We start from the raw sequence: 222,802 nt of genomic DNA on the forward strand, positions 1-222,802 counted from the left end.
GAGACGGCTACCTCGCCGCGGCCTACATCATCTTCTTCGCGCTCGTCCTGATCTACGTCGGGATCATGGCCTACCGCCTGAGCAACCTCGAGCGCGAGCTGGCGGAGCTGAACCAGGAGGCAACACGGCAGGATGCCGAGCGCGACGCGCCCGAGCCTGCCGAGGTGGGCTGATGAGCGCGTCGGCCGAGGTCCTGCTGCTGGGCGTGTCGCACAAGACCGCGCCCGTGGCGATGCGCGAGCGGGTCGCGCTGCTCCAGACCGAGACCGAGGGCTTCCTGCAGGACCTGGTGTCGACGCCGTCGATCCGCGAGGCCGTCGCGATCTCGACCTGCAACCGCACCGAGATCTACCTCGTCGTCACCGACCCGGTGGAGGCCGAGAGCGCCGCGCTGGGCAAGCTCGCGTCGCGCGCGGGCATCCGGCCGACGGAGCTGGCCGAGGTCGTCTACGCGCCGCGCAACTGCGACGCGGCGCGGCAGCTGTACCGGGTCGCTTCCGGGCTGGAGTCGATGATCGTCGGCGAGGCCGAGGTGCAGGGCCAGGTCCGCCGCGCGTACGACTCGGCGGTGACCGCCGGGACGTCGGGGCCGCTCTCGAACCGCCTCTTCAACAGCGCGCTGCGCGCGGGCGGCCGCGTGCGCGCGGAGACCGCGATCGGCGCGGGCGGCGCGTCGGTCTCGTCGGTCGCCGTGGACGTCGCCGGCGAGGTGCTCGGGCCGCTGGCCGACCGCCACGTCGTGATCATCGGCGCGGGCGAGACGGCGGAGCTGACCGCGAAGGCGCTGTCCGCGAAGGGCGTCACCACGATGTTCGTCGCGAACCGCCGCGCCGACCGCGCGCGCTCGCTGGCCGACCAGTTCGGCGGCGGGGTGCTGCCGCTCGACGAGCTGCCCGAGCAGCTCGTGAAGGCCGACATGGTCGTCGCGTCGACCGCGTCGCCGCACGCGATCCTCCACGAGGACGCGCTCGCCGACATCATGCGCGCGCGGGCCGGCCGGCCGCTCCTCATCCTCGACATCGCCGTGCCGCGCGACGTCGAGCCGGGCTGCGGCGACCTCGAGGGCGTGACGCTCATCGACGTCGACGGCCTGCAGCGCGTCGTGCGCCGCAACCTGCGCGTGCGCGAGGCCGAGGCGCGCCAGGCCGAGCAGATCGTCGAGGAGGAGATCGAGCGGTTCGCCGTCTGGCTCTCGACGCTCGACGTGATGCCGACCGTCGCGGCGCTGCGCGCCCACGCGGAGGAGATCGTCGACGGCGTGCTGGCCGAGAACGCGGAGCGGTGGGAGACCGACGCCGATCGCGAGCGGGCGGAGAAGCTCGCGCGCGCGGTGGTGAACCGGCTCCTGCACGAGCCGACCGTGCGCCTCAAGACGCTCGGCGGGCACGGGCGGCTGCAGCTCACGCGCGAGCTGTTCGGGCTCGAGGAGGGCGCGGCGATGGAGCGCGCCGACGAGAACGTCCGCCCGCTGCGGCGCCACGCGTGAGGATCGCGACCCGCGGGAGCGCGCTGGCGCTCGCCCAGGCCCGGTGGGTGGCGTCGCGCCTCCCTGGCGACGTCGAGCTGGTCACCGTGACGACGTCGGGCGACCGGCGGCGCGCCGTCGAGGACAAGCGCGAGTGGGTGCTGGAGATCGAGGAGGCGCTGCTGCGCGGCGAGGCGGACCTGGCCGTGCACTCGGCCAAGGACGTCCCGGTCGACCTGGCGGACGGGTGCGCGTTGGTCGCGGCGCCCGAGCGGGCCGACCCGCGCGATGTGCTGTGCGGGGCGCCGTCGCTCGACGCGCTGCCGTCCGGCGCGCGCATCGGCACGGTCTCGCTGCGGCGTGCGTCGCAGCTGCTGGCGCGGCGGCCCGACCTGGAGATCGTCGAGCTGCGGGGGAACGTGGACACGCGCCTGCGCAAGCTCCGCGACGGCGAGGCGGACGCGATCGTGCTCGCCGCGGCGGGACTCGACCGGCTCGGGCGGCGCGACGAGGCGTCCTGCACGCTGGATCTCGTGCCCGCGCCCGGCCAGGGGACGCTGGCGATCGAGGCGCGCGCGGACGACGACGCCGCGCGCGAGGCCGTCGCGGCGCTGCGCGATCCGGCGGCAGAGGCCGCGCTGGTGTGCGAGCGGGCGCTCGTGCGCGGGCTCGGCGGCGACTGCTCGACCCCGATCGGCGCGTACGCCACGCCGACGGCTCAGGGCGACCTCCTGCTCCGCGCGTACGTCGGCGCGCCGGACGGATCGGCCTGGCTCACCGACGAGCTCGGGAGCGACGGCCCGCCGGAGGCGCTCGGCGCCGAGGTCGCGCGCCGGCTGCTGCTGGCGGGCGCGGAGGAGGTGCTGCGCCCGTGAGCGGGTTCGTCTACCTCGTCGGCGCGGGGCCGGGCGACCCAGGGCTGCTGACCGCGCGGGCGATCGAGGTGCTCGGGCGCGCGGACGTCGTGCTCCACGACAAGCTCATCCCGTTCGAAGCGCTGACGTACGCCCGCGACGACGCCGAGCTGATCGACGTCGGCAAGATCGGCGGCGGCCCGCAGGTGCCGCAGGCCGAGACGGAGCGGGTGATGGTCGAGCACGCGGCGGCCGGCAAGGTCGTCGTGCGGCTGAAGGGCGGCGACCCGCTCGTGTTCGGCCGCGGCGCCGAGGAGGCCCGCGTGCTGCGCGAGCACGGCATCGGGTTCGAGCTCGTCCCCGGCGTCACGTCGGGCATCGCCGCGCCGGCGTACGCGGGCATCCCGGTGACGTTCCGCGGGCTCTCGTCGGGCGTCGCGTTCATCACCGGCCACGAGGATCCCGCCAAGCCGGAGACGCAGATCGACTGGCCCGCGCTCGCCGCGTTCCCCGGCACGCTCGTCTTCTACATGGGCGTCAAGCAGCTCCCGCGCATCGCCGAGCAGCTCATCGCGGGCGGCCGGCCAGCGTCCCAGCCCGCCGCGATCGTGCAGCAGGGCACGCTGCCGCGGCAGCGCTCGCTCGTCGCGACGCTCGAGACGCTTCCGGAGCGCGCCGCCGCGGCGCACATCAAGGCGCCCGCGATCACCGTCATCGGCGACGTCGCGGCGCTCGGCGAGGAGCTGGCGTGGTTCGAGCGGCGTCCGCTGTCCGGCCGCTCCGTGGTCGTCACCCGCGCCCGCGCGCAGGCGTCCCCGCTCGCCGCCCGGCTGCGCGAGCTGGGCGCGGTCGTCGTCGAGGCGCCGGCGATCCGCACCGAGCCGCTCCCCGTCGAGCTGCCCGACCCGAAGGCGTTCGACCTGGTCTGCGTGACGTCGCCCAACGGCGCGACGCGGCTGCTGGAGGAGGTGCGCGACGCCCGCGCGCTCGCCGGCCCGACCATCGCCGCCATCGGCCCCGGCACGGCCCGCGCGCTGCGCGCCGGGGGGATCGAGCCGGACGTCGTGCCGCCGCGCGCCGTCGCCGAGTCGCTGGTGGAGGCGCTCGCGCAGCTGCCCGTGAAGCGCGCCCTGATCGCCCGCGCCGAGGAGGGCCGTGACGTCCTGGTCGACGCGCTGCGCGAGCGCGGCGCCGAGGTCGTGGTCGCCGCGCTCTACCGGACCGTGGCCGAGCCGCTCGCCGACGACGTGCGCGACGCCGCGCTGGCCGCCGACTACGCGACCTTCACGTCCGCGTCGTCCGTGCGCTCGTTCCTGAGCGCGGCGGGCGGGAGCCTGAGCGGGCCGCGGCTCGTGTCCATCGGCCCGGCCACGAGCGCGGCGCTGCGCGAGGCCGGCCTGGAGCCCGACGTCGAGGCGCCGGTGCACACGCCCGACGGCCTCGTCGAGGCGCTCCTCGCGGACGCCGCTAGCTAGCCGCTGACGTCCGGCTCGCCGCGGTTGATGCCGGGCTGCGCGTCCTCGCCGCGCGGCGTCTCGCCCTCGCCCTCGGGGTCGGCCTCGTCGACGCCGAGGGGCTCGTTCTCCTCGACGTCCTCGGGCAGCCCGGAGGGCCCGTCGTTGGGCGGCACGCCGCCTCCGGAGTCGTTCGCCAGCGGTGCATCCTCGCGTTCGGCCATGCTCCGCGCATACCCTTGGCCGCTGTGGTCATCACGTTCCTCAGCGACTACGGCCTCGAGGACGACTTCGTCGGGGTCTGCCACGCCGTCATGGCCGGCGTCGCGCCGGACGTCCGCGTCGTCGACCTGACGCACGGCATCCCCCGGCACGACGTCCGCACCGGCGCGCTCGTCCAGCGCCGCGCGCTGCCGTTCACGCCCGCGGGCGTGCATCTCGCCGTCGTCGACCCGGAGGTCGGCGGCAAGCGCCGCGCGGTCGCGCTGCGCTGCGCCGACCAGGGCCGCGTGCTCGTCGGCCCCGACAACGGCCTGCTGCTGCCGGCCGCCGAGGCGTTCGGCGGCGTGGTCGCAGCCATTGAGATCGGCGAGTCGCCGCACCGCCTGCGTCCGGTCTCCGCGACGTTCCACGGGCGCGACCTGTTCGCGCCGGTCGCCGCGGCGATCGCAGGCGGCGCGCCGTTCGAGGACGCCGGGACGCCGATCGACGTGGACGACCTCGTGCCGCTGGAGCTGCCTACCGCGCACGTGGACGGCGACGTCCTGGTCGCGCACGCGCTGGCGATCGACACGTTCGGCAACGTCACGCTCGACGCGCTCCACGAGCAGCTGTCCGAGGCCGGCCTGCGGCTCGGCGCGAAGGTCGTGGTGTCGATCGACGGCGAGGCGCACGACGCCCACTACGCGACGACGTTCGCGGACGTGGCCGCGGGCGAGCTGCTGCTCTACGAGGACGCCTACCGGACGCTGGCGCTGGCGGTCAACCGCGGGAGCGCGGCCGAGCGGATGGCCGTCGCGCTCGACGACGAAGTGCACCTGCAGCCCGCCGAGCCGTGAGCCTCGGGACACCGCGGCTCCACCTCCGCGAGGTGGACTCGACGAACCTGCGCGCGCGGGCGCTCGCCGCTGCCGGCGCGCCGCACGGGACGCTCGTCACCGCGGGCGAGCAGCGCGCGGGCCGCGGGCGTCAGGGCCGCGTGTGGACGGCGCCGGCGGGCCGCGCCCTGCTGATGAGCGTCGTGATCCGCGACCCGGCGCCGCTCCTCTCGCTCACCGCCGCGGTGGCGGTGGCGGACGTCGTGGGTGGGCCGGCGCAGATCAAGTGGCCCAACGACGTGCTGCTCGACGGCCGCAAGGTGTGCGGCATCCTCGTCGAGGGGCGGCCGCAGGAGCGCTGGGCGGTGCTCGGCATCGGGCTCAACGTCGCGCTGCGCGCGGAGGACTTCCCGGACGAGCTGCGCGACCGCGCGACGTCGCTCGGCCGCGCGCCGGAGGAGGTCGAGGACGTGCTGGCCGCGCTCCTGCGCACGCTCGACGCCCGACTGCGCGAGGACGACGCGGACGTGCTCGCCGCGTGGCGGGCGCGCGACTGGCTGCGCGGGCGCGCGATCGCGTGGAACGGCGGCTCCGGCGTCGCCGAGGGCGTGGACCACGCCGGGCACCTGCTCGTGCGCGTGGCGGACGGCGCGGTGGTCTCGCTCGACGCCGGCGAGGTCCACCTGGAGCGCGTGCCGCGGTGACCCTCGTCGGCGGCCAGGAGCAGCGGCCGATCGTGCTCGTGGAGCCCGATCCGGCGTGGCCGGCGCGGTTCGCGCGCGAGCGGGAGCGCATCGTGGCCGCGCTCGGCGGCGCGGCGCGGCTGGTCGAGCACATCGGCTCCACGGCGGTGCCGGGCCTGCTCGCCAAGCCGATCGTGGACGTCATCGTCGGCGTGGACGACCCAGACGACGAGCGGGTCACGGACGCCCTGGTGGCGGCCGGCTACGTGCTGCGGGTGCGGGAGCCCGGCCACCGGATGGTGCGGACGCCCGAGCTCGACGTGCACGTGCACCTGTGGCGCTGGGACGCGCCGGAGATCGCCCGCCACGTCATCTTCCGCGACCGCCTGCGGGCCGAGCCCGGCGAGCGCGCGGCGTACGCGGCGCTCAAGCAGCGGCTCGCGACGCTGGAGTGGGACGACATGAACGCCTACGCGGAGGCGAAGTCCGCGCTGATCGACGAGATCCTCGCGCGGACGGACGCCCCGCCGCGCGAACGGCACTAGGCCGCGCTCGACTCCTCGTCGGGCGGGGTCGCCTTCCGGCGGCGGGTGGTGCTCGCGCGCTTCTTCGGCGCGGGCTTCTCCTCCGCCTCGCCGACCGCCTCGAGCGACGGCAGCTGCTCCTGCACCGCCTCGACCTCCGCGCTCGCCGCCGCGGTCTTGCGGCGGGTCGTCGTGCGGCGCTTGGGCTTCGGGAGCTCCTCCGCGACGGCCTCGGGCGTCACGGACGCCTCGGCCGCCGTGGCCTCGGCGGCCTTCTGCGCGGCGGTCTTGCGCGGGGCGCGCTTGCGCGGCGCGGGCTTCGGAGCCTCCTCTGCCGGAGCCTCCTCTGCCGGAGCCTCGACCTCGGCCGCCGCAGCGGCCTCCGCCGCCTTCTGCGCGGCGGTCTTGCGCGGCGCGCGCTTGCGCGGCGCGGGCTTCTCCTCGGCAGGCGCCTCGGCGACCTCCGCCGCGGGCGTCTCTGCCGCGGCAGCGGCCTCCGCCGCCTTCTGCGCGGCCGTCTTGCGCGGCGCGCGCGTGCGCTTGGGCTTCGGCGCCTCCTCGGCCTCCGGCGCCTCGACCGCCTCGGCAGCCTCCGCGGCCTTCTGGGCCGCGGTCTTCCGCGGCGCCCGCGTGCGCTTCGGCTTCGGCGCCTCCGCGGCGACCGTCTCCTCCGACGTCTCGGCGACCGCGGCCTCCGCCGTCGCCTCGACCTCGGTCACGTCCTTCTTGCGCCGCGTGCGGGTGCGCTTGGGCTTTGGCGCCTCCTCGGCCGCCGGCGCGTCGCCACCCGCGAGCGCGGACGCCGCCGCCTGGATCGCCGCGACCGCATCCTCGTCGGACACCGGCTCCGCCGCGGGCTTGCGACGGCGCGAGCGCGAGCGCGTGCGCTTCGGCTTCTCGGCCGGCGCCTCCTGCTCGGCGTCGGCGCCCACGGCCTCGTCGTCCTCGCGCGCCTCCTCGGCGCCGACGTCGGCCGCCGCCTCCAGCGCCTCGGACTCCTCCAAGGTCAGCTCGTCGGTCCCGACGACCGCCTCCACGCTCTCGGGCGCGCCCGTCTCCGGCTCGCCGCCCTTCTTCTTGCGCCGCCGGCCCCGGCCGCGCTTGCCGCGCGGGAAGTTGCGCAGCAGCTCGCGCGACAGCGACGACGGCTTGCGCGACATCCGCGTCCGCGCGCCGCGCAGGACCTCCTCGGCCTCCGGCGTGTGCGTGTACCGCGTCGCCGCGGCGAGCAGCGCGGCCGACAGGCGCCGGTCGTGCTTGCGCGCCGCGTGGACGAGCCGCCGCGCGTTGCGCGCGTGCCCGCCGCCGGACGAGTTCGCCAGCAGGCCGAGCAGCCGCTTGGTCTCCGGCCAGCGCTGGACGGCGTACTCCTCGTGCAGCTCGGCGGTGAACCCGGCGATGCGCCAGATCCACGCGTCCGCCTGGTCGCGCCGCCCGATCCGCTTCTCGGCGAGCGACTGGAGCATCGCCTTGCACGCCTCGCGCTTCTCCTCGCGCGGCCAGTTGCCGACCTCGTCGAGGGCGTAGTCGAACGCCTCGGCGTCGCGCGACGCCGCGATCTCCTGCAGCGCGCGCAGGCGCAGCTGCGGGTTCTTGTTGCGCTGGACGGCGGTGAGCAGGAACGTCCGCTTCAGCTCGCCCGTCTTGTCGAAGTGGAGCATCGCCCGCGCCCGGCGCCAGCCCGACGGCGCGACGCGCGCGCCCGCCAGCGCAGCCCACTGGATCTGCTCGCCCCAGTCGAGGTGCTCGACGGCGATGCGCCACAGCTCGCGCTCGAAGACCTCGATCCGCCGCGTCTCGTCGGCGGCGACCGGCAGCACACGGCGCTCGACCCGCACGCGGCGCCCGCGCCCGCGGCGCACCGGCCCGACGACGATCGCGCCGCCGCGGTAGACGTCGCGGTCGAGCAGCGAGTGCAGCGTCACGACCGGGTCGTCGTGCTTGGTGCCCGGGTGGACGAAGTCGACGACGATGCCGGCTTCCTTGCCCGGGTGGCGGCGGGTGACGCGGCCGACGCGCTGCTGGTAGATGCGCTTGGACGCGGTCGGCGCGAGGTGCAGGCAGACCGTGGCGCGCGGCGAGTTCCAGCCCTCGGCGAGGAGCTGGGCGTTGACGAGCACGTCGATCTCGCCGCGCTCGTACCGCGCGAGGATCTCGGCCAGCTCGCGCTTGGGCGTCTCGCCGGACACCGCCTGCGCCTTGACGCCCTCCTCGCGGAACGCCTCGGCGAGGTTGTAGGCGTGGCGCACGCCGGCGGCGTAGACGACGCCCGGCATCGAGCCGAAGCGCGTCTTGTAGAGGTTCGCGGCCGCGAGGTTGAACGGCAGCTGGTCCAGCAGCTCGGCCAGCATCTCCTGGTCGAACTCGGTGTCCACCTCGCCGCGCCGCAGCGGCACCTTGGCGATCGTGCGGACGCCGGGACCGGGCGGGATGCGGACGCACCGCAACGGCGCGATGACGCCGCGGCGCGCGGCCTGCGCGAGGTCGAAGCGCGACGTCTGCGTCGGGAAGAGGTCGGTGACGTGGCGGGCGATCAGCGCGCCCGTCGCGGTCATGCCGATGAAGATCGGGCCCGTCCACTCGCGGATCGCGCCGGCGGTCTTCTCGCCCAGCGCGGTGTGGGCCTCGTCGCAGATGACGACCGTGTAGGACGACGAGATGTTGCCGGCGTTGCGGACGAACCACTGGTACGTCTCGACGGTGACCGGGCCGTTCGGGTGGTCCTGGCCCTTGGTCAGCGGCGGCGTGACGCGGTCCATGTAGCCGCGGTCCTTCAGCTCGCCGTTGAACTGGTCGACGAGGTTGCGGCGGTGGGTGAGGATCAGGATGCCGCCGGTGCGGCACGACTCGACGAACGCCATCGCCGCGACGGTCTTGCCGGCGCCGGTCGCGTGCTCGAACCAGAAGCGCTTGTGCGCGTTGGGGTCCTCGGGCGCCTCGGCGACGTCGGCCTCCGCCTCCGCCTCCGCGTCGTAGTCGAGCGGCTCCTCGTCCTCGCCGACCTCCTCGTCCTCGTCCTCCTCGCCGGGGACGGCGGACGACGCCTGCTCGACCTTCGCGGGCGCGGCCGGGGGCGGCGCGACGACGGCGGAGCCGCTAGAGCCGTTGCCGTTCCCGTTGGCGGCCTTGCCGGCCTCGGCCAGCAGCGCGGTGAGCGTGCCGGAGAGCGCGTCGACCTGGTGCGGATGCAGGAGCGTCCCGTCGGCCAGGCGCGGCTCCTCGTCGGACAGGACCCGCTCGAGGCCCAGCATGAGCGAGTACTCGCGCCGCCAGTGCGTGGACGGCTGGGTGGCGCCCTCCTCGATCTCCGCCAGCGCGGCGTCCAGCGCGCGGCGCCGGGGCGTGCCGGGGGCGAGCGCCTCCGCCACGTCCTCTCCGGGCAGCACGAAGGGCTCGCGGGCGAAGGACTCGGCCCGTGACAGCAGCTCTGCGTCGGGAAGAGGCGCGGCCGTCGTGGCCGCAGTGGTGGGCTCAGCCATGCTGGCTTCGGGTAGCTCGACAGAGGTGGCCGCGGCGAACGACCTGAGGTGGCTCCGCGACCCTGGGGTCCCGTAAGCACGGGACCGTGCCGGAGGTCCTCCCTGAAGGGCCTCCGCTGGCGCGGAGTCTAGCGCACGGGCGGACGTCTGCGAACCTCTCAGGCGATGCGACGCACCCTGTGGATCGTGGGGACCCTCGCCCTGGCCGCCGTGCTGGTCGTGGGCATCCTCCAGGCGGGCTCCGGCGACGAGCCGGACGCTGCCACCGCGAACTTCGACCTCGACGCCGCGCTGACCCAGCTCGGCGGCGCACCCGCCCCGCTGAGCGCCCTGCACGCCGAGGCCAACACGATCGTGGCCTCCAACGCCGACGACTTCGAGCGCCGCCTGAAGGCGCTGAAGGGGTACCCCGTCGTCGTGAACGCGTGGGCGGCGTGGTGCGGGCCGTGCAAGCTGGAGTTCCCGATCTTCCAGCGCGTCTCTGCGCGCATGGGCAAGCAGATCGCGTTCCTCGGACTCAACACGCAGGACAACCGCGGGGACGCCGAGGCGTACCTGGAGAAGACCCCGGTGCCGTACCCGAGCCTCGAGGACGGCGACAGCCGCATCCTCCAGAAGGCCGGCGGCGTCGGCGGGCTGCCGACCACGATCTTCTACGACAAGCGCGGGGAGCGGACGATGGTCCACCAGGGCGGCTACACGACCGAGGCGGACCTCGTCGAGGCGATCAGGCGCTACGCCGGTGCCTGAGGTCCGCATCGACCCGCTGACCGGGCTCAAGACGGTCGTCGCGGGGGAGCGCGCCGCGCGCCCGGGCGCGGGGCTGACCACCACGCCGCCGGACCCGATCGACCCCGAGACGGACCCGTTCGCGGACGGCCACGAGGACCGCACCCCGCCCGAGCTGCACGCGGCCGGCCGTCCCGAGGGCGCGGCGCCGGACACGCCGGGCTGGCGCGTTCGCGTCGTGCCGAACCTCTACCCCGCGGTCACCACCGCGGACGACGCGCCCGCGCCCGAGCGCGACGCCTACCCGGACCTGTTCACCGCGCTGCCCGCCGTCGGGGCGCACGAGGTCATCGTCAACGCGCCCGACCCCGTCGTGTCGCTGAGCGAGCTGCCCGCCGAGCAGGTCGAGGCCGCGGTCGAGGTGTGGCGGGAGCGGATGCGCTTCCACGCCGCGGCGGCCTGCCGCCACCTGATCGTCAACGAGCGCCGCGAGGCCGGCGCGTCGCTCCCGCACACGCACGCCCAGTTGTACGCGCTGGACTTCGTGCCGGCCTCGATCGCCCGCGAGCGGGAGCGGTTCACCGCCCACGCGACGCGGACGATGGGCGGCAACCTGCTCGCCGACCTCGTGCAGGAGGAGGTCCGCCGCCGCGAGCGCATCGTCGCGATCGACGACGAGGCCGTGCTGATGGCGCCGTACGGGGCGCGGCTCCCCTACCAGCTGATGCTCGCGCCGCGGGTGCCCCGCGCGAGGTTCGAGGACGCCGGCCCGTCCGGTGCCGCGCTGCTGCACCCCGCGCTCGTGCTGCTGCGCGAGCGGTTCGGCGCGCCGCCGCCCCTCAACCTGTGGGTCCGCACCGCGCCGCGCGGCGCCGAGTACTTCGGGTGGCGGATCGACGTCGTGCCGCGCCTCACCCACCTCGCCGGGCTCGAGCTCGGCGCGGGCGTCCACCTGAACGTCGTGCCGCCCGAGCGGGCCGCCGCCGAGCTGCGCGACCTCGCGTGATCCTCGTCGCGCTGGCGATCGCCGCGTCCACCGCCGTCGGCGTGGTCGCCGAGCAGCGCTGGGGCCGCGAGGCGATGGCCGCGACGCGGTGGATCGTCACGGCGCTGCTGTGGACGGTGATGCCGTTCGTCGCGTTCGTGACCATCAACCGGCTCGACCTCGGCGGTGGGGTCGGCGGCGGCCTCGTGCTCGCGTGGGGCGTCGCGCTCGTCGTCGGCGTGCTGGCGTGGATCGCCGGGCGCGCGCTCGACCTGCCCGCACCGAGCGCCGGCGCGCTGATCGTGTCGACGATCGTCGCGAACACCGGCTACCTCGGCATCCCGCTCTGCGCCGCCCTGTTCGGCAGCGAGGCGATCGGCCCGGCGGTCGCCTACGACGTGCTCGTCAACACGCTCCTGTTCCTCACCGTCGGCTTCGCGATCGGCGCGGGGATGGGGACGAAGGCGGGCGAGACGGCGGCCGACCGGATCAAGGCGTTCCTGGTCCGCAACCCGCCGCTGATCGCGGTCGTGCTCGCGTTCGCGCTGCCCCACGACCTCGCGCCCGAGGTGCTCCACGACGTGGTGGAGCTGCTCGTGTTCGTGATCCTCCCCGTCGGGTTCTTCATCGTCGGCGTGACGCTGTCGAGCGAGTCGGAGGAGGGCCAGCTCACCTTCCCGCCGCCGCTGACCGCGCCGGTGGCCGTCGTGCTCGGCCTGCGCCTGGTGGTCGCGCCGGCGACGATGCTCGGCCTCAGCGCGCTGACGTTCGACGTGCCCGACGCGTACGTCGTCGAGGCGGCGATGGCGACCGGCGTCAACGCGCTCGTCGTGGGCCACGCCTACGGCCTCGACCTGCGCCTCACGTCCGGCGCCGTCGCGTGGACGACGGGCCTCGTCGTGGCCGGCGCGGTGGTTGTGGCATTGGCCTGACCCAGAACAAGTGTTCGGCGTGACTGCCGATCACTCATAGGCCATGACCTTCCTTCGCAACCTCCCGCTCGGCGCACGCCTTGCCGCGGTCTTCGGCGCCATCGGCGTCGGGCTGCTGGTGATCGTCGTCGTGGCCGTCTCCTCGCTCGGCGCGATGAACGGCAAGGCCGAGACCCTCGGCCACAAGGACATCCCCGCCGTCAAGGCCCTCGGCCAGATCCAGTTCGCGATGGTCGCCTACCGCGCCGACCAGCTCGCCCACACCCGCCAGACCGACGCTGCCGGCCGCAAGGACCAGGAGTCCCAGATGGCCGAGCACGCGAAGATCATGGACGACGCCTTCAAGCTGTACGAGTCGTCCTTCGTCAACGACCAGGACCGCGCGCTGCACGCCAGCGCGAAGAAGAACTGGGCCGCCTACGTCGAGGCCTCCGCGCCGTTCCTGCCGCTGTCGCAGGCCGGCGACGGCGCCGCCGCGTACCAGGACGTGCTCAAGAAGGAGGTCGAGCCGCTCATCGCCCTCATCGGCGACCTCGACAAGTGGATCGCGTTCGCCGAGAAGGCGCGCGCCCAGCACGTCGACGACGCGACCTCCACCTTCAGCTCCGCCAAGCGCACGGTGATCGTCGCCGCGCTGCTCATCCTCGTGCTCGCCGCCGGCGCCGCCGTGTGGGTGACGCGCTCGGTGACGCGCCCGGTCCACCGCCTGGCGCGCCGCCTGCGCCGCCTCAACGACGAGGACCTCGAGGCCCTGACCGCCGGCCTCGACGCCGCCGCCGCAGGCGACCTGACCGTCAACGCGCAGGCCGTGACCGAGCCGGTCGCGGTGGAGAGCAAGGACGAGCTCGGCGAGCTGTCCGAGACGTTCAACCTCATGCTCGGCAAGGCGCACCGCTCGATCGCCAGCTACGGCGAGATGCAGGCGCGGCTCGGCGAGCTGATCGCCGACGTGGCGGCCAACGCCACGACCGTCTCGTCCGCGTCGGAGACGATGGCGACGACGAGCGGCGAGGCCGGCCGCGCGGTGACCGAGATCGCCGAGGCCGTCGGCGACGTCGCGCAGGGCGCCGAGCGCCAGGTGCGGATGGTCGAGTCCGTCCGGACCGCCGCGAGCGAGGCCGCCGACGCGGCGGCTGAGTCGGCGGAGTCGGCCCGGGCGACGGCCGAGGCCGCCGGCCAGGCGCGCCTCGTCGCCGAGGAGGGCGTCGGCGCCGCGCGCGTCGCGTCCGAGGCCATGTCCGAGGTCGCCCGCACGTCGGAGGAGGTGACCACCGCCATCCAGGCGCTGGCCGGCCGCTCCGAGCGCATCGGCGAGATCGTCGAGACGATCACCGGCATCAGCGAGCAGACGAACCTGCTGGCCCTGAACGCCGCCATCGAGGCGGCGCGCGCCGGCGAGCAGGGCCGCGGCTTCGCCGTCGTGGCCGAGGAGGTCCGCAAGCTCGCCGAGGAGTCGCAGGAGGCCGCCGCGACCATCTCCACGCTGATCGTCGAGATCCAGCAGGAGACCGGGCGCGTCGTCGACGTCGTCGAGGGCTCGGCGCGCAAGACCGCGGAGGGCGTCGAGACCGTCGCCCACACCCGCGACGCGCTGGAGCGCATCGGCGCGGACGTGCAGGACATGCACGCCCGCGTCGGCGAGATCGCCGGCTCGATCGCCCGCATCCACACCGCCACCGAGGCGATGCAGCGCGACGTCAGCGAGGTCGCTGAGGTCGCCGAGCAGTCGTCCGCGTCGACGCAGGAGGTCTCCGCGTCGACCGAGCAGACGAGCGCCTCGGCCCAGGAGATCGCCTCCGGGGCCGAGGACCTCGCGCGCACCGCCGAGGCCCTCGAAGGCCTCGTGGGGCGCTTCCGCGTGACGGCCTAGCCGGCCGTTACGCCGGACACAGGCTCGCGTAGTCCAGGGTGAAGATCGGGTGCGCCACGGCGCACCCGAGCTTGCCCGACGTGACGACGCTCAGCTCGCGCTGGCCGTACGGGACGACGTAGGCCCGGTCGACCACGATCCTGTCCGCGTCGTCGTACCGGCCCTGGTCGATCGCCGCGGAGACCTTCGGGTCGCTGATGCGGGCGAAGTTCTGGTTGTTCCGCGGCTGGTTGCTGCGCGGGTCGACGAGGAGCAGGAAGTTCCGTGGGTGGGGGAAGTCCATGAACCAGTTCGCGAACCCGGCCTGCGGCTTGGTCCGGTCGGTCCCGATGGTCTGGAAGTAGTTCTCGCCCCGGGTGACCCGCGCCCGCGCCTCGAGGCCCATCGCGTCCAGCTGCCGCACGAACTCCTCGCCGAGCTGCCGCGCCGGCGACTCGCGGTTCGTGTAGACCGTCACGCGCGCGCCGGCCGCACCCGCGTTGCGGATCGCCGCCTGCGCTCCTGCGACGTCGGGCCCGGGGAACGGGCACGGCTCGGCCGCACGCGCGGCGCCGAGCAGCTCTGGCGGCAGGAACGTGCAGGTCGGCCGCATCGCCACGCCGCCCGCCGCGATCAGCGCCTGCTTGTCGAGACCGAGGTGGATCGCGCGCCGCACCTCCGCGTTGTCGAACGGCGGCGTCGTCGTGTTGAGGAAGAAGTAGTACGTGGAGATCGTCGGGACGCGCCGCCCGTTCGCCCAGTCGCCGTCCATCGACACGTCCGCCGTCTGCGGCCGGCGCGTCACCTGGTAGCGCAACGCCGGGAGCTTGGCGGTGGGCAGTCCGGGGAGCGCGAACCGCGCGTTGCGGCGCAGCTCGATGCCCCGGCCGACGCGCACGCGCGCGATCCGGAACGCGCCGACGCCCGGGGCCGGACGGCGGGTCATGTTCCGGAACGGCGTCGAAGAGGGGACGAGCGCCGCGAACTGCATCGCGAGCACGTGCGAGAACGCGTCGTCGGGCGCCCGCAGGCGGATCGTGATCGTGCGCCCCTTCGCGCTGATGCCGGCGATGTCCCCGCGGTCCCGGCCGCGCCGGACGTACCGCTCCGCCCCGACGATCCCCAGGTAGAACGCGGAGCCGCCCGACTCGAGGTGGAGCACCCGCTTGATCGCGTGCTCGAAGTCGCGCGCCCGCACCGCGCGGCCGTCGGAGTACTTCAGCCCCGCACGGAGGGTCAGCGTGTACGTCCGCCCGTCCGGCGAGACCGCCGGCAGCCCTTCGGCCAGCCCGGGGACGAGCTGCGTCCCCGCCGCCCCCTCCGCCCGCGCGTACGTGAGCAGCGGCGTGTAGACCTGCGACGTCACGCTCCACGCCTCCTGGGTGTAGCCGAGCGCCGGGTCGACGAAGTCGGGGAAGGAGCGCCACCCGACGGTCGGGGTGGCGGCGTCCGCCGGGGCGGCGAGCGCGGTCGCGAGGGTGAGCGCGGCGAGGCCGCTGAGCAGGAGGTGTCGCATGCGTGCGGCACATCCTCTTTCCTCAGCGGCCCTTCCGCAAACCTGAGCCGCGCGTTACTTGCGGCGCGGGAGCGTCTTCGCGATGAGGTCCGCGATGATCCCGTAGCCCTTCGTGTTCATGTGGATGTCGCGGTGGTGGCAGAAGAAGGTCAGTTCGCACACCTGCGCGACGGCGACCGGGATCGTGCCGTAGGGCGCGAGGGTCGTGGTCTGCTCCAGCGGCGTGTACGCGCCGGTGGCCGCGGTGACGTCGACGAACCGGCCGCCGACCTTCTCGTAGGCCGCCTTCAGCGCCGGGTTGATGAGCGACTGGAACGCGACGACCGAGAGCTTCGCCAGCTCCGGGTTCGCGCCCTCGCCGACCCACATCCCGAGGATGACGTCGGGGTAGGTGATGCCGACGATGCGGGCCTTCGGGCCGGCCGCCTTGCGCAGCCGCCTGGTGATCTCGCCGACGTTCTTCTTGATCGACTCGACCGCCGCGCCGACGCACGGGATCGGGTCGGGCTGGCGGGCGCATGCGGTGACGTCGTTGCCGCTGATCGAGACGGTGATCAGCGCGACCTTGCCGCGGTTCCTCTTCAGGAACGCCTCGGCGGCGGCCGTCTGCGTCTTGCCGCCCCAGCCGGTGCCGCCGACCGCGAGCCCGCGCTTGTCGCAGGGCCTGGTCTGCTTCAGCATCGACACCGTCGTCGCGCCGCCGCACCCGAAGTTGACGAGCTTCAGGTCGTAGCCGCGCTTCTTCGCGAGCGGCACGAGCTGGTGGGAGTAGCTGTCGTCCGTGTTCGCGCCCTTCGTCGCGCTCTCGGACTGGTAGCCGGTGGCGTACGAGTCGCCGACCGTGACGAGGAGCTGCTTGGGCTTCGCCTCCGCGGCGCCCGGCGCGACGAGCGCGCAGACGGCCGCGAAAGCCAGGAGCTTCCGTGCGTGGGACATGCGCTCTAGTGTCAACGCGCTGTCAATGAGAGCGTTGGTGCAGAGAGTCAGCGAGGCGTCCGTCACGGTCGCCGGCGAGCGCGTCGCGCAGATCGGGCCGGGGCTCCTCGTGCTCCTCGGCATCACCCACGACGACGACGAGCAGAAGGCCGACAAGCTCGCCGCGAAGGTCCGCGCGCTGCGGATCTTCACCGACGCGGACGGGAAGATGAACGACGCGCTGGGCGACCGCGAGGTGATCGTCGTCAGCCAGTTCACGCTGTACGGCGACGCGCGCAAGGGGAACCGGCCGAGCTTCGTCGCCGCCGCCCGCCCCGAGCGGGCGGAGCCGCTGTACGAGCGGGTGCGGCAGGCGCTCGGCGCGCAGGGCGGCGTCTTCGGCGCGCACATGGACGTGTCGCTCGTCAACGACGGGCCGGTCACGTTGCTGATAGAGGTGTGAGCCGATGCCGCCAACGGACCGCTTCGTCACGCGCTTCGCCGCCGAGCCCCCGCAGGAGGGGCTGCCCTACGGACGCTGGGCCGACCGCCTGCGCCACGAGCTGCTCGGCGCGTTCCTGCGCATCGAGCCCGACGAGGGCGCCGAGCTCGGCGACCCCGGGGATGTCGTCTGGTTCCCCGACCGCACGTGGGACGGGCGCACGTACGTCCCCGCGACCGCACGGACGTCGACCGGCCTCGAGCTCTACGGCTACGTCTCGTTCACGCCGGGCGGCCCGGACACCGAGCCCGACCACTTCCGCGCGTACGCCGACTACACGGACGCGCTCGCGGAGGAGAACCCGGACTGGAAGCTCGACCTCAACGACGAGGTGCTGGGCGGCTGGCGCGGCGAGCAGGGCAACGTCGCCGCGATGACGCTCGTCTGGGGCACCCCGCTCGTGGACGGCGGCCACGTCGTCACCGCCGAGCTGGCCGACCTCGCCGTCGACCAGTGCGAGCTCGTGGAGAACCGCTTCACGCTCATCGCCCCCGACGACTACCGCGGCGACACGCTCGACGTGAAGCTGTGGGACGCGAGGGGCACCGAGCTGGCCGGCGAGTCGCTCTACGAGGACGACGACGAGGACGCCGAAGCGGGCTGACCGACGCCCAGTCGGGGAGGTCGACCACTTCCCTGACTGACCAATAGACGACACCGCGGCCGCAAGTCCATCTGGGCTTAGTGGTAGGTCAACCTGCTTGACCTCTACACTCCCCAGCGCTCATGGGAAGGGCCAGGGGACGCGGGTTCCACATCGCATGCGCGTGCCTTGGCATCAATAGGAGGAACACATGCGAAGCACCCTGAGGCGCCTTCTGGTCCTCGCGCTCGCCCTCACGATGGTCTTCGGCGTCGCTGCGTGCGGCGGCGACGACGATGACAACGAGGGTGGCGGCAGCGCGGACACCAGCGCGCAGGAGGGCACGCCCGCCGCCAAGACCGGTGGCGAGGCCGTGACCAACCTCTCGTCGTTCCCGGACTACATGGATCCGGCCCTGTCGTACACCCAGGAGGGCTGGCAGGCCCTCTGGACCGTCTACACCCCGCTCCTCTCGTACAAGCACGAGGAGGGCGCCGGCGGTGCTCAGCTGATCCCGGGCCTCGCTGAGGCGATGCCGGAGATCTCCGAGGACGGCAAGACCTACACGCTCAAGCTCCGCAGCGGTCTGAAGTACTCGGACGGCACGGACGTCAAGGCGTCGGACTTCGAGCACACGCTCAAGCGCGTGCTCAACCTCGAGTCCGGCGGCTCCGCCTTCTACCTCGGCATCGTCGGTGCTGAGGAGTACATCAAGGCCGGCAAGGCCAAGGGCGACATCTCCGGCATCAAGACCGACGACGCCACGGGCGAGATCACGATCGAGCTCAAGGAGGCCGACGGCTCGTTCCCGTACGTCCTCGCGATGGACTTCGTCGGCATCGTGCCGGGCGACACCCCGTTCGAGAACACGACCAAGAACCCGCCCGCGGGCGTCGGTCCGTTCAAGATCGAGAACATGAAGCAGAGCCGGAGCTTCGACCTCGTCAAGAACGACGCGTTCCCGGAGATCGACGGCATCCCGGCGGCGAAGCTGGACAAGGTGACGGTCAACGTCGTCAAGAACCAGGCCCGCCAGACGCAGGACATCATCCAGAACAAGGTCGACTACGCGCTCGACCCGCCGCCGGCCGACCAGCTGCGCGAGGTCAAGTCGCAGTACTCGGACCGCTACGAGGAGTTCGTGACGAACTCGACGTACTACTACTTCCTGAACACGCGCGAGGCGCCGTTCGACAAGAAGGAAGTGCGTCAGGCCGTCAACTACGCCATCGACAAGACCGCGCTCGCGCGCCTCTTCGGTGGTCTCCTCGAGCCGGGCTGCAACTTCCTGCCGCCGGGCATGCAGGGCTACGAGAAGATCGAGCCGTGCCCGTACGGTGATCCGACGCAGAAGCCGGACATCGAGAAGGCCAAGCAGCTGATCCAGCAGGCCGGTGTCGCCGGTCAGTCGGTCAAGGTCTACGGCAACGACGAGGATCCGTCGAAGCCGGTCACGAACTACCTCGCCGACGTCCTCAACCAGATCGGTCTGAAGGCCAAGCCGCAGATCGTCGAGGGCTCGGTCTACTTCCAGACCATCGGCAACCAGAAGACGAAGGCCCAGGCCGGCTTCGCCAACTGGTTCCAGGACTTCCCGCACCCGCGGAACTTCATGTTCCTCGTGGATCCGGCGTCCATCCAGGACACGAACAACCAGAACTTCGGCAACGTGGACGACCCGGAGATCGGCAAGATGCTCGCTGACGCGAACAAGAAGCCGATCGACGAGGCGGCCGCCGAGTACGCCGCGGTCGACAAGCGCCTCCTCGACGAGGCCTACGTCGCGCCGTACGGCCACCGCAAGCTGGCGAACTTCGTGTCGGAGCGCGTCGACTTCGAGAACTGCACGGTGACGCACCCCGTGTACCAGCTCGACTTCACGCAGCTCTGCCTGAAGTAGGCACCTAGCCTGAGGAGAGGGCCGCCGTCCGGCGGCCCTCTTCGCAGGTTCCGCTCTTTCGAGAACCCACCCACATGGCAACGTCTTCCGACCCCGCCACCTCCATCCCGGACCAGGATCCCTCCGAGATCCTCACCGAGCCGGGTGGCGGCAAGCCCGCCGCAGGAACCGGTCCCTGGCGCCTCGCCGGCCGCCGCCTGCGCCGCAACAAGGTCGCCCTCGCCTTCGGCGCCCTGTTCGTCCTCCTCGTCCTTGTCGCACTGGCCGCCCCGCTCTTCGCGGACCACGTCGCCAAGACCGACCGGAACACCAACCACCTCTCCGACGTCATCCAGGTCGACGGGAAGGACAAGAACGTCGTCGAGTTCGACGGCGTCCCGATCGGGCCGCAGGGGTTCAAGGCCGACGGCAAGTTCGTCCTCGGCGCCGACGGCAACGGGCGCGACGTCCTGGTGCGCCTGCTCTACGGCGCGCGCAACTCGCTCTTCATCGGGATCACCGCATCCCTGATCACGGCGGTCCTCGCCGTGTTCCTCGGCATGCTCGCCGGCTACTTCCGCGGCTGGGTCGACGCGATCATCTCGCGCGGCCTCGACATCCTGTGGGCGTTCCCGGTGCTGCTGCTCGGCGTCGCGCTCGGCGTGTCGCTCGCGATCGGCGGCCTGCAGCTGGGACCGATCTCGATCTCGGGCCAGTCGATCTGGATCCCGACGCTGATCATCGGCTTCGTCGGCATCGTCTACCTCGCCCGGCCGATCCGCGGCCAGGTCCTCTCGCTGCGCGAGAAGGAGTTCATCGAGGCGGCGCGCGCGCAGGGTGCGAGCGACTGGCGGATCATGTTCCGCGAGCTGCTGCCGAACCTGCTCTCGACGATCCTGGTCTTCTTCCCGGTGCTCGTCGCGAACGCCGTGTCGCTCGAGGCGGCCCTCTCGTTCCTCGGCGCCGGCGTGCAGCCCCCCGAGCCGTCCTGGGGCACCATGCTCGGCGAGGGCATCGACCTGCTCATCAGCGCGCCGCACCTCACGATCGTCCCGGGCGCCATGCTCACGCTGACGGTCCTGTCGCTGAACGTCTTCGGCGACGGTGTGCGCGACGCCCTCGACCCGCGGGCCAAGGTCCGCCTGGAGCACTAGCTCATGGTCACGTTCGTCATCCGCCGCCTCGTGGCGATGGTCTTCGTCCTGTTCATGGTCTCGGTGCTGACGTTCCTGATCTTCAACGTCATCCCGAACAGCGACCCGGCGGTCCAGATGGCGGGCAAGAACGTCACGCCGCAGGTCGTCGAGCAGATCCGCAAGGACTGGGGCTTCGACCGGAGCCTCCCGGTCCAGTACGTGAAGACGATGGAGAAGGTCTTCACCGGCGAGCTGATCTCCTACAACAACCGCGTCAACGTGGTGGACGAGATCAAGCGCGGCGCGCCGCGCACCTTCTCGCTCGCGATCGGCGCCGCGTTGCTGTGGCTGGCGGTCGGCGTCGCGCTCGGCCTCTTCACCGCCGTCAGGGCGGGCAAGTGGTCCGACTCCCTGGTGACCGTGCTGGCGCTGATCGGCATCTCGATGCCCGTCTTCTGGCTCGGCGCGCTCGCCTCGTACTACCTCGGCTACAAGGCCGGGATCTTCCCGAACGGCGGCTACGAGACGTTCGCCGACGGCGGCATCGGGGGCTGGCTGAGCCACCTGATCCTGCCGTGGTGCGTCCTGGCCACGCTGTTCATCGGCGTGTACTCCCGTGTCGTCCGGTCGAGCGTGCTCGACACGATCAACGACGACTACGTCCGCACCGCCCGCGCCAAGGGCCTGAGCGAGCGCCGCGTGCTGATCCGGCACGTGCTGCGCAACTCGCTCATCCCGGTCGTGACCCTCTGGGGGCTGGACTTCTCGCTCGCCATCGGCGGCGGGGCCATCCTCACCGAGACGGTCTTCGACCTCCAGGGCATCGGGCAGTACCTCGCCGAGTCGATCGGCCGTCTCGATGTGCCGCCCGTGCTCGCGATCACGATGTTCGGCGCGTTCTTCATCGTGATCTTCAACACGCTGATCGACATCGTCTACGCCTTCCTCGATCCCAGGATCCGTCTGCAGTGAGCACCTCACAGCCACTTCTCGACGTCCAGCACCTCAAGGTCGACTTCCGTACCGAAGACGGGATCGTCCACGCGGTCGACGACGTCTCCTTCCAGCTCAACCCGGGCGAGGTGCTCGCCGTGGTCGGCGAGTCCGGCTCCGGCAAGTCCGTCACCGCGATGACCCTCATGGGGCTCACGCGGTCGCCCAACGCGAAGTTCGGCGGCACCGCGAAGCTCCGCGACCTGGAGCTGGTCGGCGCCACGGACGACGAGCTGCGCAAGGTCCGCGGCAAGGAGATCGCGATGATCTTCCAGGACCCGATGACCTCGCTGAACCCGGTCCACCGGATCGGCGCGCAGATCGTCGAGCAGATCCAGGCCCACGAGGACGTCTCGGACGCCGAGGCGCGCGACCGCGTCGTGCGGCTGCTCGAGCGCGTGGGCATCCCGCGCGCGGCCGAGCGCGTCGACTCGTACCCACACGAGTTCTCGGGCGGCATGCGCCAGCGCGTGATGATCGCGATGGCGATGTCGAACGACCCGTCGATCCTGATCGCGGACGAGCCGACCACCGCGCTCGACGTGACGATCCAGGCGCAGATCCTGGCCGAGATGCGGGAGCTGCGCGAGCGCAGCGGCACCGCGATCATCCTCGTCACGCACGACCTCGGCGTCGTCGCCGACATCGCCGACCGCATCGCCGTCATGTACGCGGGGCGGATCGTCGAGACCGGCACGCTGGACGAGCTGTTCTACGACCCGCAGCACCCGTACACGTGGGGGCTGCTGGGCTCGATCACGCGCATCGACCGCGAGCGGCCCAAGCGGCTGCCGTCGGTCCCGGGCTCGCCGCCCTCGCTGCTCAACCGGCCGGAGGGCTGCCACTTCCGGCCGCGCTGCCGGCACGCGTTCGAGCAGTGCCCGAAGTACCCGGAGCTGGAGAACCGGGTCGCGGACTCGCCCGGCCACCAGGACCGCTGCTGGCTCCCCGTCGAGGAGAAGCGCAAGCGGCGGGAGATCGCGCCCGGCCAGATCGGGCTCGAGATGGAAGGGGCGATCGCGTGAGCGCGGAGACCGCCACGCCGGAGAAGCCCGCGGCGACCGACGGCACGACGCCGCTGCTGGAGATCCAGCACGTCAAGCAGCACTTCCCGATCCGCTCGGGGCTGCTGAACCGCACGGCGGCGCACGTCCACGCGGTCGACGACGTCACGTTCACGCTCCAGCGCGGCGAGACGCTCGGCCTGGTCGGCGAGTCCGGCTGCGGCAAGACGACGCTCTCGCGGACGCTCATGCGGCTGCTCGAGCCGACGGCCGGGCAGATCTCGTTCGACGGCCACGACATCACGCGCGCCAGCCGGCGCGGGATGCGGCCGCTGCGGCGCGACATGCAGATGGTCTTCCAGGACCCGTTCGCGTCGCTCAACCCGCGCAAGCGCATCCGGGAGATCCTCTCCGCCCCGCTCGAGCTCCACGGCGTCGCCAAGGGCGACGTCGAGAAGAAGATCGAGGAGCTCGTCGAGCGCGTCGGCCTGTCGCGCGAGCACGTCAACCGCTACCCGCACGAGTTCTCGGGCGGCCAGCGGCAGCGCATCGGCATCGCCCGCGCGCTGGCGCTGGAGCCGAAGCTGATCGTCCTCGACGAGCCGGTCTCGGCGCTCGACGTGTCGATCCAGGCGCAGATCGTCAACCTGCTCGAGGACCTGCAGGACGAGTTCGGGCTGACGTACCTGTTCGTCGCGCACGACCTGTCGGTCGTCCGCCACGTGTCGGACCGGATCGCGGTGATGTACCTCGGCAAGATCATGGAGCTGTCTCCATCGGAGGAGCTCTACGTCAAGCCGATCCACCCGTACACGGCGGCGCTGCTGTCGGCGATCCCGGTCCCCGATCCGCGGCTGAACCGCCAGCGCGAGCGCATCGTGGTGAGCGGCGAGCCGCCGTCGCCGGTCAACCCGCCGTCGGGCTGCGTGTTCCACACCCGCTGCCCGCGCGCCCGCGACCGGTGCAAGGTCGAAGTCCCGCGCCTGAGCGAGTACCCGAACGGGCACCTGGCCGCGTGCCACTACCCGCTCAACGTCACGCAGGCCGAGGTCGACGGCTCCCGCAAGGCGCCCGAGTCGCCCGCCGCCGCGACGGACACGGCGCCCGAGCGCGTCGAGGATCCGAACGCGCCGCTGCGCAGCGGCGTCGCGGTCGACACGCAGCAGGCCTAGGCGTCCGGGCGCTGGGCCGCCCCGACGCGCCCCGGTGGTGTCAGCTCACCGGAGCGCGTCGGCGCGGACCCAGCCGTCGGTGCCCGCGTTGGTCTCGATGCGGCGCCAGCCGTCCCGGGCCTCGACGACGCGGACCGGCTGACCGGCGCGCACCGAGCCGACGGGGTCGCCGGCCGGCTTGGCGAGGAGGTACTCCTCGCGGGCGACGGTCCGCGCGGCCGCGTCGCCCGAGGCGTCCGCGGCCGCGCGGGCGCCGGTCTCCGGGACGAGCGAGCCCGCGGCGTCCGGCTGCTTGCAGAGGATCGCGACCTGGAACGTCGTCGCGGCCTCGACCGGACGCTGCTGGATGGCGACGTGCGCGGTCGTGCTGACGCCGACCACCGTGCGCGGCGCGTACGTCGTCGCCAGCCGCGCGCCGCCCTGGGCGGGGACGAGATCCGCCACGCGCGTGCCGGCCGGGCAGGTGAGCGCGACCTCGCGCGGCGCCGTGCGCCCGGCCGCGATCCGCACGCCGTGGGTGACGAGCACGGTGCCGCGCGGCAGCGGCGCGCCCTCCTTCAACGCGCCGCCGGGCAGGGCGATCGACGCGAGCTCGCGCGGCGCCGGGTCGCCGGGCCCGAACACCTCGACGCCGACGCCGACCGCGCCCGCCGCCACCGCCGCCGACGCCGCGACGGCCGCGACCTTCGGGGCCGACGCGCTCGCTGCGCCGCCGCTCAGCTTCAGCGCGGCGGCGACGCCCGCGATCCCGCCGCCGGCCAGCAGCAGCGGGCCCGGGTTGAGGATCGCCATCTGCCGGCGCGTCTGCCGCAGCGCCGAGCGCATCGCGCGGCACTCGCCGCAGCCGGCCAGGTGGCGGTAGGTCGCGGAGGCCGCGCGGCGGCGCTCGTCGTGCGCGCGCAGCAGGTCGCGCTGCACGTCCTGGCAGGTCGTCGAGCGCGCCTCGCGCTGCTTGACGAGGTTCGCGCGGGCGCGGTAGACGAGCGACTTGACCGCCTGCTCGGTGACGCCCAGCTCGGTCGACAGCTGCGCGACGGAGACACCGTCGACCTCCCGGCGCAGGAGCGCATGGCGCTGCGGCGCGGGCAGCAGCGCGACGTCGCCGAGCACGTCGCGCAGGTGGCCGCGGCGCTCGGTCGCTTCCTCCGGCTCGGTGACCGCGGCGGCGCGCAGGCCGCCCGCGGCGTCGACGAGGTCGAGCTCGACGCTGTCGGTGCGCACGCGGCTCAGCTCGTCCAAAGCGCAGTTGCGCACGAGCCGGTAGAGCCACGGCTTGAGGTCCATGTGGCGCTCGTCGCGGCGCAGCGCGCGGCTCGCGCGGAGCATCGCCTCCTGCACGACGTCCTCGGCCAGCGACTCGCTCTGGATCATCCGCTGCGCGTAGCGCAGCAGCGCGCCGTGGTGGCGGGCGAAGATGCGGCCGAACGCGGCGTCGTCGCCGGCGCGGTACGCCGCGACGAGGCGCGTGTCCTCGGTCTCCTTGACGGTGCGTGTGGGCTCAGGCACGGCAGACGACTCCGGTGATGATCCAGCCGGTGAGCTGGGACTTGGTCCGCACGTGCAGCCAGCGGCGGTTGGCGCTGCGGCGCAGCACGAGGACCTTCGCGGGCTTGTAGAGACGGCCGATCACGAACCCTCCGGGCGTGTCGTAGAGGTTGGCGCGGTCCGCGCACAGGCGCCGCTCGTGCTTGGCGTAGGCAGGCGCGGGGTCCACGACGGGCGACGCGACGAACACGACGAAGATGACGGCGAGGGCGACGAGACCGGCATGCATCACCTGACGAGGCGCACCGTCCGGGTGACCGTGGTGCGGTTGCCTGCCCAATCGCGCGCGACGAAGCGCAGCTGCGCCGTCTGGCCGATGCTCGCCCGCAGGGTCGTGCGCATCTGGGCGCGGACCCACACGCCCGGGAACATCAGCGCCGTGCGGGCGTCGGTCGACCCCGAGCCCGACGCCAGCACCTGGCCCTGGCGCCGCAGCTGCATGTCGACGATGCCGCCCTCCGAGACGATGACCTGCGCCTTCGCGTTGCCGGCCAGCAGGCCCTTGACCGAGATGCGGCGCGGGATGCGGACCGCCAGCGACGGCGGGAGCGTGTCGTCGCCGACCTCGCCGACGCTCGTGAACGTGCGCACGCGGCGGTAGAGGTACGCAGGGAGCGTCTCGGCTGCGCCGGTCTGGAGGTTGACCCGCTGGACGACCGAGTTGCGCCGCTTCGTCCGCTGCGCCTCGGCGGCGGCGATCAGCCAGCCGCTCCCGGTGGAGTCGACGGTGAAGCTCGTCGGCTCGGTCAGCTGCGGCGCGCGCGAGGTGTCGAGCGCGCGGGTGGACATCGTCGCGACGGGTGCGGCGGCGGCCGCCTGCGGCGCGGGGCTGCCCGGCGCGGTCGCCGGTGGGGCGGCCGCGGACTCCGGCGTCTCCTCCACCAGCTCGCCGCGGGCGACGTCCACCCCGACGAGCGCGCCGTCGGCGTTGCGCCGGTCGACCGCCGCGTACGTCGTCGTGCCGTCCTTGCGGCGCATCCCCGCGCCGACCGTCGTCGCGCCGGTCGCGGTGTCGATGAGCAGGTCCTGCCCGACGTCGCTCAGGAGCCGGGCACTGCGGCCGTCGGGGGCGACGACGAGCGAGAAGCGCGTGCCGCGCAGCCCCTGCACGAACGGCGGGCCGATCCGGTAGGCGCGCGCGATCCGCGGGTCGATCACGTACAGCCGGGCGGACGAGCCGATCCCCAGCACGCGGCCGGGGGCGTGACCGACCGCGACGATCTGCTCGCGCGGGGTGAGGCCGCGCAGCGGCACCGGCGGCGAGATGCCGGGCAGCGTGTCGCTCTGGAAGCGGGCCATCCGGCCGTCCTCGAGGATGCCGACGAACCCCTCCGCGGCGCGCGCGGGAGCGGGCGCCGCCGCGAGCAGCAGCGGGGCGCACGCGAAGGCGAGCGAGAGCGGGAGGAGGGCCCGGCGGGCGTTCACATCCCTACAACCGGTCGCGCGCCGCGCGGTGGCGGACTTGCTGGGGCTCACGGGACGATCGTCCGCGGGCCGGCGACGTCGGCGCCGGCGGCGGTCACGCGCTCGCGCAGCTCGCGATCGGCGGTGACGACCGTCAGCCCCGGCGCGGCCCGCGCCGCGATCGCGTCGTCCGCGTGCGGCGCGAAGCCGACGTGGACGCGCGTGGCCTGCAGCTCGCGCGGGCGCCCGTCGAAGATGACCTCGATCTCGTCGCCGGTCGCGCCGGCCCGGTCGTCGAGCGCGTTGACGAGCCGCTGCATGGCGCCGTGGCGGTCGCGCCACCAGCCGTCCGGCTTGGAGCCCATCACGTTGTTGCCGTCCACCAGCCAGCGACCCATGGCAGGTGTGGATGGTAAGCCCCCAGTAAGAGGCGTCCGGGACCTTGCGGCCCATGACCTCCCGCATCGACACCGTCGTCGTCGGCGCCGGCCCCGCCGGCCTCGCGGCGAGCGCGGCCTTGGCCGACGCCGGCCACCCGCACGTCGTCCTCGAACGGGGTCGCGTCGGCGAGACCTGGCGGACCCAGCGCTGGGACGCGTTCCGGCTCAACACGCCCGGCTGGATGAGCGGACTCCCGGACGACCCGCACCGCTTCCACACCGCCGGTGAGCTGGTGCGCTCCCTGGAGGAGCGCGCGGCGCTCCTGCCCGTCCACGAGCACACCGGCGTCCGCGCCGTCTGGCGTCAGCGCGACGGCGGCTACCTCGTCGCGACCGACGACGACGTCCTGCGCTGCTCCAGCGTCGTCGCCGCCTCCGGCGCGCAGCGCGTCCCGCACCTGCCGGGCGTCGCGTACCGCGTCAGCGGCCACGGCATCGAGCACCTCCACACCGCCGACTACCGCAGCGCCGGCGAGCTGCCGCCCGGCGCGGTGCTCGTCGTCGGCGGCGCGCAGAGCGGCCTGCAGATCGCGGACGACCTCGCCCGCGCCGGCCGCCGCGTCCTGCTCGCGACGAGCCGCGTCCCCGGCGTCCCGCGGCGCTACCGCGGGCGCGACATCACCGAGTGGTGGCGCGACATGGGGCACCTCGACCTGCCCGCCGACGACGCCGACGAGGCGATGCGCGGCAAGCCGAACCCGCACTTCGGCGCTGGCGTGGAGCTGTCGCTCGAGGACCTCGCGGCACGCGGCGTCCAGCTCGTGGGCCGGCTCGTCCACGCCGCCGGCACGCAGCTGACCTTCGACGGCGCCGCGGAGGAGCACGTCGCGTACGCCCGCGAGTCGCACGCGCGGTGGCGGGCCAAGGTCGACGACTTCGTGGCGGCGCGCGGCATCGACGCCCCGGCGCCCGAGCCCGCCCCGGCGGACGTCGCGGCGGCGTTCGCGACGCCGGTCGCCGGCGGCGCGTCCTCGGTCGACCTGCGCGCCGCGGGCGTGACGACCGTCGTCTGGGCGACCGGCTTCGGCGGCGACTTCGGCTGGCTGCGGATGCCGATCCTCACGCCCGCCGGCCAGCCGATCGCGCGCGGCGTCGCGACGCCCAGCGCCGGCCTGTACGTGCTCGGTGTGCCGTGGCTGACGCACCGCTCCAGCGGCACGCTCTACGGCGTGCTCCGCGACGCCGAGCGGGTCGCCGCGCACATCACGCAGGGGGCGCGGCAGGCGACGATGGCCTGAGCGTCGCGGCGCGCACCGCGACGATCGCCGCCGCGGCCAGCACGGAGGCCGCGGCGGCCAGGAACGCCAGCGGCGGGCCCCCGAGCTCGACGGCGACGCCTGCGCTCAGGCCGCCGAGCGCGAAGCCGGTCGCGTTGGCGGTCGAGAGCCAGTTGAACGCCTCACCCTCGCTCCCGCGCGGGGCGACGTCGTCGAGCACCACCGACACGGTCGCCCACTGGATGCCCGACGGGGCGCCCGCGGCGAGCAGGAAGAGCGCGAGCACCGGCAGCGACCACGCGGCCGCGAGCAGCGCGAGGCCGGCGGCGAGCGCGAGGAAGATCGCCAGCAGCCGCCGGCGGGGCTCGCTGCGCGGGGCGCGGGCACCGATCGCCGCCGACCCAAGCGCGGAGCTGACCGCGAACCCGGCCAGCAGCAGCCCGGCCGCCCAGCTCGCGTCCCGCTCCCCCGCGAACGCGGTCACCGCGACGTCGACGGCCCCGAGCCCCACGTCCGCGCACGCGGTGGCGAGCGCGAGCGTGGTGACGCCGGCGATGCGGATCGGCGAGCGGCGCGGCCCCGCCGGCGCCGGCGCCGGGCGCGCGACCCCCAGCGCGGCCGCCCCGAACGCCCCGGCCAGGGTGAGCGCGGCGCAGACGGCCAGCACCGCCCGCGCGCCGATCAGCGCGATGCCGAGCGCCGCCACGAGGCTCCCGGCGATGAACACCCCGACCCGGAGCGTCGTCTCCAGCGCGTACGCCTGCTGCAGCCGCGGGTCGCCGCGCCCGAGCATCGCCTGCCACTCCAGCCGCATCGCGGTGGCGAACGGCGGCGTGACCAGGCCCGCCACCGCCGCGAGGACGAGGATCGGCGCCGTCGCCGCACCGGGCCCGGCCGCGACGGTGAGCGCGGCGACGGCCAGGGCGCTGGGGATGCCGAGCCACGGCAGGAAGCGGCGCGGGCCGTGGCGGTCGAGCAGCCGCCCGCGCCGGGGCGCGGTGAGCGCCACGCCGCCCGCGAACGTGGCGACCGCCGCGCCGGCGACCGCGTACGAGCCGGTGGCATGCTCGGTCGCGACGATCAGCGGGAGGTCGAACAGCCCGATCGCGAGCCGGCCGACGAGCGACGCCCCGAGCAGCCGCCGGGCCCGCGGGTCGTCGAAGAGCCTCCCGTATGCGCGGAGCATCCTGCGCGGACGCTAGCGCGTAACGCGGCTAGAGGATGCCGACGATGGCGGCGCAGTCCCAGTTCGACGCGCCCTTGCCGCCGTTCCACAGCTTCGCGGCGAGCGCGTCCTGCTCGGCCTTCGGGCGCAGGTACGCGTGCGGGCCCTTCCCGCCGAGCCCCTTCCACGTCGAGGGGATGAACTGGTAGTAGCCGGATGCGCCCGCGTGGTTGGGCGGCAGGTTCTGGCCGCCGGACTCGCACATGACGATCGCCTCGGGGATCGCCCAGCCGCCGGACGGCGTGGCGCTCGGGGCGGCCTGCTGCTGCGCGGCCTCGGCGGCGCGGGCGGCCGCGGCGGCGGCCTCGCGCTCGGCCCGCTCGAGGTCCTTCCGCAGCTTGCGGCCGCGGGCACGGGTGGCGGCGAGCGCCGCCTGGCGGGCGGAGCGGACGCGCTGGATGGTCGCCTGGCGCGCGCTCACCTGCTCGGCCATCTTCGCGATCGCGTTGCGGCGCGCGCGCAGCCCCTCGACGATCCGCGCCTGCCTGGCCTCGGCGGCGTCGAGCCGGCGGCGCTCGGCGATCGCGTCGCGCCGGGCGGTCTTCACCGCGACGACGATCTCCTCGTCGTTCTGCTGGATGCGCTTGAGGAACGCGGTGCGCTCCATCAGGTCCGCGAAGCTCGTCGAGTTCAGCACGACCGAGATCGCGTCGACCTCGGGCGCCTTGTAGCGCTCGAGCATCCGGGTCGCGAGCACCTCGCGGGCCTCCGCGAGCCGCTTGCGCAGTCGCAGCGCGCGGGCGCGCTCCTTCTCCAGGTCGGCTTGCACGCGCTCCAGCTCGGCCTGGTCGGCGTCCAGGTCGGCCTGCACCTCGGCCTGCCGCGCCTGGATCTTCGTGACCTGCCGGGTGAGCGCGCGCTCGAGCTTCTCCAGCCGCGCGACCTGGGCGCTGAGCGACTGGGCCTGGGCCTGGTTCTGCCCGAGCTTGTCGCGCAGCGCGCCGGGATCCGCCGCGTCGGAGAACGACGGCAGCACGACGAAGAGCCCCACCACCGCGAGGAGCAGGGGCAGGACGGCAGCGGACAACCTCAGCGCGCGGCGCACGAGTCCCCGACGCTAGCGCCGAAGGCCCTGCACCTCGCATGCTTCGTTGCAGCTACGCCCGCTTCTTCGCGCGCTTGGTCGCGGTGCCGAACACGGTGTCCCACCACGGCGCCGACACGCCGTAGGACTTCGTGTGGTCCTGGAAGTGGTGGCGCATGTGCAGCTCGCGCAGCTTCCTGCCGGCCCACGTCTTCGGCTTGTGGTGATGCACGTGGTAGTGCGTCATGTCGTAGAACAGGTAGCCCGCGAAGAAGCCCGCGCCGAGCGCCGGGGCGGCGTCCGGGCCGAGCGTCAGCGCGAACAGGCCGTAGAACAGCAGCGCCAGCGGCACCGAGACCGACGGCGGCATGACGAGCCGCATCGGGTCGTTCGGGTGGTCGTGGTGCACGCCGTGGATGATCCAGTGCAGGCGCCGTCCCCACTTCGCGTCCGGCTCGAAGTGGAAGACGATGCGGTGCAGCCAGTACTCGGTCAGCGTCCAGACGACGTAGCCGGCGACCAGGAGACCGACGAACGCGGCGACGCCGTTGCGGTCGATGCCGAAGTAGGCGAGCACGAGGATCGCCGGCACGAAGATGATCACCGGGACGGACGGGTGGACCCGGGAGAGCTTGTCGAGGAGGTTCGACTCGAACATCCGCGGCGACGCCCGCAGGATGTCGGCGCGGCGGGGGGTCGGTGCGTCGGAGCTCATCAGGCCCCTAGTCTCGCATCCCCGACAACCGGCTGCAGCCCGAGTTAGGGATGCCGAAGAGGGCGAGTCCTGTCCGGTAGGGCGTCCACGGGCCTTGGTTGCCTTGCAACGATGGCTCCCATGGCCCTCATCGACGCATTGGACGAGGCGCGCACGAGGACGCTCGATCTCGTCGCCGGGCTCGACGACGAGACGGTCCACCGGCCGCTCGATCCGATAATGAGCCCGCTGGTCTGGGATCTCGGCCACATCGCCGCCTACGAGGAGCTGTGGTGCGTGCACCGCATCACCGGCGAACCGCTGCTGCGCCCGGACCTGGCCGCCGTCTACGACGCCTTCGAGACGCCGCGCGCGGTGCGCGGCGACATCGAGATCCTCGACCGCCCCGCGGCGCTCGCGTACCTGGCCCAGGTGCGGGAGCGGACGCTCGCGGTCCTGGCCGAGCACGGCGAGCGTGACCTCCACGAGCTCGTCCTTCAGCACGAGCTGCAGCACACCGAGACGATGCGCCAGGCGCTGTTCCTCGGCGGCCACCCTGCGGGCTCGCCCAACGGATCGCTGCCGCGCGGCGACGCGGCGCCGGTGTGGATCACGGTGCCCGCCGGCCCGTTCACCATGGGCGCACCGGACGACGGCCGGTTCGCCTACGACAACGAGCGCCCGCAGCGGACGGTCGAGCTGCCCGCGTTCCGCATCACCCGCACGCCGATCACCAACGCGACGTTCCTGCGGTTCGTCGAGGGCGGCGGCTACACGCGCCGCGAGTGGTGGAGCGACGAGGGCTGGGCTTGGAAGGAGGACTACGACATCACCCACCCACTGGGGTGGACGGGCGCGGACGACACGCGCCCGGTCCAGCACCTGTCGTGGTTCGAGGCCGACGCCTTCGCGCGCAGCCTCGGGGCCAGGCTCCCGACCGAAGCGGAGTGGGAGAAGGCGGCGACCTCGGACCACAGCGCCATCGACGGCGTGGGTGCGGTCTGGGAGTGGACATCGACCGAGTTCGCCGGGTACCCGGGCTTCCGGGCGCACCCGTACAAGGAGTACAGCGAGGTCTTCTTCGGCCAGGGCTACCGCGTGCTGCGCGGCGGCTCGTGGGCCGCGTCGCCGCGGGTGGCGACCCGGACGTTCCGCAACTGGGACCTGCCCCAGCGGCGGCAGATCTTCAGCGGGGTGCGCCTCGCTTCCGACGCGGAGGTGGGGGCATGAGGGACGTGACGGTCGACTCGCGGCTGGACGCGACCGACGAGCGGACGCTGGCCGAGGACGTGCTCGACGGGCTCACGCGGCCGTTCAAGGAGCTGCCGCCAAAGCACTTCTACGACGCGCGCGGGAGCGAGCTGTTCGAGCGCATCTGCGACCTCCCCGAGTACTACCCGACCCGCACCGAGCGGGCGATCCTGTCCGAGCGCGCCGCCGACATCGCTGAGGTGAGCGGCGCGAACGAGGTGGTCGAGCTGGGCGCCGGCTACGCGACGAAGACGCGGGTGCTGCTCGACGCGCTCCACGAGGCGGGGACGCTGCGGCGGTTCGTGCCGGTCGACGTGAGCGAGGCGACCGTGCGCGCGTGCGCCGACCAGCTCGTGGAGGAGTACGACGGGCTGCGCGTGCACGGGCTGGTCGGCGACTTCGAGCGCCACCTCGACCACCTGCCGCCCAAGGACGGCGCGCGGCTGATCGTGTTCCTCGGCGGGACGCTGGGGAACTTCCTCCCCGGCGCGCGGCGGCGGTTCCTGCGCACGCTGCGGCGGCGGCTCGGCCCGCGCGACCACCTGCTGCTCGGCACCGACCTCGTCAAGGACCCGGCGGTGATCGAGGCGGCCTACGACGACAGCGAGGGCGTCACGGCGGAGTTCAACCGCAACGTGCTGCACGTGATGAACCGGACGCTCGGCGCGGACTTCGACGTCGACCAGTTCGAGCACGTCGCGTTCTTCGACCCCGACCACGAGTGGATCGAGATGCGCCTGCGGGCGCGGTCGCGGCAGGTCGTGCGCGTGCGCGACCTGGGGTTGACCGTGCGGTTCGCCGCGCGCGAGGAGCTGCGGACCGAGATCAGCGCGAAGTTCACGGCCGAGCGGCTCGACGACGACCTGCGCGCCGCCGGGCTCGACCTCGTGCGCTGGATGACCGACCCGGACGAGCTGTTCGCGGTCACCCTGTCGCGGCCGCGGCAGCGCTGAGGAGCTGATCGAGGCCGGGCGGCGGGGCCGCGCGCAGCCAGACGGCGTGGAGCGGCAGGGCCGGCGGGTCGTCCAGCGCGAGCAGGACGACGCCGGCCCGGCCCGGGTTGTGCGCGGAGACGAGCGCGACGCCGTGGCCGGTGCTGACGTCGGCGAGGCCGCTGCCGTCGCCGATCACGCCCGAGCGGTGGAGCTCGACCTGCGCGCCCGCCGCGCGGACGGCGTGGAGGAGCGTGTCGGTGTACGGCGTGCCGGGCGGGTTGTAGACGACGAGCGTCTCGCCGTCGAGGTCGCTGAGGCGCGCGGCGGCGCGGCCCGCGAGCCGGTGGCCGTCGGGCACGGCGAGCTGCATCGGGACGTGCGCGACGAGCCGGTGCTCCAGCGCGGGCGCCTCCGGGACGGTCCGGACGAGCGCGAGATCCAGCTCGTGGCTCGTCAGGCCGGCGACGACGTCACGCGGGCGCGCGGTCGTGATGTGGACCTCCAGGCCGGGCCGCGCCGCCCGGAACGCGACGACGGCGGCGTCGACCTCCTGCATCGGCACCGCCGGGGAGACGCCGAGCTGGAGCACGCCCGCCTCGCCGCTGCCGATCGCGCGGGCGCGGGCGAACGCGGCGTCCGCGGCGGCGACGACCGCCTGCGCGTCCTCCAGCAGCGCGCGGCCCGCCGGCGTCAGCTCGACCTCGCGGGTGGTGCGCCTGAGGAGCTCGACGCCGAGCTCCGCCTCCAGCTGGCTGACCGTCTTCGACACGGCCTGCTGGGCGAGGTGCAGCTGGGTCGCCGCGCGGGTGAAGTTGCGCTCGCGCGCGACGGCCGCGAAGACGCGCAGATGGCGCAGCTCAGGCACCCGCCGCACCCCTCCACGCCGCCCCGCGGGGGCCCTCCACGCGCGGTTGTGGGTTCACATCCGAGGGCTGTTTCTGATCGGGCCGCACCGCGCCTAGCTTGGCAGCCATGACCTCCCGGAACCTCGGCACCACCGGCCCCGCCGTCTCGACCATCGGGCTCGGCGCGATGGGCATGTCCGACCTGTACGGCCCCGCCGACCGCGCGGAGTCGATCGCCACCATCCACGCCGCGCTCGACGCCGGCGTCACGCTGATCGACACCGGCGACTTCTACGGGATGGGGCACAACGAGCTGCTGATCGCGGAGGCGCTGCGCACCGCTCCCTCCCACGCCCGCGACAACGTCGTCATCAGCGTGAAGTTCGGCGCGCAGCGCGGCCCGGACGGCGCGTGGCTCGGCTACGACGCGTCGCCCGCCGCCGTGAAGACCGCGCTCGCCTACACGCTCCAGCGCCTCGGCACCGGCCACGTCGACGTCTACCGCCCGGCCCGGCTCGACCCGGCCGTCCCGATCGAGGAGACCGTCGGCGCGATCGCGGAGCTCGTCGAGGCCGGCTACGTGCGCCACGTCGGGCTGAGCGAGGTGGGCGCGGAGACGATCCGCCGAGCCGCCGCCGTGCACCCGATCGCCGACCTGCAGATCGAGTACTCGCTCCTGTCGCGCTCGGTCGAGGACGCGATCCTGCCGGTGACGCGCGAGCTGGGCATCGGCGTCACCGCGTACGGCGTGCTGTCGCGCGGGCTGCTGAGCGGCCACTGGTCCGCGGACCGCTCGCTGGCGGCGAACGACTTCCGCGCGCGCTCGCCGCGGTTCGCCGGCGAGAACCTCGACCGCAACCTCGCGCTCGTCGAGGAGCTGCGGCGCGTGGCCGACGAGCGGGGCGCGACCGTCGCGCAGGTCGCGATCGCGTGGGCGCTCACCCGCGGCGACGACATCGTGCCGCTGATCGGCGCGCGGCGCCGCGACCGGCTCGACGAGGCCCTGCGCGCCGTGCCGCTCGCGCAGGACCTGAGCGCGGACGACCTGGCCCGCATCGAGGCCGCCGTCCCGCGCGGCGCCGCGGCCGGGGACCGCTACGCCGCGCCGCAGATGGCGCACCTCGACTCCGAGCGTTAGCCGATCGCCGCCCTGAGAACGCCACCATCGACGCGCAACGCCGCGCCGGTGGTGGCGCTCGCCTGATCGCTCGCGAGGTAGACCGCGAGGTTCGCGACCTCCTCCGGGTCGATCAGGCGCTTGATGAGGGAGCTGCTGCGCTCCTGCTCCACGAACGCGCGGCCCTTCGCCGCGATCTCCTCGTCGTCCCCGCCGCCGAGCATCTCGCGGACGCCGTCCGTGAGCGTCGGGCCGGGCATGATCGTGTTGAACGTGACGCCGGTCGCGGGGAACGACTCGGCGATGCCGCGCTGCACGGCCAGCATCGCGGTCTTCGTCATCGCGTACTGGACCATCTCGGGCGTGATCTGCAGTGCGGACTCGCTGGAGACGAAGATCGAGCGGCCCCAGCCGCGCTCGATCATGCGCGGGACGTAATGGCGGGAGAGGCGGACGGCGTGGAGCACGTTCACCTCGAAGGTCTGCAGCCACTCCTCGTCGGGGATGTCGAAGACGGGGTGCGGACGGAAGATGCCGGTGTTGGCGACGAGGATGTCGACGTCGGGCTCGGCGTCCGTCAGCGCCTTGCAGCCTTCGGCGGTGCCGACGTCGGCGGCCGCGCCGCGCGCATCCCCGCCGATCGCCTCCACGGCCGCGGCGACGCGCTCCTCCGACCGGCCGTTGACGATCACGGTCGCGCCCGCACGGGCGAGCCCGGTCGCGATGGCCTGGCCGATCCCGGCGGTCGAGCCGGTGACGAGCGCCGTGCGCCCACTGAGATCGATGTTCATCGAACCAGGGATAGCGCGTCGCGCGACCGGCTACGCGCCGTAGACCGTGCGGAGCCAGACCTCGGCGAGCGCCTTCGCCGACCGCTCCGGGTCGCCGAGCGGCGCGCGGCCGAACCGGTCGCACAGGTACCGCTCGTTCATCCACACGAGCGCGGCGGCGACCTCGTCCGGGTCCGCGACCGTCGAGCGCCCGGCGGCGACGTCCTGGCGGATGCGGTCGGCCGACGCCTGGCTCAGGCGCTGCCCGAGCTCGTGGTAGACCGCCGCGACCTCGCGGTCCTGCGTCGCCGCGTCCGCGATCGCCCGCAGCAGCCGCCCGTGCTCGTGGTAGGTCGTGGCGAGGTTGCGCAGCGCGGCGTGGACCTGCTCCTCCACGTCCCCCTCGCCGCCCTGCGCCCACGGGTCCGCGACGACGTCGAGCTGCAGCCCCACGTCCTCCACCAGCGCCAGCAGCAGCGCCTGCTGGTCGGGGAAGTGCCGGTAGAACGCGGTCCGCGTCAGCGCCGCGCCCTTCGTCACGTCGTCGATCGAGATCTCCGACCACGGCCGCTCCTCCAGCAGCGCCCGCGCGACGTCGAGGATGCGGCGCCGCGTCTGCTCGCGCTGCTCCTGGTGGCGGCGTCGGACGTCGGGGCGGGCGGTCACGACCCGACCCTACCTCTCCCGCCCACGGACCTCGACGTGCAGCGCAAGGCCATCCTCCGTGATCGCCGAGGCAACGCGTTCAGGATCCGGATCTTCGCCGCGCAACGAGAACGAACGCGATGCGCGGGCTCGGGCCTCTGGGGCGATCTCGGAGCCGAGCAGCCGGACCGTCGGGCGGGCAGTGCGGTCTGGGTCGTCCTCGGGCGCCGCGGTCGCGGTGATCACCTCCCGGTGCACGCCGGTGAAGATCTCGACCGCCTGTCCGTCCGGCGCTGTGAAGCGCGACGTCGCCCCGATGAGATCTCCCACGTCGCTCTCGACGGCGTCCAGGGTCTCGACGTCGACCTCCTCCGCGGTATCGGCTACACCTGCCCAAGCGAATGCACGATCGTCGATCCGCCGCAAGGCGTGCCCGCTGACGCGCTCAGGGGGTGGAAGATGCCGGGCCCCCCGCTCGTCGGGCTCGGCCACCATCTCCTCCTCACCGGACGGGAGATCGGGGGTGATCCAAGGCTCGCCGGGATCCTCCGGGTCCACCCCGTAGATCGCGATCGGGCCGCCGGCTTTCGAGATCTGGGCGGCGTACGCGTGGCGCGCAACACCGATCGGGCGGGTCCCGGCGAACGTGATGCTCGCCAGCTGGTGCATCGCGGCACCAAGCTGGTCGATCGCCTGCCCCCGGCCTCCGCTGCTGCCACCCTTGCACTCGACGAGCATCAGCCGAGCCTGGGCCGCGCGCTCCGCAACGATCAGGTAGTCGGGCCGCCGTGTGGCGCCAGGCATCGGCATCGGCACGATCGCTGCTGCCGCACCGGGCAGCGCGACCGCACCAGGGGACAACAGGTACTCCAGATCGAGCGGCTGGTGGACGATGGCGCCGGCTCCGGCCACGTGCTCGAGCCACCCGCGCGCGTAGCTCAGCGCGCACGCGACGCCGAACGCTTCGGAGACAGCGACCATGTGGTGGTACCGGTAGTCCCCGACGAGCGCGTTCGTTGCGAACGGGGCGTTGGCCGGCGTCGTCTGCTCGATGAGGTAGGCGTACCGCAGGAGCGTCCAATGCCACGACGCGAGGCGCTGGCGGACGTGGCGTGGCGGCAGCATCGCGGTGCCCAGCGTTTGGAGGACGTCGATGGGACGTAGCCCCACTACCGGACTGGGGTGAACCGGCGTCGGGGCCTTCGGTGGCACCACCCAGCCGGGCACCGGAGTGAAGAACGACGGTGTGCGCGCGACTTCGCGAGCGACCTGGGCATCCATCGTCGGATCGAGTGAGACCGGCGTGTTGAGGGTTGCCGGGAGGCGGGCGGTGAGCACTGGCATGTCCGGACATCGTGACGTGTCCAGCCGCGTGCGGCGACGCGGCTCTCAGCGCTGGGCCGCGGCTTCGTCGAGGAGCTTGCGGATGCGCTTGGCGGAGACCTGGCCCTTGACGCCGAGGGTCTGGGCGAAGTGGGAGACGCGGAGCTCCTCGAGGAGCCAGCGGACGTCGAGGAGCTGGGGCGCGAGCGGCTTGCCGCGCGGCCAGTGGTCGAGGAGGTCGTAGTACGTGCGCTCGAGGTCCTGGATCGCACGCATGCGGTCGAGGTCGGGGCCCGGGGCGGCGGGGAGGCGCTCCAGCCGCCGGTCGGCCGCGGCGAGGTAGCGCTCGACGTCGCGCAGGCGGGCCGCGCCGGTGCGCTGGACGAAGCCCGGCGAGACGAGCCGGCGCAGCTGGGTCATCACGTCGGAGACCGCCGGGCGCAGCGGCTCGGCGGTCATGCCCTCCAGGCGCCGGCGCACGCCGCGCTCGGCCTCCAGCACCCGGGCGACGTCGCGGGCGATGGCGAGCGTGCGGTCGGCAAGCTCCCCCGCCACGTGGTCGCGCAGGCGGCGCCAGGCGGCGGCATCCCACGCCGGCCCGCCGGCCTCGGCCACCAGCGCGTCGACGGCGGCGAGCATGCAGTCCTCCAACGCGGCTCCGACCGATCCGTGCGGCGCGACCGCGAGCGCCAGGCCCTCGTCGCGGCCCAGCCTCGACTGCACCCACTTGAGCGGCGGGGTCGTCGTGAGGAGCACCAGGCGCCGCGTGCCCGCGCGCATGGCGACGGCCTGGGCGCCCGGCCCGTCGTGCACGCGCACGCCGACCGTCCCACCCTCGTCCACGAGCGACGGATACGCGCGGATGGCCTGGCCCGTGCCGGGAAGCGCGACGGCCTTCGGGATCGCGGCGAGGTCGGCAGGCCAGTCACGGAGGCCCGTCCGCTCCAGCGACGCCGTGGCCGCGGTGAGGTCCGCCTGGAGCCGCGGGCGCAGCTTGGCCTGCAGGGCCTCCAGCGACTTGCCCTCGGCCAGCACCCGCCCCTTCTCGTCCTCCACCCGGAACGTCATCCGCAGGTGCGGCGGCAGCTTCTCGACGTCCCACACCTCGTGCGGCGCCACCCGCACGCCGCGCAGCTCGCCCAGGAGCGCCGCGATCTGGTCGACGATGGGGCCCTTCCGCGGCCGCAGCCCCGCGACCACCGCGGCGGCCACCTCCGGCACCGGCACGAGCGGCCGCCGCAGCTCCTTGGGCAGCATCCGGATGAGCACGGTCACGAGCTCCGGCCGCAGCGCGGGCACGAGCCAGTCGAACCCCTTCGGCCTCAGCGACCCCAGCGCCCGCAGCGGCACGTGCACGGTCACGCCGTCGTCGTCCGCGCCCGGCTCGAAGCGGTACGACAGCTGCAGCTCCAGCTCGCCCTGCTTCCACGTCGCCGGCCGGCCGCCGACGTCCACGTCGGACCGCATGAGCAGCTCGGGGGTGAACGTCAGCAGGTCGGGCGTCGCCTTCCGCGCGTCCCGCCACCACCGGTCGAACGCGCGCTGGTCGACGATCCCCTCCGGCACCCGCGCCGCGAAGAACTCGTAGAGCACCGCGTCGTCGACCAGCAGGTCCCGCCGCCGCGCGACGTCCTCCAGCTCGCGGACCTCCTCCACGAGCTTCGCGTTGTCGCGCACGAAGTGGTGCCGGGTCTGCCACTCGTTCTCCACCAGCGCCTTGCGCAGGAACAGGTCGCGCGACAGCTCCGGGTCGATCCGCCCGTACTGCACCTTGCGTCCCGCGACGATCGGCAGCCCGTACAGCGTCACCCGCTCGGACGCCACGACCGACCCGCGCTTGGCGTCCCACCGCGGCTCGGAGTACGAGCGCGACACGAGGTGCTCCGCGAGCGGCTCCACCCACGCGGGGTCGATCTTCGCCGCCGTCCGCCCGAACAGCCGCGACGTCTCGACCAGCTCCGCGACCATCACCCACGTCGGCTGCTTGCGCGCCAGCGCGCTGCCGGGGAAGATCGAGAACCGCGCCCCGCGCGCGCCGAGGTAGTCGCGCTTGGCCACGTCCCGCAGGCCCACGTGCGACAGCAGGCCCGCGAGCAGCGCCTGGTGGATCTGCGCGGGCTCGGCCGGCTGCTGGTTGAGCGTCACGCCCGCGGCCTTGGCCGACGTCCGCAGCTGCGCCGCGAGGTCCTGCCACTCGCGGATCCGCATGTAGTGGAGGAGCTCGGCCCGCACCTCCTTGCGGAACTGGGACTTGTTCAGGTCGCGCTGGCGCTCGCGCAGGTGCCGCCAGAGGTTCAGGTAGGCGAGGAAGTCGGACGTCTCGTCCTTGAACCGCGCATGGAGCTGGTCGGCCTGCGCGCTCTTCTCCGCCGGCCGCTCCCGCGGGTCCTGGATCGAGAGCGCCGCGGCGATCGTGATGACCTCGTCCGCGCATCCGAGCCGGTCGGCCTCCAGCACCATCCGCCCCATCCGCGGGTCGACCGGCAGCCGCGCGAGGCGCCGGCCGGTCTGCGTCAACCCGCGGTCCGCGTCCAGCGCGCCCAGCTCGCTGAGCAGGTTGAGGCCGTCGCGGATCTGGCGCTTGTCGGGCGGGTCGAGGAACGGGAACTCCTCGATGTCGCCCAGGCCGAGCGACGCCATCTGCAGGATGACCGCGGCCAGCGACGTGCGCAGGATCTCGGGGTCCGTGAACTCCGGCCGCGCGTCGAAGTCCTCCTCGGTGTAGAGGCGGATCGCGATGCCCGGCGACGTGCGGCCGGAGCGGCCCTTGCGCTGGTTGGCCGACGCCTGCGAGATGCGCTCGATCGGCAGCCGCTGCACCTTCAGCCGGGCGCTGTAGCGCGAGATGCGCGCGAAGCCCGGGTCGACGACGTACTTGATGCCGGGCACGGTCAGCGACGTCTCGGCGACGTTCGTGGCGAGCACGACCCTGCGCCGCCCACTCTGGTTGGGCCGGAAGATCTTCTGCTGGTCGGCCGTCGCCAGGCGCGCGTACAGCGGGAGGATCTCGAGCTGCTCGCGGAAGCGGCCGGTGAGCGCCTCGGCGGTGTCGCGGATCTCGCGCTCACCGGACAGGAAGACGAGGACGTCCCCGCGGCCGGGCTCGGTGGCCAGCTCCTCGACGGCGTCGCCGATCGCCTCCGCCTGGTCGCGCTCCTCGGCCTCCGGGTCGTCCGGGTCGAGCGTCGGCCGGTACCGCACCTCGACCGGGTAGGTGCGGCCGGACACCTCGACCACCGGCGCGCCCGAGAAGTGCTCGCTGAACCGCCCGGTCTCGATCGTCGCGGACGTGATGATCAGCTTGAGGTCGGGCCGCTTCGGGAGGATGCGGTGCAGGTAGCCGAGCAGGAAGTCGATGTTCAGCGACCGCTCGTGCGCCTCGTCGACGATGATCGTGTCGTACCGGCGCAGCAGCCGGTCGTGCTGGATCTCGGCCAGGAGGAGGCCGTCGGTCATCAGCCGAACGAGCGTGTCGTCGCGGGTGCGGTCGGAGAAGCGCACCGCGTACCCGACCGCGCTCCCGAGCTGCACGTCGAGCTCGTCCGCGATGCGCTCGGCCACCGTCCGCGCGGCCAGCCGGCGCGGCTGGGTGTGGCCGATCAGCCCGCGGACCCCGCGCCCCAGCTCCAGGCAGATCTTGGGGAGCTGCGTCGTCTTGCCCGAGCCCGTCTCACCCGCGACGACGACGACCTGGTTGGCCGCGATCGTCTCCAGCAGCTCCTCCCGCCGCGCGGCGACCGGCAGCTGCTCGGGGTACGTGATCCGCGGGACCGCGAGGCGCCGCTTCTCGACGAGCTGCGCCGCCGCTCCGAACTGGTCGAGCAGCTTCGCGAGCCCCCGCTCGTCGTCGGGGTGGCGGAGCGCCTTCTCCAGCCGCCGCTCGAGCCGGTGCTCGTCGCGCAGCGTCAGCTCGCCGAGCCGCTCGCGCAGCCCGGCCAGCTCTGCCGGTACAGCCGGGTCAGTGGGGCGCGCGGGCACCCCTTCCAGGATAGGTCGCCCGCGCGCCGCCGATCGCTAGCTGCGGTGGACGATCTCGCCGTCGACGAGCGTCATCACGACGTCGAGCTGCAGGAGCGCGTCGGCGTCGGTGTCCGCCGGGTCGTCGGCCCAGACCGTGAGGTCGGCGGTGAAGCCCGCCTTCACGCGCCCGAGGTGGTCGCCGTCGCCGACCGCGCGGGCGGCCTGGACCGTGTAGCCCTCCAGCGCCTGCACGCCGGTGAGCCCCTGGTCGTCGTACGGGCCGCGCGACGTGTCGCCGGGCTGGCGGCGCAGGCGCGCCGCGCCCATGCCCTCGCGCGGGTCGAAGCGCGCGACCGGCCAGTCGGAGCCGAGCGGCAGCGTCGCGCCCGACTCGAGCAGGTCGCGCACGGGGAACGCGCGCTCCGTGCGGCCATGGCCGGCGAGGCGGCGCGACCAGTTGTCGCTGCGGTCCGGGGCCAGGCCCATCATGTGCTGCGCCTGCATCGACGCGGACACGCCCTCCGCCGCGAAGCGCGCGTAGTCCTCGGGCTGCAGCGTCTCGATGTGCTCGATGCGGTGCTGGACGTGCTCGCGCCCGCGCGGCTTGCCGGCCTCGCGGTACGCGTCGAGCGCCTCGCGCACGCCGCGGTCGCCCGTCGCGTGCGTGACGCACTGGAACCCGCGCTCGGTGAAGAACTTCACGGCCTGGCGGTACCGGGCGGGGTCGGGCCAGAACGGCGACAGGCCCTCGCCCTCGCTGTCGGCCTGCACGAGCCAGCCGGTGCCCGAGTCGATCACGCCGTCGATGAAGAACTTCGCGACGCCCATCCGCCACCGCGCGCCGGACAGGTCGCGGGCCGCGGCGAACGCCTCCCACTCCTCCTCCGTCGAGTCGGGCGTGACCCAGTAGGGCATCACGAGGCGCGTGATCAGGTCGCCCCGCGACTCGAGCGCGCGGAGCAGGTCGGGCGTCGTCAGGTCGCCGTCCATCCCGTGCGCGCCGGTGATGCCCGCGGCCGCGAACTGCTTCAGCGCGCCCACGTACAGCTGGTACTCGGCCTCGGCGGTCAGCGCCGGGATCGCGTCCTTGGCGAGGTCGACCGCGGCCCACTCGCGCAGCTCGCCGGTCGGGCGCCCGGCGGCGTCGACCACGATCTCGGCGTGCTCGGAGAACGTGCGCGGGCCGTCGATGCCGGCCAGCTCGAGCGCCTTGTGCGAGACGAGCCCGACGTGCTGGTCGACGAACATCAGCAGCGCCGGCGCGCCGTCGACCACGTCGGCGATGAGGTCGGCGTGGATGCCGCTCTCCGCGAACGCGTTGTAGTCCATCCCGTACCCCATCACCCACTCGTGCGGCGCGCACCGCGCACGCTCCTGGGCGACGAGCCGCCGCACGTCCTCCAGCGTGTGCGCGTCCATGAGGTCCACGCCCTGCGCCTGGCGCGCGCCGAGGAACGGGTGGATGTGGGAGTCGATGATGCCCGGCGTCACCGCGGCGCCGTCGAGGTCGATGACGTCGGTCGACGGACCGGCGAGCGCGCGGATCTCCGCGTCGCTGCCGACGGCGGCGATCTTCCCGCCCGCGATGGCGACGGCGGTGGCGGACGGGTTGTCGGGATCGAGGGTGCGGACGCGCCCGCCGACGAGCGCGCGATCGATGGTCTGGGTCATGAGGGGGAGGGCTCCGGGGTGGGTGGGACAGCCGCCGTGCGGCGGACGGGCTTCCAGCCTGGCCGCGGCACCGAGGCACGCAGCAGCTTGGTGTACTCCTCGCGGGGGTGGTCGAGCACCTCCGCGGTGGCGCCGCGTTCGACGACGCGGCCGCGGTGCATGACGATCGCCTCGTCGGTGATCTGGCGGACGACCGCGAGGTCGTGCGAGATCAGCACGTACGAGACGCCCGTCTGCTCGCGCACGTCGGCGAGCAGGTTGAGGATCTGCGCCTGGATCGAGACGTCGAGCGCGGCCACGGACTCGTCGAGGATGACCACGCGCGGCTCAGCCGCCAGCGCCCGCGCGATCGCGATGCGCTGCCGCTGGCCGCCGCTGAGCGCGCTCGGCCGCGCTCGGCCCTGACGCTGGTCGAGGCCGACGAGGTCGATCAGCTCGGCCACGCGCGCGGCGCGGTCGGCGGACGACGCGCCCGGCCGGTGGAGGCGCAGCACCTCGTCGATCGCCTGCTCGGCGCAGTGGCGCGGGTCGAGCGACGCGTAGGGGTCCTGGAAGACGATCTGCACCTCGCCGCCGCGCCGGCGCCGCTCCTTCGCGCTCTTCGCCGGCTGCGACCGGTCGTGGCCGCAGGCGGTGATCGTCCCCGCCGTCGGCTTGGTCAGCCCGACGAGCATCCGCGCGACGGTCGTCTTGCCCGAGCCCGACTCGCCGACGATCGCCAGCGAGCCGCCCGCGGGCACGGTCAGGTCCACGCCGTCGACCGCGACGACGTCGCCGAACTCCTTGCGCAGACCGGTCGCCTGCAGCACCGCCTCAGCCATGGTGGACCACCTCCGCGGCCAGCCGCCCGCGCAGCTCCTCGGCCCGCACGCACCGGACGGCGCCGCCGTCGAGGTCGCGCAGCGCCGGGTGGGGCCGCGCCTCCTCGGCGCTGCGGCAGCGCTCCTCCGCGTACGCGCAGCGGGGCGCGAACGCGCACCCCTCCGGCGCCTCGAACGCGCTCACCGGGCGACCTGGGATCGCGGTCAGCCGCTCCACCGTGCGGTCGATCTCCGGCCGCGCGCCGGCCAGCGACGCCGTGTACGGGTGCAGCGGGTCGTCGTGCAGGAGCGCCGACGCGCGCCGCTCCACGATCTGGCCGGCGTACATCACGCAGGTGCGGTCGCACACCGCGCCCGCCAGCTCCAGGTCGTGGGTGATGAACAGGAGCGCCATCCCGCGCTCGCGGCGCAGCTCGTCGAGGATCGCCATCACCTCGCTCTGGGTCGTCACGTCGAGCGCCGTCGTCGGCTCGTCGGCGAGCACGAGCCGCGGCTCGGTGAGCAGCATCGTCGCGATCATGACGCGCTGCAGCAGGCCGCCCGACAGCTCGTGCGGGTGCTGCTCCAGCCGCCGCTCGCCGTCGCCGATGCCGACCTCGCCGAGCGCCGCGACCGCGCGCCGCCGCGCCTCCTTCGCGCTCACCTTCCGGTTCGTGCACAGCGCCTCGGTCATGAACGCGCCGATCGTGTGGACCGGGTTGACGTGCGCGCGCGGGTCCTGGAAGACCATCGCCACGTCACCGCGGAACGCCCGGAGGTCGGCGCCCTTGAGCGAGGGCACGTCGCGGCCGTCGAACCGCACCGCGCCGCCGGTCTCCGCGCCCGCGGGCAGCAGCCGCGCGACGGCCTTGGCCGTCATCGACTTGCCCGAGCCGGACTCGCCGACCAGGCCGACCGCCTCGCCGGCGCCGATCGTGAGCGAGACGTCGTGGAGCACCGTCCGCAGCTCGCCGTCGACCGGCAGGCGCGCGGTGAGGTGCTCGATCTCCAGCAGCGCGGTCACGCGACGGCCTCCGGGGTCGCGAACGTCGGCCTCGCGTCCGCCCACGGCCGCACACGCTCGATCGCAGCGCCGATCCGGAAGACCGTCTCGTCCTCGTACGAGCGGCCCGCGATCTGCACGCCGGTCGGCACCCCGTTGTCGGCCCAGCCGGACGGCACGTTGAGCACGGGCAGCCGGCTCATGACGTTGAACACGGGCGTGAGCGAGGCGTCGAAGTAGAACGGCACCTCGACCCCGTCGACCTCCACGCCGTGGCCCACGTAGTCGTCGCCCGCGACGTACCCGCGCGTGCCCAGCGTCGGGCAGATGAGCGCGTCGTACTCGGTCAGCAGCGCGCCGACCGGCGCGTACAGCTCGGCCTCCAGCAGCCAGCCGTCGAGCAGCGTCCTGTCGCCGACGATCTCCCGCAGGTGCCCGTTGAACCCGGCCGCGTAGGGCGTGGCCAGCTCCGGCGCCCGGGCCAGCTCCGCCTCGATCAGCGCGCCGAAGCCGAACAGGAAGTGGATCGACGCGGCGAGCAGGACCTTCTCGCGGTCCACGACGAGGTCCACCAGGTCGACCGTCGCCCCGGCTCCGCGCAGCGCGTCCGCGACGGCGAGCGTGTTCGCGCGGATCTCCGGGTCGATCTCCCACGACCCGAGGTCGACCGACACCGCGACGCGCAGTCCGGTCGCATCGCCGTCGAAGGTCGTGGGGAGCTCCAGCTTCGGCCGGAGCGTCGTGATGTCCGACGGGTCCGGCCCGGCCACGGCGTTCTGGTAGAGCGCGGTGTCCGCGACGGTCCGCGCGAGCGGCCCGCAGTGGCAGTACGTGTCGAGGTTGAACGGCGGGTCGACCGGCACGCGCCCGTACGGCGGCTTGAACCCGACGACGCCGTTGAACGACGCAGGCGCGCGGATCGAGCCGCCGATGTCGGAGCCCGACGCCAGCGTCGTCGAGCCCGCCGCGAGCGCCGCGCCGGCGCCGCCCGACGAGCCGCCGACGCCGAACTCCGGGTTCCACGGGTTGCGCGTGACGCCGTGCAGCTTGGAGTGCGTGAACAGCGCGCACGAGAACTCGGGCGCCGTCGTCCGCGCGTGGATCACCGCGCCGCTGTCGAGCATCCGCTGCGCGAACGCCGACGAGTGCTCGGCGCCCGCGTCCGCGTAGAGGAGCGAGCCCTGCGTCCACGGCTGGCCCGCGACCGCCTCCTCCTCCTTGACCGCCAGCGGCACGCCCTCGAGCGCGCGCGGCTCCCCACCGCCGCGCCCCAGCCAGCGGGCCTCGCTCTCCCGCGCGTCCGCCCGCGCGGCCGCGTACCGGGCGTGGCACAGCGCGTTGACCGTCGGCTCCGTCTCCTCCGCGCGCGCGATCACCGCGTCGAGCAGCTCCACCGGCGAGAGCTCCCGCGCGCGGAACCGCGCGAGCGCCTCGGTGGCGGACAGGTAGTGCAGCTCGCTCATCGCGAGACCTCGCTGTCCCGTTGCGCCAGGCGCTCGCCCAGCAGGTTGACGGCCACCACCACGGCGACCAGGCACAGGCCGGCGGACAGCGACTCCAGCGGGTAGCCCTGGAGGACGCCCGCCTGGCCGGTGGCCACCATCACGCCCCAGTCGGCCTGGGGCGGCTGCACGCCGAGGCCCACGTAGGAGACCGCGGCGAAGTCGACCATCGCGTAGCCGAACAGGAGGGTCGCCTGGGCGACGATCAGCGGCGCGAGGTTGGGGAGCAGGTGGCGCGCGCAGATCCGCCACGCCGGCAGGCCCTGGACCTCCGACGCGGCGATGTACTCGCGCGCCCGCTCGCGCAGCGCCGCCCCGCGCAGCACCCGCGCGACGTACGGCGTGTACGCGATGGCGAGCGCGATCGTCGGCGCCGTCAGGCCCGCCCCGAAGACCGCCGCCGCGAGGATCGCGAGCAGGATCGCCGGGAACGCGAAGACGATGTCGAGGACGGTCGAGATCGCGCTGTCGACCCAGCCGCCGCGCCACGCGGCGACCACCGCGAGCGTCGCGCCGGCCAGCACCGAGATGACGACGACGAGCGCCGGCCCGAGCATCGCGCTGCGCGCGCCGACGAGCAGGCGGCTGAGCAGGTCCCGCCCCTGCGAGTCGAACCCGAGCGGGTGCCCCGCGGCCGGGCCGACGTACGCGTTGCCCAGCGTCGAGGCGTTGGGGTCGTGCGGCGCGAGCAGCGGGCCGAAGATCGCGACCAGCGCCGCGAGCCCGATGACGACGCCGCACGCGATGGCGACGCGGTTGCCCGCGCCGGCCCGGCGGCCCAGGCGCCCGCGCACGCGGGCGCCGCGGACGACGACGGCGGGCGTGCTCATTCGGCCCGGCTCCCCAGCGCGACCCGCGGGTCGAGCACCGAGTACAGGAGGTCGACGAGCGCGTTGGCGAGCACGAACGCCGCGACGAGCACGAGCGCGATGCCCTGGACGACCGCGAGGTCCTTCGACAGCGCGGCCTCCACCAGCGCCTGCCCCAGCCCGTTGAGGCTGAACGCGCGCTCGATCACCGCCGACAGCGCGATGAGCGACGTGAGCGTCACGCCGACGACCGTCGTGACCGGGATCGCCGCGTTGCGCAGCACGTGGCGGCGGACGACGAGCGGGTACGGGATGCCGCGGCTGACCGCGGTCTGCACGTGCTCGCGCCCCAGCTCCGACCGCACGCTCACACGCGTGACGCGGACGACGATCGCCCCCGCCGACGCCGCCAGCGCGATGGCCGGCAGCGTCAGGTGCTCGATCCGCCCGAGGACGCCCTCACCCGCCCCGAGCGCGGGGAACCATCCGAGGTTCACCGCGAAGACGCTGAGCAGCACGATCGCCATGACGAACGACGGCACCGCGGCGAGCACGGTCGAGCTGACGAGGATCGACGTGTCCGTCCACCCCTTGCGCAGCCCGGCGAGCACGCCGAGCCCCACGCCGAAGAGCACGATGAGCAGCGACGCGTAGGCGACGAGCCCGAGCGTCACGCCGATCCGGTCGCCGATGAGCGTCCCCACCGGCTGCCGGAAGCGGATCGAGGTCCCGAGATCGCCCTGCACCGCGCCGCCGAGCCACGACACGTACCGCGACAGGAACGGGTCGTCGAGGTTGTAGTCGGCCTCGAGCTGCGCGACCGTCTCCGGCGGCAGCGTCCGGCCGCCGGAGAGCGTCGAGAGCGGGTTCCCGGGCGCGAGGTCGAGCGAGGCGTAGATGACGAAGCTCGACACGAGCAGCGCCACCACCAGCATCGCGACCCGGCGAGCGGCGAAGGCGATCACGTCACACGCCCCCGAGGAGGTTCGCCCAGGGGCCGCCCATGTACGTGAACGACGTGGGCGCGCCGGTGAGCTTCGCGTTGGTGATCAGCAGCGAGTTCGGCGCCGAGACCGGGATCCACGGCAGGTCCTCGGCGAGGATGTCGCCGATCTGCCCGCCGAGCTCGGCCGCCTTCTCCGGGTCGGCCTCGGCCCGCGCCTGGTCCATGAGCTTCGTGACCTCGGGGTTCTCGTAGCCCGAGTAGTTCTGGCTGCCGTCCTTCAGCGCCAGCGTGCCCCACAGACCCATCGGGCTCGCGTAGTCGGAGTAGTTGACGGTCGGGAAGCCGTCGACGCCCTCACGCGCCTTCGGGTCGGTGAAGAAGTTGATGAAGTTGGCCGCCGAGACCGCCTTGAACTTCACCTTCAGGCCGATCCTCGTGCCGGCCTCGCGGAACGCCGTGGCCATCGCGTTGATCGCGGCGACCTCGCTCGACATGCCGATCGTCAGCGTCTTGCCGGTCGCGCCCGCCTCCTCGACGAGCTTCTTCGCGCCTTCGACGTCGAGCTTGGGCTCCGGGAGCGCGTTCCAGTGCTGCTCCCACGCGGCCTTGCCGATCGCGAAGCCGCCCGGGTTGGCGAGCGTGCGCGGCAGCTGCGCCTGGCCGTGGAGGACCGACTGGATGTAGCCCTGGCGGTCGAGCGCCATCGACAGCGCCTGGCGGACCTTCACGTCGCCGAGCACGCCGTCGAGGCTGGACACGACGAACGACTCGAGCGCCCACGACGGGCCGGCGGAGACCTTCAGGTCCGGGCTGGCCTCGAGCTGCTCGAACGTCGAGACGCCGAGCGTGTACGTGCCGTCGATGTCGCCGGTGAGCAGGCCCGACGTGAGCGTCGAGTCGTCCGGGACGCCGCGGAACTCGAGCGACTGCACCTTGGCCTTGCGCTCGGCGTCCCAGTAGTCGGGGCTGGCCTTCGCGACCAGCGAGCTGCCCGGCGTCCACTTGCCGACCTCGTACGCGCCGGAGCACATGATCCCGCCCTGCGGGGTGCCGAACTTCTTGCCCGCCTTCTCGGCGAACGCCTTCTCGACGACCACGCCGGCCATCTGCGACAGCTGCCCGTCGAGCCAGTAGTCCGGCTCGCTGAGCTTCAGCGTGACCTCGTTGTCGCCGGTCTTCTCGATCGAGGAGACGCGCGCGAACGTGGCCGGGTAGAAGCTCGGCGTCGCCGGGTCCTGCATCCGCTTCAGCGAGTACACGACGTCGTCGGCGGTGACCGGCTTGCCGTTCCAGAAGGTGGGGCCCTCGCGCAGCGTGATGACGACCGTCTTGGGGTCGGGGCGCTCGAACGGCTCGGCCAGGCCGGCGGCGAGCGAGCCGTCGGGCTCCTGCCGCAGCAGCGACTCGCAGAACGTCGTGATGAGCGTGTTCTCCGGGTAGTCGAACGCCTGCGCCGGGTCGAGCGTGCCGACCTCGCGGTACGTCGCCCAGGTCGCGCTGGCCACCTCGCTCTTCGCGGGCGGGGTCGTCGGCGACAGGCCGGACGTCGCGGGCTTGGCGCCGTCGCCGGCGGCACTCGCGCCGTCGCCGGACGACGCCTCCTTGCCACAACCGGCCGCTGCGATCGCCGCGATGGCGAGCGCCACCGCCGGCCGCGCGAGACGCGTGCCTCGTCTCATGGGGTTCCTCCTCCGTCGTGGGGTGGGGTCGTGCCGCGCCCGGCGACGATCCGCTCGATGTGGTCCGCGATCAGCTCCGAGCCGCGGTCGAACGCCTCGTCGAGGGGCGGGAACATGTGGGGCGCCGCCTTGGTCAGGTGCGGGAACTCCTCCTCGGGGAGGAGCGCCAGCGAGCGGCGCAGGCCGGGGACGTGGTCGAGCCGCAGCTCGGGGTGGCCCTCGGTGAACGCGTAGTAGAGGCCGCTGCCGACGACGTGGTTCTCGATCGTCTGGTAGATCGTGCCCGCCTCCTCCGGCGTCAGGCCGGCCTCGATGAGGAGGCCGAGCGACTGGTTCATCAGCCGCTGCAGGCTCGGTGTGTCGTCCGGCTGCTGGGCGAGGAGGACGGCCAGCTCCGGGTGGCGGCGGTAGCGGTCGAGGCCGAACCGCATCTGGTGCATGAACTGCTCGCGCCACGACTGGGTGGGGTCGAGCGGCGCGGTCCGGCCGAACAGGCGGTCGGCCAGCTCGATCAGCAGCTCGCCCTTGTTGCGGAAGTGGCGGTAGAGCGCGGTCGGGTCGGCGCCCAGCTCGGCACCGAGGCGGCGCATCGTGAGCTTGCCCACGCCCTCGCGGTCGGCGATGGCCTCGGCCGCGGCAAGGATGCGCTCGCGGTCCAAGCGGACACGCCCCATCTCCTCCACCGCCGGCGCGCCCTTGGTGGCGGCGTCCTGCGACATGGCGCGGCACCGTACGCCCGCCCAGGACGCCTTGTCAACGCTGTTGACAGCATTGTGGACACGGTGGTGGATCGTGACGGGTGCCACCTGGCCCGGATGTCAGGTGACCTGCGAGTCGGGCGACATCCCGTCGCGTCGCGTCGTGCCTCCTTCGACGTTCCGCCTCGTCCCGGGCGGTGGAACGGCCGCTACCGTCCGCGCCGGATGTCGCAGCCGTGGCCGACCACCCCGCCGACGCCCGCCGAGCGCGCGACGTACGCGGACGCGGCGGTGCGGCCGTACTGGCTCGACGCCCTACCCGACCGCACGCCGCAGGAGCGACTGTCGGCCACGGTCGACGCCGACCTGTGCATCGTCGGCGGCGGGTTCACCGGCCTGTGGGCCGCGCTGCAGGCGAAGGCGGACGACCCGGATCGCGACGTCGTGCTGCTCGAGGCCGAGACGATCGGCTACGGCGCGAGCGGCCGCAACGGGGGGTTCGTCGTCTCCTCGCTCACGCACGGCCTGGCCAACGGGCTGGCGCGGTTCGCGGACGAGATGCCGCTGCTGGAGCGGCTCGGGCGCGCGAACTTCGACGGCCTCGTGGCCGACGTGCGGCGCCACGGCATCGACTGCGACCTGGAGCTGACCGGCGAGCTGATGCCCGTCGTCGCCCCGTACCAGGACGCCTGGCCGGAGGAGGAGCGCGCCGTGCTGGAGCGCTTCGGCTACGACTACGAGATCTTCCCCGACGCCGCGGCGATGCAGCGCGAGATCAAGTCGCCGATCTTCCGCGGCGGGCTGTGGATCAAGGACGGCGGCGGCATCGTCGACCCCGCCAAGCTCTGCGCCGGCCTGCTGGAGACCGCGTTGCGCCTCGGCGTGCGCGTGCACGAGCGGACGCCGGCGCTCGCGCTCGACTCGTCGGCGGACGGCGGGACCGTGACCGTGCTGACCGGCCGGCCGGGCGCGTCCGTCGGCGGCGGCAGCGTGCGCGCCCGGCGCGTCGTGCTCGCCACCAGCGCGTTCCCGCCGCTGCTGCGCGCGATCCGCCGCTACGTCGTGCCGGTCTACGACTACGCGCTGATGACCGAGCCGCTGAGCGCCGGCCAGAAGGCGTCGATCGGGTGGGAGCGGCGGCAGGGCCTGGGCGACGGCGGCAACCGCTTCCACTACTACCGGCTGACCAAGGACGACCGCATCCTGTGGGGCGGCTACGACGCCGTCTACCGCTTCCGCGGGCCGGTGCGGCCGGACCTCGACGACCACGACCAGACCTTCGGGCGGCTGGCGCAGAACTTCCTGACGACGTTCCCGCAGCTGGAGGGCATCCGCTTCACGCACCGCTGGGGCGGGGCGATCGACACGTGCTCGCGCTTCTCCGTCTTCTTCGGCACCGCGCACGGCGGACGCGTCGCGTACGCGACCGGCTACACCGGGCTGGGTGTCGGAGCGACGCGGTTCGGCGCGCGGGTGGCCCTGGATCTCGTGGACGGGCGCGAGACGGAGGCGACGCGCTCGCGCTACGTGCGCAAGAAGCCGGTGCCCTTCCCGCCGGAGCCGCTGCGCACCGCGGTCATCCAGCTCACCCGCAACCGGCTCGCGGCCGCCGACCGGCGCGACGGGCGGCGCGGGCTGTGGCTGGGGACGCTCGACCGGCTCGGATTGGGGTTCGACTCGTGAGCTTCGACCCGTCCTTCGCCGTCGACGTCGCCGCGCTGGAGCTCGAGGACTGGCCGCTCGACCCGGCGCAGGTCGTGTCGGGGCAGCCCGAGGTCCGCGGCGCGGTGCTCCACGAGGCCGGCGGCGTGCAGCGCGGCGTGTGGGAGCACACGCCCGGCGTGTCGACGGACGTCGAGGCGGACGAGCTGTTCGTCGTCATCGCGGGCCGCGCGACGGTCGAGGTCGAGGGCGGCGCGACGCTGGAGGTCGGCCCGGGCAGCGCGGCGGTGCTGCGCGCCGGCGACCGCACGGTGTGGCGCGTCCACGAGACGCTGCGGAAGGTCTACCAGGTCACCACGGAGGCGCCGTGAAGGTCGCTCAGCTGTCCGTCACGCCCGTGAAGGGCACCCGGCTCACCCATCCGGACGCGGTCGACGTCGGCGCCCACGGCCTGGCCGAGGACCGCCGCTTCCACGTCGTCGTCGCCGACGACCGCGAGCAGCTCGGCGCGACCAAGCCGGCGCTCGTGCAGGTCGTGTCGCGCTGGGACCCGGAGGCGAACGTCCTCGCGCTCGCGTTCCCCGACGGCCGCGTGGTCGAGGAGGAGGTCGAGCTCGGCGCCGACGTCACCGCCCGCATCACCTGGGACGGCGACCGCGCGATGCTCGGCCGCGCGCTCGTCGGCCCCTGGTCGGACGCGCTGTCGGCGCACCTCGGCGTCGAGGTCGTGCTCGCGCGTCCCACCGCCCCGCGGCGCGCGATCGACGTCCACCCGGTCACGCTCGTCTCGCGCGCGACGCTCGCCGCGCTCGGCATCGACGACGACCCGCGCCGCTTCCGCCTCAACGTCCTGCTCGACGGGCTCGAGCCCTACGAGGAGGAGACGTGGGACGGCCGCACGGTGCAGGTGGGCGACTGCGTCCTGCGCGTCGGCGGGCCGGTGCCGCGCTGCGCGGCGATCAACTCGCACCCCGAGAGCGGCGACCGCGACGCGCGCTACCTCAAGGTCGTCGCCAAGCGCCCGCCCATCGACGGGACCAAGGCGCCGCTCGGCGTCTACGCGACGGTCGAGCGGCCCGGCCGCCTCGCGACCGGCGACCCGCTCGCGCTGCTCTAGCGGGTCAGCATCTTGTCGAGGACCACGTCGGGGTGGTCCTGCGCGAAGCGCTGCAGCCGCCACTCGCTCGTGAAGACCGCCAGCGGCGTGCCGTCCATCCGGAAGAGCACGTCGCCCAGGCCGGCGCGCTTGACGACCGCGACGCCCGCGTCGTCGGTGCGGCGCGCGACCGTCCACGGCGCGGGGTCGGTGCCGACGGTGGCGCCGAACTCGTTGTGGAGGCGGTCGACCGCGACGTCGAACTGGAGCGGGCCGACGCCGGCGAGGACCGGCGTGGGGTCGGCGACCGGGTCGCGGCGCAGCACGTGGACGACGCCCTCGTCGGCCAGCTGCTGGATGCCGCGGTTGAACTGCTTGTACCGCGAGGTGTCGCGGTTGCGGACCGTGACGAAGTGCTCGGGCGCGAGCGTCGGGATCTCCGGGAACTCGACGCGCTCGCCCTCGTAGAGCGTGTCGCCGACGCGCAGGTCGGCCGCGTTGACGACGCCGATCACGTCGCCGGGGAACGCCTCGTCGAGGACCGCGCGCTCGTCGCCGAAGACCTCGTGCGCGTGCGACATCGTGAACGGCTTGCCGGTGCGCGAGTTGAGCGCGCGCATGCCGCGCTCGAAGCGGCCGGAGGCGACGCGGAGGAACGCCACGCGGTCGCGGTGGCGCTTGTCCATGTTCGCCTGCACCTTGAAGACCAGGGCGGAGAACGGCGCTTCCAGCTCGCGCGCGCCGCCGTCGACCGTGGGGCGCGGCTTGGGCGCGGGGGCGATGCGCTCCAGCGCGCGCAGCAGCAGGCTGACGCCGAAGTTCGAGACGGCCGACCCGAAGAAGACCGGCGTCTGGTGGCCGACGGCGAACTCGGCCGGGTCGAACTCCGCCCCGGCCGTCGCGACCAGCTCCAGCTCGTCCTGCGCGGTCGTCCACGCGTCGCCCTCGGCCGCGGCGGCGTCCCCGGCCGACAGCACGTCCTCGCCCGCGATCGTCGCGCCGCCCGCCGTGCGGGTGTAGCGGTGGAACAGCCCGGTCTCGCGGTCGACGACGCCGCGGAAGTCGCCCGGCAGGCCGACCGGCCACGTGGCGGCGACCGGCGTGACGCCGAGGACGGACTCGATGTGGTCCATCATCTCCAGCGGCTCCATGCCCGGCCGGTCGTACTTGTTGACGAACGTCAGCAGCGGGATCCTGCGCGCGCGGGCGACCTCGAACAGCCGCAGCGTCTGCGGCTCGACGCCCTTGGCGACGTCCAGCAGCATCACCGCGGCGTCGGCGGCGGCCAGGACGCGCAGCGTGTCCTCGGAGAAGTCGCGGTGGCCCGGGGTGTCGAGCAGGTTGAAGACGACGCCCTCGTGCTCGAACCGCAGCACGGTCGAGGAGACGGAGATGCCGCGCGTGCGCTCGATCTCCATCCAGTCCGACGCGGCGCCCTTGCGCCCGGCCTTGCCGTGCACGGCGCCGGCCTCGGCCATCTGCCCTCCGTAGAGGAGGAGCTTCTCCGTCAGGGTCGTCTTGCCGGCGTCCGGGTGCGAGATGATCGCGAACGTCCGGCGCCGAGCCGCCTCGTCCGCGATCCTCGTCACATCGTCTAAGGCTAGCCAGCCGCGCGCTGCACCCGGAAGCGGACCGTCACGCGCCCGCTGCGGTTGCCCGCGGCGTCGGTCGCGGTGATCACCGCGCGGTAGCCGCCGGGACGCAGCCCGCGCCGAGCCAGCGGGAGGTGGATCCGGCCCGCGCGCGGCGCCCGGCGGGTGAGCGTCCGCAGGCGCCGGCCGCTCGCCTGGCGGACCACCGCGATGCGCACCGTCGCCGCCTCCGAGAGCGTGAGGCGGAAGCGCGGCCCGGTGCGGCGCGTGCGTGCGCGGACGAGCCGGGCGCCCGTGATGCGCGGCGCGGCCGTGTCGCGGGTCGCGCGCGGGTTGCCTGGGACCGCGCCGCCCGCTCCGCCGCCGGGGCCAGGCTCGGCCGGGGGCGCGGGGGGCGCCGGGGACGCGGGCGGAGGCGGCGGGGGACAGCCGCCGGGGCCGGCCTGGTCGACGCAGGGGTCGCTCGCGTCGGGCAGCCCGTCCTCGTCGGTGTCAGGCGCCGAGCCCCGCAGCCCGATCACCGCCAGCTCGTCCCCGGCCGGCGTGGTCACCTGCCCGAGCACGAGGAGGCGCCCGTCGGCGTGCGCGAGCACGTCCGCGCCGAGCTCGTCATCGCCCTCGGGCAGGTCGATCGTCGTCATCCCGCCCACACCGAACCCGTCGTCGAGGGCGCCGCCGCGCCGCAGCCGCGCGACGACGAGCTTCCGCGGCGAGAGCGGCCCGACGAAGCCGGTCACCGCGATCCGGCCGTCCGGCAGCAGCGCCACGCCGCTCAGCAAGGTGAAGGCCTCGCCCGGCGCGGCCACGCGCGCGATCCCGCCCTCGCCGAACGCGCCGTCGAGGCTCCCCTCCGGCGTCACGCGCGCGACGATCCCCGTCGCCGCCATGCCGTCGCTGTCGTACCCGGCGACCACCGCCGCGCCGCCGGGGCTCACCGCCAGGTCGGTGAGGCCCGCACTGCCAGGGCCGGTGTCGAGCACGGCCAGGCCGCCGGTGCCGAACACCGCGTCCGGGACGCCCTCCGCCGTGTAGCGGACGAGCGCGGCACGGTCCTCCCCGGCGCCCTCGACCGTCCCCACCACGAGCATCCGGCCGTCCGGCAGGCGGGTGAGCGAGCGCATCCCGCCGCCCGCGTACCCGGGCAGCGGCGTGACGGCGTACCCGTCGCCGTCGTAGCCCGCGTCGAACGCACCGTCGGCGCCGAACCGGGCCAGCAGCGGCTGGGTGACGCCCCCGACCTGCATCCCGCCCGAAGCCCAGAACCGGCCGTCCGGCAGGAGCACCACGCTGGTGATCCCCTCGCGCCCCGAGCCGGGGAGGTCGTGGATGACGGTGCCGTTCGTGTCGCCGTCGGCGTCCAGCTCCGGATCGGGCTCGCCCGCCGGCGTCATCCGGGCGATCACCACCCGTACGTCGCCGACCGCCACGCGGTACGAGCCGGGCACGAGCAGGCGGCCGTCGGGCAGCACGGTCGCGGCGCCGGGGGAGATGTAGCCCGGCCCTGCGCCCACGAGCACCATCCCGTCGCCGCCGCCGAACGCCGGGTCCGGCTGGCCGTCGGAGCGCAGCTTGAGGACCGCGGCCGCCCCGCCGTTCGCCGGGCCCGTCACGATCGTGCCGCCGTCCGGATGGGGCGTCATGCGGGTCGGCGAGAGCGTGCCGCCGGAGGCCGTGACGAACGTGCCGTCGCCGGCGAACCCGGGGTCGAGGTCGGCAGGGGCGGCGAGCGCCGGCGGGGCCGCGGCGAGCGCGAGGAGGAGGAAGGCGAGGAGGACGCGGGCGGGCATGCGACACCCTGGCCCGCGCCGGGGCGGGCGTCGATCCCTCGGCCGCGGGGATCTTCGGCGCTTGCATGGCGCGTCGCCGCGCGAGATGCTCGCGTCCATGAGCTCCGCCCGCTGGGACGTCGAGCGCCTGGTGGCGGAGCTGGAGCGGCTCGGCCGGCGCGGCCTTCCGCGCGAGGAGCTGTACGCCGAGGCGGCGGCGCGGCTGCGGCGGGTGGTCGACTGCGACGCGGCGTGCTGGCACACGCTCGACCCCGCGACGCGGCTGATGACGAGCGACGCGCCGCACGAGCTCGCGGCGCTCGGCGTCTTCCCGCCCGAGGGCATGGCGGCGGCGCGGGCGCGGCTCGTCGCGGGCGAGTACCTGGCCGACGGCGTCAACACGTTCGCGGGGCTGGCCGGGCGCCGCGTCCCGGTCGCGATCCTCAGCGCGACCATGCGCGGCAGGCCCGAGCGCAGCGCGCGCTACCGCGAGCTGCTCGCGCCCGCCGGCATCCCGCACGAGCTGCGTGCGGCCTTCACGCTCCGCGGCCGTGCCTGGGGCGCCGTCCACCTCGCGCGCCGCGACGACCGGCCGGACTTCACCGCCGCCGACGCGGCCGCGCTGGCCCGCGCGGCGCCCGCGATCGCCGAGGCGCTGCGGGCCTCGGTGCGGGTGGACGCCGCCCGCCGCGGCGACGCCGCCGCGCCCGGCCTGGTCGTGCTCGGCCCGCGGGACGAGGTGGAGCTGGTGACCGCCCCGGCGCGCGTGCTGCTCGACGGAGAGACCCCCGCGGCGCCGCTCCTCGCGCTCGCCGCCACCGCGCGCGAGCGCCGCGCGGTGCCCCCGCCCGTCGCGCTCGCCACCCCCGGCGGCGCCGTCACGCTCCACGCCTCGCTCCCCGACGGCGGCGCGAGCGGCCGCGTCGCGATCGTGCTCGACCGCGGCGCGACGGCGCAGGCGACCGCGCTGCGGCTGGAGGCCCACGGCGTCACCGCGCGCGAGCGCGAGGTCGCCGCGCTGCTCGCCCGCGGCCGCACGAACCCGGAGATCGCCGCCGCGCTCGTCGTCTCGCCCTACACCGTGCAGGACCACGTCCGCAGCCTGCTCGAGAAGACCGGCACGACGACGCGGCAGGAGCTCGTCGCGCGCATCTTCCTCGACGACTACCTGCCGCGGCTCGAACGCGGCACGCCGGTCGCGGCGGACGGCGGGTTCGCCTAGGCGCCCCGCCAGTGGACGATCTCGAGCGCGAGGCCGATCTGCAGGCCGCGCCCGTCGAGCGGGGCTCCGAGCAGCTCCTCCGCGCGCGCGAGGCGGGCGAGGACCGTGTTGCGGTGCGTGAAGAGGACGCGCGCGGTGCGCGTGGCGTTGGAGCCCTCGCGGAGGTAGACGCGCACGGTCTCGCGCAGCTCCGCGGGCGCGGCGGCGAGATCGCCGAGCGTGCGGGCGACGAACTCGTCCGCGCGGTCCTCGTCGCGGGTGGCGAGCGCGACGACCTGCACGTCGTCGTAGGTCGCGAGCCGCAGCCGCGCCGGCGTGCGGTGCATCAGCCGCTGCGTCGCGAGCGCGTCGAGGTGGCTGCGGCGGAAGCCCTCCAGTCCGTCGAGCGTCGGGCCGAGCGCGACGCGGACATCCGGCTGCTCGGCCAACGTCGCGCGCACCGCCCCGGCCTCGGGCCCCTTGGCGCCGGCGATCCACACCCACCGCGCGGTCGCGCTCGCCAGCACCGTGAGCGGCCGCGTCCCGGCCGCGCGGCCCAGCGCCTCGGCGACCTCCTCCAGCGCGCCCGGGTCGACGCCCGCCAGGTCGCTCCACACGATCGCCGCCGTCTGCGGCCGGTCGAGCGCGTGGTTGAGCCGCGCGGACGCGCGCTCGACCCCGATCGGCGCGCCCTCCAGCAGCAGCGTCACCACCTCCAGCCGCTGGGCGTGCGTGCCGCGCGTGAGCTGGTCGCGCTCCCGCTCGATCTGCGCCTGGATGCCGGACAGCGTCTGGTCGACGAAGGAGAAGATCGAGCGCGCGCTCACGTCGAGCAGCTCACGCAGCTCCTCGGGATCCTGCGTGAGCCCGAAGGCGAGCTCCATCCACCGCCGCCAGGCGACGTTCTGCCCGACCCGGTAGCTGTCGAGCGCGCCGTCGTCCAGGCCGCGGCGCACGAGGTCGCGCGCGACGGCCAGCGTCTGCGGGCCGACGTTCGGCTGGACCGGCGCGCCCGGGTCGCGCACGTTCGCCTCCGCCCAGTGGACGAGGTTCGCGCGGTTCGTGCGGCGCACCGCGTCGGCCAGCGCCGGATCCTGCGCGACCGGGTGCGCGGAGTCGATCCCGAGCACCACCTCGTCGACCTCCGCGAAGATGTCCTCCGGCTGCTGGAGCACGAACGACGCGCCCTGGCGGATCAGCTCCGCGACGGCGGGTGAAGGGCGCTCCCACGCGGCGAACGGGTCCATGGAACGCGAGCGTACCGCGATTCGTGCACCTTGCCCAGTCACGCCGCGCAACTCTGTGCAGAACGCTGGCGTACCGAGGAGGCGCGCACGGCATCATGTCGGATGCGATGAGCACCACGACCGTCACCGACACCGCGACCGACCACGTCGACCTCCTGATCGTCGGCGCCGGCATCTCCGGCATCGGCGCGGCCTACCACCTCCAGGACAAGCAGCCGGGCAAGACCTACGCCATCCTCGAGGCGCGCCAGGCGATGGGCGGGACGTGGGACCTGTTCCGCTACCCGGGCATCCGCTCGGACTCCGACCTGCACACCTTCGGCTACGCGTTCAAGCCGTGGACGCACGAGAAGGCGATCGCCGACGGGCCCGACATCCGCGCGTACATCGAGGAGACCGCGCGCGAGAACGGGATCGACCGCCACATCACGTACGGCAAGCGCGTGCTGGGCTCGTCGTGGTCCAGCGAGGACGCGCTGTGGACGACGCAGATCGAGGACGTCGCGACCGGCGAGCGCTCGACGATGACGTCGCGGTGGCTGTTCAGCGCGTGCGGCTACTACCGCTACGACGAGGGCTTCACCCCGGAGTTCCCCGGCCGCGAGCGCTTCCAGGGCCAGATCGTCCACCCGCAACACTGGCCGGAGGACCTCGACTACGCCGGCAAGCGCGTCGTGGTCATCGGCTCCGGCGCGACCGCGGTGACGCTCATCCCCGCGATGGCCGACGAGGCGGCGCACATCACGATGCTGCAGCGCTCGCCGTCGTACATCCTGCCGCTGCCGTCGAAGGACCCGCTCGCGAACTTCCTGCGCAAGCGGCTGGGCGAGCAGCGCGCGTACGTGATCACGCGCAAGAAGAACATCTACCGCCAGATGGCGCTGTACGGGCTCTCGCAGAAGTTCCCGAACGCGGTCCGGAAGCTCATCCGCAAGGTCAATGAGCAGCAGCTCAAGGGCTCGGGCCTCGACGTGGACGTGCACTTCAAGCCGCGCTACGACCCGTGGGACCAGCGCCTGTGCGCGGTGCCCGACGCCGACCTGTACCGCGTGCTGCGCAAGGGCCAGGCGACCGTCGTCACCGACCACATCGAGACGTTCGACGAGACGGGCATCCAGCTGAAGTCGGGCCAGCACCTCGACGCGGACGTCATCGTCACGGCGACCGGCCTCAACCTGCTGGCGTTCGGCGGCATGCAGCTGACGGTCGACGGCGAGGAGATCTCGCTCCCCGACACCGTCGCCTACAAGTCGTTCATGCTCAGCGGCATCCCGAACTTCGCGTTCGCGGTCGGCTACACGAACTCGTCGTGGACGCTGAAGGTCGACCTCGTCTGCGAGCACCTGTGCCGCGTCATGGGGCTGCTCGACCAGCGCGGGCAGCAGATCGCGGTGCCGCAGCTGCCGACGAGCGGGGTGGAGAAGCGCCCGCTGCTCGACTTCAAGGCCGGCTACGTGCTGCGCGCGCTCGACGACTTCCCCAAGCAGGGCGTCGACGAGCCGTGGTCGCTGGCGATGTCGTACGCCAAGGACGCCAAGCGCCTGCAGAAGGGCCCGGTCGAGGATCCGGCGCTCCACCTGCTCCCGGCGACGCGCGACAGCGCGGCTGCGCCGGCCTCGGTGGCTGCGTGAGCGCCGTCAGCGGGAAGGTCTGCGTCGTCACCGGCGCAGGCTCGGGCATCGGCCGCGCCCTGGCGCTGGAGCTGGCCACGCGCGGCGCGCGCGGCCTGGCGCTGTCGGACGTCAACGAGGAGGGCCTCGCGGAGACCGCGCGGCTCGTCGGGACGCGCTCGTCGGCCGAGGTCCACACCGCGCGGCTCGACGTGTCCGACCGCGACGCGGTCGAGGCCTACGCGACGGCGGTCGCCGAGCGGTTCGGCGTCGTCCACCAGCTCTACAACAACGCCGGCATCGCGTTCTCGCGGACGGTGCTGGAGTCCGAGTACTCCGACTACGAGCGCGTCTTCGGCGTCAACCTGTGGGGCGTCATCCACGGCACGAAGGCGTTCCTGCCGCACATCGTCGCGTCGGGCGACGGGCACGTGATCAACATCTCGTCGCTCAACGGCTTCTTCGCCCAGGGCGAGATGAGCCACTACGTGTCGACGAAGTTCGCCGTCCGCGGCTTCACCGAGACGCTGCGCATCGAGATGCTGCAGGCCGGGCACCGCGTCGGCGTCACGGTCGTCCATCCGGGCGGCATCAAGACGAACATCGCCAACGCGGCGCTGGACTCCGCCAAGGCGCTCGGCCTCCCGACCACCGAGAAGGACGAGCGGCGGCGGGAGACCTACAACAGGAAGCTGCTCAAGATGCCCGCCGAGCAGGCGGCGAAGATCGTCGTCGGCGGGGTCGAGAAGGACAAGCCGCGCGTGCTCGTGGGCAACGACGCGAAGGCGGTCGACAAGCTCGTCCGCCTGTTCGCGTCCGGCTACCCGAAGCTCTCGGTCTTCTTCGACAAGCAGATGCGGTAGTTCGCCAGGGGCGAACTACCGCCGGGGGAATCCGCCAGGGGCGGATTCCCCCATCAGGGCGCGATGGAGGCCTTGATCTTGCGCGCGACCGGCGCGGGGAGCTTGGCGAGCGCGTTGAGCGCGTAGGGCATCGCCTTCAGCCGCAGGCCCGTCACCGTGCTCGGGACGACCGTCTCGATCAGGTGCGGGCCCGGCTCGGCGAACGCGTGCTCCAGCGAGGTCGCGAGGTCGCCGGCGTCGTCGACGCGCCGTGCCGGGACGCCGAGGCCCTTGGCCAGCTCGACGAAGTCGAGGTCGGGGCCGGAGAGGTCGAGCTGGGACTTGGCGACCGGGCCGGGCTTGCCCGCGCCGGTGCGCTGCAGCTCCATGTTGAGGATGCCGTAGGAGCGGTTGTTGAGCAGCACGACCGTGACGTTCAGCCCTTCGCGCGCCATCGTCCACAGCGCCTGGAAGGTGTACATCGCCGAGCCGTCTGCCTGCAGCGCGAGGACCGGGCGGTCCGGGCACGCGACCGCCGCGCCGAGCGCGACGGGCAGGCCCTGGCCGATCGCGCCGCCGGTGAGCGTGAGCACGTCGTGGCGCGGCGCGCCGGCGGACACCGCCGCGAACGTCACGCCCGACGTCTGCGCCTCGTCGGAGACGATCGCGCCCTCGGGCAGCACCGCGGCGACGGCCTGGCAGACGCTCTCGGCGGTCAGCGCGCCGCTCGGGCGCGGGACCGTGACGCGCTCCTGCCGCGGCGCCGCGCGACCCCCGGCGTCGAGCGCGGCGACGAGCGCCTCCAGCGTGCCGACGGCGTCCTCGTGCGGAGCGACCAGCTCGTGCACGGTGCTCCCCTCGGGCGCGAGCGTGCTCGGCTTGCCCGGGTAGGCGAAGAAGGTGACCGGCGCCTTGGCGTCGACGAGGACGAGGCGCTTGACGCCGCGCAGCTGCACCTGCGCCAGCTCGGCGAGGTAGGCGAGCCGCTCCACGGTCGGCAGCCCCGCGCCGCGCTCGATGCGCGTCGGGAAGACCTCGGCGAGCAGCCTCGCTCCCGTCGCGGCGGCGATGCGGCCGGCCGCGACGAGCCCCGGCTCTCGCAGGGCGCGGCCGCCGAGGAAGAGCACGGTCTCGCTGCCCCCGTCGCGGAGGGCGCGGGCGATCTCCTCGACCGTCTCGTCGCTCGCGCGCGGGGGCGCGGGACGCTCGGGCACGCTGCCGGGCGTGGCGCCCTGCGACCACGACACGTCCGCAGGCAGGATCAGCGTCGCGACCTGGCCGGGCGGGCCGTAGGAGGCGGCGATCGCGTCGGCCGCGTCCTGGCCCAGCTCGCTCGTCTTGGCCGAGGTCCGCACGAAGCCCGGCGACACGTTGCGCGCGACCGTCTCGATGTCCGACTGCAGCTGCGCGTCGTACTGCGTGTGGTAGGTCGCGTGGTCGCCGACGATGTTCACCATCGGCGTCTTCGCCTTGCGCGCGTTGTGGAGGTTCGCGACGCCGTTGCCCAGGCCGCTGCCGAGGTGCAGGAGCGTCGCGGCGGGCGTGCCGGTCATCCGCGCGTGGCCGTCGGCGGCGCCGGTCGCGACGCCCTCGAACAGCGCCAGGATCGCCCGCATCTGCGGCGTCGAGTCGAGCGCCTGCACGAAGTGCATCTCGGACGTGCCGGGGTTCGTGAAGCACGTCGTCACGCCGGCGTCGACGAGCGTGCGGAGGAGCGCGTGGGCGCCGGTGGTCATGGGTGGTGCGTCTCCTGGGACAGGTGCAGGGCGGAGCGGTCCACGTCCGCGATGGTGGTGTTGCCCGTCAACCCGAGGGCGGTGTCGATGTCGGCCCGCAGGCCGTCCAGCAGGTGGCGCACGCCGCGCTCGCCGCGCGCGGCGACGGCCCACGCCCACGGCCGGCCGATCAGCACCGCGCGGGCGCCGAGGCCGGCCATCTTCACGACGTCGAGGCCGGAGCGGACGCCGCCGTCGGCGAGCACCTCCAGCTCGTCGCCCACCGCGTCGGCGATGGCGGGGAGCGCGCGGGCGGTCGACGGCACGGCGTCGAGCTGGCGCCCGCCGTGGTTGGACACGACGAGTCCGTCCACCCCCGCCGCGGCCGCGCGGCGCGCGTCCTCGGGGTCGAGCACGCCCTTGACGACGAGCCTGCCGGGCCAGCGCTCCCGCACCCACGCGAGGTCATCCCACGTGACCGACGGGTCGAACTGCGCGTCGACCCACGCCTTGAACGCCTCGGGCGTGCGCGCGCCCGGGACCGCCTTCTCGAGGTTGCCGAACGTGAGCGGCTTGCCCTGCATGGCGACGTCGCGGATCCAGCGCGGGTGCGACGCCAGATCGAGCGCGCGGCGGAGCTTGGCGTACGGCGACGGCGTCCCGACCATCGCGTTGCGCGTGTCGCGGTGGCGCGCACCGACGACGGCGAGGTCGATCGTGAGGACGAGGACCGGGCTCTTCGCGGTCCGCGCGCGCTCGATCAGGTCCTCCGCGTACGCGCGGTCGCGCATGACGTAGAGCTGGAACCAGGGCGGCGCCTGCGGGGTCGCGGCGGCGACCTCCTCGATGGACGCGATCGACACCGTCGACTCGACGAACGGCACGCCCGCGGCCGCGGCGGCGCGCGCGGCCTGCACCTCCGCGCGACGGGCCATCATGCCCGCGAGCCCGACCGGCGCGAGGATCACCGGCATCGCCAGCTCCTGCCCGAGCACCGTGACGCGCTGCTCGCGGACCGAGACGTCGCGCAGCACGACCTGCCGCAGCAGCACGTCCTGCAGGTCGCGCACGTTCGCCCGCATCGTCGCCTCGTCGTACGCGCCGCCGTCCACGTAGTCGAACAGCTGGCGGGGCAGCCGCCGCCGGGCCAGCTCGCGGTAGTCGCCGGCGGTGGCCGGGGCGACGCCGAGGGGACGGTCGGGGCTCAGGCGCATGCGCGGCAGAGCCTTGCACGCCCACGCCGCCCGCAGCACCACCGAACCCCACGAACCGCGCCCCTCGTTCTCAGACGTTCTCCACGAGGAAGTCCACCAGCAGCCGGTTCACCTCCTCGGGCCGCTCCTGCTGGATCCAGTGCCCGGCGCCGTCGAGGACGTGGTTGCCGCGCAGGCCTGGCAGCGTCTGCGGGTGCGCGGCGATCGCGTCGGCCAGCCAGGTCGTCGAGACGTCCTCCGCGCCCGCGATGAAGAGCGCCGGCTGGGTGATCGGAACGCCGTCGAACGCCGCGAGGTCCTCCCAGTCGCGGTCGACGTTGCGGTAGCGGCCCAGCGCGCCGGACACCGACGTACCGAGGTCGGCCGCGTACGCGTCGAGCTCCTCCTCGCTCAGCCAGGCGGGGAGCGGCCTGTCGGCGCCCGGGAGGCGGTCGCGCATCCGCCCGCCGGCGGGGATCGCGAAGAGCGCGCCGTCCTCGCCGCTCCCGCCCGTCAGCGCCGTGAAGAACCCGCGCAGCCAGCCGCGGACGTCGGGCTCGATCTCCGCCTCCGCCCGGCCGGGCGCCTGGAAGTACGAGATGTAGAACTCGTCGTCGCCGCCGGCCAGCGCGAACGCGTCGGTCGGGCGCATCGGGGCGCGCGGCGTGTGCGCGACGCTCATCAGGCCGACCGCGGTGAACACGTCCGGCCGCAGCTGCGCGGACGCCGCGGCGATCGGCGAGCCCCAGTCGTGGCCGACGATCGCGGCGGTCTCGGCCCCGAGCGCGCGGACGACCGCGACGTTGTCGGCCACGTGCGCGAGCATCCGGTACGCCTCGACCGCCGGCGGCCGCAGCGAGCCGCCGTAGCCGCGCACGTCGATCGCGACCGCGCGGTACCCGGCGGCGGCCAGCGCGGGGAGCTGGTGACGCCACGAGCGCCAGCTCTCCGGGAACCCGTGCACGAGCAGGACCAGCGGCCCCTCGCCCTCCTCCACGGCGTGGATGACGCCGCCGTCGACTTCGATCTCCAGGTGCTTCATGCCTCCGAGCGTGGCGGGTCCACGAGCGGGTGCCTACGGTGTTGCCACAGTGGCAACGCTCGAGGACCGGACCCGCGCCCGCCTGCGCCAGCTGCGCTTCGAGCGCGGCCTCACCGTCGCCGCGCTGGCCCGCGCGGCGGACATGGCGACCTCCACGCTCAGCCGGCTGGAGACCGGCGCGCGGCAGCTCTCGCTCGGTCATGTCGAGCGGCTGGCGGCGGCGCTCGACGTGGCCCCGGAGGAGCTGCTGGGCGAGCGTCCGGAGCGCGACGCCACGCCCGCGCGCAACGGGCGCACGTGGATCCCGCTCGCCGACGAGCGCCCGGACGGCCGCCGCGCGTACCGCGTCACGGTCCCGGGCGCCGCACCGGACGCGGAGCCCCATCTGCACAGCCACGAGGGGCACCAGTGGCTCTACGTCCTCGCCGGTCGGCTGCGGCTCGTGCTCGGGGAGCACGAGCTCGTGGTGGAGCGCGGCGAGGCCGCCGAGTTCCCCACCTGGCGCCCCCACTGGCTCGCCGGCGCGGGCGGGCCGGCGGACGTGCTGATCCTCTTCCACCCTGACGGCGAGCCGCTTCCCGTCTACCATCGGACCGGTCCGCAAGGGCACCGGCCCCGATAGCTCAGCTGGATAGAGCGACTCCCTCCTAAGGAGTAGGCCGCTGGTTCGACTCCAGCTCGGGGCACTTCTCGTTCGCTAGGCGCCGTCGCAGAGCCGCCGTGCGGCGCGGTACGCCAGCAGCAGGTCCCGGCCCTCGACCGCCACGTCGGCGAGGTCGGCGAGGTGGTGGTCGCCATTGACCGACACGCACACGCCGGCCTCGCGGAAGAGGAAGACGTCGGACATCGAGTCGCCGTACGCGATCGCGTCGCGGATCGTGAGGCCGTGCTCGGCGCAGAACGCCGCCGCCAGCCGCGGCTTGTCCTCGGGGTCGAGGATGCCCGCCTCGTCCAGCGGCTCCCCGGCGGCACGCGGGAACCGGGAGGCGAAGACGGCGTCGAAGCCCAGGTCGAGGAACCGCTCGGCGAAGTAGTCGGGCGACATCGTGATCAGGCACGCATGCTCGCCGCGCCGGCGGATGTCCTGCAGCACCTCGGCGACGTTGGCCAGGAGCGGCGCGGCGGCGAACGCCCGCTGCGCGACCGCGGGATCGACGACGCCCCACATGCCGTGCAGCTCGCGCGCGAACTCGACCGCCGTCGCGGCGCCCTCGGCGAAGCGCGCCTCCATCGCCGCCAGCCCCTCGGACCGGCCGAGCGCCGCGGCCAGCAGCGCCGGCGCGGTCGTGCCGTGCAGCAGCGTGCCGTCCATGTCGAAGACGTGGGCTCTCATCGCGTCGCCGGGCGCGAGCGTACTACGTATAACGGTCCGGCCGCGGTGGACCGGTGACCGCGCACCGCAACTCTCGCGAGGGGGGTGTGTCGAAGGCGGAGAGACAACGATGCTGAACCGCTTCGCGGGCATGCGGGGCGGCCGGGGGAACCACTCGTGCCGGCGGCGACGCCGGCGCACGGGGCGAATCGCGGGCCAGGGCGCCCGCGTAGCGCAGCTTCCAGCGCGAGCCCGTCAGCTCACCCCGGAAGCGCATGGAAAGCGAGAGAGGTCCCTGTGCCCCACCACGTTCCGGTCCGGGTGAGCGCTGCGCTCGCCGGTGCCCTGAGCGCCCTGACGTTCCTCCCCGCCGCGCCCGCCGCGGCGAGGTTCGGCGACCAGACCCTGAGCCGCGGCGACACCGGACGCGACGTCCGCGTCCTGCAGCGCTGGCTCGGCTACGTCGGCATCACCACGGAAGTCGACGGCCACTTCGGCGCGAAGACCGTCCGCGCCGTGCGGGCGTACGAGCGGCAGCACAGCCTGCGGGTCGACGGGCGGCTGTCCCCCGCGGACGCGCAGAAGCTCCGCGCGCAGGCGAAGGTCGCCTACCGCGAGCGGCGGAGCGCGCCGTCCACCGTCGAGACGCAGAGCAGCAGCGCCGGCAAGGCGACGCTGAGCGACGACGGCCGCACCGCGATCGCCCCCGCTGACGCGCCGGCCGAGGTGAAGGCGGCCATCGCGGCGGCGAACGCCATCACCGACAGGCCGTACCGGTACGGCGGCGGCCACGGCCGGCTCGAGGACAGCGGCTACGACTGCTCGGGTGCCGTCTCGTACGCGCTCCACGGCGCGGGCGCGCTGACGATGCCGCTCGACTCGTCGGGCCTGACGCGCTTCGGCGAGGCCGGCGAGGGCGAGTGGATCACGGTCTACGCGCACGGCTCGCACGCGTACGTCGTGATCGCCGGGCTCCGCTTCGACACGTCCGGCAGCGGCGAGAAGGGCCCGCGCTGGCGGCAGGACGAGCGCTCCACGCGGGGCTACACCGTCCGCCACCCGGCGGGGCTCTAGCCGCCGGGGCTCGGCGCGGGCTCCTCGGCCGGGGCGGTTGCGTCGGCCGGGGCGGCCGCGTCGGCCGGGGCCGTCGCGTCGGCCGTCGGAGCGGCCGCCGGGTCGGTCGTCGGCTGGGTCACCGGGTCCGGCTGCGGCTCGGTGCCGGGCTCCGGGTTGGGCTCGCTGCCCTCGACCTCGACCACGACCGGCGCGGACGGCTCGGGCGCGGACGGATCGGCGACCGGGACCTCGACCTCGTGCGAGCTGGACTCGCCGGGCGTCAGGACGCTCACCGGCACGACGACGTCGATGGCGGGAGCGGCGTCCGGCGCCGTCTCGGCGTCCTCGGGCGTCTCCTCTGGGTCCTCGACGGGCAGCGGCTCCGGCGTGGGCTCCGGCGCGGGCTGGCCGCCCGGCTCACCGGGCTGCCCCGGCTCACCCGGATCGCCCGGCTGCCCGGGATCGACCGGCTTGCCCGGCTCGGTGGGCGCGGGCTCCTCCGCGGGCGCGAGCGGCACCCAGACGTGGAGCGTGCTGCTGACCGCCTGGTCGACCGCCGCCGTGCGCTTGAGCACGGGCTTGTCGACCTCGGAGGCGCTGAACGCCAGCCGCACGCGCAGGTTGGTGTTCGCGGCCGTCAGCGGCGCGTCGCCGGGGTTGCCGCGGGAGTCGAGCATCGCGAGGCGCACGTGCAGCGACGACGCGCCGCCGGCGACGCTCTTGCGCTGCTCGTCGTCCGGCACGGCGACCTTCACGGACATCGTCTGCGGCATCCCGGCGGCGGGCTGCCCGTTCGCCGCGTCGAGCACCGACACGCCGAGCTGCAGCGCCTCCGGCGCCGTCTCCGTCGCGGGGATGCGCTCGAGCGTCTTGACCTTCAGGCGCAGCTTGCGGAGCGCGGCCGCCGTGATCGGGCCGCCACCGGCGGACGGCGTGGTCGCCGCGGCAGCCGTCGCGGTCGGCTCGATCGCCGCAGCCGGCGCGGCCTTGGCGGCCGGAGCGGGCGCGCGGACCGGCTCGTCGCCCGTGACCGTCCCGCGCCCGGGCGTGGCCGACGCGTCGCCGGAGCGGCCGGTGCGGCGGTCGGCACGGTCCGACCCGTCGCGCGGCGCGGCGTCGTCGGAGGAAGAGGAGGAAGGCGTGTCGCTCGCCGCGGGCGTCTCGGGCACCGAGGCGACGACGCGGACCGGCACGCTGCGCGCGGCGCGGTCGAGCGCGGCCTGGCGCTCGGCGGCCGGGAGGACGATCGCGCCGTTGTCGGCGCTCGCGCCGTTCGACCGGTCACCGCCGTCCCGGAGGACGCCGGCCATCTCACCCGCGCTGAGCAGCGCGATGCCGATGGCTGGAACGGCCACCGTGCCTGTTGCGATTCGCAGCCCCCGCCGCACGAACGTCACGACCCCTTCGTCGGCAGCGCGGAAGCGAACTTGAGCACTGCAATGCCGATTGGCGCGTTGCCGCTCGTGGAACGACGGGATCCCGCATTGGAACGCGCTCCTGGCGCGTGGACGTTCAGGCGTCGTCGGTGCGCGGCTGGCGGTGCTTGAGGCCCCACCAGAGCAGGAACGCGCCGCCGCCGACGATGACGACCGCGAGCAGCGGCTTCGACAGCGGGCCGATCCAGTCGGACACGTTCTCCCACTGCGTGCCGAGCACGTAGCCGAGCGTCACGAGGAACGTGTTCCACACGAGCGAGCCGATCGTCGTGAACGTCAGGTACCGCGCCCGCGACATGCGCAGCAGGCCCGCCGGCACCGACACGAGCGACCGCACGCCCGGGATGCAGCGCCCGACGAGCACGACCATCGTACCGCGCCGCGCGAACCAGTCGTCGGCGTCGTCGAGCTTGGCCGGATCGATCCGCGCGAAGCGCAGGAAGCGGTCCGCGAAGGGCCGCCCGCCGCGGCGCGACAGCTCGTACAGCACCATCGCGCCCGTCACCGAACCCGCGGTGCTGGTCAGCAGCACGAGCAGGAAGTTGAAGTCGCCCTGCTCGACGAAGTACCCGGCGAGCGGCAGGATCGCCTCCGACGGGATGGGCGGGAAGATCGTCTCCGCGAGGAGGAGCAGGAAGAGCCCGGCGTAGCCGAGGTCGCGCAGCACCTCCTGGAACGAGAGGGCGAGCACGGCGGTGGCAGTCGGCATGAGCCGGGCAGTGTGGCAGGCGCCCGAGCACCGGCCGCCGGGGCGGTGCCAGGCCGCCGGGACTACGACGAGACCAGCGGCGCGGTCAGCGCCGACGCTTCCACGCGTTCAGCATCTCGATGAAGCGCGGGATCGGCGGGGCCTCGCGGGGGAGCGGCACGCGCGGGCGGCCCTCGGCGCGAAGCCCGTCGAGCATGATCGCCAGGTAGCGCTGGTAGAGATCCGGCTCGTGGTCGCGCCCGAAGTCGACGAGCGTGCTGAGCATGATGTTGACCAGCGGCATGTCCGTCGGGCGCAGGTCCGGGCGTGCCTCACCCGCGTCGACCGCGCGCCGCACGAGCTCGGTGACGATCGGCCCCAGCCGGGCCCGCTCGGCGGCGACCTTCGGGCTGATCGCGTCCCCGCTGAACATGATCTGCTTGAGACCGTGGTCGGCGGCCTGCAGCGCGAGCACGCGCTCGCAGTAGGCCGTCAGCGCGACCCACGGGTCGGGCTCGTCCAGGCACCCCTCGGCCACCGCGACCAGCTCGCCGACGCGCTCGACCATCAGCGCCTCGATCAGCTCGCCCTTGTTCTTGAAGCGCCGGTACGCGGTGCCCGTCCCGACGCCGGCGTGGCGCGCGACGTCGTCGAGGGTCACGTCGAGCCCCTGCTCGGCGTAGAGCTCGCGGGCGGCGTCGAGCAGCTTGCGGCGGTTGCGCTCGGCATCGGCGCGGAGGGGCGCGGAGGACATCCAGGCAGAACCTACCACCGGAGTGGAGATGGGATCTCCACTTGTGCTACCGTCCGCGAACCGGAACCGGAGATCTCATCTCCACAACCCCCTCTCCGCCAAGGACTGCCCGCCATGCCACCCACCGCAGACCCGCACCACGAGCGGCGCTGGTTGATCCTCGCCGTCATCGCCGTCGCCCAGCTGATGGTCGTGCTGGACGTGACGATCGTGAACATCGCGCTGCCGTCCGCGCAGCAGGAGCTCGGCTTCTCCGACGACGACCGGCAGTGGGTGATCACCGCCTACGCGCTGGCCTTCGGCTCGCTCCTGCTCCTCGGCGGCCGCATCGCCGACCTCTTCGGCCGCAAGTGGACGTTCGTCGTCGGCCTGCTCGGCTTCGCGGGCGCCTCGGCGCTCGGCGGGGCGGCGCAGTCGTTCGGCCTGCTCGTCGGCGCCCGCGCGCTGCAGGGCGTGTTCGGCGCGATGCTCGCGCCGGCCGCGCTGTCGCTGCTGGCGACGACGTTCACCGAGCCGGCCGAGCGCGGCAAGGCGTTCGCGGTCTTCGGCGCGATCGCCGGCGCCGGCGGTGCGGTCGGCCTGCTGCTCGGCGGGGCGCTGACCGAGTGGCTCGACTGGCGCTGGTGCCTGTACGTCTCGATCGCGTTCGCGGTGCCGGCGGCGATCGGCGGCACGCGCCTGCTCCACCACGTCCCGGTGCAGCAGCGGCCGAAGCTCGACATCCCCGGCGTGCTGACCGCGTCGACCGGCCTCTTCGCGCTGGTCTACGGCCTCGCGCACGCGGAGACCGAGGGCTGGGGCGACGCGACGACGCTGGCCTTCCTCGGCGGCGCGGTGGTGCTGCTGGCGGCGTTCGTCGCGCTGCAGACGCGGGTCAAGCACCCGCTGCTCCCGCTCCACATCGTCACCGACCGGGACCGCGGCGGCTCCTACCTCGCGGTCGCCGTCTCCGGCGCGGGGATCTTCGGCGTCTTCCTGTTCCTGACGTTCTACCTGCAGCAGACGAAGGGCCTGAGCGCGCTCGAGACCGGCGTCGCCTTCATGCCGATGAACCTGTCGATCATCGTCACCGCGACGCTCGTGTCGACGCGGATCCTCGCGCGGACGGGCGCCAAGCCGCTCGTGCCGCTGGGGATGGCGCTGGCGGCGACCTCGATGGTGCTGCTGACCGGCATCGGCGTCGACACCTCGTACTGGACGCACGTGATGCCTTCGCTGATCCTCCTCGGGGTCGGCTTCGGCCTCATCGTCGCGTCGGCGATCAACACCGCCACCTCCCGCGTCGCCCCGCGCGAGACCGGCGTCGCGTCCGCGATGGTCAACACGTCGCAGCAGGTCGGCGGCTCGATCGGCACCGCCCTGCTGAGCACGATGGCGGCCACCGCGGTGAGCGACTACGTGACGAGCCACGGCGGCCCGTCGCCGGCGACGCTCGCCCAGGCCGCGGTCGACGGCTACGTCACCGGCTTCTGGTGGGCTGCCGGCATCTTCGCGGTGGGCGGCGTCGTCACCGGCCTGCTGCTCCGCGCCGACACCCGGCCGGCGGCCCATGGCGCGCCCGGTGAGGCGCCCCGCGAGGCGGTGCCCGCCTAGGAGCGGTCGGGGCGCTCGGGGTAGACGTCGTCGATCGTCGCGAGCGGCCGGTAGGGCGCGCCGGCCGCCGCCTCGATCCGCGCCCCGCCGCCGGCGAGGCGATCCAGCACGGAGACGACGCCGACGATCGTGCGGCCCTCGGCCTGCAGCGCCTCGATCGCCTTGACGGTGGAGCCGCCGGTGGTGACGACGTCCTCGACGACGACGCAGCGGTCCTCGTCGGTGAGGAAGGGGCCCTCGACGCGCCGCTGGAGGCCGTGGGCCTTGGCCTCCTTGCGGACGAAGAACGCCTTGACGTCGGCGCCGCCGGCCAGCGCGGCGCACGCGACGGGGTCGGCGCCCATCGTCATGCCGCCCACGGCGGTCGCGCCCCACTCGCGCGCGGCGTCGGCGACGAGCTCGCCCATGGCGCGGAAGCCCTCGGGCAGCAGGATGGCGCGCTTGGCGTCGACGTAGTACTCGGCCTCGGCGCCGCTGGTGAGCGTGACGCGGCCGATCACGAGCGCATGCTCGCGCAGCTGGGCGATGAGACGGTCGCGGGCGGACATCGGCGCGTACTGTACGGCCCATGGCCCACGGCATCCCGGAGGTCAACTTCGGCCGCGGGCCGTCCTACCGGCTGGGCGTCGAGGAGGAGCTGCTCCTGGTCGACCCGCACACGCACGCGCTCTCGCACACGCTGAGCGAGCTGCTCCCGCGGCTGCCGCAGGACTCGCCCCACGGCCGCTACGCGCCGGACGTCTACGAGGCCGAGCTGGAGCTGAAGTCGCCCGTCAGCGCCACCGCCGGCGAAGCGGTCGCCCACCTGCGCGCGCTCCGCACCGCCGTCCACGAGGCGGGCGCCGCGGTGATCGGCGCGGGCCTGCATCCCGCCGCCGCGTTCGGCGACGTCGTCCATGTGCAGGACGAGCGCTACGCCGCGATCGTCGACACGCTCCGCGGCCTCATCACGCGCACGCCCACGGCGGCGACCCACGTCCACGTCGGCATGCCCGATCCCGCCACCGCGATCATCGCCTACAACGGGCTGCGCCGGCACCTGCCGCTGCTGCAGGCGCTGGCCGCCAACTCGCCCTACTGGTACGGCCTGGACAGCGGCTTCCAGAGCGCCCGCGCGCAGATGTTCCGCGCCTACCCGCGCTCGGTCATCCCGCCCGCCTTCCGCGGCTACGACGACTACGAGCGGATGATCGACAAGGTCGTCTCGTCCGCGGAGATCGCCGACTACACGTTCCTGTGGTGGGACGTGCGGCCGCACCCGAAGATCGGGACGGTCGAGGTCCGGGCGATGGACGCGCAGTCGGATCTCGGGGCGGTCGCCGGTCTGGCGGCGCTCATCCACGGCCTGACGCTCCAGGAGATCAGCAGCCCGCGCCCGGCCGAGGAGAGCGGCGTGCTGATGGAGTCGAGCTTCCGCGCCGCGCGTGACGGGCTGGACGCGACGATCTGGTTCGACGGCGCGCTGCGCAGCGTGCCCGAGGTGGCCGGTCGCGCGCTCCGCCTCGCGCGCCGCCACACCGACGCGCCCGAGCTGGAGGAGATCGAGCGCATCGTGCGCGAGGGCAACGGCGCGAGCCGGCGGCGCGCCGCGTTCGAGCGCGGCGGGATGCCGGCGGTGCTCAGCGAGCTGGCCGCCGAGGCGTTCGCCCCGGCCTAGCTACGCAGGGATCGGGCCGTCGGTCCGGCGCAGCACGACGACGAACTCGTGCAGCGCCTGGTGGACGGCCTCCTGCTCGAACGGCAGCCCGACCGCCCGCCGCGCGTGCTCGAGCAGCTCGATGAACGCGCCGGGCACCCACACGTGGAAGTGGATCGAGTAGTCCTCGGCCTCCAGCCGCGCGGCGCGGGCCGCGACCTCCTCCTCGGGCACGCGGTCGACGAGCCGCGCCCACTCCTCGAAGTGCTGGTGGCGGGACCACTGAGGCCCCTCCACGTGATCCCGGACGACGTGCTCGAGCGGCGTGACCGGGCGGTCGACGTCGAACGTCCGCCGCTTGTCCGGGATCGCCATGAAGAGCGTCCCGCCCGGCCGCACCACGCGCAGGTGGTTGGCGAGCGTCCCGATCGGGTCCTGCGTGTGCTCGTAGAAGTGGTTGGCGATGACGAAGTCCTGCGACGCGTCGCCGAGGGTGGTCAGCGTCTCGCCGTCGTCGACGACGTCGACGTCGACGATGGGCGTGCCCATCATCTCGGGGTACGCCTCGCGCAGGCTCGCCGTGTCGAACCGGTCGACGTAGGCGACCCGCGCGCCGGACGGGAGCGGGAGCGGGAGGTGCAGAGCGCCGATCTCCACCCCGCTGCCGGCGACGAACCGCTCGGCGAGCGCCTGCCGGTGCCGCCGCAGCGCGCGCGGCTCGCTGAGGATCCGCGCGCCGATCCGGAACCTCGCGCGGCGGTACGCGGCCTCGAGGGTGCTCATCCTCGGCGCGTCGCTGCCGTAGCGGCCGAGTTCCGCTCTCCCCGGAGGCACCGCCGGTATGTAGGCGGAAGGGCCTCGCCCGCGTCAACCCGCGGGAGCTGTGCGGTGGGTTCTCCGCGCGATTCCGAGAAGCTGGCGCATCAGCGGACGGGCGACGGCCGGCCAGACGAGCGCCGCGGCGGCCAGGTACAGCCCGACCCCGAGCACGGAGAGCGCGATCGCGACGACAACGCCGTCCGCCGGCACGGCCCACGCCAGGAGGGGGAAGAGGCCCGCCAAGGCCACGCCAGGCGCCACGCGCAGGAAGGCGTCGCCGAGGGCGGCTGGCGTGCCCGCGCCGAACACGACGCCGCCCGCTGCAACCGCCACGGCGATCGTCACCGCCCCGTGCGCGACCGCGACCCACGTCGGCCCGCCGACCCCGTCGAGCACCGTGACGAGCGCCGCCTGCACGGGCAGCGACACCACCGCGATCAGCGCCAGCGGGCGGAACCGCTTGAGCGCGAGCGCCAGCGTCGGCACCGGCGTCAGGACCACCCAGAAGAGCACGACGACGGTGAAGATGCGCAGCAGGTCCCAGAGCAGATCGACCGTCTCGACCCCCAGCGGGCCGTCGAGGACCGCGTCGAGCACCGGGCGCCCGAACGTCGCGGCGGCAGCGCCGAGCGGGACGTAGAGCAGCACCCCGACCGGACTCACCGCGCGCAGGTAGTCCCGCGCCGCCGCGGCCGGGCGCCGCTCGAGGTCGGCGACGAGGTTGGGCATCGTGACGAAGCCGATCGAGGCCGCCGTGACGGTGCTGAGCAGCGCGGCGAAGAAGTACGCGTACGAGTAGGCCGTCACCGTGCCGACCGGGCCGCTCAGCGCGGCGAGCGCGATCGTGAGCATCGCCTGGTACGCGAGCGGGGTCGAGGCGCCGGCGGCCGCCGCGCCACCAAGTCGCCACGTGCGGCGCTGGAGCGCGAGCGAGACGCCCGGGCGGGGGTGGAGGTCGTGGCGCCGCAGCAGCGCGACGTGGCCGGCGTACAGGAGGATCGCCCCCGCCAGCACGCCGATCGCGGCGCCGATCGCCCCGAACGCCGGCATCAACGCCGCGGCCGTCGCGACGGTGACGGCCGCTCCCGCGACGTAGAGCGCAGCGCTGCCGGTGAAGCGGCGCGCAGCCGCGAGCACCGAGCCCATGGACGCTGCAGCGATCTGGCAGTACGACGCCACCGCGAGCAGCGCGAGCGTCCAGCCCGCGACGTCCGGCCGCGCGTCGTCGATCCCCGCGACGAGCAGGTGGCCGAGCGCCGGCGACAGCACGAGCAGCCCCAGCGCCAGGACGGCGCCGAGCGTCGAGAGGCGCCGGGCGACGTCCTCCGCCCGCCGCCGGAACGCCGGCTCGTCGGCGGTCGAGCCCACGATCGGCACGAGCGCCACCCGGAGGTTGGCGCCGAACAGCGTGAAGACGAGGTACAGCGAGTAGGCGGACAGCAGAGCGTCGGTCTCGGGCGTCTCGCCCAGGACGATGCCGATCAGCAGTCCGAGCACGCCGCTCAGCACCGTGCTGAGCAGGAACCCGGCGGCCACGATCACGGACGCCCGGCCCGCGCTCGCCTCGTCGAGGACCAGCGGCTCGCGCCGCGGCCCCGTCTGGGCGCCGGACAGGCTCACCGGCCGGCGGGCACGCGGGCGACCGCGCGGAGCAGCTCGTGGCGCGTCGGGTCCGGGCGGCCGAGCGGCAGGCGGATCGTCGCCGTGTCCTTGGCCTGCGCCGCGAGGCCGCGGAGCGAGCGGCGGGCGGTGGGCAGCGCGTAGGTCCAGCCCGACACGGTCTCCAGCTCGACGTCGGCGAAGCCCGCGTCGGTCAGCGCGCGGCCGAGCGAGCCGGGCGTGAACTGGCAGACGTGGTGGGGCAGGTCGAGGTGCAGCCACCGCTCGCCCTGACGCGCCGCCATGCGGCTGCCGGCGTTCGGCACCTCGAGGAGCAGCGTGCCGCCCGGGCGCAGCGTCTGCCGAAGCCGGCGCAGCGTCGCGACCGGCCGGACGATGTGCTCGAGGACGTGCCAGGCGCAGACCACGTCCTTGGAGCCGTCCGCGAGGTCCGCCTCCTCGACGGTCCCGGCGAACACCGGGACCTGCGTGCGCTCGTGTGCGCGCGCGGCCTCCGACGGCGACGGCTCGATCCCCTCGCACGTGAACCCCCGCGCGAGCGCCTCCGCCAGGAAGTACCCGGAGGCGCAGCCGATCTCGAGCAGGTCGCCCGGCGCGGCGCGAGCGCCGAGCAGCGCGCCGCGGACCTCGGCGTCGTGCCGGCGATCGTCGGCCGTCTCCTCGTATCCCCCCGTCGGCGAGTACCGCGCGAAGTACTCGTCGCCGTAGAACGCGCGCATCTCCTCGGGCGTCCGCTCCGGAAGGAAGCCGAACCCGCAGGCCGGACAACGGAACAGGCCGGTGCCTGGATAGCGTGGGTGCGGTGAAGAGGCCGTGCCGCAGATCCAGCACTCGGCGCCTGCCGTCTGCGAGGACGGCGTGTCGTGGCTGAGCTGTGCGTCGTGCATCTGCTGTGGGGACCGCTCGGGCGCAAGCCGGTTGAGCGGTTCGCCGAAGCGTACTCCGCGCACCCGGCGGGGCGGGATCACCGGCTGCTCCTCGTCTTCAACGGCTTCGGCTCCGACGCGGAGCGCGCCGAAGCCCGCGCGGCGCTCGGCGGCCTGGGCGACGAGGAGCTCCACCTCGACGCGCCGGTGCAGGACCTCGACGCGTACCGCCGCGTCGTCGGCGAGGTCGACGCGGAGCGGTTCGTCTTCCTCAACTCGTACTCGCAGGTGCAGGCGGACGGGTGGCTGGAGCTGCTCGTGCGTCACGCGGCGCCCGACGTCGGCCTGGTCGGCGCGACCGGCTCGTGGGAGAGCCTCCTCAGCCCGGCGCCGCTGCCGCTGAAGGTCGTGCGCGTCCCGCGGTTCACCCCGTTCCCCAACCCGCACATCCGCACCACCGGCTTCACGATCGCGCGGGAGCTCGCGCTGGAGCTGCACTGGCCGCGCATCCGCCGCAAGAGCGACGCGTGGGCGCTGGAGAACGGGCGGCGCAGCCTCAGCCGGCAGGTGCAGGCCCGCGGCCTGCGGCTCGTGGTCGCCGGGCGCGACGGCGTCGGCTACGGGCCCGACGAGTTCCTCGCGTCCGGCACGTACCGCACCGGCGACCAGCCGAACCTCCTGATCTCCGACAACCGCACGCGGGACTTCGCCGACGGCGACCCCGAGCTGCGGCGGACGCTCGAGCAGCTGGCGTGGGGCACCACGTGAGCGGCGCGCGCTGGTGGGTCGTCGTCCTCAACTGGAACGGCCGCGAGGACACGCTGCGGTGCCTGGCGTCGCTGGAGGCGGTGCGGGAAGGGCAGCCGGAGGTCGCCGTCGTGGTCGTCGACAACGGCTCGGTCGACGGGACACCGGACGCGGTGCGCGCGGAGGCGCCGTGGGCCGACGTCGTGGAGACCGGGGCGAACCTCGGCTACGCGGGCGGCAACAACGCGGGCATCCGGCACGCGCTGGAGCGGGGCGCCGAGTGGGTCGTGCTGCTCAACAACGACGCGCGCGTGGAGCCGGAGACGTTCGCGGCGTTCGCCGCGGCGGCCGCCGACCACCCTGAGGCGGGCGCGCTGGCCGGCAAGGTCTTCTTCGACGACGGCACCGAGCGGCTCTGGTACGCGGGCGGCGGCGTCCACCTGGGACTCGGCTACCACGGGCGCGTGCGGGGCTACGGCAAGCCGGACGCGCCCGAGCTCTCTCGCGTCGAGCCGACCGGCCGCGCGACGGGCGCGCTGATGGCCGTCTCGGCGCGCGCGATCGCGGCCTGCGGGATGCTCGAGGAGGACCTGTTCGCGTACGTCGAGGACCTGGAGTGGTCGGTGCGCCTGCGCGCCGCGGGCTTCGCGGTGCTCTTCGTCCCCGGTGCCCGCGCGTGGCACCGCGTCTCGGGCTCCACCGGCGGCGAGCTCGCCTCCACCCACAACCTCTACTACGGCGCGCGCAACACGCTCGCGGTCAGCGAGCGCCACCGCCCCCTCGGCCGCCTCGGCACCGCCGGGCGCCGCGCGGTCGTCCTCGCCACCTTCGCGCTCCAGGCCGCCGGCCGCCCGCAGCGCGGCCCGGCGCTCCGCGCGGTCCTCGACGGCTGGCGGGACGGGATCGCGGGCCGCACCGGCCCGCGCCCCTAGCCCGCGTCAGCGGTAGACGTCGATCCGATCGCCGATGTTGATCCAGTCGTAGATCGACTTGGCGTCCGCGAGCGGGACGCGGAAGCAGCCGTGGCTCGCGTTGAAGACCGGGACGGACTTGTAACCGTGGATCGCGTACCCGCGGATGAAGTACTTGGAGTAGTACATCTCCTTCGAGTTGTAGCCCGGCTGCGCGAGGTAGAAGCGGTAGTTGCCGGTCACGGTCGGGGTCGCGGGCGCGCCCGAGGAGGTGTGGTAGATCCGCTCGACCTTCCTGCCGTTGATCAGCGCGATGACCTGGCGGGAGAGGTCGCCCTCGATGTGCTTGCCGTGCTTGGGGTAGCGGACCTTGAAGTAGCCACCGCCGCTGGCCAGCCGCCGCATCACGCCGACGTCGGCGGTGCTGGTGCGCGGCATCCCGCTGACCTTGCGGAACGCGAGCACCGCCCGCGCCGTGCGCGCGTCGAGCAGGCCGGCCTGGCCGATCACGTAGCCGCGCTTCTTCAGGTGCTTCTGGAGCAGCCGCACGGCCGGCCCCCGCGCGCCGCCCGCGACGCTGCGCGGGAGGACGTCGAGCGAGACCGACTTGGCGCGCGCCGTCCCCAGCTCCGCCGTCGCGCGGTGGGACGCACGCAGGGTCACGCCGCCGGACGTCCGTGCGGTCATCCGCAGCTTGAAGCGCCCGTCCTTGCCGGCGGTGACCGACTTGGCGGCGAGCTTCTTCGTCCCGCGGTAGAGCCGGACGGTGACCTTCTGGCCCGGCGTGGCGGGTGTGAGGCGCCCGACGACGCGGAACGAGCTGCGCGCGACGACGGTCCTGTCGCGCTCGGTGGCGATGGTGAGCTTCCCGGCCGGCGGCGGTGCGGGAGCGGGCGCCGGCGCGGGGGCCGGGGCGGGCGTCGGCGTCTGCGGCGTCTGCGCCGCTGCCGGCGCGGCCACGAGTCCGGAGACGAGGGCGGTGGAGGCGAGGGTGCGGCGCTTCAAGGCGCCGCCATGCTACCCCGGGATCGGGTGCGCCGGGGCGGGAGCGGACGGCCAGGCGCGGATGGCGTACATCGCCAGCCCCATGCAGACGGTGATCGAGGCCACCGCCAGCGGCGCGATCTGCCAGTCCCAGTCCTGCATCGTCCCGAAGGCGACGGAGTTGTTGAACGCGTGCAGCGCGATGGCCGGCAGCAGCGAGCCGGTCTTGGCCGTCAGCAGCGCGAACACCGTGCCGAGCAGCGCGAGCGTGAGCACCGACGCCGCCACGACCTCCCAGTTGTCGCCGTCGTAGTTCGTGATGTGGATGGCGCCGAACATCGCGCCGCTGGCGATCGCGCCCCAGATGGTCCCGATGCGCTGGCGGAAGCTCTGGAAGATGAAGCCGCGGAACAGGAGCTCCTCGGCGAGCGGCGCCGCGACGGTCACCATCACGGCGGCCGCGGCGACGTAGCCCCAGCCCTCGTCGAGCCCGAGGCTGTCGAGCACCTCGTCCTGCTCCTCCTGCCCGACGCCGAAGATCGTCGCGATGAGCGCGCCGGCGAAGAGGATCGTGACGTAGGCGAGCGCCGTCCAGCCGAGCGTCGACCAGCCGCGCGGACGCACCATGCCGAACAGCTCGCGGCGCGGGAAGCCGACGCTCCGCGCCAGCACGAGCGCGGTGAGGATGAAGATCGCGTCCTGCAGGAACGTCGCGGTGAGGTTCGCCGCCGGCGGCGTGTCGTCGAAGTCCCCGCCCGCGGCGGCGGCGACCACGAACACGATCAGCCCGGCGACCGACGCGACGAAGACGGCGAGCGGCAGCGCGGCGAGGCCCATCCACACGCGCCACGGCGCCTGTGGGAGCTTGCCGTCCGGGGCCGGCGGCGCCCCCGGCGAACCGGGCGGCGGCACGTTGTCCGGCATCTCGGGCCGGCTGTCCCACGTGGTGGAGGTCACGCGCGGCTCAGCGTACTTGCAGCTCGTCCAGCGACCGCACGCTCCGCACGTCCTGGCGCAGCGCGCTCCCGTCGCGCACGACGAGCACCGGCTCGATGCCGGCCGCCCGCGCTCCCAGCACGTCCTCCTCGTACGTGTCGCCGACGTGCAGCACCTCGCCCGCGTCGACGCCCGCCGCCTCGAGGCCGAGCGCGAAGAGCCGCGCGTCCGGCTTGGCCACCTGCGCCTCGGCCGACACCACGACGCCGTCGAGCAGCGGCGTCAGGCCCGTCGCGTCGAGCACCTCGTGCAGCGAGACGTCCCAGTTCGACACGACGACCAGCCGCAGTCCGTCGGCGCGCCACCGCGCGAGCGTCGCCGGGACCTCCGGGTACGGGCGGAAGCGCAGCGCGCGCAGGAGGATCGCCTGCAGGTCGGGCACGTCGCGCGCGTGGGCCGGGAGCGCCTCGCGCAGCGCCTGCGTCGAGCGCTCGCGCAGCACCGCCAGGCCCTCCGCGTCGGACGCGTGCTGCAGGTGCTGGCGGTAGAACGCGATCTCCGCGCCCATCGCCCACGCGGCCTCGCTCTCGCGGATCTTCACGCCGACCGCCGCGAGCTCCTCACGCAGCGCGGGGGCGGGCGGCGGCAGCTCGACGAGCGTCCCGAGCGCGTCGAGCAGCAGACCCGACACCCGCCCGCCCGCGCTCACGCGACCCACCCCCACGCCGCGACCTCGCCGCTCACCGCGGCCAGGCCGGCCAGCGCGACGGCGAGCACGGCCCAGCGCACCGCGGGCCCGCGGCGGACGAGCACGAGGGCCAGCCAGAGGTGGAGCGGCCAGAGCACCGCCACGAAGCGTGGCAGGGACATCAACGGATGGCCGTCGACCGGGTACGAGAGCGGGAGCGCGAGCGCCGCGAGGCAGTAGAGCCAGTACGCCGCGGGGAACCGCCGGATCGCGCCGACGAGCGCCACGAGCGTCGCGGCCAGCACGCCGAGCAGCCAGAGGTTGAGCTTGCGCAGGTCGAACGCCCCGTCGGGCGCCGGGTCGCCGTTCCGGAGCGCCGTCAGCCCGTCCCAGCCCGCGTCGAGCGCGTCGGGCACCGCGCCGAACGGCCCCGCGAACGCCCGCGACCACGCCTCCTGTGCATCGAACGGCGCGAGGAACGGCTGGCCCGCCGCCGCCAGCGCGACCGAGAACGCGAGCACGCCCGCCGGGATGAGGGCCGTCCACGCGAGGTCGGTGAGCCGCCGGCGGCCGCCGCCGCGCCACCACATCCACACGAGCGGCACGAGCAGCACGATCCCGGCGCTGCGCGACATCGCCGCCAGCCCGCCCGCGCAGCCCGCCCACGCCCAGCGGTCGGTCCGCGCGAAGTACACCGCCGCCACCGACAGCAGGAGGTAGAGCGCCTCGCTGTAGACCGCCGAGAACCACAGCCCGCCCGGCAGGCACGCGATCAGCAGCACCGTCCAGCGTGCGACGTCGCGGCCGTGGTCCAGCGCGACGAGCTCGTGCAGCAGCACGAGCCCCGCGAACAGGCACGCCAGCGAGATCAGGATCCCCGCGACCAGCTGCGAGCCCACGATCCACCCGCCCGCGCGGATCATCAGCGGGTAGAGCGGGAAGAACGCGGTCCGGTTCGGCTCGTGCTCGAGGTAGCCGTCGTCGGCGATGTTGAGGAACCAGACGGCGTCCCAGCGCGCGAACGGCGCGACGAGGTCGTTGGCCGCCGCGCCGAACGGCGCGGTCAGCCCGGTCGGGTCGAACGCCTGCGCGTTGTCCTCCCGCACGCCCCACGCGAGGACGGCCCACAGGCCGCCGGCGAGCACCACGAGGCGGGAGAGCCAGAACGCCTGCCAGGCGTCGCGCACGGCGGCCGTTCTGGCGAGCGTCGCGAGGGTCGTCACCGGGCCCATGGTGGCCGATCGCGGCCTGGTCCGCCGGTCGAGCTGCAAGGGTGCAAGAGCGGTCCCCGCGAGAGGACCCGCACGCCCCTGCCAGAATGGGGGTCGTATGTCGCGTCTCTCGCGTGAGCGGCGGCGTCGCAAGCGGCGCGGCGTCGGGCCGATCTTCCTCGTCTTCGGCGTGCTCTTCGCCGTGGCCGGGATCGGCGGGATCGGGGCGGTCGGCTACGTGGTCGCGCTGGCGAACTCGGCGCCGGAGCTGAGCGAGCTGAAGCCGATCGACCAGGGCTCCTCCTCGGTCGTCTACGCCGCCGACGGCACGCGCCTGGGCTTCATCCAGTCGCAGGTGCTGCGCCAGCCGATCCCCAGCAGCTCGATCCCGCAGACGATGAAGGAAGCGACCGTCGCGATCGAGGACGAGCGCTTCTACCGCCACAAGGGCGTCGACTTCGAGGGCGTGATCCGCGCCGCGTTCAAGAACATCGAGTCGGGCGAGACCGTCGAGGGCGGCTCGACGCTGACGATGCAGCTCGTCCGCACGCTCTACATCTCCAAGGAGCGGACGTTCAAGCGCAAGCTCCACGAGGCCAAGCTCGCCGAGGAGCTGGAGAACGTCCACGACAAGTCCTGGATCCTCAACAAGTACATCAACAACGTCCCGTACGGGACGGTCGGCGGGCAGGAGCTGATCGGCGTCCAGGCCGCGGCCCGCGCGTACTTCAACAAGCCCGCGCGCCTGCTCGAGCTGCACGAGGCGGCGATGCTCGCCGGCATGCCGCAGGCGCCCTCGGCCTACGACCCGTACCAGCACCCCGAGCGCGCCGAGGCGCGCCGCAACCAGGTGCTCCGCAAGATGGCCGAGCTGGGGATGATCCAGCAGTCGACCGCCGAGGAGGCGATCGCCAAGCCGCTCGGCGTCGAGGAGAGCAAGTACTACACGCAGCGCCGCGAGAGCTTCTTCTTCGACTACGTCCGCCAGGAGCTGATCGACAAGTACGGCGCCGAGCGCGTGCGCCGCGGCGGCCTGCGCATCCGGACGACGATCGACCTCGGCATGCAGCGCAAGGCCCGTGAGGCGATCAGCTCCGTGCTCAGCTTCCCGAACGCGCCGAAGTCGGCGGTCGTCACGGTCGACCCGAAGAACGGCCGCATCCTCGCGATGGCCTCCTCGGCCAGCTACGCCGAGACGAAGTTCAACCTCGCCACGCAGGGCAAGCGCCAGCCGGGCTCGACGTTCAAGACCATGGGCCTGATGGCCGCGCTCGACCGCGGCGTCTCGCCCGAGAGCACCTCGTACACCTCGAAGAAGCTGACGTTCACCGACCCCAAGTGGGGCAAGATCGACACCAAGACGTACGACAACACGTACGGCGGGCGGATGAACCTCGTCCGCGCGACGCTGAAGTCGGACAACGCGGTGTACATGCAGCTCGGCCTCGACCTCGGCCCGGACGCGGTCAAGCAGGCGGCGCGCGACATGGGCATCAGGTCGCCGCTCCAGGGCCTGCCGGCGGAGATCCTCGGCGGCGTCGCCAAGTGCTGCACGCCGCTGGAGATGACGAACGCCTACGCGACGATCGCGTCCGGCGGCTGGCGCAACCGGCCGATCGCGATCACGAGCGTCCGCTTCCCCGACGGCCACGTGGAGAACCTCGGCAAGCCGCGCCGCCACCGCGCGTTCACCGACGGCGTCACGGCGAAGGCCACCGACATCCTCAAGCAGAACATGACCAGCGGCACCGGCACGAAGGCGCAGATCGGGTGCCCGGCCGCCGGCAAGACGGGCACGACCGACAACCACACCGACGCGTGGTTCGCGGGCTACACGCCGAACCTCGCGACCGCCGTGTGGGTCGGCTTCCCGACCAAGCGCGTGGAGATGTACCCGCCGGTGACGCCGATCTCGGTCGCTGGCGGCACGTACCCGTCGGAGATCTGGGGCCGCTACATGAAGTCGGTCAAGCGGGGCTGCGGCGAGTTCCCGAAGCCGAAGACCGCGTTCAAGGCGGCGCCGTTCTTCGGCAAGTACGCCTCGACCGGCGCCCCTGGCGGCGACGACGACGAGAGCTTCGGCACCGGCACCGGCACCGGCACGACCGGCGGCACGACGCAGGACCCGGCGAACGGCGGCAACGGCACCGGCGGCCAGGACGCGACCGGCGGTAGCACGAGCACCGGCGGCGGCGGCGGGGGCGGGGCCGGTGGCACGGGCGGCGCCGGCGGAACCGGTGGCGGCGGCAACGGCGGTGGTGGGAACGGCACCGCCGGGTACGACCCAGACCTGTACGAGACCCCGCCACAGGGCACCCCGCAGACGCAGTCGCCCGCCGGCGCGGCCACGGGTCAGTAGAACTTCGGCGACACTCCAGCGAGAAACGAGCGAGAGAGCGAGGGCGTGGCGAACAAGGAGAGCAAGGTCGAGTTCGAGGGCGAGGTCATGGAGGCCCTGCCCAACGCGATGTTCCGCGTGAAGCTCGACAACGGGCACGAGGTGCTCGGCCACATCGCCGGCAAGATGCGCCGCTTCCGCATCCGCATCCTTCCGGGCGACCGGGTCCGGGTCGAGGTCTCGCCGTACGACCTCGAGCGCGCGCGGATCGTCTACCGCCACAAGTAGCGCGGGCGGCCCGCGCCGCGTCGTGGCCGGCGAGTTCGACCTCATCGCGGCGTTCGTCCGCGCCCTGCCGGCACCCTCGGAGCGCGTCGTGCGGTGGACCGGCGACGACTGCGCGGTCGTGCGCGCACGCCCCTTCGCCGCGACGTCGATCGACACGATGGTCGACGGCGTCCACTTCCGCCTCGACGGCGGGGCGACGCCCGCCGACGCCGGCCACCGCGCCCTGGCCGGCGCGCTGTCGGACCTCGCGGCGATGGGCGCCGAGCCCGGCGAGGCGTACGTCGCCCTCGGCCTGCCCGAGGGGTTCGGGGAGGCCAACGCCGTCGCGCTCGTCACCGCGATGGCGGAGCTGGCGGCCGCGACGGGCACGACCGTCGCGGGCGGCGACGTCACGCGCGCCCCCGCGCTCACCATCACCGTCAGCGTCACCGGCTGGGCGGACGCCGAGGAGGAGCTGCTCGGCCGGGACGGCGCGCAGAGCGGCGACACCGTCGCGGTGACCGGGCCGCTCGGCGCGTCCGCCGCGGGGCTCGCGCTCCTCGACGGCCGCGCGCCCCGCGCCGCGACGCCGCACGCCGACGCGCTGATCGCCGCCTACCTGCGCCCCCGGCCGCGCCTGCGCGAGGGGCGGGCGCTGGCCGAGGCCGGCGCCCACGCGCTGATCGACCTGAGCGACGGCATCGCGTCGGACGCCCGCCACGTGGCGGAGCGCAGCGGCGTGCGCCTGGCGATCGACCTCGACGCGCTCCCGCTCGCGCCCGGGGTCGCGGAGGTCGCGGCGGCGCTGGACGTCGAGGCCGCGGTGCTCGCCGCGACGGGCGGCGAGGACTACGAGCTGCTCGTCTGCGGGCGGCCGTCGCCGGCCTGGCCGTCGGTGCGCGCGGTCGGCGCGGTGGTGGACGGCGCGCCCGGCGTCGTGCTGTCGGACGCGCGCGGCGAGCGCCCGCTCTCGGGCTTCGCCCACCGGCTGTGACGGGCCAGCAGCGCCTCGGCGACCGCATGGCAGTTGACGTCGTACTCGTGGCGCGCGACGGCCTGCTTGAGCTCTCGGACCAACATCTTCCTGGACACCATCGTCCGTGATCGCGAGCAGTCCAGTCCGATGCACTCCAGGTTGGACGACCGGCCGATCCGACTCGTCTAGGTGTCCAGCGTGGAAGGCTTCAGCTCGGTCTTCACGAGCCGCGCGAAGACGATGATGCGCTTCTCCGCGCTGTACAGCGGATGGCACGCCGAGAGGATCAGCCGGTCGTAGCTGACGCGGTTGAGCACCCACACCTCGGTCGGCTTGACGATCCGCGTGCGCTCGACCTCGTAGCGGAACGTCCCGTACGGCATCTGCATCGTGATGCGGTCGCCCTTGCGGAGCTTGTCGATCTTGCGGAAGGGCGCGCCATACGTCGTGCGGTGGCCGGCGACGGCGGTCGTCCCGCGCGCGCCGGGGTACGGGTTGTCCGGGAACAGGCCCGGGCCGTTGCGCAGCGACTCCGTGCTCGTGCCCTTGACCATCACGAAGTTCGCGTCGATCTTCGGGATGCGGATGCGTCCCGCCGCGTCGCCCTCGTCGAGCTTGCGCTTGAACGAGCGGGCCAGGAACGCGGCCTTGCGCTCGGGCGTCTTGAGCGTCTTGAGCGCGCGGCGCTCCAGCGGCGGGAGCGACTCGGCCTGCTCCTCGAGCTTCTCCAGATCGCCGCCCAGCGCGTCCTGGTGGAAGCGGGCGTAGAGCGCGGACACCGGCTCCTGCCACGCGATCGTCAGGCCCGCGTCGATCAGCAGCATCCCACCCGACAGGATCAGGACGGTGGACAGCGCCCGCAGCACTTGGCGGGTGAGGCGGGACTTGGTCTTCATCGGCGGATCGCGGAGTCGGTGCCGCCCAGGCTGCCGGGGCCGGCGTAGGAGAGCGGCCCCCTGATCGTGACGGATCCTGACGGTCCGGCATCCGGCGCGTCGGAGCGGCGCTTGCGGAGCGCGACGCCGATCGCGCCGACGCAGCAGGCCAGCACCGCGCTCCCCAGCACCGCGCCGACGATCCCGACCGTGCCGCCGGAGAGCAGCATGACCGCGCTCCACGCCAGCTCGGACGGGCCGAGATCCCACAGGACGGCGTGGTAGAGGCCGAGCAGCGCGAGGGGCAGGAGCCCGGCCAGCGCCATCGCGACCAGCGCGGGCCGCGGCAGCGGGACCTCCGGCGCGGCCGCGAGCAGCCACAGGTGGACGGCCGGCGCGAGCAGCAGCGCGGTGTACGGGTTGACGACGCAGACCGCGAACGCGAGCAGCGTCGCGGTGAGCGCGACCGCGGCGGCCGCGCCCGGCACCTCGTCCGCGGTCACACGGACCGGCACGCCGAACGCGCGCGCCACCGGCGCCCGGGCGAAGAACCCGGCGACGAGCAGCAGGGCGAGCCCGGCCACCGCCGCGCCCTCCACGGGCACCACCGAGGGCAGCACCGCGCCGCGCAGGTTCGGCAGCGCGCCGGCCAGGCCGAGCAGCCGCGCGATGATCGCGACGAGCAGGAACGGCATCGCGGCGACGGCGAGCCAGCGCACCCATGCGCCCACGCGCTGGCGGCGCCGGCGGACGCGTGCGAGCCCGTCGACCGCGCCGACCAGCGCCGGCAGCAGGAGCAGCACGGCGATCACCGTCACCGCCCAGCGCGGCAGCACCTGGCGCTGGAAGAGGAGGTACTCCCGCGCGCCCTGTGGCACGTCGGGTCCGTTGTCGAGCGCGCTGATCGAGCGCAGCAGCCCGCGGCCGAACGACTGGAGCCGGGCCCGCGACACGCGCCCGGCGGCCGCGCCCTCCGGCCCGCGCTCGCCTGAGGCCTGGATCGTCACGCCCGACAGGCCCTCCGCGCCGACGGCGCCCTGCGGCGTCAGCGTGAGCGGCATCGCGAGCCGCGCGAGCTGCACGAGCGCGCGCGGCTGGCCGGGATCGAGGTCGGTCTCGGCGCGCATCGCGGTCTCCACCGTCCGCCGCAGCCGCAGCGGCGCGGCCCCGCCGGTGTCCGACCACGGGATCACGTACGGGCGGCGCACCGGCGCGCGGCTCGCGATGTCGCCCACGACGAGCACCGCGTCGACCGGGCCGCCGAGGTCGGAGAGCGCATCGCGCAGGCCGGCCATCCCGCCGGTCCCGCCGCTGGTCGACACGAGCGTCAGCGTGCGCTTGATCGGGCGGCCCTCGAACAGCCGCGCCAGCTCCATCACCGCGGCCGTGCCGGAGAGCCGCGCGGCGTCGCCCTCCTCGGCCCGGTCGCGGTGGGCGACGACGACGATCCGGCGCGAGTCGAGCCCCGGGCGCTCCCCGATCACCGTGGTGAGCGCGCGCTCGCCGTCGATCGTCTCCGCGGTCACCGACGACGTGCGCGTCGTGAAGCCCGCGCCCTCGAAGACGCCCTCCACGCGCTCGGCGATCGCCTCGTCCCCCGCGGAGCCCGGACGCGAGCGCGGGAAGTCGCGCGACAGCTGGTTGAGCGTCGCGAACGCCTTGCGCCCGTCGAAGGCGTCGGGGGCCAAGGTCGTCCCGATCGGCCGGGGCCGCTCGTTAAGCGCGAACGCCGCGACGAGGACCGCCAGCAGGAGCGGAACGAAGGCGGCTCGGTAGACCCTCGTGTCCAACATCTGGCCGTCCGTCACCATAGGGGGAGCGACCGATGGCCGAACGAAGCCCCCGCATCCTCCTCGTCGACGACGAGGCCGCGATCCAGACCCTCCTGTCCTACCCGCTCCAGAAGGACGGCTACGAGGTGGTGTGCGCCTCCGACGGCCGCGAGGCGCTCACCCGCTTCGGCGAGGGGACCTACGACCTCGTCGTCCTCGACGTGATGATGCCCCGGCTCGACGGCCTCGAGGTGTGCCGCCGGCTGCGGGCCAAGTCGACCGTCCCGATCATCATGCTCACCGCGCGGGCGGAGGAGGTCGACAAGGTCGTCGGCCTGGAGCTCGGCGCCGACGACTACATCACCAAGCCGTTCTCGATGCGGGAGTTCCGCTCCCGCGTGAAGGCGGCGCTGCGGCGCGCGACGTGGCAGCAGCGCGCGCAGGAGCTGGGCGACGACGAGCCGCTGGAGGTCAAGGACCTGCGGATCGACTTCGCCAAGCGCGCGGTGCGCGTGCGCGGGGACGACGTGCAGGTGACGTACGTCGAGTTCGAGATCCTCAAGGCGCTCGCGTGCAACCCCGGCCGCGTCTTCACCCGCGAGATGCTGCTCACGCGCATCTGGGGCGACAGCGCGTTCCGCGACCCGCGCACGATCGACGTCCACATCCGGCACCTGCGCGAGAAGCTGGAGCTCGAGGCCAAAGACCCGGAGTACCTCTTCACGGTGCGCGGCGTGGGCTACCGCTTCCGCGACACCGACGACGACTAGCGCGACACCATGCTCACGTCCATCCGGACGCGGCTGGCGCTCCTCGTGTTCGCCATCACGGCGGGCGCGGTCGGGTTCGTCTACGCGTACGTGGCGCCGCCGCTGGCCGACAACCTGCGCGAGCAGGAGCTCCAGCGCCTCGCGCGCGACGTGCGCCGCTACGCCGACCCGATCGTCGACGCGCGCGACGCGGAGATCAACCGGCTGCGGCGGATCGTCGGGCGCGCGGCGGAGCGCTCCAGCGCGCGCGTGACGCTGCTGCGGGTGAGCCGCGGCTCGCTCGGCGTGCAGACGTCGGTCGTCGCCGACTCCGCCTCGCCCGACGCGCCGCGCGACCTGCAGTTCGAGGTCGCGACCGATGCCGCGCGGCGCGGCCGCGTGACGACCGGGACCGAGTCCAGCGACGACGGCCGGCTCGGCCAGGCGGCGCTGCCGGTCCGGCGCGGCAAGAACATCGAGCGCGTCATCGTGCTCTCCGCGCCGCTCGACGACGTCCAGGCGAACGTCGACCTCGTGCGCGACCGCATCCTCGTCGCGGGCGGCATCGCGCTCGCCCTCGCGCTCGCCGCCGGCACGATCCTCGCCACGCGCCTCTCGCGCCGGATCAAGCGGCTGGAGCGCTCGGCCCACGCCGTCGCCCGCGGCGACCTCTCCGGCCGGTTCGTCGTCGACACCGCCGACGAGCTCGGCCGGCTCGCGGTCGCGCTCGACGACATGCAGCGCCAGCTCGGCGAGCTCGACACCGCGCGCCGCCGCTTCATCGCCACCGCGTCGCACGAGCTGCGCACGCCGATCTTCTCCCTCGGCGGCTTCCTGGAGCTGCTCGACGAGGAGGACCTCGACGACGAGACGCGCGCCGCGTTCATCCGCCAGGTGCGCGACCAGGTCGACCGGCTCAAGAAGCTCGCGACCGACCTGCTCGACCTTTCCAAGCTCGAGGCGGGGTCGCTGGAGCTGCGTCCGGAGCCCACCGACCTGGCGGTGCTCGCCGAGGCGGTGGCGAGCGAGTTCCGCGTCGCGCTCGACCAGCACGACTCCAAGCTGGAGCTGCGCATCCCGGCGGGGGCGGTTGAAGTCGAGCTGGACGCGGAAAGAGTGGCCCAGATCATGCGTATCCTCATCGACAATGCGCTCACGCACACGCCGCACGGGACGGACATGGTCGTGACCGCCGCGCGCGACGAGACGACGCTCCGCCTGCAGGTCCGCGACTTCGGGGGCGGGATCAAGCGCCAGGCGATCGACCGCCTGTTCGAGCCCTTCTACGGCTCGGGCGACGGCACCGGCGCCGGGCTCGGGCTAGCCATCGCCCGTGAGCTCGCCGAGCGGATGGACGGCCGCCTCACCGTCGAGGCGCTCGCCGGCCGCACCACCTTCACCCTCGAGCTCCCCGCGTGACCGCCCGTCTCGCAGCGCTCCTGGCCGCGCTCGTGGCCCTGGCCGGACTGGTGGGTGCCTGCGGCAGCAGCGAGGGCACGAGCCCCGACGGCAAGGGCGACGGCGGCTCGGAGGAGAGCGCCGAGGTCCGCCCGACCACGGTCGAGGTCCCGGCCCGCACGCTGGACCGCGAGCCCGGCGACGACTCCGCGGTGACCGACGAGACGCTCGGCTTCGACGCCCAGGAGATCTTCCGCCGCGACGGCCCCGGCGTGGTCACCATCGTCTCGATCTTCAACGGCGGCAGCGGGGGCGGCGGCCTCTTCGGCGGCGGCGACGACGAGGACGACGACGAGGGCGACCAGCCGCAGGGCGGCGTCGGCTCGGGGTTCGTCGTCAGCGACAAGGGCGAGATCGCGACCAACGCGCACGTCGTGACGACCGGCGAGGGCAAGAGCATCAAGAAGGCCACCGAGGTCTACGTGAAGTTCGCCGACGACAACCAGGTCGAGGCGACGATCGTGGGGTTCGACCCGAACGCCGACGTCGCGCTGCTCCGGCTCAAGACGCTGGAGGGCCTGACGCTGCGCCCGCTCGACCTCGGCTCCTCCAAGGACGTCGTCGTCGGCGCGCCCGTCGCGGCGATCGGCTCGCCCTTCGGCGAGGAGCAGTCGCTGTCGGTCGGCGTCGTGTCCGCGACCGACCGCGCGATCGACTCGCTGACCGGCTTCTCCACGCTTGGCGCGGTGCAGACCGACGCCGCGATCAACCAGGGCAACTCCGGCGGGCCGCTGATCAACGCCGACGGCCAGGTGATCGGGATCAACGCCCAGATCCGCACACGCTCGGGCGGCGGCGAGGGCGTCGGCTACGCCATCCCGGTCGACCAGGTGCGGCGCTCGCTCGACGCGATCCGCGCCGGCGGCGAGGTCAAGTACGCGTACCTGGGCGTGTCGAGCGTGCCGGTCTACCCGCAGCTCGCCGAGAAGTTCGGGCTCGGGACCGACCACGGCGCGTGGATCCAGGAGGTCGTCCCGAACGGCCCCGGCGCCAAGGCCGGGCTCAAGGCGGGCACCGGCGAGGAGCGGTTCCAGGACCGGCCGTACCGCCCCGGCGGCGACGTCATCACGAAGGTCGGCAACACGCGGGTCGAGAACGAGAACGACCTGGGCATCGCGGTCGCCAAGCGGCAGCCGGGCGAGCAGGTCGTGCTCGAGGTCTACCGCGGCGGCCAGCGCCTCGAGGTCACCGCGACGCTCGGCGAGCGGCCTGAGGAAGTGAGCGGAGGCTGACGCATGCTCCAGCCCGTGGCCGTCGGCCAGAAGACGCTGGCCGACTACACGCACATCGCCGGGCGTCCGCTGATCGACGAGATCCGCGAGCTGGCGGCCGAGCTGGAGGGCACGCGCGTCGTCCACCTGTCGGCCACCGCGTTCGGCGGCGGCGTGGCGGAGATCCTCTACACGCTCGTGCCGCTGATGAAGGACATCGGGCTGCACGTCGAGTGGCAGGTGATCTACGGCCGCGAGGAGTTCTTCAACGCGACCAAGCTCCTGCACAACGCGCTCCAGGGCGCGCCCGAGGACCTCAGCGAGGCCGACTGGGAGGTCTGGCTCAAGTACAACGAGATGAACTCGCGGGAGCTGTCGAGCGGGTGGGACGTGGCGATCGTCCACGACCCGCAGCCGGCCGCGATGTTCCAGCTCGTCCCGGAGAAGGCGCGCGCGTGGATCTGGCGCTGCCACATCGACGTCTCGACGCCGAACCCGGCGACGATCGCGCGTCTGCTCCCGTACATCTCCACGTACCCGCAGTCGCTCTTCCACGTCGCCGGGTACGTCCCCGAGGGCATGACCGGGACCGTCAACGTCGTCCCGCCGGCGATCGACCCGCTGGCGCCGAAGAACATGGCGCTCTCGCCCGAGGACGCGTCGTACGTCTGCAACCAGTTCGGCATCGACGTCGACCGCCCGCTGATCTGCCAGGTCTCGCGGTTCGACCCGTGGAAGGACCCGCTCGGCGTCATCGACGCGTACCGGATCGTCAAGGAGCAGGTGCCCGAGACGCAGCTCGCGCTCGTCGGCTCGATGGCGTCCGACGACCCCGAGGGCTGGGACTACTTCAACGCCACGATCGCGCACGCGGCGGGCGACCCGGACATCCACATCCTCAACAACTTCAACAACGTCGGCTCGATCGAGGTCAACGCCTTCCAGTCGCACTCGGACGTCGTGATCCAGAAGTCGACGCGCGAGGGCTTCGGCCTGACGGTGTCGGAAGCGCTCTGGAAGGGCAAGGCGTTCATCGGGGGCGACGTCGGCGGCATCCCGCTGCAGGTGCAGAACGGGGTGTCCGGCTACCTCGTCTCCGACGTGGAGACGTGCGCGGCGCGGGCCACCGACATCCTGCAGGACCCGGCGCTGGGCAAGGCGCTGGGCCGGCGCGGCAAGGAGCACGTGCGCCAGCACTTCCTCACCCCGCGCTACCTGCGCGACTACCTGAAGATCATCAAGGCGGAGCTCGACGGAGCGGGCACCGCCTCCAGCGAGGCCACGGAAGCGGCGTAGGAGATCCGGCACACGCGATGAGCGACTCGAGCGGCAAGCGGCCGCTGGTCCTGGTGTCCAACCGGGGGCCCGTGACGTTCGGGCCCGACGGCGAGGTCAAGCGCGGCACGGGCGGGCTCGTCACGGCGCTGACCGGCTTGGCGTCCCACCGCGACGTGGTGTGGATCGCCTCCGCCATGACCGAGGAGGACGCGCAGAAGTCGGAGGAGGCGGGCGGCCCCTTCGACGTCGAGTCGCCGGCCGGCGGGACGTACCAGGTGCGCCTGGTGGCGTCGGAGGACGCCGCGTACGACCGCTTCTACAACGTCTTCGCGAACCCGATGCTGTGGTTCATCCAGCACTACCTGTGGGACCTCAGCAACGCGCCGGACATCCGCCGCAACGAGGTCGAGGCGTTCGAGTACGGCTACAACGCCGTCAACGAGGACCTCGCTGCCGCGGTGGTGGAGGAGATCGACGGCGTGGAGGAGCCGGTCGTGATGGTCCACGACTACCACCTCTACACGCTGCCGAACCTGATCCGGCGGGCGCGTGAGGACGTCTTCCTGCACCACTTCGTGCACATCCCGTGGACGCAGCCGGACGCGTGGCGCGTGCTCCCGCGCGGCATCCGGCGGGAGATCTACGAGGGCATCCTCGCCAACGACATCATCGGCTTCCACACCCGCTCGTACCGGTGGAACTTCCTGCAGTGCTGCCGCGACCTGATGGACCTGGAGGTCGACTTCGAGCGCGGCATCGTCTTCTTCGAGGACCGCGAGGTGTGGGTGCGCGCGTACCCGCTGCCGATCGACGCGGGCGCGACGTGCCGGACCGCCGCGTCGGACCGCACCAAGGAGCTCGAGAAGGCCCTGCTGGCGCGCCGGCGCGAGCACCTGATCCTGCGCGTCGACCGCGCGGACCTGTCGAAGAACGTGCTGCGCGGGTTCTCCGCCTTCGACCTCTTCCTCGAGCAGCACCCGGAGTTCATCGAGAAGGTCACGTTCATCGCCCAGCTGATCCCGTCGCGGACCGACGTGCCCGAGTACGCCGAGTACCTGGAGCGGATCGAGGCGCTGGTCGCCGTGGTCAACCACCGCCACGGCACCCCGGACTGGATGCCGATCCAGCTCAAGCTCCGCGACGACCTCGAGGAGGCGATGGCCTCGTACAAGCACTACGACGTGCTGCTGGTGAACGCGATGTTCGACGGCATGAACCTCGTGTCGAAGGAGGGCCCGCTGGTGAACGAGCGCAACGGCGTGTCCGTGCTCTCCGAGAACACCGGCGCCCACGAGGAGCTCGGCGAGTTCGCGCTGAGCGTCAACCCGTTCGACATCCAGGAGACCGCGGACTCGATCCACGCGGCGCTGACGATGCCCCCGGCCGAGCGCAAGCGGCGGATGGAGGGGCTGCAGCGGATCGTCACCGCCCGCAACCCGGGCGACTGGATCGACGATCAGCTGGCGGACATCAAGAAGAAGGCCTCCAGCGGCCCTCGCGTCGCCTGACGTCCGCGACGGGGGCTACCGGCCTGCCGGCCTAATCGCCCACCGTCGCGAACGCCATGCATCCGCGATGGCTCGCTGGATGGGGTTGGTCAGGTGCGGACGGTCGCCGTCTTCGACGTCGTGCGGCCGCCGATGGTGACCTTCACGGCCAGCGTTCCCTTCTTCGCCCGCCGCAGGGCGGTGCGGGCCTTCTTGGCCGGCTTCACCGCCAGCGTCGCGGTCCGGCCGCCCTTCGCGGTGAGCGTCGCGCTGACGCGGTAGCGGGCCTTGCCGACCTTCAGCGTCCCGCTGATCGTCACCTTGCACGTCTTGCCGGCCGGGCAGGTGGCGGTGCCGAGCGTGATCGCCCCGGTCTTGGCCGAGTACTTGGGCGTCTTGGCCAGCTTCACCGCCGCCTTCGCCGGGGGCGCGGGCTTCGGGGCGGGCGCGGGGGCGGGCGGGGCCGGCACCGCGACGCCGGTGCCGCTCAGCGCGACGGTCAGCCGGCTCGCCCAGGCGGTCGTGCCGACGGTCAGCTCACCGCCGGCCGCACCGGCCGCGGTCGGGGTGAACGCGAGCTCGACCTCGCACGAGGCGCCGGCGCGGAGCACGTCGCCGGTGCCGCAGGGCGCGGTCGCCGCGAACGCGTCGCCGCGCACCGCCATCGTGGCGAGGCGGAGCGTCGAGCCCGTCGTGTTGGTCAGCGTCACGGTGCGCTTGGCGGTCTGGCCGACGGTGACCGCACCCGCATCCCATCCGCCGAAGCTCGCCGCGAGCGGGAGGAACGCGGCGTCGACGACGCGGACCTCGCTCGTGATGATCGTCTCGGCGCCGGCCGAGTCGATCACGGCCGCGGTGATCGGGATCGTCCGGCCGATGTCCGCCGCGGTCGCCGTCCACACGCCGTCGAACGCGTACGGCCCCTTCGCCTTCGTCACCGACGCGCCGCCGACGGACAACGTCACCGACTTGACGCCGAAGTCGTCGGCCGCCGCGACGACGGGATCGATCGCGGTGCCGGGCGCGACGAGGAACGCCTCGGTCGCGAACTCCGCCGTCGGCGGCGCGTCGGCGACGGGCTTGGGCACGACCAGCGCGGGCGGCGCCGTCGTCAGCGGGCCGGTCGCGGGTGCGGACGGGTTCGCCGCGCCGATGACGCTCGCGGCGGCGGCCGCGTCCGTGCCGGAGATGCCGTCGCACGACGCGGTGCTCGCGCCGACGACCGGGCCGCCGCTGCAGCGCCACCAGTTGCGCACGGCGCGGGCGGGCGCGCCGTCGCGGACCGCGGTGTTCGTGCTGTTCGCGTTGAAGACGCCGTAGCCGTTGCCGGTGATGGCGTTCCCCACCGCGTCGAACGCGCGCGTGCCGGGCTTCGCCGGGTCCATCCCGGTCTCCGCGTCGGTGAGCAGGATGCCGACCGACTGCCGCGCGTCCGGCGTGAAGCTGTTGCCGGTGATCTCGCTGCCGGTGACCGCGCCGCGTGCGCCGGCGTGGTACTGGACGCCGGTCTGCGGGATCAGCGTGCTCGGCCCGCTGCCGGCGACGCGTGTGCCGCTCACGTAGCCGTAGCCGACCATGCCCGACCGCTGCGTCGTCGTCGCGACGCCGTCCGCGCCGCGCGCCTCGTCGAACAGGATGCCGCCGGTCTGGTAGCCGGTGACGAGGCTGTCGACCACGCGCACCTCGCGCCGGGCGCCGGCCTCGGCACCCTGGAGCGAGTTCGTCTGGACGATGCCCCAGCCGTGCGGCCGCGCGGCCAGCTCGGTGGTGTCCGCCGCGCGCAGGAAGGGCCCGACGACGCTCCGGGAGACCTTCCCCGAGGTGTTGAAGAACGCGATGCCCGCCTCGACGTACGCGGACGGGGAGGTGACGGTGACGCCCGAGATGTCGACGAAGTTCTCGTTGTCGTCCGAGGCGCCGAGCGACTGGCGCGAGATCGTGATGACGTTGCCGCCGCCGTCGCGCAGGTACGGCGCGGTGCCGGCGAGCGACGCGCCGAGGGACGGCGCCGGGAGGATCGTGACCTTGCTCGCGCCCGCGCCGCGGATGGTCAGCGGCTTGGTGATCGTCAGGCCGTTCATCGAGCCGGCCTGCGCCGGGCTGTTGGCGTGGTTGATCGGCGTGGAGCGCTCGGGGTACGTGCCGTCGCAGACGGCGATCGTGTCCCAGGGCGCGGCCTGGTCGACGGCGTCCTGGATCGTGGTGAACGCGGCGTTCGGGCACTGCGCCTTGTCGTCGTCGACCGTCCAGGTCGACGCGGAGGCCGCAGCCGGCGCGAGGGCGCCTGCCGCCGCGCAGACGAGCGCCGCGGAGAGCGCGCGCCTGAGGCTGACGTGCTTCATGGGGTGATCGGAACCTCGATGGGTGTGGGTCGCTGGGGTGAGCCACCGGATCGAGACGTCCCACGGAGGCGTCGGTCACCGCTGCCCGGCGAGGGCCGCCCGACTGTAGGGCCGAATGGACTGCCATCCGGGCCAAAGATGTGCCGGTCGATCTTGGACCGCCGGTCGAGACGCTGAGCCGGGATCCGGCCGTAGCCTCGGCGTCGCCCACCAGCTCGGTCACGGTGAGCGAGGTCCGCACCCCTGAGCCCGGTCGTCCTCCGCTTCCGCGCCGGCGCTCTCGACCGCCACGGATCGGCGACAGCAGGGGCAGCTCCCAACCCCTGACCCGAACCGACGGAGGACCGGTGACCCTCACCGACACCCGACCGAGGGTGCTGGCGGCGCTTGCGCTGCTGTGCACGCTCCTGGCGCTCGCGCCCGCGGCAGCGGACGCCGCGGCGCCCGACCCGCTCGCCCGCGGCAGCTACACGCCCGCGACGCTCGAGCAGTACAAGCTCGGCACCGTCAACCTGCAGGAGCCGAACGCCGCCGGCGGCCCCACGACCGGCGCGGCGGCCGCGGCGACGCTGCAGATCCGCGGCTCGCTCTACTACCCGCAGAACCGCACGACGCCCTCGCCGCTGCTGATCCTCGTGCACGGCAACCACACCCAGTGCGACGTCGGCGCGTCGCCGCAGTGCACGGTCTTCAAGCGCAACGACCGCGGCTACGCGTACATGGCCGAGAACCTGGCGAGCTGGGGCTACACGGTCGCCTCGATCGACCAGGACCAGCTCATGTACTTCCAGGACTCGAACATGGGCAAGGGCATGCACCAGCGGCGCCTGCTCATCGCGGCGACGCTCGACGCGCTCTACAAGGCCAACGAGACCGGCATGGCCGCCGACGAGAACACGAACGTCGGCGACCTCCTGAAGGGCAAGCTCGACTTCTCGCGGATCGGCCTGATGGGCCACTCGCGCGGCGGCGACGCGGTCACCTCGTTCATCGACTACAACCGCACGCGGCCGGCGCCGGGGCGGCGCTACCAGCTGCGCGGCGTGATCTCGCTCGCGCCGGTCGACTACGAGCGCCGCGCGCCGTACGGGATGCCGTACATGACGATCCTCCCGATGTGCGACGGCGACGTGTCGAACATCCAGGGCGCGCGCTTCTTCGAGCGCTCCCAGTACATCGCGCCGGGCGACCCCTTCCCGCGCATCCAGGTCGGCGTCCACGGCACGAACCACAACTGGTACAACAGCGTCTGGTCGGCCGACAACGACGACTCCGGCGGCAACGACCCGGCCTGCGGCATCTCGCAGCCGAACAACATCCGGCTCTCCGGCGGCCTCTCCACCGGCCCGACGACCGGCCCGGCCAACGGCGACGTCGGCCTCAGCCCGGGCGGCACGTACACCCGCAACAACCGCGGCTCCGGTGACCCGGCGCTGATGGGCGACCAGAACAAGGTCGGCCTGGCGCTGATGAACGCGTTCTTCCGCCGGTACGTCGGCGGCGAGGCGGCGTTCGACGAGTACATGACGGGTGAGCGCTCGGCCGAGGGCGAGACGCAGCTGCCCGCGTCCGCGTGCCCGTCGCAGGTGATCTCCGACACGGGCGGTGGCACGAACGGCCCGCGGATGGCGTGCGCGGAGCGGATCATGACGAGCTACTTCGCCCCGCCGGCCGAGCGCGTCGACGTGCTCACCCCCGGCACCGACGACCCGCTCGGCGTCACCGCGCTCGGCACGGGCGTCGAGGCGGCCGGCTTCGCGAACCCATACCTCGACGCGGGCGGGGTGACCCCGAAGCCCGCGACGACCGCCACCGGCCTGGACTGGTGCAACCCCGAGCCCGACCACTTCGCGCCCGCGCAGCTCGGCCTCGCCTCGCTGCCGGCGGCGAAGAAGGCGTGCCCGCTGCCGGCGGCCGCCGGCCTCGGCGGTCAGAACAACCCAGCCCGCGAGAACGCGCCGGTCAACCGGTCGTACGGCCTGCAGCTGGCGGCCGCGTGGGAGCAGCCGGCGTCGCTCGCCGTCCGGATCCCGTCGGCCAAGGGCGACGTGTCCAGCCTGAAGGCGCTCGCGCTCGGGGCGGCGGTGAACTACTTCGACCCCCGCAACCCGTCACGCACGGCTGACGCGATCACCAACCCGGCGGCGACGACGCAGGACTTCGCGATCGCGCTGACCGACGCCGACGGCGTCACCGGCACGGTGTCCGCGGCGGCGCAGCGCTACGGCAACGCGCTGCACCAGACGATCGGCGACACGACGACGCGCGTCCACGTGCTGCTCAACCAGATCCGCGTCCCGCTCGCGGACTTCGCGGCGCAGGGCGTCGACCTCACGCGCGTGCGGAAGGTCGCGCTGCGCTTCGGCGAGCCGGGCATGCCGGCCACCGGCTCGGTGCAGCTCGCCGACCTGCGCTTCCAGGAGGCGGTCGGCGCGCCGCGGGTGCTGACCGACCCGCACGATGGCGCCGCGGCGGCGGCTGCTTCGCCCGCGGTGGCTCCGGCGCCGCGTGCGGCGGCGTCCCCGGCGCGGCCGGACGCGATCGGCATCGCGGGCGCGACCGTGACGACGCGGGCGGCGTGCACCGACACGGCGGCGCCGCGGACGTCGATCGGCACGCTCTCGGTGCGCGGCGGGCGGCTGGCGGTGTCGGGCCGGGCGTCGGACGTGGGCTGCGCGGCGGCCAAGGCGCCGTCCGCGCTGGCGGGCGGCGTGAAGTCGGTACAGGTGTCGCTCGCGCGCACCGCGCGCGGGGGGAAGGCGTGCCGGTACGTCACGCCCCGCGGGAAGCTGACGGGCGCGACCTCGTGCCGCGAGCCGCTCGCGCTGATCGCCAAGGGGACCACGCGCTGGTCGCTGAACCTCGCACCGAAGCTCCCGGCCGGGCGCTACCGGCTGGCGGTCGTGGCGCTCGACGCGGCGGGCAACACGAAGACGGTGACCCGGTCGGTGCGGGTCCGCTAGCCCCTCACTCGAACCCGAACTCCCCCTGCGCCTGCGATGGCGCGGGGGGAGGGGTCGGGGCCGGGGCCGCGCGCTCCACCGCCGCGTCGCCGCCGGCTGCCTCGCCGACGCGGCCCGCCGCCTCCTCGCCGCTGCGGCCGACTTCCTCCTCGCCGCCGCCGCGCCGCTCCTCGTCGCCGCGCCGCGCCTTCGCGCCGCGCGCCTTCTCCCCGCGGCCCTTCCCACCACCGCGCGCCTTCTTCCGCTTCGGCGCCGGCGCCTCGCGCGGCTGGTCCTCCGGCACGCGCGGCAGCTCGTCGTCCTCCTCCGGCTGCGTCGTCGCCGGCTGCGGCGGCGCGTCGACGAGCACCGGCTGCGGCGGGATCGCGGGACCCTCCGGCCGCAGGTGCGGCCACGCGAGGACGATCCCGATCGCCGCCACGACAGCGGCGGCGCGGGCGACGTTGGACCAGCGGATCCGGCCGAGCACCTCCATGCCGACGGCAGTCCGTCCGGGACGTTTGCTCGCCCCCCGCTACAGTGTTCGACCGCAGATGGCAGCAGCTCCTCCGACATACGACCTGACCGTGCTCCTCGACGTCGCCGTGGAGGAGGACCAGCGCGAGCGCATCCTCGCCGACATCGAGAACCTGATCGCCAGCGAGGGCGAGCTCGTCTCCGCTCACGACTGGGGCCGTCGCAAGATGGCCTACGAGATCAAGCACAAGCCGGACGCGGAGTACCACCTGCTCCAGTTCCGCGGCCCGAAGGCGCTGCTCGACCGGCTCGACCGCACGCTGCGCATCACCGACTCGGTGGTCCGCTACCGGATCATCAAGCTCCGCGCCGGCACCCCCGACGTGCCGGACCTCCGCGCGACGACCGTCTCGGACGGCTCCGAGGCCCCCGTCGAGGCCTAGCGCCTCCGCGCACCAAGACTTCTCGAACGGCGCCTCCGGGCGCCGTTCGTCGTTCCGGCCCCGCGTTCTGCGCCGGGACACGCACGCCTTCGCAACGTTTGTGCGGAGAGAGCGGGCGCAAGGGGCCGGAACCTCCGATGCGGAGCCTAGACTCGGCACCAAGCTTCGTTCGTTGCCGAAAGGAGGCCGCACGGCATGGCGGCTAGCAACATCAACCGGGTGATCATCACCGGGAACCTCACTCGTGATCCCGAGCTCCGTTCAACCGGCGGAGGCCTCTCCATCTGCTCGCTCCGCATCGCGTCCAACACGCGGCGCAAGGACGGCCAGACGGGCGAGTGGGTCGACAAGCCGAACTACTTCGATGTGACGATCTTCGGCCGGCAGGGCGAGAACGCTGCGCAGTACCTGTCCAAGGGCCGCCCGGTCGCCATCGACGGCCGCCTCGAGTGGCGTGAGTGGCAGGACCAGCAGGGCCAGAAGCGCCAAGCCGTGGAGATCGTCGCCGACAACATCCAGTTCCTCGGCGGCCCCGGCGAGGGCGGCGGTGGCATGGGCGGCGGCGGTGGCGGCTTCACCCCGCGCTCCGACGTCCCGGCCAACACGTCCGACTTCGGGCCGCCCGCCCCGCAGCAGCCCGCGCCCGTCGGCGGCGGCAACGGCGGCAGCTACACGCCGCCCCCGGCCGACGACGACATCCCCTTCTAGGCCCCGCACGCCAACGAACGGCCCAGGCCCCGTCGCCGCCGCACCTCGCGGCCGGCGCGGGGCCTTTCGTCGTTCTGGCACGGACGTCCCCTTATCGCCCGCGAAGGTGGCCGTAAGCGGGCCGTAACTGGCGTCCGGGAGGGTCCTGCCCATGACGACGACCCGCCGCGTCAGGACCCCATTCGGTGACGCTCGCAGCTCGGCGACGGCAACCCTCCGCCGCCCCGCGTACGCCCCGTGGGAGTCCCCGGACGAGCCCTCCTCGCTCGCCTTCTCCTCTCCCGAACCCGCGCGGCGGCACTGATACCTGCTCGCTCCCCGGCGCCCCATAGACCCTGGCGCCGGGGCGCCGAGCAGCGCCCTTCCTCTCCAGGCACGTCCGCGCTCTCCGACCCTGCCGACCTCATCTGCGCCGCCCGGTGTGACGCTCCTGGGCGAAGCGTTGCAGGCCGCCGAGGACCGCCTGAGACGGTGCGTCCGACGCGCCCGGCATGATGTTCGACCCTCGTCGTCGGGGGGTTCGGGCCTGCCTGTGTCACAATGGGTCGAGGCCGCGCGGCCCGCTTCCGCGCGCCTTCTTCGTTTCAAGAGACTTCCAGAGGTCCCTCAGTGGCAAAGCAGCGCAACCGGCGCCCCGTGCGTCGTCGCAATGACCGCAAGGGTGCCGGCAGCGGCCGGCGCAAGCCCTGCCCGTATTGCAAGGACAAGATCGAGCAGGTCGACTACAAGGACGTCGAGGGCCTGCGCCGCTTCATCAGCGAGAAGGGCAAGCTCCGCTCGCGGCGGATCACCGGTGCCTGCCGCCGGCACCAGAGCCAGATCGCCCGCGCGGTGAAGCGCGCCCGCGAGCTCGCCCTCCTGCCGTACGTCGCCGAGTCCAGCGGCCGTGAGGACGGCCCGCGTGGCCGCGGCGGCCGCGACCGCGATCGCGATCGCGACTAGCCATGCCGCAGGTCATCCTCCTCCAGGACGTCGAGAACGTCGGCTCGAAGGGGACCGTCGTCGACGTCTCCAAGGGCTACCTCCGCAACTACCTCGTCCCGCGCAAGCTCGCGCAGCCGGCGACGAAGGGCCTGATCGAGCAGGCGCGCAAGGCCGGCGAGGCCCAGGAGCGCGCCGCCGCGCAGGCCGTCCAGGCCGCCGAGGAGCAGGCTGCGGTCCTCAACCGCACGGTCGTCACGATCGCCCAGCAGGCCGGCGACGACGGCCGCCTCTTCGGCTCCGTCACGCCGCAGGACATCGCCGACGCGATCAAGGACGCGCGCGGCCTGGAGGTCGACAAGCGCCACGTCGCCCTCGAGGAGCCCATCCGCAACGTGGGCACGTACCAGGTGGTCGTCGAGGTCGCCTCCGGCGTCACCGCGACGGTGAAGACCATCGTCGTCGACTCGAAGTAGCCGGGCCGACACCCACCGAGAAGTGACCTGCGGGCCCGCGATGCGGGCCCGTCGTCGTTCTGTCCGACGCGCAGGCGAACATCAGTTCGGTGCGGAAATTCGTTGCAACTAGCGGGCTGGCCGGTACGGAGTGGCGCGTCACGCGTGACGATCGCTCGTAGATTCGGGAGCCCGGATGTACGAGCCCGACGGATTCAACGGTGGTGGCGGCGCGGCCACGTCGCCCCTCGCCCCGCCGCACTCGATCGAGGCCGAGCAGTCGGTCCTCGGCGCGATCCTCCTGTCCGAGCGCGCGCTCTACGCCCTCGTCATCGAGGAGGGCCTGAAGGCGGACGACTTCTACCGCCGCAAGCACCAGGTCGTCTACGAGGCGATGCTCAAGCTGTACGGCGAGAGCGAGCCGATCGACGTCATCACGGTCACCGAGGAGCTCAAGTCCCGCGGGACGCTCGACGAGGCGGGCGGCCAGGCCGGCGTCGACGCGCTCGCCGCCGCCGTGCCCGCCGCCGGCAACGCGCGCCACTACGCCCGCATCGTCCGCGAGCACGCGCTGATGCGGCGCCTCATCACCACGACGTACGAGATCCAGGCGTCGGTGGCCGAGCACGACGGCGACGCGCGCTCCCTCGTCGAGCAGGCCGAGCGCGCGATGCTCGAGGTCGCCCACGACGACCGCCAGAAGGACTTCCGCTCGATCGAGGAGGTGCTGCACGACGAGCTGGACAAGATGCACCGGCTGTCGATCGAGCACACCGCGCTCACCGGCACCCCCTCGGGCTTCAAGGACCTCGACGAGGTCACCGGCGGCTTCCAGCCGGGCAACCTGATCATCCTCGCCGCACGCCCCTCGATGGGCAAGTCGGCGCTCGTCTGCAACATCGCCGAGAACGCCTCGATCGACGGCAAGGCACCGGTCGCGATCTTCTCCCTCGAGATGTCCGAAACGGAGCTCGCGCAGCGCTTCGTGGCGTCCCAGGCGCGCATCAAGGGCGACGAGCTGCGCCGCGGCCGCGTGGCGGAGCACAAGTGGCCGAAGATCATGGAGGCCAGCCAGCGCCTGGCGCGCGCGCCGATGTTCATCGACGACTCGTCCGACATCGGCCTGCTGGAGATCCGCGCCAAGTGCCGCCGCCTGCACCAGCAGCACGGCCTCGGCCTGATCATCATCGACTACATCCAGCTGATGCGCGCGGACGGCTCGAGCGACAACCGCGTCGAGCAGATCGGCGCGATGTCGCGTGGCCTGAAGATCCTGGCCCGCGAGCTGCAGTGCCCGGTGATCGCGCTGTCGCAGCTCAACCGCGGCGTCGAGCAGCGCACCGACAAGCGCCCGGTCCTCTCCGACCTGCGTGAGTCGGGCTCGATCGAGCAGGACGCCGACCTCGTGATGTTCATCTACCGCGACGAGTACTACGACCGCGAGTCCGAGCGCGAGGGCGAGGCCGACATCATCATCGCCAAGCACCGCAACGGCTCCATCGGCGACGTCACGCTGACGTTCCAGAAGGAGTACCCGAAGTTCCTCAACTACGCCGGGGAGCGCTTCCAGTGAGCGACGAGTGCCCGCACGGCAAGTGCGACGGCTCGGGGTTCCTCGTCGACGAGGAGACGAACACCGCGACGGACTGCTCGTGCCGCCCGATCCGCATCAGCCGCGCCCGCGCGCGCCGGCTGGAGGCACGGCTGCCGAAGAAGTACGCGGGCGTCGGGTTCGACCGCAACCCGGTCGCGCAGATGCCGGAGCCGATCGTCCGCCAGGTCCGCCGCTTCACGCACGACGTCGACGCCAACCTCGACGCGGGCCGCGGCATCTGGTTCATGGGGAGCGTGGGGACCGGCAAGACGACGCTCGCGATGCTCGTCTCCAAGGCGGCGCTGGCGTCCGACCGCACCGTCGCGATCTACTCCGTCCCGCGCCTGCTCAACGTCATCCGCGACACGATCGGCAACGACGAGTCGACGCTGCGGCTGCTCGACCAGCTCGCGAGCGTCGACCTGCTCCACCTCGACGACCTCGGCGCCGAGAACACGAGCGAGTGGGTGCTCGAGCAGCTCTACTCGATCGTCAACGCCCGGTACGAGGAGGAGCGCTCGCTCGTCGTCACGACGAACCTCTACCCGGACGCGCTGGCGCAGCAGATCGGCGAGCGCACCGTCTCCCGGATCGTCGAGATGTGCGGCGACCCGATCCTGCTCGACGGCAGCGACAAGCGCCGCGAGTACCGGCCGGAAGCCGCCTTCTAGACTCCGGAGGCGTATGCCCGGCATCGTCGTGGTCGGCGCCCAGTGGGGCGACGAAGGCAAAGGCAAGATCGTCGACCTGCTCGCGGAGCAGGCCGACGCCGTCATCCGCTTCCAGGGCGGCAACAACGCCGGGCACACCATCGTCCGCGATGGTGAGAAGTTCGCGCTCCACCTGGTGCCCAGCGGCATCCTGCACGCCGGGAAGAAGTGCATTATCGGCAACGGCGTCGTCGTCGACCCGAAGGTGCTCACCGGCGAGCTGGACGGCCTGAAGGCGCGCGGCGTCGACGTCAGCGGGCTGCGCGTCAGCGCCAACGCCCACCTGATCATGCCGTACCACCGGCTGCTCGACTCCGAGGGCGAGAACAAGCTCGGCAAGCTGCAGATCGGCACGACCCGCCGCGGCATCGGCCCGTGCTACGCCGACAAGGCGTCGCGCACCGGCATCCGCGTCCAGGACCTCCTCGACGAGAAGATCCTGAAGAAGAAGATCGTCGCCGCGATGGACCCCAAGCGCGCGCTGCTGCGCCAGTACCTGCGCGCTCCGGAGCTGGACCTGCAGACGATGACCGAGGAGTACCTCAACTACGGTCACCGCCTCGAGCGCCACATCGCCGACACGGCGAAGCTCACGTGGGACGTGCTGGACAACGGCGGCACGGTCCTCTTCGAGGGCGCGCAGGCGACGCTGCTGGACATCGACCACGGGACGTATCCGTTCGTGACGTCGTCGAACCCGGTCGCCGGTAGCGCCACGATCGGCGCCGGCGTCGGCCCGCGTGACATCGACCAGGTGTGGGGCATCGCCAAGGCCTACGCGACGCGCGTCGGCGCGGGGCCGTTCCCCACCGAGCTGGACGACGAGACCGGCGAGTTCCTGCGCCAGCAGGGCGGCGAGTTCGGCACCACCACCGGCCGCCCGCGCCGCACTGGCTGGCTCGACCTCGTCGCGCTCAAGTACGCCGCCCGGCTCAACACGATGACCGGGCTGGTCATCACCAAGCTCGACGTCTTCACCGGCCTGGACAAGATCGCCGTCGCGACGAAGTACCGCGGCCGCGACGAGGCGGTCTTCGAGGACTTCCCGTACCACCAGTCGGTGCTCCACCACTCCGAGGGCGACTACGTGTGGCTCGACGGGTGGAAGGAGGACATCGGCGAGTGCCGCAGCAAGAGCGACCTCCCGCAGGCCGCCCAGGACTACCTCGAGTTCGTCGCGGACTTCGTCGGCGTGCCGGTCTTCCTCGTCGGCGTCGGCCCGGCGCGGGACCAGATCGTGTGGATGCAGGACCGCGAGACGCTCGTCCCGTCCGCGGCCCAGGCCTCCGCCTAGCCCCGCGCCGGCGGGCTACGCCTTCACGACGCGCGAGTCCACGACGAAGTCGTGCAGCGCGCGGTTCTGCCCGTCGGGGATCGGCCAGAGGTAGTCGACGAGGTAGGCGATGCCCGCGGTGACCGAGCCCGCGAAGCCGAGCACGAGACCCTTGATGACGACCTCGCGCAGCGCCGACCACCAGAAGTCGGTGGGCTCGCCGGAGGTGCGGACGACGCGGATGCCCATCGCCTTCTTGCCGAGCGTCTGGCCGTTCATCCGCGACATCAGGAGCGGCGCGTAGAGCAGCGCGATGATCGCGTAGAAGACCACCGCGATGATGGCACCGACGATCAGCGCGCCGATCGCCGCGTCGCTGTCGCTGCTCGCGAACCCGACGCCGAAGATCGCCATCAGCACGAAGGCCAGGGCGCCGACGATGATGCTGTCGATGATCGTCGCCGCCGCGCGCGAGCCCCACGACGCGAGCGTGCCCGGGTTGATCACCGGGCGCTGGCGCGGCGGGGCCGGTGCGGCGAAGGCACCCGGAGGCGCCGCGCCGGGCGCGTAGCCCGCGGCCGGCCGCTCGGGCCCGGCCGTCGCCGCCGGCCGGGTCGGGGGCGGCGGCGCGGGGTCGCCGCCGAGCGGGTCGCCGGAGGTCAGGGGGTCGCGTCGGTCGTCGGCCATGGGGTGGTGTGGGGGGTCGGGGGGTGGTCGGACTCGGACGACAGCACCTCGCGCTCGCCGCGGCGCAGGAGCCGCAGCACGAGGACGACCGAGGAGAACAGCGCGAGCGAGGCGAGCGTGATCTGCACGCTCACGATGCCCCGCTCGGTCCAGTAGACGTCGTCGAGCTCGAGCAGCAGCGCCGACTCGTCCAGCGTCAGCGCCACGCCGACGCCGAACGGCAGCGCCAGCATCGGGTCGAGCTCCTCGTCGCGCGAGATGACCGACGCGCCGCCGGCGAGGAACGCGAGCACGATCCCGGGCAGGAAGTGGTGCACGTGGCGGCTGCCGACGCGGTAGTTGCGGAACGGCCCGAGCCGGCCGTGGCGGCGGATGATGAACGTCGACAGGCGCGCGATGCCGAACGTGAGCGTGAACGACACGAGCAGGTTGAGGAGCGCGTTCTCGCGCGTGGAGCCGCCCCGGTAGCCGCTCACCGCCACCTCGACGGTCTCGCGCGCGGCGACCTCGGCCGCCTCCAGCACGTCGACGCTGTCGCGGTCGAGCACCGGCGCCGACCCGCGTGACCACACGCGCGCGACCTCGGTGCCGAGCACCGCGGCGGTCGTCCCCAGCGCGGCCGCGCCGAGCGCCCACGTCTTGCGGTCGATCCGCATCCCGCGGCGCCGGCGGCGGGCCAGCCGCAGCGCCCTCAGCGCCATCGCTCCAGCAGCTCGTCGCCTGACACGTCGCGGAACCGGCGCGCCGGCACGCCCATGACGGCCGTGCGCGGCGGCACGTCCTTCGTCACGACCGCCCCGGCGGCGACGAACGCCTCCTCGCCGATCTCGACGCCCGGCGTGAGCACCGCGCCGCCGCCGATCCGCGCGCCCCGCCGCAGCGTCGCGCCGCGGAGGACGTAGGACGTGTCGTGGCGGTTCATCGTGTCGTCGTTGGTCGTCATCGCGCAGGGGCCCATGAAGACGTCGTCCTCCAGGGTGCTGAACGCGGTGACGTAGACGTTGGTCTGCAGCGAGCAGCGGGCGCCGACCGTCACGTCGTTGTCCACGCAGACGCCCCGGCCGACCACGCTGCGCGCGCCGATCCGCGCCCGCTCGCGCACGTAGGCCTGGTCCCCGATGACGGCGTTCTCCCCGACCTGCGCCGCGGCGAACACGATCGCCCCCGCGCAGACCCGCACGCCGGCGCCGAGCACGAGCGGGCCGGACGCGTGGCCGCGCGCCGGCGGCTTGCCGAGCACGGCGTGGTCCTGGATCTGGCAGCCGTCGCCGATCACCACCCCATCGTGCACCACGACGTGTGCGCCGAAGGTCACGCCCTCGCCGACACGGGCGGTCGGGCTGAGCACGAGGCCAGGGGCGTCCGGGAGCACGCGGGGTACCCTAACGGCCGCATGGACGGCCCGAAGCCCCTGCGCGGCGCGGTGCTCGGCCTGGGCATGATCGGCCGCCACCACGCTCGCATCCTCCAGACCGACCCGCGCGTCACCTTCGCCGGCGCCGTCGACCCGACGGGCGACCGCTTCAACGCGATCCGCGACGCCGCGCAGCGCCACGACGACCTCGACGCGCTGCTCGCCGCCAACGCGCGCACGCCGATCGACTTCGCCGTCGTCGCGGTGCCGACCGAGGAGCACGTCGGCTGCGTCGCGCGGCTCGCCGCCGAGGGCGTCAGCGTGCTCGTCGAGAAGCCGCTGGCGGCGACGGGCGACGAGGCGCGCGAGATCATCGACGCGGTCGCCGCCGCGGGCGTCCGCGGCGCCGTCGGCCACGTCGAGCGCTACAACCCCGCGCTGCTCGCCGCCCGCGAGCGGCTCGACACGCTCGGCCCGCTGATGCTGATCGGGACCGAGCGCAACGGCCCGTTCCCCGACCGCATCCGCGACGTCGGCGTGGTGAAGGACCTGGCGACGCACGACCTCGACCTCGTCCGCTGGCTCGGCGGCGCGCCGGTCGAGATGGTCGCCGCGCAGACGTCCCACCGGATGGGCCGCGAGCACGAGGACCTCGTGCTGGTCACCGGGCGGCTGGCGAGCGACGTGCCCTTCACCTGCAACGTCGACTGGCTGACGCCCACGAAGGCGCGCCGCACGCGCATCCTGGGCGAGCGCGGGATGCTCGTCGCCGACACGCTGACGGGCGACCTGACGCTGCACGAGAACGCCGACGTGGCGATCGGCTGGGACGCCGCGCAGCAGCTGCGGGGGGTCTCCGAGGGCAACAGCATCCGCTTCGCGCTCCAGCGCCGGGAGCCGCTGCTGGTCGAGCACGAGGCGTTCTGGGCCTACGTCGGCGGCGACGACGACGCGCCGGTCGTCCCGCTCGACGCGGGGCTGGAGACGGTGCTCACCGCCGAGGCCGTGCTCGCGAGCGCGCGGCGCCACGAGACGATCCGCCTGGCGGCCGCCTCGTGAAGGCCGTCGTCGTCGCACTCGGGAAGATCGGGCTGCCGCTGGCGGTCCAGATCGCGCGCGCAGGTCACGAGGTCGTCGGCTGCGACATCGACCGGCGCGTCATCGACCTGGTCAACGCCGCGCAGGAGCCGTTCCCCGGCGAGGCCGGGCTGGCCGAGGGGCTGGCAGAGACCGTCGGCGCGGGGCTGCTGCGCGCGACGAGCGAGACCACCGCGGCGGTCGCCGAGGGGCCGGAGCTGGTCGTCGCGGTCCCGCCGCTGTACGTGGACGCCAGCGCCGAGCCGGACTGGCGCACGCTCGACGCGGTCACCGACGACATCGGCCGGGGCCTCAAGGCGGGCACGACCGTCGTGGTCGAGACGACCCTCCCGCTCGGCTCGACGCGCAAGCGCATCGCACCCCGGCTGGAGGCGGCGAGCGGGCTGCGCGAGGGCACGGACTTCCACCTCGCGTTCTCCCCCGAGCGCGTGTTCAGCGGGCGCGTGTTCCGCGATCTCGCGACGTACCCCAAGCTCGTCGGCGGCCTGACGCCCGCGGGCGAGCGCCGCGCGGCCGAGCTGTACCGCCAGTTCATCCCCGACACCGCCGAGGTGTGGGAGCTGGGCGGCGCGGAGGCGGCCGAGCTGGCCAAGCTCGCCGAGACGACCTACCGCGACCTCAACATCGCCTACGCCAACGAGCTGGCGCGGACGGCGGACGCGTGGGGGCTGGACGTCGACAAGGTCATCGACGCCTCCAACTCGCAGCCGTTCAGCCACATCCACCGGCCCGGCGTCGCCGTCGGCGGCCACTGCATCCCGGTCTACCCGCGCTTCTACCTCGCCGGCGCGCCCGAGGCGCGGCTCCCCGCGTTGGCCCGCGAGGTCAACGAGGCGATGCCCGCTTACGCGGTCGACCTGCTCGGCGACGTGGCCGGCAAGCGCGTGCTGGTGCTCGGCGTCGCGTACCGCGGCGGCGTGAAGGAGTCGGCGTTCAGCGGCGCGCTGGCGCTGCGCTCGGAGCTGGGCCGGCGCGGCGCGGAGGCGGTCTTCGCGGACCCGCTGTACGACGCGGACGAGCTGCGCGCGGAGGGCTACGAGCCGTGGGACGGCGCGTCCGCGGTCGACCTCGCCATCGTCCAGGCCGACCACCCCGAGTACCGCGAGCTGCGCGCCGCGGACCTGCCGGGCGTCACGCGCGTGGTGGACGGCCGCGACGTCCTCGACGCGGCGCTGTTCGAGGGCGTCGAGCTCAGGCGGATCGGGCGGCCGTAGGCGCTGCCGTCAGCGCGGCGACGACCCGCTCGCCCGCGCGCCCGTCGCCGTAGAGCATCGGGCGCTCGGCCGGGGGCGTCCGCTCCAGCGCCGCGAGCGCGGCGGGCGTGTCGAGGTCGACCAGGACGTTCCAGCCGGCGTCGACCGTCTCGTTCCACTCGGTCGTGTCGCGCATCGTCACGCACGGGACGCCGGCGAGGTACGCCTCCTTCTGCACGCCGCCGCTGTCGGTGAGCATCGCCCGCGCGCGCACGAGCAGCGCGGTGAAGTCGAGGTAGCCGAGCGGTGGGGTGACGACCAGCTCCCGCTCGACGGTCTCCAGCAGCCCAGCGGAGGTCAGGCGGGCGCGCGTGCGCGGGTGGAGCGGCAGCACCACCGGGCCGGGCACGGCGAGGAGGAGGTCGACCAGCTGCCGCAGGCGCGCCGGGTCGTCCACGTTGCCCGCGCGGTGGGCGGTGGCCAGGACGAACGCGCCCGGCTCCACGTCGACCACCGGCGTCCGCTCCCGCGCGCGCGGCTGCATCGCCAGCGCCACGTCGACCATCACGTCGCCGACGATGACCACCTCGCCCGCCACGCGCTCCGCCGCGAGGTTGCGCGCCGCCGCCTCGGCGGGGACGAGCAGCAGATCGCTCAGGTGGTCGACGAGGACGCGGTTGAGCTCCTCGGGCATCAGGCGATCGAACGAGCGCATGCCCGCCTCGACGTGCGCCACGGGCACGCCCGCCTGCGCCGCCGCCAGCCCGCCGGCCAGCGTCGAGTTCGTGTCGCCGTAGACGAGCACCGCGTCCGGCGCGTGCTCAGCCAGGATCGGCTCCAGCGCGCTGAGCATCCGCGCGGTCTGCGACGTGTTCGACCCGCCGTGGATCTGCAGCTCGAGCTCCGGCCGCGGGACACCCAGCTCGCTGAAGAAGATCGTCGACAGCTCGTCGTCGTGGTGCTGGCCGGTGTGGACGAGCACCTCGTCGTGCTCGGCGCGCAGCAGCCGCGAGACGGCCGCGGCCTTGACGAACTGCGGCCGGTTCCCGATCACGGTGAGGAACTTCATGTTCGGCGCGGCGCGATCGGGCAGGCTTCTGGCATGGGCGCCGAGTCTATGGAGGCCCTGATCGAGGAGCTGCGCGACGTGATCGGCGACGAGCGCGTGCTCGCGGCGATGGCGAAGGTCCCGCGCGACGCGTTCGTGCCCGAGTCGTTGCGCGCCCGCGCGTGGTGGGACGCAGCGCTGCCCATCGGGCACGACCAGACGATCTCCCAGCCGCGCGTCGTCGCGCACATGGCCGCGCTGCTCGACGTGCGGCCCGGCCGCCGCGTCCTGGACGTCGGGACCGGCTCCGGCTACCACGCGGCGGTGCTCGCCGCGCTCGGGGGGAAGGTGTGGTCGATCGAGCGCGACCCGGAGCTCTCGGCCGGCGCCGCCGCGGCGCTGGCGCGGGCGGGCATCGAGGGGATCGAGCTGCTCGTCGGCGACGGTACCGCGGGCTGGCCGGCGGAGGCGCCCTACGACGCGATCAACGTGGCCGCCGCCGCGCCGGCGCGGGTGCCGCCGGCGCTGGTGGAGCAGCTCGCCCCGGGAGGCCGGCTGGTCCTCCCGGTCGGCGAGCGGCTGGTCCTCGTCACGCGGGGCGCCGACGGACGCGTACGCCGTCCCAGCGTCCATGGCGCCGTGCGCTTCGTGCCGTTGGTCGGCGGTTAGCGACCGCTTCCGGCGCTCTGCGGCGCCGGCGCGGGCGGCGCCGGGACCGCGGTGGGCCCGATGCGGCCCTCGCGCAGGAGCATGAGGATCACGCGCCGGCGGTCTTCTGCGGTGGTGGGGCTCATCTCACCTCCTTCAACTCCGTCCGGCGACGGAAGTGCCGGACCTTCTGGCGCGCAGGTGCGCCTCGACCACGTCCGCGGCCGGCCCGGGCCCGCCCTCGGCGCGCAGCTCGGCGCTGATGGTGGCCAGGCCGAACCGGGCGTCCTCGTCGGTGAGCAGCCCGTCCACGGCGCTCCGCAGAGCGGCGGACGTGGCGTCCTCGGTGTCGATCCTCCGGCCGACGCCGAGCTGCACGAGCAGGTCCGCGTTGCCGAACTGGTCGACCGCCTGCGGCACGCCCACGACCGGGACGCCGAACCACAGCGCCTCTCCCGCCGAGCCCATCCCGCAGTGGCTGATGAACGCGTCGGCGTGCTCGAGCACGCGCAGCTGCGGCACCCACGGGAGCAGCTCGACGTTCGCGGGCGCCGGCCCGAGCTCCTCCGGCCGGACGGTCTTCCCGACGTTGACCACGACGTGCCACGCCGGATCGTCGCCGAACGCCGCCAGCACCTCTCGGTAGAACGCCGGCTGGTCGGTGTACGCGCTGCCGAGCGACACGAGCAGCACGCGCCGCCCGTCGGCCGGCGGCGTCCACGTCGCGCCGTTCTCCCGCTCGGTGTCGATGATCGGCCCGACGAAGCGGAAGGTCGCGCCCACGCGGTGCGCGAACGGCTGCATCGGCCGCGGGATCACGATCAGCCCCAGCTCCGGCTTGGCGACGAAGTCGTCCGCGTCCACGTCGCCGAGCCCGTTCTCCGCCAGCCACGCCGCGAAGTCGTCCCGGTACGCGGCGTAGCCCGGCAGCGCCCGCATCGCGGCGAGCATCTCGGCGTTGTCCTCCTCGTACGTGTCCCACGGCGCGAGATGCGCCCACAGCTGGATCACGGGCACGCCCCACTCGTGCGCGAGCACCGCTCCGGCGAAGCCGGTCGTGTCGTGCAGGACCAGGTCGGGCGTGTCGCCGGCGTACGCGTCGCGCAGCTGCGTCAGCGCCGCGCGTCCCTCGGTGAGGAACAGGCGCTGGCCGGCGACCGGGTCCTCCGGCCACGCGTCCTGCGCGGCGCCGTGGATCGGCAGCGTCGTCGTGTACGGCACGAGCGTCGCGCCGGTGGGCTCGACGACCGGCGCGAACGACGGGTCGTTGGCGTACGTGACGCGGTGCCCGCGGCGGACGAGCTCGCGGACGAGGCCGAGGTGCGGGTGGACGTGGCCGTGCGCGGGCACGGAGAAGACGGCGATGTGGGCGGGGCGAGCGGCCATGGCTCGGACCTCCTTGGGGGTGCTGCGAGATGAACGTGAAGCGGCGCGCGCGAGATGCGCGCGCCAGAAGCGGCCGGCGTGTCACCGCGGCGCGGGGGCGGCGCGGAAGTGCGGCGACTAGCGGTAGTAGACCGCGTACAGCTTCACGAACATGGCGCCAGCCTAGCCCGTCACGCCTCGGCCCCGTGCGCGACCGGCTCGGGGGAGGTTCGAACCCGACGCGGCCCCGGCAGCAGCCACGCGACCGCGGCCGTCACCACCAGCACGCCCGCGGAGGCCGCGAAGGCCCGGTCGAACCCGTCCGTCGGCGTCGAGGCGCCCGCGGCGATCGTCGTCAGGGCGGCGAGCCCGAGCGCGCCGCCGAACATCCGCGACGCGTTGAGCAGACCGGACGCGAGCCCCGCCAGCGTCGGCGGCACGCCCGCCGTCGCGGCGCCCGCGATCGGCGCGAAGCCCAGGCCGGCGCCGAAGCAGAGCACGATGCCGGGCCCGAAGACGTCCGCCCAGTACGTCCCGTCGGCGGACGCCTGCGCCTGCCACAGGAAGCCGATCGCGCTCAGCAGCAGGCCGCCGGAGATCACCGCGCGCGGGTCGTGACGGCCCAGGTACCGGGTCGAGACCTGCGACGAGACGATCAGCGCGAGCGTGTGCGGCAGGAAGCCGACGCCCGCCTCGATCGAGCTCATCCCGAGCACGTCCTGCTGGTAGATCGAGACGAAGAACCAGATCGCGAAGAACGCCGAGCCGGACAGGAGCATCACGACGTTGGCGGTCGCCAGGCCGGGGTAGCGCAGGATGCCGAGCGGCATCAGCGGCGCGCTGGCGACGCGGTGCTCCCACCCGACGAAGACGGCCAGCAGCGCGACGCCGGCCAGCAGCGGCACGAGCGTCGCGGCCGAGCCCCAGCCGTGCTCGACGCTCTGCACGATGCCGAGGACGACCGCCGCCAGGCCGGCCGTGGCGGTGACGGCGCCGCCGACGTCGAGGCGCTGCCGCGGCTCCCCGTCCACGCGGGCCGCGTCCGCGGGCACCACGCGCAGGGTCGCGACGAGCACCGCGATCGCGATGGGCGCGTTGACGAGCAGCACCCAGCGCCACGACAGGGTCTCCGTCAGCACGCCGCCGGCCAGGGCGCCCACCGCGCCGCCCGCGGCGCCGACGGCCATCCACCAGCCGAGCGCCTTGGCGCGCTCCGGCCCCTCGCGGAACGTCGTGGTGAGGATCGTGAGCGTCGCGGGCGAGAGCACCGCGCCGCCGAGGCCTTGCAGCGCCCTGCCGGCGATCAGCACGCCCTGCGACTCGGCGACCCCGCCGAGCAGCGAGCCGGCCGCGAACAACGCCAGGCCGGCCACGAGCGCGCGGCGGTGGCCGAAGAGGTCGGCGAGGCGGCCGCCGAGGAGCAGGAAGCCGGCGAAGGCGATGGTGTACGCGTTGACCGCCCACTGCAGGCCGGCGTCGGTGAACCCGAGCGCCGTCTGCATCGACGGGAGCGCGACGTTGACGATGGAGACGTCGAGGACGACGAGGAACTGGCCGGCGAGCACCAGCGCGAGGATCGCGCCGCGGTGCGTGCCGTTCGAAGAGGACATGCACCACATCTTGGGCGTTCAACCACGGTTGAGGTCAAGGGCCGGTTCGAATCCGGTCGAACCGGCCCCAAAGTGCGCGGCGGCTTACCAGCGCTGGTGCACGTACGGCGCGATGCGCTCCGCGTAGACCTTCGCGATCGCCGCGTGGGTCGCCTCGTCGAGCGCTGGGAGCCTCGCCGCCGCGGCGTTCGCCTCCGCCTGCTCGGGGTTGCGCGCGCCCGGGATCACGGTCGAGACCGCCTCGTGGTCGAGGATCCACCGCAGCGCGAGCTGGGCGAGCGTCGCGCGCTCGGGCACGAGCGGCCGCAGCTCCTCCACCGCGTCGAGGCCGACCTCGAACGGGACGCCGCTGAACGTCTCGCCGACGTCGAACGCCGCGCCGGCGCGGTTGTAGTTGCGATGGTCGTCGGCGCCGAAGGTCGTGTCGCGGGTGTACTTGCCGGAGAGCAGGCCGGAGGCGAGCGGGACGCGGACGATGATCCCCACGTCCCGCCGGGCCGCCTCGGCGAAGAACAGCGACGCGGGCCGCTGGCGGAACGGGTTGAAGATGATCTGCACCGCCGCGACGTTCGGGTACTCGATCGCCTTCAGCGCCTCCTCCACGCGCTCGACCGAGACGCCGTACTTCGCGATGCGCCCCTCCTCCACCATCCGCTCGAGATCCTCGAAGACCGCCGGCGCGTAGTAGAGGTCGGTCGGCGGGCAGTGGAGCTGGACGAGGTCGAGCGTGTCGACGCCGAGGTTCTCGCGGCTGCGGTCGTTCCACGTGCGGAAGTTCTCGGGCGAGTAGTTCTCCACGCGCTGCTCGGCGCGGCGGCCCATCTTGGTCGCGACGGTGAGCGCGGAGTCCGCCCCGCCGCGCTCGCGCAGCAGGCGGCCGACGAGCCGCTCCGAGCGCCCGTCGCCGTAGACGTCGGCCGTGTCGAAGAACGTGACGCCGCTGTCGGCGGCGGCGTGGAGCGTGCGGATCGCGTCGTCCTCGTCGACGGCGCCCCAGTCGGCGCCGATCTGCCAGGCGCCGAAGCCGATCTCCGAGACCGTGCGGCCGGTCGAGCCAAGGGTGCGGGTGCGCATGGAGGCGAGGCTACGACGCGCGGCGCCCGAGGACCGCGGGCCCGCCAAGTGGCATCACGATGTCCGAGTTGGCGCGCAGACGTCAGGCGGGTGACCGACTACCCCGTCCGAACGTCCAATCGACCTTGGTAAGGCGCCGATGCCCCTCTTCCGCAACCTGTCCATCGCCAAGAAGCTCTACGCCAGCTTCGCGGCCGTCCTGCTCGTCGTGCTCGTGCTCGGTCTGCTCGCGCTCTCGAAGATGGGCGCGATCAGCGACGGCGCGGAGGAGATCAACAACTCGGTCGTCCCGAGCATCTCGCTCGTCGACGACATCGCGATGCTTGCTCAGGACTACCGCAAGGACCAGTTCCGCCAGCCCACCGCCGACGCGAAGAAGAAGGCCGAGCTGCTGGACGAGATGCCGCAGACGCTCGCCAAGGTCGACAAGCTCTTCGCGGACTACGACGCGCTGATCGCCGACGGCCGGGACCGCGAGCTGCGCGACGCCGCGAAGGAGCAGTGGACCGCCTACCTCGCGTCGACCGAGGAGTCCACCAAGCTGACGACCGCCGGCGACATCCGCGGGGCGATCCGCGTCATGAACGCCAGCTCGCTGAGCGACACCGAGGACGCGCTCGAGGCGTGGGCGGCGTACAACGACAAGCTCGGCGACGACACGTTCGCGCACGCCGAGGCGACCTACGCCGACGCGCGCAACCTGATCATCGGCTTCATCGCCTTCGCCGTGCTGCTCGCCGGCGCCGTCGCGTTCCTCGTCGCCCGCACCATCACCGGCGGCATCGGCCAGGTCCTGCGCGCCGCGCGCGGCATCGCCGAGGGCGACCTCGAGCAGGACATCGCCGTGCGCTCGCGCGACGAGGTCGGCCAGCTCGCCGACGAGTTCCGCACGATGACCGGCTACCTCGGCGACATGGCGGGCGCCGCGAACCGCGTCGCCCAGGGAGACCTGACCGTCGAGGTCGAGCCGAAGTCCGAGCGCGACGCGCTCGGCACCGCGCTCAGCACGATGGTCACCGAGCTGCGCGAGCTGGTCGGCGCCGTCCAGAGCAGCGCGTCGACGCTCTCGTCCGCGTCGCAGGAGATGGCGTCCACCTCGGAGGAGGCCGGCCGCGCCGTCGGCGAGATCGCCCAGGCCGTGTCCGACGTCGCCCAGGGCGCCGAGCGCCAGGTCCGCTCGGTCGAGGAGGCCAAGCACGCGACCGAGGAGGTCTCGGCCGCGACCGAGGCGTCCGCCCGGTCCGCGCAGGAGACCGCGCAGGCCGCCCAGGAGGCCCGCCAGGTCGCCCACGAGGGCGAGGAGGCCGTGGCCCGCGCGACCGAGGCGATGCGCCAGGTGCGCGAGTCGTCGGGCGCCGTGACGTCGGCCATGCAGCACCTGTCGGCCAAGTCGGAGCAGATCGGCGGCATCGTCGCGACCATCACCGGCATCTCCGAGCAGACGAACCTCCTCGCGCTGAACGCGGCCATCGAGGCCGCACGCGCGGGCGAGCAGGGCCGCGGCTTCGCCGTGGTCGCCGAGGAGGTCCGCAAGCTGGCCGAGGAGTCGCAGTCCGCGGCCGCCTCGATCGCGACGCTCGTCGAGGAGATCCAGGGCGAGACGACCCAGGCCGTCGCGGTGGTCGAGGAGACCAACGCGCGGACCGAGGAGGGCTCCGCGACGGTCGAGCAGGCGCGCGACGCCTTCTCCCGGATCGGCGAGTCGGTCGACGGGATGACCGGCCGCGTCGACGCGATCGCCGCCGCGGTCCAGCAGATCGCGGCGTCGGCCGAGAAGGTCCAGGCCGACATGACCGAGGTCGCCGCCGTCGCCGAGCAGTCCTCCGCGTCCTCCGAGGAGGTCTCGGCCTCGACGGAGGAGACGAGCGCGTCCGCCCAGGAGATCGCCTCCTCGGCGCAGCAGCTCGCCTCCACCGCGTCGGAGCTCGAGGGCCTCGTCGGCCGCTTCCAGCTGGCCTAGCCGCCGTCGCGACGGGGAGGCGCCTGCGCGGCGCCTCCCCCTCGCCGTCCTACCGCGCCTTCAGCGTCAGCGGGGCCGTGGTGCGGCCCGCCGGCGTCGTCACGCGCACCGTGTAGCTACCGGCGCGCAGCGGGCGTGTGACCCGCAGCGCCGCGACGCGCGAGCCGCGGCGCACCTTCGCCGTCGCGTACGTCCGGCCGCCCCTCACGAGCGCGACGCGTGCGCCCTTGGCGGTCTTCAGCCGCACCGAGCACGTGACCCGCACGGTGTTGCGGACGCGCTTGGGCGTGCAGGTGACCGTGGCCGCCGCCCCGCGCGGGCCGGTGGCGCCACGGAGGCCGGGCTCGCCCTTCTCGCCCCTGTCGCCCTTCGGTCCGGCGGGACCCTGCGCGCCGGCGGCCCCCGGAGCGCCGTGCGCCCCGGTGTCGCCCTTCGCACCCGGCGCACCCGTGTCGCCCTTCGCGCCGGTGTCGCCGGTCGCGCCGGTGTCACCCTTCGGCCCGCCGACCGGCGCCGTGCCGGTACCGGTGAGCGCGATCTGGAGGGGGCTCGTCACGTCGCTCGAGACCGACAGGGACGCCGTGCTCGGGCCCTGCGCCTCGGGGGCGAACCGCACCGCGATCACGCACGTCTCGTTCGGCTCGAGGACCTCGCCGGCGCACTCGTCACGGCTGACGAGGAACGCGTCCGGGTCGTGTCCCGTCATCCGGACGCGCTGGATCTCCGCGTCAGCCGACCCGGTGTTCTTCTCCGCGATCGTGCGTGCCGTGCCGACACGGCCCTGCTCGACCCCGGCGAACGCGGCGCTCGCCGGCGCGGTGAGCGGCGGAGCGAAGCCGCGCGCCAGCTCGTACCCCGCGGGCACGACCTTCGCCGCCGGCGCCTGCACGACGCCGGGGATCGAGCCGGGCGCGTCCAGCACCGGCACGCGCAGCTCGAGGTTCGCCACCGTGATCGGCTCCTGCGGCATCGCGGCCGCGGGCAGGCGCGCGTACGGCGAGTCCTGAGGCAGCAGCTCGAGCTTCAGCACGTGGCCGGCCGCGACGGCGTAGGCCTGCGGATGGAGCTGGAACACCTGCCGCGTCGGCCCTGCGCCGACACCCGTCGGGCGCAGGATCGTGCGGGCGATCATCCGCTGGGTCGACGCGCCCGGGTCGACGTCGTAGAGCCGGCCGATGAGCGCGTCGTTCGCGCCGGTCACGGTGGTGTCGGCGATGATCGTCGCCGCGCCCGCGATCGTGAACGTGCTCGGCGCGGGGTCGAGCGTGTACGTCGCCGCCGACCCGTTGACCTCGCTGGCTGTCGTCGCGCACACGTTGCCGCTGACGAACTGGCCGTTGGGCGCGGTGCCGGGGGCACCGACCGTCTTCGCCGGCGCGCTCGTCAGGCGGATCTCACCCGGCGCGAGCGCCGCCCAGCTCGGCGCGCTCGCCGCGGCGCCCGCGGACGTCGCCGGGCACGTGCTGGTCATGATGTCCACGCCGCCGCGGGCGTTCGCCGGCGCCGGGCCGACGCCGCTGACGTAGTGCTCGATCCACGCGGTCTGCATGGTCGCGAGCGACGCCGCTTGCGTCCCCTCGGTCCCGCCGCGGGCGTGCCCGTGGTCGCTGTGGAACATCTTGATCGGCGTGCTCGGGTGGAGCGTGCGGACCTTGTTGTAGTACCGGACGGTCTCGCTGACCGGGAACAGGTCGTCGTTCCAGCCGCTGGACAGCAGCATCGGCGCGGGGGCGCGCGAGGCGTCGATGCCGTAGCCCGAGTGGTTCGCGGACAGCTCGTCCAGCGCGGCCTTCGTCGCGGCGTCGCCGTCGTACGGGCCGCCGGTGCTGATCAGGTCGTTCCAGCCGACCATGTCGCCCTGCGGGTCCGACCCCTTGGGCGCGTAGAAGCCGAACACCGTGCCGGCGCCGTACAGCGACGCGTTGACCGCCTGCTTCTGCACGCCGATCCGCCGGTCGCCGCTGACGCCGAAGTACGGGGCGTCCGCGACGTAGTCGAGCGTCGAGCCGTTCGGCACGAGCGAGTACGGCAGGTCGCTCCACGGGATGTCCGGGGTCGCCGCGGCGGTGCGCATCGGCTTGCCGCCCGGGCTCTGCCACGGCACGAGCGTCCCGTTGGCGAGCTGCGTGCGGTCGTTGAGGGCGCCGAGCGCCAGCGACATGCCGCCGCCGTACGAGCCGCCGGTCGCCGCGGTGCGCTGGCCGTCGACGATGCCCTCGTCGGCGAGCAGGCCGAGCAGGTGCTGCACGTCGCGGACCTCGTACGCGTTGTGCATCAGGTGGATGTGGCCGTTGGCGCACGCGGCGGGCTTGGGCGCCGGGACGCTCGCGCCGCACGACGCGCGCCACCCGCGCGGGGTGACGGTGAACACGGCGTAGCCGCGGCTCACCCACCGCTGGGTGTTGGCGTCGGTGCCGGAGAGCGTGACCTTCCCGCCGCTCCAGCCGGGGTAGACGCCGACGACGGGGAAGTCGCCATCGGGGCCGGACACCGGCTCGGGGGGGAGCGCCACAGCGACGTCGATCGGGGTGCCGTCGAAGCTCGGGACGGTCGACGGGGTCGCCGTGCAGATGCGGGCGCCCGTGATCGGACCGGATGCGACGGGGGTGCAGCTCACCGGGCTCGACGTGCCGCTGAAGACGGACGTGACCGCGGCATCGGCCGCGGTCGGCAGGGCGAGGCAGGCCGCTACGGCAGCGGCCAGCGCAGGCAGGCGCATGGGGACAGGACCTCTCCTCGGGGTGAAGGACCGAGCGCTTGGGAGGCGCTCGAACCCGTGACCCTAAGTGGCCCTGCCCCGTTCCGGTACCTCGTCCATTCGTCCAGCTTCCGGTGCGCCTACGCCGTCAAGGGCCGCAGCACCTCCGGAAGCCCTTCGCGCCAGGTGCGGTGCGCCGGCGCCCACCCGAGCTCGCGCTTGGCCTTCGCGTTCGCGGCCCCGCGGGAGGTGGTCATCATCATCACCGCCGCGGGGCTCGCGCCGAGCCGGACCAGCCAGGCCGGCACCCGCCGCGGGGGCTTGGCGCCGAGCGTCTTCGCCAGGAACGGCAGCCACTCGCGCACCGGCGCCGGCTCGTCGTCGACCACCTGGTAGATCTCGCCGGGCCGGCCGCGGTCGATCGCCGCGACGGTCGCCGCGGCCGCGTCCTCGATGTGGACGAACGACCACACGCCGCCGCCGTCGCCGATCAGCGGGAACTTGCGCGCCCGGATCATCTCGGCCTGCTCGCCGCCGGCCGTCATCCCCGTGCCCGGCCCGTAGAACCCGCCGTAGCGCAGGACGATGCCGCCCGCCGCGGTCGCGCGCTCCTCCATCCGGCGGATCGCCGCGTGCGTCTCGCGGATGCCCTTCGGCGGGTCGGGGTCGAGCGGGTCGTCCTCGCTCTTGACCGGGCCGCCGGTGCGCGCGAACGGCCAGCCCGCGTACGACTGGACGATGACGCGGGGCATCGTCTCGAGCTCCGCCGCCGCGGCGAGCAGGTGGTCGAGGCCCTCGGTGCGCAGCCGGTTCGTCAGCGCGAACGACGCGTCGATCTTCGTGAAGTCGACATCGGTCAGCGCGGTCATCTGGTGCAGGATCACGTCGGGCTCGGTGGTGAGCACCGCGCGCCGCACGCTGGCGGGGTCGAGCCCGTCCATGACGACGGGGGTCGCGCCGAGCGCGCGGAGCTCCTCGCCCTTGGGCTCGCTGCGGGTCGTGCCGGCGACGGTGTGGCCGCGGGCGGTCAGCATCGGGACCAGGGCCTTGCCGATGGCGCCGCTGGCGCCTGCGATCAGGATGTTCATGGCCCGTGGACGAGACGGCGTGCCAGTCTGTGACACCTCATGGACGACGCCCTGCGGCCGCTGCTCTTCTCCATCGCCTACCGGATGCTCGGCAGCGTCGCCGAGGCCGAGGACGTCGTGCAGGAGGCGTACCTGCGCCGCGCGTCGCACGACGGCGCGGTGGAGAACGAGCGCGCGTGGATGACGACCGTCGTCACGCGCCTGGCGATCGACGTCCTGAAGTCCGCGCGCGTGCGGCGCGAGGCGTACACGGGGCCGTGGCTCCCGGAGCCGCTCGTGGACGCGGACGCGCCGGCGCTGGTGGAGGACGAGGAGTCGATCTCGCTCGCGTTCCTCGTGCTGCTCGAGCAGCTGTCGCCGGTGGAGCGCGCGGTGGTCGTGCTGCGCGAGGCGTTCTCGCTCGGCTTCGACGAGATCGCGGCGGTGATCGAGCGCTCGGAGGACAACACGCGCCAGATCCTCTCGCGCGCCCGCAAGCGCCTCGACGCCGAGCAGCCGCGGTTCGAGCCCGACCTCGCCCGTCGCGACGAGCTCGCCGCCCGCTTCCTCGACGCCGCTCGCGACGGCGACCTCGACGGCCTCGTCGCGCTGCTGGCCGACGACGCCGTCCTGGTCGGCGACGGCGGCGGCAAGGCCCGCGCGCTCGGCACCCCGCTCGTCGGCGCCGACCGCATCGCCTACGCCTTCCGCGCCTTCGCCCGCCAGGCCGACGGGATGGCCGTCACGGTCGCCGCCGCCCGCGTCAACGGCCAGCCCGGCTTCATCGCCCACGACCCCGAGGGCCGCGTCGTCACCGTGCTCGCCTTCGACGTCACCGACGGCCGCATCGCGGCGATCCGCTCCATGCTCAACCCGGACAAGCTCGGCCACCTCGGCCCGACCTCGCCCGCGGTGCTCATCCGCGGCAGGCCGTAGCCGCAAGAACGAGAAAGGCCCGGCGTCTGCCGGGCCTTCGTAGTGCCCCCGCTAGGAATCGAACCTAGAACCTTCGGATTAAGAGTCCGCTGCTCTGCCAGTTGAGCTACAAGGGCGTGTGGCGAGTCATTTTAGCGCCCCCTCGCCGGGGCACCACGTCTGTGACGTGGTTCGCGCTGCGGCTCAGCCGCCGGGCAGGGTGGTCGTCGGCTGCGTGGTCGTCTGGGACTGCTGCAGAGCGACCTGGGCCTTCAGCTGGTCGAGCTGCTCGCGGAAGTCCTTGCGCTCGTCCTTGGGGGTGAGCTCGACGGCGCGGTCGGCCGCGAGGTCGCCCTTGCGGTCCTGGCCCGCGAGCCACGCGAGCCGGGCGAGGTTGCCGTAGTCGCCGGGGCCGGCGTCGTCGCCGAGGCCGTCGAGGACCGCCTCCTGCGCGCGGACGGCGCCGGCGTCGTCGCCGAGGACCTCGAGCGCCTGGCGCATCGACGCGGCGCGGTCGCCGTCGACGTTGTCACCCGCGAGGCGGACGTGGCGGTTCCAGGCGGCCTGCGCGGCGACCATGTGCTCGCGCGCGTCGCCCGTGGCCTCGCCGGTCTGCTCGTTGAAGCCGTCCGAGGCGGTGGCGAGCTGCAGCTCCGCAGCGGCGAGCTCGGCCCAGAACGCCGGGTTCTGCGGGTTCTGCTCGGTCCGCTTCTTCGCGTTGTCGCGGTTCTCCTCGTACTGCTCGTTCACGTTGCCGTCGTTCTCGCGGAACGCGTCGAAGAGGCCACCCTGGACGTCGCCGCCGATGCCGAACAGCACCAGGCCGCCACCCAGGAGGATGGCCAGCGACAGGTAGACCACCTGCACAACTCTGCGGCGACCCCGGCCGCGTAGATCGAACAGCATTAGGGAGGCTCAGTCCTCGTCGTCGAACGCGATGGCGTAGCTGTCCTCGTCCTCATCGCCGTCCTCGCCCCACCAGGAACCAGGCGGGCTGACGCGATTGAGCCACGCGCTCAGCAGAATACTGATCTCGAAGAGCAGGAAGAGGGGGCCCATCGCGAGGAGCATCGTGATCGGGTCCGGGGTCGGCGTCGCGATCGCCGCGACGACCGCCAGCGCGAGGAGCACGTAGCCCCAGTTCTGCTGGAGCTGGCGCGGGGTCATGATGCCCAGCCGCGTGATCGCGATGACGACGATCGGCACCTGGAACAGCACGCCGATGCCGGCGAGGAACATCACGGCGAACTTGTAGTAGTCCCGCGCCTGGAGCAGGATGTCGAAGTCGTCGTCGTTGAAGTTCTGCAGGAACCCGATGGCTCTCGGCAGCACGACGAAGTAGCCGAACGCCACGCCGGCGGCGAACAGGAACGGCACCATCGACATGAGCGGCACCGCTATTCGCCGTTCACCCGGGGCGAACGCCGGCAGGATGAACGCGTACGCCTGGTAGAGCAGGATCGGCAGCGCGAGCAGCAGCGCGGCGTAGAAGGCGATCGACACCGTGGTGGTGAACGGCTCGGCCACGCCGAGCGTCACGGGCAGGCGCTCCTGGTCGGTCGGCGTCGCCTCCGCCGCGGCCTGGGCGCTCTTCGCCGCCGCGGCCTCGCTCGCCGCGGATGCCAGGTAGCGCGCCTTCTCGTCCTGGTCGCGCGTGGACGCCGCCGCCGCGCGCCACGCGCGCGCCGCGTCCGTGTGCGCCTGCGCGGCCGCGCTCTGCGCCTTGCCCATCTCGATCTGGAAGCGCGCCGACTGCTCCAGCGGGTCCTTCGAGTCCTTCGCCGGGTCGTCGAGGTTCTGCGTCTCCTTCAGCGGCTCGTTGACGATCTTGAGGATCGCCTCGTTCTGCCAGAAGGTGAACGCGAAGCAGGCCACCAGCGCGAGCACGCAGACGATGAGCCGGCTGCGCAGCTCCTCCAGGTGCTCGGTGAGGCTCAGCCGGTCCTCGTGGGAGACCGGCTTGCGCAGCGCTGTGGCCATACGGGGTGGGTCGGGGAGGAGCTAGCCGCGCGGCTCGGCGACCTGCTCGTCGCGGCGCTCGGCGTCCGCGGCGCTGGTCGTCGAGGCCGTCGGCGCGGCGTCGAGCGCGGGGCGGTCGGACGTGTCGTCGTCGTCGTCCTTGCGCTCCCCGCTGATCGAGTCCTTGAACTCCCGCATGCCGCCGCCCAGCGACCGGCCCAGCTGCGGCAGGCGCTTCGGACCGAAGATGACAAGCAGGATGACGAGGACGATGACGAGTTCTGGGATGCCGATCGGGCCCATGGAAGCTCCTCGGAAGGGTGTGCGCCAAGCGTAGCGGCGGGGGGGTCAAGTCGCATGCGCTCGCGACCGATGAATGGATCAACGATCGAGAGCACCATGAGCCAGCACGCCGAGAGCCACAACCACCACGTCCGCCGCGTCGTCCTCCCTTCGGGCAAGACCATCGAGGTCGTCTACTTCGACGACCAGCTCCTCGCCCCGGCGACGAACGACCCCGTGGCCGACGCCGTGCGCGAGCTCGCGCCCTCGATCGAGGAGCACGACGACCTCCACGTCTGCGGCACCTGCGCGTCCGAGCTCGTGTACCCGGTCGAGTGGGACGAGGCCGGCCCCATGCACTGGGAGGTCGTCCTGCGCTGCCCGAACTGCGAGTGGTCCGGCACCGGCGTCTTCACGCAGGACTCGGTCGAGCGCTTCGACGAGGAGCTCGACCGCGGAACCGAGGCCCTCGTCCGGGACCTCAAGCGGCTCATGACCGCCAACATGGAGGACGAGATCGAGCGCTTCGTCACCGCGCTCGACGGCGACCACGTCCTCCCCGAGGACTTCTAGGCCGCGCGGCGCCCTGGCGCCGCTACGAGTACCGCTCGACCACGCCGTCGGCGACCAGCTCCAGGGCCGGTCGCTGCGGGAGGTCTGGCAACCCGCGCTTGGCCTCGGCGACGATGCCGAGCGCCCGCTCGCGCGCCGCCTCGAGCGCGCCCGTCGCGGCGATCGCGTCGCACACCTGCTCGGCCCGCTCCGGCGTGTCGATCGACCGCCCGTCCAGCTCCGCGAGCGCCACGTCGCGTTCGCGCGCGAGGATGAACGGGAGCGTCACCGTGCCATCCAGCAGGTCCGTCCCGCGGTGCTTGCCGGTCTTCTCCGGCGGGCCGCTGACGTCCAGCACGTCGTCGAGCAGCTGGAAGGCGAGGCCGACGTGGTGCCCGAACGCCCCGAGCGCGTCGGCGTCCGCCGCCGCGCCGCCGCCGACCAGCGCCCCCAACCGGCACGCCGCCTCGAACAGCCGCGCCGTCTTCAGCTCGCACCGGAACAGGTAGCGCTCGACCGACACGTCGGTCCGCCACGCGTCCTCGCGCTGGACGAGCTCGCCCTGCGCGAGCGCCGACGACGCCCACGAGAGCACGCGCACCTGGTCGGCCGACCCGTTCGCCGCGAGCTCGGCGAACGCGCGCGAGAAGAGCAGGTCGCCCGTCGCCGTCGCCATCTCGCGCCCCGCGACCGCCCAGACCGTCGGCCGGCCGCGGCGCAGGTGGGCGGTGTCGAGCACGTCGTCGTGGACGAGCGTGGCGCTGTGGACGAGCTCGACCGCCGCCGCGGCGCGCACCGCGTCGTCGGCGGGCGCCTCCGGCCCGGCCGCCAGCAGCACGAGGAGCGGCCGCAGGCGCTTGCCGCCGGCCGCGATCGTCGCGCCGGCGTGCTCGGCCAGCACCGCGCCGCGGCTCGCCGCCACGGCGCTCAGGCGCTCCTCCACCGCGGAGAGCAGCGCCGGGATCTGAGGCCCGCCGGCCTCGACGATCCGCGCGACCGCCGGGTCGACGGCCGCGGCGTTCATCGAACGGTCCCGTGGTGGATCGCGATGATCCCGCCGGCGGTTAGCACCCAGCCGACGTCGGCCAAGCCGAGGCCGTGCATGATGCCGCCGAGCGCCTGCGCGTCCGGGAAGCGCTTCACCGACGCGGGCAGGTACGTGTACGCGTCCGAGTCTCCCGCGACCTTGCCGATGCCGGGCACGATGCGATCGAACCACAACGAGAAGAACGTCGACAGCGGCGGCTTCGTCGGCGTGGTGATCTCGAGCACGACGACGCGCCCGCCCGGCTTGACCACGCGGACCATCTCCGACAGTCCCTGCTCGAGGTCGCCGAAGTTGCGCGCGCCGAACCCGACGGTCGCGGCGTCGAACTCGTCGTCGGCGTAGGCGAGCGCCTGCGCGTCGCCCTGCTCGAAGCGCAGCGACGGCGCCTTCTTGCGAGCGAGCTCGAGCATGCCCTCGGAGAAGTCCATCCCGACGACCTCGCCACCGGGCGCCACGCGCCCGGCCAGCTCGACCGCCAGGTCGCCGGTGCCGGTCGCGACGTCCAGCACGCGCGAACCGGGCCCGACCCGCGCGAGGTCGGCGGCACGACCGCGCCACCGGTGGTGGAGGCCGGCCGTCATGACCCCGTTCATGAGGTCGTAGACGCCGGCGATGCGGTCGAACATCTGGCGGACCTGGGGGTCCGCCAGACGGCCCGAGTCAGGCCCGCCCGGGGGCGGGCCTGCAGCGTCAGACGTCACTCGTCGACGGACTCGCCCTTGAGCATCGCCAGGAACGCGACCATGTCGTCGAGCTGCTCCTGGGGAAGCTCACGGAACGAGGGCATCGGAGCGGTCGGGTTGAGCAGCGTCCGCTCGATCGCCTGCGCGGGCAGGCGCTCACCGATCTCGGTCAGCGGCGGCCCAGGGCCGTCGTTGCCGTTGTGTTCGATCTTGTGGCAGCCGAGGCAGCCGGACTGCGCCGTCACCTGCTTGCCGGCCTCGAAGGTGGCCACCGCCTCCTCGCCCTGCTCGACGACCGCCTTCGGGGCGTCCATCTCGATCGAGGTCGGGGAGCCCGCCTCGGCGCCGAGGAACGTCAGGTAGCCGACGGCGAGGATGGTCAGGATGCCCGCCGTCGTCGCGATCGGACGACGCTCGGGGCGCCGCTCCGGACCACGGTCGTAGAACGGCAGCAGCAGCAACAGGATGAGGCAGACCGTCGGGATGCCGATGGTCGCCAGCGGCACCAGCTCCGGCGGCTTGACCACGCGCAGCAGCTCGAAGAGGAAGAAGAAGTACCACTCCGGGCGCGGGACGTAGGTCGTCGTCGTCGGGTCCGCCTTCGGGCCGAGCTCGGCGCCGAGGACGAGGGCCATCAGGACGATGATCCCGATGACGATGGCCGCCATGATCGAGTCCTTGGCGACCGCGTAGGGGAAGAACGGCTTCCCCTGGGCCTTCAGGATCGAGTACTCGCGGAGGTACCGCTCCTTCTCCTGGCGATTCATCTAGGCCTCCCGCTCGTGCAGCTCGCGGGGCTCCTCGGCCTTCAGCCACGGCGGCGCCGTGGTGCCGAGCTTGGCCACCAGGTACAGGTGCGCTCCGATCAGGGCCCCGATCAGGCCCGGTACGAGCATCATGTGGATCGCGTAGAACCTCGACAACGTGGTCGCGTTGAAGTCCGGTCCGCCCATCAGGAAGTCGGACAGGTACGGGCCGACGAGCGGACCCGTGCCGTTGATGTTCATGGCCACGATCGTCGCCCAGTAGGACCGCTGGTCGAACGGCAGCAGGTAGCCGGTCAGCGACATCACGATCGTGAGGACGAGCAGGATCACGCCGATGACCCAGTTCAGCTCGCGCGGGTACTTGTACGCGCCGAAGAAGAACGTGCGGGCCATGTGCAGGAACACGAGGATGACCATCACGGTCGAGCCCCACTTGTGCATGCCGCGGACGAACTCGCCGAGGAAGACGTCGTTCGTGATGTGGCGCGCGGACTCGTAGGCCTCGTTGGCCGACGGGCGGTAGTACATCGCCAGGAAGACGCCGGTGATCGCCTGGTTGAGGAAGGCGAACATCGCGGCGGAGCCGAGCGTGTAGAACCAGTTGGTCCCCTTCGGGACCTTCCGGTACATCATCCACCGGCCGCCGCCGGAGAGGGACGTGCGCTCGTCGATCCAGTCGACGGCGCTGATCCCCGCCTCCTTCGCCGTCTCGACCGGGCCCAGCTTCTCGGCGGTGCCGGGAGGCGCGGGCTTGCTGCGGAAGGACGGCGGCAGCGGAGGCTTCGGAAGCTTGATCTTCGGTGCCATGGCTTAGGTGTCCGGGAGCTTGCGCTGGCCGGGGCGCGAGGGGTACAGGAACTGGCCGATGCCGTCGAGCGGCTCACCCGGGAGGCGCGGCGAGAAACGGCGCAGCTCGGAGTTCACCGAGAAGCGCGGGCCGACCTCGACCTGGCCGTTGCGGATGCGGGTGTAGAAGCGGTCGAGCGGCCGGACCGGCGGGCCACCGGCGACCGCGCCGACGAAGTCGTAGACGCCGCCGTGGCAGGGGCAGATGAAGCGCTCGGAGGCCGCGATGAAGCGTACCGGGCAGCCGAGGTGCATGCACCGGGTCGAGATCGCGACGACCTGGTTGTACTCGTCGGCTTCCTCGGTGTCGATCTGCTCGTTGCGACGCCGCATGTACACGGTCGTCTCGCCGATCACGCCGATGCCCTCGGTCTCCACGATGACCTTGGGGATGTACTCGTCGTCGGGGAAGGAGTCCGGCGAACCGACGGGCTGCCAGTTCTCCTCCTTCTCCTCGAAGATCGGACCGAGCGCGAAGCCCAGGGCGGGCAGCGCGATCGCGGACACGGCGACCGCGCCCGCGACGTGGACGGTGCCGACCATGAACCGCCGACGGGTGACCGTCTCGCCTTCGAAGGCGCCGGGGATCTGCCGGTCGACGGTGTACTTGGACTTGGTCTGTGAGTGTCGGTCAGGCAAGGGGAGGGGCTCCGTTAGGGCCCGGGAAATGTACTCATCGGGAGCCTACGCCCGCGCTGCGCCCGGTGTCGGGCGGTCGGGGGTCTCGGCGGAAGTGCCGGTGCGATGCACGATTTCGAGGCCTTTCGCCCACGCTGCACGTGCGCGTGCGATGTCGTCCTCCGCGTGTGCTTGTGCCGTCGCGGAGATGACGTCGGCCAGCGCGGCGACCGCCTCGAGGTCGCCCAGCTCGGCCAGCCGCTGCAGGCCCAGCGCGTACAGCCGGTCGCCGGCCAGCAGCGCCAGGTCGGGCTCGGGGTCCGCGAGGACCCGCGAGCGGTCGTAGTGGAGCAGCTCGCCCTCGCGGATCGCCTCCAGCAGGAAGCGGACCTCGGCGCGCGGGCCGGGCGGGAGCGGCTCCCCCTCGGGCGCGTCGCGCAGCGCGTTGGCGAGCAACCCGCCCTCCTCGCGCAGCACCTGCGCGAGCTCGTCGAGCGGCGCGGTGCTCATCCGCGCGCCTCCGCGAAGGCGGCCGCCGCCGCGTCGATCGTGCGCTCGAGGTGCTCGGGGGCGTGGACGAGTGACGGGAACCACGCCTCGTAGCCCGACGGCGGGGCGTAGACGCCGCGCGCGAGCAGCCCGCGGCACCACGCCGCGTACGCCGCGTGGTCGGCCTGCTGGGCGTCCGCGTAGCTGCGGACCGGCTCCTCCGCGAAGAACACGGTGAGGAGGCCCGGCTTGGTCGGGATCTGGACCGCGACGCCCGCGCGCTCGGCGGCGTCGCGGAGGCCGTCGGCGAGCGCCTCGGTGGTCGCGGCGAGCCGCAGGTACGCGTGCTCGTCGAGCATCGACAGCGACGCCAGGCCCGCGGCGACGGCCAGCGGGTTCCCCGACAGCGTGCCCGCCTGGTAGACGTCGCCCGCCGGCGCGATGCGCTCCATCAACGCCCGCTTGCCGCCGTACGCGGCCGCCGGCAGCCCGCCGCCGATGACCTTGCCCATCACGGTGAGGTCGGGGGAGACGCCGGTGCGCTCCTGCGCGCCCCCGACGTTGACGCGGAAGCCGCTGATGACCTCGTCGAACACGAGCAGCGCGCCGTTGTCGGTCGCGGCCTGGCGGAGGAGCTCGAGGAAGCCCTCGGCGGGCGGGACGAGGCCCATGTTCGCCGGGTACGGCTCGGCCAGGATCGCCGCGAGCTCGTGCTCGGCGACGGCCTTCCCGATCGCCTCCGGGTCGTTCCACGGGACGATGATCGTGTTCGCCGTGGCGGCCTCCGGGACGCCGGGCGAGGCCGGGATGCCCTGCGTCGCCAGGCCCGAGCCGGCGTCCGCGAGCAGGCCGTCGAGGTGGCCGTGGTAGGCGCCGGAGAACTTCAGGATCTTCTCGCGCCCGGTCGCCGCGCGCGCGAGGCGGATGGCGCTCATCGACGCCTCGGTGCCCGACGACGTCATGCGGAGCATCTCGACGCTCGGCATGCGGCGCGAGACCTCCTCGGCCAGGTCGACCTCGGCGGCCGTCGGCGCGCCGAACGTCGTGCCGTGCGCGGCGGCCTCGGAGATCGCCGCGAGGATGTCCGGGTGCGCGTGCCCGTGGACGAGCGGCCCCCACGACATGACCCAGTCGACGTACCGGTTGCCGTCGACGTCCTGGATCTCCGCGCCGTCGGCGCGGTCGATGAAGATCGGGTCGCGGCCGATCGACCGCATGGCCCGGACGGGCGAGTTGACCCCGCCGGGGAGGTAGCGCACGGCCCGCTCGTAGAGGGCGGCGGACTTCGTGTCGCGGATGGAGACGGCCACGAGCTGCCTCAGACCCCCGCGTGCTCGCGTTCCCAGTTCTTGAAGTCCTCCGTGAAGTACAGGAGGCGGATCTTCTTGAACTCGGTCGAGGAGTAGAGCGTGGCGCGCTCGGTGACGCCGAACTCGTCGGCGATCGCGTCGAGGATGGCGTCGCACTCCTCCTTGGAGCGCCCGTGGGCCATCGTGAACACCGAGTACGGCCAGTCCTCGTAGGTGGGCCGCTGGTAGCAGTGGCTGATGCCGCGGTAGGCGGCCATCTGCGGGCCGATCGCGTCGATCTGGTCCTCGGGGACCTTCCAGACGCCCATGCCGTTCGCGGAGAAGCCCGCGCGGCGGTGGAAGAGGATCGCGGCGACGCGCCGCAGGAGGCCCCGCTCGACCATCCCCTGCAGATGCTCGAGCAGCTCCTCCTGGGTCATCCCCAGCTCGGCCGCGGCGGGCGCGTACGGCTCGGCGACCACCGGCATGTCGCCCTGCGTGGCGCGGACGACCGCCTTGTCGCGCTCGTCGAAGTCGACCTTCTCGACCGGCGCGGGCGTGACCGCCTCGACCTTCGACGCGAGCGACTGGGTGTCGCCCTCCATCTCCAGGTCCATGCGGATCTTGAAGAGCTGGAGCGTCGGCAGCTGACGCACCGACGTCGCGCCGGCCTCCTTGGCGAGCACCTCCAGCGTCCCGTCGAGGCCGAGCTTGGACTCCTCCTCGACCGCGATCGTGAACCACATGTTGAAGTCGTGGTTGCGCAGGTAGTTGTGGCTCACGCCCGGGTGCGCGTTGATCGCCTTCGCCGCGCGCCAGGGGTGCTCGGGATCGACCTTCGCCGCGACGAGCATCGAGCCGTAGCCGAACGCGCGGGTGTCGAAGATCGGCGTGACCTGGCGGATGATCCGGTCGTCGAGGAGCCGCTGGACGCGCGCCAGGCACTCCTCCTCGGTGATGCCCGCGGCCTCGGCGACGGCGGCGTAGGGGCGCCGGGCGAGGGGGAACTTCCCCTGCATCAGGTTGAGGAGCTTGCGCTCCAGGTCCTCCAGCGGCCGCGCGGCCCCGTGGGTGCGGCTCCGGACCTTCGCTACTGGTGAAGCCATCGGGCAGCGTCCTTCGCGTGGTAGGTGATGATGATGTCGGCCCCCGCGCGCCGGATCCCGGTGAGGATCTCCAGCACGCTGCGCCGCTCGTCCAGGTGACCCGTCGCGGCGGCGGCCTTGACCATCAGGTACTCCCCGCCGACGGAGTAGACGCAGAGCGGCATGCGCGTCGCCTCCTTGACCCGGCGGACGACGTCCAGGTACGGCAGGCCCGGCTTGACCATGACCACGTCCGCGCCCTCCTCGACGTCGAGCAGGACCTCGCGCAGCGCCTCGTCGGCGTTGCCCGGGTCCATCTGGTAGCCGCGCCGGTCGCCGAAGCTCGGGGTGGAGTCGGCGGCGTCGCGGAACGGCTCGTAGAACGCGGACGCGTACTTGGCGGAGTAGGCGACGATCGGCACGTCGGTGAACCCTTCCCCGTCGAGCGCCGCGCGGATCGCGCCCACGCGGCCGTCCATCATGTCGCTGGGCGCGACGACGTCGGCGCCGGCGCGCGCGTGCGAGACCGCGGTGCGGGCGAGCAGCTCGACCGAGCTGTCGTTGTCCACCTCGCCGTCGGCGGTGAGCAGGCCGCAGTGGCCGTGGCTCGTGTACTCGCACAGGCACACGTCGGTCATCACGACGAGGTCGGGGTGCTGCGCCTTGATCGCGCGCGTCGCGACCTGGACGACGCCGTCGTCGTCCCACGCGCCCGAGCCCTCCTCGTCCTTCGCGGCCGGGATGCCGAAGAGGATGATCGCGCCGAGCCCGAGCTGGGCCGCCTCGGCGGCCTCGTCGACGGCGGAGGCGATCGAGTGGCGCGAGACGCCGGGCATCGCGGCGATCGGCGTCGGGGCGTCCAACCCCTCCTCGACGAAGAGCGGGAGGACCAGGTCGCCGGGCTCGACGCGCGTCTCCCGGACCAGGTCGCGCAGGGGACTCGTCCGGCGCAGCCGGCGCAGTCGGGTCTGCGGAAAGGCCATCGGCCACCAAGCCTAGTGCCGGTCAGCCGAAGCGGCGGAGGGCGAGGCGCCCGATGGCGCCCCAGGCGGCGACCAGCGCGACCAGGTGGAGGAGCGGGCCCCAGGCCGACTCGCCGCTGTCGTTGAGCGTGCGGTCGAGCGCGTCCAGCGTCGGGTCGAACGGGAAGAGCGCGCTGATCGCCGTGATGACGTCGTAGAGCGTCGGCGCCACCGCGCCCGACGGGACGAGAGCGAGGAACGCGATCGGCAGCGAGAGGAGGAACGCGAGCAGCGAGGCCGCGCGGACCTCGCGGGCGGCCGCGCCGATCGCGACGCCCAGCGCGCCGAACGCCGCCGCGCCGAGCAGCAGCGCCAGCAGCCACAGCGGCGCCTGCGACCAGCTGATCTCCACGAACACGCTCAGCCCCGCGACGAGCAGCGTCCCGAGCGCGAACGAGCACAGCGCGGCCAGCGCGACCTTCTCCGCCAGCAGCGCGGTGCGGCCGACGAGGCCGCGGACGAGGCGGCCGAACGCGTGCTCCTCCCGCTCCAGCGCGAGCATCCCGGCCGCGAGCAGCACGCAGACGAACATCAGCGAGACCGTCACGGCGACCGCCACCGCGAACGCGTCGAGCGGCGTCCGGGAGCCCGCGAGGACCGTCTGCTTGACCGTCACCGGCTCGCTGATCGAGGCGAGGATCGCGTCGGAGAGGTCGAGGTTGTCGACCGCGAGCTGCGCGAACCGCTCGACCTGCTCGAGCTCCTCCCGCGCCTCCGAGTCCTCCGGCAGCCGGGCCTCGACGTCGCGCAGGATCTGCGCCGACCGCTCCAGCCCCAGCACGTCGAACTCGCGCAGGAACAGGTCGATCGTCCCGCCCTTGAGCAGGATGTCGAGGTAGTCGGCGCCGACCTTCGTGATCTCCTTGGACAGCGCGAGGTTCGCCTCCGCCAGCGTCGACTCGATCGTCGACTCGACGAACCGCCGCTTCAGCGGGTCCTCGCCGTTGTAGATCACCTCGACCTGCGGCCGCTCGCCGTCCCCGGTCAGCGAGAGCGAGCTGCGCAGCCGGTCGGCGGCGTCGGCGGGGATGATGAGCGCGCCGAGCGCCTCACCGGACTCGACGAGGTCGACCGCCTCCTCGCGCGTCTCGACGCGGATCGGGTCGACGCGCTCGAACAGCCGGTCGGCGTACGTCGCCGCGTCGCGCGTCTCGCCGCCGACCGAGAACGTGCCCTCGCCCGGCGGCACCTCGTTGACGAACGCGACGCGCGGCTTCTCCGGCCCGCCCGAGAGCGAGAACCCGATCAGCAGCGCGACGAGCACCGGGTAGGCCACGAGCAGCGCCACGAGCAGCGGCGAGCGCCGCAGGATCTGCAGGTCCTTGACGAGGAGCCAGCGCACTTAGTGCCCGCGCTCCGCGAGGAACGCGACGAACGCCGCCTCGAAGTCCTTCGCCGGCCCGCCCACCGCCGTCTCCAGCTCGCCCGGCGTGCCCTCGAACAGCCGCTCGCCGTCGGCCAGGACGAGCACGCGGTCGGCGTGGCGCGCGGCCTCGGCGAGGTCGTGCGTCGTGAAGACGATCGTCGTGCCGCCCGCCGCCTTGCGATCCAGGAACGACCACACGCGCTGGCGGTGGCGCGGGTCGAGCGCGGAGGACGGCTCGTCGAGCAGCAGCACCGGCGGGTCGGCGAGCAGGCCGATCGCGATGTTCACGCGCTGCTGGTTGCCGCCGCTCAGGGTCCCCAGCTCGTCGTCCGCGCGGTCGGCGAGGCCGGTGTCCTCCAGCGCCCGCGCGACCGCCGCGCCGGGATCCGCGACCCGCTCCAGCCGCGCGAACAGCCGCAGGTTCTCCGCGACGCTGAGCTTGCGGTAGACCGCCGTCTGCTGCGGCACCCAGCCGACGCCGCCGTTCTCGCTGCGCACCGTCCCCGAGGTCGGCTCCAGCAGGCCGCCGAGGATCGACAGGAGCGTCGTCTTGCCGGCGCCGTTGGGTCCGATGATCGCGAGGCGCTCGCCGGGGGTGGCGGTGAAGCTGACGCCGCGCAGGGCCTCGTGCGCGCCGTAGCGCTTCGTGACGCTCTCGGCCGCGATCATCCGGGCGGCAGGCTACTGCCGCCGGTGTCCCACGGCTCCAGCACCAGGTGGCGGCGCAGGTAGACCACGGTCTCACGGACCACCGCGGCGATCGGCAGCGCGATCAGCGCGCCGACGAGCCCGTAGATCTCGGCGCCCAGGAGCAGCGCGAAGATCACGAGCAGCGGGTTGATGCGCAGCGTGTACGCGAACACCTGCGGCGCGACGACGTGGCCCTCGAGCTGCTGCAGCGCGAGGAAGAGCAGGCCGACCCACACGCCGGTGAGCGGCTCGTCGAGGAACGCGACGATGAGCGGCGGCAGCGCGCCGAGCACGGGCCCGACGAACGGCACGAGCTCCATCAGCCCGAACCACGCGCCGAACGCCAGCGCGTACGTCTTGCCCGCCTCGAAGATGCCGAGCTCGCCGAAGATCCACAGCGCCACGCCCGCGCTCGTGCCCATGATCGTGCTGAACGCGATCTGCCCGCGGACGTAGCCCGACACCGCCTTCTGCACGCGCGTCGGGTAGTCGTCCTCGGGCGTCCCGTCGCCGGGCGGCATGACCGACCGCACCAGCGCCCCGATCCGCGGGCCGTAGAGCAGCATGTAGATGCTCAGCACGAGCACGAGGACGAGCTGGATCGACACCTCGACGATCTCGCGCAGCAGCTCGCCGGTGAACGTCACGATCTCGCCCGAGCCCTCCAGGATCTGGCTCTGCAGCGTGCCGAGCGCCGTCTCGCCCTGGGCCTGGATCTCGACGTCGATGCCCTGGTCGTCGAACCACGTCTGCAGGTCGGCGAGCGACGCGTTGGCGTCGTCGATCAGCTCCGGCACGTCGTCCTGGAAGGCAGCCACCTGGTCGGCGATCGGGTTCGACAGGACGAGCCCCGCGACGACGAGGAACGCGAAGAACGCGAGGTAGACGCAGGCCACCGCGAGACCGCGCGGGAGGCGGGCGCGCTGCAGGGCCGCCACCATGGGGTTCAGGATGAGCGCGATGACGGCCGCCACGACGAAGACGAGCAGCACCACGCCCGCCGCCCGGGCGAGGGCCCACAGCCCCAGCACGGCGAGCGGCAGCGTGACGAGCTGGACCCACCGCGGCACGACCAGGGGCGCCGGACCCTCCGGGCGCTCCTGCGGCTCCTGCGACCCCTCGCTCATCGCGGCCCAAGCATCTCAGCCGTGACCGACGGCTCGACGTCCATCCTCTTCCTCGGCGACGTCGTCGGGGGCCTCGGGCGCCGGACGCTGCTCGGCACGCTGCCGGCGCTGCGCGAGGAGCTGCGGCCCACGTTCGTCGTCGTCAACGGCGAGAACGCGGCCGGCGGCCTGGGCATCACGCCGAAGATCGCCGACGAGCTGTTCGCGGCCGGCGTGGACGTGATCACGCTCGGCAACCACGCGTACCACAAGCGCGAGATCTTCCCGTACCTGCGCGAGCACGACCGGATCATCCGGCCGGCGAACTTCCTCAAGCGCCACCCGGGCAAGGGCGTGACGATCGTCGAGCGCGACGGCGTGCGGCTGGCGGTGGTGAACCTCATCGGCACCGTCTTCCTGAAGGCGGCCGGCTCGCCGTTCGACGAGATCGAGCGCGTCCTGAACGAGCTCGACGGCAAGGCCGACCACATCCTCGTCGACCTCCACGCGGAGGCGACGAGCGAGAAGGTCGCGATGGGCTGGTACCTCGACGGCCGCGTGACCGCGGTGCTCGGCACGCACACGCACGTCCCGACCGCGGACGAGCGCGTGCTGCCGAAGGGGACGGCCTACATGAGCGACGTGGGGATGACCGGCCCGCGCGGCGGCGTCATCGGCGTCAAGAAGGAGCAGGCGATCCAGTCCCTCGTCGACCAGCTCGGCGTGCGGTTCGAGACGTCCGAGGACGACCCGTGGGTGATGGGCGCGTTCATCCGGTGCTCGGGGCCGCTGCGGGCCGAGGCGATCGAGCCGGTGCGGCGACCGTGGCGACGGTGACCGCGAGCAGCGCGAGCAGCAGCGCGTTGCGGACGCCGACGAGCGCGACGGCGAACGTCTGCTGCTCGACCACGTCGAAGTAGCGCGAGGGGAACTCGAGCTGGGTCACGAGCGCGGCCGCCGCGCACAGCAGCGCGATCGCGCGGTCGCCCCACGCCCAGCACAGCGCCGCGAACGGCAGCAGCCACGTCAGGTACTGCGGGCTCAGCACCTTGCCCAGCGCCATGAAGGCCACGGTCGTCGCGAGGCCGAGCAGGGCCAGCCGGCGGATGTCGCCGCCGCGCGCGCTCAGCAGCAGCAGGCCGAGGTAGGTCAGCCCGAGCGCGGCGGTGAACAGCCCCTGGACGCCGTCCGCGTAGCCGCCCGCCAGGCCGTTCGACTTGAACCGGTCGGGCGTCGCCTCGGTGCCGGTCACGTACGAGTCGCCGAGGATCGACAGCACCGTCGCCGCCGTCGACTCGATCTGCACCGGCCGCTCCAGGTGGAAGCGGAACTGCTCGAGGAACCCGTCGCCCCAGAACGGCAGGCACACCGCGACGACCACCGCGGTGAACGCCGCGACGCCGGGCAGGATCCGTTCCCGCTGCCCCCGGCCCCACAGCCAGAGCACCGCGATCGGGACGAGCATGATCGGCGTCAGCTTCACCACCGTCCCCACGCCGAGCGCCGCGAACGCCCACGTCGTCCGCCCGCGCGCGAAGAGCAGCAGCGCGCCCGCCACGATCGCCGCCGGGAGCAGGTCGTAGTGGGTGCGGATCTGCGCGCCGAGCAGCAGCGGCGCCGGCACGCACGCCCACATCGCCGCCCGCCCGCCGAGCGCCCCCACCCACCGCTGGAGGACGAGCAGACAGGCGAGCATCAGGAGGCCGAAGACGATCGGGTACGTCACCTCGTCGTTGCCGAACGCGCCGCCCAGCGCGATCGGCACGATCGCGAGCGGCGGGTACTCGAACTGCCAGTCCAGGTAGGGCCGCATGCCGTCCTGGACGAACGCCGTCATCGACCGGTAGACGTAGAGGTCGTTGACGGAGACGTCGGACGTGGGCCCGACGGTGACCGCTAGGCCGTAGACCGCTGCGAGAGCGGCCGCGGGGCCAAGACGGCGAGCATGACGAGCGGGAAGAACCACACGATGTAGAGGTAGAACCAGTACGTGACGCTGAGCTGAAGCGCGATGAGGATCGCCGCGCACAGCGCCGCGAGGCCCGCGACGTCGTGCCGGCGCGGCGCCACGGCGAGCGCGAGGGCCAGGATGACAGCGCCGGCCTGCACGAGCTTCTGGAGCAGGTCGAGGTCGTACAGGCCCCAGATGGAGAACGGCGCGTCGCGATCGGCCTGGAACGCCACCGAGACGTCCCAGAACGTCCCGAGGTCGTCGACCACGAGCGCCAGCAGGCCGACCACCGTCGCCACGAACGGCAGCCCGAACAGCACGAGCTTGCGGAGCTTCACCGGCCACGGGTCGCCCTCCATCCCGTGCGTCGCCAGCAGCGGCACGAGCGCCGCCGGCGCGAACTTCGCCATCGCCGCGAGGCCCGCGAAGAGGCCGCGCGCCGGCGCGCTCGACACCACCAGCAGCGTCCCGACGAGCAGCGCGGAGACCAGCGCGTCGTTCGCGTTGCAGTTCAGGACGAAGAGCGTGAACGGGAACGCGGCCCACGCGTACGCCAGCGCGACGCCCAGCGCGTGCCCGGCCACCCGGCGGCCGAGGACGTAGAGGCCGATCAGCGTCGCGAGGTCGAACACGATGGCCGCGCCGTGCGCGGCGGGCAGGTCGTTCCACACGCCCGTCCACGGGAAGAGCAGCTCGAACGGCAGGTAGAGCAGGTAGTTGAGCGGCCCGTACGTGTCGCCGTGCTGGTTGTCGTCCGGGAAGTTGCCGTAGACCGGCTCGCCGTGCGCGATGCGGTCCGCCCCGATCACGCCCGCGTAGCCGACGTCGATGACGTTCGAGCTCGTCAGGTTGAGCCCGATCCGGAAGCCGACGAGGAAGATCAGCGCGATGAGCAGGTACGACGGCGGGATCCACAGCCGCGGCATCTCCATCGGCCGGCCGCGCCTGAGCCCGACGACGAGCATCCGCCCCAGCAGGTAGGCGAGCAGCGGGAAGACGAGCGGCACCGACTTGTCGATCTGCGCGTCGTTGAAGAACGCCAGCGACGCGCTGAAGCCGCCGAGCACGAGCAGGTCGAGGTGGAGCCAGCGGAAGGGCCGGCGCCAATCGACGAACGGCACGATGAACGCGATCAGCAGCGGGATCCAGACGTAGGGCGCGTTGACCTTGCGCCCGAACGCGCCCTCGTAGCCCCGCGCCATCGTCCACGCGACCTTGTAGTCGGTCCACGCCTCGACGATCACGCCCGTGCTGTCGTCGATCAGCACCTGCGCGATCTCCTTGCGGGGACTGCCGGGCGGCGTGCGCGTGAACCAACTCACCTGCCAGCGGCCGACGCCCTTGGTGTAGACCTCGCGCACCGGCCGGTCGTACTCGGCGACCTCCTCGCGCACCTCGCGGCGCGTCAGCGCGATGCGCGCCACCTCGCGCCCGGTGCGCTGGAAGAGCGCGGGCCGCGAGTCGAGGTCGGGGACCGACTTGAGCTCCTGCGCCTGCGCGGTGGCGGGCGCGAGGGAGGCCGAGCCGAGCGTCAGGGCCCCGGCCAGGAGGAGCACGGCCGCGAGCGCCGCCGCCGCGGCGCGTCTCACCGGCCGAACGTCCAGAGCTTGTTGCCGAGGAACGAGAGCGGCGTCGCGCACACGATCGACACCGCCTGGGCCGGCACCTCGGGCACGCCCGCAGCCGTCACCAGCAGCTCGAGGATCGCGAAGCTGAAGAGGAACGCGCCGACGCTGACGGCCAGGAAGCGCGCGGCCTGGAAGCCCGCGTGGCCGTCGTGGGCGCGGAAGGTCCAGCGCCGGTTCCAGAGGAAGTTGTTGGCCACCGCGACCAGGAACGCCACGAACGCGGCCAGCTTGTGGTCTGCGTCGGCACCCTCGACCATCGCCGTGAACACGAGCAGGTTGACGACGTAGCCGCTGCCGCCGACGGCGGCGAAGCGCACGAGCTCCAGCCAGTTCGCCGGGTGCCGCATCCCCGCGCCCACGCGGGTGCGCAGGGCGATCGAGACGTCGTCGGTGCTCACCCGTCCGAGGCTACCTGGAAGTGCCGCAGCGTCTGCGGAGCGATGTCCGCGATGCTCCACTGCTCGCGCTGCTCCAGGCCCTCGACGCCGGTGAGGATGAGCGCGCCGAGCGAGTCGCTGCGGTGCAGCGAGCCGTGCGAGCCGCCGCCCACGTGGTCCGCGCCGCCCCAGTCGACGAACTCCTGGCCGGGCGCGGCGGAGAGCAGCAGGTCGCCCGACGTCTCGCACTGCAGCGCCGCCCACACCCGCGCGAGCGCGTCCGGGTACGTGTCGGAGCGGAACACGCCGTCCTCGACGCGCGCGTCGAGCACGTCGAGGTTGCCGCGGACGACCCACCGCAGGCCGCGCGGGTCGGCGACCTCCTCGCCGGGCGCGAACGTCAGCGCGCCGCGGCGGGAGACGATCACGCCGACGCCCTCCTCGCGGTGCATGACGAGGTCGACGCCCTCCTCCTCCAGCGCGGTCGCGATGAGGCGCGGCACGAGCTCGGCGCGGCCCTCGGGCTCCAGCACGTAGACCATCGCGCTGCGCTGCGCCGGGCAGACCGCGATCTCCGCGTCCTCGGGCTTGGCGCCCTGCGGCCCGGTGATGTCGAACGCGTCGAACAGCGCGAAGAGGTCGACCGACCGCTCGACCGCCGCGTGGGAGTGGTCGGCCATGACGATCACGGCGTGCTCCTCCAGGAAGCGCTCGGGCCCGCCGCCGGCGTGCATCACGCGCTCGATCTGGTGGTCGGCCTCGTGGATCGACTGCACCTGGGCGTGCGGCCCGTACTTGTGCGAGTGCGTGTCGTTGTCGGGCAGCGACAGGAGGAGGAAGTCGAACAGGTCCTGCTCGACCAGGTGCGCCGAGACGCAGCCCGAGTGCTGGTCGCGGATGCCCGGCATGCCGAGCTGGCTGCGGCAGCTCGTCTTCTGCGACGCGTACAGGTCGGCGTAGAACAGCTCGCGCGGGCCCTTGATCGGGCGGCGGAAGAGCGTGCTGGACGCGATCCGCGTCAGCGCGCTGTCGCGCGTGACCTGGTGCTCGTGCCGGCCGCGGTACATGAGGTACGTCGTCCCGGCGGTGCGCAGCCCGGCGTCGTCGAGCGCCTCGAACACGGTGAGCGTCTCGGGGCTCAGGTGCTCCATGTTCATCCGGTAGACGGTGTCGGTGAGCTGGCGGCTGATGCCGAGCTTGCGCGACGCGCCGAAGCTCGAGCCGTACTCGACGTAGCGCCGCTCGTCGCGCCACCACCAGTTCATCGACGGGATGCGGTGGCGGTCCTGCAGCGTGCCGGTGGCGATCGCCGCCGCGCACACGGGCGTGACCGACGGGAACGCGGCGACGCAGTCGTCGACGTACGTCCCGCGCTCCATCAGCAGGCCGAGCGTGGGCGCGCGGCCGGTCGACACCGCCTTCTCCAGCGCCGACGGCTTGAGGCCGTCGATCACCGCGAGGACGAGCTTCTTGGGCACCGGGCGACGGCCCTTCCGCTAGCGGAGGATCCGCAGGCCCGCGTACTTCTGGCCTTCCTTCTTGCGGCCGCTCAGCAGCAGCCACACGAGGAAGCCGAGCGCGACGAGCGCGAGGGGCGGCGCGAGGATCGACAGCACCGCGACGAGCAGCGCGCCGCCGTCGACGTACACCGCGAGCGCCGAGCGTGCCTCGCTGTCCAGCCGCCCGCGCACGCGCGCGAACAGGCCGCGGGTCGCGTACCAGGCGAAGGCCGCGACGAGCAGGCCGGCGGGGATGCCCGGCCACCAGGTGTCCGAGTGGTCGGCGAGCGTGCCCGCGAAGAGGCCGGCGCCGACCGCCATGCCCGCGACGAGGATGGCGATCGAAAGCGGGCCGCGGTCCTCCTCGCCGTCGCCGCTGCGTTCGGCGAGCGTGACGAGGATCAGCGCGACGACCAGCGCCAGCAGCCAGCCGGTCCCCTCCAGGAACGCGAAGTCGGTCCCGTCGAAGTCGATCGTGAGGTTCGCCGCGGCGAACGCGCCGGCCGCGAGGCCGGGCAGGAAGGGCCGGATGCCGGCCGCCGTGGCCAGGCCGAGGCCGGTGAGGATGTCGAAGACGGTGTCCATTGCTCCGTTAGGGTGTACCGGGAGTTCGCCCCGCGAACCCTGCCAGATGAGCCACCCGCCCAAACGCCCCCGTCCGGCGGCGCGCGACCTCGAGCGGTACGCGGGCCTGTTCGCCTCACGCACGCGCGTGATGACGTCGAGCGCCATGCGCGACCTGATGGCGCTGGCCGAGCGGCCCGAGGTCATCACGCTCGCGGGCGGCTTCCCGGACACCTCGACCTTCCCGCCGGAGCTCTACGCGAAGATCCAGTCGATCGTCGCGGCGGAGAACACGGCGAAGGCGCTGCAGTACGGCCCGACCGAGGGCCACGGGCTCGTGAAGGACGCGATCGTCGAGGTGATGGGCGCCGAGGGGATGGTCGTCGACCACGAGGACCTGCTCGTCACCACCGGCGGCCAGCAGGTCATCGACCTCGTCTGCAAGACGCTCATCGACCCGGGCGACGTGATCGTCGCCGAGGCCCCGACCTACCCGGGCGCGATCCCGGCGTTCCGCGCCTACCAGGCCGACGTCGTGCAGGTCGCGATGGACGAGGACGGGATGCGGGTCGACGAGCTGGAGGAGACGCTCGACCGCCTGGAGCGCGAGGGCCGGCGGCCGAAGTTCATCTACACGATCCCGACCTTCCAGAACCCTGCCGGCGTGACGATGTCGGTGCCGCGCCGCAAGCGGCTGGTCGAGGTCGCCAACGAGCGCGAGCTGCTCGTGCTGGAGGACAACCCGTACGGGCTGCTGCGCTACGAGGGCGACCCGCTGCCGACGCTGTTCTCGCTCGACGACGGCGGGTTCGTCATCTACCTCGGCACGTTCTCGAAGATCCTGTCCGCCGGGCTGCGCATCGGCTGGGCCGCCGCGCCGCCGCCGGTGCTGGACAAGATGAACCTCGGCAAGCAGGGCGTCGACCTGTGCACGTCGTCGATGACCCAGTGCTTCGTCGCGGCCTACTTCCGCGAGTCGGACTGGCGCGTCTACCTCAACTCGGTGATCGAGATCTACCGGCGCCGGCGCGACGTGATGCTCGAGTCGCTGGCCGAGCACTTCCCGGCCGAGTCGACCTGGACGCGCCCGCGCGGCGGCCTGTTCCTGTGGGCGACGCTGCCGGACTACATCGACACGAGCGACCTGATCGCCCGCGCGCTGCAGGCCAACGTCGCGTTCGTGCCCGGCCGCGGCGCGTACATGGACGGCCGCGGCGGCTCGTCGATGCGGCTCAACTTCTCCGGCGTGTCCGACGAGGACATCCGCGAGGGCATCCGGCGCATCGGCGCGGTCGTGCGCGAGCAGGTCGACCTCTACGGCACGCTGACCGGCGGGAAGCCCGCATCCGCGCCGCCCACGCAGGCTCCTGCCGCGGAGGAGCCCACCAACGTGCTGCACCTCCCGCGCCGCGAGGGCGGCGAGGGCTCGTCGGCGGCGCGCAAGTCGTGAGCCGCGTCGCGGTCCTGAAGGGCGGGCGCTCGCTGGAACGCAACGTGTCGCTGCGGTCGGGCGCACGCGTCGAGGACGCGCTGGAGCGGCTCGGCCACGAGGTCATCGGCATCGACGTCGGCCCCGGCCTGGTCTCGCAGCTGCGCGCCGCCGCGCCGGACGTCGCGTTCATCGCCGTGCACGGCCGCGACGGCGAGGACGGGACCGTGCAGGAGGTGCTCGAGGTGCTCGGCATCCCGTACACCGGCTCGGGCGTCTCGGCGTGCATCAAGTGCGCGGACAAGATCCTCGCCAAGTACGCGTTCGCCGACGCCGGGCTGCCGACGCCCGACTTCTTCGCGTTCTCGCAGGCGGCGTTCAAGGAGCTGGGCGCCGCCGAGGCGCTCGGCGCGATCGAGGACCGGCTGGCCTTCCCGCTCGTCGTCAAGCCGGCGCGGATGGGCAGCGCGCTCGGGATCAAGTTCGCGCAGTCGGGCGCGGACGTGCCGACGGCGCTGATCGCCGCGTTCTCCTACGACCACAAGGTGCTGCTGGAGCGCTACGTCGGCGGCCGCGACCTCGCGGTGTCGGTGCTCGACGGCGAGGCGCTGCCGGTGGTCGAGGCCGTCCCGCAGGACCGCGACTTCTACGACTTCGAGGCGCGCTACGACATCGGCCGCACGCAGTTCGTCTGCCCCGCGGAGATGCCGGACGACGCGACCGCTCGCGCCCAGGAGCTGGCGGTCGCCGCCTACGAGCTGCTCGGCTGCCGGGGCTTCGCACGCGTGGACCTGATGTGCGACCGCGAGAGCGGCGAGCTGACGCTGCTCGAGGTCAACCCGGTCCCGGGCCTCACGGACACCTCGCTGCTCCCGCTCGCCGCCGACGCGGCCGGCATCTCCTTCGACGCGTTCGTCGAGCGCGTCGTCGCCCTCGCGCTCACGCCGCGCGCCGCCTAGACGGTCAGCGCGCGCTCGCTCTCCGCGTCGAACAGGTGGATCGCGTCGGGCTCGACGGCCAGCCGCAGCCGGTCGCCGGGGCGCACGCGCGCGGTGCCTTCCAGGCGCGCGATGAGCCGCGTGCGGCCCTCCGCGACGCCCGCCGCGGCCGCCGTGCCCAGCTCGGCCGCGACCTCCTCCAGCTCGCCGGTGAGCACCTGCTCGGCGTCGAGCTCGGTGTGCGCCAGGACGTCCGCGCCGAGCGCCTCGACCAGCACGACGGGGAGGTCGAGCACGCGGTCGCCGGGCGTCGCGGCGTCCGCGAGGCGCAGCGCCTCCGGGCGGATGCCGGCCACCACCTCCGCGCCGATCAGCGCGCGCCCGCGGGCGCCGAGGTCGAGCCGGAAGGGCCCGAGCACGAGCCGGCCGCCGTCGTCGATCCGGCCGCGCGCGAGGTTCATCGCCGGCGAGCCGATGAAGCCGGCCACGAAGACGTTCGCCGGCGCGTCGTACAGGCGCTGCGGCGCGTCGACCTGCTCGAGCTTGCCGCCGCGCAGCACCGCCACGCGGTCGCCCATCGTCATCGCCTCGGTCTGGTCGTGCGTGACGTACACCGTCGTGATGCCCAGCTCGCCGTGCAGGCCCTGCAGGTAGCCCCGCATCTCCACGCGCAGCTTCGCGTCGAGGTTCGACAGCGGCTCGTCCATCAGGAAGGCCTGCGGCTCGCGCACCACCGAGCGCCCCAGCGCGACGCGCTGGCGCTGGCCGCCGGAGAGCGAGCGGGGCCGCTTCTCCAGCAGGTCGGTGATGCCGAGCATGTCCGCGGCACCCGCGACGCGGCGGCGGATCTCGTCCTTGGGCACGCCGTGCATCTTCAGCGCGAACCCCATGTTGTCCGCCACCGTCATGTGGGGGTACAGCGCGTAGGACTGGAAGACCATCGCGATGTCGCGGTCCTTCGGGGCGAGGTCGTTCACCACGCGGCCGCCGATCGTCACGGCGCCCTCGCTCACGTCCTCCAACCCGGCGATCATCCGCAGCGCCGTCGACTTGCCGCACCCGGACGGACCGACCAGCACGGTGAACCCGCCGTCGGGCACGTCGAGCTGCAGGTCCTCGACCGCGAGCGTCCCGTCGTCGTAGCGCTTGGAGACGCCGTCGAAGCAGATGCCGGCCATCACGTCCTCCCGTTGCCGTTGGCGGCCGCGGCCGCTCCGTTGCGCGCGGCCGCGATGTAGTCGCGGTACCAGAGCGCGCTGTCCTTGGGCACGCGGCGCTGCGTCTGGTAGTCGACGTGGACGATCCCGAACCGCTTCGCGTACCCCTCCTCCCACTCGAAGTTGTCGAGGAACGACCACACGCAGTAGCGCTGGACGTCGACACCCTCGGCGATCGCGCGCCGCACGGCCGCGATGTGGTGCTCGAGGTACCGCTTGCGCTCCGGGTCGGCGACCACGGAGTCGACCGGCTCCACGCGCGGGTCGTCGTACGCCGCGCCGTTCTCGGTGACGTAGATCGGCAGGTCGCGGTAAGCGGTCACCACCCGCTTCATCACCGCGTGCAGTCCGTCGGGGTCGACCTCCCAGCCCATCGCGGTCGTCGGGAGCTCGGGGTCGGCGAACCGCGCGCGCATCGGCGTCGGCGCGTCGGGCGCGTCCGCGATCCGCATCGGGTTGTAGTAGTTGACGCCGAGGAAGTCGACCGGCGCGGAGATCAGCTCCATGTCGCCGTCGCGGACCAGGTCGCCCAGGCCGCCGAACAGGTCGACCATGTCCTCCGGGTACTCGCCGCGGAACACCGGGTCGAGGAACCAGCGGTTCAGGTAGCCGTCCTGCCGCGCCGCGGCGGCGACGTCGGCCTCGGACTCCGGGTCGGCCGGCAGCACCGGGGCGAGGTTGAGCGCGATGCCGATCCGGGCGTCCCCGCGGACCGCCCGCATCGCCTCCATCGCCAGCCCGTGCGAGAGCAGCAGGTGGTGCGTCGCGGCGACCGCGGTCGGCCAGTGCCGCATCCCGGGCGCCTTGCGGCCCTCGCCGTAGCCGAGGAAGCCCGCGCACCACGGCTCGTTGTGGGTGATCCACTGCGTCACCACGTCGCCCAGGTCGGCGACGACGACCTGCGCGTACTCGGCGAACCGCTCGGCCGTGTCGCGCGCCGCCCAGCCGCCGCGGTCCTGCAGCGCCTGCGGCAGGTCCCAGTGGTAGAGCGTCGCGATCGGCTCGATGTCGCGCTCGAGCATCCCCTCGACGAGGCGGCGGTAGAACGCCAGGCCGCGCTCGTTGATCACGACCTCGCCGGTGGGGACGACGCGCGGCCACGCGATGCTGAACCGGTAGGACTCGACGCCCATGGCCTGCATGAGGTCGAGGTCCTCCTCCCAGCGGTGGAAGTGGTCGCAGGCGACGTCGCCCGTGTCGCCGCCGACGACCGCGCCGGGGACCCGGCAGAACGTGTCCCAGATGGACTCGCCGCGGCCCTCGGCCGCCGTCGCGCCCTCGATCTGGAACGCCGCGGTCGCGACGCCGAACTTGAACTGCTCCGGGAACTGCGGCATCAGCCCTTCACCGCCCCGGCGGTCAGGCCCTTCACGAGCCAGCGCTGGGTGGCGAAGAACGCCAGCAGGACCGGGAGCGTGGACACCACGCCTGCGGCCATGAGCTGTCCGTACTCCTCGCTGTAGTTGCCGACGAAGTTGCGGATGCCGATCGGGATCGTCTCGGCCCGCGTCTGGGTGAGCGCCGCGACGAACAGCAGCTCGTCCCACGCGAAGAGGAACGCGTAGACGAACGTCGCGAGCAGCCCGGGGGCGGCATTCGGCAGCACGATGCGGCGGAACGCGCCGAACGGCGTGCAGCCGTCGACCATCGCGGCGTCCTCCAGCTCGCGCGGGACCGCGAGGAAGAACGACCGCATGAAGAAGATCGCCACCGGCGTGAAGAACGCGGTGTAGACCAGGATCATCCCGACGTGCGTGTCCAGCAGCGCGATCGGGGTGTTCTGCTTCAGCCAGATGAAGCCGAGGAACACCGGCAGCAGGAACATCGAGCCGGGGATCAGCTGGGTGCCGATCAGGGCCGTCGAGAAGAGGCCCTGGCCCTTGAAGCGGTACCGCGCCAGCGCGTAGCCGGCGGACGCCGCGAACGCCGTCGCCAACAGCGCCGCGACGCTGCAGATGATCAGCGAGTTCAGGAAGTACTTGCCGAACGTCACGGTCGTCCACATGTCGCTGAACGCCTCGAACGTCGGGTCGAGCAGGTCGTAGGCGCCGGTGGTGAGCCGGCCCGTGCCCTGCGTGGCCGAGATGAGCAGCCACAGGACCGGGGCGAGCATCAGCGCGAGCACGGCCCAGGTGAGGACGTCGAGCGCGAGGTTGCCCAGCCTGCGGCGCTGCGCGTAGGTCATCGGGACTCCTGGAGGTCGCGGCGGAAGGCGGCGTACCAGACGGCCACCCAGACGAGCATGGCCAGCATCAGCAGCACGGAGGCCGCGGCGCCGAAGCCGAAGAGGTTGTTGGAGAACGACTGCCGGACGACCAGCGTCATCATCAGGTCGGCGTCCGGGCCCGGGTTCGACCCGAGCATCACGAACGGGATCGTGAACTGGTAGGCGCTGTAGATCACGAGGAACAGCAGCTGCACCGCGATCAGCGGCCGCAGCAGCGGCAGCGTGATGTGGCGGAAGCGGCGCCACGGCCCCGCGCCGTCGATCGACGCCGCCTCGTGCAGCTCCTGCGGCATCGACTGCAGCGCCGCGAGGAAGAGCAGCATCGCGAACGGGATGCCGCGCCAGATGGACGGGATCGTGATCGCCCACAGCGAGTTCTCCCCGATCAGCCACGTCGGTCGCTCGCTCAGCAGGTGCGTGTAGTCGACGAGGATCTTGTTGACGATCCCGACGTCGCTCTGCCACATGAACTGCCAGATGACGGCGACGACGAAGCTGGGGACGATCCACGGCGTCAGCATCAGCGTCCGCGCGATCTTCTGGCCGCGCATCTTGCGGTTGAGCAGGAGCGCGATGCCGAGCCCGCCGCCGAGCGTCCCGGCGACGGTGAGGACCGTGTACTGGACGGTGTTCGCCGCGGCCTGGCCGACGCCCGAGCGCAGCGGGTTCGTCGAGTCGAACAGGATCGAGTCGTAGTTGCCGAACCCCGCCCAGGGGGCGTCCCACAGCTGCGAGAACGTGAAGGTGTTGAGGTTCTTGAACGACAGCAGGACGCCGCCGGCCGTCGGCAGCAGGTGCACGACGAGCATGAACAGCAGCGCCGGCAGGATCAGCAGGTACGGCAGCCGGCGGCGGGAGACGCCCCCGGACAGCCGCCGCTTGCGGCCGTTGCGCGCGGTGGTGGGCTCGGGCCGCTCCTCGGCGACCTCGACGATGACGGGTGTGGTGCTCATGGGCGCGTGGCCTCGGCTCCGGGAGGAGGTGGCGCGGGACGGCGGTCCCGCGCCACCTTGGAGGGTCCCCCGGTCCGGCTAGCCGGCGGTCTGGGACAGGAGCGCGTCGGCCTCGTCCTGGGCCTTCTTCAGCTCCGCCTGGATGCCCGCGTCGTCGAGGCTGCCCTTCGCCGCCTCGTCGAGGATCGACCCGAAGCGGCCCTTGTACGCGTTCTCGATCTGGCCCCACTGGGGGATCGGCGCGTACGTGCGGCCCTGCTGGATCGCCTTCAGGAACGACGCGGCGTTCTCGTCGCCCGTGCCGGCCTGCTCCTGCGCGTCCGCCTTCGACGGGAACATGCCCATCAGCGCGGCGTAGTCGGTCTGCACCTGCGGCTCGGACAGGTACTTCATGAGCGCCCAGGCCTCGTTCTTGTTCTTCGAGGACTTGAACATCATGAGGTTCGAGCCGCCGACGAAGGTGAACCCGTCGCCGTTCGGGCCCGTCGGCATCGGGGCGATGGCCACGTTCTTGCGCGCCGCCTCGCTCCACTGCTCGTCGTCGGTGCGCTCCGCGGACTGCAGGACCCACGGGCCGCCGATCCACACGGCGAGCTTGCCGGCCTTGAACTGGTTCTCGACCTGCGTGCCGTCGCGCTCGAGCTGCGCCTTGTCGGCGAGGCCGTCCTGGACGAGGCTGGAGAAGTACTTCACGCCCTCCGTGGCCTCGGGGCTCGCGATGGTGGACTTCGTCGCGTCCTCGTTCAGCTCAGCGCCGCCGGCGTCCCAGACGAACGGCATGACGTGGTGGACGAGGTCGAACGCCTTCTTGCCCGGCGTGCCGAACGGCGCGATGGGCTTGCCGTTGATCTCCGGCGCGTCGGACTTGATCGTCTCCAGCGTCTGGCGGAACGAGTCCCAGTCGGCGAACGCGGTGGCGGGATCGATGCCCGCCTTCTCCAGGACGTCCTTGCGGTAGTAGATCGCGCGGGCCTCGGTGAACCACGGCGTGGCCCACGTGCCCTCCTGCCCCTTGACCTGGGTCGTCTGCCAGACGCCCTCGGGGTAGGCCTCGGCGCCGCCGAGGTCCTTCGTGCGGTCGGTCAGGTCCTCGAACCCGCCGAGCGCGGCGAAGAACGGCACCTGCGTCGTGCCCGCCTGCGTGATGTCCGGGCCCTCGCCCGACACGGCCGCGTTGCGGATGCGGTCGAACTGGACGTCCCAGCCGACGAGCTCGACCTTCACGTCGACGCCCGTCTTCTGCTCGAACGGCTTGACCAGGCGCTCGGTGTCCTCCACGGGCTTCGGCCCGTTGTTCATGATCCAGAGCCGGACCTGCGTGCCCTTCTTGAGCTCGGCCTCGGCCGCCGGGGCCGCTGCGGCGCCGCTGTCGCCGCCGTCGTCGTCGTCTCCGCCGCACGCGGCGACGAACGCTGTTGCGAAGACCATGGCGGCGACCACCGCCATGAGCCTGATGATCCTGCGTTGCACGGCTGTGCTCCTCCTCCTCGAGGGACCCAAAACGTTTTCGGTGAGCTCGCGTGTCGGGTGTGGGGACATGGGACGCGGGGTGGTGCGTGGGATCAGGTGGTGGCCGGCGCGGCCGTCGTGCCGCGCACGACGAGCTCGACGTCGAGCGTGGTGACGTGGGGGCCGTCCGCGGCCTGGTGCTCCAGCGCGTGGAGGACCGCACGCCCGGCGGCGCTGCCGAGCCCGGCCTTGTCCTGGCGGACGGTGGTGAGGCCGGGGTGCAGGTGGGCGGCGAGCATGATGTCGTCGAAGCCGACGACGCTGAGGTCGTGCGGGACCTGCAGGCCGCGCTCGGCGGCGGCCCGCAGGACGCCGACGGCCATGAGGTCCGAGGCCGCGACGATCGCCGTGGGGCGGTCGGCGGGCGGGAGGTCGAGCAGCTCGCAGGCGCCGGCGTAGCCGGACTCGACGTAGAAGTCGCCGTTCTTGACGAGCTCGTCGCGGTACGCGAGGCCGGCCTGCTGGAGGCCCTCGCGGTAGCCCTTGAGGCGGTCGAGGCCGGGGCGCGTGTCGAGCAGGCCGCCGATCGTCGCGATGCGCCGGTGGCCGAGGGCGGTCAGGTGGGCGACGGCCGCGCGGCCGCCGCCCACGTTGTCGGAGATGACGTACGAGGCGCGGTCGCCGACCAGCTCGAGGTCGACGCCGACGGTCGGCACGCTGCTGCGGCTGAGGCGACGGACCTCGGGGTCGTGCGGGTCGGGGCCCATCAGGACCGCCGCGTCGACGTTGTGCTGCGTCGAGCGGTTGAGGTACGAGTGGTCGCCGATGCCGTTGCGCGGCGCCTCGCTGGCGAAGAGGAGGAGGTCGTAGCCGGCCTGCCCGAGCGTGGACTTCAGGCCGACGAGCACCTCGTGGAAGAACGGGTGCTGGAGGTCCGGATGGCCCTCACCGGTGTCGAGGAAGACGCCGACGACGTGGCTCGTGCTCGTGACGAGCGTGCGGGCGGCGGCCGCCGGCGTGTAGTCGAGCTCGCGGGCGAGCTGCTGGATGCGCTCGCGCGTCGCCGCGCTGACGTCCTCGTACCCGTTGAGGGCGCGGCTGACGGTGCCGACGGACACGCCGCTACGGCGTGCGAGCTCCTTGATGGTGGTGCGACCGGTAGTTGCCATGAGACCCAGTGCGCCGCCGGGCGGTCTCTCCTCCGCCCGCATCGCCGAAAACGTTTTCGGCGCGGCGCGGCAGCATCTGACCACACGCCGCGACGTGTGTCAAGGGCAACCTGCCGCGAACGTCGCTCGCGGCGGCTGCGGGCGTCAGCCGTTCGGCTCGCCGCCGAGGAAGTCCTCGGGCGTGACGCGGTCGAGGAAGTCCTTGAACTTCTCGACGACCTCGTCCTGGTCCTCGACCTCGTGCTCGAACTCGATCGCCGACTCCGCGATGACCTCCTCGGCCGCGAAGATCGGCGCACCGGAGCGCACGGCGAGGGCGAGGGCGTCGGACGGCCGCGAGTCGATCTCGAGCTCCCGGCCGTTGAGGGCGAGGGTGATCGTGGCGAAGAACGTGTTCTCGCGCAGCTCGGTGACGGCGACCTGCGTGCACCGGACTTCGAGCTCGCCCAGCATGTCGCACATGAGGTCGTGCGTCATGGGGCGCGGCGTGCTCGCTCCCTGGAGCTTCATGAGGATCGCCGCCGCCTCCGGGTGGCCGATCCAGATGGGGAGGAACTTGTTCGAGTCGACGGTCTTGAGAAGCACGATCGGCTGCTTGCCGACCATGTCGAAAGAGACGCCGTAGATGACCATCTCCTGCACCTCCGGCAGCATATCGCTGTGCCGGGCCTCCCCACCCCGGCGTCGACGGCGGCGGCACGGGTGGTCCGCCCAGGCCGGCCCCAGGGCCCGCAGCGTTCCGGTGCATCGGCGTCTCCTTCGGAGCGGTCCCGCCGGCACGTGGAACAGCCGCGGGACGCCCTGGGACGACGCCATCGCCTGGCCGCTTCCGTCGCGGCCCGGGGCCCCGGAACGACGAAGGCCCGCACATGGCGGGCCTTGCGAGTGGGCGATGGTGGATTCGAACCACCGACCTCATCCTTATCAGAGATGCGCTCTAACCAACTGAGCTAATCGCCCCTGGGCGGAGGATCGACGTCCTCAGCGAGGAGGCAGTGTAGCGCCTGCGCCGCGAGCGATCCGGCCTGCAAGCGCCGCTGCCTCCTCAGCATCGGCGACCACCAGCTCGACCTTGAACCCGGTGCCCGCCGGACGGACCTTCACGTCCGCCCCGAACGCCGCCCCGAGGGTCTCCGCGATCTCAGCCAGCGCGGCCTCCTGGTCGGGGTGGAGGCCGCCCTGGGCGGCCTTCCGCGGCCCGCTCGGCGCACCGGAGGCCGGCGTCCCGTTGGCCTCGCGGGCGCGCGCCTCCAGCGTGCGCACCGACCAGCCCTCGACCACGGCGCTGCGTGCGAGCCGGCGGCGCGTGGCGTGGTCCTCGGCCAGCAGGAGCGCGCGGCCGTGACCCTCGGTCAGATCGCCGGCCTCCAGCAGCTCCAGGGCCTCGTCCGGGAGGTCGAGCAGGCGCAGGAGGTTCGACACGGCGACGCGGCTGCGGCCGACACGGCGGCCGACGTCCTCGCGGGTGAGACCCAGCTCCTCGACGAGCGCGGCGCAGGCGCGCGCCTCCTCGACGGGGTTGAGGTCCTCGCGAGCCATGTTCTCGACGAGCGCCAGCTCCAGCGAGGCGGCGTCGTCGCGCGGGCGAACGAGCGCGGGGACCTCGTCCAGGCCCGCGAGCTTCGCGGCACGCCAGCGGCGCTCGCCGGCGATCAGCTCGTACGTCCCGCCCGGGACCGGCCGGACGAGGACCGGCTGCAGGACGCCGTTCTCGGCGATCGAGTCGCTGAGGGCCTGCAGCGCGCTCTCGTCGAAGACGTTGCGCGGCTGGTTCGGGTTGGGGCCGATCAGGCCGACGGCGAGCTGGCGCAGCTCGTCGCCCGCCTGCTGGTCCTCGGACACGGCGAGGATCGCGGCCAGACCCCGGCCCATCCCCCGCGACGGTGCGGACTTCGCCTTCGTCACCTGGGACCTGAGGTCGTCGCGGGCGAGCATCCCTCTCGTTCTCCTGTCGTCGTCGTGCACATCCCCTGCACGAGCGTCACTGCCCCGGGGCTCCGCCCCCCGGTCGTCCTACCCACGCGCCGCGACCTCCTTCGCGAGCTCGAAGTAGGCGTCGGATCCGGCGCAGTGCGGGTCGTGGTGGATCACGGGGCGGCCGAAACTCGGCGCCTCGCTGACCCGGATGTTGCGGGGGATGACGGTGTCGAAGACGAGCGACGGGTAGTGCTGGCGGACGTCCTCCTCGACGTCGCGGGCCAGACGGGTGCGCCCGTCGTGCATGGTCAGCAGCATCCCGGCGACCGTCAGCCGCGGGTTGAGCGACCGCTGGATGAGCTGGAGGGTGTCGAGCAGGCCGGCGAGGCCCTCGAGCGCGAAGTACTCGGTCTGGACCGGGATGACGACGCGATCGGCGGCGACGAGGGCGTTGACGGTCAGCGGGCCGAGGGACGGTGGGCAGTCGAGGATCGTGTACGCGAACTGGTCGCGCACGCTCGCGAGCGCCTCGCGCAGGCGGGTCTCGGAGCCCGCTTCGCGCGGTAGCTCGACGTTCGCGCCCGCGAGGTCGGGGTGCGAGGGGAGGAGCTTGAGGCGCTCCACCTCGGTGTCGAGCAGCGCATCTGGCGCCTCGGTCTCCCCGACCAGGACGTCGTAGACGTTCGGGGTGGTGAGCTTCGACGCGCCGAGCGCGACGGTCGCGTTGGCCTGCGGATCGGTGTCCACCAGGAGCGTCGGGTACCCCGCTTCCGCGATGCACGCCGCGACGTTCACCGCCGTGGTGGTCTTGCCGACCCCGCCCTTCTGGTTCGCGATGGCGTAGACGGTGCCCATGCGCGGATCAAGGTAGCCGCGTCCACGGTCGGACGGCAGGGTCGCTTTCGGTAACTGCGAGGAGTTTCAGCCTCAGCTCGTGGCTGAGAGCGGCCGTTTGCGGGCCATTCCCGCGCGGCGCGGGAAACGGGCAGGCGTGTCCTTGACCTTCGAGTAGAGGTACAGGTGCCGGTGCGCCACCCCGGTGAAGGGTTTCACCGGCCGGATCTCGCGGAGCTCCATCCCGACGATCGCCGCAGCGGCGTCCCCGTCGGCCTCCTCGGCGGCGTCGCGCGCGCCCTTCCAGGCGACGAGCGTTCCACCGGGCACGAGCAGCGGGGCCGCGTACTCGACGAGCGCCGTGAGCGGCGCCAGCGCGCGAGCTGTCACGACCTCGCACACCACCCGTCCCTCTACCCATTCCTCGGCGCGGGCAGCCACCGCCTTGACGTTCTTGACGCCCGCGCGCTCGGCCGCCGCCGTCATGAACGCGCACTTCTTGCCGACGCTCTCGACCAGGTCGACGTGCGCATCGGGCAAGGCGGCGGCGAGGACGAGCCCCGGGAACCCGGCGCCGGCACCCAGATCCGCGATGCGGCGAGCGGCGACGAGCTCCTCGACCTCGAGCCCAACGAGCGAGTCGGCGATGTGGACATCGACGCCCTCGACCGGGTCGGTGACGGTCGTCGGCGCGGTCGGGTCCTCGGCCACGGTCACCAGCAGAGAGGCGAGCTGCGCCATGACGGCGTCGCTCAGGGCATATCGCTCCGTGAGCGCGGCGAGACCACGGGCGGCGGCAGGAGGAAGCTCAGGCGGAGGGGTCGTCACGGGCGGCGACGACCATAGCGGTGCCCCGGACGCTGCTTGTTCCACCGGGGGACATCACGTGAAACGCCTGCCGCTATTCCTCAGCGGCCAGCGCCGCTCGGCGCTCGGCGCGCGCGATGGCCGTCGCGTACTTCTCGCGCATCTCCACCAGACGGGTGTACGCGGGGCCGTCGAGTTCGGGGGTGATCACGGCGTCGAGCACCGGCAGGACGTCTTCGACGAGCGCCTGCCCCCGGGCCATCCACTGGTAGTACGACCGGTCGCCGTGGTGGTACGGCCCGTACAGCTTCGTCCGCGGGAACCGCTCCATCAGCCACGCGAACAGCGCCTCGTGCCGCGTGTGCATGCGTAGCGTGATCTGCGGCTGCTTGCCGTCGCCGCCGAACGACCCCTGGCTCAGCAGGAGGCCGGCGACGAGTCCCTGGTCACGTTCGGAGAGGGGCACCATCCGCCGGACAGTGTTTCACGGGGGAGAAAGACGTGAAACGTCGAGCTCCAACGCGGCGACACGCGCAGGGTCGATCAGCGCGTCGATCCGGACGATCCGCCCGCCGTTGACCGTGAACGCCATGACGGACATCGGGCGTCCACCCGGGGCCACGACCGCTCCAGCGGCGCCGTTGACCACCGCCGGGTGCACGAAGGGGTGCAGGTGCGCGTAGGTCCGGGTGTTGCCGGCGACAGCGTCGGCGCCGCGCAGGAGCCGCGAGTCCTCGGCGCGGAGCGTTCCACCGTCGATGCGCAGCTCGACGTCCGGGTGGAGCACCCGCAGGAGCGCCGCGAAGTCACCATCGCGAGACGCGGCGAAGAAGGCGTCGACCACGCGCCGCTGGCCCGCCAGGTCGGCGTCGCGCGACGGGGAGCTGCGAACCCGCCGCCGCGCCCGGCTCGCGAGCTGCTGTGCAGCGGCCTCGGACCGGCCCAGCGCGGTCGCGATGTCGATGAACGAGACGCCGAACACGTCATGGAGCACGAACGCGAGGCGCTCCGCCGGCGTCAGGGCGTCGAGCACCAGCATGAGCGCCACGCCCACCTCGTCCGCGACGAGCGCCTCCTCCTCCGGACCGTCGGCGACCGGCGCGAGGCGCACCACCGGATCGGGGACGTGCACCGAGGATCGCTCCCGCCGGGCGCGGCGCGACCGCAGGACGTTCAGGCAGACGCGCGCGACCACGGTCGTCAGCCACGCCTGCGCGTCGTCGACGTCCCGGAGGTCGTGGTCGCGGACCCGCAGCCAGGCCTCCTGCAGCGCGTCGTCCGCGTCACCGGCCGACCCCAGCATGCGGTGGGCGACCGCCTGGAGCCGCGGCCGATGTCGCTCGAACGCCTCGATCGCCGCAGACTGCCCGTCCATCGCCGCGCTCATCTCACCACGGCTCGTGGTGGGCGAGGCCGGTCGCCAGCGCGGCGACGGCGAGCAGCAGGAAGAAGACCACGGCCCGGAAGTGCCGGTCGCCCACCCGCACGTGTGCCAGCACGGCGCAGGTGAAGTACACGACCAGGCCGGCCGCGGCGGCGAGGCCGAGCTCCGGCACCACGAAGCCCCCGAGCAGGCCGAGCGCGCCGGTCGCCAGGATCGTTCCCAACGGGAGCATCCAGCTGTAGGAGACCTGCACGCGGTCCGCGGCGACCTTCACCAGGTCGGCGCGAGCGAAGTTGAGCGCGGCGGCGTACCCGACCGAGAGCGCCGCGACGACGGTGACGACGACGTAGAGGGATTCCATGCCCCGGAGACACGCGCCGGGGCGAGAACCTGACATCGCCGGGCGCGAGCGCCCGGCACGACGTCAGACGGCGGGCTTGGGCGTGACCACCAGGTGGCGGTCGGGCTCCTGGCCCTCGGAGTGCGTCTCCACATCCCCGCGGTCGCGGAGGTACTCGTGGACGACGCGGCGCTCGCTGGAGGTCATCGCGTCGAGCGCGACGGGCCGGCCGGTGGAGAGCGCCGACTCGGCGGCCTCCTCGGCCTGGCGCTGGAGCACCTGCTCGCGGCGGCTGCGGTAGCCGGCGGCGTCGACGATGACGCGCCGGCGCGGCTCGCCCTCGTGCTCGCCGACGACGCGCTGCGCCAAGTGCTGGACGGCCTCGATGGTCTGGCCGTGACGGCCGATGAAGAGCCCGAGCTCCTCCCCTTCGAGCGTGCCGACGAGACGCTCGGCGTCCTCCTCGATGCGCACCTCGGCCTCGATGTCCAGGGCGAGGGCGACGCGGGCGAGGAGCACGCGGAGCGCCTGCGCGCCCTGGGTCGGTCCCTCCACGTCCGTCATCTAGCGCCTCCGTCCCGTCTTCTTCTTCTTGCGCTTCGAGGGCGGAGGCGGAGGCGCCGCGGACCGCTTGGGGGCGGAGGAGCTGGCGCTGCCGCCGGACGAGCCGTTGCCCGCGCCGCCACCACCACCGCCACCCGCGCCGGCGCCCGCTGCCGCGGCGCGCGCGAGGAGGCCCTTCGGCTTCTTGTCGTCGCCGTCGTCCTTGCCGCCCTTGCCCGTGGTGGGAAGGCCCTCGCCGGGCTTCGGCACCGGGCCGACGGTCCGCCGGACGATGAACTGCTGCACGATCGTCCAGAGGTTCGTCGTGATCCAGTAGACGAGGAGGCCGGCCGGGAAGCTGAGGATGAACGGGACGAAGATGAACGGCAGCGCGAGGAAGATCATGCGCTGGTTCTTGTCCGCGGAGACCGACATCAGCAGCGACGACGCCAGCTGCGTGACGACGTAGAGCACGACGAGCGTGATCAGCACGCCGCCGGTCGCGGCGTCGGTGATGTCGGGGATGAAGAGGAACTCCGACGCCTCGGTCGAGCCACACGGCTTCGTGTTCTCGGTCGTCGGGTTGATCTCCGGGCAGATGTCGTGCCGGAGGTCGAGCCGCAGCATGTAGAAGAGCGAGATGAAGACCGGGAGCTGCGCCAGGAGCGGCAGGCACGAGGCGAACGGGTTCACCTTGTGCTCCTGGTAGAGCTTCATCATCTCCTGGTTGAGGCGCTGCCGGTCGTTCTTGTACTTCTCCTGCAGCTTCTTCATCTCCGGCGCGATGACCTGGAGGCCGCGCATGGACTTGACCTGCTTCAGCGTCAGCGGCAGCAGCAGCGCGCGGATCGTGATGGTGAGCGCGACGATCGAGAAGCCCCATCCGAACCCGACCGAGTCGTGGAAGAAGATGAGCACCTCCTCGAACACGTCGATGAGGGGCTGGATGAGGAAGACGTCGGCGAGAGTCATGATGAGGAGAAGAGGCGCTGGGCCTCGACCGGGTCGTACCCCCCGTGGGACCACGGGTTGCAGCGCAGGACGCGCCAGACGGCCAGGATCAGCCCGCGCAGTATGCCGTACCGCTCGATCGCCTGTACGGCGTAGGCGGAGCAGGTCGGCTCGTACTTGCAGCGCCGTGGCAGGGCGGGCGACACCACGCGCTGGTAGGCGACGATCGGGGCGAGGACGACCCGGCGCGCGATGGTCACTTGGCGGCCTTCTCGGCGGCCTTGTCCACGAGCTCGGTCAGCGCGGTGCGCACGCCGTCGAGGCCGGCGGTGTCCGCCAGCTCGCGGGCCGGCGGGCGCGCGACGACGACGACGTCGTGGTCGGCCGGGATCCGGTCCGCGAGGTCGGCGAAGGCCTCCCGCAGGAGCCGCTTCACCTTGTTGCGCTCAACCGCGCCCCCGACCTTCCGCGAGACCGACAGCCCCAGTCGGGGTCCGTCGGCCGCGTCGGGTCGCGGGAACGTGTAGAGCACCAGATGCCGATTGCCATGCGATCGGCCCTGGCGGTAGACGCGCTCGAACTCGGCGCTGCGCGAGAGACGTCCGCGCTTCGGAGGCACTCGAGGCGCCTCAGACGGTCAGGCGCTTGCGGCCCTTGTCCCGGCGACGCTTCAGCGTCAGACGACCACCACGGGTCGCCATACGGGCGCGGAAGCCGTGCGTGCGAGCGCGCTTGCGCTTCTTGGGCTGGTAGGTCCGCTTCATCGGTCGCACCAGGATACAACCCCGCGATGCACATCGGTCGGACGTCTGTGCAGAACCGCTGTGCACAGCCGCACGAAACCCCCGCTCCTTGCGGGAACGACGCGGTTCACGACCCCCTGTGCGGTGCTAGCGTCGAGACCACGCCGGGGCCGCCTCGGTCCCCACCGCAGCACCCAGCCGCAACCGCCCCTCGGAGGGCCGCTTCCCCCTGCCGTGACCCAGCTCCCCGACGACGACACGTGGACCCGCTTCCAGGCCGAGCTGCGGCGCGCCGTCGACGAGGCGACGTACGACGTCTGGCTGAAGCCGCTCCGCCTCGTCGCGGTGCAGGGCACGGCCCTGGTCGTCACCGCCCCGGACGACCGTCGCACCTGGGTGGCCGAGCGGTTCGGGCGCGTGCTGCGCGCGAGCGCCGGCGCGGTCCTCGGGGCCGGCGCGACCGTCGACATCCAGGCGCCGGGAGCGGCGCCGGGCACCGCCGGCACGGCGCGCGGCGGCGGACGCGGGGCGCACCGGTCCCCGGAGACGGCCGAGACCGCGCTCGACCCGCACGGGCGGCCGAACCTCAACCCCAAGCTCCAGTTCGACCAGTTCGTCATCGGCGACAGCAACCGGCTCGCCCACGCGGCGGCGCTGGCGGTCGCGGAGCTGCCGGGCACGGCGTACAACCCGCTCTTCATCTACGGGCCTCCGGGCGTCGGCAAGACGCACCTCCTCCACTCGATCGCGAACTACCTCGTCACGTACAGCCCGGACCTGCGCGTCCGCTACACGACGGCCGAGCGGTTCACCAACGAGTTCCTCACCGCCATCCAGCGCAAGGACGTGGACAGCTTCAAGGGCGCGTGGCGCTCGAACGACGTGCTGCTCATCGACGACGTGCAGTTCCTCGAGAGCAAGGCGAAGACCGAGGAGGAGTTCTTCCACACCTTCAACGCGCTCTACGACGCCGGCGCCCAGGTCGTCGTCACGTCGGACCGGCTCCCGCGCGACCTCACCGCGCTCGAGGACCGGCTCCGCGAGCGCTTCGAGGCGGGCCTGGTCACCGACATCGCGCACCCCGACCACGTGGTGCGCACGGCGATCCTCCGCAAGCGCGCGCACCAGGACGGGCTCGACCTCGGCGACGAGACCGTGCTCGGCGCGATCGCCGAACGCGTCCGCGGCAGCGTGCGCGAGCTGGAGGGTGCGTTGATCCGCGTCGTGGCCTACGCCTCGCTCACCGGCCGCCCGCTCGACGCCGACCTGGCCGACGACGTCCTCGGCTCCCTCTACCCCGCCTCCCAGGCGCGCGCGGGAAGCCGTCACCAGCCGCCGACCATCCACCGGATCAAGCAGGCGGTGTGCGAGCAGTTCGACCTGACGCCCGAGGAGCTCGACGGCGCAAGCCGCGCCGCCCGCGTGGCCAAGCCGCGCCAGCTCGCCATGTACCTCGCGCGCATGCACACGCAGGCCTCGCTCCCCGCGATCGGCGCCGCGTTCGGCGGCCGGAACCACACCACGGTCATGCACGCCGTCAAGAAGGTCGAGGCCCAGCTCGGCACCGACCCGGATGTGGATGACGCGGTCCGCGCGCTCACGTCCCGACTTGCCGACAGGCACGACTGACAGACTCCGGCGGCTCCATGTGCGTGACCACCCCGCATCCTCCGGCCTTTCCGGCCGTCATGCACAACTCCACAGCCCTTATGACTTCTTCCTTCTCTGAGAGGTGTCCATCGTGAAGCTCCAGGCTTCGGCTTCCGAGCTGCTCGCTCAGCTGCAGACCGTCTCCCGCGTCGCCTCGACCCGCTCGGCCGTGCAGGCCCTGTCCGGCGTCCAGGTCGTCGCCGAGAGCGGCGCCGTCGAGCTGCGCGCGACGGACATGGAGGTCGGGCTCCGCGTCCCGCTCCAGGCCGAGGTCCTGCGCCCCGGCACCTGCGTCGTCCCCGCGCGCCTGACGCTCGACGTCATCCGCGCGCTGCCGGCCGACCAGGTGACCGTCGAGCTGCGCTCCGCCGAGCAGGACGTCGAGATCGTCTCCGGCTCCGCGACCTTCCACATCCGCACGCTGCGCGGCGAGGACTTCCCGCCGTTCCCCGAGGCCGGCGACGAGGCCGTCGTGACCGTGCCGGCGCAGGCGTTCGTCGCCACGATCGGCAAGGTCGCCCGTTCCGCCTCACGCGACGAGACGCGCCCGATCCTCACCGGCATCCTCGTGTCCGCCTCCGGCCAGGAGCTGCGGATGGTCGGCACCGACTCCTACCGCCTGTCGGTGAAGGAGACCGCGCTCGACGAGCAGCTCGACGGCGCCTTCGAGGCCAACGTGCCGGCGCGCGCGCTGCAGGAGCTCGCGCGGATCGCGCAGGCCGCGGACGCCGAGACGCTCCGCGCCGCCCGCCGCGCGAACCAGATCGTCTTCGAGGTCGGCGGCGTCGTGCTCTCGTCGCGCCTGATCGAGGGCCAGTTCCCGAACTACCGCCAGCTCCTGCCCGACACGTACGAGCACGAGCTGCGGCTGGAGACCAAGGAGCTGACCGACGTCGTCCGCCGCATCTCGCTGCTGGCGCAGAAGAACGCGCCGCTGCGGCTGAAGTTCGGCGAGGGCGAGCTGACCGTGTCGGCGCAGACCCCGGACGTCGGCGAGGCGCAGGAGACGATCCCGGTGCCGTTCTCCGGCGAGCCGTTCGAGATCGGCTTCAACCCGGAGTTCCTCCGCGACGGCGTCGAGTCGGTCGACGCGGACGACCTCATCCTCAAGCTCATCTCGCCGCTGCGGCCGGGCCTGATCGAGGCGGGGGACGGCTCTGGCTTCCTCTACCTGATCATGCCCATCCGCCTGAACGTCTGAGATTCGAGGGGACGGGCCCACCGCCCCACCCCATACTCGGATCGTGGCCGTCTCCGTCGAACACCTGCGCGTGCGGGACTTCCGCGCGTACCGGGCGGCGGAGATCCGGCTCGGCGAGGGGCTGACGGTCATCCACGGCCCGAACGGCGCGGGCAAGACGAACCTCCTCGAGGCGCTGTACTTCGGGTGCACCGGCCGCTCGTGCCGCACGAACGACGAGCGGCAGGTCGTCCGGTTCGGGGCGCAGGCGGCGCGGGTGGAGGTGCGGACGCACGACCGCGACGGCGTGCACGAGCTGGCCGTCGGGTTCCAGCCGGGCGAGCCGAAGCGGATGAAGGTCGACGGCGCGCCTGTCGACAGGCTTGTGGACAACCCCGCGCGGCCGCTCGTCAGCGTGTTCCTGCCCGAGCGGCTGGAGCTGGTGAAGGGCGGGCCCTCCGGGCGCCGCTCGCACCTCGATCAGGTCGTCGCCGCGCTGTGGCCGTCGCGGGCTCCGACCCGCAAGGCGTACGCGAACGCGCTCGCGCAGCGCAACGCGCTCATCGCCCGGATCCGCAAGGGCACGGGCTCGCGCTCGTCGCTGCCGGCGTGGGATCGCGAGCTGGCGCGCCAGGGCGTCGCGCTGCGGGCGGACCGGGCGCGGGCGGTGGAGGCGCTGCAGGAGCCGTTCGCCGCGGCGGCCGCCGACCTCGGGCTGGCCGGCACCGTCGGGCTGGAGGAGCGCCCGCGGGACCGCGCGCTCGAGGAGGAGGCGTTCGCGCAGCAGCTGGCCGAGAAGCTGGAGGCCGACCTGGAGCGCGGCTTCACGCTCCACGGCCCGCACCGCGACGACCTCGCCCTGCTCCGCGCCCCGGCGGCGCGGGAGGACGACGAGCGCGCGCCGGCGCTGCGCGAGCTGCGCTCTTTCGGGTCGCAGGGCGAGCAGCGGATGGGCCTGCTGGCACTCCTGCTGGCCGAGCGCGAGGTGCTCGCCGAGGCCCGCGGCGGCCCGCCGCTCCTGCTCCTCGACGACGTGATGAGCGAGCTGGACGTCACGCGCCGGCAGCGGCTCGTCGAGCGCGTGCACGGGACGGGCGGCCAGGCCGTCGTGACGACGACCGACCTCGCGCACGTCCCCGGCGCCGACGCCGCGGACGTCGCCCGCGTGGAGGTCCGCGAGGGCGCCGTCGTCGTGCAGGAGGAGGCGCCGGCGTGAGCGGTCACCGACGGCTGACCCGCACCGGCCGGCCCCGCCAGCCCAAGCCGATCGCCGGCCTGATCGAGTCCTACGCGCGCGACCTCGCGCCCCAGACGGCCCTCGCCCGCATCCAGGCCGCGTGGCCAGACGCCGTCGGGGAGCTGATCGCCGCCGAGTCCTCCCCGGTGGCCGAGCGCGGCGGTGTCGTGACCGTCCGCTGCGCCTCCGCGGTGTGGGCCCAGGAGCTCTCGCTGATGGCTCCGGACCTCGTCGCGCGCCTCAACCATGCCCTCGGCACCGGCACGGTGACCGAGCTGCGCTGTCGCGCGGCGTAGACGTTTTCCGCGCTTTTGCAGCACTTTTGTCGCTGCGCGCGTGGGGCTTCGCGGGGGTCCGGCTGCTATGCTGAAAGCAACTTTTCGTCGCCCTGGGCGGTCTCCAGAGCCCGGGGCGATCGTGTGTTCCAGGAGGCTTCGTGGCGGACGACAACGGCAAGACGGAGGGACGCGGGTACGACGCCCAGGACATCACCGTGCTCGAGGGTCTCGAGGCGGTGCGCAAGCGTCCGGGCATGTACATCGGCTCGACCGGCGTGCGGGGTCTGCACCACCTGGTGTGGGAGGTCGTGGACAACTCGGTCGACGAGGCCCTCGCGGGCCACGCGACCCAGGTCGACGTCACGATCCACCCCGACAACTCCGTCACCTGCGACGACAACGGCCGCGGCATCCCGGTCGCGACGATGGAGAAGGAGGGCAAGTCCGCCCTCGAGGTCGTCCTCACCGTCCTCCACGCCGGCGGCAAGTTCGGCGACGGCGGCGGCTACAAGGTCTCCGGTGGCCTGCACGGCGTCGGCGTGTCCGTCGTCAACGCGCTGTCCGAGCGCGTCGACGTCGAGGTCCGCCGCGACGGCTACCGCCACACGCAGTCCTACGTGCGCGGCGCGCCTGAGGGCCCGATCCAGCGTGGGGAGCCGACGAATGAGACCGGGACGCGGATCACGTTCCTCCCGGACGCCGAGATCTTCGAGGTCACCGACTACGACTGGCAGACGCTCGAGACGCGCCTGCGCGAGACGGCGTTCCTCACCCGCGGGCTGCGGATCACGCTCACCGACGAGCGCGGCGAGGGCAAGCGGGCCGAGTTCTACGCCGAGGGCGGCATCGAGGACTTCGTCACGCACCTCAACGCCAACAAGGACGCCATCGGCACGAAGGTCATCTACTTCGAGGGCGAGTCCGAGGAGGGCCAGGTCGAGGTCGCGATGCAGTGGAACACGACCTACCAGGAGTCGATCCACTCCTTCGCCAACAACATCAACACGCACGAGGGCGGCTCGCACCTCTCGGGCTTCCGCGCGGCGCTGACCAACGTCATCAACCGCTACGCCAAGTCGCGGGGCATCCTCAAGGAGAAGGACGGCAACCTCTCCGGCGAGGACGTGCGCGAGGGCCTGACGGCGGTCATCAGCGCCAAGCTCTCCGAGCCGCAGTTCGAGGGCCAGACGAAGACCAAGCTCGGCAACCCGGGCATGGAGGGCTTCGTCCGCTCGATCGTCTACGAGAAGCTCAACGAGTTCTTCGAGGAGAACCCGAAGGAGATCGACGCGATCGTCAAGAAGGCGGTCTCAGCCGCCCAGGCCCGCGCCGCCGCCCGCAAGGCCCGCGATCTGACCCGCCGCAAGTCCGCGCTGGAGAACACGACGCTGCCGGGCAAGCTCCGCGACTGCCAGGTCAAGGACCCGGCGCTGGCCGAGCTGTTCATCGTCGAGGGCGACTCCGCCGGCGGCTCGGCGACCCAGGGGCGCGACCGCGCGACCCAGGCCGTCCTGCCGCTCCGCGGCAAGATCCTCAACGTCGAGAAGAGCCGCATCGACAAGGTCCTCCAGAACAACGAGGTCCAGGCGCTGATCACGGCCCTCGGCACCGGCGTGCGCGACGAGTTCGACATCGAGAAGGCGCGCTACCACAAGCTGATCATCATGACCGACGCGGACGTGGACGGCGCCCACATCCGCACGCTCGTGCTGACGCTGCTGTTCCGCGAGATGCCGCAGCTGATCGAGGCCGGCTACGTCTACATCGCCAAGCCGCCGCTGTACAAGGTCAAGCACGGCCGCACCGAGCGCTACATCGAGAAGGACTCCGAGCTGGAGGAGGTCCTGCTCGGCGACAAGCTCGAGAAGATCACCGTCGTCGACCGCGCCGGCAAGTCGCTCGGCCTCACCGAGACGCGCTGGCAGCGCTACGGCCGGCTCCTCAAGCAGTACGAGGGCTGGTCGGCGACGCTGCGCGCCGAGGTCGGCCACGAGCTCATCGAGTTCCTCGAGGAGAGCGCCGTGCTCGACGAGGGGATCGACAGCCTCGACGGCGCGCTGGCCCTGTTCAACCGCGAGGACGACGAGGGCCAGCCGCACACGACCGAGCTCGTGGGCGAGGACGACCACGTCATCAAGGTCAAGGCCATCGAGCGCAAGACCGGCATGGCGCGCACCCACCGCATCCCGCGCGGGATGTTCGACGCGCACGCGTACAAGCAGTTCATCCGCGTCCACGGCCAGCTCGTGGACCTGGCGGGCAACCCGCCGTTCACCGTCACCCTCGGCGACCACGACGCGGAGGCCATGTCCTTCGAGCAGCTCCGCGAGAGCGTGCTCGACCTGGCCCGCCGCGGCACCACGGTCCAGCGCTTCAAGGGCCTCGGCGAGATGAACGCGGAGCAGCTCGCGGACACCACCATGAACCCCTCGACGCGCACGCTGGCCAAGGTCAGCGTGGACGACGCGTCGGCCGCCTCCGAGCTCTTCTCGATGCTCATGGGCGACCAGGTCGAGCCGCGCCGCGCCTTCATCGAGGAGAACGCGCGCCTCGTGACCAACCTCGACGTTTGATCCCTACCACCCGCCCCCTACACCGAGGAGCGCAGTAGATGGCAACCGACGTCATCGGCGGCGGCAACATCGAGCCGCGCGCGCTCGAGGACGAGATGCGCACCGCGTACCTCGACTACGCGATGAGCGTCATCGTCGGGCGCGCGCTGCCCGACGTCCGCGACGGCCTCAAGCCCGTCCATCGCCGCGTCCTGTACGCGATGAACGAGGGCGGCCTCGGGCCGACCCGCCCGTTCGTCAAGTCCGCCCGCATCGTCGGCGACGTGATGGGCAACTACCACCCGCACGGCGACTCGCCGATCTACGACACGCTCGTGCGGATGGCGCAGGACTTCTCCCTGCGCTACCTGCTCGTCGACGGCCAGGGCAACTTCGGCTCGATCGACGAGGACCCGCCGGCCGCCATGCGGTACACGGAGGCCCGCATGACCCGGATCGCGCAGGAGATGCTGCGCGACCTGGACATGGACACGGTCGACTTCGGGCCGAACTACGACGGCTCCAAGCGCGAGCCGCTCGTCCTCCCGTCGCGGTTCCCCAACCTGCTCGTCAACGGCTCGACCGGCATCGCGGTCGGCATGGCGACGAACATCCCGCCGCACAACCTCCGCGAGGTCATCAACGCGACGATCGCGTTCATCGACAACCCGGAGATCACGACCGAGGAGCTGATCCAGCACGTCTCGGGCCCGGACTTCCCGACCGGCGGCATCATCCTCGGCCGCCAGGGCATCCGGGACGCGTACGAGACCGGGCGCGGCCGGGTGCGCGTGCGCGCGAAGGCGGCGATCCAGGACATCGGTCGCGGCAAGGAGGCGATCGTCGTCTCCGAGCTGCCCTTCATGGTCAAGAAGGGCGGCGACGGCGGCGTCATCAAGAAGATCTCCGACCTCGTCCGCGACAAGAAGCTGAGCGGCATCTCGGACATCCAGGACCACACGGACCGGCGCGGCATGCGGCTCGTCATCGAGCTCAAGCGCGACGCGGACCCGAACGTCGTCCTGAACCAGCTCTACAAGCAGACCGCGATGCAGTCGACGTTCGGCGTGAACATGGTCGCGCTGGTCGACGGCGTGCCGAAGACGCTGACGCTCCGCGAGGTCCTGCGGCACTACATCCTCCACCAGCGCGAGGTGGTCGTCCGCCGCGCGAAGTTCGAGCTCGCCCGGCTCGAGCGCGAGGTGCACATCCTCGAGGGCCAGCTCATCGCGCTGGACAACCTCGACGAGGTGATCGAGGTCATCCGGTCGTCGGCCAACCGCGACACCGCCCGCACGCAGCTGGTCGACCGCTTCGAGCTGACCGCCATCCAGGCGACCGCGATCCTCGACCTGCGCCTCTCGCAGCTCACCGCGCTGGAGGCGGACAAGATCCGCCAGGAGCACGCGGACAAGATGGAGCGCATCGCCGAGCTGCGCGACCTGCTGGGCGACGAGGACAAGGTCCTCGCGCTCATCAAGGAGGAGCTGTCGGAGATCGCGGAGCGCTTCGGCGACGACCGCCGGACGCAGATCGCCGACTCCGAGGACGAGATCGACATCGAGGACCTCATCCGCGAGCAGCAGATGGTGGTCACGATCACGCACTCGGGCTACATCAAGTCGCTCCCGCTCGACACGTACCGCCAGCAGCACCGCGGCGGCCGCGGCGTCACCGGGATGGACACGAAGGAAGGCGACTGGATCGAGCACCTCTTCGTGTGCTCGTCCCACGACTTCCTCCTGTTCTTCTCGAACCGCGGCAAGGTCTACCGGTCGAAGGTCTACGAGCTGCCGGAGATGGGCCGCACCGCCCGCGGGCGCGCGCTCGTCAACTTCCTGCCGCTGCGCGAGGGCGAGCGGATCGAGTCCGTGCTGTCGACACGCGACTTCACCGAGGGCGAGTTCCTCGTGTTCGCGACGAAGAACGGCACGGTCAAGAAGACCGAGTTCCTCGCCTACAACACGCCGATCAAGGCCGACGGCATCATCGCGATCAACATCCGCGACGACGACGAGCTCGTCCAGGTCCGCCGCACGAGCGGCAACGACGACATCCTCATGGTGTCGCGCAAGGGCCAGGCGGTGCGCTTCCACGAGGACGCGCTGCGCCCGATGGGCCGGGCCACGAGCGGCGTGCGCGGCATGGACGTGTCCGGCAAGGACGACGCCGTCCTCGCGATGGACGTCGCGTCGGAGGACCAGGAGCTGCTGGTGGTCACCGAGAACGGCTACGGCAAGCGCACGCCGATCGGCGAGTACCGCAAGACGAACCGCGGCACGAAGGGCGTGGGCACGATCAAGCTCACCGAGGCGAAGGGCGCGCTCGCCGGCGCGCTGGTCGTCCGCGAGCACCACGACCTCGTGTTCATCTCGACGTCGGGCATGGTGCAGCGCACGGGCGTGCGCGGCATCTCCCGCTACGGCCGTCTCTCCCAGGGCGTCCGCGTGATGAACATGAAGCCCGAGGACACCGTCTCGGCGGTCGCGCTCGTCATGGAGTCCGAGTCCGGCGACCCGGTCGACGCCGTCAGCGGCGACGTGGTCACCGACGGCGACGGCGCGCTCCTCGCGGACGCGCCGGAGCAGGGCGAGCTGCTGTCGGACGAGGCGGCCGCGGCCTCCGAGTCCGCGCTGACGGATGGCGCCGGCGAGACCGAGCCCGACGAGGTCGACCTCGACTCGACGGACGGCCCGCCGACGCCGGAGGTCTAGCCGGAAGTTCGAACCGGACCACCTCCGGATTTCGGTTCCGTCCGGAGGTTCGCTACTCTGGCCGTACCAGAGGAAGGAGGTGGTCCTAATCGACAGTTCGAGTTTTTCTGGGACCCTGGAGGTGACCGGCCGCTAGGTCGGACGCTGGGCTCGCCCTAGCGAATCCAAACCGGGACACCCTCGGAAACGGATGCCGGAAGTCGTCCCTCCGGCCCATGAAGGTCCGTTCCGGGATCAAGTCCAGTGCAGTTGTGGCGAAGGGCGTCTCTCACGAGGCGCCCTTCGTCGTGTCGCACCACCTGGCGGGCCCTCGCCGCGCCTGGACGGAGTCGACGGAACGCACCGGCCTACCGGCCAATCGCGTTCGTCGCCCCCGCCCAGCCACGACGATGGCGTTCGCCAGGAGGCGCGCCATGTCGTGCCAGGCGCTGAACGATCAGGCCGCTTCGGCCACGTCGGCCGGCGGGGCCACGTCGTGCGTGGTCTCCGGCAGCCAGGGCTTCCACGACGCGGGGATCGTGGGGCTGGCGACGTGGATGAAGACCTGCGGGTGCGGGGCCGTGGGCCGCGTGCGCGGGATCATGTTCGCCTTCTCGGGCATCAGGTCGCCCTTGCGGCGGTTGCACGGCGCACAGGACGCGACGATGTTGTCCCACTCGGACGAGCCGCCCTTGGAGCGCGGGATCACGTGGTCCACCGTGAGGTTGGAGCGGGCGCCGCAGTACTGGCACGTCCACCCGTCGCGGGCGAAGACGGCCCGCCGCGTGATCTTGCGGCGGTGCGCGTCGCGCGGCACCTTCACGTACGAGACGAGGCGGATGACCATCGGCCGCGGCATCTGCGTGTGCTCGCTGCGCAGCGCCCACGTCGCATGCTCGATGACCTCGGCCTTCTGCTTGAGGAGGAGCACCGTCGCGCGCCGCACCGTGCAGACGTTGATCGGCTCGAACGTCGCATTGAGAACCAGCACCCGACCAGCAGCACGTTCGCGCCGCTGGTGCTGAGGCGGCGCGAACCCAACTGGAGCTGGTGGGACAGCAGATCCCATGGCGCAGCGCGAAGTGTAACCGTGCCGGCGGCGTCAGCGTCCGATCGCGTGGAGGGGTGGCGCGGACGGGTACGAACCCAGCACGCGCACCACGTCGCACTGCACGCGCAGCGCGTCGACCGCGCCCACGACGCGCGGATCGTCGATCCCGCCCTCGAGATCGAGGAAGAAGAGGTAGTCCCCGAGCCGGTCCTTGCGCGGGCGAGACTCGATGCGCGTGAGGTTCACCCCGCGCGAGGCGAACTCCGTCAGGCAGCCCGCCAGCCATCCTGGCGCGCCCGCGCCGGCCCCGGCGAAGACGATCGACGTCTTGGTCAGGGGCCCGCGCGGCGGCGTGCCGACCGGCGCGAGCCAGGCGAACCGCGTGGCGTTCCCCGAGATGTCCTCGATGCCGTCGCGGAGCACGACGCAGCCGTAGAGCGAGGCGGCGAGCGTGGTTCCGATGCCGGCCCAGCCCTCGTCGCCGCGCTCGCCCGCGACGCGGACGGCCTCGGCGGTCGACGTCCACGCGACCTGGCGCGCGGCCGGCAGCTCCTCGCGCAGGAACGCCGCGCACTGCGCGAGCGCCTGCGGGTGCGAGACGACGACCTGCACGTCGGTCAGCTCCACGCCCGGCGCGGCCGACAGCGCGTGGCGGACCGGGAGCACGGCCTCCCCCACGATCGTCACGTCGGGGGCCCGCGCGGCGAGCGTGTCGATGGTGACGTCGACCGACCCCTCGCTGGCGCTCTCGATCGGCGCCAGGCCGCGCTCGGTCGTCCCGTCCTGCACCGCGAGCACGATCTCCGGGATCGTCGCGAGCGGGACGCCCTCGACCGCGTCGCCGACGACGCCGGTGGAGGCGAGCAAGGCGGCCTCGGTGAACGTCCCGGGCGGCCCGAGGTAGGCGGCGCGCAGCGGCCCGCCGCCGGAGACGCTCACTCCGCCGAGGCGGGCGCGGACATCGCGGTCCGCACCGCCTCCTCCTCCTCGGGCGCGAGCTCCAGCTCACCGCGCCCCTCGCGCACCTGCTTGGCGTAGACGCGCGCCTGGTCGCGGTGGTGGATCGAGGAGATGACGATCCCCGACCCCTGCGCGTCGAGCAGCGCGATCGACGTCGACTGGCGCCCGGACATCTCGTTGTAGGCGTCGAACCGCACCAACGAGCGGTAGGCGATCGCGTTGTCGAGCCGGGCTTCGGCGTCGGCCAGCCGCTCGTCGATCGCCCCATGGACGACGTCGACGTGGTCGCGCAGCGCCGCGAACGCCTCGTCGATCTCCGCCGCGTGCTGGACGAGGTCGCGCTGGCCGTACGCGCCGAGCACGGCGGACTGCGCGGCGCGCAGCCGGCGCAGCTGCACGGTCAGCACGATGATCCAGACCAGGCCGAGGAACGCCAGGCCCGCCGCGGCCAGCGCGACGATGCCCGTGGTGCTGCTCAGCTCGTCCATCCCGCCGGAACGCTAGCGCTAGCTCTGGAACAGCACGGTGTAGGTCTGACGGTTGTTGTCCGTCTTCTCCTCGCCGGGCACCTTCGCGACGGACACGGTCACCTGGACGGCCGAGCCGATCGTGGGCGTGCTCTCGATCGGGATCGCGATCTCGGCGTTCGTGCCCGGCTGCGTCGAGTCGATCGTGCGGCTGGCGGTGATCGGCTTGCCGGAGCCGGAGATGCGGACGGAGACCTTCACGTCCTCCTCCGGGTTCTCGCCCTGGTTGGCGACCGTCACGTTGAGCGCCAGCCCGGAGCCCGCGGCCACGCGGTTGACGACCTCGCCCGGCTGGAGCGTGGTGTCGCCGATCGCGACGCTCACGAGCCCGTGGCCGTGGAGGCCCGGCGCCACGTCGCCCTCGTCGGCCGAGCCGGAGTCGGCGCCGCCCCCGCCGCCCCCGCCGAGCGCGTCGGCCACGGTGCTCGGCTCGAGCCACGTCAGGTCGGGCAGGAACTGCGAGTCCTGCTGGTCGTCGCCGAGGTTCCGGTCCTTCAGCGCGTCCGTGATGTACGGCAGCACGCGCTGCTTGTAGACCACGTCCGACGCGAGGAACTGCTGCATCTGCGCGGCGATCTGGGTCTGGGCGACCTCGGCCTCCTCGCTGTCGGCGAGCGCCGTGCGCACCTGGCGGGCGATCTGGCGCACGCCCGTCTCGCGGAGGTCGAGCGTGAGGAGCAGGTTGTGCTGCGCGTCCGTCAGCTCGTCGGGCGTGTCGAAGCCCTTGGCCTCGTCGAGCTGGCGCGCGGCGACGCTGGCGAGCTGGTTGATCTGCGTCTCCAGCTCGACCGGCGACTGGCCGGACTGGCCGAGCAGGTCGAACAGCGGCCGGCTGACGTCGCGGTCGGACTGCGCCACGACCGTGCCGACGTCGCGGTTGTAGTCGCGCAGCTGGCTCTCCGCCGCCGAGTTGACACACGCCCGCACGCCGATCGCGAAGACGATGATGAGCAGGACCCCGAAGGCGAGCGCGATGAGCCGCCGCTGCCGGATCGCCGGATCGACCCCTGCGCCGCGCGGGCGTGGGCCACCACCGCCGCTCCCGCCGCCGCGCCCAGCCGAAGGGGCCCGTCGTGTGCGGGGCTGCGCGCGGGTGGGGGGCTCGTCGCCCTCGTCGAAGAAGGACAAAAAGGTCGCTCCTAGCGGAGATTCGTACTGCCGAGCATGACACGCGGTCCGGGCGGACCTCACGCTGCAAGTTCCATGCCAGCGTCTGGAACCCTGCACGGCACGGAAGGTCCAGGGTGACAGGCAGCGAAGGGCGAACGCGGTGCACCAGCGCGACACGCTCCAGATGACGGCCGACGAGCCTCCGCTCGTGCTCGACCGCTACCGGCTGCTCCGGCGGCTGGGCAGCGGCGGCTTCGGCACGGTCTGGCACGCGCACGACGAGCGGCTCGACCGGCCGGTCGCGGTCAAGCGCATCCCGCTGGACGACGACGAGGAGAACCCGCGCGCCCAGCGCGAGGCGCTCGCGGCCGCGCGGCTGAGCCATCCGGCGATCGTCGCGCTGTACGAGGCGGGCCGCGACGACGACGCGTACTACCTGGTCTCGGAGCTCGTGCACGGCGCCACGCTGGCCGAGCTGGAGCGCGAGGGCGCGCTGTCGGACCTCGACGTCGTGCAGATCGGCGTCGCGCTGTGCGAGGCGCTGTCCCACGCGCACGCGCGCGGGGTCGTGCACCGCGACGTCAAGCCGGGCAACGTCATGGTCGCCGACGACGGCAGCGCCAAGCTCACGGACTTCGGCATCGCGCGGCTGCTCGACTCGTCGGCGCTCACCCGCACCGGCGACGTGGTCGGGACGATCGCCTACATGGCGCCCGAGCAGGCGGAGGGCCGGCGCGTCACCGCCGCCGTCGACCTCTACGCGCTCGCGCTCGTGCTCTACGAGGCGTTGAGCGGCACGAACCCGGTCCGGGCCGAGGGCGCGGGCGCCACCGCGCGCCGCGTCGGCATGCGCCTGCCGCCGCTCCAGCGCCTGCGCCGTGACCTGCCGCCCGACCTGTGCGAGGCGATCGACGCCGCGCTCGACCCGGCGCCCGAGGAGCGCGGGACGCTCGCGCAGCTGCGCGAGGCGCTGCAGGACGCCGAGAACGAGGTCGACGACGAGCCCGGGACCGTCGATGCTCCGGCGGTCGAAGGGCTCGTGGAGCGCACGCGCGTGTGGCGCGACCGCCTCGAGGACCGGCGCGAGCGCCGCGCCGCCCGGCTGGAGCCGCTGCCGCCGGAGGGCGAGGGGTGGGCCGAGGAGGCGGCGCCGCAGGTGCGCGCGCGCCGGTGGCGGCGCCAGGACGACCTCGCCCGCCCGGCAGCCCCGCTGGGCCCCGACGCCCCGCAGTGGCAGGGCGCGGGCGCACTGGCCGAGGCCCCGCGCCGGCGCCCGCGGACGACGCCGCTGGGCCGCGTCTTCGCGGGCGTGTCCGCCGCGGGCCTGACCGCGTGGGCGTGCGCCGAGCTCCCCGTCGACCTCACGCTCGGCGGCACCGTCGTCGCGCCCGAGACGGCGCTGATCGCCGCCGCCGTCGGGGCCGCCGTCGCGCTGCTGCCCCGGCTCGGCTGGCTGGCGGCCTTCTTCGCGCTCGCGATCCTCATCGGGCCCGAGCGGGCCACGCTCCTCGCGGCAGCGGCGGCGCTGCCGGTCGTCGTGCTCGTCCCGCGCCACGGCGCGCTGTGGTCGCTCCCCGCGCTGGCGCCCGCGCTCGACGCGCTGACGATCGCCGGCGCGTACCCCGCACTGGCCGGCCAGGCGCGCACCGTCATCGCCCGCGCGGCGCTCGGCGCCGCCGGCGCGTGGTGGATCGCGATCGGCACCGTCATCACCGACGACAAGCCCGATCTCGGCGTGCTCGGCGAGCCCAGGACGCTCGCGCTCGCCGCGCTTTGGGCGGCGGCCGCGGCGGTCCTGCCCTACCTCGTGCGGGGCCGCGACGCGCTCACCGACGCCCTCGCCGCGACGGCCTGGGCGGCCGCGCTGGCCGCCGCCACACCGGCGGTCGGCGACGCGCTCGGCACGACGCTTCCCGCCAACCCGGCGCCCTCGGCGGCCCTGGGTGCGGGCCTCGCGGTCGCCGCGGCGGCGTGGCGCCGCACGACGACCCCGTAGCATGGACCCGCGCCCTGAAGAAGGGCGGATCGTCGCATGTCCGTGCTCAGGAACCTCGAGAGCAAGATCGCCGGCCTCGTCGAGGGGACGTTCGGCCGCGTCTTCAGGAGCGAGGTGCGCCCGGTCGAGCTGGCCCGCGGCCTCGTCAAGGAGATGGATCAGCACAAGACCGTCTCGGTCTCGCGCGTGTACGTCCCGAACGAGTACGTCGTCTGGCTCTCGCCCGAGGACCGCGCCCGCTTCGACGGCGTCGAGCACGAGATCGGCGACGAGCTGGGCGCCTACCTGCTGGAGCACGCGCGGCGCGAGAAGCTCGCGCTCGTCAGCCGCCCCGAGGTGACGTTCCAGACCGACGAGGCGCTCAACCTCGGCGAGTTCGGCATCCAGGCGCGGCTCGTGCGCGCGCGCGAGAACGTGAGCGAGCCCAAAGCCGAGCAGGGCGACCACGGCCACACGATGGTCTACAGCACCTCGCAGCGCATCCAGGAGGAGCTCGACAACTCGTCCCGCCCACCCCGGGAGGCGGCTGGCCGGCCGATGGTGCTGGCTGAGGGCAAGCGCATGCTCGTCGGCCGCAGCGGCGCGGTGCTCGGCCGCAGCCGCGAGTCCGACATCACGCTCAACGACCCGAACGTCTCGCGCCGCCACGCCGAGATCCGCGCCGACGGCCGCGGCGGGTGGATCGTGGAGGACCTCGGATCGACCAACGGCGTGAAGGTGAACGGCCGCCGCATCAGCGGCCCGACGCCGATCGAGTCCGGCGATCGTCTCGCCCTGGGCACCGCCGAAGTCCGGTTCGTGGTGGAGTAGGGGTACGACCGCCGCGTGCTCGATCCCGTCTCCGTCGCGCTCAAGTTCGGCTTCCTGGCCGTCCTGTACCTCTTCCTGCTCTGGCTCGCCCGCAGCGCGCTCAAGGACCTGCGGCGCGGCGCCGGTCCCCAGCCGGCCTACGCGGGCGGGGTCCAGCGCGCCGAGCCGGTGCCGGCGGACGCGACCGGTATCCACCGCCTCTCCGACCAGCCGTTCCTCGTCGTCGAGACCGCCGTCGGCCACCAGCCGGGCTCGCGGTACGACGTGAGCGCCGGCGCGACCATCGGCCGCGGCGACGTGGAGATCGTCCTCGAGGACCCGTTCGCGTCCTCCAAGCACGCCCGTCTGCAGCGCCAGGGCGGCATCATGGTGATCGAGGACCTCGGCTCCACCAACGGCACCTACCTCAACGAGGAGCTGCTGACCGGCCCGCAGCCCCTGCACTCGGGCGACCGGGTGCGCATCGGCGACTCCGTCTTCTCGTTCCAGTCGTGATGCTGCGCGTCGCAGAGGAGTTCCACGGGACCCACACGGGTCAGCAGCGCCGGGCGAACGAGGACTCGCTCTACGCGCGCAACCCGCTGTTCGCGGTCGCCGACGGCATGGGCGGCGCGCAGGCCGGCGAGATCGCGTCGTCGATGGCCGTCGAGGTGCTGGCCGGCGGGCTGCCGGACCTGCCGGACGGCTCGGACGCGACGCTGGAGGAGCGGCTCGCGGACCGGATCCACGAGGCGAACGAGCGCATCCACGAGCGCGCCCGCACCGACGAGCGGTGCGCGGGGATGGGCACGACGATGACCGTCCTGCTCGTCGGCGAGGACGAGATCACGATCGCCCACGTCGGCGACTCGCGCGCCTACCTGCTGCGCGACGAGGAGCTGAGCCGCCTCACGCGCGACCACTCGCTCGTCGAGGAGCTCGTCGAGCAGGGCCGGCTGTCGCCCGAGGAGGCCAGCCGCCACCCGCAGCGCAGCGTCATCACGCGCTCGGTCGGGCCCGAGGCGCGCGTCCAGGTCGACACGCTCACCACCGGCGCGCGCGACGGCGACGTCTTCCTCATCTGCTCCGACGGCCTGACGACGATGATCGACGAGCCCGAGGTGCGGCAGATCCTGCTCGACGCTGGCTCGCTCGAGGAGGCCGGGCACGCGTTGATCGACGCCGCGAACGCCGCGGGCGGGCGCGACAACATCACGGTGGTGCTCGTCCGGCTGGAGGACGTCGCGAAGGCGGGGGCCGCGGCGGGCGAGGCTGACACGCAGGTCACGAGCCACGGCGACGACACGCTGCGCACGAGCGACGTGCAGGCGGCCATCGCCGCCCACGAGCGCGACACCGCGCGCAGCGCCACGGCGACGGCGGAGCGCCCGGCGCGGGAGCCGCGCGCGCGCCGCCTGGAGCCGATCGCGCCCGACGCGGGCGGCGGCGACCAGCCCAAGAAGCCGCGCAAGTGGCTGCGCCGGCTGGCGATCGTCTCCGCGTTCGTCGGCTTCTTCGCGTTCCCGGTCACGTTCGGCGCGTACGTCGCGCTGCGCGCCGTCTACTTCGTCGGCGCCGACGACCAGGGCTTCGTGACGGTCTACCGCGGGCTCCCGTACGAGCTGCCGCTGGGGATCGACCTCTACGGCGAGAACTACACCTCGCCCATCCCGGTCTCGCAGGTGCCGACCGGGCGACGAGCGGCGGTGGTCGACCAGTCGTTGCGCTCCCAGAAGGACGCGTACGACCTCGTCCGCCAGCTCGAGCTGGGCCAGGTGCAGGGGACCCGGTGAGCGCCCGGAACCGCGAGCTGCTGGCCCTCGTGCCCGCGGCGCTGCTCGTCGCGTGCGGGTTCGCTGCCGTCTTCCTGCAGCAGGACGAGCTGCACGCCGAGGTCTCGAACCTCTCGCTCACGATCGCCGCGTGGTTCCTCGGCCTCTGCCTGGCCGCGCACGTGATCATCCGCTTCACGCTCCCGCACGCCGATCCGTACCTGTTCCCGCTGGTGGCGATCCTGGCCAGCGTCGGGCTGGTCGAGATCTACCGCATCGACGAGACGCTCGCGCGCGACCAGGCGACGTGGTTCGTCGCCGGCCTTGTCGTCTTCGCCGCGACGATCGTGCTGCTGCGCGACTACCGGCCGCTGGAGCGCTACCGGTACACGATCGCGCTGGCCGGCATCGTGCTGCTGCTGCTGCCGCGCGTGCCCGGCCTGCAGGCGCAGGTCAACGGCGCGTACCTCGGCGTCAAGGCCGGGCCGATCACGTTCCAGCCCGCGGAGCTGGCGAAGATCTGCATGATCATCTTCCTGGCGAGCTACCTGCGCGACACGCGCCAGGTGATGCAGCAGAAGCTCCGGATGAAGGACCTGGCGCCGCTGCTCGTCATCTGGGGCGCGTCGATGGTGCTGCTCGTCTTCATCCGCGACCTCGGCTCGTCGCTGATGTTCTTCGGCGGCTTCCTCGCGCTGGTCTACGTGGCGACGAACCGCATCTCGCTCGTCGCGATCGGGCTCGGGATGTTCGCGGCGGGCGCGGCGTTCTTCGCGAGCACCGTCAGCCACGTGCAGGACCGCATCGACGCGTGGCAGCACCCGTTCGACCGCGCGCTGTACGAGGCGCAGACCGGCGGCAGCTACCAGATCGCCAACTCGCTCTTCGCGCAGGCCGACGGCGGGCTGTTCGGCGCGGGCCTCGGCCAGGCGCTGCTGGAGCCGCGCTCGATCCTGCCTGCGGCCGAGACCGACCTGATCTACGCGCTCATCACGAACGAGCTCGGGCTCTTCGGCGCCGCGGGGCTGATCGGCATCTACCTGTTCATCGTCCAGCGCGGCTTCAAGACCGCGATGCTGGCCGACGACTCGTTCTCCAAGCTGCTGGCGACCGGGCTCACCGCGGTCTTCGCGCTCCAGGTGTTCGTGATCGTCGGCGGCGTGACGAAGCTGATCCCCCTGACCGGCGTGACGCTGCCGTTCGTCTCCTACGGCGGCTCGTCGATCGTCGCGAACTTCATCCTGCTCGCGCTGCTGCTCACGGTCTCCAACCGGGCGAGGGCGCCGCGATGAACACGCCGATCGTCCGCCTGTTCGCGGTCATCATGGTGCTGTTCGGCCTCCTCGTCGCGTGGACGTCGCGGTGGACCGTGTTCGAGCAGGAGGAGCTGCAGGACAACGCCCGCAACCAGCGCAACCTGCTGGAGGAGCTGCGCATCCCGCGCGGGCCGATCCGCGCGCGCGACGGCCAGGTGCTCGCGCGCTCCACCGAGCGCGAGGACGGCACCTACGTCCGCCGCTACCCGACGAACGAGCTGTTCGGGCATCCGGTCGGGTACTCGTTCGCGACGCTCGGCCGCTCGGGCCTGGAGCGCGAGTACAACGACGAGCTGCTCGGCGAGGAGGACGCCGTCTCGACGGTGCTCGACCAGATCGCCGGCAAGGACCAGGTGGGCAACGAGCTGCGCACGACGCTCGACCCCGGCGCCCAGCGCGTGGCGACGCAGGCGCTCGGCGGGCGCCGCGGCGCGGTGGTGGCGCTGGAGCCGCAGACGGGCAAGGTCCGCGTGATGGCCAGCGAGCCCGGGTTCGACCCGAACGCGCTGCGCGAGGAGAACTCGCTCGGGGCGATCCCGGACGGCGCGGCGGTCAACCGCGCGACCCAGGGGCAGTATCCGCCCGGGTCGACCTTCAAGGTGGTGACTGCCGTGGCCGCGCTCGACACCGGGAAGTTCACGAAGGACTCGACGTTGAACGGGGACTCCCCGAAGACGATCTCGGGCACGCCACTGGCCAACTCGGGCGGGCGGAGCTTCGGCACGATCCCCCTCACGACCGCGCTGACGAACTCCGTCAACACCGTCTGGGCGCAGGTCGGGGAGGACCTCGGCGGCGAGACGATGCAGGAGTACATGGAGCGGTTCGGCTTCTACTCCCGCGTGGAGGTCGACCTGCCCGCCGACGAGCGCGCGTCGAGCGGTGTGCGCGTCCCCGGCCGCGAGCGCTTCGTGAAGGTCGACAACCCCGCGGTCGACGTCGGGCGCGTCGGGATCGGCCAGGGCGGCCTGCTCGCCACGCCGCTCCAGATGGCGCAGGTCGCGGCGGCGGTGGCCAACGACGGGGAGCTGATGAAGCCGCAGATCGCCGACCGCGTCGTGGACCGCGAGGGCCGCACGGTGGAGGACATCGAGCCCGAGGAGCAGGGCCGCGTGATGAAGGCCTCGACGGCGCGCGAGGTGGGCGACATGATGGCCAACGTCGTGCGCGAAGGCACCGGCACCGCGGCCGCCCTCCAGGGCGTGTCGGTGGCGGGCAAGACGGGCACGGCCGAGCGGAACGTGCAGACGGATCTCAACCAGCCCTGGTTCATCGCCTTCGCGCCGCGGGAGAACCCGCGGATCGCCATCGCGGTGACGATCGAGGAGTCCCAGGGCGGGCAGGGCGGCACGGTGGCCGCCCCGGTGGCGAAGCAGGTGCTCCAGGAGCTCTTGGATTGAGTGGGATGACGCAGGACACGGTGGTCGACGGCCGGTACAGGATCGTCAGCCGGATCGGCTCGGGCGGGATGGCGGACGTCTGGTGCGCGGAGGACCTCCAGCTCGGCCGGCAGGTCGCGCTGAAGCTGCTCCACCGCCGCTTCGCCGAGGACCCGGACTTCGTCGAGCGCTTCCGCCGCGAGGCGTCGAGCGCCGCCGGCCTGCAGCACCCGCACGTGGTCTCCGTCTACGACCGCGGCGAGTGGGACGGCACCTACTACATCGCGATGGAGTACCTGCAGGGCGAGACGCTCAAGCAGCTCATCCAGCGCGAGGCGCCGCTCGAGCCCGAGCGCGCGATCGGCCTGGCCATCCAGATCCTGCGCGCCGCGCGGTTCGCGCACAAGCGCGGCATCGTCCACCGCGACCTCAAGCCGCACAACGTCATCGTCGACGCCGAGGGGCGCGCGAAGGTCACCGACTTCGGCATCGCCAAGGCCGGCGCGTCGGACATGACCGAGACGGGCTCGATCATGGGCACCGCGCAGTACCTGTCGCCCGAGCAGGCGCAGGGCCACGCGGTCGACGGCAAGTCGGACCTCTACGCCGTCGGGATCATCCTCTACGAGATGCTCACCGGCTCGGTGCCGTTCGACGGCGACAGCGCGGTGACGATCGCGCTGAAGCAGGTCTCCGAGCCGCCGGTCCCGCCCAGCCACCTCAACCCGAACGTCGCGCCGCAGCTCGAGGCCGTGATCGGCCGCGCGCTGGAGAAGGACCCGGCCGCGCGCTTCGCCGACGCGGACGAGATGATCGCCGCGCTGGAGGCGGCCCGTGACGGCGTCGGGCCGATCGACGGCGGCTTCCCCACCTCCGCGTTCGCGCCGGTGGCGGTCGAGGGCGAGCTGGCGCCCGTGCTGCCCGAGCCGTCCTCCAACCGCAAGTGGTGGATCTGGGGCACGCTCGCCGCGGTGCTGCTCGCCGGGGCGATCGTCGCCGCGATCCTGCTCACGCAGGAGGAGAAGCGCGCCGTCCCGGACGTGACCAGCGCCGACGTCGCCTCGGCGGCGCGGCGGCTGCGCAACGACGGCTTCAAGCCGGTGGTCGAGCGCGTGCGCAACGAGCGCCCGCGCGACCAGGTCATCGGCCAGGATCCTCAGCCCGGGGTGGAGCTCGCGGTGGGCGAGGAGGTCACGCTGACGGTCTCCGACGGGCCGGGCACGCGCGCCGTGCCGGACGTGGAGGGCCGGACGCGCGAGCAGGCGCGCAAGGCGCTGCGCGACGCCGGCTTCCGCGTGCAGGAGCGGCGCGAGCCGAGCGACGACGTCGAGGAAGGCCGCGTGATCCGCACCGTGCCGACCGCCGGCGCGGAGGTCGGCGTCGGCTCGACGGTGACGCTCGAGATCTCCGACGGGCCCAGGCAGGTGACCGTGCCCGACGTCGTCGGGCAGGACGTCGCCGACGCGCGCGAGGCGCTCGACGCCGTCGGGCTGACCGCGGACGTCACGCGCGAGGAGAGCGAGGACGCCGAGCCCGGGGAGGTCCTGCGCCAGGATCCTGGGGCCGACGAGACGGTCGAGGCGGGCAGCGCGGTCGCGCTCGTCGTGGCCGAGGAGCCCGAGGCGGTGGAGGTGCCGGACGTCACCGGTCGCGACGCGACCGAGGCCGCGTCCGCGCTGTCCGCCGCCGGGCTGGAAGCGAACGTGGAGGAAGTGGACGTGACCCGCCCGAGCCAGGACGGCGTCGTGCAGCGGCAGAACCCGCGGGCCGGGACGCGCATCGAGCGCGGCCGCCGCGTGACCATCACCGTCGGGAAGTTCGAGCCCGACCTGAACCCGGATCCGGACGCCGAGACGACCCCGGACACCGAGACGACCCCGGACACGGAGACGACGCCCGGCACCACCACCGGCGCGTCGGACCCCTCCCAGGGCGGCGGGGCGAGCGACACGGCGGGGGCGCGCCGATGAGGGTCGCGGTCCTCTCCGGCGGGCGCTCGTCCGAGCACGAGGTCTCGCGCCGGTCCGGCGCGTCGGTGCGCCACGGCCTGGCGCACGTCGGCCACGACGTCCTCGACGTCGAGCTGCGCCGCGACGGGACGTGGTGGCACGACGGCGAGGAGGTCGAGCTGCGCGCCGGGCGCGGGCTGCTCGACGCCGACGTCGCGTTCCCGATCCTGCACGGGCCGTTCGGCGAGGACGGCACGGTGCAGGGGCTGCTCGAGCTGCTCGACGTCCCGTACGTCGGCTCCGGCGTCGCCGCGAGCGCGCTGTGCATGGACAAGCTCCTGCTCAAGGACCTGATGGCGCAGACGGGCATCCCGCAGGTCGACTACGCGCGGCCCGAGGACGGGCTGGAGCGGATCGCCGCGCTGGGGTTCCCGTGCTGGGTCAAGCCCGCGCGCCTGGGCTCGTCGGTCGGCATCGTCAAGGTCGAGCGGATCGAGGACGTCGAGGAGGCCGTGCGCGTCGCGCGCGAGCACGACCCGCGCGTCATCGTCGAGGCGCACTCGGGCGGGCTGGAGGTCGAGATCTCCGTGCTCGGCGACGAGGCGGCCGAGCCGGGCGAGATCGTCCTGACCGGCGACGGCTGGTACGACTACGAGGCCAAGTACACGCCGGGCGGCATGGAGCTGCAGGTGCCCGCGCGCATCTCCGAGAGCGCGCGCGACCAGGTGCGGGAGCTGGCCGTCCGCGCGTTCCAGCTCGCCGGCTGCGAGGGCCTGGCCCGGGTCGACTTCTTCGTGGACGGGGACACCGTGCTGCTCAACGAGCTCAACGTCATGCCCGGCATGACCGAGACGAGCGTGTGGGGCAAGCTGTGGGAGGCCGCCGGCCTGCCGTACCCGGAGGCGCTCGACCGGCTCTGCCAGCTGGCCGTCGCGCGGTTCGAGCGGGAGCGGGCCTACCGCTTCTGAAGCCGGTAGAGGCGGAGCTCGCTGACCTCGGCGGCAGGCTTCCCCTCTGGCAGCTCGGTGATCCAGAGCAGGTAGTAGCGGTACCGGTTGCCGGCGGTCTCGAGCTCGACTCGCTCGCCGTCGGCGATGGTCCGCGCGTTCGCCAGCCGCACCCACGCGTCGTCGTCGAGCTGCGCGGGCGGGGTGCCGCTCGTCGTCCCGTAGACCTCGGCGGTGAAGCCCGGCGTGGGGGTCGCGACGGTCATCATCGCGGCCGCGACGCCCGGGTCGGCGTCGACCATGATCCCGACGCCCTCCTTCGTGAGGCCGTCGGGGTACGTCTCGGTCGACCACGTCGAGCTGTCGTCGCGGTCGACGACCGCGGTGGCCTCGTCGGCGTGCTCCCCGTCGCCGCCGAGCGGGTCGTAGTCGTCGGCGTTCGACTGGCCGAGCGACACGGCCGCCAGCTCGGTCGACGGCGCCGGCTCGGCGTTGCGGCCGATGTTGCTGCCCGTGCCCTTCTCCGTCTCCTTCGCGCCGAAGACGACCACGACGACCACGACGGCGACGATCGCCACCACGAGCGCGACGACCGCGAGCATCGACGTGCGCAGCCGCAGCGGGACGCGGCGCCGGGCGCTGGGCGGGAGCGTGCGCAGGACGGTCGTCGCCTCGCCGGTCGCGTGGCCCGAGCGCGCCGTCTCGATCGCCAGCACCTCCTCGAGGTCGGCGATCAGCTCGCGGTCGTCCTGGTAGCGCTTGCCCAGGTCCTTCGCGGTCGCCTTGTCGAGCACCGCGGCGAGCGCCGAGGAGACCTCGGGCCGGTGGAACTGGATGTCCGGCAGCTCCTCGCGGACGTGCTTCATCGCGACGGCGATCTGGTTCTCGCCGTGGAAGGGCACGTCGCCGACGAGCATCTCGTAGAGGACGACGCCGAGCGAGTAGAGGTCCGACTGGCCGGTGACGGGGTGGCCGAGCGCCTGCTCGGGCGAGACGTAGTCGGTCGTGCCGAGCACGCGGCCGTCGGCCGTCAGCCCGTCCTGCTCGAGCGTGCGGGCGATGCCGAAGTCGGTGACCTTGGCCGAGCCCTCCTCGTCGATCATGACGTTCTGCGGCTTGACGTCGCGGTGGACGATGCCGCGGTCGTGCGCGGCGCCCAGGGCGCGCGCGATCTCGATCGCGTAGGCGAGCGCCTCCGGCACCTGGAGGCCGCCGTAGCGGCGGATGCGCTCCTTCAGCGTCTCGCCCTGGATGTACTCCAGGACGATGTACGGCATGCCGTCGTCCTCGCCCGCGTCGATGACGCCGACGACGTGCGGGTGGTTGAGCTGCGCGACGGCCCGCGCCTCGCGCCGGAAGCGCTCGAGCTGGTCGGGGTTGTGGGCGATGTCGCGGTGCATGAGCTTCACCGCGACCTGGCGCTCGAGCACGGTGTCGAACGCCCGGTAGACCGTGGACATGCCGCCGGTCCCGATCTGGGCGTCGAGGCGGTACCGCCCGCTCAGGCTCGTCCCGACGTACGTGCTCACGACCCCTATTGTGCCTGTCCTCCGGGCCGGAGCTGGGAGGTGGCGTGCGTCAGCGCCTGGAGGCCCGCGCGAGGCGCCGTTGCTCGGCGCGCCGGAGGTCCAGCCCGGCGCGCGACTGCACGACGACCTGGTGCGCGCCGGGGGCCGCGCCGTACCGCGCGGCGCGGCGTGCGAGCCGGATCGCGCGGACGTACGCGCCCGCGCGCTGGGCGGCGCGAGCGTCGTTCACCAGCCTGCGGCTGATCTGCGCGCGGAGGGCCGGGACCTTGGCGGGGTCGGAAGCCTTCGCGAGCCGCACGGCGGTGCGGTACTCGCCGGCGCGGACGGCGACCTGCGCCTGCTCGAGCGGCGTGGCGACCGGCACGGTCGTGACGTTGCGTGTGGGCTCGGCGCCGATCGACGGGATGACGAAGAAGCCCGCGAGGAGGACCGGGAGGACAAACGCCACGGCGGCCGCGAGGGACGGCGGGACCTGCCGTGGCGGCATCAGGTCGCGCACCTCGGCGTTCGCGGGGCGCGGCTGCGCGATCGTGAGCGTGATCCAGTCGCCGGGCGCGGCCGTCCACAGGTCGGGTGAGACGTCGAGGCCGGCGCGCTCGAGCACCTGCTGGATGCCCTTGCGCGCGCGCACGGTGAGCTTCCCGCGCCCGAAGGCGTCGCCCAGCGCGTTGAGCGAGATGCGCATCGTGCCGCCCGCGTCCTCGACGGAGCGGCGCAGGCCCTTCGCTGCGGTCAGCCCGTTCACCTCCGCTAACGATACGCCGCGGCCCGGCGCGACTCCTGCCGGGCCGGGCGCGCGGTCAGCGGCGGCTTACGCGGCCGGGAGGGCCAGCACGATCCAGAACGGCGACGCGGCGTCGCGGCCCGGGACGATGAACGGCATCCCGCTCGGCTGGTTGAAGTGGTGCAGCTCCACCGGCCCGCGGACGGCGGTGGCGGCCGCCTGCAGCTCGTGCTCGAACTGCTCCAGCGTCCAGTCGTTGACGTGGTGGTGGTTGAGGTGCGAGCCGTGGAACTGCGGGTTCGGGAACGAGGCCAGCAGCGCCGGGGCGGCGGTGAAGACGTTGCGCAGCGCCGCCGGGCAGTCGTCGAGGTGCTCGGCGATCTCGAACATGATCGCCGCTTCGGCCTTCGGCAGCGGGTTGCGGCAGACGTCGAAGCCGTAGGTCAGCTCGGCGCCGCCCGGCCACGACGGATGCTCGCCCGGGCCCGGCTGCCACAGGTCGAACCCGCGAACGCGGCGGGCCGTCCAGGTCAGCATCTCCGAGCCGTACGCCGTGCCGCACCCGACGTCGAGGACGTCGCGGTTCGCGAACAGGCCGATCGCCATCGAGTAGCGCATGGCGTGCTCGGACATCGTGCTCGTGCTCGGCATGCCGGGGAAGGCGCGCTCCGGCATCAGCGGGTCGTCGCCGCCGAGGGTGCGCGACTCGCGCCACGCGCCGTCGGTCGCCGCGGTCGTCTCGACGGCGGGCGCCAGCGCGGCGAGGTTCTCGCGGGCGTCGGCGTTCGCCGGGTCGAGCGTGAGCGTCGCCTGCAGCAGCGTGCGGGCGTCGTCGTGGTCGCCGAGCTGGGCGAGGACGACGGCGAGGTCGTTGATCGCCTCGGAGCCGACCGCGCCGGCGGCGGCGCGGCGCAGCAGGTCACGCGCCGTGGCGGCGTCGCCGGCCTCGAAGGCGGCGATGCCGTCGGCGTGCAGCTGCTCGGCGGACGGATCGGTGATGCGAAGGGACACGGTTGGGCTCCTCGGGGGACTCGGAGACGAAGGGGGCTAGCGGACGCGCTGGAGGAAGCCGCCCGGGTGGCAGCTGACGCCGTAGATCTCGAGGTCGCGGCGGACCTCGAAGTCGCTGCCCTGCGGCGTGGAGAGCCACATGTGCAGCGCGGGCAGGACGCCGCGCACCCAGTGCGGGCTGATGCGGAGGTCCTCGACGTCGACGACGCCGTCCTCGATGACGAAGAAGCCGCCGACCGGCACGAGGTCCGCGTACAGCTCGAGCGCCGCGTGCGTGGTCGAGTAGATGTGCGCGGAGTCCTCGATCACCCACACGTTGGTACCCGGCGCGATGAGCGAGCCCACCTGCGCCCGGATGGCCGGATCGCAGACGTCGCCCTCGATGACGGTGATCGAGGAGGCGTGGTCGGGATCGACGCGCTGGAGGTTCGCGCGGGTGTGCGAGGTGTCGATGTCGACGCAGATGACCTGGGGGTCGGGCCCGATCAGGCCGTACTGCGAGAGCGTGCGCAGGCGGTCGCGGAACCACAGCGTGGAGGCGCCGTACTGCGAGCCGAGCTCGACGATGACGTCCGGCTTCTGCAGCCCGAGCAGGTGCTCGTAGACGCGCAGGTCCTCCGGGAACTTGGAGAGCGGGACGCCCAGGTAGTTGTCGGACGTGTGCTGGACCAGGCGGTCGCGCCAGTAGTCGCGGACCGAGCCGTCCTTGTGCGCGGCGACCGCGGGCGGGAGCTGCTGGCGCCACGAGTCGTCGCGCGCGGGCGCGGGGAGGCCCGCCGGGCCGACGGCGGCCGAGATGTGCTCGAGGTTGCGCGCGAGCGCGTCGTTGGCGCCGCCGATCACCAGCGCGGCGCGCAGGAGCGCCTCGGCCGCGGCGGAGTCGCCCGTGCTGTGGCACAGGACGGCGAAGTCGTTGAGGTCCTCGAGGTCGAGGTGCTCCGCGAGCATGACGCGAAGCAGCTCGCGGGCGTCGTCGACGCGCCCCTCTGCGAGCGCCTCGGCGGCCTGCTGGGTCTGCTCGGTCATACGTCGTCCTTCCGCGCGCGGTCGATCATCTGGCCAGGTCATCGGCCCGTTGCTCGCGTGCTTGAGCACCTACGATGCGCCGATGCCCGCAACCCCCCGCGCGTCGATCGTCATGGTGGCCTGGGGCAAGCGCCCCGTGACGGAGGCGACCCTCGCGACGCTCGAGACCGCGCTGGGGCCCAAGCTCCACACCGAGTTCGAGCTCGTCCTGGTCGACAACAACTCGCCGGACGACACGCTCGACCTCTTCGCGGTGTGGGAGCGCAAGGGCGCGACGGTCGTGCGCCTGCCGGAGAACCGCAACTTCGCGGGCGGCTGCAACGCGGGCGCGGAGGTGTCGCGCGGGGAGGTCGTCCTCTTCCTCAACAACGACATGGTCTTCTTCCCCGGCGTCCTGGAGGCGCTGGTGGAGAACGCGCTGGAGCCGGACGTCGGGATGGTCGGCGCGCGGCTCGTGTTCCCCGACGGGGGGATGCAGCACGGCGGCGTGGTGTGGCGCAAGTTCGGCGACGTGCCGACGGGCGTCCACCTCTTCCACTTCGAGGCCGGCGACCTGCCGCACGGTGCGGCGACGTACGACCTGGACGCGGTCACCGGCGCGTGCATGGTCATGCGCAAGCAGGTGTTCGCGGACGCCGGCGGGTTCGACGGCTGGTTCGTCAACGGCCTCGAGGACGTCGACCTGTGCGTCAAGGTGCGGCTGAAGGGCCTGCGCATCGTGTACCGCGGAGACCTCTGCCTCGTCCACCTGGAGAGCGCGACCCGCAGGGGCCAGACCGATGTCGCGCGCGAGAACATCCGCCGCTTCAACGAGCGCTACGCGGGCGCGTTCGACGACGACAGCGAGCTGATCCGCGACCTGTTCGACGGCGAGCTCTCGGTCGGCGACTACGTCGACACGATGCTCCTCCACGCGGAGGGCGCCGCGGTCACCGTGGACGGCGCGCTGAGCAGCCTGGCCGGCGAGTCCGCGGAGGGCCGTGCGCTGCTCGCCGCCCTCCAGCAGGGGGGCTTCGCGCCGGCGGCGATCGACCGCCAGCCGATCTGGGTGACGCCGCGCCTGAGCGCCGACGAGCGGCGCCTGCTCGAGCACACCCGCAAGCGCGTGATGTCCCCGCTGGGCCTCAGGGTCCACGTGCCCGCCGGGCGGTTCGCCATGCTGGAGGCGGGCGAGGGCGTGATCACCCGGCTCGCGCGGATGCCCGGCCGCAAGGCCGCGCTCGGCCGCCAGGGCGCGTGGGCGGCGACGCCGTGGCTGGCCGACGAGCTCATCGCGGCGGGCCTGCGGCGCGAGCGCGTCGCCTGGCTGCCGCCCGGCATCCCGATCGTCCCCGCCGGGCGCGGCGGCGCCGGCGTGCTCGTGCTGCTCGGCGGCCACGACCTGCCCGCGGCCGCGCGCACGCTCGGGGCGCTCGCAGGTCTGCGCGCGTCGGTGCGCGTGCTGCCGCTCGTCCGCACGCCGCAGCTCGAGCGGCTCGCGGGCGAGCACGGCGCGGAGGTGGTGGGGCCACTGACGCCCGAGCACGAGATCGCCGCGCTCGGCGGGCAGGCCGACGTCGTCGTCGCGGCCGACGACACCGACCCGTTCGACCGGCGCGTGCTGCTGTGCGCGGCCGCCGGCGCGACGCCACTGACCGTGACGCGCGGCGCGGCCGCCGCGGTGATCGGCGAGCACGTCGTGGTGCCCGCGGTCGCGGCGGCGCACGTGGAGGCGGCGCTGGAGCGGTCGCAGGACCGCACCGCCAGCGCGCACCCGGTGCGCGAGACGTGCGCGCCCGGCGTCGTCGCCGCGCGGGTCGGGAAGCTCGTGGAGGCGGCGTCGCGGTGGCTGGACGGCGAGGAGCTCGCCGACCTCATCGCGACGACGTAGGCGCGGCTCAGCCGAGCCGGACGTAGCCCAGCGCGCCGCCGCCGTCCGGGCCGTACGTGCGCTGCGAGACCTTGTCGGAGGAGTTGCCCTCGATCGTGTTGATCTTGCCGTCGGGCGTGACGGACTCGACCACGCCGATGTGCTCGTCCCAGACGATGAGGTCGCCCGGCTGCGGCTTGGCGTTCGCGGCCGGGATCGCCTTGCCGGCGCTCTGCGCCCAGGCGTAGAGGGCGTCGACGGAGCCGAAGCCCTCGCCGTTGTTGCCGACGGGCACGCCCGCCTGCTTGGCCGCCCACGAGGTGAAGTACGCGCACCACGGGCCCGGGCCGGGCGCGCCGGCGGTCGCGGAGCGGAACTCGGCGATGCGCGGCGAGTCGTTCGAGCCGGGCGGCTGCTCGGCCACGCCGACCTCGGGCTTCACCGCGGCGACGATCTTCTCCCCGACCGTGCCGGCGCCGGTCAACCCGAACGGGGCGACGGCGGCGGTGGCCACCGGGGCCTGGGCCGAGGTGAGCGCGGACGCGAACTTCTTGGCGTCGGCCGCGGACACCTGAGCGGTGGGGGTTGTCGTCTGCGCCACGACGGGCGCGCGGAGGACGGGGCTCATGGCGGACTGCAGCTCGGAGACTCGCGCCATCACGGCTTCGATCGACATCGCCTTGGTGATCGGTCAGGTGGGAGGGCGGTTGAGTGGCGTGGCGCACAAGAACGCAGAAGGGCGGGCCCGAAGGCCCGCCCGTCTGCAGCTCATCCCCCGATGAGGCTTGGTGCTACAGGCTGCTCAGACCTAGCGCAGGAGCGACAGGACGCCCTGCGAGGACTGGTTGGCCTGGGCCAGCATCGAGGTGCCGGCCTGCGAGAGGATCTGGAGCTTGGAGAAGTTGACCATCTCCTGCGCCATGTCCACGTCGCGGATGCGGCTCTCGGACGCGGTCAGGTTCTCCTGGTACGTCGCGAGGTTGTTCAGACGGTGCTCGAGGCGGTTCTGAACGGCACCCAGGTCGGCACGCGCGGTGGAGACGTCCTGGATGTACTGGTCGATCGTGCCCGTGGTGGCGGTGCCGAGCGAGATCGTCGCCGGAACCTTGGAGCCGAGGGAGAAGGCAGCGGCCGTGATCTTCTCGCCATCGGCGCCCACGACGAAGTCGAAGGAGGAGCCGGCGAGGAGCTTGTTGCCGTTGAACTTCGTCTCGGTGCCGATCGCGCTGATCTCCGAGGACAGGGCGGTGACCTCGGACGCGATGGCGGTCTTGTCCTGAGTCGACAGGGTGCCGTTGTCGTACTGCACCTTGAGCTCACGGACGCGGTTCAGCATCGAGTGGACCTCGGTGAGGGCACCCTCCGCGGTCTGGACGAGCGAGATGCCGTCGTTCGCGTTGCGCTGAGCCTGGTTGAGACCCGAGATCTGCGCGCGCATCTTCTCCGAGATGGCGAGCCCGGCAGCGTCATCCGCCGCGCGGTTGATCCGGTACCCCGACGAGAGCTTCTCCATCGCCTTCGCGGACTTCGACGAAGTGCCGGTCAGGTTGCGATGGGCGTTGAACGCCTCGACGTTGTTCTGGATACGGAGGGCCATGGCTTACGTCTCCTTGACGTGGTGGGGTGGTTCCCGGACGACTCCGTGTCGTCCTTCCGGTGGAGTCATCGGCGCCTTCGACCAGGAGTTGAGGGCGACCGCCGCGCATCTGGACGCGACCTGGACGACGGCCGCCCGAGAACGACGAAGGGCGGCCCCGAAGGGCCGCCCTCATCGGTACGGCAGGTCGGTCGACCGGGCCTAGCGGAGCAGCGAGAGCACGCCCTGCGAGGACTGGTTGGCCTGGGCCAGCATCGAGGTGCCGGCCTGCGAGAGGATCTGGAGCTTGGAGAAGTTGACCATCTCCTGCGCCATGTCCACGTCGCGGATGCGGGACTCGGACGCGGTCAGGTTCTCCTGGTACGTCGCGAGGTTGTTCAGACGGTGCTCGAGGCGGTTCTGGACCGCACCCAGGTCGGCACGCGCGGTGCTGACGTCCTGGATGTACTGATCGATCGTGCCGGTGGTCGCGGTGCCGAGGGAGATCGACGCCGGGACCTTCGAGCCCAGCGAGAACGCGGCAGCGGAGATCTTCTCACCGTCGGCGCCCACGACGAAGTCGAAGGAGGAGCCGGCGAGGAGCTTGTTGCCGTTGAACTTCGTCTCGGTGCCGATCGCGGAGATCTCGCTCGACAGAGCGGTGACCTCGGAGGCGATGGCGGCCTTGTCCTGCGCGTTGAGCGTGCCGTTGTCGTACTGGACCTTGAGCTCGCGGACGCGGTTCAGCATCGAGTGCACCTCGGTGAGGGCACCCTCCGCCGTCTGGACGAGCGAGACGCCGTCGTTGGCGTTGCGCTGCGCCTGCGCCAGGCCGCCGATCTGCGCGCGCATCTTCTCCGAGATGGCGAGCCCGGCCGCGTCGTCGGCGGCACGGTTGATGCGGTAGCCCGAGGACAGCTTCTCCATCGCCTTGGCCGACTTGGTGCTCGTGCCGGTCAGGTTGCGATGGGCGTTGAACGCCTCGACGTTGTTCTGGATGCGAAGGGCCATGCGTACGTCTCCTTGACGTGTGATGGACGGTCTCGGCGACTCCTTGTCGCCCTTACGACCGCATCACTCGGCGCCGGGCCCGCGGACATGAAGCACGCGCGGGCGGAACTGGACACCAATGGACGTCTGCGCGCCATAAAACGCGGAAGGGCCGCCCCGAAGGGCGGCCCTTGCCGCAACTCATCCCCCGATGAGGCTTACAACAGGTCGGTCAGACCTAGCGCAGGAGCGAGAGGACGCCCTGCGAGGACTGGTTGGCCTGCGCGAGCATGGAGGTGCCGGCCTGCGAGAGGATCTGGAGCTTGGAGAAGTTGACCATCTCCTGCGCCATGTCCACGTCGCGGATGCGGCTCTCGGACGCGGTCAGGTTCTCCTGGTACGTCGCGAGGTTGTTCAGCCGGTGCTCGAGGCGGTTCTGCACGGCGCCGAGGTCGGCACGCGCGGTCGAGACGTCCTGGATGTACGTGTCGATCGTGCCCGTGGTGGCCGAGCCCAGCGAGATCGTCGCCGGGACCTTCGAGCCCAGGGAGAACGCGGCGGCGGTGATCTTCTCACCGTCGGCGCCGACCACGAAGTCGAAGGACGAGCCCGCGAGGAGCTTGTTGCCGTTGAACTTCGTCTCGGTGCCGATCGCGGAGATCTCGGAGCTGAGCGCCGTGACCTCGGAAGCGATCGCCGTCTTGTCCTGGTCGCTCAGGGTGCCGTTGTCGTACTGCACCTTGAGCTCGCGGACGCGGTTCAGCATGGAGTGCACCTCGGTGAGGGCACCCTCCGCCGTCTGGACGAGCGAGATGCCGTCGTTGGCGTTGCGCTGAGCCTGGTTGAGACCCGAGATCTGCGCGCGCATCTTCTCCGAGATGGCGAGCCCGGCGGCGTCGTCGGCCGCGCGGTTGATCCGGTACCCGGACGAGAGCTTCTCCATCGCCTTGGCCGACTTGCTGCTGGTGCCGGTCAGGTTGCGGTGGGCGTTGAAAGCCTCGACGTTGTTCTGGATACGGAGGGCCATGCGTACGTCTCCTTGACGTGTGGGGTTGTCCCGAGCGACTCCATGTCGCTCCTACTTGCCTCCCGGTATTCGGCCCTTATGTCGCGGCCTTTATGACGTCTTCGCGCCACCTCCGCCGAACGTCCAGGCGGGTGGCGCGAAGACGCTCGCCCGCTACTGGATGACGGCGAACTTCATGCGCGCGAACGCCTCGGGCTGCTTGGCCACGAAGTGCTCCTGGTCGCGCGCGACCTGCTCGACCAGCCAGCGCTGCAGCTCCGGGGACTTCGTCCCCAGCGTCTGCGAGAGGCCGTGGCGGATCGTCGACTCCATCACCTGCACCGGCGGCTCGCCGGCGTCCTGGAGGCGCACCATCAGGTCGGTGTCCTGGAAGTGCACCACGAGGCGCGGGTCGAAGAACTCGCCGGGCGCGCAGCTGTGGCGGGCGATCGTCGCCTGCGTCATGCCGAAGCACCACGCGGCGAAGTCGGGCCGGTTGAAGCCCTCCAGCGTGTAGGGGAACGCGACGGAGGCGCCGCGGTCCAGCGCGGCGCGCAGCGGCTCCCACCAGCCGGGCAGCGGCTCGACGTCGTCGTTCATCACGACGACGTACGGCGCGCGCGCGGCGCGGATCCCGGCGTTGACCGGCGCGGCGAAGCCTTGGGGCGTGGGCCCGTTGTGCATCACGATGACCTCGTGCGCGACCGTCGTGTTCGCCGCGATCGCGTCGAGGCAGCCGCGGACGCGCTCGGAGGTCGCCTCCAGCGTCGGGATGACGATCGAGAGCTCGAGCGGGCGGTGCGGGTCGCCGTAGACGACCTGCGGGACGTCGATCGTGACGACCGAGGCGGGGACCGGCTTGACGGCGCCGCGGGCGGCGAGCGCCAGCGCGAGGCCGGTGAGGTCGGCGGCGGCCAGCGTGGCCGGCCCGGACGCTGCGAGCTCGGTGCGGCGGACGGCGAGCGCGTGGACGCCGTCGGCGCCGGACACGGCGCTCGTGACGGCGACGGTGCTCGGGGCCGCCAGCGCGGCGACGAGGGGCGCCAGCCAGTCGCCCTGCGGGCGCGCGTCGGCGCTGATGACCGCGAGGACGTCGTGGTCGGTGTTCGCGGCGCCGAGCGCGAAGGCGGCGACGACGGTGGCGGCGTCGCTCGAGCGCAGGACCTGGACGTCGCCCTCCACGCGCGCGAGCAGCGCGTCGAGCGCGCCCGCGGAGGTGTCGACGAGCACGACGTCGTGCGCCGGGGCCTCCGGCAGCTGGGCGAGGGCGGTCAGCGCGGCGAGCGCCTGGCTCTCGGTCTCGGGCAGGGGAACGATGACGGCGACGCGGTCCATGCCCGTTGGAATCGACGCCAGGCGGCGTCTCTTGAGCTACGCCAGGACGTCGACGTGGCCGTCGGCGTCGACGACCGTGTCGACCTCGGGCTTGCGCTCGCGCGGCTCGGGGTGCTCGTGGGGCTCGCGCTCGTCGCGCGGCTCCTCGTGCTCGTGCTCGTCCGCGACCTTGCGGCGGCGATGCACCGGCTCGACCTCGCGCAGCCCGTCGCGCGCGGTCGAGGGGAAGTGGATCGGCTGGATCGTCATGCGGCCGCGTCCTCCTCGTTCTCCTTGGCCACCTTCTCCTCCGCGGCCCGGATCGCGGCGAGCGCCTCCTCGTGGGCCTCGCGGATGCGGTCGGCCTCGGCCTGCGCCTCGGCGACGACGAGCCGCTGCCACAGCGCGACCGCGCCGAACCACGCGACGAGGTAGCAGACGATGCCCGCGATCAGCGCGCGCAGCCCGACCTCGAACGGCTCGACGCCGGCCTGGTAGGAGAAGAAGCCGACGAGGACGAACCCGACCAGGCCGGCGTAGGCCTTCGCGCGCAGGATCGAGCGCTGCGCGCGCGGGTGGGCCGACACGGAGATCATCGGCGCCGCTTCGGTCTCGGCGCCCTTCTTGCCCTGCTTCTTGTCGGCCTTCTTGGCCACTAGACCTCGCGTCTCCGCTCGGCGGCGCGCGCCAGGCGCTGGCGCTCGAAGATCCACCGCACCAGCGCCTCGCGCTGGCCGGTCGACATGCCCTCGAACTTCAGGCCCACGTGCCCCTCGGGCGTGCGGCGCGCGATGACCGCCTCGGTCTCGAGGATGCGGTCGGGGAGCCGGACCTGGAGCGAGACCGGCGTGCCGATCGGCTCGGTGCCCGCGCCCGCGACGAGGATGCCGCCGCCGCTGACGTCGAGCGTGAAGGTGTGCAGCGTCGACTGGCCCTCCTCGCCCTGGGCGACGATGAGGCCGGGCAGGCGCGTCTCGATCCGGACGTGCTCGCGGCGCTGGTCGACGACGGGCGACTCCGCGAAGCCGATCTCGATCCGCTCCCCCTCGTCGCACGAGGTGATCACGCCCGCGGCGCGCCAGACGCCGCGCGGCGTGGCGACGAACGCGTCGGCGGCGAGGCCGACGATGCGGTGGCGCTCGATGGGCAGCTTGGCGAGCGGGATCAGCAGCAGCCGGTCCTCCAGCACGGCATCGACCTGGGCGTTGAACGTGCCGGCCTTCTCCAGCTCGAGGGTGACGGGCTGGCCGGGTGCGACGTGGGAGTGCTGGGTCATGGAACGAGGCGCTGTGCGAGCGCGGCAGGGTCGGCGAGGACGATCTCACCCGTGAGGTCGGGTCCGCTGACGAGGTACGAGAGGGGTGCGCCCTGCTCGATGGCCACATCGACGATGGGGCCGAGGTGGTCCGTCTCGTCGGTGTGCGTGACCAGCACGGCGGCGGGTGAGAGCGGGGCGAAGGCGGCGAGCGCGGCGGCGGCGACGGGCCGCGAGACGGTCGCGGGCAGCACGAGGTGGACCTCGGTGACGCCGGCGGCGGCCAGCTCGCTGGCGATCGCGGCGATCGCGTCCTTGTCGCGGGCGGAGACGGCCGGCGTGTCGACGATCGCGACGGCCTCGCCCGCGCGGGCGCCGAGGTGCGTCTTGGCCTGCCCGCCGTCGTCGACGGGCCGGACGGTCACGTTGTGCGGGTCGAGCAGCTCGGTCAGCTCGGCGCCGACGTCGCGCGGCCGCAGGCTCATCGCGACGACCGCGAGGTCCGAGCCCGCCGCGTACGCGGCGGCCAGCCCGGCGGCGGCGCGGGTCTTGCCCGAGCCCGCGGGCCCGACGAGCGCGATCGTGCGGCCGGCGGTGCCGAAGCCCGCCTGGACCGGGATGTGGCGCGCGAGCGTCTGGCGCACGAGCTTCTTCAGGCCGCCGCGCGTGGTGGTCGCGAACGGCGCGGCGTGGTGGTGGGCCTCGGCGACGATCGCGTTGGCGACCGCAGGCGAGAGGCCGGCGTCGACGAGCTTGGCCTCGAGCTGCGGGCCGGCCGTGGGCAGCTCGCGCGGGGCGGCGGCGGGCTTGGGCGGCGCGGTGGCTGCGGGCTCGGGCGTGGGCTCAGGCTCCGGCGTCGGCTCGGGCGCCGTGCGCGGCGCGCGCGTGATGCGCGGCGGCTCGGCGGCCTCGGGCACGTCCAGCGGCGCGGGCTCCTCCACGGGCTCGGTCGGCTCGGTGCCGGCGGTGCGGTACGCGTTCGTGGCGAACGACCCGCCGGGCGACGGCTTGCGCGGCGGAGCGAGCTCGTCGCCCCACGCGTCCCAGTCCTGCTCCTCCTCCGCCTCGGCCTCCACCGGCTCCGGCCGGGCAGGCTGGGGCTCTCCGGCGGTCGGCGCGGGATCGCGCACCGGCGGGAGGTCGGCCTCGGCGTCGCGCAGGAGGTCGGCGAACGGCTCGCTCTGGCGCGCGATGCGCTGCATCGCGGGGGCGGAGAGGCCCTCCTCGCGCTGCTCCTCGCGGTCGGCGGGCGTGAAGGACGGACCGGCCGAGGGGGTGGGGGGGTCGACGCCGCGGGTGGCGGCGCGGAGGTCGTCCTCCTCGTCGGCGCCGGCGAGGATGTTGAGCGAGCCGCCGTTGGGTTGCCCGGGCATCTCGGCGGACTCGCCCGGCCTGGCCGGGCGCGCGTCGACCTCGACCATCTCGCGCTGGAAGAAGCCCCCGACGCCCCCGACGAGCCCCGTGCGCTGGCGCTCGATGACGGCGTCCGGCCCCAGCTCCTCGCGGATCTTGGGCAGCACCTCCTCCAGCGAGCGTCCACGGTAGGTCACGGTCTCGGGCACGTCGGATCCTCCTTCGGTCACGCCGCCAGCGCCTCCACCGGGTCACCGCCGACGATGCCGACGGTCTCGACGCGCAGCCCCGGAGGCGCCTCCTGGTACGCGAAGACGGGCAGCTGCGGGATGGCCTGCTCGACGAGCCGGCGCAGGTGGCGGCGCACGCGGCTCGAGCACAGCAGCACGGGGCGGAGCCCGGCCGCGTGGTCGAACTGGACCTGCAGCGTGGAGACGAGGGCGTGGGCCCGGGTCGGGTCGAGCGCGAGCACCTCGCCGTCCGGCGTCTGGGCGATCGCGTCCGCGATCTCCCGCTCGACGGTCGGATCCAGCGCGATGGCGCGGAGCGTGCCCTCGACGTCCACGTACGGGGCGACGATGCGGCGCGACAGCGCCTGGCGGGCGTACTCGGCCAGCACGGAGGGGTCGCGGGTCAGGCGTGCCTTGTCGCCCACCGCTTCCACGATGGGGCCCAGATCGCGGATCGAGACACCCTCGCGCAGCAGGTTCTGCAGCACGCGCTGGATCTCGCCGACGGAGAGCACGTCCGGAACGACCTCGTCCACCACGGCTGCATTGTGCTCCTTCAGCTGGTCGAGCAGCTGCCGGGTCTCCTGGCGGGTCAGCAGATCGGCGGTGTGCTGGCGGATCGTCTCGGTCAGATGGGTCACGATGACGGACTCGGTGTCCACCACGGTGTACCCGAGGGCCTCCGCGTCGGCACGACCCTGCTCGGGGACCCACACGGCCGGGAGGCCGAAGGCGGGCTCGACGGTCGGCAGGCCCTGCAGCTCGCCGAAGGCGTCGCCCGGGTCCATCGCCAGCTGGTGGCCCGGCATGATGCGCGAGCGGGCGACCTCGGTGCCGCGGACACGCACGACGTACTCGTGCGACTCGAGCGAGAACTCGTCGTGGATGCGCACCGGCGGGACGACGACGCCCAGGTCGGAGGCGATCTGGCGGCGCACCGCGGAGACGCGGGTGAGGAGCGAGCCGCCGGCGGACGCGTCGACCAGCGGCACGAGGCCGAAGCCGATCGCCAGCTCGAGCGGGTCGACCGTGAGCGCCTCGATGGCGGCGTCGCGCGGCGCGGGGAGCTGGCCCTGCGGCGCGTCGGCGGCGGCGAGCGCCTGCTCGGCCTCCTTGGCCTCCTCCGCCTTGGCCTTCTTGCTCAGGTTCCAGCCGATCGCGATGAAGATCGCGCCGACCACGAGGAACGGCAGCTTCGGCAGGCCCGGGACGAGCGCGAAGAGGCAGACGACCACGCCGGCCACCATCGGGGCCTTGCGGTTCTTGCCGATCTGGTCGGCGATGTCGTTGCCGAGGTCCTTCTCGGACGCCGAGCGGGTGACGATGATGCCGGTCGCGACGGAGACGAGCAGCGCGGGGATCTGCGCCGCGAGGCCGTCGCCGACGGTCAGCAGCGAGAAGGTGTGCGCCGCGTCGCCCATCGACATGCCCTGCTGGACGACGCCGACGATGATGCCGCCGAGGAGGTTGATGATCGTGATGATCACGGCCGCCATCGCGTCGCCCTTGACGAACTTCGAGGCACCGTCCATCGCGCCGTAGAACTCGGCCTCGCGGGCGACCTCGTCGCGGCGCTTGCGCGCCTCCTCGTCGGAGATCTGGCCGGCGTTCAGGTCGGCGTCGATCGCCATCTGCTTGCCGGGCATCGCGTCGAGGGTGAAGCGCGCGGCGACCTCGGCCACGCGGCCGGCGCCGTTCGTCACCACGACGAACTGGATGACCACGAGGATCGTGAAGATGATGAGGCCGACCACGACGTTGCCGCCGACGACGAAGTCGCCGAACGCGTGGACCATGTGGCCCGCGTCGCCGTGGAGGAGGATCAGGCGGGTGACCGAGACGTTGATCGCCAGCCGGAACATGGTGGTGATCAGCAGGAGGCTCGGGAAGACCGAGAAGTCCAGCGCGCGCGGCAGGTAGAGGGTCGCCGTGAGGATGGCGAGGCCCATCGCGATGTTCAGCGCGATGAAGACGTCCAGCAGCGCCGGGGGCAGCGGGACGATGAGCATCATCACGATCAGCACGACGCCGGCGGCGGCGAGCAGATCGGTGTGCTTCGTGATCTTGGAGAGGGCGTTCATCTCGGGGGGACGAGTGGGGCTGGGCTAGGCGGCGGCCGGGGCGCGCCGGGCGGTGCGGTAGACGTAGGCCAGCAGCGAGGCGACGGCCTGGAAGAAGTCCTCGGGGATCATCTGACCCACCTCGACCGAGGCGTGGAGGGAGCGGGCGAGCGGCGGGTCCGGGACGATCGGGACGCCGTTGGCGGCGGCGATCTCGCGGATCTTGAAGGCGATGATGTCCTTGCCCTTCGCCACGACGACGGGGGCGGACTTGTCGGGGGAGTACTTGAGGGCCACGGAGTAGTGCGTCGGGTTGGTCACGATCACATCCGCCTCGGGGACGTCGGCCATCATCCGTGCTCTGGCCGCCCCCATCTGCTTGCGCTTGATCGCACCCTTGAGTTCGGCCGACTGCTCCATGTTCTTGAATTCCTGCTTGACCTCTTCCTTGGTCATCTTCAGGTTCTTCTCGGTCTCGTACTTCTGGTAGCCGTAGTCGGCGGCCGCGATGACGAGGTAAGCGGCGGCTGCCCAGAGCGCGAGCGTGAGGATCTTCTTCACGAGGACGCTCATCAGCTCGACGGGCGGCATGCCCACGAGCGCGGCGACCTCGGTGATGCTGGGGAGCAGGATCATCGCGACGACCGCGCCCACGACGGCGACCTTGAGGATGTTCTTCGGGAGCTCGAACAGCGCCCGCTTACCGAACAGGTTCTTGGCGCCCGAGACCGGGTTCAGCTTCTTCGGATCGGGCTTGATGATCTGCCCGGACGGCTTCCACTTGACCTGCGCGACGGACGCGATCACGCCGGCGAACAGGCCCGCGGCCGCGATCGGCGCGACGGAGAGGCCGACGGCCTTGCCCAGCTCGCCGAAGAGGGTCCCGATGCCGTGGTCGGAGACCATGCTCGGGTCGGCGATGTGGACGAACATCTCCTTCATCGCGGTCGCCAGGCGGTTGTAGGTGGCCGAGCCCGTCGCGATGAGCGCCCCGATGCCGGCCAGCAGCACGACGGAGCCGTTGATGTCCATCGACTTGGCGACGGTGCCCTTCTTGCGCGCGTCCTCGCGCTTCTTGGGTGTCGCCTTCTCGGTCTTCTCCCCGGCCTCGGCGGACATCAGCTCACCCCCAGCGAGCTGAGCGCGACGCGCACGGAGCGCTCGAGCTCGTCGCCGACGTACCCCGCGACGAACGGGAGCGAGGCGATGATGAGGAAGAACGCGACGAGGACCTTCGCCGGCATGCCGACGGAGAAGACGTTGAGCTGCGGCACGACGCGGGTGATGAGGCCGAAGCCGAGGTCGGTGAGGACCAGCGCCAGGAGGACCGGCGCGATGATCTGGATCGCCGCGGTGAAGATGCCGACGAACGAGCCCCACACGCCGGTGAGCAGGCGGTCGAGGTCGGGGAACTCCAGCAGCGGGACGAGCTGGTACGTCTCGCCGAGGCCGCGGATGACCATGTCGGCGCCGCCGATCGTGACGAAGATCGCCACGCCGATCAGGCCGTAGAACTGGCCGAGCACCGTGCCCTGGTTGCCGGAGATCGGGTCGATCGAGGCGCCGAAGGCGAAGCCGACGATCGTGTCGAGGAAGCCGCCGGCGGCCTGCAGCGCGTAGAAGAGGACGCCGATCACGAACGCGAACGCCATGCCGACGATGAGCTCCTTGATGACGAGCTCGAAGATGCCGAGCGCGTCGAGCGGCGGCTGCCCGCTGCCGAGCGCCATCGGCGAGAGCCCGATCGCGATCGCGACGGCGACGATGCCGCGGATGCGGAAGGGCAGCATCTTCGACGAGAAGAGCGGGGCGAAGATGAACAGCGGGGCCACCCGCGCGATCACGAGCATGAACGCGACGAGCTGGCTGGCCCCGACGCCCTGGATGAGCGCGTTCAGGTCCACGGCGGGCTAGTTGCTCGGGCCGGCGATCTCGGGGATCTGGCCGTAGAGGTCGTGCGCGTACACGACCATCTGGTCGAGCATCCACGGGCCGGCGATGATGATCACGGCGATCGTCGCGAGGATCTTCGGGATGAACGTGAGCGTCTGCTCCTGGATCTGCGTGACGGCCTGGAAGACCGAGATCAGGAGGCCGACGATCAGGCCCACGGCGAGGATCGGCAGGCCGACCTTCAGCGCGAGGGTCATGGCGTCGGTGCCGAGGCTGACAACGGTGTCGCTGCTCATCAGAAGGACTCCACGAGGGACTTGGTGACGAGGCTCCAGCCGTCGACGAGGACGAACAGGAGGATCTTGAAGGGCAGCGAGATGAAGACCGGTGGGAGCATCATCATGCCCATGGACATCAGGACGGAGCTGATCACCAGATCGATGATCAGGAAGGGCAGGAAGATCAGGAACCCGATCTGGAACGCGGTCTTGAGCTCGCTGATGATGAAGGCGGGGATCAGGACGTGGGTGGGGACGTCGGCGCGCGTCTCGGGCGTCTTGTCCTCCATGTCGCTCATCCCGATGAAGAGCTTCAGGTCGTCGTTGCGCGTCTGCTTGAACATGAAGTCGCGCAGCGGGGCCTCGGCCTCCTTGAGCGCCTGAGCCTGCGTGATCTCGCCCTTCTGGAGGGGCTCGTACGCGTTCTCCTTGATCGTGTTGAACGTCGGCGCCATGACGAAGAGCGTCAGGAAGAGGGCGATGCCGACGAGGACCTGGTTCGGCGGCGCGGTCGGGGTGCCGAGCGCCGTCCGGATGAAGCCCAGGACGATCAGGATGCGGGTGAAGCTGGTGACGCAGAACAGCAGCGCCGGGATGAGGGTGACCCCGCCGACCAGCAGCAGGATCTGCAGGGCGTTCCCGCCGTCGATCTCGGCCGCGCTCATCGCCGCACCGTCCGCTGGCGGATGGCCTCGACGAGGTTGCCCGTCATGAGCTGAGGAATCGATCCCCGCCCACCCATCTTCGGCTCGGAGGTGTGGCCCTCGATGATCTCGCCGTCGTCGCCGGCGGCGATGAGGCCCGTCGCTGCGGCCTCCTCGAGGCCGTAGCGGCGCAGCGGCGTGACGCCCTTCTCGGCCGAGCCGACGAGCAGCAGCTCGTCGCCGACGCGCAGGAGGTGGACGGAGCGGCCGGGGCCGAGCGGCAGGCTCGAGACCTGCGTCATGCCGTGGCCGGTCGCCTCCTCCTCCTTGGAGGACTTGATCTGCTTGAGGACCCAGGAGAGCCCGTAGATCACGCCGAGGACGACCGCGAGCCCGACGACCATGCGGGCGATGCCGCCGCCACCGCCGGTCTCGGCGGCCTTCTCGGCGGGGGAGCCCGACGGGGTGTCGTCGAGGTTCAGCGGCGTGTTCTCGCCCGTGCCGGAAGCCGCCAGGGCGGCCGGCGCGGCGAGCAGCCACGTGGTGAGGCACGCCGCGGAGGCGCGCAGGATGACGGAGGGGGACGTCTGCATCGGGGGACTGGCTCCGTCCGGGGTTCTTCCGGAGCCTCCCCCTTGGTCGGACGTCCCCGCCGCAGCTTTAGGCCGCGTGCTCCTCGCCGCCGCCGAGGCGCGCCATGCCCGCGCCCACGTCGGTGATCCGGAGCCCGAACTCCTCGTCGATCACCACGACCTCGCCGCGGGCGATCGGCGTCCCGTTGACCAGGAGGTCGACGGGCTCGCCGGCCAGCTTGTTCAGCGAGACGATGGCGCCCGGGCCGAGGCCCAGGGTCTCACCGATCGTCATCCGGGTGCGCCCGATCTCGACGGTCAGCTCCACCGGCACGTCGTGCAGGCGGGCGAGGTCGTTCGCGTCGCCCTCGGCCGGCGCCGGGATCATGGCGTCGGACGGGGCGAGCTCCGTGCCAGGGGCGGCCTCGAGGGCCTCGAGCTGGACGTCTTCGTGCATGGGGGATGACTCGCTGGAGTGGTGTGGGTCGTGGTGTGGCGTCAGTGGCCGCTTACTGGACGGCCACGTCCGTGAAGAGCACGTGCTCGGCCTTCACGTCGGAGTGCTTCTTGATCTTCTTGAGCAGCTTCTTGGCGAGCTTCTCGCGCGACTCGGCCTCGATCAGCTTGTCGCCGTCGATGCCGGTGAGCGTGTCCGTCACGAGCGTGCGGATCACCGACTCCTGCGGCATGGTGCCCCAGCCCTCGGGGGCGGTGGAGCCGCCGCCGTGGCCACCGGCCTCCGCGACGAGCACCTCGTCGTGGGAGACCTCCAGAGCGACCGTCAGCTTCGCGTACCGCTGGTCCGCGAGGTTGATCAGGAACTCCTTCGGGATCACGTACAGCTGTCCGTGGATCTTGGGCTCGACCTTCTCGGCCGGCTTGGCCAGGACGGTCTTGTAGCCGACGCCGAGCACGACGAGCGCGACGAGCGGCAGGATGAACTTCATCTTTCCCTGCATTACTTGGTCCCTCCCTGGGTCCCGTTCTGGCCTCCTTGGCCGGTGTACTTGCGCAGCACGACGATCTCCACGCGGCGGTTGCGCTTGCGCCCCGCCTCTGTCTTGTTCGAGGCGATGGGGTGCTCGGACGCGTAGCCCGTGGCCCCGAGCCGCCCGGCCCAGACGCCACGCCGGATCAGGTTCCGGGTGACCTCCGTGGCCCGCGCGGTGGACAGCTCCCAGTTGCTGGGGTAGCGGCCGCTGACGGGGACGTTGTCGGTGTTGCCTTCAACTTGGATCGGATTCGTGACCTGGGTCTTGAGCAGTCTCGAAACCTGGTCCAGGAGCTGGTCGGCCCCCGGCTTGATCGTGGCGCTGCCGGAGGCGAAGAGGACGTCGTCGGTCAGCACGCGGATGATGAGCCCGCGGCGCGCGATCTGGGTCTCGACCTGCTTGCTCAGACCGTGGGTCTGGGTCCACTGGTCGATCTCCTTCTTGAGCTTCTCGAGCTCCTCCGACTCCTCGGACGCCTTGGTGGCCTCGCTCTTGGTCGTCGTCGTCGGCGTGATCGCCTTCATCGACTGGATCGGGTCCTCGGCCGTCGGCTTCTCGTTGGAGTCCGACGACGAGCCGGTGTTCATCACCGCGGAGCCGCCCGGGAGGATCTTCCCGGAGAAGGCCTCCTTGAGCGACTGCGAGAGCGCCTCGAACTTCGAGGTGTTGATGCTCGCCATGGACCAGAGGACGAGGAACATGGCCATGAGCAGCGTGATCATGTCCGCGTAGGACACGAGCCAGCGCTCGTCGTGGCCGCCGTGCTCCTCGTGGCCGCCGCGGCGGCCCTTCTTGCCGTGACCCGCCATCGGACTAGGCCGCCTGCGCCAGCTCGGGCTCGCCCGCGCCGCCGGACTTCTTGTCGGCCTCGCGCTCGTTCGGAGGCACGAAGGTCATGAGGCGGTCCGCGATGATGCGCGGGTTCTCGCCCGCCTGCACCGCGAGGACGCCCTCGACGATCATGGTCTTCAGCGCCTGCTCCTGCGTGGAGAGGGCCTTCAGCTTCGCGCCGATCGGCAGGTAGACGGCGTTCGCCGAGCCGACGCCGTACAGCGTCGCGATGAACGCGGCCGCGATCATCGGGCCGAGCGTCTCGGGGTTGTCGAGGCTCTTCAGGATGAGCACGAGGTGCATCGTCGTGCCGAGGATGCCGATGGTCGGCGCGTAGCCGCCGGCCTGCACGAAGGGCTCGGCGCCCTCCTTGTGCCGGGCGGACATGCCGTCGATCTCGGCCTCGAGGATCTCGCGGACGATCTCGGGGTCGGTGCCGTCGACGACGAGCTGCATGCCCTTGCGGACGAAGTCGTCCTCGATCTGGCCGACCTCGGCGTCGAGCGCGAGCAGGCCCTCGCGGCGGGCCTTCTCGGCGAAGGCCACGATGCGATCGACCTCGGCGCGGTAGTCGGGCGGAGCGGTCCCGAGGGCCTTCTTGTAGAGGTTCGGGATGTTCTTGAACTGCTCCATCGACGTCGCCGCGAGCGTGATGCCCGCGGTGCCGCCGATCACGACGAGGAACGCGGAGAGGTTGAAGAGGTGGAGCGGACTGCCGCCGCCCATGATGTCGCCGACCGCCAGGCACGCGAACGCGATGCCCAGGCCGACTGCCGCTGAGGCCTTCATGAGGAGTTCCGGGAGGTGGGGGAGAGTGCGATCGGGAAGGTGCTGCGCCGCCAGGAACGGACCTCGGCGACGACCTCCTCAGGCGTCTCCATGACGACCAGGTTGGCCCCCGTCGCGAGATGCACGACGGTGTCCGGGTTGGCCTCGACGGTGACGATGAGGTCGGCGTTCAGGTGGAACGGCGTGCGGTCACGCCCCAGGCGGTGCAGCAGGATCATCGGTCGTTACCGCTAGCGCTTGAGGTTCACCAGCTCCTCGAGCACGGAGTCGCTCGTGGAGATGACGCGGGAGTTGGCCTGGAAGCCGCGCTGGGCGGAGATGAGCTCGGTGAACTCGTTGGCGAGGTCGACGTTCGACATCTCGGTGACGCCGGACTGGACGGTGCCGACGCCGTTGACGCCGGGGACGCCGACGATCTCGCCGCCGGAGGCCGCGGAGACCTGCCAGAGGTTGGTCGACGCGCGCTCGAGGCCGGCCTCGTTGGAGAACCGGGCCAGCGTCACGTAGCCGGCGGTCTTGATCGTGTTGTCGGTCGAGTCGAGGTAGCGGACCGCGCCGTCGGAGCCGACGGTCACGTTCGTGCCGGTCGCCGGGATCTTCAGGTAGACGTCGGCGGAGGTCGGGTCCGCCGTCTCCTTGCCCAGCAGGTAGGCGCCGCCCTTGGTGACGAGGAAGCCCTGCGAGTTCTGGTTGAAGTTGCCGGCGCGGGTGAACGCCTCGGCCTGAGCGGGCGCGCCGGTCGCGAGGGTCGGGTCGTCCGGGCCGTCGGTGGTCACGCGGAACCAGCCGTCGTCCTTGACCGCGAGGTCGAGGTTGTTGCCGGTCGACTGGAAGGCGCCGTTGCCCATGACCGAGTCGATCGAGCCGAACTGGACGCCGAGGCCGATCTGGGCCGGGTTCTGACCGCCGGTGGCGGCGCCCGGCTCGGTGCCGGCGCCCTGCAGCTGGGCCATCTGGTCGGTGAACGTCGTGCGGCTGCTCTTGTAGCCGATGGTGTTGACGTTCGCGATGTCGTTCGCCGTGACGTCCAGCATCGCCTGGTGCATCTTCAGGCCGCTGATGGCGGAGTACATGCCTCGAAGCATTGGGGGCTCCTTCTTTCCGGGGGAGGGTGGGGTAAGGGGGTTCCGAAGGCGCTGCGATCGCTAGGCGATGACGGCGCTGTCGATGTTCGTGAAGACGTGGTCGCGCATGTGCGCGTGGTCGACCGCCGTGATGACGGTCTTGTTGCGGACGGACACCACGAAGGCGGTGCCGTCCACCAGCACGACGGACTCGCGGGCCCCCTTGCTGGTGGCGCGGTCGACGCCCTCCTGCAGCCGCTGGAGCGTCTGCGGGGAGAGGTCGATGCCACGGCGCTCGACGCGCTGCAGCGCGTGGCCCGAGAACTGCAGGCCAGTCGTGCGGCGCGCGAGCACCTCGCCGAACCCCGGCCCGCTCGCGGGAGCGGTCCGGGTCCGGTCGGCCGGCGCCGCAGGGGCGGTCGGCTGAGCGGCGCTCGGCGTCAGAAGGGGGTCGACGAAGGTCACGGCTGGGGCGTCTCGGAGGTCGCGGGCGGGTCGGTCGCGGGCGGCGTCTCACCGGTAGTCGGCGTCTCGCCCGTGCCGTTGAGGACCGATCCGACCTTGTCCGGCGCCACGTCGTCCTCGCCGACCTTCAGCGTCACCTTGGAGCCGTTGAGGACGACCTTGTCGACCGTCCCGACCTTCACCTCACCGCTCCCGTCGGTGTACGAGATGGTCTTGCCGAGCATCCCGAACGCCTGCGTCTGGGACATGGCGACGGACATGTTCGTCATCTGCTCCAGCGACGTCATCTGCGCCATCTGGGCCATGAACTGCGTGTCGTCCGTCGGGTTCATCGGGTCCTGGTTCTGGAGCTTCCCGATCATCAACATCAGGAAGTCGTCCTTGCCGAGGGTGCCCTTGGGCTCCCGCTTCGGCCCGGTGATGGTGGTCAGGTCCTTGAGGTCCTGGATGGGGGAGATGGCCATTACGCGATCACGTCGAGGAGGGCGCCGGTCCCCGGGAGGGGCAGGCGCTGGCGGACAGGGACGACGACCTGCTCGGCGTCGTCGGCGCCGGCGGAGCCACCACCGCGCCGGCCGGAGCCGAAGCGCTGGGAGGCGTCGCCGAACGCCCCGCCGGCCAGGCCGGCGAAGGTGTGCTGCGGCTGCTGGTCGCCGCGCGCGCCGATGTCGAGGCCGAGGAGGCCGACGCCGGCGTTGTCGAGCACCTGCTTGAGCGCCTCGGCGTTCTCCTGCAGGTGGGCCGCGGCCTCGGGCGAGTCCGCGATCACGCGAGCGGTCAGGCCGCTCGCGGTGTGACGCAGGTGCAGCTCGATGGCGCCCAGCTCGGCCGGGTGCACGTGGAGCTTGGCCCGCGTGATGCCGTTCTTGGCGGCGATCTGCAGGGCGTTCTGCACGGCCTCGGCCGCGCTGGCCAGCGGCACCGCGCCGCTGCGCATCGCCCCGGCCGCGGAGGCCGGCCCGGCGGCCGTGACCGGCGCGCCGAACGCGATGTTCTGCGACGTGGGCTGCGTGGCAGCCGGGGTCGGCTGGGACACCGGGGCGGGCTCGGCCGTCTCGGCCACCTGCTCCGCGGCCTGTGCGGACGGCTGCGCCGCCTGCACCGGGGCCTGGGCCGGCGCCTCGACCGGCGCGGACGCCGCCTGCGGCTGGGCCTGCGGCGCCTCGGCGCCGGCGGGCCGGCCGGACGGCTGACCCTGGCCCTGCTGCTGGCCGGTGTTCGTGCCGGTGCCGGCGCCCTGCTGCGCGGTCTGCGCGGTGCCGGCCTGCGGCTGCTCGGCCGTCGCGTCGGGCTGCTGCTGCGTGGCGGTCGTGTCCGCCGGAGCGGCCTGCGCCTGCTGCTGCGCCTGGTCGGTGGGCAGCCCCTGCGGCTGCGTGGCCGGCGCCTGCGCGGCTTGCGGCTGCGCGGGGACGGCGGCCTGCGCGGCCGGATCGGCCGGCAGCTGCGTGGGCTGCTGCGCCTGCGCGGTCCCGACGGCGGGCGTGGCGGGCGCCTGCGCGGCGGCCGGAGCGGCCGTCGGCATCTGCGCCTGCTGCGCGCCGAGGAGCGTGGCCGCGGCCGGCTGGGCCGGCGTGGCCGTGGCCTCGGTCGCCGGACCGGCCGGCGACTGGAGCGCGGGATCGACCGCGGGCGCGCTCGGCGCCTGCGGCTGCTCGCCCTGGGGCTGCGACGGTGTGGGCTGGCCCTGCTGCTGCGGGGCCGGCTCGACCGGCTGCTGCGCGACCGGCTGGTCGAGCGGCGGCACGGGGACGTCGGCCGGCGCCTGATCGGCGCGCGACGTGACGTCCTGGTCGCGATCCGCCGCGCTCGTCGGGCGCGGCGTGTCGGTCTTGGGGCCTTCCGCGGTGGCGGTCCGGGCCTGGGTGCTCTCGAGCAACATCGCGAACGCGTCGTTGCCCGGGGGCGCCGCGCCCCTGGCGCTGCCGCGGGAGCTGGGCTCCGGCGGCGCGGGGGGCGCTGTGGTGGCAGAGGTACGCATCGACATGGGTACGGCCGGGTCATCGGGCGCACCGCCCGGTCCTTGACTCGGAGGTCCTCTTCCTCTGGACGTTCGTCCGAGCGATGTCCGACTTCCGCCTCGACCTGGCGTCCGGGCACGCGCGAACGGCGCAGGTTTCGCGGCGGTCTGCCGATCACGAGTGCGATGTCCCCCACGGTCGTCCGTCCCTTCGTGCTGCTCGTCGCCCTGCTGGCGATGCTCGCGGCGCCCACCGCCGTCCAGGCCGCCACCCCGGCGCCGACGGCCCTGCCGCAGCTCTCCGGCACCACCCGCGCCGGCCAGACGCTCACCACCACCGACGGCACCTGGAGCGGCGGCGGCACGATGAACTACACGCGGCGCTGGCTGCGCTGCGACGCCGACGGCAACACCTGCGTCACGATCCCCGGCGCGACGGCGAAGACGTACGTGCTGCAGAACGCCGACGTCGCCGGCACCGTCCGCGCGCAGATCACCGCGACGAACATCGACGGCACCGGTCCGCCGACCACCTCCGCGCCGAGCGACGTCATCGCGCCGCGCGCGATCCCGCTCAACGACCCGGCCGACCCGATGGCCGTCACCGGCACGCCGCGCGACCTGCAGACGCTGACGATCGACCCCGGCACGTGGACCGGGACGCCGACCATCGCCTACACGTACCGCTGGTACCGCTGCGTCAGCGGCACCTGCACGGTCATCTCCGGCCGCACGGCCGCGACCTACGCCGTGCAGAGCGCCGACGTCGGCGCGACGATCCGCGGCGAGCTTACCGCGACGAACCCGGACGGCGTCACGGTCGTCACCTCCGACACCGCGACGATCACCGCCGCGGCGCCCGTGAACACCGTCGCGCCGCCGCTCTCGGGCACCGCGCGCGAGGGGCAGACGCTCACCAGCAACGCCAACGGCACGTGGGCGGGCACGCCGACCATCTCTTACACGCGCGCGTGGGAGCGCTGCGACAACACCGGCTCGTCGTGCGTGACGATCGCCGGCGAGACCGGCACGACGTACCGCATCTCCCCGGTCGACGTGGGCACGACCATCCGCGCGCGGGTGACCGCCACCAACAGCGCGGGCTCGACCGTCGCGACGTCGGTCACGTCCGCCGTCGTCACCCCGCTCGCCCCGCCGTCGAACACCGCGCCGCCGCAGATCACCGGCCAGGCGATCGACGGCCAGACGCTCACGCTCACCAACGGCACGTGGAGCGGCGTGGCGACGATCTCCTACGCCCAGCAGTGGCGGCGCTGCGACCCGTCGCTCGTCTGCACGCCGATCAGCGGCGCGAACAAGAGCACCTACACGCTGACGTCCGCGGACGTCGGCTTCACGATCGAGGCCACCGTCACCGCGACGAACGCCGACGGCACGGACACCGCGACCGCGGCGCGCACGCTCGTGGTCGCACCGGTCGCGCCGTCGCTCACCACCGCGCCCATCGTGTCCGGCAACGCGAAGGAGGGCCAGCTGCTCTCCTCCACCACGGGTGTGTGGAAGGGCACGCCGGACCTCACGTACACGTACCAGTGGCAGAGCTGCGTCAGCGGCACCTGCACCGACATCGGCGGTGCCAACGCCTCGACGTACCGCCTGACGGTGGCCGAGGTCGGCACGAACGTCCGCGTCGTCATCACCGCGACCAACGCGGCCGGGTCGACGCCCGCGAGCTCGGCCACCACCGCCTCCGTGACCGCCGCGCCCCCGACGAACGTCGACCTGCCGTCGGTGTCGGGCCCGCTCATGCGCGACGGCCAGCTCGTCAGCGGCAACCGCGGCACGTGGGCCGGCACCGCGACCATCGTCTACAACCAGCAGTGGCTGAGCTGCACCTCGGCGGGCGCGTCCTGCACGCCGATCAGCGGCGAGGTCGGGACGACCTACCAGCTGCGCTCGAGCGACGTCGGCCGGACCGTGCGCCTGCGCGTCTACGCCGCGAACGGTCAGGGGACGGTGACGGCTGACTCCAACCCGACGCCGATCATCGCGTCCGCCCCGCCGTCCGCCGGTTCCGGGACGCCGACCGTCACCGGCCAGGCGATCGACGGCTCGACCCTCACCGCGGGCGGCACGTGGAACGGCACGCCGCCGATCGCTCTGACCTACCAGTGGGAGCGCTGCGACGCGCTCTCGAGCCTCTGCACGCCGATCGCCGGCGCGATCTCGTCGCTCTACCAGCTCACCTCCGACGACATCGGCTCCCTCGTGCGCGTCACCGTCGGCGCGTCCAACGCGGGCGGCGGCGACCAGGCGACGAGCTCGCCCGTCGGGCCGATCGTCCACCAGGCGCCCGCCGCGACCGGCGTCCCGGCGCTGACGGGCACCGCCAAGGAGGCCGCGGAGCTCACCGTCGCCACGAACACGTTCTCAGGCTCGCCGACGATGACGTACGACGCGACGTGGGACCGCTGCGACTCCGCGGGTCTGAACTGCGCGCCGATCGCCGGCGCGACCGGGCTGAAGTACACGCTCGCCGCCGCCGACCGCGGCTCCACCGTCCGCGCGACCGTCACCGCGACGAACGCGTCCGGCAGCGCGTCGGCGACCTCGCACGTCAGCGACGTCGTCGCCGCGTCCGCGCCGACCAACACCGTCCGCCCGGCGATCACGCCCGGCACCGGCCTGCGCGACGGCATCCAGGTCACCGTCAGCAACGGCGGCTGGATCGGCTCCGGCCCGATGACCTACGCGTACCGGTGGGAGCGGTGCGACACGTCCGGTTCGTCGTGCGCGACCATCCCGGGCGCGGTCGGCAAGGACTACCGCCTGTCCGGCTCCGAGGTCGGCTTCGCGGTCCGCGCGACCGTCACGGCGACGAACATGGCGGGCGCGACCGCGCAGACCTCGCTCGTCACGGGCGTCGTCGGGACGAACCCGCCGGTCAACACCGTGCCCCCGTCGATCACCGGCACCGCGAAGGACGGCCACGAGCTGCGCGCGAACGCGGGCGACTGGGACGGTGTGGTTCCCTTCACCACGACCTACCAGTGGCAGCGCTGCGACGCCGCGGGCGACGACTGCGGCCCGATCGCGGGCGCGACCGCGGTGACGTACACCGCCCGGCCCGCCGACGTCGGCCTGACCCTGCGCGTCCAGGTCCTGCAGTCGAGCGCGGGCGGCGCGACCGCTGCGGTGTCCGGCGCGACGGCGGTCGTCCTGGCGGCGGCGCCGGTCAACCTCGTCAAGCCGGCCGTCCAGGGCAAGCCGGGCGTCGGCCGCACGGTCACCGCGCACGTCGGCTCGTGGGTCGGCACGCCGGACCTCGTGTACGCGTACCAGTGGGTGCGCTGCGACGTCGACGGCTCGAACTGCGCCGACATCGGCGGGGCGACGACGGCCTCCTACCTGCTGACCAACGCGGAGAACGACCGCGCGGTGAAGGTCCGCGTGACCGCGACGAACGCCGAGGCGACCGTCACGGCCGAGTCCGACACCACCGCGCAGATCTCCGACGACCCGCCGGTGCTCGTCACCGCGCCCGAGATCACCGCCGCCGGCCTCGTCGCCGACGGGCAGACGCTCGACGTCACCGACGGCGCGTGGAACGGCGCGCAGCCGATGGCCTACGCGTACCAGTGGAAGCGCTGCGACTCGGCAGGCACCGCGTGCGTGCCGATCACCGGCGCGACCGCGAGCTCGTACCAGCTGACCGCCGCCGACGTGGGCCGCCGCATCGTGGCGCAGGTCCGCGCGGAGAACGCCGTCGACGCCGGCGTCGCCGACACCGACCCGTCGCCGGTCGTGCTCCCCGAGCCGCCGAGCAACCAGACCAAGCCGCTCGTGAGCACCACGACGGGCGTCAAGGACGGCTCCAAGCTGACCGGGACGAACGGCACCTGGGACGGCGCGATCCCGATGACCTACGCCTACGCGTGGCTGCGCTGCGACGCGGACGGCAACGACTGCCAGGAGATCCCGGGCGAGACCGCCTCGAGCTACACGCTCGGCTCCTCCGACGTCGACCGGCGCATCCGCCTGCGCGTGACCGCGAAGAACGGCGCGGCCGAGGTCCCGGCCGAGTCCGACGCCACCGTGGTCGTCGCGCCCGCGCTGCCGGTCGCGACCGTCCGGCCCGAGGTCGTCGTCATGGACACCAAGCCGGGCGTCGGCGTGCGGCTGAAGGCGCTCAACGGCACCTGGAGCGGCACCGCGCCCATGAACCAGACGGTCCGGTGGCAGCGCTGCCCGGCCTCGTCGCTCGCCGCGTGCGAGGACATCGCCGGCGAGACCGGCCCCGAGTATGTCCTCACCGACGCCGACGTGGGCAAGCGCGTGCGCATCCTCGTCACCGCCACGAACGCCGCGGGCGCCGTGACGTCCGACTCGCTGCCGACCGCCGCGGTCCCGGCCGTCGCGCCGGAGAACACGGCGACGCCCACCGTGGCGCTGTCGTCCGGCACGGAGATCAAGCAGGGCTCGCAGCTCACCGCCGCGGTGGGCACGTGGGCGGGCTCCGCGCCGATCGTCCACAGCCTGCAGTGGGAGCGCTGCGACGATCAGGGCGCGTCGAAGTGCGCGGCCATCACCGGCGCGACCGGCACGACCTACACGCTCGCCACGGTCGACGTCGGCAAGCACGTGCGGGTGGTCGTCACCGCGACCAACGACGGCGGCAAGGTGAGCAAGCCGAGCGCCGCGACGGCGCAGGTCGCCGCGCAGGCGCCGGTCAACACCGCCGCGCCGACGGCGACGATGAAGGCGACCGTCAAGAAGGGCACGAACGTCGTCGCGACCACGGGCAAGTGGACGGGCACCGAGAAGATCACGTACACGCAGCGCTGGCAGCGCTGCGACGCCGCCGGCGGCGCGTGCGTGGACATCCCGGGCGCCGACAAGACGTCGTACGTGCTCACCGAGGACGACCTCGCCACCGAGGTGACGCTGAAGGGCGCGCTCCGCGTCGTCGTGACCGCGGAGAACGCGGCCGGCACCGCCGAGGCGGCATCGGCGATCGCGGTCTGGACGCCCGGCACCGCGACGACCACGAAGCCCGGCACGTCGACCTCGACCGGGACGAAGACCTCGACCGGCACGAAGACGTCGACCAGCGGGACGAAGACCTCGACGAGCGGCACGTCCACGAAGAAGACGACCACGTCGACGAAGAAGACCACGACCTCCGCGGCCGCGAAGAAGAAGGCGGCCGAGGCGGCCGCCAAGAAGAAGGCGGCGGCGAAGCGGGCGGCGGCCAAGAGGAAGAAGGCCAAGTCGATCGCGACGCTGAAGTCGGTGCGGCTGACCGCGGACGGCAAGCTCGTCCTGAAGCTCGCGTGCGCGAAGACGTCGAAGGACGCCTGCGGCGTGCGCGGCTCCTACGCGGGCGGCAAGGTCCGCGGCGGCCTCTCGATCGCGAAGATCGCCAAGGGCAAGACGGTCACGAAGTCGATCAAGCTCAAGGCGGCGCAGCTCAAGGCCCTGAAGGGCAAGAAGCGCCTGACGATCAAGCTCCGCCTCGCCGCCCCCGCGACCCCCACGCGCGCGAAGAAGGTCACGAAGAAGGTCAAGGTCCCGGCGGCCGTCCGCAAGGGCGAGGTCACCAAGACCACCGACCCGACCACGAACACGCCGGCGACGACCACCACGCCCGCGGCCAAGACCGCCGGCTGACCCGCGCGGCGGCGCGACGGCTTCGTCACGCGCGCCGGCCGCGCCGGCGCGCGTGGCACGTTCGTCCCGCTATCCGACGCCTACGTCACCCGCACCGCCAGCAGCGGCGCGCGTGGCACGTTGATCCCGGCCGCGCCTGCCGCGCGGAGGCGGATCACTGCCAGCGGTGCACGCAGCCGCTGGCGGTGCGGGGCATCGTGTGGTGCTTGCGGAGGGCGCGGGCGTCCCAGCAGGAGCTGTCGTCCCGGATGCGGACGCGGTAGGGGACGGCCGCGCTGCCGTCCGTCGGGTCGCAGCGCCAGACGCGCGGGCGTGCAGCACCCAGCGGGCGAGGACGGCGTACGTCGGTACCCCGACGGCGACGGCGAGCACGAGGACCATGAGCACCGGTACGGCCCGCATGCGCACGCAGCCTCGCACGCGCGGCGGGCCCTGCGCGTCAGTGGGCTGACAGCAGTCGTGAAGATCGGTTGTGCATTCCGGGTGTCCGGGCACGAGAGAGCGCGAACGTGCCAACCGACTCCCGGAGGTCATCCATGCACGTCCGCACGCGCGCGCTCGCCGCGCTGTCCGTGTCCGCCGCCGCGCTCGTCTCGGCCCTCGCGCTTCCGACCGGCGCGTCGGCCGCGACCGGGTCGTACACGATCGAGAACTGGCGCCAGTTCAACGCCACGCACGGGCGCCTCTGGCAGGACGCTCCGTACGTCTCCCCGCCTGCGGGCATCCCCGCCGACGCGAAGGTCACGACCGTCACCGCGCACCAGGGCTACCAGACCCCGCCGCCCTCGGGCATGGACTACGAGGGCAGGCTGTGCGACTACAACCAGTGGACGTGCGTGCCGTTCGGCAGCGCACGCACCGCCACGTGGACCGCGACGTCGAGCGCGTACGCGGGGAAGCCTGCGGCAACCTGGCGCTTCTTCATCGGCAACCGCGTCAACGACTGGCGCACCGGCTCGATCCTCACCCAGCTGCCGGCCCCGGAGTACCCGGCGACGAACCGCTGGGTCACCGTCAACTACGAGTACACCCCGGCGGAGCCGGAGCCCGACCCGCAGGGCTAGACGATGCCGTACTGCGACGGCGACGAGGAGACCGGTGCGGTCGCCGTCGCCGTCGCGACCGGCGAGGTGAGCGCCGGGTTGGCCGCGAGGGCCGAGGTGGCGAGAGCGGCCGCGGAGGCCGTCGGGGAGCCGGCGGTGGTGAGGCCAGTGGCCGCGGCAGTGGTGACGCCTGCGGTGGTCGCGGGGCCGGTGACGCCGGTCATCGCGCCGACGCCCTGGGCGCGGTACGCCTCGGCGTAGGCCATGACCTTCTTGACGTAGTTCTGGGTCTCCGCGTAGGGCGGGACGCCGCCGTGCTTCTGCACGGCGCCCGGGCCGGCGTTGTACGCGGCCAGCGCCTTCTCGACGTCGCCGCCGAAGGTCTTGAGCTGCTGCGCGAGGTACTTCGCGCCGCCGTCGATCGCCTGCGCGGGGTCGCGCGGGTTCGTGACGCCCAGGCCGGCGGCGGTGCCCGGCATCAGCTGGGTCAGGCCGGTGGCGCCCGCGGGCGACTGGGCGTTCGGGTTGAAGCCCGACTCCTGCTTGATGAGCGCGCTCAGGAGCGCCGGGTCGACACCGTGCTTCGCGGCCGCGGCGGCGATCTCGGACGCGTAGGGCGTCGCGCCGCTCCCGACGTCCACCGACGGCAGCGCCCCGGCGGCGGAGGTCTGGCCCGCGGCCGCCGCGGTGGCGACCGGCGAGGCGCCGCTCTTCATCGCGAGCGCCTTCGTGAACTCCGTCGAGCCGGTGGACGCGGTCTGCACCGGCGCGGCCTGCGCCGCGGGCCCGAGCAGGGCCTCCATCTTCGACTGGATCTCGGCGATGCGGGCGCCGATCGCATCCACGCTCACGACGCGGCCCTCCGGCGGTGCGCGTTCAGGGCGAGCTCGTCGAGCAGCGAGGCCTCGGCACGCTCCAGCTCGGCGCGGTGCTTGCGCTCGGCCTTCTCGCGCAGCTTGTCCATCACCTGGCGCTCCTGCGCGGCCTGCTGCAGCGCCAGCCGGCGCGCGGCGACCTCCGCCTCCTGACGGGACAGGTCCAGCTCGACGGCCTTCTCGGTGCGCTCGGTGCGCTCGAGGAACGACTGGTGGGCCATCATCTCGGCGATCGAGACGCCGCCGCCCTCGGCGGCCGACCGCTGCGCGCGGCGCGCGGACACCAGCGAGCGCGACGCCTCGTCGCGGCGCTCGACCCAGCGCTCGCGCTCGGCCATCGCCGTCGCGAGCTGCTCCTTGGCCTCGTCCTCGGCGGCCATCCGCATCTCGCGGACGCGCTCCAGCCGGAACTCGAATCGCTTGGACGCCATCGCTCAGCCCTAGCTGTTCAGGTCCAGGCCGAGGGCAGGGATCGCGCTCTGGCGTGCGGGCGAGTCGCCCTCGAGCACCGGCACGGCGGCCTCGCCCGGGATCGTCCCGCCGGCGAACGCGGCGTCGGGCTCCACGGGGACGGCGGCGGGCTCGGGCTCGGGCATGCCGGCGAGCTGGCGCAGGAACGCGTCGGCCTCGTCGGTCGACGAACCGTTCTCGGCGCGCTGCTTGAGGAAGCTCTGGATGCCCTCGCGCGCGGCGATCGCGCGGTCGACCATCGGGTCGGTGCCCGGCTGGTAGGCGCCGATCGCGATGAGGTCCTCCTTGTCGCGGTACGCGCTCATCAGCTCGCGCACCGTCTGGCCCGCCTGCTGGAGGTCGGGCGTGAGGATCTCGCCGGTCAGACGCGACACGCTCTGGAGGACGTCGATCGCCGGGTAGTGCGCCTTGTGCGCGAGCTCGCGCGTCAGCACGATGTGGCCGTCGAGGATGCCTCGCACGGCGTCGGCGACCGGCTCGTCCATGTCGCCACCGTCGACGAGGACGGTGTAGAGCGCGGTGATCGAGCCCTTCGGCGACGTGCCGGAGCGCTCGAGCAGCTCGGGGAGCTTGGCGAAGACGGAGGGCGTGTAGCCGCGCGTGGCCGGCGGCTCGCCGACGGCCAGGCCGACCTCGCGCTGCGCCATGGCGAAGCGGGTGACCGAGTCCATCATCAGCATCACGTCGGCGCCGGCGTCGCGGAAGTGCTCCGCCACGGCCGTCGCCGTCTGGGCCGCCTTGAGGCGCACCAGCGCGGGCTGGTCGGACGTCGCGCAGATGACGACGGAGTGGGCGAGGGCGTCGCCGAGGTCGCGCTCGAGGAACTCGACGACCTCTCGGCCACGCTCGCCGACCAGGGCGATGACGTTGACCTGGGCGCTCGTGTTGCGCGCGATCATGCCGAGCAGCGACGACTTGCCGACGCCGGAGCCGGCGAAGATGCCGAGGCGCTGGCCGCGGCCGCACGGGATCAGGGCGTCCAGGGCGCGCACGCCGAGGCGGATGCGGTCCTCGATGCGGGGACGGGTGAGCGGATCGGGCGGCGAGGCGGTGACGGGGCGCGCGACGGTCTCCTCGACCGGGCCCTTGCCGTCCATCGGCCGGCCCAGGCCGTCGAGCACGCGGCCCAGCAGCTGGTCGCCGACGTCGACGCGCAGCTCGGTGCCGCTCGCGGTGACGGCGCAGCCGGGGGCGATCCCCTCCAGCGCGCCGAGCGGCATGAGCAGCGTCGCGCCGTCGCGGAAGCCCACGACCTCCGACGGGACCGGCTTCTTGCGGCCGCGCGGGTCGATCTCGATGTGGCAGAGCTCGCCGACCTGCGCCTGCAGGCCGGTCGCCTCGACGACGAGGCCGATGAGGTTCCGGACGCGCCCGTGGCGCTCCTGGAGGTCCGCCTGCTCGAGGGCAGAGGAGAGACGGTCCAGCGTCAGCATCTAGCCCGCTAGTCGGCCGGATCGCAGGAAGGCTTGAGGGCCTCCAGCATGGCCTCGCGCGCCCGCTCGAGCTGCGTCTCCAGACGGCCGTCGACCTCGCCGGCGGCGGTCCGCACGATCGCTCCCCCGCGACCGACGCGGCGCTCCGCCTGGACCTCCAGCTCGCCGATGCCGCCGAGCTCGGCCTTCAGGCCGGCCGCGGCCTCGCGCAGGATGTCGAGGTCGTCGGGATGCACCATCACGAGGACGCGGTCGCGCTCGAGCAGCCGGCGCAGCCCGCCGCGGACGACGTCCACGACGTGCTCGGGCTTGGCCTCGATCGACGCGCCGAGCGCCTTCTCCGCGATGCGGAAGGCCAGCTCGATCGCCTCGCGCTCGACGGCCTCCGCCGTGCGCGAGCGCTCGTCGGCGAGCGCCTCCTGCGCGGCGGCCAGCGCGGCGACGTGCGGCGCGAGGTACTCCTGCGCCGACGCGATGCCCTGCGCGTGCCCCGCCTGGAAGCCCTCCTGGCGGGCGGCCTCGCGGATGGCGTCGGCCTCGGCGCGCGCGGTCTCGATGATCGCGGACGCCTCGGCGAGGCGGACGCCCTCCTCCTCGGCGGAGAGGACCTGGATCTCCTCGAGCTGGTCGAACTCGAAGACGGCCGAGCTAGACAACCTCGTCCTCCCCGGCGGCGCGGCCCAGGACCAGGTCGCCCTGCTCCTCGAGGCGGCGGATGATGGACACGATCCGGCCCTGCGCCTCCTCGACGACGACGCGGCGCTGCGGCGGCTGGAACTCCATCTCCTCGCGGAGCATCTCGGCGCCGCGCTGGGACATGTTCTTGAGGACCTTCTCCTTGACCTCGTTCGGCACGCCGCGGAGGGCGAGCGAGAGGTCCTTCTGGTCGACCTCGCGCAGCACGAGCTGCACGTGGCGGTCCTCGAGCTTGACGACGTCCTCGAACGTGAAGAGGAGGAGGCGGATCTGCTCGGCCAGGTCGGCGTTCGACTCGGCGAGGCGGTCCAGGATGTTCCGCTCCGTGGGGCGGTCGGTGTGGTTGATGATCTCGGCGAGCGCCTTGACGCCGCCCGAGGAGGAGTACTCCTGCGTGATCACCGACGAGAGCTTCTGCTTGATGATCCGCTCGACGACGTGCAGGACGTCCGGCGAGATCTCGGCCATGTTCGCGACGCGCGCGGCGACGTCGGCCTGGACCTCCGGCTCGAGCTCGGACAGCACCTGGGCGGCGAGCGTCGTGTGGAGGTTGGCGATGACGAGCGCGATCGTCTGCGGCGACTCGGACGCGAGGAACGCGATGATCTGCTCCGACGGCGTCTTGCGCAGGAACTCGAACGGCCGGCGCTCCATCGTCGCCGACAGGCGGGCGATGATCTCGGCGGCGCCCTCGGGCCCGAGCGAGCGCTCGAGCACCTCGCGGGCGAACGCCACGCCGCCCTCGGCGTAGAGCTCCATCGCGTCGGCGGTGGCGACGAACTCGGTGAGGACGGCCGTGCTCAGCGCCGGATCGACGTGCTTGAGCTTTGCCATCTCCAGCGAGATGATCTCGATCTCCTCCGGCGGCAGGTGCTGGAGGATCTCCGCGGCCTGCTCCGGGCCGAGCGACACGAGCAGCGTCGCGGCCTTCTCGCGGCCGCTGAGGCCGTGCGGCTTCGTTGCCTCGAGGTCGGTGCCGGGCATCGCGATCATCTCGGCGCCGGTGGCGTCCGGGGCGACGGGCAGGGCAGCCATCACGCGTCCTCCGCCATCCAGGCGCGCAGCTGCTGCGCGACCTTCTCAGGCTCCTTCGCGGCGATCTCCTCCGCGCGGCGGCGGATGTCGTTGCGCGGACGCTCGAGCTGCGCGGTCGGCGCGGTCATCCCGCCCTCGAGCGCGGCCAGCGGCTGCGGCGCGGTGATCTCGCGGAGCCAGACCGGCTCGCCGAGCGCCTGGCCCTCGCGCTTCTTCAGCGAGCGACGCACGAAGAAGAGGAAGAGCAGGGTCGCGAGGCCGAGGCCGCCCCACTTGATGTAGCCCATGTAGTCGGCGATCGGGTCGGCCTTCTCGGTGGTCTCCTCCTTGACGAAGGGGACGGCCGAGGTGGTGATCGTGTCGCCGCGGGCGGCGTCCACGCCGGCCGCGCTGGCGATCGCCTGCTGCAGGTTGGTGCGGACCGCGGCCGGGACCGACGCGTCGACGACGACGCCGATCGACTGGCGCTCCACCTGGCCCTGGGCGAGCTGCGTGGTGCGCTCGGTCAGGTCGACGGCGTTGTCGCGGTTCTCGGTGTTGCGCTCGTAGTTGGACTCGCCCGCGCCGGCGCCGTTCGCACCGGCGTAGCCCGGGACGTTGGTGGCGGTCCCCGCGGCGCCCGCAGCGCCAGCGGCGCCGGTGCCCTCGAGGGTCTCCTCCTCGGTCTGCTCCTTCAGCGGGGTCGTCCGGTCGCCCCACTTGCGGGTCCGCTCCTCGGCCTTGTCCATGTTGAGCGTGGACGAGACCTGGATCTGGCCCTTCTCGGCGCCCACGGTGCGGGCGAGGATGGCGTTGAGCTTCGCCTCCATCTGCTGGTTGTAGCGCTGCTCGGCGGCGAGCTTGGCGGTGGCGCCGTCGCCCCCGGCCCCGGCCTCCTTCGGCCACAGCATCGCGCCGGCGCCGTCGGTGATCGTGACCTTGTCGAGCGCGAGGCCCTCGACGGACGAGGAGACGAGCTGCGCGATGCCGCGCACGGACGCCGGGTCCATGCCCGCGGACGAGCCGCTCAGCAGCACGGCCGCGGTGGCCGGCTTCTTGTCCTCGGAGAAGAGCGCGTCCTCCGGCATCACGAGCTGGACCTTGGCGCCGTTGACGCCGTCGACCTGCTGGATGGTGTTGGCGATCTCGCCCTCGAGCGCGCGCTGGTAGTTCACCTGCTGCTGGAAGTCGCTCGTGCCCATCTTCTGCTTGTCGAAGAGCTCGAAGCCCGGCTGGCCCTTGGCGCCGGTGAGGCCCTGCTCGGCGAGCGCGATGCGCGCCGTGGCGGTGTCGGCCGGCAGGACCGCGATGGCGGTGCCGCCGTTCTCGATCTTGTAGGCGATGCCCTTCTCGTCGAGGGCGGCGGTGATCTTGCCGGTCTCGGAGGGATCGGCGCCCGAGACGAGCGTCGAGTAGGACGGCGCGGTGGCCATCTTGAAGAGCAGGAAGAAGACGACGATCGTGACGATCGCGCCGCCTGCGAGGCCGATCTTGGCCTTCGTGGAGGAGTTCTGGATGAGGGGGACGAGCTGGCTCACGGGGGGACGTGCCTGTTCGGTGGGGCTGTACGCCTAGGAGTCGGACGCTGGCCGCTAGACCTGAGTCCGGAACACTTCCTGGAACGCCTCGACCGACTTGTCGCGGAGCGTCGCGGCAAGCTGCATCGAGAGCTGGGCCTTCTCCACGGCCATGACGACCTGCGAGGCGTCCTGC

Annotated in this window: 208 protein-coding genes, 3 tRNA genes, 1 pseudogene and 1 riboswitch (2 of these 213 cut by a window edge); of the genes and pseudogenes, 77 read left to right on the forward strand and 135 right to left on the reverse strand. The window is 73.0% G+C overall.

Going from position 1 to position 222,802, the window contains the following annotated elements:
• The 4 genes in view from AC1UE5_RS20885 to cobA are tightly spaced (each overlapping or abutting the next) and all read left to right on the forward strand, a layout consistent with a single transcriptional unit that may run on beyond the window.
• Window positions 1–173, forward strand: the 3' portion of a protein-coding gene (locus AC1UE5_RS20885; protein ID WP_482927169.1) for a hypothetical protein. Its footprint begins 10 nt before the window's first position; 173 of the gene's 183 nt are visible here — the last part of the coding sequence; its start codon lies beyond the left edge, outside the window; the stop codon is at window positions 171–173.
• Window positions 173–1,486, forward strand: a complete 1,314-nt coding sequence (gene hemA / locus AC1UE5_RS20890) for a glutamyl-tRNA reductase (protein ID WP_482927171.1) — start codon at window positions 173–175, stop codon at window positions 1,484–1,486. The genes AC1UE5_RS20885 and hemA overlap by 1 nt, the downstream gene beginning before the upstream one ends.
• On the forward strand, window positions 1,483–2,340 hold the full coding sequence (gene hemC / locus AC1UE5_RS20895) for a hydroxymethylbilane synthase (protein ID WP_482927173.1): 858 nt from the start codon (window positions 1,483–1,485) through the stop codon (window positions 2,338–2,340). Before hemA ends, hemC begins: the two co-directional genes overlap by 4 nt.
• The gene (gene cobA, locus AC1UE5_RS20900; protein WP_482927175.1) at window positions 2,337–3,794 is read left to right on the forward strand and encodes a uroporphyrinogen-III C-methyltransferase; all 1,458 of its coding nucleotides are present in this window, start codon (window positions 2,337–2,339) and stop codon (window positions 3,792–3,794) included. The genes hemC and cobA overlap by 4 nt, the downstream gene beginning before the upstream one ends.
• On the opposite strand, the gene AC1UE5_RS20905 is transcribed toward cobA, so the two are convergent.
• Window positions 3,791–3,997: a hypothetical protein gene (locus tag AC1UE5_RS20905; protein ID WP_482927177.1), complete on the reverse strand. Its 207-nt coding sequence runs from the start codon at window positions 3,995–3,997 to the stop codon at window positions 3,791–3,793. The two genes, cobA and AC1UE5_RS20905, sit on opposite strands and share 4 nt — an antisense overlap.
• Before the next feature lie 24 nt (window positions 3,998–4,021).
• On the opposite strand from AC1UE5_RS20905, the gene AC1UE5_RS20910 reads away from it, so the two are divergent.
• Genes AC1UE5_RS20910 through AC1UE5_RS20920 form a run of 3 tightly spaced genes read left to right on the forward strand, consistent with a single transcriptional unit; the run spans window position 4,022 to window position 6,038 of the window.
• A complete protein-coding gene (locus AC1UE5_RS20910; RefSeq protein ID WP_482927179.1) occupies window positions 4,022–4,831 on the forward strand; it encodes an SAM hydrolase/SAM-dependent halogenase family protein in 810 nt (269 codons plus the stop codon).
• Entirely contained in the window at window positions 4,828–5,514 is a 687-nt protein-coding gene (locus AC1UE5_RS20915; RefSeq protein ID WP_482927181.1) for a biotin--[acetyl-CoA-carboxylase] ligase, read from the forward strand. The genes AC1UE5_RS20910 and AC1UE5_RS20915 overlap by 4 nt, the downstream gene beginning before the upstream one ends.
• On the forward strand, window positions 5,511–6,038 hold the full coding sequence (locus AC1UE5_RS20920) for a GrpB family protein (protein ID WP_482927183.1): 528 nt from the start codon (window positions 5,511–5,513) through the stop codon (window positions 6,036–6,038). Before AC1UE5_RS20915 ends, AC1UE5_RS20920 begins: the two co-directional genes overlap by 4 nt.
• Here AC1UE5_RS20920 and AC1UE5_RS20925 read toward each other — a convergent pair.
• On the reverse strand, window positions 6,035–9,496 hold the full coding sequence (locus tag AC1UE5_RS20925; protein WP_482927185.1) for a DEAD/DEAH box helicase: 3,462 nt from the start codon (window positions 9,494–9,496) through the stop codon (window positions 6,035–6,037). The genes AC1UE5_RS20920 and AC1UE5_RS20925 overlap by 4 nt on opposite strands.
• 165 nt (window positions 9,497–9,661) lie before the next feature.
• On the opposite strand from AC1UE5_RS20925, the gene AC1UE5_RS20930 reads away from it, so the two are divergent.
• The 4 genes from AC1UE5_RS20930 to AC1UE5_RS20945 are packed head-to-tail and all read left to right on the forward strand — an operon-like array spanning window position 9,662 to window position 14,012.
• On the forward strand, window positions 9,662–10,246 hold the full coding sequence (locus AC1UE5_RS20930) for a TlpA family protein disulfide reductase (RefSeq protein WP_482927187.1): 585 nt from the start codon (window positions 9,662–9,664) through the stop codon (window positions 10,244–10,246).
• Window positions 10,239–11,231: a galactose-1-phosphate uridylyltransferase gene (locus AC1UE5_RS20935; RefSeq protein ID WP_482927189.1), complete on the forward strand. Its 993-nt coding sequence runs from the start codon at window positions 10,239–10,241 to the stop codon at window positions 11,229–11,231. The genes AC1UE5_RS20930 and AC1UE5_RS20935 overlap by 8 nt, the downstream gene beginning before the upstream one ends.
• Window positions 11,228–12,142 carry an AEC family transporter gene (locus AC1UE5_RS20940; protein ID WP_482927191.1) on the forward strand — a complete coding sequence of 305 codons (915 nt, stop codon included), beginning with the start codon at window positions 11,228–11,230 and terminating at the stop codon, window positions 12,140–12,142. Before AC1UE5_RS20935 ends, AC1UE5_RS20940 begins: the two co-directional genes overlap by 4 nt.
• Before the next feature lie 43 nt (window positions 12,143–12,185).
• Window positions 12,186–14,012: a methyl-accepting chemotaxis protein gene (locus tag AC1UE5_RS20945; protein ID WP_482927193.1), complete on the forward strand. Its 1,827-nt coding sequence runs from the start codon at window positions 12,186–12,188 to the stop codon at window positions 14,010–14,012.
• 7 nt (window positions 14,013–14,019) lie between these two features.
• Here the strand turns inward: AC1UE5_RS20945 and AC1UE5_RS20950 are convergent, their stop codons facing one another.
• On the reverse strand, window positions 14,020–15,507 hold the full coding sequence (locus AC1UE5_RS20950) for an ABC transporter substrate-binding protein (RefSeq protein WP_482927195.1): 1,488 nt from the start codon (window positions 15,505–15,507) through the stop codon (window positions 14,020–14,022).
• A gap of 54 nt (window positions 15,508–15,561) precedes the next feature.
• Window positions 15,562–16,443, reverse strand: a complete 882-nt coding sequence (locus AC1UE5_RS20955) for an SGNH/GDSL hydrolase family protein (RefSeq protein WP_482927197.1) — start codon at window positions 16,441–16,443, stop codon at window positions 15,562–15,564.
• Window positions 16,444–16,468: 25 nt separating this feature from the next.
• Between AC1UE5_RS20955 and dtd the strand changes: the two genes are divergently transcribed.
• The 7 genes from dtd to AC1UE5_RS20990 all read left to right on the forward strand — a co-directional run bounded on the left by dtd (window position 16,469) and on the right by AC1UE5_RS20990 (window position 23,691).
• Window positions 16,469–16,885, forward strand: a complete 417-nt coding sequence (gene dtd / locus AC1UE5_RS20960) for a D-aminoacyl-tRNA deacylase (protein WP_482927199.1) — start codon at window positions 16,469–16,471, stop codon at window positions 16,883–16,885.
• Window positions 16,886–16,889: 4 nt separating this feature from the next.
• Window positions 16,890–17,528: a hypothetical protein gene (locus AC1UE5_RS20965; protein WP_482927201.1), complete on the forward strand. Its 639-nt coding sequence runs from the start codon at window positions 16,890–16,892 to the stop codon at window positions 17,526–17,528.
• 190 nt (window positions 17,529–17,718) lie between these two features.
• The gene (locus tag AC1UE5_RS20970) at window positions 17,719–19,407 is read left to right on the forward strand and encodes an ABC transporter substrate-binding protein (RefSeq protein WP_482927203.1); all 1,689 of its coding nucleotides are present in this window, start codon (window positions 17,719–17,721) and stop codon (window positions 19,405–19,407) included.
• 74 nt (window positions 19,408–19,481) lie between these two features.
• The gene (locus AC1UE5_RS20975) at window positions 19,482–20,540 is read left to right on the forward strand and encodes an ABC transporter permease (protein ID WP_482927205.1); all 1,059 of its coding nucleotides are present in this window, start codon (window positions 19,482–19,484) and stop codon (window positions 20,538–20,540) included.
• A gap of 3 nt (window positions 20,541–20,543) precedes the next feature.
• A complete protein-coding gene (locus tag AC1UE5_RS20980) occupies window positions 20,544–21,494 on the forward strand; it encodes an ABC transporter permease (RefSeq protein ID WP_482927206.1) in 951 nt (316 codons plus the stop codon).
• Window positions 21,491–22,540 carry an ABC transporter ATP-binding protein gene (locus AC1UE5_RS20985; protein ID WP_482927208.1) on the forward strand — a complete coding sequence of 350 codons (1,050 nt, stop codon included), beginning with the start codon at window positions 21,491–21,493 and terminating at the stop codon, window positions 22,538–22,540. The genes AC1UE5_RS20980 and AC1UE5_RS20985 overlap by 4 nt, the downstream gene beginning before the upstream one ends.
• Window positions 22,537–23,691, forward strand: a complete 1,155-nt coding sequence (locus tag AC1UE5_RS20990) for an ABC transporter ATP-binding protein (RefSeq protein ID WP_482927210.1) — start codon at window positions 22,537–22,539, stop codon at window positions 23,689–23,691. Before AC1UE5_RS20985 ends, AC1UE5_RS20990 begins: the two co-directional genes overlap by 4 nt.
• A 45-nt stretch (window positions 23,692–23,736) precedes the next feature.
• Here AC1UE5_RS20990 and AC1UE5_RS20995 read toward each other — a convergent pair whose 3' ends face one another.
• Genes AC1UE5_RS20995 through AC1UE5_RS21010 form a run of 4 tightly spaced genes read right to left on the reverse strand, consistent with a single transcriptional unit; the run spans window position 23,737 to window position 27,038 of the window.
• Window positions 23,737–25,197 (reverse strand): RNA polymerase sigma factor, encoded by a 1,461-nt coding sequence (locus tag AC1UE5_RS20995; RefSeq protein WP_482927211.1) that lies wholly within the window; start codon window positions 25,195–25,197, stop codon window positions 23,737–23,739.
• Window positions 25,190–25,465 carry an SH3 domain-containing protein gene (locus AC1UE5_RS21000; RefSeq protein WP_482927212.1) on the reverse strand — a complete coding sequence of 92 codons (276 nt, stop codon included), beginning with the start codon at window positions 25,463–25,465 and terminating at the stop codon, window positions 25,190–25,192. The genes AC1UE5_RS20995 and AC1UE5_RS21000 overlap by 8 nt, the downstream gene beginning before the upstream one ends.
• Window positions 25,465–26,712 (reverse strand): DUF4394 domain-containing protein, encoded by a 1,248-nt coding sequence (locus AC1UE5_RS21005; protein WP_482927214.1) that lies wholly within the window; start codon window positions 26,710–26,712, stop codon window positions 25,465–25,467. The genes AC1UE5_RS21000 and AC1UE5_RS21005 overlap by 1 nt, the downstream gene beginning before the upstream one ends.
• A complete protein-coding gene (locus tag AC1UE5_RS21010; RefSeq protein WP_482927216.1) occupies window positions 26,709–27,038 on the reverse strand; it encodes an NYN domain-containing protein in 330 nt (109 codons plus the stop codon). The genes AC1UE5_RS21005 and AC1UE5_RS21010 overlap by 4 nt, the downstream gene beginning before the upstream one ends.
• Window positions 27,039–27,091: 53 nt before the next feature.
• Between AC1UE5_RS21010 and AC1UE5_RS21015 the strand changes: the two genes are divergently transcribed.
• Entirely contained in the window at window positions 27,092–28,318 is a 1,227-nt protein-coding gene (locus AC1UE5_RS21015; RefSeq protein ID WP_482927218.1) for an NAD(P)-binding domain-containing protein, read from the forward strand.
• Here AC1UE5_RS21015 and AC1UE5_RS21020 read toward each other — a convergent pair.
• The 3 genes from AC1UE5_RS21020 to AC1UE5_RS21030 are packed head-to-tail and all read right to left on the reverse strand — an operon-like array spanning window position 28,284 to window position 31,261.
• Entirely contained in the window at window positions 28,284–29,483 is a 1,200-nt protein-coding gene (locus AC1UE5_RS21020) for an MFS transporter (RefSeq protein WP_482927220.1), read from the reverse strand. The genes AC1UE5_RS21015 and AC1UE5_RS21020 overlap by 35 nt on opposite strands.
• A gap of 28 nt (window positions 29,484–29,511) precedes the next feature.
• The gene (locus AC1UE5_RS21025; protein ID WP_482927221.1) at window positions 29,512–30,567 is read right to left on the reverse strand and encodes a transglycosylase family protein; all 1,056 of its coding nucleotides are present in this window, start codon (window positions 30,565–30,567) and stop codon (window positions 29,512–29,514) included.
• Window positions 30,568–30,619: 52 nt separating this feature from the next.
• The gene (locus tag AC1UE5_RS21030; RefSeq protein ID WP_482927223.1) at window positions 30,620–31,261 is read right to left on the reverse strand and encodes a sterol desaturase family protein; all 642 of its coding nucleotides are present in this window, start codon (window positions 31,259–31,261) and stop codon (window positions 30,620–30,622) included.
• A 120-nt stretch (window positions 31,262–31,381) separates the two neighbouring features.
• Here AC1UE5_RS21030 and AC1UE5_RS21035 point away from each other — a divergent pair, with 120 nt between their 5' ends.
• Together AC1UE5_RS21035 and egtD are read left to right on the forward strand one after the other, a co-directional pair.
• Complete coding sequence (locus tag AC1UE5_RS21035) at window positions 31,382–32,470, forward strand: SUMF1/EgtB/PvdO family nonheme iron enzyme (protein WP_482927225.1); 1,089 nt, start codon at window positions 31,382–31,384, stop codon at window positions 32,468–32,470.
• Window positions 32,467–33,444, forward strand: coding sequence for an L-histidine N(alpha)-methyltransferase (gene egtD, locus AC1UE5_RS21040; protein ID WP_482927227.1), 978 nt, complete (start codon window positions 32,467–32,469; stop codon window positions 33,442–33,444). The genes AC1UE5_RS21035 and egtD overlap by 4 nt, the downstream gene beginning before the upstream one ends.
• Here the strand turns inward: egtD and AC1UE5_RS21045 are convergent.
• On the reverse strand, window positions 33,416–34,291 hold the full coding sequence (locus tag AC1UE5_RS21045) for a LysR family transcriptional regulator (RefSeq protein WP_482927229.1): 876 nt from the start codon (window positions 34,289–34,291) through the stop codon (window positions 33,416–33,418). The two genes, egtD and AC1UE5_RS21045, sit on opposite strands and share 29 nt — an antisense overlap.
• 107 nt (window positions 34,292–34,398) lie before the next feature.
• Here AC1UE5_RS21045 and AC1UE5_RS21050 point away from each other — a divergent pair, with 107 nt between their 5' ends.
• Window positions 34,399–35,409 (forward strand): aldo/keto reductase, encoded by a 1,011-nt coding sequence (locus AC1UE5_RS21050; RefSeq protein ID WP_482927231.1) that lies wholly within the window; start codon window positions 34,399–34,401, stop codon window positions 35,407–35,409.
• Here AC1UE5_RS21050 and AC1UE5_RS21055 read toward each other — a convergent pair.
• The 12 genes from AC1UE5_RS21055 to AC1UE5_RS21110 are packed head-to-tail and all read right to left on the reverse strand — an operon-like array spanning window position 35,406 to window position 51,215.
• Complete coding sequence (locus tag AC1UE5_RS21055) at window positions 35,406–36,179, reverse strand: SDR family NAD(P)-dependent oxidoreductase (RefSeq protein ID WP_482927233.1); 774 nt, start codon at window positions 36,177–36,179, stop codon at window positions 35,406–35,408. The two genes, AC1UE5_RS21050 and AC1UE5_RS21055, sit on opposite strands and share 4 nt — an antisense overlap.
• A gap of 30 nt (window positions 36,180–36,209) precedes the next feature.
• Window positions 36,210–36,824, reverse strand: a complete 615-nt coding sequence (locus tag AC1UE5_RS21060) for a TetR/AcrR family transcriptional regulator (RefSeq protein ID WP_482927235.1) — start codon at window positions 36,822–36,824, stop codon at window positions 36,210–36,212.
• Window positions 36,825–36,833: 9 nt separating this feature from the next.
• On the reverse strand, window positions 36,834–38,147 hold the full coding sequence (locus AC1UE5_RS21065; protein ID WP_482927237.1) for a hypothetical protein: 1,314 nt from the start codon (window positions 38,145–38,147) through the stop codon (window positions 36,834–36,836).
• Between the two features lie 45 nt (window positions 38,148–38,192).
• The gene (hrpA, locus tag AC1UE5_RS21070; RefSeq protein WP_482927239.1) at window positions 38,193–42,104 is read right to left on the reverse strand and encodes an ATP-dependent RNA helicase HrpA; all 3,912 of its coding nucleotides are present in this window, start codon (window positions 42,102–42,104) and stop codon (window positions 38,193–38,195) included.
• A gap of 36 nt (window positions 42,105–42,140) precedes the next feature.
• Window positions 42,141–43,757 carry an amidohydrolase gene (locus AC1UE5_RS21075; protein ID WP_482927241.1) on the reverse strand — a complete coding sequence of 539 codons (1,617 nt, stop codon included), beginning with the start codon at window positions 43,755–43,757 and terminating at the stop codon, window positions 42,141–42,143.
• Window positions 43,754–44,578 carry an ABC transporter ATP-binding protein gene (locus AC1UE5_RS21080; protein ID WP_482927243.1) on the reverse strand — a complete coding sequence of 275 codons (825 nt, stop codon included), beginning with the start codon at window positions 44,576–44,578 and terminating at the stop codon, window positions 43,754–43,756. Before AC1UE5_RS21080 ends, AC1UE5_RS21075 begins: the two co-directional genes overlap by 4 nt.
• Window positions 44,571–45,581 carry an ABC transporter ATP-binding protein gene (locus AC1UE5_RS21085; RefSeq protein WP_482927245.1) on the reverse strand — a complete coding sequence of 337 codons (1,011 nt, stop codon included), beginning with the start codon at window positions 45,579–45,581 and terminating at the stop codon, window positions 44,571–44,573. The genes AC1UE5_RS21080 and AC1UE5_RS21085 overlap by 8 nt, the downstream gene beginning before the upstream one ends.
• Window positions 45,578–47,023: an amidase gene (locus tag AC1UE5_RS21090; protein ID WP_482927247.1), complete on the reverse strand. Its 1,446-nt coding sequence runs from the start codon at window positions 47,021–47,023 to the stop codon at window positions 45,578–45,580. Before AC1UE5_RS21090 ends, AC1UE5_RS21085 begins: the two co-directional genes overlap by 4 nt.
• Window positions 47,020–47,892 (reverse strand): ABC transporter permease, encoded by an 873-nt coding sequence (locus tag AC1UE5_RS21095; RefSeq protein ID WP_482927249.1) that lies wholly within the window; start codon window positions 47,890–47,892, stop codon window positions 47,020–47,022. Before AC1UE5_RS21095 ends, AC1UE5_RS21090 begins: the two co-directional genes overlap by 4 nt.
• Complete coding sequence (locus AC1UE5_RS21100; protein ID WP_482927251.1) at window positions 47,889–48,836, reverse strand: ABC transporter permease; 948 nt, start codon at window positions 48,834–48,836, stop codon at window positions 47,889–47,891. The genes AC1UE5_RS21095 and AC1UE5_RS21100 overlap by 4 nt, the downstream gene beginning before the upstream one ends.
• 1 nt (window position 48,837) lies before the next feature.
• The gene (locus AC1UE5_RS21105) at window positions 48,838–50,496 is read right to left on the reverse strand and encodes an ABC transporter substrate-binding protein (protein WP_482927253.1); all 1,659 of its coding nucleotides are present in this window, start codon (window positions 50,494–50,496) and stop codon (window positions 48,838–48,840) included.
• Window positions 50,493–51,215: a TetR/AcrR family transcriptional regulator gene (locus AC1UE5_RS21110; protein ID WP_482927255.1), complete on the reverse strand. Its 723-nt coding sequence runs from the start codon at window positions 51,213–51,215 to the stop codon at window positions 50,493–50,495. The genes AC1UE5_RS21105 and AC1UE5_RS21110 overlap by 4 nt, the downstream gene beginning before the upstream one ends.
• 204 nt (window positions 51,216–51,419) lie before the next feature.
• On the opposite strand from AC1UE5_RS21110, the gene AC1UE5_RS21115 reads away from it, so the two are divergent.
• Genes AC1UE5_RS21115 through AC1UE5_RS21125 form a run of 3 tightly spaced genes read left to right on the forward strand, consistent with a single transcriptional unit; the run spans window position 51,420 to window position 53,973 of the window.
• The gene (locus AC1UE5_RS21115; RefSeq protein ID WP_482927257.1) at window positions 51,420–52,877 is read left to right on the forward strand and encodes an NAD(P)/FAD-dependent oxidoreductase; all 1,458 of its coding nucleotides are present in this window, start codon (window positions 51,420–51,422) and stop codon (window positions 52,875–52,877) included.
• Window positions 52,874–53,227 (forward strand): cupin domain-containing protein, encoded by a 354-nt coding sequence (locus AC1UE5_RS21120; RefSeq protein WP_482927259.1) that lies wholly within the window; start codon window positions 52,874–52,876, stop codon window positions 53,225–53,227. The genes AC1UE5_RS21115 and AC1UE5_RS21120 overlap by 4 nt, the downstream gene beginning before the upstream one ends.
• Entirely contained in the window at window positions 53,224–53,973 is a 750-nt protein-coding gene (locus tag AC1UE5_RS21125) for an MOSC domain-containing protein (protein WP_482927261.1), read from the forward strand. Before AC1UE5_RS21120 ends, AC1UE5_RS21125 begins: the two co-directional genes overlap by 4 nt.
• Here AC1UE5_RS21125 and AC1UE5_RS21130 read toward each other — a convergent pair.
• Window positions 53,970–55,541: a peptide chain release factor 3 gene (locus AC1UE5_RS21130; RefSeq protein ID WP_482927263.1), complete on the reverse strand. Its 1,572-nt coding sequence runs from the start codon at window positions 55,539–55,541 to the stop codon at window positions 53,970–53,972. The two genes, AC1UE5_RS21125 and AC1UE5_RS21130, sit on opposite strands and share 4 nt — an antisense overlap.
• 11 nt (window positions 55,542–55,552) lie before the next feature.
• The gene (locus AC1UE5_RS21135; protein WP_482927265.1) at window positions 55,553–57,331 is read right to left on the reverse strand and encodes an NHL repeat-containing protein; all 1,779 of its coding nucleotides are present in this window, start codon (window positions 57,329–57,331) and stop codon (window positions 55,553–55,555) included.
• Between the two features lie 97 nt (window positions 57,332–57,428).
• Between AC1UE5_RS21135 and AC1UE5_RS21140 the strand changes: the two genes are divergently transcribed.
• On the forward strand, window positions 57,429–58,532 hold the full coding sequence (locus tag AC1UE5_RS21140) for a helix-turn-helix transcriptional regulator (protein ID WP_482927267.1): 1,104 nt from the start codon (window positions 57,429–57,431) through the stop codon (window positions 58,530–58,532).
• On the opposite strand, the gene AC1UE5_RS21145 is transcribed toward AC1UE5_RS21140, so the two are convergent.
• Window positions 58,529–59,758, reverse strand: coding sequence for a PucR family transcriptional regulator (locus AC1UE5_RS21145; protein ID WP_482927269.1), 1,230 nt, complete (start codon window positions 59,756–59,758; stop codon window positions 58,529–58,531). The two genes, AC1UE5_RS21140 and AC1UE5_RS21145, sit on opposite strands and share 4 nt — an antisense overlap.
• Before the next feature lie 107 nt (window positions 59,759–59,865).
• Between AC1UE5_RS21145 and AC1UE5_RS21150 the strand changes: the two genes are divergently transcribed.
• Entirely contained in the window at window positions 59,866–61,389 is a 1,524-nt protein-coding gene (locus tag AC1UE5_RS21150) for a flavin-containing monooxygenase (protein WP_482927271.1), read from the forward strand.
• Window positions 61,386–62,231 (forward strand): SDR family NAD(P)-dependent oxidoreductase, encoded by an 846-nt coding sequence (locus AC1UE5_RS21155; protein ID WP_482927272.1) that lies wholly within the window; start codon window positions 61,386–61,388, stop codon window positions 62,229–62,231. The genes AC1UE5_RS21150 and AC1UE5_RS21155 overlap by 4 nt, the downstream gene beginning before the upstream one ends.
• A gap of 53 nt (window positions 62,232–62,284) precedes the next feature.
• On the opposite strand, the gene AC1UE5_RS21160 is transcribed toward AC1UE5_RS21155, so the two are convergent.
• The 3 genes from AC1UE5_RS21160 to AC1UE5_RS21170 form a co-directional block, all read right to left on the reverse strand.
• Window positions 62,285–63,946, reverse strand: coding sequence for an acetolactate synthase large subunit (locus AC1UE5_RS21160; protein WP_482927274.1), 1,662 nt, complete (start codon window positions 63,944–63,946; stop codon window positions 62,285–62,287).
• Window positions 63,943–65,139: an L-lactate dehydrogenase gene (locus tag AC1UE5_RS21165; protein ID WP_482927276.1), complete on the reverse strand. Its 1,197-nt coding sequence runs from the start codon at window positions 65,137–65,139 to the stop codon at window positions 63,943–63,945. Before AC1UE5_RS21165 ends, AC1UE5_RS21160 begins: the two co-directional genes overlap by 4 nt.
• Window positions 65,140–65,209: 70 nt before the next feature.
• The gene (locus tag AC1UE5_RS21170) at window positions 65,210–66,160 is read right to left on the reverse strand and encodes an alpha/beta fold hydrolase (protein WP_482927278.1); all 951 of its coding nucleotides are present in this window, start codon (window positions 66,158–66,160) and stop codon (window positions 65,210–65,212) included.
• Between the two features lie 49 nt (window positions 66,161–66,209).
• Here AC1UE5_RS21170 and AC1UE5_RS21175 point away from each other — a divergent pair, with 49 nt between their 5' ends.
• The gene (locus tag AC1UE5_RS21175) at window positions 66,210–66,782 is read left to right on the forward strand and encodes a helix-turn-helix domain-containing protein (protein ID WP_482927280.1); all 573 of its coding nucleotides are present in this window, start codon (window positions 66,210–66,212) and stop codon (window positions 66,780–66,782) included.
• Window positions 66,773–66,846 (forward strand) — tRNA-Arg (locus AC1UE5_RS21180). Before AC1UE5_RS21175 ends, AC1UE5_RS21180 begins: the two co-directional genes overlap by 10 nt.
• A gap of 11 nt (window positions 66,847–66,857) precedes the next feature.
• Here AC1UE5_RS21180 and AC1UE5_RS21185 read toward each other — a convergent pair.
• Window positions 66,858–67,493 carry an HAD family hydrolase gene (locus AC1UE5_RS21185; RefSeq protein WP_482927282.1) on the reverse strand — a complete coding sequence of 212 codons (636 nt, stop codon included), beginning with the start codon at window positions 67,491–67,493 and terminating at the stop codon, window positions 66,858–66,860.
• Between the two features lie 100 nt (window positions 67,494–67,593).
• Window positions 67,594–67,762: riboswitch (cyclic di-AMP (ydaO/yuaA leader) on the forward strand.
• Window positions 67,763–67,793: 31 nt separating this feature from the next.
• Between AC1UE5_RS21185 and AC1UE5_RS21190 the strand changes: the two genes are divergently transcribed.
• Window positions 67,794–68,546, forward strand: a complete 753-nt coding sequence (locus AC1UE5_RS21190; RefSeq protein WP_482927284.1) for a peptidoglycan-binding domain-containing protein — start codon at window positions 67,794–67,796, stop codon at window positions 68,544–68,546.
• Here the strand turns inward: AC1UE5_RS21190 and AC1UE5_RS21195 are convergent.
• The 3 genes from AC1UE5_RS21195 to AC1UE5_RS21205 form a co-directional block, all read right to left on the reverse strand.
• The gene (locus AC1UE5_RS21195; RefSeq protein ID WP_482927286.1) at window positions 68,543–69,883 is read right to left on the reverse strand and encodes a hypothetical protein; all 1,341 of its coding nucleotides are present in this window, start codon (window positions 69,881–69,883) and stop codon (window positions 68,543–68,545) included. The two genes, AC1UE5_RS21190 and AC1UE5_RS21195, sit on opposite strands and share 4 nt — an antisense overlap.
• Before the next feature lie 157 nt (window positions 69,884–70,040).
• The gene (locus AC1UE5_RS21200; RefSeq protein WP_482927288.1) at window positions 70,041–70,673 is read right to left on the reverse strand and encodes a DedA family protein; all 633 of its coding nucleotides are present in this window, start codon (window positions 70,671–70,673) and stop codon (window positions 70,041–70,043) included.
• 85 nt (window positions 70,674–70,758) lie between these two features.
• Window positions 70,759–71,406 (reverse strand): TetR/AcrR family transcriptional regulator, encoded by a 648-nt coding sequence (locus AC1UE5_RS21205; RefSeq protein ID WP_482927290.1) that lies wholly within the window; start codon window positions 71,404–71,406, stop codon window positions 70,759–70,761.
• A 114-nt stretch (window positions 71,407–71,520) separates the two neighbouring features.
• Here AC1UE5_RS21205 and AC1UE5_RS21210 point away from each other — a divergent pair, with 114 nt between their 5' ends.
• The gene (locus AC1UE5_RS21210) at window positions 71,521–72,999 is read left to right on the forward strand and encodes an MFS transporter (protein ID WP_482927292.1); all 1,479 of its coding nucleotides are present in this window, start codon (window positions 71,521–71,523) and stop codon (window positions 72,997–72,999) included.
• Here AC1UE5_RS21210 and pyrE read toward each other — a convergent pair.
• On the reverse strand, window positions 72,996–73,547 hold the full coding sequence (gene pyrE / locus AC1UE5_RS21215; RefSeq protein ID WP_482927294.1) for an orotate phosphoribosyltransferase: 552 nt from the start codon (window positions 73,545–73,547) through the stop codon (window positions 72,996–72,998). The genes AC1UE5_RS21210 and pyrE overlap by 4 nt on opposite strands.
• A gap of 20 nt (window positions 73,548–73,567) precedes the next feature.
• Here pyrE and AC1UE5_RS21220 point away from each other — a divergent pair, with 20 nt between their 5' ends.
• Window positions 73,568–74,656 carry a carboxylate-amine ligase gene (locus AC1UE5_RS21220; protein WP_482927296.1) on the forward strand — a complete coding sequence of 363 codons (1,089 nt, stop codon included), beginning with the start codon at window positions 73,568–73,570 and terminating at the stop codon, window positions 74,654–74,656.
• Here the strand turns inward: AC1UE5_RS21220 and AC1UE5_RS21225 are convergent, their stop codons facing one another.
• The 3 genes from AC1UE5_RS21225 to AC1UE5_RS21235 all read right to left on the reverse strand — a co-directional run bounded on the left by AC1UE5_RS21225 (window position 74,657) and on the right by AC1UE5_RS21235 (window position 77,793).
• Complete coding sequence (locus tag AC1UE5_RS21225; protein WP_482927298.1) at window positions 74,657–75,418, reverse strand: methyltransferase domain-containing protein; 762 nt, start codon at window positions 75,416–75,418, stop codon at window positions 74,657–74,659.
• A gap of 84 nt (window positions 75,419–75,502) precedes the next feature.
• On the reverse strand, window positions 75,503–77,074 hold the full coding sequence (locus AC1UE5_RS21230; RefSeq protein ID WP_482927300.1) for a hypothetical protein: 1,572 nt from the start codon (window positions 77,072–77,074) through the stop codon (window positions 75,503–75,505).
• The gene (locus AC1UE5_RS21235) at window positions 77,071–77,793 is read right to left on the reverse strand and encodes a class I SAM-dependent methyltransferase (RefSeq protein ID WP_482927302.1); all 723 of its coding nucleotides are present in this window, start codon (window positions 77,791–77,793) and stop codon (window positions 77,071–77,073) included. Before AC1UE5_RS21235 ends, AC1UE5_RS21230 begins: the two co-directional genes overlap by 4 nt.
• Before the next feature lie 144 nt (window positions 77,794–77,937).
• Here AC1UE5_RS21235 and AC1UE5_RS21240 point away from each other — a divergent pair, with 144 nt between their 5' ends.
• Both AC1UE5_RS21240 and AC1UE5_RS21245 read left to right on the forward strand, forming a co-directional pair.
• Window positions 77,938–78,708, forward strand: a complete 771-nt coding sequence (locus tag AC1UE5_RS21240; protein WP_482927304.1) for a hypothetical protein — start codon at window positions 77,938–77,940, stop codon at window positions 78,706–78,708.
• On the forward strand, window positions 78,705–79,619 hold the full coding sequence (locus tag AC1UE5_RS21245) for a glycosyltransferase family 2 protein (RefSeq protein WP_482927306.1): 915 nt from the start codon (window positions 78,705–78,707) through the stop codon (window positions 79,617–79,619). Before AC1UE5_RS21240 ends, AC1UE5_RS21245 begins: the two co-directional genes overlap by 4 nt.
• A gap of 6 nt (window positions 79,620–79,625) precedes the next feature.
• Here the strand turns inward: AC1UE5_RS21245 and AC1UE5_RS21250 are convergent, their stop codons facing one another.
• Genes AC1UE5_RS21250 through AC1UE5_RS21265 form a run of 4 tightly spaced genes read right to left on the reverse strand, consistent with a single transcriptional unit; the run spans window position 79,626 to window position 83,429 of the window.
• A complete protein-coding gene (locus tag AC1UE5_RS21250) occupies window positions 79,626–80,603 on the reverse strand; it encodes a L,D-transpeptidase family protein (RefSeq protein WP_482927308.1) in 978 nt (325 codons plus the stop codon).
• Window positions 80,604–80,615: 12 nt separating this feature from the next.
• Entirely contained in the window at window positions 80,616–81,539 is a 924-nt protein-coding gene (locus AC1UE5_RS21255) for a CPBP family intramembrane glutamic endopeptidase (protein ID WP_482927310.1), read from the reverse strand.
• 7 nt (window positions 81,540–81,546) lie between these two features.
• Window positions 81,547–82,242: an HAD family hydrolase gene (locus AC1UE5_RS21260; RefSeq protein ID WP_482927312.1), complete on the reverse strand. Its 696-nt coding sequence runs from the start codon at window positions 82,240–82,242 to the stop codon at window positions 81,547–81,549.
• The gene (locus tag AC1UE5_RS21265; protein WP_482927314.1) at window positions 82,224–83,429 is read right to left on the reverse strand and encodes a mannosyltransferase family protein; all 1,206 of its coding nucleotides are present in this window, start codon (window positions 83,427–83,429) and stop codon (window positions 82,224–82,226) included. Before AC1UE5_RS21265 ends, AC1UE5_RS21260 begins: the two co-directional genes overlap by 19 nt.
• A gap of 106 nt (window positions 83,430–83,535) precedes the next feature.
• Here AC1UE5_RS21265 and AC1UE5_RS21270 point away from each other — a divergent pair, with 106 nt between their 5' ends.
• Genes AC1UE5_RS21270 through thiL form a run of 3 tightly spaced genes read left to right on the forward strand, consistent with a single transcriptional unit; the run spans window position 83,536 to window position 87,016 of the window.
• On the forward strand, window positions 83,536–85,776 hold the full coding sequence (locus AC1UE5_RS21270; RefSeq protein WP_482927316.1) for a transglycosylase domain-containing protein: 2,241 nt from the start codon (window positions 83,536–83,538) through the stop codon (window positions 85,774–85,776).
• Window positions 85,777–85,821: 45 nt separating this feature from the next.
• A complete protein-coding gene (gene infA / locus AC1UE5_RS21275) occupies window positions 85,822–86,043 on the forward strand; it encodes a translation initiation factor IF-1 (RefSeq protein WP_482927318.1) in 222 nt (73 codons plus the stop codon).
• A gap of 22 nt (window positions 86,044–86,065) precedes the next feature.
• Window positions 86,066–87,016 carry a thiamine-phosphate kinase gene (gene thiL, locus AC1UE5_RS21280; RefSeq protein WP_482927320.1) on the forward strand — a complete coding sequence of 317 codons (951 nt, stop codon included), beginning with the start codon at window positions 86,066–86,068 and terminating at the stop codon, window positions 87,014–87,016.
• A 167-nt stretch (window positions 87,017–87,183) separates the two neighbouring features.
• Here the strand turns inward: thiL and AC1UE5_RS21285 are convergent, their stop codons facing one another.
• Entirely contained in the window at window positions 87,184–87,894 is a 711-nt protein-coding gene (locus AC1UE5_RS21285) for a class E sortase (RefSeq protein ID WP_482927322.1), read from the reverse strand.
• Window positions 87,891–89,666, reverse strand: a complete 1,776-nt coding sequence (locus tag AC1UE5_RS21290) for a zinc-binding metallopeptidase family protein (protein WP_482927324.1) — start codon at window positions 89,664–89,666, stop codon at window positions 87,891–87,893. Before AC1UE5_RS21290 ends, AC1UE5_RS21285 begins: the two co-directional genes overlap by 4 nt.
• Before the next feature lie 32 nt (window positions 89,667–89,698).
• Here AC1UE5_RS21290 and AC1UE5_RS21295 point away from each other — a divergent pair, with 32 nt between their 5' ends.
• The 5 genes from AC1UE5_RS21295 to AC1UE5_RS21315 are packed head-to-tail and all read left to right on the forward strand — an operon-like array spanning window position 89,699 to window position 95,849.
• A complete protein-coding gene (locus AC1UE5_RS21295) occupies window positions 89,699–90,415 on the forward strand; it encodes a response regulator (RefSeq protein WP_482927326.1) in 717 nt (238 codons plus the stop codon).
• Between the two features lie 9 nt (window positions 90,416–90,424).
• Window positions 90,425–91,813, forward strand: coding sequence for a HAMP domain-containing sensor histidine kinase (locus AC1UE5_RS21300; RefSeq protein ID WP_482927328.1), 1,389 nt, complete (start codon window positions 90,425–90,427; stop codon window positions 91,811–91,813).
• Window positions 91,810–93,084, forward strand: a complete 1,275-nt coding sequence (locus AC1UE5_RS21305; protein WP_482927330.1) for a S1C family serine protease — start codon at window positions 91,810–91,812, stop codon at window positions 93,082–93,084. Before AC1UE5_RS21300 ends, AC1UE5_RS21305 begins: the two co-directional genes overlap by 4 nt.
• A 3-nt stretch (window positions 93,085–93,087) precedes the next feature.
• Window positions 93,088–94,359 carry a glycosyltransferase gene (locus AC1UE5_RS21310; RefSeq protein WP_482927332.1) on the forward strand — a complete coding sequence of 424 codons (1,272 nt, stop codon included), beginning with the start codon at window positions 93,088–93,090 and terminating at the stop codon, window positions 94,357–94,359.
• A 17-nt stretch (window positions 94,360–94,376) separates the two neighbouring features.
• The gene (locus tag AC1UE5_RS21315) at window positions 94,377–95,849 is read left to right on the forward strand and encodes an alpha,alpha-trehalose-phosphate synthase (UDP-forming) (RefSeq protein ID WP_482927334.1); all 1,473 of its coding nucleotides are present in this window, start codon (window positions 94,377–94,379) and stop codon (window positions 95,847–95,849) included.
• Window positions 95,850–95,938: 89 nt separating this feature from the next.
• Here the strand turns inward: AC1UE5_RS21315 and AC1UE5_RS21320 are convergent, their stop codons facing one another.
• Complete coding sequence (locus AC1UE5_RS21320; protein WP_482927336.1) at window positions 95,939–98,170, reverse strand: hypothetical protein; 2,232 nt, start codon at window positions 98,168–98,170, stop codon at window positions 95,939–95,941.
• Window positions 98,171–98,517: 347 nt separating this feature from the next.
• Here AC1UE5_RS21320 and AC1UE5_RS21325 point away from each other — a divergent pair, with 347 nt between their 5' ends.
• Window positions 98,518–101,133, forward strand: a complete 2,616-nt coding sequence (locus AC1UE5_RS21325) for an alpha/beta hydrolase (protein WP_482927338.1) — start codon at window positions 98,518–98,520, stop codon at window positions 101,131–101,133.
• Window positions 101,134–101,137: 4 nt separating this feature from the next.
• Here the strand turns inward: AC1UE5_RS21325 and AC1UE5_RS21330 are convergent, their stop codons facing one another.
• Window positions 101,138–101,608 carry a hypothetical protein gene (locus AC1UE5_RS21330; protein WP_482927340.1) on the reverse strand — a complete coding sequence of 157 codons (471 nt, stop codon included), beginning with the start codon at window positions 101,606–101,608 and terminating at the stop codon, window positions 101,138–101,140.
• A 58-nt stretch (window positions 101,609–101,666) separates the two neighbouring features.
• On the opposite strand from AC1UE5_RS21330, the gene rpsF reads away from it, so the two are divergent.
• The 7 genes from rpsF to AC1UE5_RS21365 all read left to right on the forward strand — a co-directional run bounded on the left by rpsF (window position 101,667) and on the right by AC1UE5_RS21365 (window position 107,714).
• Window positions 101,667–102,032, forward strand: a complete 366-nt coding sequence (gene rpsF / locus AC1UE5_RS21335) for a 30S ribosomal protein S6 (RefSeq protein ID WP_482927342.1) — start codon at window positions 101,667–101,669, stop codon at window positions 102,030–102,032.
• A gap of 195 nt (window positions 102,033–102,227) precedes the next feature.
• On the forward strand, window positions 102,228–102,740 hold the full coding sequence (locus AC1UE5_RS21340; protein ID WP_482927344.1) for a single-stranded DNA-binding protein: 513 nt from the start codon (window positions 102,228–102,230) through the stop codon (window positions 102,738–102,740).
• 636 nt (window positions 102,741–103,376) lie between these two features.
• Window positions 103,377–103,682 carry a 30S ribosomal protein S18 gene (gene rpsR, locus AC1UE5_RS21345; protein WP_482927346.1) on the forward strand — a complete coding sequence of 102 codons (306 nt, stop codon included), beginning with the start codon at window positions 103,377–103,379 and terminating at the stop codon, window positions 103,680–103,682.
• Window positions 103,683–103,684: 2 nt separating this feature from the next.
• A complete protein-coding gene (rplI, locus tag AC1UE5_RS21350) occupies window positions 103,685–104,137 on the forward strand; it encodes a 50S ribosomal protein L9 (protein ID WP_482927348.1) in 453 nt (150 codons plus the stop codon).
• A 175-nt stretch (window positions 104,138–104,312) separates the two neighbouring features.
• Window positions 104,313–105,689, forward strand: a complete 1,377-nt coding sequence (dnaB, locus tag AC1UE5_RS21355; RefSeq protein WP_482927350.1) for a replicative DNA helicase — start codon at window positions 104,313–104,315, stop codon at window positions 105,687–105,689.
• Window positions 105,686–106,381: an ATP-binding protein gene (locus tag AC1UE5_RS21360; RefSeq protein ID WP_482927352.1), complete on the forward strand. Its 696-nt coding sequence runs from the start codon at window positions 105,686–105,688 to the stop codon at window positions 106,379–106,381. The genes dnaB and AC1UE5_RS21360 overlap by 4 nt, the downstream gene beginning before the upstream one ends.
• A gap of 13 nt (window positions 106,382–106,394) precedes the next feature.
• Window positions 106,395–107,714, forward strand: coding sequence for an adenylosuccinate synthase (locus tag AC1UE5_RS21365; RefSeq protein ID WP_482927354.1), 1,320 nt, complete (start codon window positions 106,395–106,397; stop codon window positions 107,712–107,714).
• Window positions 107,715–107,729: 15 nt separating this feature from the next.
• Here AC1UE5_RS21365 and AC1UE5_RS21370 read toward each other — a convergent pair whose 3' ends face one another.
• From AC1UE5_RS21370 to AC1UE5_RS21380, 3 genes are read right to left on the reverse strand one after another with little or no spacing between them, the layout of a single operon-like run.
• A complete protein-coding gene (locus tag AC1UE5_RS21370; RefSeq protein ID WP_482927356.1) occupies window positions 107,730–108,380 on the reverse strand; it encodes an RDD family protein in 651 nt (216 codons plus the stop codon).
• Window positions 108,353–109,081, reverse strand: a complete 729-nt coding sequence (locus AC1UE5_RS21375; RefSeq protein ID WP_482927358.1) for a hypothetical protein — start codon at window positions 109,079–109,081, stop codon at window positions 108,353–108,355. Before AC1UE5_RS21375 ends, AC1UE5_RS21370 begins: the two co-directional genes overlap by 28 nt.
• Window positions 109,072–109,752: an acyltransferase gene (locus AC1UE5_RS21380; protein ID WP_482927360.1), complete on the reverse strand. Its 681-nt coding sequence runs from the start codon at window positions 109,750–109,752 to the stop codon at window positions 109,072–109,074. Before AC1UE5_RS21380 ends, AC1UE5_RS21375 begins: the two co-directional genes overlap by 10 nt.
• Window positions 109,753–109,773: 21 nt before the next feature.
• On the opposite strand from AC1UE5_RS21380, the gene AC1UE5_RS21385 reads away from it, so the two are divergent.
• Window positions 109,774–110,793: a Gfo/Idh/MocA family protein gene (locus tag AC1UE5_RS21385; protein ID WP_482927362.1), complete on the forward strand. Its 1,020-nt coding sequence runs from the start codon at window positions 109,774–109,776 to the stop codon at window positions 110,791–110,793.
• A complete protein-coding gene (locus AC1UE5_RS21390; RefSeq protein ID WP_482927364.1) occupies window positions 110,790–112,046 on the forward strand; it encodes a nucleotide sugar dehydrogenase in 1,257 nt (418 codons plus the stop codon). The genes AC1UE5_RS21385 and AC1UE5_RS21390 overlap by 4 nt, the downstream gene beginning before the upstream one ends.
• Here AC1UE5_RS21390 and wecB read toward each other — a convergent pair.
• On the reverse strand, window positions 112,024–113,094 hold the full coding sequence (wecB, locus tag AC1UE5_RS21395) for a non-hydrolyzing UDP-N-acetylglucosamine 2-epimerase (RefSeq protein ID WP_482927366.1): 1,071 nt from the start codon (window positions 113,092–113,094) through the stop codon (window positions 112,024–112,026). The two genes, AC1UE5_RS21390 and wecB, sit on opposite strands and share 23 nt — an antisense overlap.
• Before the next feature lie 33 nt (window positions 113,095–113,127).
• Between wecB and AC1UE5_RS21400 the strand changes: the two genes are divergently transcribed.
• Window positions 113,128–113,742 (forward strand): protein-L-isoaspartate(D-aspartate) O-methyltransferase, encoded by a 615-nt coding sequence (locus AC1UE5_RS21400; protein WP_482927368.1) that lies wholly within the window; start codon window positions 113,128–113,130, stop codon window positions 113,740–113,742.
• Here AC1UE5_RS21400 and AC1UE5_RS21405 read toward each other — a convergent pair.
• The 4 genes from AC1UE5_RS21405 to AC1UE5_RS21420 form a co-directional block, all read right to left on the reverse strand.
• Complete coding sequence (locus AC1UE5_RS21405) at window positions 113,739–113,867, reverse strand: hypothetical protein (protein ID WP_482927370.1); 129 nt, start codon at window positions 113,865–113,867, stop codon at window positions 113,739–113,741. The genes AC1UE5_RS21400 and AC1UE5_RS21405 overlap by 4 nt on opposite strands.
• A 10-nt stretch (window positions 113,868–113,877) precedes the next feature.
• Window positions 113,878–115,107 carry a macrolide family glycosyltransferase gene (locus tag AC1UE5_RS21410; protein ID WP_482927372.1) on the reverse strand — a complete coding sequence of 410 codons (1,230 nt, stop codon included), beginning with the start codon at window positions 115,105–115,107 and terminating at the stop codon, window positions 113,878–113,880.
• Window positions 115,108–115,277: 170 nt separating this feature from the next.
• On the reverse strand, window positions 115,278–116,696 hold the full coding sequence (locus tag AC1UE5_RS21415) for an MFS transporter (RefSeq protein WP_482927375.1): 1,419 nt from the start codon (window positions 116,694–116,696) through the stop codon (window positions 115,278–115,280).
• Window positions 116,697–116,780: 84 nt separating this feature from the next.
• Entirely contained in the window at window positions 116,781–117,770 is a 990-nt protein-coding gene (locus AC1UE5_RS21420) for an aldo/keto reductase (RefSeq protein WP_482927376.1), read from the reverse strand.
• Between the two features lie 139 nt (window positions 117,771–117,909).
• On the opposite strand from AC1UE5_RS21420, the gene AC1UE5_RS21425 reads away from it, so the two are divergent.
• Window positions 117,910–119,730 carry a methyl-accepting chemotaxis protein gene (locus tag AC1UE5_RS21425; protein WP_482927378.1) on the forward strand — a complete coding sequence of 607 codons (1,821 nt, stop codon included), beginning with the start codon at window positions 117,910–117,912 and terminating at the stop codon, window positions 119,728–119,730.
• Window positions 119,731–119,779: 49 nt separating this feature from the next.
• On the opposite strand, the gene AC1UE5_RS21430 is transcribed toward AC1UE5_RS21425, so the two are convergent.
• Window positions 119,780–122,449 carry an acetylxylan esterase gene (locus AC1UE5_RS21430; protein ID WP_482927380.1) on the reverse strand — a complete coding sequence of 890 codons (2,670 nt, stop codon included), beginning with the start codon at window positions 122,447–122,449 and terminating at the stop codon, window positions 119,780–119,782.
• Window positions 122,450–122,568: 119 nt separating this feature from the next.
• Window positions 122,569–123,516 (reverse strand): NAD-dependent epimerase/dehydratase family protein, encoded by a 948-nt coding sequence (locus AC1UE5_RS21435; protein WP_482927382.1) that lies wholly within the window; start codon window positions 123,514–123,516, stop codon window positions 122,569–122,571.
• A 39-nt stretch (window positions 123,517–123,555) separates the two neighbouring features.
• Here AC1UE5_RS21435 and AC1UE5_RS21440 point away from each other — a divergent pair, with 39 nt between their 5' ends.
• Complete coding sequence (locus AC1UE5_RS21440; protein ID WP_482927384.1) at window positions 123,556–124,431, forward strand: RNA polymerase sigma-70 factor; 876 nt, start codon at window positions 123,556–123,558, stop codon at window positions 124,429–124,431.
• Window positions 124,432–124,474: 43 nt separating this feature from the next.
• On the opposite strand, the gene AC1UE5_RS21445 is transcribed toward AC1UE5_RS21440, so the two are convergent.
• From AC1UE5_RS21445 to tatA, 4 genes are all read right to left on the reverse strand, one after another.
• Window positions 124,475–124,547 (reverse strand) — tRNA-Lys (locus AC1UE5_RS21445).
• Between the two features lie 67 nt (window positions 124,548–124,614).
• The gene (locus AC1UE5_RS21450; RefSeq protein WP_482927386.1) at window positions 124,615–125,271 is read right to left on the reverse strand and encodes a hypothetical protein; all 657 of its coding nucleotides are present in this window, start codon (window positions 125,269–125,271) and stop codon (window positions 124,615–124,617) included.
• A 54-nt stretch (window positions 125,272–125,325) separates the two neighbouring features.
• The gene (gene tatC / locus AC1UE5_RS21455; protein WP_482927388.1) at window positions 125,326–126,390 is read right to left on the reverse strand and encodes a twin-arginine translocase subunit TatC; all 1,065 of its coding nucleotides are present in this window, start codon (window positions 126,388–126,390) and stop codon (window positions 125,326–125,328) included.
• A gap of 21 nt (window positions 126,391–126,411) precedes the next feature.
• A complete protein-coding gene (gene tatA / locus AC1UE5_RS21460) occupies window positions 126,412–126,672 on the reverse strand; it encodes a twin-arginine translocase TatA/TatE family subunit (protein WP_482927390.1) in 261 nt (86 codons plus the stop codon).
• Window positions 126,673–126,768: 96 nt separating this feature from the next.
• Between tatA and AC1UE5_RS21465 the strand changes: the two genes are divergently transcribed.
• On the forward strand, window positions 126,769–127,224 hold the full coding sequence (locus tag AC1UE5_RS21465; protein WP_482927392.1) for a hypothetical protein: 456 nt from the start codon (window positions 126,769–126,771) through the stop codon (window positions 127,222–127,224).
• Window positions 127,225–127,246: 22 nt separating this feature from the next.
• On the opposite strand, the gene AC1UE5_RS21470 is transcribed toward AC1UE5_RS21465, so the two are convergent.
• Genes AC1UE5_RS21470 through AC1UE5_RS21525 form a run of 12 tightly spaced genes read right to left on the reverse strand, consistent with a single transcriptional unit; the run spans window position 127,247 to window position 138,233 of the window.
• The gene (locus AC1UE5_RS21470; protein WP_482927394.1) at window positions 127,247–128,227 is read right to left on the reverse strand and encodes a polyprenyl synthetase family protein; all 981 of its coding nucleotides are present in this window, start codon (window positions 128,225–128,227) and stop codon (window positions 127,247–127,249) included.
• Window positions 128,224–128,952: a bifunctional demethylmenaquinone methyltransferase/2-methoxy-6-polyprenyl-1,4-benzoquinol methylase UbiE gene (gene ubiE / locus AC1UE5_RS21475; RefSeq protein WP_482927396.1), complete on the reverse strand. Its 729-nt coding sequence runs from the start codon at window positions 128,950–128,952 to the stop codon at window positions 128,224–128,226. Before ubiE ends, AC1UE5_RS21470 begins: the two co-directional genes overlap by 4 nt.
• Window positions 128,949–129,701 (reverse strand): c-type cytochrome, encoded by a 753-nt coding sequence (locus tag AC1UE5_RS21480; protein WP_482927398.1) that lies wholly within the window; start codon window positions 129,699–129,701, stop codon window positions 128,949–128,951. The genes ubiE and AC1UE5_RS21480 overlap by 4 nt, the downstream gene beginning before the upstream one ends.
• Window positions 129,702–130,508 (reverse strand): cytochrome b, encoded by an 807-nt coding sequence (locus AC1UE5_RS21485; protein WP_482927400.1) that lies wholly within the window; start codon window positions 130,506–130,508, stop codon window positions 129,702–129,704.
• A 3-nt stretch (window positions 130,509–130,511) separates the two neighbouring features.
• Entirely contained in the window at window positions 130,512–131,186 is a 675-nt protein-coding gene (locus AC1UE5_RS21490) for a QcrA and Rieske domain-containing protein (RefSeq protein WP_482927402.1), read from the reverse strand.
• Between the two features lie 45 nt (window positions 131,187–131,231).
• Window positions 131,232–131,675 (reverse strand): hypothetical protein, encoded by a 444-nt coding sequence (locus AC1UE5_RS21495; RefSeq protein WP_482927404.1) that lies wholly within the window; start codon window positions 131,673–131,675, stop codon window positions 131,232–131,234.
• Window positions 131,672–132,964 (reverse strand): glutamate-1-semialdehyde 2,1-aminomutase, encoded by a 1,293-nt coding sequence (gene hemL, locus AC1UE5_RS21500; RefSeq protein ID WP_482927406.1) that lies wholly within the window; start codon window positions 132,962–132,964, stop codon window positions 131,672–131,674. The genes AC1UE5_RS21495 and hemL overlap by 4 nt, the downstream gene beginning before the upstream one ends.
• Window positions 132,965–132,972: 8 nt before the next feature.
• Window positions 132,973–134,049 carry a siroheme decarboxylase subunit alpha gene (gene ahbA, locus AC1UE5_RS21505; protein WP_482927408.1) on the reverse strand — a complete coding sequence of 359 codons (1,077 nt, stop codon included), beginning with the start codon at window positions 134,047–134,049 and terminating at the stop codon, window positions 132,973–132,975.
• Window positions 134,034–135,011: a porphobilinogen synthase gene (hemB, locus tag AC1UE5_RS21510; RefSeq protein ID WP_482927410.1), complete on the reverse strand. Its 978-nt coding sequence runs from the start codon at window positions 135,009–135,011 to the stop codon at window positions 134,034–134,036. Before hemB ends, ahbA begins: the two co-directional genes overlap by 16 nt.
• Window positions 135,012–135,033: 22 nt before the next feature.
• Entirely contained in the window at window positions 135,034–136,392 is a 1,359-nt protein-coding gene (locus AC1UE5_RS21515; protein WP_482927412.1) for an ABC transporter permease, read from the reverse strand.
• On the reverse strand, window positions 136,393–137,085 hold the full coding sequence (locus tag AC1UE5_RS21520; RefSeq protein ID WP_482927414.1) for an ABC transporter ATP-binding protein: 693 nt from the start codon (window positions 137,083–137,085) through the stop codon (window positions 136,393–136,395).
• The gene (locus AC1UE5_RS21525; RefSeq protein WP_482927416.1) at window positions 137,082–138,233 is read right to left on the reverse strand and encodes an AI-2E family transporter; all 1,152 of its coding nucleotides are present in this window, start codon (window positions 138,231–138,233) and stop codon (window positions 137,082–137,084) included. Before AC1UE5_RS21525 ends, AC1UE5_RS21520 begins: the two co-directional genes overlap by 4 nt.
• Before the next feature lie 21 nt (window positions 138,234–138,254).
• Between AC1UE5_RS21525 and AC1UE5_RS21530 the strand changes: the two genes are divergently transcribed.
• On the forward strand, window positions 138,255–139,049 hold the full coding sequence (locus AC1UE5_RS21530) for a TIGR00282 family metallophosphoesterase (protein ID WP_482927418.1): 795 nt from the start codon (window positions 138,255–138,257) through the stop codon (window positions 139,047–139,049).
• On the opposite strand, the gene AC1UE5_RS21535 is transcribed toward AC1UE5_RS21530, so the two are convergent.
• From AC1UE5_RS21535 to AC1UE5_RS21555, 5 genes are read right to left on the reverse strand one after another with little or no spacing between them, the layout of a single operon-like run.
• The gene (locus tag AC1UE5_RS21535) at window positions 138,982–140,049 is read right to left on the reverse strand and encodes a glycosyltransferase 87 family protein (RefSeq protein ID WP_482927420.1); all 1,068 of its coding nucleotides are present in this window, start codon (window positions 140,047–140,049) and stop codon (window positions 138,982–138,984) included. The genes AC1UE5_RS21530 and AC1UE5_RS21535 overlap by 68 nt on opposite strands.
• Window positions 140,050–140,108: 59 nt before the next feature.
• Window positions 140,109–141,752: a hypothetical protein gene (locus AC1UE5_RS21540; protein WP_482927422.1), complete on the reverse strand. Its 1,644-nt coding sequence runs from the start codon at window positions 141,750–141,752 to the stop codon at window positions 140,109–140,111.
• On the reverse strand, window positions 141,749–142,189 hold the full coding sequence (locus AC1UE5_RS21545) for a GtrA family protein (RefSeq protein ID WP_482927424.1): 441 nt from the start codon (window positions 142,187–142,189) through the stop codon (window positions 141,749–141,751). Before AC1UE5_RS21545 ends, AC1UE5_RS21540 begins: the two co-directional genes overlap by 4 nt.
• Window positions 142,186–143,646 carry an alkaline phosphatase family protein gene (locus tag AC1UE5_RS21550; RefSeq protein ID WP_482927426.1) on the reverse strand — a complete coding sequence of 487 codons (1,461 nt, stop codon included), beginning with the start codon at window positions 143,644–143,646 and terminating at the stop codon, window positions 142,186–142,188. Before AC1UE5_RS21550 ends, AC1UE5_RS21545 begins: the two co-directional genes overlap by 4 nt.
• Window positions 143,647–143,664: 18 nt before the next feature.
• Window positions 143,665–144,252 (reverse strand): DUF4126 family protein, encoded by a 588-nt coding sequence (locus tag AC1UE5_RS21555; protein WP_482927428.1) that lies wholly within the window; start codon window positions 144,250–144,252, stop codon window positions 143,665–143,667.
• 46 nt (window positions 144,253–144,298) lie between these two features.
• Here AC1UE5_RS21555 and AC1UE5_RS21560 point away from each other — a divergent pair, with 46 nt between their 5' ends.
• Together AC1UE5_RS21560 and AC1UE5_RS21565 are read left to right on the forward strand one after the other, a co-directional pair.
• Window positions 144,299–145,681 (forward strand): aminotransferase-like domain-containing protein, encoded by a 1,383-nt coding sequence (locus AC1UE5_RS21560; RefSeq protein ID WP_482927430.1) that lies wholly within the window; start codon window positions 144,299–144,301, stop codon window positions 145,679–145,681.
• Window positions 145,678–146,619, forward strand: coding sequence for a D-alanine--D-alanine ligase family protein (locus tag AC1UE5_RS21565; protein WP_482927432.1), 942 nt, complete (start codon window positions 145,678–145,680; stop codon window positions 146,617–146,619). Before AC1UE5_RS21560 ends, AC1UE5_RS21565 begins: the two co-directional genes overlap by 4 nt.
• On the opposite strand, the gene AC1UE5_RS21570 is transcribed toward AC1UE5_RS21565, so the two are convergent.
• From AC1UE5_RS21570 to rpmH, 19 genes are all read right to left on the reverse strand, one after another.
• Window positions 146,616–147,776, reverse strand: a complete 1,161-nt coding sequence (locus tag AC1UE5_RS21570; protein WP_482927434.1) for an ABC transporter ATP-binding protein — start codon at window positions 147,774–147,776, stop codon at window positions 146,616–146,618. The two genes, AC1UE5_RS21565 and AC1UE5_RS21570, sit on opposite strands and share 4 nt — an antisense overlap.
• Window positions 147,776–149,152, reverse strand: coding sequence for a GH1 family beta-glucosidase (locus AC1UE5_RS21575; protein WP_482927436.1), 1,377 nt, complete (start codon window positions 149,150–149,152; stop codon window positions 147,776–147,778). The genes AC1UE5_RS21570 and AC1UE5_RS21575 overlap by 1 nt, the downstream gene beginning before the upstream one ends.
• Window positions 149,152–150,000, reverse strand: coding sequence for a carbohydrate ABC transporter permease (locus AC1UE5_RS21580; protein WP_482927438.1), 849 nt, complete (start codon window positions 149,998–150,000; stop codon window positions 149,152–149,154). The genes AC1UE5_RS21575 and AC1UE5_RS21580 overlap by 1 nt, the downstream gene beginning before the upstream one ends.
• A complete protein-coding gene (locus tag AC1UE5_RS21585; RefSeq protein ID WP_482927440.1) occupies window positions 149,997–150,995 on the reverse strand; it encodes a carbohydrate ABC transporter permease in 999 nt (332 codons plus the stop codon). Before AC1UE5_RS21585 ends, AC1UE5_RS21580 begins: the two co-directional genes overlap by 4 nt.
• Window positions 150,996–151,073: 78 nt before the next feature.
• Entirely contained in the window at window positions 151,074–152,465 is a 1,392-nt protein-coding gene (locus AC1UE5_RS21590; RefSeq protein ID WP_482927442.1) for an extracellular solute-binding protein, read from the reverse strand.
• A 92-nt stretch (window positions 152,466–152,557) separates the two neighbouring features.
• On the reverse strand, window positions 152,558–153,613 hold the full coding sequence (locus AC1UE5_RS21595; protein WP_482927444.1) for a LacI family DNA-binding transcriptional regulator: 1,056 nt from the start codon (window positions 153,611–153,613) through the stop codon (window positions 152,558–152,560).
• A gap of 144 nt (window positions 153,614–153,757) precedes the next feature.
• On the reverse strand, window positions 153,758–154,246 hold the full coding sequence (locus tag AC1UE5_RS21600) for a bifunctional nuclease family protein (RefSeq protein ID WP_482927662.1): 489 nt from the start codon (window positions 154,244–154,246) through the stop codon (window positions 153,758–153,760).
• 253 nt (window positions 154,247–154,499) lie between these two features.
• Window positions 154,500–154,573 (reverse strand) — tRNA-Ile (locus AC1UE5_RS21605).
• 21 nt (window positions 154,574–154,594) lie between these two features.
• Window positions 154,595–155,548 (reverse strand): ParB/RepB/Spo0J family partition protein, encoded by a 954-nt coding sequence (locus AC1UE5_RS21610; RefSeq protein ID WP_482927446.1) that lies wholly within the window; start codon window positions 155,546–155,548, stop codon window positions 154,595–154,597.
• Window positions 155,549–155,626: 78 nt separating this feature from the next.
• Window positions 155,627–156,385: a ParA family protein gene (locus AC1UE5_RS21615; RefSeq protein WP_482927448.1), complete on the reverse strand. Its 759-nt coding sequence runs from the start codon at window positions 156,383–156,385 to the stop codon at window positions 155,627–155,629.
• A gap of 72 nt (window positions 156,386–156,457) precedes the next feature.
• Window positions 156,458–157,105, reverse strand: coding sequence for a 16S rRNA (guanine(527)-N(7))-methyltransferase RsmG (gene rsmG, locus AC1UE5_RS21620; protein WP_482927450.1), 648 nt, complete (start codon window positions 157,103–157,105; stop codon window positions 156,458–156,460).
• Window positions 157,106–157,265: 160 nt separating this feature from the next.
• Window positions 157,266–157,640, reverse strand: a complete 375-nt coding sequence (locus AC1UE5_RS21625) for a hypothetical protein (RefSeq protein WP_482927452.1) — start codon at window positions 157,638–157,640, stop codon at window positions 157,266–157,268.
• Between the two features lie 15 nt (window positions 157,641–157,655).
• Window positions 157,656–158,546: a sigma-70 family RNA polymerase sigma factor gene (locus AC1UE5_RS21630; RefSeq protein WP_482927454.1), complete on the reverse strand. Its 891-nt coding sequence runs from the start codon at window positions 158,544–158,546 to the stop codon at window positions 157,656–157,658.
• A 13-nt stretch (window positions 158,547–158,559) separates the two neighbouring features.
• Window positions 158,560–158,916 (reverse strand): DoxX family protein, encoded by a 357-nt coding sequence (locus AC1UE5_RS21635; RefSeq protein WP_482927456.1) that lies wholly within the window; start codon window positions 158,914–158,916, stop codon window positions 158,560–158,562.
• Window positions 158,917–158,979: 63 nt separating this feature from the next.
• Window positions 158,980–159,450, reverse strand: coding sequence for a Jag family protein (locus AC1UE5_RS21640; protein WP_482927458.1), 471 nt, complete (start codon window positions 159,448–159,450; stop codon window positions 158,980–158,982).
• 9 nt (window positions 159,451–159,459) lie between these two features.
• Window positions 159,460–160,410, reverse strand: a complete 951-nt coding sequence (locus AC1UE5_RS21645; RefSeq protein ID WP_482927460.1) for a YidC/Oxa1 family membrane protein insertase — start codon at window positions 160,408–160,410, stop codon at window positions 159,460–159,462.
• Complete coding sequence (gene yidD, locus AC1UE5_RS21650; RefSeq protein ID WP_482927462.1) at window positions 160,407–160,649, reverse strand: membrane protein insertion efficiency factor YidD; 243 nt, start codon at window positions 160,647–160,649, stop codon at window positions 160,407–160,409. Before yidD ends, AC1UE5_RS21645 begins: the two co-directional genes overlap by 4 nt.
• The gene (gene rnpA, locus AC1UE5_RS21655; protein WP_482927464.1) at window positions 160,646–161,008 is read right to left on the reverse strand and encodes a ribonuclease P protein component; all 363 of its coding nucleotides are present in this window, start codon (window positions 161,006–161,008) and stop codon (window positions 160,646–160,648) included. The genes yidD and rnpA overlap by 4 nt, the downstream gene beginning before the upstream one ends.
• A 10-nt stretch (window positions 161,009–161,018) precedes the next feature.
• A complete protein-coding gene (gene rpmH / locus AC1UE5_RS21660) occupies window positions 161,019–161,153 on the reverse strand; it encodes a 50S ribosomal protein L34 (RefSeq protein WP_482927466.1) in 135 nt (44 codons plus the stop codon).
• Window positions 161,154–161,366: 213 nt separating this feature from the next.
• Here rpmH and dnaA point away from each other — a divergent pair, with 213 nt between their 5' ends.
• The 6 genes from dnaA to gyrA all read left to right on the forward strand — a co-directional run bounded on the left by dnaA (window position 161,367) and on the right by gyrA (window position 170,743).
• Window positions 161,367–162,761: a chromosomal replication initiator protein DnaA gene (gene dnaA / locus AC1UE5_RS21665; RefSeq protein WP_482927468.1), complete on the forward strand. Its 1,395-nt coding sequence runs from the start codon at window positions 161,367–161,369 to the stop codon at window positions 162,759–162,761.
• A 112-nt stretch (window positions 162,762–162,873) separates the two neighbouring features.
• Window positions 162,874–163,983 carry a DNA polymerase III subunit beta gene (dnaN, locus tag AC1UE5_RS21670; protein ID WP_482927470.1) on the forward strand — a complete coding sequence of 370 codons (1,110 nt, stop codon included), beginning with the start codon at window positions 162,874–162,876 and terminating at the stop codon, window positions 163,981–163,983.
• A gap of 43 nt (window positions 163,984–164,026) precedes the next feature.
• The gene (gene recF / locus AC1UE5_RS21675; RefSeq protein ID WP_482927472.1) at window positions 164,027–165,178 is read left to right on the forward strand and encodes a DNA replication/repair protein RecF; all 1,152 of its coding nucleotides are present in this window, start codon (window positions 164,027–164,029) and stop codon (window positions 165,176–165,178) included.
• Window positions 165,175–165,495, forward strand: coding sequence for a DciA family protein (locus AC1UE5_RS21680; protein WP_482927474.1), 321 nt, complete (start codon window positions 165,175–165,177; stop codon window positions 165,493–165,495). The genes recF and AC1UE5_RS21680 overlap by 4 nt, the downstream gene beginning before the upstream one ends.
• A 140-nt stretch (window positions 165,496–165,635) precedes the next feature.
• Window positions 165,636–168,050, forward strand: coding sequence for a DNA topoisomerase (ATP-hydrolyzing) subunit B (gene gyrB / locus AC1UE5_RS21685; protein ID WP_482927476.1), 2,415 nt, complete (start codon window positions 165,636–165,638; stop codon window positions 168,048–168,050).
• 38 nt (window positions 168,051–168,088) lie between these two features.
• Entirely contained in the window at window positions 168,089–170,743 is a 2,655-nt protein-coding gene (gyrA, locus tag AC1UE5_RS21690; protein ID WP_482927478.1) for a DNA gyrase subunit A, read from the forward strand.
• 436 nt (window positions 170,744–171,179) lie between these two features.
• Here the strand turns inward: gyrA and AC1UE5_RS21695 are convergent, their stop codons facing one another.
• The 4 genes from AC1UE5_RS21695 to AC1UE5_RS21710 all read right to left on the reverse strand — a co-directional run bounded on the left by AC1UE5_RS21695 (window position 171,180) and on the right by AC1UE5_RS21710 (window position 174,388).
• A complete protein-coding gene (locus tag AC1UE5_RS21695; protein WP_482927480.1) occupies window positions 171,180–171,713 on the reverse strand; it encodes an HNH endonuclease in 534 nt (177 codons plus the stop codon).
• 111 nt (window positions 171,714–171,824) lie between these two features.
• Window positions 171,825–172,712, reverse strand: coding sequence for a prephenate dehydratase (gene pheA / locus AC1UE5_RS21700; protein WP_482927482.1), 888 nt, complete (start codon window positions 172,710–172,712; stop codon window positions 171,825–171,827).
• Window positions 172,709–173,221, reverse strand: a complete 513-nt coding sequence (locus tag AC1UE5_RS21705) for a DUF4446 family protein (protein ID WP_482927484.1) — start codon at window positions 173,219–173,221, stop codon at window positions 172,709–172,711. The genes pheA and AC1UE5_RS21705 overlap by 4 nt, the downstream gene beginning before the upstream one ends.
• Window positions 173,222–173,239: 18 nt before the next feature.
• Window positions 173,240–174,388, reverse strand: coding sequence for a hypothetical protein (locus AC1UE5_RS21710; RefSeq protein ID WP_482927486.1), 1,149 nt, complete (start codon window positions 174,386–174,388; stop codon window positions 173,240–173,242).
• Between the two features lie 142 nt (window positions 174,389–174,530).
• Between AC1UE5_RS21710 and AC1UE5_RS21715 the strand changes: the two genes are divergently transcribed.
• The 8 genes from AC1UE5_RS21715 to AC1UE5_RS21750 are packed head-to-tail and all read left to right on the forward strand — an operon-like array spanning window position 174,531 to window position 184,539.
• Window positions 174,531–176,366, forward strand: a complete 1,836-nt coding sequence (locus AC1UE5_RS21715) for a serine/threonine-protein kinase (protein WP_482927487.1) — start codon at window positions 174,531–174,533, stop codon at window positions 176,364–176,366.
• Window positions 176,367–176,402: 36 nt separating this feature from the next.
• Complete coding sequence (locus tag AC1UE5_RS21720) at window positions 176,403–177,176, forward strand: FHA domain-containing protein (RefSeq protein WP_482927489.1); 774 nt, start codon at window positions 176,403–176,405, stop codon at window positions 177,174–177,176.
• 15 nt (window positions 177,177–177,191) lie between these two features.
• Window positions 177,192–177,671, forward strand: a complete 480-nt coding sequence (locus AC1UE5_RS21725) for an FHA domain-containing protein (protein WP_482927491.1) — start codon at window positions 177,192–177,194, stop codon at window positions 177,669–177,671.
• The gene (locus AC1UE5_RS21730) at window positions 177,671–178,948 is read left to right on the forward strand and encodes a Stp1/IreP family PP2C-type Ser/Thr phosphatase (protein WP_482927493.1); all 1,278 of its coding nucleotides are present in this window, start codon (window positions 177,671–177,673) and stop codon (window positions 178,946–178,948) included. Before AC1UE5_RS21725 ends, AC1UE5_RS21730 begins: the two co-directional genes overlap by 1 nt.
• Window positions 178,945–180,219: an FtsW/RodA/SpoVE family cell cycle protein gene (locus AC1UE5_RS21735; RefSeq protein ID WP_482927495.1), complete on the forward strand. Its 1,275-nt coding sequence runs from the start codon at window positions 178,945–178,947 to the stop codon at window positions 180,217–180,219. The genes AC1UE5_RS21730 and AC1UE5_RS21735 overlap by 4 nt, the downstream gene beginning before the upstream one ends.
• Window positions 180,216–181,643: a peptidoglycan D,D-transpeptidase FtsI family protein gene (locus tag AC1UE5_RS21740; RefSeq protein WP_482927497.1), complete on the forward strand. Its 1,428-nt coding sequence runs from the start codon at window positions 180,216–180,218 to the stop codon at window positions 181,641–181,643. Before AC1UE5_RS21735 ends, AC1UE5_RS21740 begins: the two co-directional genes overlap by 4 nt.
• 5 nt (window positions 181,644–181,648) lie before the next feature.
• Entirely contained in the window at window positions 181,649–183,592 is a 1,944-nt protein-coding gene (locus AC1UE5_RS21745) for a PASTA domain-containing protein (protein WP_482927499.1), read from the forward strand.
• Window positions 183,589–184,539 (forward strand): D-alanine--D-alanine ligase family protein, encoded by a 951-nt coding sequence (locus AC1UE5_RS21750; protein ID WP_482927501.1) that lies wholly within the window; start codon window positions 183,589–183,591, stop codon window positions 184,537–184,539. The genes AC1UE5_RS21745 and AC1UE5_RS21750 overlap by 4 nt, the downstream gene beginning before the upstream one ends.
• Here the strand turns inward: AC1UE5_RS21750 and AC1UE5_RS21755 are convergent.
• The 4 genes from AC1UE5_RS21755 to AC1UE5_RS21770 all read right to left on the reverse strand — a co-directional run bounded on the left by AC1UE5_RS21755 (window position 184,527) and on the right by AC1UE5_RS21770 (window position 188,808).
• Window positions 184,527–186,047 (reverse strand): protein kinase domain-containing protein, encoded by a 1,521-nt coding sequence (locus AC1UE5_RS21755; protein ID WP_482927503.1) that lies wholly within the window; start codon window positions 186,045–186,047, stop codon window positions 184,527–184,529. The two genes, AC1UE5_RS21750 and AC1UE5_RS21755, sit on opposite strands and share 13 nt — an antisense overlap.
• Before the next feature lie 49 nt (window positions 186,048–186,096).
• Window positions 186,097–186,792 carry a hypothetical protein gene (locus tag AC1UE5_RS21760; protein ID WP_482927505.1) on the reverse strand — a complete coding sequence of 232 codons (696 nt, stop codon included), beginning with the start codon at window positions 186,790–186,792 and terminating at the stop codon, window positions 186,097–186,099.
• Window positions 186,793–186,858: 66 nt separating this feature from the next.
• Window positions 186,859–187,782, reverse strand: coding sequence for a tetratricopeptide repeat protein (locus AC1UE5_RS21765; RefSeq protein ID WP_482927507.1), 924 nt, complete (start codon window positions 187,780–187,782; stop codon window positions 186,859–186,861).
• Window positions 187,783–187,818: 36 nt separating this feature from the next.
• Complete coding sequence (locus AC1UE5_RS21770; RefSeq protein WP_482927509.1) at window positions 187,819–188,808, reverse strand: CmcI family methyltransferase; 990 nt, start codon at window positions 188,806–188,808, stop codon at window positions 187,819–187,821.
• An 82-nt stretch (window positions 188,809–188,890) separates the two neighbouring features.
• Between AC1UE5_RS21770 and AC1UE5_RS21775 the strand changes: the two genes are divergently transcribed.
• The gene (locus AC1UE5_RS21775; protein WP_482927511.1) at window positions 188,891–190,678 is read left to right on the forward strand and encodes a glycosyltransferase family 2 protein; all 1,788 of its coding nucleotides are present in this window, start codon (window positions 188,891–188,893) and stop codon (window positions 190,676–190,678) included.
• Window positions 190,679–190,685: 7 nt separating this feature from the next.
• Here AC1UE5_RS21775 and AC1UE5_RS21780 read toward each other — a convergent pair whose 3' ends face one another.
• The 24 genes from AC1UE5_RS21780 to AC1UE5_RS21895 all read right to left on the reverse strand — a co-directional run bounded on the left by AC1UE5_RS21780 (window position 190,686) and on the right by AC1UE5_RS21895 (window position 209,848).
• Window positions 190,686–191,285: a CHAP domain-containing protein gene (locus AC1UE5_RS21780; RefSeq protein ID WP_482927513.1), complete on the reverse strand. Its 600-nt coding sequence runs from the start codon at window positions 191,283–191,285 to the stop codon at window positions 190,686–190,688.
• Window positions 191,286–191,465: 180 nt separating this feature from the next.
• The gene (locus AC1UE5_RS21785) at window positions 191,466–192,254 is read right to left on the reverse strand and encodes a flagellin N-terminal helical domain-containing protein (RefSeq protein WP_482927515.1); all 789 of its coding nucleotides are present in this window, start codon (window positions 192,252–192,254) and stop codon (window positions 191,466–191,468) included.
• A 201-nt stretch (window positions 192,255–192,455) separates the two neighbouring features.
• Window positions 192,456–193,244: a flagellin N-terminal helical domain-containing protein gene (locus AC1UE5_RS21790; protein ID WP_482927517.1), complete on the reverse strand. Its 789-nt coding sequence runs from the start codon at window positions 193,242–193,244 to the stop codon at window positions 192,456–192,458.
• Window positions 193,245–193,461: 217 nt separating this feature from the next.
• Window positions 193,462–194,250 carry a flagellin N-terminal helical domain-containing protein gene (locus tag AC1UE5_RS21795; RefSeq protein WP_482927519.1) on the reverse strand — a complete coding sequence of 263 codons (789 nt, stop codon included), beginning with the start codon at window positions 194,248–194,250 and terminating at the stop codon, window positions 193,462–193,464.
• A gap of 153 nt (window positions 194,251–194,403) precedes the next feature.
• Window positions 194,404–195,564: a glycosyltransferase family 2 protein gene (locus AC1UE5_RS21800; RefSeq protein WP_482927521.1), complete on the reverse strand. Its 1,161-nt coding sequence runs from the start codon at window positions 195,562–195,564 to the stop codon at window positions 194,404–194,406.
• 36 nt (window positions 195,565–195,600) lie between these two features.
• A complete protein-coding gene (locus tag AC1UE5_RS21805; RefSeq protein ID WP_482927523.1) occupies window positions 195,601–195,813 on the reverse strand; it encodes a hypothetical protein in 213 nt (70 codons plus the stop codon).
• On the reverse strand, window positions 195,810–196,199 hold the full coding sequence (locus AC1UE5_RS21810; protein ID WP_482927525.1) for a hypothetical protein: 390 nt from the start codon (window positions 196,197–196,199) through the stop codon (window positions 195,810–195,812). The genes AC1UE5_RS21805 and AC1UE5_RS21810 overlap by 4 nt, the downstream gene beginning before the upstream one ends.
• Window positions 196,199–196,819 (reverse strand): flagellar brake protein, encoded by a 621-nt coding sequence (locus AC1UE5_RS21815; protein ID WP_482927527.1) that lies wholly within the window; start codon window positions 196,817–196,819, stop codon window positions 196,199–196,201. The genes AC1UE5_RS21810 and AC1UE5_RS21815 overlap by 1 nt, the downstream gene beginning before the upstream one ends.
• A complete protein-coding gene (locus AC1UE5_RS21820; protein ID WP_482927529.1) occupies window positions 196,816–198,360 on the reverse strand; it encodes a hypothetical protein in 1,545 nt (514 codons plus the stop codon). The genes AC1UE5_RS21815 and AC1UE5_RS21820 overlap by 4 nt, the downstream gene beginning before the upstream one ends.
• A gap of 17 nt (window positions 198,361–198,377) precedes the next feature.
• On the reverse strand, window positions 198,378–200,462 hold the full coding sequence (gene flhA / locus AC1UE5_RS21825; protein WP_482927531.1) for a flagellar biosynthesis protein FlhA: 2,085 nt from the start codon (window positions 200,460–200,462) through the stop codon (window positions 198,378–198,380).
• Between the two features lie 24 nt (window positions 200,463–200,486).
• Window positions 200,487–201,560, reverse strand: coding sequence for a flagellar biosynthesis protein FlhB (flhB, locus tag AC1UE5_RS21830; protein WP_482927533.1), 1,074 nt, complete (start codon window positions 201,558–201,560; stop codon window positions 200,487–200,489).
• Window positions 201,560–202,345, reverse strand: coding sequence for a flagellar biosynthetic protein FliR (locus tag AC1UE5_RS21835; protein ID WP_482927535.1), 786 nt, complete (start codon window positions 202,343–202,345; stop codon window positions 201,560–201,562). Before AC1UE5_RS21835 ends, flhB begins: the two co-directional genes overlap by 1 nt.
• 6 nt (window positions 202,346–202,351) lie before the next feature.
• A complete protein-coding gene (gene fliQ / locus AC1UE5_RS21840) occupies window positions 202,352–202,630 on the reverse strand; it encodes a flagellar biosynthesis protein FliQ (RefSeq protein ID WP_482927537.1) in 279 nt (92 codons plus the stop codon).
• Window positions 202,630–203,277, reverse strand: a complete 648-nt coding sequence (gene fliP / locus AC1UE5_RS21845; RefSeq protein ID WP_482927539.1) for a flagellar type III secretion system pore protein FliP — start codon at window positions 203,275–203,277, stop codon at window positions 202,630–202,632. Before fliP ends, fliQ begins: the two co-directional genes overlap by 1 nt.
• The gene (gene fliO, locus AC1UE5_RS21850) at window positions 203,274–203,849 is read right to left on the reverse strand and encodes a flagellar biosynthetic protein FliO (protein ID WP_482927541.1); all 576 of its coding nucleotides are present in this window, start codon (window positions 203,847–203,849) and stop codon (window positions 203,274–203,276) included. Before fliO ends, fliP begins: the two co-directional genes overlap by 4 nt.
• 67 nt (window positions 203,850–203,916) lie before the next feature.
• Window positions 203,917–204,285 (reverse strand): flagellar motor switch protein FliN, encoded by a 369-nt coding sequence (gene fliN, locus AC1UE5_RS21855; protein ID WP_482927543.1) that lies wholly within the window; start codon window positions 204,283–204,285, stop codon window positions 203,917–203,919.
• Between the two features lie 52 nt (window positions 204,286–204,337).
• Window positions 204,338–204,787, reverse strand: coding sequence for a flagellar basal body-associated FliL family protein (locus AC1UE5_RS21860; RefSeq protein WP_482927544.1), 450 nt, complete (start codon window positions 204,785–204,787; stop codon window positions 204,338–204,340).
• Entirely contained in the window at window positions 204,787–205,629 is an 843-nt protein-coding gene (locus AC1UE5_RS21865; protein WP_482927546.1) for an OmpA/MotB family protein, read from the reverse strand. Before AC1UE5_RS21865 ends, AC1UE5_RS21860 begins: the two co-directional genes overlap by 1 nt.
• 4 nt (window positions 205,630–205,633) lie before the next feature.
• On the reverse strand, window positions 205,634–206,440 hold the full coding sequence (locus AC1UE5_RS21870) for a flagellar motor protein (RefSeq protein ID WP_482927548.1): 807 nt from the start codon (window positions 206,438–206,440) through the stop codon (window positions 205,634–205,636).
• Entirely contained in the window at window positions 206,437–206,658 is a 222-nt protein-coding gene (locus AC1UE5_RS21875; protein ID WP_482927550.1) for a flagellar FlbD family protein, read from the reverse strand. The genes AC1UE5_RS21870 and AC1UE5_RS21875 overlap by 4 nt, the downstream gene beginning before the upstream one ends.
• A 12-nt stretch (window positions 206,659–206,670) precedes the next feature.
• The gene (locus AC1UE5_RS21880) at window positions 206,671–207,513 is read right to left on the reverse strand and encodes a flagellar hook-basal body complex protein (protein WP_482927552.1); all 843 of its coding nucleotides are present in this window, start codon (window positions 207,511–207,513) and stop codon (window positions 206,671–206,673) included.
• Window positions 207,514–207,585: 72 nt separating this feature from the next.
• Window positions 207,586–207,969, reverse strand: coding sequence for a TIGR02530 family flagellar biosynthesis protein (locus tag AC1UE5_RS21885; RefSeq protein WP_482927554.1), 384 nt, complete (start codon window positions 207,967–207,969; stop codon window positions 207,586–207,588).
• Window positions 207,966–208,433, reverse strand: a complete 468-nt coding sequence (locus AC1UE5_RS21890) for a flagellar hook capping FlgD N-terminal domain-containing protein (protein WP_482927556.1) — start codon at window positions 208,431–208,433, stop codon at window positions 207,966–207,968. The genes AC1UE5_RS21885 and AC1UE5_RS21890 overlap by 4 nt, the downstream gene beginning before the upstream one ends.
• A complete protein-coding gene (locus tag AC1UE5_RS21895; protein ID WP_482927558.1) occupies window positions 208,433–209,848 on the reverse strand; it encodes a flagellar hook-length control protein FliK in 1,416 nt (471 codons plus the stop codon). Before AC1UE5_RS21895 ends, AC1UE5_RS21890 begins: the two co-directional genes overlap by 1 nt.
• A 264-nt stretch (window positions 209,849–210,112) precedes the next feature.
• Between AC1UE5_RS21895 and AC1UE5_RS21900 the strand changes: the two genes are divergently transcribed.
• Window positions 210,113–215,557, forward strand: coding sequence for a hypothetical protein (locus AC1UE5_RS21900; RefSeq protein WP_482927560.1), 5,445 nt, complete (start codon window positions 210,113–210,115; stop codon window positions 215,555–215,557).
• Window positions 215,558–216,093: 536 nt separating this feature from the next.
• Window positions 216,094–216,621, forward strand: coding sequence for a hypothetical protein (locus tag AC1UE5_RS21905; RefSeq protein WP_482927562.1), 528 nt, complete (start codon window positions 216,094–216,096; stop codon window positions 216,619–216,621).
• A 239-nt stretch (window positions 216,622–216,860) separates the two neighbouring features.
• On the opposite strand, the pseudogene AC1UE5_RS21910 reads toward AC1UE5_RS21905, so the two are convergent.
• The 7 genes and pseudogenes from AC1UE5_RS21910 to fliE all read right to left on the reverse strand — a co-directional run.
• Window positions 216,861–217,268 (reverse strand): annotated as a pseudogene (locus AC1UE5_RS21910) (lytic transglycosylase domain-containing protein); the annotation flags it as partial.
• 179 nt (window positions 217,269–217,447) lie between these two features.
• The gene (gene fliJ, locus AC1UE5_RS21915; RefSeq protein WP_482927564.1) at window positions 217,448–217,906 is read right to left on the reverse strand and encodes a flagellar export protein FliJ; all 459 of its coding nucleotides are present in this window, start codon (window positions 217,904–217,906) and stop codon (window positions 217,448–217,450) included.
• 9 nt (window positions 217,907–217,915) lie between these two features.
• Window positions 217,916–219,379: a FliI/YscN family ATPase gene (locus AC1UE5_RS21920; RefSeq protein ID WP_482927566.1), complete on the reverse strand. Its 1,464-nt coding sequence runs from the start codon at window positions 219,377–219,379 to the stop codon at window positions 217,916–217,918.
• 8 nt (window positions 219,380–219,387) lie between these two features.
• The gene (locus AC1UE5_RS21925; protein ID WP_482927568.1) at window positions 219,388–220,035 is read right to left on the reverse strand and encodes a FliH/SctL family protein; all 648 of its coding nucleotides are present in this window, start codon (window positions 220,033–220,035) and stop codon (window positions 219,388–219,390) included.
• Window positions 220,028–221,110, reverse strand: a complete 1,083-nt coding sequence (gene fliG, locus AC1UE5_RS21930; protein WP_482927570.1) for a flagellar motor switch protein FliG — start codon at window positions 221,108–221,110, stop codon at window positions 220,028–220,030. Before fliG ends, AC1UE5_RS21925 begins: the two co-directional genes overlap by 8 nt.
• Window positions 221,110–222,627, reverse strand: coding sequence for a flagellar basal-body MS-ring/collar protein FliF (fliF, locus tag AC1UE5_RS21935; RefSeq protein ID WP_482927572.1), 1,518 nt, complete (start codon window positions 222,625–222,627; stop codon window positions 221,110–221,112). Before fliF ends, fliG begins: the two co-directional genes overlap by 1 nt.
• Window positions 222,628–222,681: 54 nt before the next feature.
• Window positions 222,682–222,802: the 3' end of a flagellar hook-basal body complex protein FliE gene (gene fliE / locus AC1UE5_RS21940; protein ID WP_482927574.1), read on the reverse strand. It continues 245 nt past the right edge of the window; 121 of the gene's 366 nt are visible here — the last part of the coding sequence; the start codon falls outside the window, past its right edge — the gene reads right to left on this strand; it ends in the stop codon at window positions 222,682–222,684.

This window comes from Parviterribacter multiflagellatus (genome assembly GCF_056863265.1).

What these genes read in the sequence shown, in the direction of transcription:
- hemA (WP_482927171.1), top strand. Translation starts at nt 173, where the DNA reads ATGAGCGCGTCGGCCGAGGTCCTGCTGCTGGGCGTGTCGCACAAGACC.
- AC1UE5_RS20905 (WP_482927177.1), bottom strand. Translation starts at nt 3,997, where the DNA reads ATGGCCGAACGCGAGGATGCACCGCTGGCGAACGACTCCGGAGGCGGC.
- AC1UE5_RS20925 (WP_482927185.1), bottom strand. Translation starts at nt 9,496, where the DNA reads ATGGCTGAGCCCACCACTGCGGCCACGACGGCCGCGCCTCTTCCCGAC.
- AC1UE5_RS20930 (WP_482927187.1), top strand. Translation starts at nt 9,662, where the DNA reads ATGCGACGCACCCTGTGGATCGTGGGGACCCTCGCCCTGGCCGCCGTG.
- AC1UE5_RS20945 (WP_482927193.1), top strand. Translation starts at nt 12,186, where the DNA reads ATGACCTTCCTTCGCAACCTCCCGCTCGGCGCACGCCTTGCCGCGGTC.
- AC1UE5_RS20950 (WP_482927195.1), bottom strand. Translation starts at nt 15,507, where the DNA reads ATGCGACACCTCCTGCTCAGCGGCCTCGCCGCGCTCACCCTCGCGACC.
- AC1UE5_RS20955 (WP_482927197.1), bottom strand. Translation starts at nt 16,443, where the DNA reads ATGTCCCACGCACGGAAGCTCCTGGCTTTCGCGGCCGTCTGCGCGCTC.
- dtd (WP_482927199.1), top strand. Translation starts at nt 16,469, where the DNA reads ATGAGAGCGTTGGTGCAGAGAGTCAGCGAGGCGTCCGTCACGGTCGCC.
- AC1UE5_RS20965 (WP_482927201.1), top strand. Translation starts at nt 16,890, where the DNA reads ATGCCGCCAACGGACCGCTTCGTCACGCGCTTCGCCGCCGAGCCCCCG.
- AC1UE5_RS20970 (WP_482927203.1), top strand. Translation starts at nt 17,719, where the DNA reads ATGCGAAGCACCCTGAGGCGCCTTCTGGTCCTCGCGCTCGCCCTCACG.
- AC1UE5_RS20975 (WP_482927205.1), top strand. Translation starts at nt 19,482, where the DNA reads ATGGCAACGTCTTCCGACCCCGCCACCTCCATCCCGGACCAGGATCCC.
- AC1UE5_RS20980 (WP_482927206.1), top strand. Translation starts at nt 20,544, where the DNA reads ATGGTCACGTTCGTCATCCGCCGCCTCGTGGCGATGGTCTTCGTCCTG.
- AC1UE5_RS21000 (WP_482927212.1), bottom strand. Translation starts at nt 25,465, where the DNA reads ATGCATGCCGGTCTCGTCGCCCTCGCCGTCATCTTCGTCGTGTTCGTC.
- AC1UE5_RS21010 (WP_482927216.1), bottom strand. Translation starts at nt 27,038, where the DNA reads ATGGGTCGCTGGCTGGTGGACGGCAACAACGTGATGGGCTCCAAGCCG.
- AC1UE5_RS21015 (WP_482927218.1), top strand. Translation starts at nt 27,092, where the DNA reads ATGACCTCCCGCATCGACACCGTCGTCGTCGGCGCCGGCCCCGCCGGC.
- AC1UE5_RS21020 (WP_482927220.1), bottom strand. Translation starts at nt 29,483, where the DNA reads ATGCTCCGCGCATACGGGAGGCTCTTCGACGACCCGCGGGCCCGGCGG.
- AC1UE5_RS21030 (WP_482927223.1), bottom strand. Translation starts at nt 31,261, where the DNA reads ATGAGCTCCGACGCACCGACCCCCCGCCGCGCCGACATCCTGCGGGCG.
- AC1UE5_RS21035 (WP_482927225.1), top strand. Translation starts at nt 31,382, where the DNA reads ATGGCCCTCATCGACGCATTGGACGAGGCGCGCACGAGGACGCTCGAT.
- egtD (WP_482927227.1), top strand. Translation starts at nt 32,467, where the DNA reads ATGAGGGACGTGACGGTCGACTCGCGGCTGGACGCGACCGACGAGCGG.
- AC1UE5_RS21050 (WP_482927231.1), top strand. Translation starts at nt 34,399, where the DNA reads ATGACCTCCCGGAACCTCGGCACCACCGGCCCCGCCGTCTCGACCATC.
- AC1UE5_RS21055 (WP_482927233.1), bottom strand. Translation starts at nt 36,179, where the DNA reads ATGAACATCGATCTCAGTGGGCGCACGGCGCTCGTCACCGGCTCGACC.
- AC1UE5_RS21065 (WP_482927237.1), bottom strand. Translation starts at nt 38,147, where the DNA reads ATGCCAGTGCTCACCGCCCGCCTCCCGGCAACCCTCAACACGCCGGTC.
- AC1UE5_RS21075 (WP_482927241.1), bottom strand. Translation starts at nt 43,757, where the DNA reads ATGACCCAGACCATCGATCGCGCGCTCGTCGGCGGGCGCGTCCGCACC.
- AC1UE5_RS21080 (WP_482927243.1), bottom strand. Translation starts at nt 44,578, where the DNA reads ATGGCTGAGGCGGTGCTGCAGGCGACCGGTCTGCGCAAGGAGTTCGGC.
- AC1UE5_RS21090 (WP_482927247.1), bottom strand. Translation starts at nt 47,023, where the DNA reads ATGAGCGAGCTGCACTACCTGTCCGCCACCGAGGCGCTCGCGCGGTTC.
- AC1UE5_RS21095 (WP_482927249.1), bottom strand. Translation starts at nt 47,892, where the DNA reads ATGAGCACGCCCGCCGTCGTCGTCCGCGGCGCCCGCGTGCGCGGGCGC.
- AC1UE5_RS21105 (WP_482927253.1), bottom strand. Translation starts at nt 50,496, where the DNA reads ATGAGACGAGGCACGCGTCTCGCGCGGCCGGCGGTGGCGCTCGCCATC.
- AC1UE5_RS21110 (WP_482927255.1), bottom strand. Translation starts at nt 51,215, where the DNA reads ATGTCGCAGGACGCCGCCACCAAGGGCGCGCCGGCGGTGGAGGAGATG.
- AC1UE5_RS21115 (WP_482927257.1), top strand. Translation starts at nt 51,420, where the DNA reads ATGTCGCAGCCGTGGCCGACCACCCCGCCGACGCCCGCCGAGCGCGCG.
- AC1UE5_RS21135 (WP_482927265.1), bottom strand. Translation starts at nt 57,331, where the DNA reads ATGCCCGCCCGCGTCCTCCTCGCCTTCCTCCTCCTCGCGCTCGCCGCG.
- AC1UE5_RS21140 (WP_482927267.1), top strand. Translation starts at nt 57,429, where the DNA reads ATGAGCTCCGCCCGCTGGGACGTCGAGCGCCTGGTGGCGGAGCTGGAG.
- AC1UE5_RS21145 (WP_482927269.1), bottom strand. Translation starts at nt 59,758, where the DNA reads ATGGACCCGTTCGCCGCGTGGGAGCGCCCTTCACCCGCCGTCGCGGAG.
- AC1UE5_RS21150 (WP_482927271.1), top strand. Translation starts at nt 59,866, where the DNA reads ATGAGCACCACGACCGTCACCGACACCGCGACCGACCACGTCGACCTC.
- AC1UE5_RS21160 (WP_482927274.1), bottom strand. Translation starts at nt 63,946, where the DNA reads ATGACCACCGGCGCCCACGCGCTCCTCCGCACGCTCGTCGACGCCGGC.
- AC1UE5_RS21165 (WP_482927276.1), bottom strand. Translation starts at nt 65,139, where the DNA reads ATGCGCCTGAGCCCCGACCGTCCCCTCGGCGTCGCCCCGGCCACCGCC.
- AC1UE5_RS21170 (WP_482927278.1), bottom strand. Translation starts at nt 66,160, where the DNA reads ATGAAGCACCTGGAGATCGAAGTCGACGGCGGCGTCATCCACGCCGTG.
- AC1UE5_RS21185 (WP_482927282.1), bottom strand. Translation starts at nt 67,493, where the DNA reads ATGAGAGCCCACGTCTTCGACATGGACGGCACGCTGCTGCACGGCACG.
- AC1UE5_RS21200 (WP_482927288.1), bottom strand. Translation starts at nt 70,673, where the DNA reads ATGCCGACTGCCACCGCCGTGCTCGCCCTCTCGTTCCAGGAGGTGCTG.
- AC1UE5_RS21205 (WP_482927290.1), bottom strand. Translation starts at nt 71,406, where the DNA reads ATGTCCTCCGCGCCCCTCCGCGCCGATGCCGAGCGCAACCGCCGCAAG.
- AC1UE5_RS21210 (WP_482927292.1), top strand. Translation starts at nt 71,521, where the DNA reads ATGCCACCCACCGCAGACCCGCACCACGAGCGGCGCTGGTTGATCCTC.
- pyrE (WP_482927294.1), bottom strand. Translation starts at nt 73,547, where the DNA reads ATGTCCGCCCGCGACCGTCTCATCGCCCAGCTGCGCGAGCATGCGCTC.
- AC1UE5_RS21220 (WP_482927296.1), top strand. Translation starts at nt 73,568, where the DNA reads ATGGCCCACGGCATCCCGGAGGTCAACTTCGGCCGCGGGCCGTCCTAC.
- AC1UE5_RS21225 (WP_482927298.1), bottom strand. Translation starts at nt 75,418, where the DNA reads ATGAGCACCCTCGAGGCCGCGTACCGCCGCGCGAGGTTCCGGATCGGC.
- AC1UE5_RS21235 (WP_482927302.1), bottom strand. Translation starts at nt 77,793, where the DNA reads ATGCGCGCGTTCTACGGCGACGAGTACTTCGCGCGGTACTCGCCGACG.
- AC1UE5_RS21270 (WP_482927316.1), top strand. Translation starts at nt 83,536, where the DNA reads ATGTCGCGTCTCTCGCGTGAGCGGCGGCGTCGCAAGCGGCGCGGCGTC.
- AC1UE5_RS21285 (WP_482927322.1), bottom strand. Translation starts at nt 87,894, where the DNA reads ATGAAGACCAAGTCCCGCCTCACCCGCCAAGTGCTGCGGGCGCTGTCC.
- AC1UE5_RS21290 (WP_482927324.1), bottom strand. Translation starts at nt 89,666, where the DNA reads ATGTTGGACACGAGGGTCTACCGAGCCGCCTTCGTTCCGCTCCTGCTG.
- AC1UE5_RS21295 (WP_482927326.1), top strand. Translation starts at nt 89,699, where the DNA reads ATGGCCGAACGAAGCCCCCGCATCCTCCTCGTCGACGACGAGGCCGCG.
- AC1UE5_RS21300 (WP_482927328.1), top strand. Translation starts at nt 90,425, where the DNA reads ATGCTCACGTCCATCCGGACGCGGCTGGCGCTCCTCGTGTTCGCCATC.
- AC1UE5_RS21310 (WP_482927332.1), top strand. Translation starts at nt 93,088, where the DNA reads ATGCTCCAGCCCGTGGCCGTCGGCCAGAAGACGCTGGCCGACTACACG.
- AC1UE5_RS21315 (WP_482927334.1), top strand. Translation starts at nt 94,377, where the DNA reads ATGAGCGACTCGAGCGGCAAGCGGCCGCTGGTCCTGGTGTCCAACCGG.
- AC1UE5_RS21320 (WP_482927336.1), bottom strand. Translation starts at nt 98,170, where the DNA reads ATGAAGCACGTCAGCCTCAGGCGCGCGCTCTCCGCGGCGCTCGTCTGC.
- AC1UE5_RS21330 (WP_482927340.1), bottom strand. Translation starts at nt 101,608, where the DNA reads ATGGAGGTGCTCGGCCGGATCCGCTGGTCCAACGTCGCCCGCGCCGCC.
- rpsF (WP_482927342.1), top strand. Translation starts at nt 101,667, where the DNA reads ATGGCAGCAGCTCCTCCGACATACGACCTGACCGTGCTCCTCGACGTC.
- AC1UE5_RS21340 (WP_482927344.1), top strand. Translation starts at nt 102,228, where the DNA reads ATGGCGGCTAGCAACATCAACCGGGTGATCATCACCGGGAACCTCACT.
- rplI (WP_482927348.1), top strand. Translation starts at nt 103,685, where the DNA reads ATGCCGCAGGTCATCCTCCTCCAGGACGTCGAGAACGTCGGCTCGAAG.
- dnaB (WP_482927350.1), top strand. Translation starts at nt 104,313, where the DNA reads ATGTACGAGCCCGACGGATTCAACGGTGGTGGCGGCGCGGCCACGTCG.
- AC1UE5_RS21365 (WP_482927354.1), top strand. Translation starts at nt 106,395, where the DNA reads ATGCCCGGCATCGTCGTGGTCGGCGCCCAGTGGGGCGACGAAGGCAAA.
- AC1UE5_RS21370 (WP_482927356.1), bottom strand. Translation starts at nt 108,380, where the DNA reads ATGGCCGACGACCGACGCGACCCCCTGACCTCCGGCGACCCGCTCGGC.
- AC1UE5_RS21375 (WP_482927358.1), bottom strand. Translation starts at nt 109,081, where the DNA reads ATGGCGCTGAGGGCGCTGCGGCTGGCCCGCCGCCGGCGCCGCGGGATG.
- AC1UE5_RS21385 (WP_482927362.1), top strand. Translation starts at nt 109,774, where the DNA reads ATGGACGGCCCGAAGCCCCTGCGCGGCGCGGTGCTCGGCCTGGGCATG.
- wecB (WP_482927366.1), bottom strand. Translation starts at nt 113,094, where the DNA reads ATGAAGTTCCTCACCGTGATCGGGAACCGGCCGCAGTTCGTCAAGGCC.
- AC1UE5_RS21400 (WP_482927368.1), top strand. Translation starts at nt 113,128, where the DNA reads ATGGGCGCCGAGTCTATGGAGGCCCTGATCGAGGAGCTGCGCGACGTG.
- AC1UE5_RS21405 (WP_482927370.1), bottom strand. Translation starts at nt 113,867, where the DNA reads ATGAGCCCCACCACCGCAGAAGACCGCCGGCGCGTGATCCTCATGCTC.
- AC1UE5_RS21410 (WP_482927372.1), bottom strand. Translation starts at nt 115,107, where the DNA reads ATGGCCGCTCGCCCCGCCCACATCGCCGTCTTCTCCGTGCCCGCGCAC.
- AC1UE5_RS21415 (WP_482927375.1), bottom strand. Translation starts at nt 116,696, where the DNA reads ATGTCCTCTTCGAACGGCACGCACCGCGGCGCGATCCTCGCGCTGGTG.
- AC1UE5_RS21420 (WP_482927376.1), bottom strand. Translation starts at nt 117,770, where the DNA reads ATGCGCACCCGCACCCTTGGCTCGACCGGCCGCACGGTCTCGGAGATC.
- AC1UE5_RS21425 (WP_482927378.1), top strand. Translation starts at nt 117,910, where the DNA reads ATGCCCCTCTTCCGCAACCTGTCCATCGCCAAGAAGCTCTACGCCAGC.
- AC1UE5_RS21430 (WP_482927380.1), bottom strand. Translation starts at nt 122,449, where the DNA reads ATGCGCCTGCCTGCGCTGGCCGCTGCCGTAGCGGCCTGCCTCGCCCTG.
- AC1UE5_RS21435 (WP_482927382.1), bottom strand. Translation starts at nt 123,516, where the DNA reads ATGAACATCCTGATCGCAGGCGCCAGCGGCGCCATCGGCAAGGCCCTG.
- AC1UE5_RS21440 (WP_482927384.1), top strand. Translation starts at nt 123,556, where the DNA reads ATGGACGACGCCCTGCGGCCGCTGCTCTTCTCCATCGCCTACCGGATG.
- tatC (WP_482927388.1), bottom strand. Translation starts at nt 126,390, where the DNA reads ATGGCCACAGCGCTGCGCAAGCCGGTCTCCCACGAGGACCGGCTGAGC.
- tatA (WP_482927390.1), bottom strand. Translation starts at nt 126,672, where the DNA reads ATGGGCCCGATCGGCATCCCAGAACTCGTCATCGTCCTCGTCATCCTG.
- AC1UE5_RS21465 (WP_482927392.1), top strand. Translation starts at nt 126,769, where the DNA reads ATGAGCCAGCACGCCGAGAGCCACAACCACCACGTCCGCCGCGTCGTC.
- AC1UE5_RS21470 (WP_482927394.1), bottom strand. Translation starts at nt 128,227, where the DNA reads ATGAACGCCGCGGCCGTCGACCCGGCGGTCGCGCGGATCGTCGAGGCC.
- AC1UE5_RS21480 (WP_482927398.1), bottom strand. Translation starts at nt 129,701, where the DNA reads ATGAATCGCCAGGAGAAGGAGCGGTACCTCCGCGAGTACTCGATCCTG.
- AC1UE5_RS21485 (WP_482927400.1), bottom strand. Translation starts at nt 130,508, where the DNA reads ATGGCACCGAAGATCAAGCTTCCGAAGCCTCCGCTGCCGCCGTCCTTC.
- AC1UE5_RS21495 (WP_482927404.1), bottom strand. Translation starts at nt 131,675, where the DNA reads ATGAGCACCGCGCCGCTCGACGAGCTCGCGCAGGTGCTGCGCGAGGAG.
- ahbA (WP_482927408.1), bottom strand. Translation starts at nt 134,049, where the DNA reads ATGGCTTCACCAGTAGCGAAGGTCCGGAGCCGCACCCACGGGGCCGCG.
- hemB (WP_482927410.1), bottom strand. Translation starts at nt 135,011, where the DNA reads ATGGCCTTTCCGCAGACCCGACTGCGCCGGCTGCGCCGGACGAGTCCC.
- AC1UE5_RS21520 (WP_482927414.1), bottom strand. Translation starts at nt 137,085, where the DNA reads ATGATCGCGGCCGAGAGCGTCACGAAGCGCTACGGCGCGCACGAGGCC.
- AC1UE5_RS21525 (WP_482927416.1), bottom strand. Translation starts at nt 138,233, where the DNA reads ATGAGCGAGGGGTCGCAGGAGCCGCAGGAGCGCCCGGAGGGTCCGGCG.
- AC1UE5_RS21535 (WP_482927420.1), bottom strand. Translation starts at nt 140,049, where the DNA reads ATGACGGCGTTCGTCCAGGACGGCATGCGGCCCTACCTGGACTGGCAG.
- AC1UE5_RS21555 (WP_482927428.1), bottom strand. Translation starts at nt 144,252, where the DNA reads ATGGACACCGTCTTCGACATCCTCACCGGCCTCGGCCTGGCCACGGCG.
- AC1UE5_RS21560 (WP_482927430.1), top strand. Translation starts at nt 144,299, where the DNA reads ATGAGCCACCCGCCCAAACGCCCCCGTCCGGCGGCGCGCGACCTCGAG.
- AC1UE5_RS21570 (WP_482927434.1), bottom strand. Translation starts at nt 147,776, where the DNA reads ATGGCCGGCATCTGCTTCGACGGCGTCTCCAAGCGCTACGACGACGGG.
- AC1UE5_RS21575 (WP_482927436.1), bottom strand. Translation starts at nt 149,152, where the DNA reads ATGCCGCAGTTCCCGGAGCAGTTCAAGTTCGGCGTCGCGACCGCGGCG.
- AC1UE5_RS21580 (WP_482927438.1), bottom strand. Translation starts at nt 150,000, where the DNA reads ATGACCTACGCGCAGCGCCGCAGGCTGGGCAACCTCGCGCTCGACGTC.
- AC1UE5_RS21585 (WP_482927440.1), bottom strand. Translation starts at nt 150,995, where the DNA reads ATGAGCACCACACCCGTCATCGTCGAGGTCGCCGAGGAGCGGCCCGAG.
- AC1UE5_RS21595 (WP_482927444.1), bottom strand. Translation starts at nt 153,613, where the DNA reads ATGGCAACTACCGGTCGCACCACCATCAAGGAGCTCGCACGCCGTAGC.
- AC1UE5_RS21600 (WP_482927662.1), bottom strand. Translation starts at nt 154,246, where the DNA reads ATGGTCATCTACGGCGTCTCTTTCGACATGGTCGGCAAGCAGCCGATC.
- AC1UE5_RS21610 (WP_482927446.1), bottom strand. Translation starts at nt 155,548, where the DNA reads ATGCTCGCCCGCGACGACCTCAGGTCCCAGGTGACGAAGGCGAAGTCC.
- AC1UE5_RS21615 (WP_482927448.1), bottom strand. Translation starts at nt 156,385, where the DNA reads ATGGGCACCGTCTACGCCATCGCGAACCAGAAGGGCGGGGTCGGCAAG.
- rsmG (WP_482927450.1), bottom strand. Translation starts at nt 157,105, where the DNA reads ATGGCGCAGCTCGCCTCTCTGCTGGTGACCGTGGCCGAGGACCCGACC.
- AC1UE5_RS21625 (WP_482927452.1), bottom strand. Translation starts at nt 157,640, where the DNA reads ATGGTGCCCCTCTCCGAACGTGACCAGGGACTCGTCGCCGGCCTCCTG.
- AC1UE5_RS21630 (WP_482927454.1), bottom strand. Translation starts at nt 158,546, where the DNA reads ATGGACGGGCAGTCTGCGGCGATCGAGGCGTTCGAGCGACATCGGCCG.
- AC1UE5_RS21635 (WP_482927456.1), bottom strand. Translation starts at nt 158,916, where the DNA reads ATGGAATCCCTCTACGTCGTCGTCACCGTCGTCGCGGCGCTCTCGGTC.
- AC1UE5_RS21645 (WP_482927460.1), bottom strand. Translation starts at nt 160,410, where the DNA reads ATGACTCTCGCCGACGTCTTCCTCATCCAGCCCCTCATCGACGTGTTC.
- rpmH (WP_482927466.1), bottom strand. Translation starts at nt 161,153, where the DNA reads ATGAAGCGGACCTACCAGCCCAAGAAGCGCAAGCGCGCTCGCACGCAC.
- gyrA (WP_482927478.1), top strand. Translation starts at nt 168,089, where the DNA reads ATGGCAACCGACGTCATCGGCGGCGGCAACATCGAGCCGCGCGCGCTC.
- AC1UE5_RS21705 (WP_482927484.1), bottom strand. Translation starts at nt 173,221, where the DNA reads ATGGACGAGCTGAGCAGCACCACGGGCATCGTCGCGCTGGCCGCGGCG.
- AC1UE5_RS21720 (WP_482927489.1), top strand. Translation starts at nt 176,403, where the DNA reads ATGTCCGTGCTCAGGAACCTCGAGAGCAAGATCGCCGGCCTCGTCGAG.
- AC1UE5_RS21730 (WP_482927493.1), top strand. Translation starts at nt 177,671, where the DNA reads ATGCTGCGCGTCGCAGAGGAGTTCCACGGGACCCACACGGGTCAGCAG.
- AC1UE5_RS21740 (WP_482927497.1), top strand. Translation starts at nt 180,216, where the DNA reads ATGAACACGCCGATCGTCCGCCTGTTCGCGGTCATCATGGTGCTGTTC.
- AC1UE5_RS21745 (WP_482927499.1), top strand. Translation starts at nt 181,649, where the DNA reads ATGACGCAGGACACGGTGGTCGACGGCCGGTACAGGATCGTCAGCCGG.
- AC1UE5_RS21750 (WP_482927501.1), top strand. Translation starts at nt 183,589, where the DNA reads ATGAGGGTCGCGGTCCTCTCCGGCGGGCGCTCGTCCGAGCACGAGGTC.
- AC1UE5_RS21770 (WP_482927509.1), bottom strand. Translation starts at nt 188,808, where the DNA reads ATGACCGAGCAGACCCAGCAGGCCGCCGAGGCGCTCGCAGAGGGGCGC.
- AC1UE5_RS21775 (WP_482927511.1), top strand. Translation starts at nt 188,891, where the DNA reads ATGCCCGCAACCCCCCGCGCGTCGATCGTCATGGTGGCCTGGGGCAAG.
- AC1UE5_RS21780 (WP_482927513.1), bottom strand. Translation starts at nt 191,285, where the DNA reads ATGAGCCCCGTCCTCCGCGCGCCCGTCGTGGCGCAGACGACAACCCCC.
- AC1UE5_RS21785 (WP_482927515.1), bottom strand. Translation starts at nt 192,254, where the DNA reads ATGGCCCTCCGTATCCAGAACAACGTCGAGGCGTTCAACGCCCATCGC.
- AC1UE5_RS21790 (WP_482927517.1), bottom strand. Translation starts at nt 193,244, where the DNA reads ATGGCCCTTCGCATCCAGAACAACGTCGAGGCGTTCAACGCCCATCGC.
- AC1UE5_RS21795 (WP_482927519.1), bottom strand. Translation starts at nt 194,250, where the DNA reads ATGGCCCTCCGTATCCAGAACAACGTCGAGGCTTTCAACGCCCACCGC.
- AC1UE5_RS21800 (WP_482927521.1), bottom strand. Translation starts at nt 195,564, where the DNA reads ATGGACCGCGTCGCCGTCATCGTTCCCCTGCCCGAGACCGAGAGCCAG.
- AC1UE5_RS21805 (WP_482927523.1), bottom strand. Translation starts at nt 195,813, where the DNA reads ATGACGATCCAGCCGATCCACTTCCCCTCGACCGCGCGCGACGGGCTG.
- AC1UE5_RS21815 (WP_482927527.1), bottom strand. Translation starts at nt 196,819, where the DNA reads ATGACCCAGCACTCCCACGTCGCACCCGGCCAGCCCGTCACCCTCGAG.
- flhA (WP_482927531.1), bottom strand. Translation starts at nt 200,462, where the DNA reads ATGAACGCCCTCTCCAAGATCACGAAGCACACCGATCTGCTCGCCGCC.
- flhB (WP_482927533.1), bottom strand. Translation starts at nt 201,560, where the DNA reads ATGTCCGCCGAGGCCGGGGAGAAGACCGAGAAGGCGACACCCAAGAAG.
- fliQ (WP_482927537.1), bottom strand. Translation starts at nt 202,630, where the DNA reads ATGAGCAGCGACACCGTTGTCAGCCTCGGCACCGACGCCATGACCCTC.
- fliP (WP_482927539.1), bottom strand. Translation starts at nt 203,277, where the DNA reads ATGAGCGCGGCCGAGATCGACGGCGGGAACGCCCTGCAGATCCTGCTG.
- fliO (WP_482927541.1), bottom strand. Translation starts at nt 203,849, where the DNA reads ATGCAGACGTCCCCCTCCGTCATCCTGCGCGCCTCCGCGGCGTGCCTC.
- fliN (WP_482927543.1), bottom strand. Translation starts at nt 204,285, where the DNA reads ATGCACGAAGACGTCCAGCTCGAGGCCCTCGAGGCCGCCCCTGGCACG.
- AC1UE5_RS21860 (WP_482927544.1), bottom strand. Translation starts at nt 204,787, where the DNA reads ATGCAGGGAAAGATGAAGTTCATCCTGCCGCTCGTCGCGCTCGTCGTG.
- AC1UE5_RS21865 (WP_482927546.1), bottom strand. Translation starts at nt 205,629, where the DNA reads ATGGCGGGTCACGGCAAGAAGGGCCGCCGCGGCGGCCACGAGGAGCAC.
- AC1UE5_RS21870 (WP_482927548.1), bottom strand. Translation starts at nt 206,440, where the DNA reads ATGAAGGCCTCAGCGGCAGTCGGCCTGGGCATCGCGTTCGCGTGCCTG.
- AC1UE5_RS21875 (WP_482927550.1), bottom strand. Translation starts at nt 206,658, where the DNA reads ATGATCCTGCTGCACCGCCTGGGGCGTGACCGCACGCCGTTCCACCTG.
- AC1UE5_RS21880 (WP_482927552.1), bottom strand. Translation starts at nt 207,513, where the DNA reads ATGTACTCCGCCATCAGCGGCCTGAAGATGCACCAGGCGATGCTGGAC.
- AC1UE5_RS21890 (WP_482927556.1), bottom strand. Translation starts at nt 208,433, where the DNA reads ATGGCCATCTCCCCCATCCAGGACCTCAAGGACCTGACCACCATCACC.
- AC1UE5_RS21895 (WP_482927558.1), bottom strand. Translation starts at nt 209,848, where the DNA reads ATGTTGCTCGAGAGCACCCAGGCCCGGACCGCCACCGCGGAAGGCCCC.
- AC1UE5_RS21900 (WP_482927560.1), top strand. Translation starts at nt 210,113, where the DNA reads ATGTCCCCCACGGTCGTCCGTCCCTTCGTGCTGCTCGTCGCCCTGCTG.
- AC1UE5_RS21905 (WP_482927562.1), top strand. Translation starts at nt 216,094, where the DNA reads ATGCACGTCCGCACGCGCGCGCTCGCCGCGCTGTCCGTGTCCGCCGCC.
- fliJ (WP_482927564.1), bottom strand. Translation starts at nt 217,906, where the DNA reads ATGGCGTCCAAGCGATTCGAGTTCCGGCTGGAGCGCGTCCGCGAGATG.
- AC1UE5_RS21920 (WP_482927566.1), bottom strand. Translation starts at nt 219,379, where the DNA reads ATGCTGACGCTGGACCGTCTCTCCTCTGCCCTCGAGCAGGCGGACCTC.
- fliG (WP_482927570.1), bottom strand. Translation starts at nt 221,110, where the DNA reads ATGGCTGCCCTGCCCGTCGCCCCGGACGCCACCGGCGCCGAGATGATC.